We start from the raw sequence: 213,621 nt of genomic DNA, 5'->3' as shown, positions 1-213,621 counted from the left end.
GATCTGGGCCATCAAGGGGAGGGCGGGGATATCAGGGTTTTATCAAGGTGATGAGTGATAAATGAGTCAACTTGCTGTTTTTAAATCGGTTTTATGAATGCTTTAGCTGAGCTTAAAAAAGTTCACTCATGATTTTATCCCTTAGCGGGTCTTTATGTTTTCCGGTGGCGAGAGGCCTAGGCTGTGCCCATTCGTTGGTGGGCCTTGTACCAAGCCTGTGTGTGGCGGCCCGACCTTTCATAGCACCGGAGATTTTATGTCCCTAGATACGAGCAAGAAGATTGGCCTCATCGCCTGTACAGGTGTAGTGGCCGGCAACATGATGGGGAGTGGCATCGCGCTGCTGCCTTCCGCCCTGGCCACGATCGGTTCCATTTCAATCTTCAGTTGGGCTATCTGCCTGGTCGGCGCCATGGGCCTGGCCTTCGTGTTCGCCCGCCTCGCCACCAAGAATCCGCAAGAGGGCGGCCCCATCGCCTATGCCGGCGAGATCTCCCCGGTATTCGGTTTCCAGACCGGCGTGCTCTACTACCATGCCAACTGGATTGGCAACCTGGCCATCGCCATCACCGGCGTCTCCTACCTCTCCGTCTTCTTCCCCATCCTCAACAATCCGATTCCGGCGGCCGTGGCCACCATAGCGGCGGTGTGGATCTTCACCTTCGTCAACCTGCTTGGCGGTAGCTGGGTGAGCCGTCTCTGTACCCTGGGACTGGCGTTGATCCTGCTGCCGGTGGTGGGCACCGCCCTGGTGGGCTGGGGACATTTTGATACCACCATTTACAGCCAGAACTGGAATACCACCAGCGGCAGCGATCTGCACGCCGTCATCAGCGCCGTGCTGATCTGCCTCTGGTCCTTCGTCGGGGTGGAGTCTGCCGCCGTCTCCTCCGGCATGGTGAAAGACCCCAAGCGCACCGTGCCGCTCGCCACCATGCTGGGCACCGGCATCGCCGGCGTCATCTACATCCTCTCCACCCAGGTGATCAGCGGCATGTTCCCGGCCGGTGAAGTGGCGGCCTCGGGCGCGCCCTTTGCCATGGCCTCTTCCGCCATCTTCGGTGACTGGTCAGCGCCTTTCGTTTCCGCCTTCACCGCCCTGGCCTGCTTCACCTCGCTCGGTTCCTGGATGATGCTGGTGAGCGAGGCGGGCAAGCGTGCCGCCCACGATGGCAACTTCCCGAAGATCTACGGTGAACTGGACAAGAACGGGGTGGCCAAGAAGGGTCTGATCCTCGGCTCCCTCAAGATGACCGCGCTGATGATTGGCCTGACCGCCTTCACCTCCCGCTCCGCTCACGCCGCCGATCTGTTCAACGTGCTGACCACCGATGCGGTGCTGCTGACCATGCTGCCCTACTTCTACTCCAGTATTAACCTCATCCGCTTCGAGGGCATGACCTCCCGCAGCATCGGCACCATGCTCTTCTCCGGCGTCGCCTGCGTGTTCTGCCTGGTGGCCCTGATGGGCGCCAAGGGCTCCAACCTCACGGCCACCTTCGTGGTGTCGCTCATCATCCTGATGTTCTACGCCAAAAAACAGGGCCTGCGTCAGCACGACGCCCTGCTCAAAGAACAAGCCAGCCACTAATACCGTTTCCCTTTTCCGAGCGCTCTTCACTCACCATCCCTGATGGAGAGCGCCCCTCTACGTGTGGAGTATCACGATGAATATCATTGCCATCCTCAATCACCTTGGCGTGTTCTTCAAAGAAGAACCCATTCGCCAGCTGCAGGCCTCCCTCGAGCGCAAGGGCTTTCAGGTGGTCTACCCGGTCGACGTCGCCGACTTGCTGAAGCTTATCGAGAAGAACCCCCGTGTCTGCGGCGCCATCTTCGACTGGGACAAATATTCCCTCGGCCTGTGCAAGGAGATCCACGATCGCAACGAGAAGTTGCCGATCTTCGCCTTCGCCAACGACCAGTCCACCCTGGACATTCACCTGACCGACCTGCGCCTGAACGTGCACTTCTTCGAGTACCGTCTCGGCATGGCCGATGACATCGCCCTCAAGATGGGGCAGGCCACCCAGGAATATCAGGATGCCATACTGCCGCCCTTCACCAAGGCGCTGTTCAAGTACGTGGAAGAGGGTAAATACACCTTCTGCACCCCGGGTCACATGGGGGGTACCGCCTTCCAGATGAGCCCGGCCGGCAGCATCTTCTATGACTTCTACGGCCCCAATGCGTTCAAGGCGGATGTCTCCATCTCCATGCCGGAGCTCGGCTCCCTGCTGGATCACTCAGGCCCGCACAAGGAGGCCGAGGAGTACATCGCCCGTACCTTCAACGCCGATCGCTCCTACATCGTCACCAACGGCACCTCCACCGCCAACAAGATCGTCGGCATGTTCTCGGCGCCGGCGGGCAGCACTGTGCTGGTGGATCGCAACTGCCACAAGTCACTGACGCACCTGATGATGATGAGCGACCTGACCCCGCTCTATTTCCGCCCGACCCGCAACGCCTACGGCATCCTGGGTGGCATCCCCCAGAGCGAGTTCAGCCGTGAAACCATCGCAGCCAAGGTGGCCGCGACCCCGGGTGCCCAGGCGCCGCGTTACGCCGTGATCACCAACTCCACCTATGACGGCCTGCTCTACAACACCGGCTTCATCAAGCAGAGTCTGGATACCCCCTACATCCACTTCGACAGTGCCTGGGTGCCCTACACCAACTTCAACCCGATTTATGAAGGCAAGTGCGGCATGAGCGGCGAGGCCATGCCGGGCAAGGTGTTCTACGAGACCCAGTCCACCCACAAGCTGCTGGCGGCCTTCTCCCAGGCCTCGATGATCCACATCAAGGGTGACGTGGAGGAGGAGACCTTCAACGAAGCCTTCATGATGCACACCTCCACCTCGCCCCAGTACGGCATAGTGGCGTCCACCGAGATCTCCGCCGCCATGATGCGGGGCAACACCGGCAAGCGACTGATCAAGGACTCCATCGATCGCGCCATCTCCTTCCGCAAAGAGATCAAGCGACTGCGGGATCAGAGCGAAGGCTGGTTCTTCGACGTCTGGCAGCCGGACGACATCGACACCGTCGAGTGCTGGAAGCTGGATCCGAAAGATGACTGGCATGGCTTCAAGGACATCGACGATGACCACATGTATCTGGATCCCATCAAGGTCACCCTGCTGACTCCGGGGATGAATCGCCAGGGTGAGCTGATGGAGCGTGGCCTGCCGGCGTCGCTGGTCTCCAAGTTCCTCGACGAGCGCGGCATAGTGGTGGAGAAGACCGGCCCCTACAACTTGCTGTTCCTGTTCTCCATCGGCATCGATCAGTCCAAGGCGATGCAGCTGCTGCGCGCCCTGACCGAGTTCAAGCGCGGTTATGACCTGAACCTGACCATCAAGAGCATCTTGCCGAGCCTCTATCGCGAAGACCCGAGCTTCTACGAAGGGATGCGCATCCAGACCCTGGCCCAGAACATCCACGCGCTGACCAGCAAGTACCGCCTGCCGGAGCTGATGTTCAAGGCGTTCGACGTGCTGCCGGAGATGAAGATGACCCCGCACGCCGCCTGGCAGCAAGAGCTGGCCGGCAACGTGGTGGAGGTGCCGCTGCGTGACATGGTGGATCGCATCAGCGCCAACATGATACTGCCCTACCCGCCGGGAGTACCGCTGGTGCTGCCAGGGGAGATGGTGACCAGCGATTCTCTGCCGGTGCTGGAGTTCCTGGAGATGCTGTGCGAGATCGGGGCTCACTACCCGGGTTTTGAAACCGACATCCACGGCCTCTATCGTCAGGCCGATGGCAGCTACACCGTCAAGGTGCTGCGTTAATCAGACAACAACGGGCCGCAAGGCCCGTTTTTCCCTGCGGGGTTTCTCATTTGGGTGAGTCGCCATCATGAAGCGAGTGCTTTCCATTCAATCCCACGTGGTGTTCGGCTGCGCCGGCAACGGGGCCGCCGTGTTTCCCATGCGCCGTATGGGGCTTGAGGTGTGGCCCGTCAATACGGTGCAGTTCTCCAATCACACCCAGTATCAGGCGGGTTGGCAGGGGATGGTGATGCCCGCCGGTCATATCAGCCAGCTGATGGCGGGTCTCGCCGACATCGGCGTGCTGGGGCAGTGCGATGCATTGCTGAGCGGTTACCTCGGCTCGGCCGAGCAGGGGGAGGAGATCCTGGCGGCAGTGGCCAGACTCAAGGCGCTCAATCCACAGGCGCTCTATTTTTGTGACCCCGTCATGGGTCACCCGGACAAGGGGTGCATCGTCGCCCCCGGTGTCAGCGAATTCTTCAAAAACCGTGCCTTGCCCCAGGCCGACATGCTGGCGCCCAATCTGCTGGAGCTGGAGCAGCTCACCGAGCGGACGATAACCAATGTGCCCGAGGCGCTGGCCGCCTGCCAGCAACTGCGCGAGCAGGGAGTCAAGCTGGTGATGGTCAAACACCTGGGACGGGCCGCGTTTGACCTGGACAGGTTCGAGATGTTGCTGGTGTGCGAGGCAGGGGCCTTTCATATCTCCCGCCCCCTCTATGCCTTTTCGCGCCAGCCCATCGGGGTGGGGGACTTGCTCAGTGCCACCATGCTGGCCAATCTGCTGACGGGACATGATCCCGTGCTGGCGTTCGAGCTGACCAACGCCAGCGTGGATGCGGTGCTGGCCCAGACCTGGCTGGCCAGCGCCTATGAGCTGCAACTGGTGGCGGCGCAACAGGCGCTGGCCGCGCCCCGGGTGCGCACCCGGGCCACCCCTCTTATGTCAGGCAGTTAGCCGGCGCGGCGCGCCAGCTGCACCCCTTGACGGACGGTGAGTGGCTTGGCGTGCGGCTTGGGCGTGCAGGCCAGTTTGAGGCGACGCCACTCCCTCCACAGCAACCAGCACAGCGGCAAGGTGAGCAGCAGCACGGTGGCGGGCTGAGCCATCAGTACCCCATCGCGGCCCCATTGCAGCGGCAGCAGGACGATGAGCGGCAGCAGCAGCAGGGTCTTGGCGGCGGAGATGATCAGCGCCTGCTTGGTGCGGGCCATGGATTGCAGCAGCACTATGCCGAACATGATGATCCCCTCCAGCGGAATGGCGCCGAGATTGAGGGTCAGGCTGCTGACGGCGGCAGCGATCAGCTCCTCATCCTGGGTGCCGGTGTAGAGCATGGCCACCTGGCGCGGCAGCAGCTGGATCAGCAGCCAGACCACCATGCCGTAGATCAAGGTTACCTTGAGCCCCATCTCCATCAGGAACTTCAGGTCCCGATGGCGCTTGGCCCCCGCCGCCTGGCTGACCAGCGGCTGGATGCCGAAGGCCAGCCCCTGCAGGATGACGATGAACACCGCCTCGGTGTAACCGGCCACGGTGAAGCCGGCCAGATCCTTGATGGAGCCATAGACCATCAGCTGGCTGTTGTGCAGCAGCAGCAAGAGTCCCAGGTTGAACTGGGCGATCAGGCTCGGCAGACCGCTGAACAGCAAGCCGGGCATGGCGGGAAACTCGGGCACCAGATCGCGCAAGGAGATACGCAGTTTGGCGTGGGAGGTGAAGAAGTAGCCCAGCCCCAGCAGGCTGACGATGCCCTCGGCGATCAGGGTCGCCTGGGCCGTGCCTACCAGCCCCAATCCCAACCGGCCCACCATCACATAGTTGAGGGCAATGTTGAGGAGGGCGCCACTGCTGACCAGGATCATGGCCAGCTTGGGGCGGCCATCGTTGCGCAGCAGATAAGGCACCGCCAGGTTACTGGCCAGCAGCAGGGTGCCGCCACCAATCCAGCTGAGGTAGTCGCTGGCCTGCAGCCAGGTCTCGGTACCTTGTTCAATCCCCAGCGCCAGCAGGATGTCGATGTGCCAATGGTGCAGCAGCAAGGGCGCCACAACGCCCAGCCCCACCAGCAGCCAGAGCGCATTGACCAGTGCCTGGCGAGCCTGTTTGAGGTTTCTTGCCCCTTGCTGGAAGGAGATGGCGGTCGCGGCCCCCATGGCCACCATGGCGGCGAGGCCGATCAGCACCATGATGACCGGGTAGACCAGGTTGATACCGGCGAGACCGGCGGCGCCCACGTAGTGGCCGACGAAGATGCCATCGACCAGGTAATAGGCGCCGGAGACCAGCATGGCGAGGATGGAGGGGAAGGCATAGCCCCAGAAACGGCGGGTCATGGCCCGTTGGCGCAGGGTGAAGTAGGCAGACATATCTGTTCTCTTGAGGAGTTCGATTATCGAGCAGACAGTCTAGATTAATATTATTTTGTTGATAATCGGCTTTCTACTTAATGAATTGCTGAGCAATTTTCAGTAATTAGCGCAGTTGATGATAGGCCTTGAGCATGTCGATCAGGGCTCGCAAGCCGCTGCCCAGCTGGTGCCGGCTGGGATAGAACAGATTGAAACCGGCAAAGCTGGGGCTCCAGGCGTCCAGCACGCTCACCAACCGTCCCTGTGCCAGCGCCTCGCTCACCTCGTCCTCCTGACAGTAAGCCAGCCCCAACCCCGCCTCGGCCGCTCCCAGATAGAGCGCTGGGGTACTGGTGGTCAGCGGCCCGCTCACTTCTATTTCCAGCAGCTTGCCATCCGCGGCGAAGGCCCAGCGATAGTGGTGGTGCGGGGTGAGGCGATAGCCGATGCAGTCGTGCTGGCTCAACTCACTCGGGTGTGAGGGTGCGCCACGGGCCGTCAGATAGGTCGGCGACCCCACCACCAGATAGCGCTGGGGCGGCCCGAGTGGCACGGCGATCATCTCTTTGGGCAGCAGATCCCCATAGAAGATGGCGGCATCGTAGCCGTCCTCGATGAGACGCGGCATCAGCTCCAGCTCCACCACTTCCACCTGCATGCGCGGATAACGCACCAGATAGTCGATGAGCACCGGCACCAGCAGCTCCACAATGGCGGCCCTGGGCGCACAGATCTTCAGGCGACCGACAGGTTCATCGCTGTGATGGGTCAGCTCGTCGAGCGCCTCCTCCAGCTGATTCAAGGTTGGTAACAGTTGCGTCAACAAGCGCTGCCCCGCATCGGTCGGCACCACGGCCCGGGTGCTGCGATTGAGTAATCTGACCCCCAAACGTTGCTCCAATCCCTTCAGGCTGTGGCTGAGCGCTGAGGCCGAGACCCCTAGTTCGAGGGCGGCCTTGCTGAAACTCCGGTGGCGGGCGACGGCGGCAAATACCGCCAGCTCGGCGAGATCGGTGCGGGTGATGGTCATCTTGGCTCGGCGGATGGAGGAGGAAAAGTAAGGGTACGCCAAGGCGGCGGCGCGCACAATCGGCCACCAAGGAGGCGTATGTTGCACATTTGTTGATGTCGATAAGTATTGGAATCTATTGAAACAATTTTTAAATGTTAAAAAATACTAACAATTAGGCACTCAAAATGTGAGCTGGCACGACCGAAAGGCGACCACAGTCAAACTTTGGTTGATTAATTCAAAAAAACGCTGTGATTAATAGGGCCATTTAATTAGAGTCAGCCCATCGAACGAGATGCGTGTTTCTGAATTGTTAAATGAGAGCCGCATTCCAACCGAGTTCAGGATCTCACGCCCCGACTTGTTGCCAATACGTTACCGCAGGGAGCGGTGCGCTGATTGGCACGGTGTGAGAGGGAAGAGCAAGGACGAACAGCAGGCGTTCCAGGGAAACGGAACCAGGCCGGGTGGCCAATAAACAACGAGATTCCACTTTCCTTGATGATAGGAACAACATATGTCCGACATGAATATTGCAGTTGATGGTCGTTTAGCCAGTCAGGCTTCCCGTGGCATCAATAAGGCCGATCTGGTCTGGATGCTGGGTCTGTACGGTACCGCTATCGGTGCCGGTGTGCTCTTCTTGCCGATCAATGCTGGCGTGGGTGGCCTCTGGCCGCTGCTGGCCATGGCCATCCTGGCCCTGCCGCTGACCTTCTTCGCACACCGCGGTCTGACCCGCTTCGTGCTGTCTGGCTCCACCCGTGATGGCGACATCACCGAAGTCGTGGAAGAGCATTTCGGCAAGACCGCAGGCAAGTTCATCACCCTGCTCTACTTCTTCGCCATCTACCCGATCCTGCTGATGTACTCAGTAGCCATCACCAACACGGTAGAGAGCCTGATGGTGCACCAGCTGGGCATGACTGCACCGCCCCGTGCCATCCTCTCTCTGGTACTGATCCTGGGCCTGATGGCGATCGTTCGCCTCGGTGGTCAGGTTATCGTCAAGGCGATGAGCGTGCTGGTATTCCCGTTCGTGATCACCCTGATGGGCCTGGCGCTCTACCTGATCCCCCATTGGAATGGTGCCATCATCACCGAAGCGCCTGCTCTGTCTGACGCCTTCAACGGTGACTTCATCAAGACCCTGTGGCTGGCCATCCCTGTCATGGTGTTCTCCTTCAACCACTCACCGATCATCTCCTCCTTCGCGGTGGACAACAAAGGTCGTTACGGTGAAGGCGCCGAGAAGAAGTGCAGCAACATCCTGTTGGGCGCTCACGTCATGATGGTCATGACCGTCATGTTCTTCGTGTTCAGCTGCGTACTGAGCCTCTCCCCGGCTGACCTGGCTGCCGCCAAAGAACAGAACATCACCATTCTGTCCTACCTGGCCAACCACTTCGACAACCCGGTTATCGCTACCGTAGCCCCGCTCATCGCCATGGTTGCCATCAGCAAATCCTTCCTGGGTCACTATCTGGGTGCGCAAGAAGGCATGAACGGCCTGATGGCCAAGGCCCTGCGCGAGAAAGGCAAGAAGGTTGACACCAAGCAGCTCAATAAAGTCACTGCGGTGTTCATGATCCTGACCACCTGGGCCATCGCTACCATCAACCCGAGCATCCTCGGCATGATCGAAGACCTGGGCGGCCCCATCATCGCCATGCTGCTGTTCCTGATGCCGATGTACGCCATCACCAAGGTGCCTGCCATGCGCAAATACGCTGGCAACATCAGCAACGGCTTCGTGACCATCATCGGCCTGATCGCCATGTCCGGTATCATCTACAAGCTGATTTCCTGATAACTCCGGTTAATCTGTTGAAAGAAGAAGCCGCCTCGAAAGAGGCGGCTTTTTTTGTTTTAGACACAGGTGCTTAACAAAGAGGTGGGAGCGGCCTACCATGGTGGGCGGTTTTTCACTTCGGGCAAGGGACATGTCAACGTTAAAACAAGAGTTGGGGCTCTGGCAGGGGATGGGGTTGCTTGCCACCTCCCTGCTTGGCACCGGGATCTTCGTGGTACCGGCCACCGCGGCCTCGCTGGCGGGAGGGGCCTCCCTCTGGGCCTGGCTGCTGCTCATCGTGCTGGTGCTGCCCATCGCTTTCACCTTCGCCCGGCTCGGCCGTCGTTACCCCCACGCTGGCGGGGCGCCGCACCTGATTGGCCTCGCCTTTGGCAATGGCGCCGAGCGTTTCTCCGCCTTCCTGTTTCTGGCGGTGCTGCCGGTGGGTCTGCCCGCAGCCCTCACCATCGCCGCCGGTTTCTGGCAATCCTTGTTCACTCTGGGGGAGTGGACCCTCTGGGCCATCCAGCTGCTGACCCTGCTCGGGGTTTTCCTGCTCGGCCTGCGCGGCGCGCGATCTTCCGGCAACCTGCAACTGCTGATCGCGCTGGCGATCCTGGGGCTGACTCTGCTCATCTGGGTCAAGGGGGATCTCAGCTGGCGCGATGCGGCCCAGCCGTTGCCGACGGCAGCTGAGTGGCCCGCCATGGGCACGGCGCTGGCGGTGATGTTCTGGTGTTTCGTGGGGCTGGAAGCCTTCGCCCACATGGGGGAGGAGTTCAAGCGGCCCGAGCGGGACTACCCCATCGCCTTGCTCGGCGGCGTGTTGCTGGCGGGGCTTATCTACTGGGTTCACTCGCTGGTGGTGCTCAAATACGGCCTCTATGGCGATGAGGCGAAGAACGCCACCGCCATCCCGGCACTGCTCTCGCTGTTGTTCGGGCCCACCGCCAAGTGGCTGGTGGCCATCCTCGGTTATTTCTCCTGCTTTGCCAGCATCAACATCTACCTGCAGGGCTTTGCGCGGCTGATCTGGAGCATGGCGCGGGAGGGCAAACTGCCGGTCTCTCTCTCCCGGCTCTCCGCCCGTGGCGCCCCGCTGGCAGCCCTGTGCTGGGTGCTCGCCATCTGCCTCGTCTCCATCACCCTGATCCTCTGGCTCAAGCTGCCGCTCGATGCCCTCATCCGCTACGCCAATGGTAACTTCGTGCTGGTCTATCTGCTCTGCATGGCGGCCGGCTGGCGCCTGCTCGGCGGGGTGGGCAAGGGGCTGGCGGGCCTGAGCGTGCTGCTCTGCCTGGTCGTGTTGGTGGCGCTCGCCTCCGAGGTGCTCTATGCGGTGCTGCTGAGCCTGGGCTACGGTTTGTTCTCCCTGTGGCGCCGTGGGCGTCGCCGTCGGCGCGGGCACGATGAGGGCAACTTCTTCGCTATCAAATAATGCCAGTCGGTAACCCGATAACAAAAAGCCCCGCAGTGCGGGGCTTTTTGTTGGCCACAGATTGTTGGCTACAGATTGCCTGGCAGATCACTGCGCAAGATGGCGTAGTGGTGCAGGGAGATGAAGCCACCGTCCTTGATCTCGCACTCCCGCGCCGTGCCTTCATAGCGAAAGCCAGCCCGCTCGAGCAGGCGCGCCGAGCGGGTATTGGGCTCCTCGACTACGGCCAGCAGTCGATGCAGGTCGGTGGTGCGGTAGATCAAGGCCAGCGCCTGTGGCAGGGTCTCGCCCATGATCCCTTTGCCCCAATATTCGGGATAGAGCCAATAGCCGAGCTCGGCGCACTTGTGACGTGGGTCGGCGCCGTTGTAGCCGATGGCCCCCACGGGCTCGCCGGTATCCGGGTCGCGGATCAGGAACCAGGCGCCGTTGCCGGTCCGGGTTATCTCGGCGTACCAGGCTATCTGGTCCTGACAGGCCGTCAGGCTGTCGTAGCTGATGCCGTAGTAGGCGACGACCTGGGGATCCGACAGGCCGCGGTAGATGTGGGGCAGATCGCTGGCCTGGATGGGGCTTAGCCTCTGGGTGGTTGTGGATGAGGGTGACATAGGTGTCTCCTGGCGGCCACTGCTGGCCGCCTTGGGTCAATGGGATCGAATGGGGTGGCGGATCAACGCTCGTTGAGGCCAAGGCCGGCGGTGAGCTGGTGCAACTCATCGCGCCATGCCTGTTGCAGCCTTGGGGTCTGATGCCTGGGCTTGCGGGCAAGATCGGCTGCCAGCAAGGTCTCCAGTTCATACCAGCGCGCCAGCTGCCGCTCTTCGTCAGACTCAATGCTGGCCGGTGCTTCGGTGGCCCTGTCGAGCGAATTATTGGCCGAGCCCAGTTGCTGGGGGCCGATCAGCTCGGCATAGGCCCGCTCTGCACTGTGAGCTTCGTGGATCCGTCCTTCCTTTATCACCCAGAAGCGGTTGCAACTGCGCTCGATCAGATCCCGATCGTGGGAGACAAGCAGCACGCCACCGGCAAAGCCGGTCAGCGCATCGGCCAGCTCCTCCTTGCCCTCCAGATCCAGATGGTTGGTGGGTTCATCGAGCCAGAGCAGATGGTGACTCGCCAGCGACAGGGCGAGAAACAGCAGTCTGGCCCGCTCGCCACCGCTCAGGCTGGAAACCCGCTGGCCGTGACGGGAGTAGGGGAAGCCCGTGCGGATCAAGGCCTGGCGCAGCGCTACCGCCGGCAGAGGTGCCAGGGCGTAGAGGGCATCGGTCAGGGGCGCCTCGTCCTCGAGCTGCTGCAGGGATTGATCGTAGTAGGCGATGCTGGCTGCGGGGTGGTGGTACCAACCTTCTGCCGGCAGCTGATCGCGCAGTTCGCGCCAGCATTGGCGCAGCAGGGAGGACTTGCCGGTGCCATTGGCGCCGATCAGGGCGACCCTGTCACCGGAGCGCAGCCTGAGCTCCTCGGCGCGCAGCAGGGGTGGCAAACCGGGGGCCGGGCATATGTCGAGCGCCTCCAGCCGTAGCAGGGCGTCGGCTTGCAGCCCCAGTCCGTGCAGCTCGAGCCGCCAGGGGACACCCGCTCCGACTATGCTCTGCTGCTCCTGCAGTTTGACGATCCGCTTCTCCATGGATTTGGCCTGGCGCACCAGCTTCTCATTGTCATACTCCCGCCCCCAGATGGCGAGCCGCTTGCTGCTGGCGCTCAGGCGGTCGATCTCTTTTTGCTCATCGGCCCTACGCTGACGGGCGTTGTCATCCTCCTCTACCAGCGCCGCCCTGGCCTGAGTGCAAGGCAGGGCGAAACGGTAGATGCGCCTGTCCCGCAAGATCAGGGTGTCCTGGGTCACCCGGTCGAGCAGACGAGCATCGTGGGACACCAGCACGAAAGCGCCACGCCAGTTTTGCAGGAAGTGCTCGAGCCAGAGCAGGGCGGGGAGATCCAGGTGGTTGCTGGGCTCATCGAGCAGCAGCAGATTGGGCTGGCGCAGCAGGGCGCGGCCTATCTGCAGGCGGCTGTGCTGGCCACCGCTCAGCGCACTGACCGGGAAGCTGGCCTGCTCGGTCAGTTGCAGCTCATCGAGCATCTTGTCGACCTGCCAGCCGAGCGCAGGATCGTCGGCCACGGCTTGCTCCAGCACGGCGCGGGTGCTGAGCCCCTGCAACTGCACCGGCAGCTGCTGTGCCACGAATTCGCAACGGCAGGGGGCGGCATGCTGCACGCGCCCGTCATGGGGTTGGCGCTGACCGGCCAGCAGGGCGAGCAGAGTGCTCTTGCCACTGCCATTGGCGCCGATGAGGCCAATCCGATCGCCGCTCTGGATGCTGAGGTCGATACCGTCAAACAGGGGAAGGTGTCCTGCGCTCATCTGCAGGGAATGGGTACTCATCAATGTTGTCATGCTCTTGCTCTCTAAAATGCGGGATCAGAAATCCCTGTCATCAGGAGCGCTGGCGACAACGGTCGAGAAAAGTCTCGGTCAAGAAGGGAGTCGGCTTTGCTCGAACCCGCTATCGCAGCGCGATGGTATGCAGGCAAGAGCGCTCGAATGTGCCGAACAGGCGAGCCGAGAACATCGGACACGCTTGGATAACCATTTTTACCTCCTTATTTTCGTGATGACTGGGTGGGGCGATTATAGGCGCATAAAAAATAGCCGTCTATCGGGGGGGCTGGCGTGCGCTCATCTGGGGGGCGCCTGGGCCACCGGTAAAGCAACAGCCCCGCATGGCGGGGCTGTTGGCTGAATTAGTGGATGGCTGCGTCGGTTAATCGCGGGGCGTCTTGAGTGCCTGGATCACATCGTCGGCGGGGGCCAGTCCCTCCACATGGTTGAAGCTGTCGAGCCCCTGCTGCGGATTGATGGTGAAGGCATCGGCGCTGATATAGCCGCCGGTCCCCGCGCTCTCCACGATGACGATGAGCTCGGGCTGCTTGTCACCGTTGAGATCCTGCAGCTTGATCTCCTTGATGCTGCCGTCTCGCGCCATCACCTTGCCATCGATGAACTGATCGAGGGGGAACTGGGGATTGGCGCCGGAGTAGAGGCGCACGTCGTAGCTGCCGGTGGAGGCAGGCTCACCGCGCCCCTCGGCGATGGTGATCACCTGGCCGGCAGGGAGCGTCAGTTGTTTGAAGAAACCCTCCGCCGCCTGGGTAGTCAGGGGCAGAGTGAGCAGACCGAGAGTAAGGAATAAGGCTTTCATGGATGTGACCCTTGTTGCTGCTGTGATAGGCAGGGGTCAATTCCCCTGCCGTTACGGCTGTGTCCGGCTCCGCGGTGGGAGCTGAGCCATCCGCCGACGGGACGGCTCATGTTTACCATATCTTGACCCGTTTGGCTGGGTCCAGATAGAGCTTGTCACCCGGCTGGATGTTGAACGCCTCGTAGAAGGCGGGGATGTTCGGCAGCACGCCGTTGACCCTGTACTCGGGCGGGGAGTGAGGATCCGATGAGAGCAGCATCTGCATCAGCTCGGGTCTGTACATCCCCTTCCAAACCTGAGCCCAGCCGAGGAAGAAGCGCTGCTCGCCGGTGAAACCGTCAAGCACCGGTGCCTCCTTGCCATCGAGTGACAGCAGGTAGGCCTTGTGGGCTATGGTGAGGCCGCCGAGATCGCCGATGTTCTCCCCCAGGGTGAACTGGCCATTGACGTACTGACCCTTGATGGGTTCGAAGCGGTTGTACTGAGCCACCAGCCGGCTGGTTCTGAAACGGAACTCCTTGAGATCGGTGGGGGTCCACCAGTCACGCATCACACCATCGCCGTCGGACTTGGCGCCCTGATCGTCGAAGCCGTGACCCATCTCGTGACCGATCACCCCGCCGATGGCGCCGTAATTGACAGCGTCATCCGCCGTCAGATCGAAGAAGGGGGGTTGCAAAATGGCGGCCGGGAACACGATCTCGTTGTTGCTCGGGTTGTAGTAGGCATTCACCGTCTGCGGCGACATGTGCCACTCGTCCCGATCTACCGGCTTGCCGAGGCGAGCCAGGTTGTCGGCGTATTCGAAGGCGCGGGCCCGCTGCAGGTTGCCCACCAGATCATCGGGACGGATCTCGATGGCGCTGTAATCCTTCCACTTGTCCGGGTAGCCGATCTTGGGTCTGAACTTGGCCAGTTTCTCCAGTGCCTGGGCCTTGGTGGCGGGCGACATCCAGTCAAGCTCTTGGATACTCTGGCCGTAGGCGGTGCGCAGGTTCTCGACCAGCTGCTCCATGCGGGCCTTGGCCTCTGGCGGGAAGTAGCGCTCCACATAGAGTTGGCCGACCGCCTCGCCGAGTTGATCGTCCAGCACGCCGAGTGCACGTTCCCAGGGGGCGCGCTGCTTAGGTGTGCCGCTCAGGGTGGTGCCGAAGAAGGCGAAGTTCTGGCGGTCGGTCTGGCCGTCGAGGTAGGGAGCGTAATCGGTAATGAGGTGCCACTTGAGATAGGCTTGCCAGTCGCCGATAGGCGTCTGCTGCATTACGCCATTGAGCGCCGCCAGATAGCTGGGCTGGCCGATGACCAGGCTGCTCTGGCCATTCAAACCGGCCTGCGCCAGGTAGGCGTTCCAGTCGATATTCGGGGCGAGGCGCTGCAATTCGCCAAGGGGCGCCTTGTTGTAGTTCTTCTCCCGATCGCGCAGGGCGACGTTGTCCCACTGGATCTGGGCGAGCCGGGTCTCGAGGGCCAGGATACGTTTTGCCTTGGGCCCCGCATCCGGCTCGCCGAAGCGGGTCAGCATGCCGGCGATGTGCTGCTCGTATTTTTGGCGCAGCGCCTGGCTGGCGGCATCGTTCTTGAGGTAGTAGTCCCTGTCCGGCAGGCCGAGCCCTGACTGATACAGATAGACCGCATAGCTGTCCGGCGCCTTGGCGTCGGCGCCTATCCAGAAGCCGAAGGGAGCGTTGCCACCGAGGCGGCCTGCCTGGGCGAAGGCCTGGGCCAGGCTGGTCTTGTCGCGGATCCGGTCGATGTCGCTGAGCAGAGGCAGCAGCGGGGTGGTGCCCTTGGCATCGCGCGCGCCCTGATCCAGATAGCTGCGGTAGAGATCGTGGATCTGCTGGGCCGGGGTGCCGGCCGCGGCACCCTTGCCGTCCAGCCCTTCCACCAGCACGCGCACATCGGCGAGGGACTTGTCCCGCAGCAGGTAGAAGGCGCCATCGGCCGGTCTGTCGTCGGGGATCTTGGCGGTCGAGAGCCAGTGGCCGTTCACGTAGCGGAAGAAGTCATCGCCGGGTTTGACCTTGGTATCCATGTTGGCCAGTGCGAGGCCGGAGTGCTTGTTGGTGTTATCTGGCACCTGACTACAACCGGCCAACAGGACCAGCCCGATGAGGCCGGCCAGTATGCTTTTCTTATTGTTCATTCAATTTGATTCCAATTCGGGTTATCCAGCTTCCCGGCCCATCTCGGGAGGAATTGCACTCTAGCAGCCCGCTTACAGCTTGATAAGCCTGAGTCTGCTAAGATCGCTCCAGCCGTTTTGGGGAAGCCTATGATTTCTCGTATTTATTCTCGCTTTTGTCAGACTCTGCCTGCGCCGGAAGGTTCCCGGGGCCTGTTGGTTGCCTTCAGTGGCGGGCTCGACTCCACCGTCTTGCTGGTGCTGGCGGCGCAATTTGCCCGGGAGCATCGGCTGCCACTGCGCGCCCTGCACGTGCACCACGGCCTGAGCCCCCATGCCGATGACTGGGTGCACCACTGCGAAGGGGTGTGCCAGCAACTGGCGGTGCTGCTCGTGGTCGAGCGGGTGCGGCTCGTGCGCGGCAATGGCGAGAGCCTGGAGGCGCAGGCGAGGCAGGCCCGCTATCGTGCGCTGGCTGCCGAACTCATGCCGGGTGAATGGCTGCTCACTGCCCATCATCAGGACGATCAGCTGGAGACCCTGTTGCTGGCCCTCAAGCGCGGCGCCGGCTTGCGGGGGCTGGCGGGCATAGTACCGAGCCAGCCCTTTGCCGCCGGGCACTTGCTGCGCCCGCTGCTCGAGGTGGGCCGACGCGAGCTGGCGGAGCTGGCCGCCAGCCTGCCTTATGGCTGGGTGGAAGATGAGAGCAATCAGGATACCGAGTACGATCGCAACTTCCTGCGCCAGCAACTGATCCCGCAGCTCAAGACGCGCTGGCCGGCCATGGCCCAGACCGCGGCGCGCAGCATGGCCATCTGCGCCGAGCAGGAGGCGCTGATCAGCGAGTTGGCAGAAGAGGATGGGCAGTTGGCCGCGGAGGGGGATGGGCTGCGCATCGCCGCGCTGCAAGCCCTGTCAGCGACGCGGCGCAACAACCTGCTGCGCCACTGGATCCGCCAGCAGGGCGGGGAGATGCCATCGCGGGATCTGCTTGGCCTGCTCTGGCAGGAGGTGGCGCTGGCGCGGGAGGATGCCAACCCGCAACTTGCCCTCAAAGGCCTGGCGTGCCGCCGTTTTCAAGGGGTGCTCTATCTGGTGCGGCCCAATCTGGCGCCTCGTCATGAGGTGCTGCCCATTTGGGTGGGGGAGTCGGTTGCACTACCGGACGGGTTGGGATCGGTCAGGGTGCATTCACAACCGGCAGCAGAAGGGCTGCGTCTACCACGGGCGGACGAGCTGCTGTCGGTACGCTTTCAGGTAGCGGCAGGCAGCATGCTCAAACCGGTGGGCCGGGCTGGCAGCCGGCGCTTCAAGAAGCTGCTGCAAGAATATGGGGTGCCCTCCTGGCAACGGGGCCGTATCCCCATCCTCTATTACGGCGAGCAGGTGGCGGCGGTGGCCGGGCTCTTCGTCTGCGACGGTTTTCTGGCGCCTGCAGGCGGTATCGGCTGGCACTGGCAGCGCGCCAAGCTGGCGCCATGCTGAGTCATCACTCCAACAGACCTGTCGCTCCCGCTTCCTTGCGGGCGTTTTTAGATAAGGGGATCGCGTTACTCTGATGCCCCATTGATACCGGCTTTTTTGCGAGCATAGAGATGGGCATCTGCCGTCTCATACAGGCTCTGCACATCCACCCCGGATTGCCAGCTGGCGGCGCCCAGGCTGCAGCTGACCGCGAAGGCGCTGAGCTCCTTGTGGCTGTGCATCACGTGTTGCAAGCGTAGCCAGACCGGGCGCCAGGCCTCGGGCTCGGCCGGTTGCAGCAGCAGGGCGAACTCGTCGCCCCCCAGCCGAAACGCCTGATCCGTGCTGCGAATGCAGCCATTGAGCAGCTGGGCGAAGCGGCTAAGCACCAGATCCCCCACCGGATGCCCCCAGGTGTCGTTGACCTGTTTGAACCTGTCCAAATCCAGCAATACCAGCACCAGACCGTGGGACTCCCGGCAGTGCTGCTCCACCGCCCGGCCGATGGCCTCATCGAAATAGGAGCGATTGCCGAGTCCGGTCAGGTGATCGAGCCGCACCTGCCGCTCCAACCCATCCAGTCGCAGATAGAGCGGCAGCGGCAGGCAAAGCAGCTGATGACATTGCTGCAACAGCCGCTGCTGGCTGCCGGTCATGGGCTGCTCCAGCTCGTATTGCAGCAGGCCGAGTCGCTGCTCATGCTGGCCGCGCAGCTCGAAGCTATAGCTGTGCAGTACCTGCCTGGCCTGAGGCGGCAGGGAGATGAGGTGATGGGGCAGGCCGCAATCGAGATGAAGGCTATGGATCCGGACAATCTTTGCCACCCGCTCGGCAAAGATTGCCAGCAGGGCGTCAAGATCCCGTTGTGCCAGCAACTGCTCGAGCAAGGGGTTGCGATCCGGACTGGTCAGCGGCGTGAGCCGCTCCATCTGCTGCACCCACTGCTCGACGCCATGTCCGAAGCCATTCAATGATGATGTGTTTTCCATGTTGCAGCCCTTAAGCCTCGCCACTCATTGCCCCCTGTCTTGCAATCCTTGTGCCCAAAATATGCTCGATGAGAAACAGGGGGCTGGCTAGGCTTAACGTCATAAAAAGCGCGTAAAAATGGCGCCGTGATGACAGGGTTGTCCTGCTCACCGAACCCGCAGCGTGAGGCCTGTTCTCCCCTGAGTGAGCCGCCGGGGTTGACGAGAGGCATGCGGCGGGGCTCGGTTTCGGAGCCGGAGATCAGTGGATATCACCACCTCGTGATGGTTATCGATACGTTATCTGGTTTTGTGCTGACAATTCAGATGAAAGTGGAGGTGAAAGTGTATGCAGATGTATTGATCCTGCTGCTCGCCGCCGTCTTGCTGGTGGCAATTTTCCGGCGCCTCGGCCAGCCGGTGATCCTCGCTTACCTGTTTGCCGGCATGTTGCTCGGCCCCCATGGCGCTGCCATCGTCACCGGCCAGGCCATGATGCAGACCATAGGAGAGCTGGGCATCGTCTTTCTGATGTTCTCCCTCGGTCTCGAATTCTCGCTGCCACGGCTGCTCTCCATGCGCAAGCTGGTGTTGGGGGTCGGCGGCTTGCAGGTGCTGCTCACCACCTCGCTGTTCTTCTGGATGAGCTGGTGGTGGGGCCTGACCCTGCCCCAGGCGCTGGTGGTAGCGGGCACCTTGGCACTCTCTTCCACCGCCGTGGTGATCAAGCAGCTCGGTGAGCTGAAACAGCTGCACACCCGACGCGCCCAGCTCGGGGTGAGCGTCCTGCTGTTTCAGGACCTGGCGGTGGTGCCGCTGCTGGTGATGATCCCCATCCTGGCCAAACCCGAGGTGCAGGGTAGCGCCCTGCTGGTCGAAATTGCCTGGGCCTCTCTCAAGGGGCTGTTCGCCCTGTTTGCCCTGCTTGCGGTGGGTAAATGGCTGCTGCCTTCCCTGTTTCACGAGGTGGCGCGGGCTCGCTCCGACGAGCTGTTCGTGCTCAGTGCCTTGCTGGTGGCGCTGTTGGCGGCCTCGCTCACCCAGTGGATGGGGCTCTCCATGGCACTCGGTGCCTTCCTGGCCGGCATGATGCTGGGGGAATCCCACTATCGCCATCAGCTCGAGGTCGACATCAAGCCGTTTCGGGACGTGTTGATGGGGCTTTTCTTCATCACCATCGGCATGGCCATGGACTGGCAGCTGGTGCTCCATGCCTGGTGGCAGGTGCTCGCCAGCGTGCTTGGGCTCATCTTGTTCAAGTCGTTGCTGGTGCTGCTGGCCGGCCGCTTGATGGGGGAGCGCAAGCGCGACGCCATGGCCGCCGGCATCATGCTGAGCCAGGTGGGGGAGTTCGGTTTCGTGCTGCTGGCGCTGGCGAGTCACCATGGATTGCTCAGCCAGCAACTGGTCTCCCTGCTCATCGGCATCGGCGTTACCTCCATCGCGCTGACCCCCTGGCTGGTGCAAAAGGCGCAGGGGCTCGCCCATTCGCTCACCGATACCGTGCTGCTCTCCCGCTCCGAGGTCGCCCAGTCGGGTCTGAGCAAACACCAGCACGTCATCATCGCTGGGTTCGGTCGCACCGGGCAGACCTGCGCCCGCTTTCTCAAACTCGAGGAGCTGCCCTTCCTCGCACTGGATCTCGACCCCGAGCGGGTGAGCGAGGCCAAGCTCGCGGGAGAGCAGGTGGCGTTCGGCGACGCCAGCCGGCGTGACATCCTGCTGGCTGCCGGCCTGATGCGGGCGCGCTTGGTGATCATCACCTTCGATGATCGCAAGCGGGTCGATGCCATGCTGACGCTGATCAAGGAGCTGGCGAGCGGGGTCAAGGTGCTGGTGCGCACCCGCGATGACAGCTTTCTCGAGCACTACAAACAAGCTGGCGCCTTCGAGGTGATCCCGGAATCCCAGGAAGGGGCGCTGATGCTGGTTTCCCACCTGCTGCTCAACTGCGACATTCCCATCGGCCGGGTGATCCGGCGCATGGAGCACGAGCGCAGCAGTCAGTATCGCTTCCTGCACGGCTTCTACTGGGGGGATCAGAGTGCCAGCAATCTGGAGACGGATCAGCTGCTGGAGCGGCTGCATCCCGTGCTGCTGCACGATCAGGCCTGGGCGGTGGGGCGCCGGGTGCGGGAGCTGGCCCTCGCCGAGGTGCGGATCAAGGCGATTCATCGCGGCGATCAGAGTCTGGAGCCCAGAGCCGAGCTGCGGTTGGCGGCGGGGGACAGGTTGGTGCTGTTTGGCAATGCGGTGGCCATGGAGCAGGCCGAGCAGCGTCTGCTGGAGGGGCACTAGGGTTCCCTTGCCCGCGTTAGGCCTCTTCGCGCACCGGCTCTGCGATGTCTAGAAACACCTCTATGCGCTGACGTTCGTTCAGTGCGTCCTGATAACCGAGCTTGATCAGCTGTTGGCAATAGCCCGGATGGAACATCAGGAAGCTGGCCAGGCTGCTGCTCTCGTTGCCGGTCACCCCCATCACCCGCAGCAGACGGCGCAACTGGGTTGGCAGCTTGTGCAGATAGTCGAGGGCGATGAGGTCCAGATCCTGGCTGGGCCGGATTACGCAGGTCTCCACCTGGCGCAGCTTCAGCCGATTGCGTTCCCGCTCCGGAATAAGCCCAAGTGTCTGGTTGATGCGGCCGAGCCGCTCCAGATCCGAGTTGAGGGTGTCGGAGAAGACGGTATTGAGCAGGTGACCGGCGATGTTGGAGCTGGTCAGGTTGCCCTGGTGCGGCGCCATCACCGTTTGGCGCGGCGAGTCCAGTGTCACCAGCAGGATCCGCTCCGCCCCCAGATGGATGGCGGGGCTCAAGGGGCTCAGCTGGTGGATGGAGCCATCCCCGTAGAAGTTGTCGCCGATGCGGGTGGCGGGAAAGACGAAGGGCAGCGCCGCCGAGGCCAGCAGATGATCCGAGGTGAGCAGGGTGCGCAGGCCGCGCCGTCTGGCTCGCTCCCAGGGCTGATGCTCGGCGCGGCCCTGGAAGAAGGTGGTGGAGAGGCCGTCATCATAATCGGAGGCGGTGATGGCGATGGCCTCCAGGCTGCCGTAGAGGATGTTGTCATCGATACGATGGTAGTCGATGAGCTGATCCAGCAGGCGGCGCAGGGGGGCGTTCTCAAACAGGTGAAAAGCACGGTTGCTGCCCGGGCTGATGAGGCCGGCCGAGCCCTGATACAGGGTGCGCCACGCCAGCTGGCAGGGGTGGAAGTCGAAGATGTGATGGGTCTCGAAGCGGCGCCAGACCCACTCCAGCTTGCGCACCCCCAGATGGAAACAGGAGGCGTAACAGGCCAGCGCCGTGACGTTGAGCGCCCCCGCCGAGGTACCGCACAGGATGGGAAAGGGGATGCCGAGGTTGCGAGGATAGAGTTCGGCCACTGCCTTGAGGACGCCGACCTGATAGGCGGCGCGGGCACCGCCCCCGGTCAACAGAAGCGCTGTGTTGGGTCTGGCCATGACGCTACCCCTTATGCTGTTGCTGGCAAGCAGTCACCATGTGCGGTTCTGGTCATGATGGTGCGCCTTATTGTTGCCACTTGAGAGTATTACCACCGAACAATTTAACTATAAGCCGCTGTATCAAATATAAAAATGGGCCACACCATCATTTTTTGGTGCGGCCCGTTTACGCCAAGCTCAGAGGACGGGATCAGGCCGTAATGGGCGACTGGACCAGCTGATCGAAGGCGGCAAACACCGGGGGGCTGGCGAGGATGCGGCCGTGGCCGAGGCCGCGGGTGCTTACCAGCTGGGTGCGCCCATCCTGGGCCGCCCGCAGGGAGTCCTGATGGGGGGCGAAGCGGTCTTCCTCGTCATGCACGATCAGGGCCTTGCCGGTGCGGGTAGCGAGCTGGCCGAGTGGATCCACCGTGCTGAGGGGATGTTGATATTCGCGCTCAATGTCTTTGACCACCGCATCGAACAGCCGGATGGAGTAGCCCGAGCGCGCCACCATGCCATAGAGCTGGGGTACGTAGTCGAGCACGGGGGAGATGAGCAGCAGCGGCAACTTGTCGAGAGCGGGGTGATGGCTCGCCAGGGTGACGGCGCCGCCCATGCTGTGGGTGATGACACCCTCGATGGGACCGAGTCGCTCGATCAGTTCATCGAAGGCGCGCACGAAGCGGGGCAAGTGACCTGTGTGGCCGTCGCTCTGGCCGTGGGCGGGGTGATCGTAGGCAAGGGCAGTGAAACCCTGAGCTGCGATGTGGCTCATCAGCGGGTAGAACTGGCTGGCGCTGCCGGACCAGCCGTGCATCAGCAGCCAGACCGGCCCCTTGCCGAGCCGATAGCTCATCAGGGTGCCTTCGCGGGTATGCACCGCCTGCTGCACCAGACCGGCCGGTGCGGCTGTCTCGTGGCTGGGTCGCTGCGGGGTCAGCAACAGCTTGCTGGCGGTGCGCCTGGCGTGGGCGGGGGCCAGCACGTGATGCAATCGGGTGCCGAGCCCTAGCAGCAATTTGCTCGGGCTGAAGCGGCGGGTGCTGAAATAGATTTTGCTGCTCATGGTCATCCTGTCGTTTTCGTGTGCGAACGGTCGTGCTTTTTTGTTATTTTTTAAAAATTAGCGCCAGCTCATCAGCAGATTTTCCACCTCGGGCCAGAAGTGGCGAGCCGGATCCTGACACAGATCCAACGCATTGAACACCTGATCCCCCAGATAGAGGCCATAGAGCCGGTAGACGGCGCGCCAGGGGTCGATGTCACTGCGCCACTCACCCTGGGCCTGGCCCTGTACCACCTGGCGAGCCAGGTAGTCGAGCCAGAAGCGCACCAGCTGGCGCGCTGCCTGTTGGACCTCGCCCTCCTGGGCCGAGGTCCAGGCGTCGAGAAACATGCAACGGCCGGCGAAGCTCTGGTTCCAGGCCAGCCAGGCATGGAGCAAGGCGGTGAGCTTCTCCTGCTGGGTCTGATATTGCTGGCGGCGTACCGGCTGGATCACCCGCTCGCGGAACACCTCGGCGGAGTAGGTCAGCACGGCGATCTGCAAGTTGTCACGGGACTGGAAATGGGCAAACAGGCCGCTCTTGGACATCTCGCACGCACTGGCGAGGGAGCCTATGGTCAGGCTCTCCAGCCCCTGCTGGCTGGCCTGCTCGAAGGCGGTCTGCAGAATGTTCTCGCGGGTCAACCGGCCCTTGCTCATATCAGCTCCTCAATATTGCCTGCAGCATAAAGCACGATCGTGCTAGCTGTCGAGATAACCCGCGTTGGAATAAGGTCTGGTCGTCAACGCCAGTCGCCCTTGATGTCCATTAGCTGCAGCGCGATCGCCGTCTGGGTGTGATGCTTGACCCTGAGTTTGCGGAAGGGCAGCTGTGATATGAGCCTTGGACGGGTTGCACCTATATCAGCTCAGTCGTCTTTGATATCCATCTGCTGCAGCGCGATCACCGCCTGGGTGCGATTCTTGACGCCCAGTTTGCGGAAGATTGCGGTGATATGGGCCTTGATGGTGGCCTCGGAGACATTGAGCTCCCAGGCGATCTGCTTGTTGAGACTGCCATCGCGCAGCATGATCAGCACCTTGTACTGCTGGGGAGTGAGGCTGGCCAGCTTGCTGGCGAAATCGGGCCCATCCTCGGACTCGGGATGCAGGGAGATCCCCTCCGGCACCCAGTTATCTCCGCCGATCACCGTATTGAGGGCGCTGACCAACTCCTTCATTGGCACGGACTTGGGGATGAAGCCCAGCGCGCCGAGCCGCAATACCTGCTGGATGATGGCGGCGTCCTCCGAAGCGGAGACCACGACGATGGGCAGATCAGGATATTGACCACGCAGATAGGCGAGCCCTTCGAAACCGTTGGCCCCGGGCATCTTGAGATCGAGCAGCAGCAGATCCACTTCGGGATGCTCTCTCAGCAGCTGGCTCAGGCTGTCGATGGAGTCGGCTTCCAACAGCCGGGCCTCGTCGATGGCCATGTGCACCGCCTGATAGAGGGCGCCCCGAAACAGGGGGTGGTCATCTGCGATGACGATGGTAAATTGGCTGTCCATTGCTCACATTATTGCTAACTGATTGTTTTGAAAAATCAAACTAGCACCGCGCCTCGAGGGGGTCAAACCCGCAGGCGTGCAAATGTGAGACGACCATAAGATGTCGTGCCAACCGGGCCGACGATGGTCCTCAATAACCCCAAGCAGGAGGCAATAGATGGGATCCTTGGTATTGACGGTGGGCACTGGCTCCACCTGGGCGATGCGAGCGGCGCTGGTACTCGGTCTGAGTGGACTGGAGTGGCAGGAGCAGGTGTTCGATCTGGAAGATACCAAGGCACTGGCACGGCTCAAGCGGCTGGCGCCGGCCGGGCTGGTGCCCTGGCTGGATGATGGCGAGCTGCGCATCCACGACTCCCTGGCCATCGCCGAATATCTGCACGAGCTCTGCCCAGAGCGACGGCTTTATCCAGTGGCGCGGGCCGAGCGAGCCTTGGCCCGCAGCCTGTGCGCCGAGCTGCATTCAGGCTTTGGCCAGATCCGCAGCCGCTTGCCTTTCTTTCTGGGGGCGCCGACGCGCAGCGAACCGCCGGTGGAGACCATCGCCGAGCTGGCCCGCTTGCAGACGCTCTGGGCCCAGGCGAGAGGGCCTTTCTATTTCGACGAGGCGGGGATCATCGATGCCTTCTACGCCGTGATGGCCTATCGACTGGCAAGCTATGGTATTGCGCTGCCCGGTCAGGCGGGCGCCTATCAGCAAGCCTTGCTGGCCTGGCCGCTGTGGCAGGAGACGCTGGTCAGGGCGAGGCTGCAGTGGCCGGAGCTGGCCCGCTCATCAGTCTGAGGCGTGTCAGTGGGAAATAGAAAGGGGAGCCGATGGCTCCCCTTTTTCTGGTGAGACGCGCAACCGGGTTACTGCTGCCGTCCGGCAAAGACCACCACCACCTTGTCGGCCCCTTTTTCGCGCACAAAGCTGTAGGGGACATCCGAGAGCTTCTGATGGCTGCCCGCCGCCACGGCCGGGTGAGCGGCCCTGAACTGGCCGAGACGCTGCCAGTGTTTGACCAGCTCGGCCTTGTCACCGCTCGCCAGCTCCTGCCAGTTCATGTCGCTGCGCACGCTCTGATCGAACACGCCCCCATCCTTGGCCAGCCCGCGGCCGGATTCGTCCCCGTAGTAGAGCTGGATGCCGCCTGGCAGCAACATGAAGCTGTTGGCCACCCGCCGTTGCAGCGGCACATCCTGATAGTCGCCAAAGAACAGCTTGGTGTCGTGGGAGCTGATGTAGCTCAGCACGTTGAACTCGGGATCCTGATTGATGCGGCTGGCGTAGCTGGCATAAGTGGGTTCGGCACCGGCCATGCACTGGGCCTGGGGCAGGGCGAATTCGCGCTGATAGTCGAAGTTGATCAGCGAATCGAAGCCGTTCTGATACCAGAAGTCCTTGGCTACCCCGTGATCCCACACCTCGCCCACCATGTAGAACGGCAACGCATCGAGGGCCTTGCTCGGGTTGGCGGCTTTCCACTCCTTGAGTGCCACCGTGCCTTCCTGCTTGAGCCTGGCCCAGACCGCCGGCTCCAGGTGCTTGACGGTGTCGGCACGAAAGCCATCGATGCCAAAGCGGCGCACCCAGTCGGTGTGCCAGGCGATGAGGTAATCGCTCACGCTGGTATTGGGCAGTGGTTTGGCCCGGGTATCTTTTTTTGCCGCAAGCAGGGGAGGCAGTCCCACCGCGTTGCTGGATTCGGTCAAGAAGTCCGGCAGGCCCGCCACCGAACCGGTCACATCGTCGGTACCGGGTTGGGGGTAGCCGGGCAGACCGGCCCGCACCCAGTCCGGGCCCCACCATTTGGTCCAATCGTTCGACTGGTAATTGATGAACTGGTTGTAGCCATGCCAGTTGAGGCCGCCACTCGGGCGCCAGTCGTTCCAGCGGGCGGGGAGTTTATCTGTGTTCTGGGTCAGGCTCTCCAAGCCGAGATCCTGCAAGTCCGCCAGGGTGGCGTAGCCAGCGTGGTTCATCACCACGTCGAGGATGATGCGCATGCCGCGCTTGTGGGCCTCGTCCACCAGAGTCTTGAGGCTCTCCTCGTCGCCGTAGTTGGGATCTATCTTGGTGAAGTCCAGCGCCCAGTAGCCGTGATAGGCGTAGAAGGGGAAGTTGCCCTGCTCACCGCCGCCGATGAAGCCGTGCACCTGCTCCACCATGGGGGTGATCCAGATGGCGTTCATGCCGAGTGCCTTGATGTAGTCGAGCTTCTCGGTCAGTCCCTTGAAGTCGCCGCCGTGCCAGGTGGCGACCTCATCCTGGCCATCTTTCTGGCGGCCGAAGCTGTGATCGTTGGCGGGATCGCCGTTGTGGAAGCGGTCGGTCAAGAGGAAGTAGACGCTGGCCTGATCCCAGCTGAAGGGCTCAGCCTTCACCGTTGCCACGGGCTCGAGCAGCAGCAGGCCGCCGCTCTCTTTCGATGGCGTTAGCGTCAGCTTGCCGCCCTTGATCACAGCCTCCTGCTTTGAGTAGGCATCCCGCAGCTTGGTGCCATCGGGCCAGACCCCTTTCAGGGATACTGTCACCGGGCCGCCATCCCATGCAATGCAGGGTTCCTCCGGGGGCTGGCGCTTGAATTCACTCTTCTTGGTAGCCCGCAAGACCTTGAGGCTCGGGGTATCCGGGTTGAAGGTGAACTCATAATCTCCCGCCAGCATCACTCTTAACGTGAAGCTCTGATCCTTGGCGCATTTGTCCATGGGCTGGGCCGTGCCGAAGGGCAGCGGCTTGGCTTCGCTCGGGCCGAAGCTGGTGCCGCAGCTGTTGGCGGCATCGCCGATGCGGATCTGATGGCTGCCCTTGCTTAAAGAATGGGTCAGGCTGACGGTGCCCTTGTCCAGCGTCAGCGCCTCGGCCACCGGTTTGCCATCCACATAGAGGTGCACTTGCGGGGCCGCAAGGGCCGGGCCGGCAAGCATGGCTAGCCACAGTGGCGACAGGCGGAGATCGAGGCGAAAAGGGGGACGCATAAGCCATTCCTTGAGCTGGGTGAGCGGGTCGGATCCCGTTGAGGAGCTTATTCTAGGGGGCTAAAGGCAGCGGCTGGATCGGTAAAATCCCGATTTGTGAGGTCAGTTCAAATGGTTACGTTTTCAAGCGGAACAAAGTGTGATGCCTGCCGTGCGACCGCTCTGAGCTGCGCCCATAAAAAATGCCGGTCGAGTGACCGGCATTGTTCGAGCGTTTTTTCGTCAGACGGCGTCAGACGGTAAAGAACTTGAAGTTGACGAAGGCCACTGCGATGAAGGAGGCAACCATGCCGCTGATGCACAGGATGGCCGGGCGAATGGCAGGCCAGCGATGGGTCAGCAGTATGATGGCCAACAGTGTCGGATAGAGTCCGAACATGTAGCGCGGCATGGCGTTGAGCCCGGTCATCAGCGGTATGGTGCAACAGATGAACATCAGGGTCGCCTCGGCCCAGCGTTTCTGGCTGAACAGATAGCCGTTCAGACACCAGCCGAAGATCACCATGATGGAGAGGTAGGCCTTGCGGCCACCGAGCTCAAAACCACTGAGCCACCAGTCAAGGGGGCTGTCCATGTAACGGCCCCAGGCGACCTGAATGTGCTTGAACGCCAGCGCATCACCGGTGAGGTGGTAGAGATAGACCATGTAGGCGAACAGACCGAATGGAATGACCCAGAGGGTAAACACCACCTTGAAGGCCCGCTCGGTGAAGCGGAAGAACTCGCGCCAGCCATAGGCCTGCAGCGCCAGGATCAGCACCGGGAACACCATCATCACCCCCAGATTGCGGGTGCCGGAGATGAAGATGCCAAGGAAGGCCACCATCAGCCACTGCTCGCGATAGGCGAACAGGAACATGCCCAGCATCAGCGCCATGAACATGGGCTCGGTGTAGCCGGAGACGAAGTAGGCAGAGAAGGGCGAGAAGGCCAGCAGCCAGACCCCGAACCGGGCCGTGTCATCCCCTAGCTTGAGCTGACGCAGCACCAGCAGCATCAGCGGCAGGCTGATGAAGAAGGCGATGTTGGCCACCAGCATCAGGCCGATCAGGCTCTCGATGTTGAGCAGGGTGGAGAGGCCGCCGGCCAGCATGGGGTAGAGAGGCATGAAGGCCCAGTTGGCCGCATTGCCCTTGCTGAGCCAGCGTGGGTAGAGGTCATAGCCGTTTTCGATGATGCGCTGGAACCAGACACAGTCGAACTGGCAGTACGCTTGCAGCGGGCCTATGCCGGGGGCTCCGTAGAGCTGGACACCGAAGTAGCCCATGCCATAAAGAGCGGCTCGACTCAGCACGAAGGCGGCGATGATCATCAGCCAGTCACGGCTGCTAATCCGCAGGGACGGGCGATAAGGCCCCGCGGTGGCGGGGGTAGGCATTGTCATGTCATTCATCAGGCAAATACCCAGATGCGAGAGAGGATGTAGGTGAGTACGGTCACCGCCAAGGCGGCAATCACCACGGGGAGCAGGCCGGAGAGGCCCGCAAACAGCAGGCCGCTCAAGAGCAGATTACGCACCACTAGTGAGAAGAGCGCGACCAGCAGGAACTTGCTGGCTGCCCCCTGCTTTTGGAAGGTGATGTAACGGTGGCCAAAGAAGGAGAACCAGAACGCCACCGCAAACGCCAGGGTGGTGACCAGGTGCTCCGAGATGGTGGGCCAGGTACGAAACAGCGCAATCGAGGTGCCAAGATCGACGAGGGTTGCCCCCCCGCCGACGAAACCAAAGCGAACCAGACGCCAGAATTCCTCGCGGGAGATCATTGAGGCGCGGACTCCTGCTCACCCTTGGCGGGGGCGGCGGCCTGCGGTTTGTTGTCCGCTTGCTGCTCTTTTGTTGCTTCTTGCTGGGCGTATTGGCCGTAGACCCCTTCGATGAGGTAGACGGGGCGCTGTTTCACCTCGACGAACATGCGGCCAATGTATTCGCCGATGATGCCAAGGGAGAGTAGCTGGATGCCGCCGAGGAACAGCATCACCGACATCAGCGAGGCGTAACCTGGCACGTCGATGCCAAAGAACAGCACCTGGGTGATGATCTTGAGGATGTAGAGGAAGGCGATCAGCGAGACACCGACCCCGACGTAGCTCCACACCCGCAGCGGCCAGCTGGAGAAGCTGAGCAGACCATCGAGGGCGAAGTTCCACAGCTTCCAGTAGTTGAACTTGGTTTCACCCGCGTGGCGGGCGGGGCGCTCGTAGGGAACGCCGACGGCGCGGAAACCCGCCCAGGCAAACAGACCCTTCATGAAGCGGTTGCGCTCTGGCAGCTGTTTGAGCGCCTCGACTACCCTGCGGTCGATCAGGCGGAAGTCACCGGCGTTCTCCGGCAGCTTGGTGCTGGTGGAGAGCGCATTGAAGAAGCGGTAGAAGCCGCCGGCGGTAAGGCGCTTCATCGGGGTGTCGGCGCTGCGATCGACCCGGATGCCGTAAACGGTGTCATAGCCGCCGGTCTGCCACAGTTTGACGAATTCCAGAATGAGGGCAGGAGGATCTTGCAGATCCACGTCCATGGGGACGATGGCATCGCCCTTGGCCTGATGCAGGCCGGCGGTCATGGCGGCTTCTTTGCCGAAGTTACGGGCCAGATTGACCAAGGTGACGCGGGGATCGCGGGCGATGGCCTGCTCGACCACCTCACGAGTACGGTCGCGGCTGCCATCGTTGACGAACACGATCTCGAGCTGGTCTTTGAGCGGTGCGAGCTCGTTGTCTATCGCGCTGATGAAGGCGTCTATGCTCTCTTCTTCGTTGTAAACGGGCACGACCAGAGAGAGTCGAAAATCGGCATGCGACATGGGAACTTCCTTATTAGAAAATCACGTTTAAGAACTGATTTTTAGTGTTTTATCTTCACTGGGCCACGGTCAGGCGCACAGACTGTACGTTGAGCGGTGTCGGGGCAGAGAGAGCCAGGAAATTGGGATGCTTGGGATCGGCGGTCAAGGATTCACCGGGCAGGTTGAGCCGGATCTCGTTGATGCCTGCCTTGGCCAGTTTGACCGTGGTGGTGAAGTCGTGACCCAGGGCGACCTTGAGCAGGGTACCAGCCTCCGGGCTGTTGATCCTGGCCTGGATGGTGACCTGCTCAGGCTGTGCCTGATGCTTGGGCAAGACGAAGTAGAGACCGCCCTGACCGCTCAGCTCGGTACCGTCGGCGCTTGGCTTCTTGGCCCAGCCTTCACTGGAGAGGAAGCGGCTCGGCTTGGTGAGATTGAGTTCGTTACCCGGCTGGTAGGTCATGCTGGAGTTGTGCTCCCAGAAGCGGGTCTTGCCTTCCAGGTAATAGAGTTTATAAGCCAGGCTCACGTTGGGGTGAGCAGCCAGATAGAGGGTGTAGAGGTAAAAACCACTCAAGGCCATGATGGCAGCCATAAAACCGAACTTTTTGTAGGTCATATTACTCACTCGACGCCTGACGGATGGGTAGGCAGATTTCGCGCATATGCTAATCCAATTGCAAAAAAAGCATAGTAGATCACAAAAATAAATTTGCTCACATATTAACCCCAATACCCCTGCTCTCCAAATGCCTTTGGGCGGCAGGCGTGCCACCTCAGGACTGGCTTCAGAGCCCCGTGGTTATTGTCAAACGCATCCCGCGCTACAGCAGGCGGCCTTCTCAGGCAAATGGCTGATATTGCACATTGCTGTGGCAGGATCTGTCGCCATTTTCCCTGTGCAGATTTAAGATGGCGCGTCACATCGTCAAGGATGATTCATGAGGCTGCTATTTCTCTGCCTGATCTTCTCGTTGCCCGCCTCATTGGCGTGGGCCAAGCCGCTCTGTACAACCCCCTTGCGGGTCGGTTTCGACAACTGGCCGCCCTATCACTATTACCAGCAAGATGGCGTGAGTCGACAGCTGCGCGGTTTCGCGGTGGATTATCTCAATGCGATATCGACTCGACTGGGCTGCCGTCTGGTCTATATCGAGCGGCCCTGGAAACGGGTGCTGCAAGACTTGGCACAGGGCAGACTGGATATCGCCATGGAGGCTTATTTCTTTGATGACAGGGTGCGTTACGCCTGGTTTTCCAGCGCCTATAACCCGGGGCGCAGCGCACTCTGGGTGCGCAAGATCGATAACTATGCCGAGCCGGACCTGGCCAGCTGGCTCGCCAAAGGACACACATTGGGGGTGACCAAGGATTATTACTATGGCGCCGAGATTGCCGCGCTGTTGCTGCGCTACCAGGCCCAGGTGAGCCAGGTCAACGACGCGCAAAACTACCGCAAACTCCAGCTGGGGCGGATCGATGGCTTTCTTGGGGATATTTTGGCGACGCCCTGGGGTCTGAAGAAAGAGGGGCTGGCTGAGGGCATAGTTCCCCATGCCATGCGGGTCTATGAGACCCCGACCTATTTCATGTTGAGCAAGAGAACCCTGTCGAGCGATTTCGTAGCGCGTTTCAACCAGGCACTCGGCGCCGTTGGCAAGAGTGACGAGCATGCGCTCATCTGGCGTCGTTACACGCCCGCCCGCTAGCAAAGTCGCTGGCATTCCAGCATCATGGGCATCTGACCGTTGCGCCTGACAGGCCGAAGTGAACCGATATGAGGTAAGCGTGGTAAGAAGCATGGGTAAGAAGTATTGGTTGGCGTTGGCAAACCTCATCTGGCTGGGCTGCTGGCCTGCTGGCATGGCGCATGCCAGCACAGAACAGATAGTGGTGGCCAGCCCCAGCGTTCAACACGACTGGTACCAGAGCAGCACCGCCGAACAGGAGCGTCGTGAGCTGGAGAGCCAGTTGCAAGAGGCGGTACTCGCCCAGTTGCACCCGGATTTCTACCGGCTCTGGCAGCAACTGCAAAAGACGCCGAGCGAGCGGCGTGGCGCCCTCTACGATGAAGCCTTTGGCAAGCTTGCTCGCTTCCAGCAGGCCTGGCGTGCCATGGATCTGGTCGCCCGCGAACAGATGCAGACCCTCAAGCTCGACTTGACCAAGCCCCTTGCCCATGAGCCGATGGGTGACAATCTGCTGGATCAGGTCAAACAGCTCAGACCCCAGGTCGCCGAGTACGAGGCGGTGCGCGAGGAAGTGCGCAAGCTGCTGGCTATGCCCATGGCCAAGCATTGGCCCAATCTGGACATGCCGACTCTGCGCGCCGGTGAGAGCTCAACCGAACTCGGCCAGATCCGCTCCATCCTCAACGAGCTGGGCGACGGCGCGCCCAACCATCAGGACGCCACCTATGATGCAGACACTGAAGCGGCCATCAAGCAGTTCCAGCGCCGCCACGGCCTGACCGCCGATGGCATCATCGGCCGGCAGACCCGCAGCTGGCTCAATACCGGGCCGCAAGTGCGCGCCAGCCTGTTGCTGCGCAATCTGTGGCGCCGGGATCTGGTGGATCATCTGGCCGGTCGCTATGTGCTGGTCAATATTCCGGATTATCGCCTGAGCGTGGTGGAGTCCGGCAACGAGGTCTTCACCAGCAGAGTCATCGTCGGCAAGGAGCAGCGGGCCACCCCCATCCTCGCCAGCGAGATCCGCTCCATCGTACTCAACCCCGCCTGGCACGTGCCGCGCTCCATCCTGAGCAAGGACATCCTGCCCAAGTTGGGCCGGGATCCTGCCTATCTCGATCGGGAGCAGTTCGAGGTGATCGATGGCGAGGGCAATCCGGTGCAGTTCAGTGAAGATGGCTGGCATCAGGCGCTGGCATCAGGCTTCCCCTACCGGCTGCGACAAAAGCCGGGCGATCACAATGCTCTGGGGCGCTACAAGTTCTATCTGCCCAACAACGAGGCCATCTATCTACACTCGACCCCGCGCAAGGCCCTGTTCGAGCAAGGGGCTCGCGCCTTTAGCTCCGGCTGCATCCGGGTCGAGCACGCGGACGATCTGGCCGAGCTGCTGCTGGCGGATTCCCGTTATCAGCCGGACAAGGTCGCCAGCATCTTGAAGGAGACCCAGACCAAGTGGCTGCCGCTGACCACCCCTATTCCGGTGTTCACCGTCTACTGGAGCAGCTGGATCGATGACGAGGGTCGTCAGCAGCTGCGCAACGATATTTACGGATTCGATCGAGTGAGCTTCCAGAGCCGCTTGTTGTGATCCCCGCCACAGAGTGAAAAGCCCGGCTCATGCCGGGCTTTTCTATGGGCGTTTGCGGTTTGACAGGGCTTTTATCGGCGGGTAGTTTCAGGCGTCTGTATCAAATTTATTCACCAGTTTTACTTAACGATGCGATGGACGAACCGATGCTGGAACAAGAGATAAGCCGACGTCGTCTGCTGCTGGGAGCCGGTTGCCTGATGGGGGCCAGCCTGGTGTCGTTTCCGGCGATGGCGAGCCGCAGCACGACGGGGCGTGAACTGAGTTTCTTCAATCTCAATACTGGCGAGCGGGTGCAGGCCAGCTATTGGGAGAACGGCCACTATCTGCGGGATGGCTTGGCCGAGCTTAATCATATCTTCCGCGATTACCGCAGAAATGAAGTGTTTAATATCGATAAAAAGCTGTTTGATCAGCTGTTCCTGCTGCAGCACAAGTTGGGCCGTCAGGGGGAAATCCAGCTCATCTCGGGTTATCGATCCCCGGCGACCAATCGCCAGAAACGGCAGCACAGCCGGGGTGTCGCCAAACACAGTTACCATACCCTGGGGCAGGCGGTGGACGTACGGATCCCCGGCGTGCAACTGGCACACCTGCGCAAGGCGGCCCTGAACCTCAAGGTCGGCGGCGTGGGTTATTACCAGTCTGATAACTTCGTGCACCTGGACACAGGCCCCGTTCGCAGCTGGTAGCCACTGGTCACGAGGGGATGCCAGCTGCTAGGCTCTGGTCACTAGTCAGAGGAGAGACAGATGAAGCAGATTCTGATCGGGGGAATGATCGCCCTGTTGTTGACCGGTTGCAGCAAACTGAACCGTGAGAACTACGACAAGCTGAAGATGGGCATCAGCTACGCCGAGGCGAGCACCATACTCGGCAAGGCGGAGCGCTGCGACGATGCGCTCGGTACCACCAGTTGCATCTGGGGTAAGGATGGCAAGAACATCAAGATCCGTTTCATCGCCGACAAGGCCACCTTCTTCAGTTCGGAAGGGATCAACTAAGCCTGATCCGTGCCTCAGTTCTCAATAAAAAAGCGCCGATGGGCGCTTTTTTATTGGCTGTTATTTGCTCGGCCAGGCCAGAAGCTGGCGCGCTCAATGGGTGGCGTACTGGTAATTGAAGGTGGGCAGCCCCCACTTGAAGCGTACTGCCAGCAACCGCAACACGAAGCCGATACCGATCGCCCCGAAGGCGGCCCAGTCATTGGGCAGGCCCTGATCCAGTGCGAGGCAGTAAAGGCCGGCCGTGACCAGGGAGACGGCAGCATAGAGCTCGCGCCGAAACACCAGCGGGATACGCTGGCACAGCAAGTCGCGCAGCACGCCACCGAAGACGCCGGTCACCACCGCCATGATGCAGGCGATGCCGGCACCGTGGCCCATCTCCAGCGCCCGGGCGGCGCCAAAGATGGAAAACACCACCAGCCCCAGCGCATCGAGGGCCATGAACAGCTTGCCGAGGTAGCGCATCAGGGGCGCGCAGATGACGCTGACCAGCGCGGCGCCCGCGACCAGTACCACATAGTGAGGATGTTCGACCCAGAGCAGGGGATAATGCCCCAGCAGCACATCCCGAATGGTGCCGCCGCCGATGGCCGTCGCCGAGGCGATGATGACCACGCCAAACAGATCCATCCGCCGCCGACCCGCCGCCAGCGCGCCAGTCATCCCTTCGGCTACCAGGCCGAGCAAGAAGAGTGCATGTAACATGAGTTATCCCAGGGTGCGAGAAAGGCCCGCATCCTAACAAGCCTGTGCTGGCGCGACAAGCTATCTCATATTGGCATTAGATTAAGTAATGAAAAGGGGGCTTTCGCCCCCTCTTTTAGTTATGGCTGCCGGCCTCAGCGGCGGAGCTGCTCGTGTCGATAGTGATCCACCCACATGGCGGTGGCGCCGCAGATGGCGACCGGCATCACAAACAGGTTCACCACCGGAATGGCGGAGAAGAGGGTGACCAGGGCGCCGAAACTCAGGCACTTGCCACGGCGCTGCTTGAGGGCATCGCGCATGGTGGTGAAGTCAATCTTGTGGTTGTCGAACGGGTAATCCACGTACTGGATCGCCATCATCCAGGCGCTGAACAGGAACCAGAGCACCGGGGCTATCGTCTGTCCCACCACCGGGATGAGGAACAGGATGAGACAACCGATGGCCTTGGGCAGGTAGTACTTCAGTTTTGTCCACTCGCGACCAAAGGTGCGTGGCACATCCTTGACCACGTCCAGCATGCCGGCATCGCTCACCACCTCACCGGTGAGGATCTGTTCCACCTTCTCCGCCAGCAGGCCGTTGAAGGGGGCGGCGATCCAGTTGGTCACCGAGCTGAAGATGAAGGAGAACACCACCAGTATGGTGACCAGGGCGATGGGCCACAGCAGGTAGTCGAGCCAGCCGAGCCAGGCCGGGATCTGCTGATGCAACCAGGCGAACAGGCTGTCTACCTGCAGCAACAGGGCGTAGAAGGCGCCGGCAAACAGCACCACGTTGACCAGCAGGGGGATCATCACGAAGGTGCGGATCCCTGGTTGGCGGATGAGTGAAAAGCCGCGCAGGAAATAGTCTGCACCGCTGACTGAATCTTTGACCATCTTGGGGGATTGGCTCATCTGAGCTCCATCTGTTAACGGGAAACTGCCTGCATATTACAAACAAGCCCTTGATTTGGTAAAGTCGTGGGCCATTCCTTTTCCGACCCGGTTCAGCTGCAAGCCAGACGTGAATGGGAAATGGCCAACCTGTTACCACCAGGGCTGCGTTGGATTTGGTAAAGTCGATTGCCCACCTCTTCGTTATTCCGTGACCCAGATAGGCTCCCATGCGTCTGAAATTGATCAAACTCGCCGGTTTCAAGTCGTTTGTCGAGCCGACCCGCATCGAACTCAATGCCGACATGACTGCCGTGGTCGGGCCCAACGGCTGCGGTAAATCCAATGTGATCGACGCGGTGCGCTGGGTGCTGGGGGAGAGCTCGGCCCGCCATCTTCGTGGCGAGAACATGACGGACGTGATCTTCAACGGCTCCCTCAACCGCAGCGCCCATGGCCGCGCCTCGGTGGAGCTGGTGTTCGACAATCCCCACAACCGGGTGCCCGGTGAATTCGGCCGTTTCAGCGAGATCTCGGTGCGCCGGGAGGTGCTGCGCGATGGCTCCAACCACTACCAGATCAACGGCCAGAAGTGTCGGCGCAAGGATGTCACCGACCTCTTCCTCGGCACCGGGCTCGGCCCCCGCAGCTACGCCATCATCGAGCAGGGCACCGTCAGCCGGCTGGTGGAGTCGCGCCCGGCGGATCTCAAGCTGTTCATGGAAGAAGCCGCCGGGGTCTCTCGCTACAAGGAGCGGCGCCGGGAGACGGAGCAGCGCATCCGCCATACCCAGGAAAACCTGGAGCGGCTCGGCGACATTCGCGGCGAGCTGGGCTCCCGTCTCGAACACTTACGGGCCCAGGCCGAGACGGCCGAGCGCTACAAACAGCTCAAGGGCCGTTCGCGCGCAGCAAGAGCCGAGCTTATCGGCTCAGAGCTGTGGGCGCTGGAAGCTCGCCTCGGTGAAGCCAAGGCCGAACTGGCTCAGGCCGAGCAGGCGCTCGCGGCGCTGGATGCCAAGCGCACTCAGGACGAGGGGCGCCACGTCACACTCTCGGTGGCCCGTCAGGAGGCCCAGGCTGAACAGGCGAGCCGCCAGCAGCAGATCTTCCTCGGTGGCCAGGCCATCGCCCGCCTCGAACAGCAACAACTTCACCAGACCGAATTGGGTCGTGACTGGCAGGTGCGGCGCCAGGCGCTCGGCGAGCGCATCGACAACATCAAGGTACAACTGGCCGGTCAGCATGAGCAACTGGCGGACGGCTCCCTCAAGGGGGAACTGGAGTCGGCGCGGCTGGAGCAGTGTGAGCAGTTGCTCACCGACCAGCAGGCGCAGCGCCTCGCCGCCAGTGAACAGCTGGAGCAGGCCCGCCAGCGCTTGCAACAGTGGCAGCAGCAGATGGGGCAGTTGCAGGGGCAACTCAACCAGACCAGAGCCCAGATCAATGGCCTGCAGGAGCTGCAAGCCAAGACCCGGTTGGCGCGGCTCAAGCTGGAGGATGAGCAAGCCGGTCCGCTTGGCGGGGAAGGGGAGGATCTGCAACCCAGGCTGGATGCCCTGTCGGCGACCTTGGCCCTCTCCCGTGCCCGGCGTACCGAACTGGATGAGCGGTGGCAAGCCGCAGTGGCGCACCACGAGGCGCTCAAGTCGCAGCAAGGCCAGCAGAGTGGCCTGCTGCGTGAGCTGGAGGCTCGCCTCACCACCCTTGACCAAATTTTGGGGGAGCAGATGGTGGGGGCCACCCTGGCCGATCGGCTGCAGGTGGCGCCTGAGTGGGCCCAGGCACTGGACAAGGTACTCGGCCGCTGGCTCACCGCCCAGCCGAGTGACGAGTGCAGCCTCGAACAGAATGGGCTCTGGATTGGCCCGGCGCAGCCTGCGGTGCCCGGCACCCTGGCGGCGCAGTTGGGGGGCGATCATATCCCCGCCTTCCTAAATGCCATCTGGCTGGTTGATAGTCGGGAAGCGGCGCTGGACCGCCAGTCCGGGCTTGCGGCCGGTGAGTCGCTGCTGACCCCGACGGGGGACTGGTTTGGTCCAAACTGGGCTGATATCGGTCAGGCTGGGGCGCTGGGTACCCTGGCGCTGCTCGGTGAACGTGAACGGTTACATACCGAGCAGGCGGTGGGCCAGCAGGCGCTGATCCAGTTGAATGAGCAACTGAGGGCGGCCGATGCCGAGCGTGCCCAGTTGCACGGCGCCCATGAGCAGAGTCAGCGGGAGGTGTGCGAGCTGGAGCAGCAATGGCAGCAACTGCGGGAAGCCTGGAGCCTGCGAGAGGGTCAGCGTCAGGAACGGCTGCAGCGGCTTGGCCTGCTCGGTGAGGAACTGCTGCGGCTGGACAAGGAGCAGGCCGATGAGGCGCTGCGATTGAATACAGCCTTGCAACAGCTCGAGCTGGATGAGGCGCGTTTGGCCGAGTTGCAAGAGCAGGGCGAGGCCTTGACCGAGGCTCGGCAACTTGCGCAAGAGCAGCTCGCCAGTGCCGAGCGAGGGCTGGAAGAGGCGCGGCTGCGCCGGGAGCAGCAACAGACAAGTTGCCAGCGCTGGCAGCTGGAGCAGCAAAACCTGAGCCAGCTCATCACCCTGCGTGAACAGGAGCTGGCAAGGCTTGGGCTGGAGCTGGCCGAACTGAAGGCACCGGGGGCCGATCCGGGTCAGGATCTGTCGCCCTTGCTTGCCGAGCAGCGCAGCCTGGAGGCGCAACAGCTGGCCTGTCATCAACGTCTGACCGAGTTGGAGCGACAACTGACCGAGCTGGAGCAGGCTCGCGGTGCCGATCACAAGCAACTCGTGCAGCTACAGGAGAAGCTGGCGACGCTGCGACTGGAGCGGGAGCGCAACCTGACCCGGCGCCAGGGGCTGCATGAGCAGTTCGAGGAGCTGGGGGTGCGGCTGGTGGATCTCGATCAGGCGGTACTCATCGGCGCCGATCGTGGCAAGTTGCGCCAGGAGATCCAGACATTGGAGACGCAAGTGGAGGCACTTGGGGCTATCAACCTGGCGGCGCTGGAGGAGTATGAGGCGGCCAAAACCCGCTCAACTTACCTCGAGAACCAGTGCCAGGATCTGGAGCAAGCGCTGGAAACCCTGAGCCAAGCCATTAAAAGAATTGATAAAGAGACACAAATTCGCTTCCGTGACACTTTCGATAAGGTCAACGAAGATTTAAAATCCCTCTTTCCAAAAGTGTTTGGGGGGGGCAGTGCCTGGCTTGAGCTGACCTCGGACGATCTTTTGGAGGCCGGAGTGAGCATCATGGCAAGACCTCCGGGCAAGAAGAATGCTACCATTGCCTTGCTTTCCGGGGGGGAGAAGGCACTAACCGCCCTTGCGTTGGTTTTTGCTATCTTCAGACTCAACCCAGCACCCTTTTGTTTGCTGGATGAGGTGGATGCGCCGCTCGATGAAGTGAACGTGGGTCGCTTCTGTTCTCTTGTCAAAGAGATGTCGAGCACAGTACAGTTCGTTTACATCAGTCATAATAAGGTCTCCATGGAGATGGCTGAGCAGCTGATAGGCGTCACGATGCAAGAGCCCGGGGTTTCTCGCATTGTGTCGGTCGACATCGGTGAAGCCGTCGCTTTGGCTGAGCAAAACTAGAAAGAGAAGCAGCTAATGCAGGAATTGCGTTACATCTTGGTTGCCCTGGGCGGTATTGCCATCGCGGCATTGCTCATTCACGGGTTGTGGAGCAACAGGAAAAACCGTCAGGTTCCGATCAAAGAGAAACCTCTGGGTCGGATGGAATCCAAGTCACGAGAGCGTGACAGCGAAGCATTCGACAGCGATGGCATCGGCCAGGTTCGCGTGGTCAGCGGCGGGCGTCGTGCCGAGCCCAAGCTGCACCACGACGAGGCTCGCCAGCCGGAAGCCACTCGCCGTGCTGTCGTCCCCGCCTTCGATGACGAAGACGAGGAAGACGAGCTGCCCCCCCCCGTGGTGCGCAAGCCTGCCGCCCGTCCGGTGGCGCCAGCTCCCGTCTATGAAGACGACGAGGAAGAGTACGAAGAGCCGATCGCCGAAACCATAGAGGAAGCCCCTGCCGCCCCGGTGCGCAAGCCTGCTCAGGTGATCCGTCGTACCCCGGTGCACCGTTCCCGTCCTCAGCGCGAGCCCATGTTGCAGCCGCTGGACGAAGAGCCGTTGGTGGAGCCTGCCTACGCGACAGCGCCAACCTTCGGTGCCCGTGAGCCTGCCCCCGAACACAAACCCCGTTATGTGGCGCCCGAGCCTGTCTATCAGGAGCCGGATTATGATGACGAGCCGGTTATGGCCGCTCCCGTGCAGGAACTGCCGCCGGTCGAGAAGATCTGGCAGGATGTCTATGTCATCAATCTGATGGCGCGCCCCGGTCACGATCTGCAGGGGGCTACCCTGCTCTCTTCCCTGCTGACGCTGGGCTTCAAGTTTGGCGAGATGGATATCTTCCACCGTCACGAGGACTTGGGTGGCAAGGGTGAAGTGCTGTTCTCCATGATCAACATGGTCAAGCCGGGCACCTTCAATCCGTACCGCATGGAACAGTTCAGCACCCCGGGTGTTTCTCTGTTCATGCAGTTGCCCCTGCGCAGCAACGCCGCCTTTGCCTTCGAGCACATGTTGCAGGCGGCGGATCAGCTGGCAAGTGACCTCGACGCCATGCTGACCGATGCGGATCGCAGCCCCCTGAGCGACGAGTCCATTGCCCGTTACCGCAATGAGTTGGCCGCCTACGAGGCCAGCCGCGACTAAGGCATCCTCGGGTCGATGACATCAAAAATGCGGTACCTGGGTACCGCATTTTTATTTGTGCGGTTAACTTATTATTCCAACCACAGTTCGAGACTTCTCCATGAGCGACATCCTCTCCCGTCACCGTCAGCTGTGTGAACTGCTTACCGAATACGGACATCAGTACTATGTGCTGGACAATCCCACAGTGCCTGACGCCGAATATGATCGGCTGATGCGTGAACTGATCGCACTGGAAGCCGAGCATCCCGAACTGAAAACCCCGGCGTCCCCCAGCGTCCGAGTCGGCGGTCAACCGCTCTCTGCCTTTAAGCAGGTGCGCCACGAGATCCCCATGCTGAGTCTGGACAACGTGTTCAGCGCCGAGGAGTTGCAGGCCTTCGAGCAGCGCATGCGCGATCGCCTCAAGCGGCAGGTCGAATTCAAGCTCTGCTGCGAACCCAAGCTCGATGGCTTGGCGGTCAGCCTGCTCTATGTAGAAGGCCAGCTGGTGCAGGCGGCAACCCGGGGCGATGGCACCACCGGGGAGGAGATCACCGACAATGTGCGCACCATCAAGGCCATCCCGCTCGTATTGCGTGGCAGCGGTTGGCCCGCACGGCTGGAAGTGCGGGGCGAGGTGTTCATGCCCAAGGCCGGCTTCGAGGCGATGAATGCAAAAGCGCTGGCCGCCGGTGAGAAGGTGTTCGTCAATCCGCGCAACGCCGCGGCAGGCAGCCTGCGTCAGCTCGACTCCCGCATCACCGCCAGCCGTCCCCTGAGTTTTTACGCCTATGGCGTCGGGGTCGGTGGCGACGAGTTGGGGGATTCCCACTTCGGGCGGTTGTGCCAGCTCAAGGAGTGGGGGCTGCCCATGAGCGCCGAAGTGAAATTGAAAGAGGGCGCTGCCGGTTGCCAGGCCTTCCATGACGACATCCTGGCCCGTCGTGGAGATCTGCCCTACGAGATTGACGGCGTGGTCTACAAGGTTGACGACATCGCGCTGCAGCAGGAGCTGGGCTTCGTGGCGCGGGCGCCACGCTGGGCCACGGCTCACAAGTTCCCGGCAGAGGAGGAGATGACCCTGCTGGAGAACGTCGAATTCCAGGTCGGTCGCACCGGCGCCGTGACCCCGGTGGCCAAGTTGAAACCCGTATTCGTCGGCGGTGTCACCGTCTCCAACGCCACCCTGCACAATGCCGATGAAATCGCGCGCCTCGGCGTCATGATCGGCGATACCGTGATCGTGCGCCGGGCGGGGGACGTGATCCCGCAGATAGCGGCGGTGGTGGAGGCCCAGCGCCCAAGCGACGCCCGCGCCATCCTGTTCCCCACCCAGTGTCCGGTCTGTGGTTCGGCGCTGGAGCGGCTGGAAGGGGAGGCAGTGACTCGTTGCTCCGGTGGTCTGTTCTGCGAGGCGCAGCGCAAGGAGGCGATCAAGCACTTCGCCGCTCGCCGTGCCATGGACGTGGATGGCCTTGGCGACAAGATAGTGGAGCAGTTGGTGGACAAGGGACTGGTGAAGACGCCGGCGGATCTGTTCAGCCTGACTGCCATTCAGCTGGCGGGGTTGGAGCGAATGGGGCCGAAATCTGCGCTCAACCTGGTGGCGGCCATCGATGCTGCGCGCAGCACCACCTTGCCGCGCTTCCTGTTTGCGCTCGGCATTCGTGAAGTGGGTGAGGCGACGGCGCTCAATCTTGCCAACCACTTCCTGACCCTGGATGCGCTGCGTGCCGCGACCGTGGAGCAGTTGCTGACGGTGGCAGATGTGGGAGAGGTGGTGGCCAAGCACGTCTACTACTTCCTGCGCCAGCCTCACAACATCGAGGTGCTTGACGCCTTGCTGGCGGCCGGTATTCACTGGCCGGCCATCGAGAAGAAGGAAGCCGCCGAACAGCCATTCGCCGGCAAGACCTTCGTGCTGACCGGTACCCTCACCCAGCTCTCACGCAATGATGCCAAGGCGGCGTTGCAGGCGTTAGGAGCCAAGGTGGCGGGATCTGTCTCCGCCAAGACGGATGTGCTGGTCGCGGGAGAGGCGGCCGGCTCCAAGTTGGCCAAGGCGCAGGAGCTCGGTATCACCATCTGGACCGAAGAGGAACTGCAGGCGGCGCTTTCGTCCTGAGTCACAAAACGTTAGAAACAACAAACCCGGCTGATGGCCGGGTTTGTTGTTTCTGGGCTCAGTCGTGCCACTGCGCCTTGGCTTGCCATTTGGGAGGGAGCTGGAGTTGCCAGCGTGCCAGCTCGCCCCGGCTGAACACATACTCCCCGCGCATGGCCGCGCGTGGGGAGAGGGCGCCCGGAGAGGTGCCCGCCAGGATGGCATTGACCAGCTCGGCGGCTTTTTCTCCTTGGGCATGGCCATTGAGCACCAGACCGCCGATGGCGCGGCCTTTACCGACCGAGAACTCCCAGAACGAGAACAGCGGTACCGGGCTGTGCTGGCTGGTCCATTCGATCACCTGCTGCTCGCTCACATGGGCGCCTTGCTCATCCACCAGAGTGTGATAGAGACCGATGAAGAGCGCCCCGTAGCCGTTCTGCCGGCTGGCCAGCACGACCTCTTGCCAGCGTCGATAGTCCCCGATCTGCTGGCTGTTGACCCGGGTCTGGCCGACCCGTTGCTCATCAGGAGTGTTGAACTCATCTTCGATGGCGATACGCGACACGTCGCTCTCATCAAACAGCACCAGCGCCTTGTCGAGCCCCCCCATCAGCTGGCTCATCTCGCTGATGTTGCGCTTGAGCAGCGGCCGCTCCAGCACGCCGGTGATCCTGGGCTGGCCAACCAGCCCGCTGCGCCGCGGGTTCTCGTTCATGCCGAGAAACACCACCGGAGTGCCCAGCGCGGCTATCGGTTTGGCGAGGGTGTTGATGGCGTTGTCGTCGCCGAGCACCACCAGATCCGGTTTGGTCTGCCGATAGACCCCCATCGCCCGCTCGGCAATCCGGTTGAGTTCAGTACGGGGCTGGCGCTTGGTATCCAGGTAGAAATGACTGAGGTGGTTATTCCCCTTGAGATGCTCCTGCAGGCTGGCGTTGTAGCTCTGATCCCACAGGTTGGCCGGGTGATAGCTGCTGATCACCAGGATCTCGACGGCCCAGAGCCGAACAGGGAGCAGTGCCAGCAGTAACAACACCTTGGTCATGTTCATTTTCCTTGGTCGAACACTGCACCCATTATGTGCGTTTTATCCAAAGCATGCCTTCGTCAATTGTTGTCGGAGGATTGCGGCGCATCTTCGGATGTCCTGATTTGGCGTCAGCCCGCCCCCCGTCTGGGATAGCGTTGAGTGGTCTCTTTTGGTGCTGGTTGTGAACTGCGCCACTCCTCCCAAAACCTGTCCTGGATCAAGAAATATGACTTCGCTTTGGTGCCTAATAGGCACCACATATAGGGTCTAAGTTAATAAAAACACCCATATATTGTGTTGTTAAGCTGTGTGCAAGCTGTTTCCTTCTCATCGTCAGCCTTGGCTTGTCAAGCCTCGGCTGAGTTTATTTGCGCCGGGGACTGGGCGTGGAGAAGGTGACCAAACAAGGGTAAGCCGAGGCCGATAGCCTGGCCTTTTAAACGGGGAAAACGCATGAAACCGGTTGTGATCAAACGTGATGGATGCCGCGCACCATTCAATGCCCAGCTAATTGCCGAGGCGGTGAGCCGGGCGGCGGCTGCGGTCGGCCAGGCCAATCCGGTGCTGGGTGCGCGGGTTGCCACCGCCGTCAGTCTGGAGCTGGAAGGGCGAGGCGAGGTGGACATCCACGAGATCCAGAACCGGGTCGAGAACCATCTGATGGCCTCCGACGACAAGGTCATTGCCCGTGCCTACATCGAGTATCGTCACGACCGGGATCAGGCCCGCGAGGCCCGTGGCCGCCTGGCCCAGGAGATCCGAGGCCTGGTGGAGCAGACCAATGCGGCGCTGCTCAATGAGAATGCCAACAAGGATTCCAAGGTGATCCCGACCCAGCGTGACCTGCTGGCTGGCATCGTCGCCAAGCACTACGCCACCAGTCACATGTTGCCGCGCGAAGTGGTGCAGGCGCATGAGAGTGGCGATCTGCACTTCCACGATCTCGACTATTCCCCCTTCTTCCCCATGTTCAACTGCATGCTGATCGACTTGCAAGGCATGCTGACCCACGGCTTCAAGATGGGTAATGCGGAGATAGATACCCCCAAATCCATCAGCACCGCCACCGCAGTGACCGCCCAGATCATCGCCCAAGTGGCGAGCCACATCTACGGTGGCACCACCATCAACCGCATCGACGAGGTGCTGGCCCCCTATGTGACCATCAGCTGGCAGAAGCACCGGGAAGTGGCCGAGGAGTGGGGCATCGCAGACGTGGATGCCTACGCCATGGCCCGTACCGAGAAGGAGTGCCACGATGCCTTCCAGTCGCTGGAATACGAGGTCAACACCCTGCACACCGCCAACGGCCAGACGCCCTTTGTCACCTTTGGTTTCGGTCTGGGGGACAGCTGGGAATCCCGTCTGATCCAGCGCGCCATCCTCGGCAACCGCATCGCCGGCCTTGGTAAAAACAAGAAGACGGCCGTGTTCCCGAAACTGGTGTTTGCGATCAAGGATGGCCTCAACCACAAGGTCGGGGATCCCAACTACGACATCAAGCAGCTGGCGCTGGAGTGTGCCACCAAGCGGATGTACCCGGACATCCTCAACTACGACCAGGTGGTCAAGGTGACCGGCTCCTTCAAGACCCCCATGGGCTGTCGCTCCTTCCTCGGTGCCTACGAGGAAAACGGTGAGCTGGTCCACGAGGGACGCAACAACATCGGGGTGGTGAGCCTCAACCTGCCGCGTATCGCCTTAAAATCCCGCGATGAGGCGGACTTCTGGGACAAGCTGGATGCGGCGCTGCGCGTTGCCAAGCAGGCGCTGATGTATCGCATCGAGCGACTCGATGGGGTCAAGGCACGGGTAGCCCCTATTCTTTACATGGAAGGGGCTTGCGGGGTGCGGCTGAAGGCCGACGACAACGTCAGCGAGATCTTCAAGAACGGCCGCGCCTCCATTTCCCTTGGCTACATAGGGGTGCACGAGACCATCAACGCCCTGTTTGGCACCGACGTCCATCTGTTCGACAGCGAAGTGTTGCGCCAGAAGGCCATCGCCATCATCGCCCGGCTCAAGGCCGCGACCGACGAGTGGAAGACCGAAACCGGTTATGGCTTCAGTCTCTACTCCACCCCGAGCGAGAACCTCTGCACCCGCTTCTGCCGCATCGACGCCAAGGAGTTTGGGGTGGTGGCCGGGGTGACCGACAAGGGTTACTACACCAACAGCTTCCACCTGGACGTGGAGAAGCAAGTAAACCCCTACGACAAATTGGACTTCGAGGCGCCTTATCCGCCCATCGCCAGCGGCGGCTTCATCTGCTACGGCGAATATCCGAACCTTCAGCATAACCTGGAGGCGCTGGAGAACGTCTGGGACTACAGCTACGACAAGGTGCCCTACTACGGTACCAACACCCCCATCGACGAGTGCTACGACTGCGGTTTCACCGGCGAGTTCGAATGCACCTCCAAGGGCTTCACCTGTCCGCGCTGTGGCAACCATGACCCGGCCAAGGTGTCGGTGACCCGTCGGGTGTGCGGCTACCTCGGCAGCCCGGATGCACGCCCCTTCAACGCGGGCAAGCAGGAAGAGGTCAAACGCCGGGTCAAGCATATGTAAGCCAACATCCCTCACCCTGACCCTCTCCCAAGGGAAGAGGGAACCGATCGAGGTGCTGTTGACGCCGAAGAGTGACGGTAGCTGCTTGTACAGGTAACTAAGCCAGCAAGATCGGCAAGTGAGCTCGGCTTTATCCGTAGAACGCCGATCTGCCCCCTTCTCCCCTTGCGGGAGAAGGGCTGGGGATGAGGTGCAGCAACAGAGAGATAAGATGCATTACCACCAGTACTACCCGGTCGATGTGATCAACGGCCCTGGCACCCGTGCCACCCTGTTTGTGGCGGGCTGCGAACACCAGTGTCCCGGTTGCTACAACCAGGCCACCTGGCGGCTCGACGGTGGCAAACCGTTCGATGCCGCCATGAGCGATCGCATCATCAGGGATCTCAATGACAGCCGCATCAAGCGGCGGGGCCTGTCGCTCTCCGGTGGCGATCCGCTGCATCCTGCCAACGTGCCCTTTGTGCTGGCGCTGGTGCAACGGGTGCGGGCCGAGTGCCCCGGTAAAGACATCTGGTGCTGGACCGGTTATCTGCTAGGAGAGCTCAGTGTCGCCCAGCGCGAACTGGTGGCCTTATTGGACGTGCTGGTGGACGGCAAGTTCGAGAAGGGGCTGGCGGATCCCGGTTTGCTGTGGCGCGGCAGCAGCAATCAGCAGATCCATGACCTCAATGGCTGGCGAAATAATGGGGAGCGGATCCCCTGTCTGGTTTGCAGTTGAGGCCAAGGCTGTTTATGGTTAGCCCATCCCCTGTTCTGCAACATCTTTAACGAGGAACCGAGATGAACAACCTGCTCAAGATCCTGCTGGCGATCTTCCTGCCCCCGGTGTGCGCCTTTATCCAGGTCGGCTTCAGCCTGCATTTTCTGATCAACATAGTGCTGACCCTGCTCGGCGGTCTGCCCGGCATGGTACATGCACTCTGGCTGGTGGTCACCGACAAGCGCGCCTGAACCCTAGATGCAAAAAAAGGCCAACCCCTGGGTTGGCCTTTTTCATGACAAATACCCCGGCCTGGCCGGGGTGTTTGTTTATGGGGAATAACCATTTACTGCTGCTTGCAGCCGTTGTAGAGGCTCTGCCACTCGCCGTTCTGATCGCGCATCTCCACGAAACCCTCATTGCCCTTGTTCCACCAGACGACCTCATGGTCATCGGTATAGCGGGCACCGGAGGCGGAGACGGCCTGTGGCAGGGTGTAATCCTTGCCGTTTGGCAGGGCCAGCTTGATGAAGTTGAGGCTCTGATCCGAGAGCGAGAAGTAGCTCACCTGGACCTTCTTGTTCTGTTCGCACAGATAGGTGACCGGATCACCGCCGGTCACGGCCAGGCTGCCAGCGCTGCGTTCGCAGCCGCTGAGCAGGGTCAGGGCGCCCAGGCTGAGCAGGAGTAGATTGGCGTGTTTCATGTTGGATGCTCCATCGGTGTCATATGGACTTGAGCCTAACAGCTTGAGCGAGGGGTGCAATGCTCTGCTGGCAACGGTGCGTCGGGATAGGTCCCAGCCGAGCGGACTGTGCATGGACAAAAAAACGCCCCGGTAGGCATATCGGGGCGAAAGACAGCACATCCATGAGCCATTGGAAAAAGTGTTCAGTAGCCGAAGCGGGTCGCCTCGAAGCGGTTGAGCAGACGGTGAATGAGGTAGCAGGCCAGCAGGGTGACGACGATGGCAAACAGGATGCTGCTGACCCGGTAGAGGGCACTGAACACCAGATCGTTGCCCGGCGTCAGATACTGGCCAAACAGGATGCCGAGGGTGGTGAGGGCGCCGAAACCGACCCCGGAGCCACTGGCCTCCTTCACGTGGGCGTAGCTGAACAGCATGGCCCCGAGCCAGAGCAGGGGAGTGACCAGCACGAGCTGACCGGACCAGTCATAGAGCACCAGCTGGCCGAGGATGCCAAAACTCACCCCCAGCAGGGTGCCCATGGCCCGCTTGCGGGCATAGCTCAGCGCCCCATCCCAATGCATGGGGAACAACACCAGCAATGTAGTCGCCTGGGCCGACATGGAGTCACGCAGATCGAACAGCTGGAACACCATGAACGACAGGGTGGCGATGCTGGCGCCGAGCAGCGCCTCGTGGCGCATCCGGTGCGGCGCCTTGGGGGAGGCGGCCGGTTTGGGACGCGGCTCGACGTCCGGCAGCAGGGCCGTCATCAGATAGGCGATGAGCACGGACAGCACGCTGGCCCACAGGTTGCTGAAGATAAGATCGTTCAAGTCGGTCTCGGGGTAGCTGGCAAAGTGCAGCATGATGCTGAGACTCAGCACCCCGTTGGCGCCGAACAGGAACAGGCTGCCACGGGACATGGCGGCGAAGCGATAGAGGAACAGCAGGAAGACGAGGGGGATCATCAGACCGGGATGGCCGCCAAACAGACCCCCCAGCAGACCGACCTCCAGCCCGCACATCACTGCGGCGGCGATGAGCTGGCGAGCGGCGTGGCCGTTCATCACCGGCACCATGCCGAGCAGCAGCATGGGGGTGACGGTGAAGAAGACCCCGTAGTTCCAGCCAAACATCTTGCAGAGCAAGAACCCCAGGGTGCAGCCAAAGGCGATGCGCAGGCATTGGCGCAGTTCGTTGGCGGTGAGGGCCCTATGCCACAGGTTCATGGCAGCCATCTCAGTAGATGTAGTGCAGCAGGCTGAGCAGGCGGATCTGTCCGCGTGCAAACAGAGCGCTTAGCGCATTGTCCGGCAGCAGCTGGACGGTGGCGCGGGCCCCGGCCGGCAGGTGGGCGGGCAACTGCTCCAGCGCCAGATGCAGGCGCAGACGCTGGGCATCGCGCACCCAGCGATCCGACTCGATGGGATTGGCCAGCAGGCCATTGGCATCGAACTGGCCGGCGCTGACCCCGGCATCCAGGCTGGAGACGCGAGCGGGGTAGAGCCGACCGGGCTCGCCGTCGAAGGCGATCAGGGCCTGGCTGCCGGTGCTGACATGGCGCAGGCTCTTCTCGCGAAAATCGGCGATCACGTCCACTTGCTCGGAGACCAGCGCCAGCAGGGGGGCGCCCGCCGTGGCCACGCTGCCCGGTTTGAGCTGCAGGTTGGTGATGATGCCATCCTGGCTCGCATGCACCTGGCTGTAGGTCAGGTTGAGCTCGGCCTGGGCGAGGCGATTGCGAGCCTGGCGCAGCAGCAGGTTGTCGTCACCGGACAATCCCCGGTTGACCCTGGCCTGCTCCATGCGAGCCTGGCTCGCCAGCAGATTGGCCTGGGCGGTGCGGGCGGCGCTGTCCGCATCGTCTTTCTGCTGCTCTGACACCATGTGGCGGCCATAGAGGGCATCGATCCGTGCCGCTTCCCGCCGTTTCTGGGCGGTTTGGGTCTGTAGCGAGCTGTACTCGGCCGAGACGGCGCTCAAGGTCGCATCCAGCTGGCGATTCTGCTGCTCGGCCTGATCCAGAGCGAGCCGGGCTTGCTCAACCGCGAGTTCGAAGGGAGCGGGATCCAGCACGAATAGCAGATCGCCCTGTTTGACGTGCTGATTGTTGGTCACCGCCACCGAGGTCACCTTGCCGCTGACCTGAGGCGCCATCTTGGTGACCACCCGGGTGGCCATGGCTTGCGGCGTCAGCGGCATCTTGATGTCGGCCAGCAGGAAGTAGCCGAATACCAGGGTGAAGCATGCGATGGCCCACTTGATCCAGCGTTTGAATTGTTGATCCGGGGTCATCTTATCCTCTCTCTTCATTCTGGTCGGCGATCTTGCCAAGGGCGTTGGCGCTGATGCGGTGGACGATATCTTCAAATTGCGCCAGCTCTTGCGGGCTGATGCCGGTGAGCAGCTCCCGGCGGATCACCATGATGCGATCCTCGATCTGATCGAGCAGCGCCTGGCCGGCGGGCGTCAGGGTGACGATGCGGGCCCGCTTGTCCTGGCTGCAGCAGTGGCGCTCGATAAGCCCCTGTTCTTCCAGCTGACCCAGGGTGCGCATCAGCGAAGGCAACTCGATCTCGAGGGCCTCGGCCAGCGCCTTCTGGCCGAGACGGCCGCCGCGCTGGCAGAGCTTCCACAGCGCGGTCCAGCGCGGGTGAGTCAGGCCAAGGGGCGCCAGTTCGAGATCGGCCACGGTGCGCCACAATCGATGCAGTCGCCCCAGCCGCTCGGCGAGGGATAACTCCCGCAATATATCCAGATCTCTTTCCATGACTGACACCTCACTTACTTAGCCTGCTAAGCATTATATTTATTTCGCAGGCTAAGTAAATAGTGTGATACATCTCACGTTCAAGTAATGGTGGAAAGAGTGTGTTAACCGGGCGGGAATTAGGCGGAGCAGGAGCTACTTGATGGGGCCTGCTTTGCAGCATCAAGTGGAGATGGTGCTTAAGGTTTCAATGTTTTTATATGGCTTTGTAAGCCCGCTAACCGACAGCGCCGAGGGGGATCACTAGAGTAGCGCCACACCACACGCTGGAGCATAACAATGAAAAACCTCTCTACCCCCCAAGTACAAGCGAAGGCCGCCTGGAGCGACCAACAGATTGCCGGCATGCCCATGATGATCTTCCTCGGGCTCGCCACCTGCGTGCTGTTCTCCGGCTGGAACGGCTCCCTGCCGCTCGGCATGGTCGGGGCGCTGGCGCTGATGTTCGTGCTCGGCACCCTGCTGACCGAGCTCGGCGAGCGCATCACCCCCATCCGTGAATACCTGGGGGGCGGCACCATACTCGCCATCTTCGGTGGCGCGGCCATGTTCGAATACGGACTCATGCCGACGGCGGCAGGCCAGGTCATCACCGGCTTCATGAAGGAGGGGGGCTTCCTCAACTTCTTCATCGCCAGTCTGGTGACAGGATCTGTGTTCGGCATGAGCGGCTCCCTGCTCAAGAATGCCGCCATGCGCTACCTACCGGTGATCCTGGGGGGCGTGGCCCTGGCGCTGCTCAGCGTCGGTCTGGTGGGATCCCTGCTGGGATACGGCTTCAAGAATGCGGTGCTGCTCATCGGCCTGCCCATCATGGGCGGTGGCATGGGCGCCGGCGCCGTGCCGCTGGTGGAGATCCTCTCCGGCCCCTTGCAGATGTCCAGCGCCGACTTGCTGTCACGCATGGTACCGGCGGTGGTTATCGCCAACACCCTGGCCATTCTGGTGGGCACCATGCTGGCCCGCCTCGGCCGTCGTTACCCCTCCCTGACCGGCAACGGCAAGCTGATGATCAAAGAGGGCGCCGAGAGCGTGGCCGAGGAGAAGGTGCAGGCACCGACGCTGGAGAGCCTGGGGCTCGGCCTCTTCATCAGCTCCAGCATGTTTGTCATCGGCTCCCTGCTCGGTAACTTCATCCCCATGCACCCCTTCGCCCTGATGATCCTGGCGGTTGCCATCATCAAGGTGAGCGGCGTGTTGCCCCGTCGCTACGAGCAGGCCGCCGCCGACTGGTACCAGTTCGTGGTGAGCAACCTCACCCCCTCCCTGCTGGTGGGCATAGGGGTCGCCTACACCAGCATCCCCGAGCTCATCGGCGCCTTCTCCATCAACTATTTCATCATGGTGCTGACCACCGTCATTGGCGGCGCCCTGGGGGCAGCCATCGTCGGACGCATGATTGGTTTCTATCCCATCGAGGCAGCCATCACCGGCGGCCTGTGTATGGCCAACATGGGGGGCACCGGCGATGTGGCTGTGTTGTCGGCGGCCCAGCGCATGAAGCTGATGCCGTTCGCCCAGATCTCCTCTCGTCTCGGGGGGGCCGTCATGTTGATCCTGGCCACCCTGCTCATCTCGCTGCTGGCATAAGGAATCGACTATGAACGACATCATGATGGGCACCAGTTTGCCCTATGCCGAACGCAAGCGTCAGGGGCTGATGGGGCGCATGCCCCACAAGGAGGAATCTCTCTCCCAGCAGCGCCGCCGCATCTATCGACTGGTGTCTGCTATGCAGAGCCCGTTCGATCAACACCTGCTGCTGCGCCAGCTGCAGGAGGACAACCCTGTGCTGTTTTACGATCTGGTGCGCCACCACCTGCCGGAGCTGTTGCCCATTATCTACACCCCGGTGGTGGGGGAGGCCTGCCAACGCCACAGCGATCTCTACCTGCGAAGCCACGGCCTCTACCTCTCCTGGCACGACAGGGACGATCTCGACGACATCTTCGCGACCGTGGAGCAGGAGGTGGATGTCATCGTCATCTCCGATGGTGAGCGGGTGCTGGGGCTCGGCGATCTCGGCATCGGCGGCATGGGGATCTGCATCGGCAAGCTGGCGCTTTACTCGGCTGCCGGTGGCATCAACCCGGCGCGCACTCTGCCGCTGTGCGTGGACGTGGGCACCAACAACCCGGAACTCTTGGAAGATGACTCCTACCTCGGCTGGCAGGCGCCGCGGGTGGACGGCGAACCCTATTACCGCTTCATGGACAAGGTGGTGGTGGCCATTCACAAACGCTGGCCTCAGGTGGTGCTGCAATTCGAGGACTTCGCCGGCAAGCACGCCGCTAACCTCTTGGCCCGCTATCGGGACCAGCTCTGCATGTTCAACGACGACATTCAGGGCACGGCGGCGGTGGCGTCGGCTTGCGTGCTGGCGGGCTTGCAGCAGGCGGGCAGCACGCTTGCCGAGACCCCTGTGTTGATCGTCGGCGCGGGCTCCGCGGGCTGCGGCATCGCCGCCATGCTGGCCCAGCTGGCGGGCAGCCCTGAGCTGGTTCAGCTGTTTGATCAAGACGGCCTGGTGTGCCGGGATCGCCTCAATCTGACCCCCTCTCAGCAGCCCTTCGCCAGGGCGCCGGAGGAAGCGTGCCTGTCCCTGCCAGAGCTTATTCAGCGGCTGCGGCCAGGGGTGTTGATAGGGGTGAGCGGCCAGGGTGGCCTCTTCACCGATGCGGTGCTCAGCGCCATGGGGGAGGTGTGCGAGCGACCGGTGATCCTGCCGCTCTCCAACCCGACCCGCAGCGCCGAGGCGACCCCGGCCGAGGTGTGGCAGGCCACGGTTGGGCGTGCCTTGCTCGCCACCGGTAGCCCCTTTGCCCCGGTGGTTGTCGCGGGGGAGGCGCGGGTGGTCTCCCAGTGCAACAACGTCTACGTCTTCCCCGGTATCGGCCTCGGCGCCTGCGCCGTCAAGGCGCGCCGCATCAGCGATGGCATGTTGCAGGCGGCGGTGCGGGCGGTGGGCGCTTACCCTCTGGCCGAGGGCCGACTGCTGCCTCCCATCGAGCAGGTGGGGGAGGTGGCCCGCGCCGTGGCCAGGGCGGTGGCGCTCTGCGCTCGCGAGGAAGGATTGGCCGATTTTATGGGGGATCCTGCGCCGCTGATTGACCAGACCTGGTGGCGCCCTCACTATTGGTCCGTCCCCTGAGTCTGCAAGGTTAATCGATGAAACTGCGCCACCAACTGGTCACCCTCTCTCTCGGCATGTCGCTGCTGTTGGTCCTGATCCTGGGCGGGCTGCTCGCCCTCTTCATTCGCCACCTGCTGGAGAACAGCCTGGAGGAGAAGGGCAGCGATCTGGCGCGGGTGCTGGCGGCAGATACCCGGGTGGTGCAGGCCCTGCAGCTGGGTAAGGATCCGGGCCTGCGGGACTATGTGCAGGGGATCTGCAAGCGCACCGATGCCGCTTACATGGTGGTGACCGACGAGCATGCCCGCCGCCTCAGCCACCCCTCACCGGAGCTGGTGGGCCAGACCTTCCGTGGGGAGGATATCTGGCCGGCCATTCAGGAGCGGCGCAGCTACTGCTCCAAGGATGTGGGCACGCTGGGGCCGTCCATTCGCTGTTTCTCCCCCGTGGTCGGGGCGGATGGGCGCACCATCGGCGCCGTGGTGGTCGGCTACCTGATGCAGACGGTGGAGGGTATCTATCTGGAGCGCATCGCCCTGCTCATCAGCGCCATCGGCGCCGTGCTGGGCTGTGGCCTGCTGCTGGCATTCTGGCTGCAGCACCGGCTGAAGCGCACCCTGCTGGATCTGGAGCCGGAGACCATAGTCAACCGCTTCGCCCAGCAGGATCTGGTGCTGGAGGGGATCTCGGAGGGGATAGTGGCCCTCGATGGCCAGCACAGGATCAAGATGCTCAACAGCGCGGCCTTCTATCAGCTGCGGCTGCCAGGCACCGGCCGCCATGCCCTGCTGGGGCAATCCCTCGCCGAGCTGGCCCCCAGCCTGTTGCCAGCCCTGAGTCAGCAGGGCGGGGTGCACTTCACCGTGCAGGGGGAGGACTTCGTCGGCCACTGGCAGGAGCTCAGCGGCCGCGAGCCCGGGCGTATGCTCATCTTCAGCCGACCGGATGGCACCGGCAGCCTCGGCATGCAGGTGACTCACCTGCGCCAGTACGCCGAGATGCTGCGCATCCAGACCCACGAGTTTGCCAACAAGCTGGGCAGCCTCTCCGGTCTGCTGCAACTCGGCCACGTGGACGAGGCGGTGGAGCTCATCCAGCAGGAGAACGAGGCCTGCCAGAACATGCTGCAGGACTTGCTGCGGGCCATCGAGAACAAGCCGGTGGCCGGGCTCATCCTCGGCAAGTTCAGTCGGGCGCGGGAGCTTGGGGTCGAGCTGGTGCTGGATCCCGGCTCTGCGCTCGGGGAGTACCCGGCCGAGGTGTCGGCGGACCTCATTACCTGCATCGGCAACCTGCTGGACAACGGCCTGCGCGCAGCCTGGGCGAATCGCGAGCATTGTCCTCCCAGGGTGCTGCTCTCCATCGACGATTTCGGCCGGCGGCTGGTGATCGAGGTGGAGGACAGTGGCGTGGGGGTGGACGAGGCGCTGGCGGACCATCTGTTTGACTACGGCATCAGTCGCCAGACCGGAGATCATGGCGTAGGTCTCTTTCTGGTCAAGAAGACCGTGGCCCGCCGTGGGGGTGTGATAGAATGGCGACGCACCGCCGAACAGACCACATTGTTCGGTATCTATTTGAATAAAAACCAATTGGTGTGAGTCATGAAGCCAATTTTCACGCTTATTATCGAGGACGACGAGCGGATCGGGGCCATCCTTGGCGAGCTGGTCTCCTCGAACGCGGGTTACTCCCTGCTGGGGCGGGCCGAGAGCCTGGCCCAGGCCGATCTCATGCTGCGCGCCACCGAACCTCAACTGCTGATCGTCGACATCTCCCTGCCCGATGGCTCCGGGCTGGAGTGGGTGAACCGGCTGCGCAACCACAACCGCGAGGTGTTCGTGGTGATGGTCACCGCGTCTTGTGACGTGGAGACCATACAGCAGGCTCTGAATCTCGGGGTGCAGGACTACATCATCAAGCCGCTGCGGCTGTTTCGCATCCAGCAGAGCCTGGATGAGATCCTGACCCTGCATCGCCGCCTGTGCGAGCGTGGCCTGCTGGAGCAGAGCGATCTGGATCGGCTGATGGGCAAGGGCCGCATTCAGTCGAGGGAGGTGCGCGATACCCCCAAGGGCATCGACGCCATCACCCTGCGCCAGGTGCTGGAGTTGCTGGCCGGGGAGCCGGACACGGCGTTTTCCACCGACACGGTGGCGCTGCGCCTCTCCTTGAGTCGTACCACGGCGCGCCGCTATCTGGAGTTTCTGGAGTCCGAGGACAAGCTGGATGTGGATCTCAACTACGGCCAGCGCGGCCGACCGGAGCGGCGTTATCACTGGCGCCGCAGCGGCTGAGTCGCAAAAGCGAGTCGCGGTCACAGGAGTAAAAACAACGAGGGAGCCCAGGCTCCCTCGTTGTTTTTAGCGCTATCTGGCAGCGTACCCTATCGATTTTTATGGAAATTCATTCCACTTCTGCTGCTTAAGCTTCCTCCAATAGAGGAGTTCGCCGCCTCATCTTGATCTGGGAGCACATGACACCGCCGAGAATGAGGCCGCCGCCGAGCAAATGATAGCCGTGGATGGGTTCCCCCAGGCTGGTGACGGCGATCATGGCGGTGAACAGCGGGATCAGGTTCATAAACACCGAGGTGCGCTCCGCCCCGAGGCTGGCGAGGCCACGCATCCAGCAGTAGGCCGCCAGCAGGGAGGAGGCGAGCCCGGCGAACAGCACCATGCTCCAGCCCTCCCGCGGCACTACCAGCGAATCTGCGCTGAAGGCGACCGGGACGAGCAGCAGCACCGCCAGCAGGATCTGCACATAGAGGTTGAGCCAGGGGCCGAACGGCAGCTGCCAGCGGCGGATCAACAGGCCATAGAGCGCATAACTGGCCGCCCCCAGCAGCATCATGCCATCCCCGGGGTTGATGCCGTTGTGGAGCAGCGCCAGTGGCTGGCCCTGGCTCAGCAGCCAGAACACCCCGAACAGGGAGACGCTCATGCCCACCAGCGCCTGCTTGCCGGGCTTCTGGCCGAAGAAGCCGGCGCCGATCAGCAGGGTCAGCAGCGGCAGCAGGGAGCCTATCACCCCCATGTTGGTGGCCGAGGTGCTGTGGGCGGCGTAGTAGGCCAGGCACTGATAGAGCACCATGCCGAGCAGGGAGAGCACCAGCAGCTTGCCGAGCCAGGGACGAAACTCGGCGCGGCGGCGCCAAAGCTGCGGCAGGCAGAACGGCGACAGGGCCAGGGCGGCGAGCACCCAGCGATAAAACGAGATGGCGGCGGGGTCGACCACGCCGGCCGCGGCCTTGGAGACCACGGTGTTGGTGGCCCAGATCAGCACCGCCATCAGGGGAAACAGGAGGGGGGAGAAGAGACGCATGGATGACTCCTTTAATGTCAGGTTGGTAGTCTACCCCTGTCTTTCTATTGTGAAGTAACGTAAAACTGACAATCTATCCCGCAGAAAGGACAACCCATGTCCAAGCTCCTCTGTGTCAGAGGCAGAGGCCAGCTGCGAAACGGGGCTCGTCCCGTCTGCTCTGCCAGTGCCATCCAACAGGGATGGCATCCGCATCGGCGGGAGCGCGGGTCATTTTCCCAACCAGAGGCAAGATTGATGGCGCACCACTATCACCCGCGGGATCTGGAGCTGCCGGAGCCCAATCCGCTCTACCTGCGCTATCAGCAGATCCAGGCCGACAGCGCCTGTGCCCCCCACAGCCACCCCTGGGGCCAGCTCAGCATGATAAGCCTCGGGGTGATGGAGATCGTGCTGGACGAGCAGCGGCTGGTGGCGCCGGCGGATTACCTCATCTGGGTGCCCGCCAACCTGGAGCACGCCTCCTACAACCAGCAGGCGCTGGCCTACACCTCCATCTACGTCAATCATGCCCTGGCCGCCAGGCTGCCCAGCGAGCCCAGGCTGCTGGAGATGACGCCGCTCATTCGCGCCATGCTGACGGATTTTTGCGAACGGCGACTCGGCCACATGCAGGATGAGTGGGACCAGCGGCAGGCCGAGCTGCTGGTGGAAAAACTCGCCCACACCCGCTGCCAGGAGAGCTATCTGCCCATGAGTCAGGACAAGCTGCTGGCTCCCATGCTGGCGGCCCTGCGCAGTGACCCCGCCGATCCGCGCACCCTGGCCCAGTGGGCCGAGCAGCTGCACAGCACCGAGCGCACCCTGGCCCGGCGCTGCGTGCGGGAATTGGGGATGAATTTCGGTCAGTGGCGGGGGCGGCTGCGGCTATTGAAGGCGCTGGCCTGGCTCAAGGGGGAGTTGCCCATTCAAGAAATTGGCTGGCGCCTCGGCTACGGCTCCACCTCCGCCTTTATCGCCATGTTCAACCGGGAGCTCGGCTGCTCTCCCCAGCGCTACCGCCAGCAGCTGGCCCACCCGGGCAGCTAAACGCAGGCAGGCCGCACGGCAAAAGCGGCCAGCGGGATTAAACGAATAAAAAGAGGGAGCCTGCTAGGCGCCCTCTGGCTATGTGCCTCTCCGTTTGTAATCAGAAGAAGCCGAGCGGGTTGATGTCGTGGCTTACCAGCAGGTTTTTGGTGTTCTGGTAGTGATCCAGCATCATCTTGTGGGTCTCGCGGCCTATCCCCGACTTCTTGTAGCCGCCGAAGGCCGCGTGGGCCGGATAGGCGTGATAGCAGTTGATCCAGACCCGGCCGGCCTGGATGCCACGGCCCATGCGCCAGGCCAAGTTGCTGTCCCGGGTCCAGAGCCCCGCACCGAGGCCATACTGGGTGTCGTTGGCAATCGCCAGTGCCTCCGCCTCGTTCTTGAAGGTGGTGACCCCGAGCGCCGGGCCGAAGATCTCCTCCTGGAACACCCGCATCTTGTTCTGGCCGTGGAAGATGGTGGGCTGGATGTAGAAGCCCCCCTCCAGCCCGCTCACTTTGGCGGCGTTGCCGCCGATCAGCATCTTTGCCCCCTCGCCACGACCAATCTCCATGTAGCTCAGGATCTTGTCGTACTGCTCGCGGGAGACCTGGGCCCCCACCTGAGTCGCAGTGTCGAGGGGGTTGCCCTGCACTATGGTGTGGGCACGGGCCAGCACCCGCTCCATAAAGTCATCATAAATACTTTCTTGCACCAGGGCGCGGGAGGGGCAGGTGCACACCTCCCCCTGATTGAAGAAGGTCATCAGCATACCCTCCACCGCCTTGTCGATGTACTGGCTCTCGTGCTGCATCACGTCGGCGAAGTAGATGTTGGGGGACTTGCCGCCCAGCTCCACGGTGGAGGGGATCATCTTGTCGGCGGCGCAGCGCAGTATATGGGCGCCAATTTCAGTCGAACCGGTGAAGGCGAGCTTCTGGATCCGATCGCTGGTGGCGAGGGCCTGACCGGCCTCGTTGCCAAAACCATTGACCACATTGACCACGCCAGGGGGCAGCAGATCCTTGATGAGATCCATCAACAACATGATGGTGACCGGGGTCTGCTCGGCGGGCTTGAGCACGCTACAGCAACCGGCTGCGAGCACGGGGGCTAGCTTCCAGGTCGCCATCAGCAGCGGGAAGTTCCAGGGGATGATCTGGCCGACCACGCCGATGGGCTCCTTGAAGTGGTAGCTCACGGTGTTTTGATCCAGCTCGGCGGCTGAGCCCTCCTGGGCGCGGATGCAGCCAGCGAAGTAGCGGAAGTGATCCACCACCAGCGGCAGGTCGGCGGCCAGGGTCTCGCGCACCGCCTTGCCGTTCTCCCAGGTCTCGGCGACGGCGAGCCGTTCTATGTTTTGCTCGATGCGATCGGCGATGCGCAGCAGCAGGTTGCTGCGCTCGGTGACGCTGGTCTTGCTCCAGCTGGCGAAGGCCTTGTGGGCGGCATCCAGCGCTAGCTCGATGTCGGCGGCATCGGAGCGGGCCACCTCGCAGAACACCCGGCCATCCACGGGGGAGATGTTTTCGAAGTAACGCCCGGCGCGGGGTGCCACCCAGTCGCCACCGATGAAGTTGTCGTAACGGGACTTGAAGCTGACCAGAGCGCCTGCCTGGCCGGGAGCGGTATAAATCATCTCATTATCCTTATGTGTGGTCTTGGGGTCTGCGAGAGCGGATCGTCACTGTGCCACCGGCTATCGCAAGGGGCGTGCCAGCGGGTCTGATGAGTCATAAAAAGTTACAAAAACGTTATCAAATGGGGTGTAGCATCGTATCTTGATTAACCAATGAGCCCGATTGCGCAGTGCTGACTGTACCGTTTCTGGACAAGTGCCCGAACAGCTGTGCCCTTTTTGAACAGGAGGCCCGATGAGCGAACACCCCGTATCCAGCCCCATACAACGCTCGTGGCAGCGCTGTCTGCATCAGGGGCTCAGCCGTCAGCAGAGCGCCGAGCTGGACTTGCTGCCCCAGGGAGAGTTGTCGGCCCGGCTGGAGGCGAGCCGCGAGCTCATCGCCTGTTTCCAGCGTTTCGTGCTGCCGCTGTTTGCCCAGCTGCTGGCCGGGCGGCCCTGCCGGCTGCTGCTCTGCGACGCCGAGGGGGCCATCCTGGCGGCCAGTGGCGATGATGGCTTCGCCCGTCACGCCGAGCGTATCTTCCTGCGCAGCGGCGCCCGCTGGGGGGAGGCGAGCAAGGGTACCAACGCCATCGGCACCGCGCTGGCCGAACTGAGCGAGGTGCAGGTGCTCGGCGCCCAGCACTTCTTCGCCCAACACAGTTTTCTCAGCTGCAGCGCCAGCCCGCTGCTCGGCCCAGATGGCAGCCTGCTTGGGGTGCTCGACATCTCCACCGATGCGGCCCATCACGGCGGCGACATGCTGGGCACGGTACGGCTGCTGGCCATGACCCTCGAGAATGCCTTTTTGGCTCGCCAACCGGGCTGGCTGGTGGATCTGGAGCCCCAGAGCCTCTGGTCGGCTCGGTTGCTGCTGGGGGAGGCGGGGAAATTGCTCGGCGCCAACCGGACCGGGCGTCTCTGGCTCGGCCAGTATCCCTTCAATGGGCGGCAACTGCTGCGTGAGCGCCGTGGTCTGCACTTGGTGCCAGAGCCTTTGGCATCGGCTCGCCAAGTGGCGATACCTGTGTCTCTCAAGATGCTGGAGCGGGGCATTTCTTTACTCGTCGAGGGGGAGACCGGCAGTGGCAAGGAGCATCTGGTGCGGGCGCTGCATCGCCAGTCGAGCCGGCAGGCGCAACCGCTGGTGTGCGTCAACTGCGGCGCCCTGCCGGCGGATCTGGTGGAAGCCGAGCTGTTTGGCTATGTGGGTGGCGCCTTTAGCGGTGCCCGCAGCCAGGGCAGTCAGGGCTACTTGCGGGCGGCCCACGGCGGCATCCTGATGCTCGATGAGATTGGTGAATTACCGCTGCTGGCCCAGACCCGGTTACTGCGGGTGTTGCAGGAGCGGGCCGTCACCCCGGTCGGCAGCCACAAGGCTGAAGCTGTGGATTTCTGGCTGGTCAGCGCCAGCCACCGGGATCTGGCTGCCATGGTGCAGGCCGGCACCTTTCGCGAGGATCTCTATTACCGCATCTGCGGTTGGCGCCAATCGTTGGCACCGCTGCGAGAGCGGCCGCTGGCCGAGCGGCAGGTGTTGATGCAGCGTCTGCTTGCGGAGATGGACCCGGCGCTGCGCCTGACTGCTGAGGCAGAGCAGCAACTGCTTGCGCATCCGCTGCCCGGCAACGTGCGCCAGCTCAAGCAGGTGCTGGAGGTGGCCTGCGTGCTGGCGGAGGGACAGGGCTGGATAGGGCCCGCCCACCTGCATCTGCCCGAGGGGCAACCCGCCTTTCACTTCCCGGCCCTGGGGGAGGGCGTCACCACTCTGAGAGCGCAAAACCGGCTGCGGGTGCAACAGACGCTGGTGGCATGCGCTGGTAATGTGAGCGAGGCGGCGCGGCGCCTTGGCATTAGTCGGACTACCCTCTATCGGGTGTTGAAAGAAGGGGATTGAGGCCTCTGTCACTTTGTATTTTGCTTGTGTAGTATGAGTCGTTCGAACACCTTTTTTTCGTTATTTTTCCATGGCATGGAGTGCTCTATCGTGAACGGATGGATGATGTTGAGCGCTGGCTGAGCCAGCAGTTAAAGGCGTATTTGAGGCGCGTGTAATAACACCTTTGGATCTGGATCAGGTTGGCTCCGGATAACAGGGTGTAGAGTCAAAGCTCTTGTTTAGGTGTGATGTCGATGATCCCTTCCTATTCTCGTGTGACCAATTGGCTGTTCTGGTTTTTGTTGGCCATCAGTTTGCTGGCGATCCTGCTATTTGAGTTCGGGCCCGAGCGCCGGTTGAACATACTGGCCACGGCCGAGATGTCCGCCAGGGCGCAGGATGATCGCGTTCAGGGCGGGCGTTCGGTCACGACCCTGGTCGCCGATGATCGCAAGCCTGCCATCGACTGCAAACTGCGAACAGGCTACGAGTTCCCCTTTTGCGAGATGATCTTGACCCTGACCGAGCCCGAACGGGGAATAGACCTGTCCCACTTCGATGGCATGCGGATCAAGCTCAGGGCCGAGGAGGGAAAGCCCCAGATCTGGCGGCTGTTCTTGCGCAACTACGATCCCAGCTATTCAAAGCCGGGGGATGATATCTCCCATAAATTCAACGAAGTGATGTTTCGTCCCAATGACTACAACACGGTGCAGGACGTGGCGCTGGATGTGTTCGCTCCCAGCTCCTGGTGGGTGCAGCAGTACAATATCCCGCTGGCGCAGCAGGGGCCGGATCTGCGACATGTCTATGCCATCGAGTTTGCCTCCGGCGACAGGATGCGGCCGGGGGACTATCAGCTTGAACTGGAACAACTGGAATTCTATGGCCGCTGGAGCAAGCCGGGGGATTTCTATCGTTACCTGCTGATGGGCTGGCTGACTTACGGGGTGCTGCTGTTTTTGATGCAGTACCTGCTGATCGGCGACAAGTTGCGCAAGGCCAAGGCGGCGCGGCGGGCGGCCGAGGCGCTGAGCCAGAGTCTGTGTGAACAGAACCGCCGCACCGAGGAGGAGGCCCGCTACGATCCCCTGACCGGGGCCCTCAACCGACTCGGCGGCGAGAAGTTGCTCAGCGAGCTTGGCGAGATGCCGCTCTCCTTCGTCTACATCGACATCGACCACTTCAAGCGCGTCAACGATGCCCACGGTCATCCCATGGGGGACGAGGTGCTCAAGCACATGGTGAGCGAGGTGCTGCGTCATTGTGATGCGCTCTGCCGGCTGGTGCGCTGGGGCGGGGAGGAGTTCGTGCTGGTCTGTCTGCATTACGAGCAGGCGAGGGCCGAGGCGCTGGCCGAGCGCATCCGGCAGGCGCTGGAACAGTATCCAGACTGGCCGCTAGGGCTCAAGATCACCGCCTCGTTCGGGGTGGCGGAGCGACGGGGCGATCCACTGGAGAGGGTGCTTAAACGGGCCGATGAGGCGCTCTATCAGGCCAAGAAGCAGGGGCGTAACCGGGTCGAAGTGGAGTAGCGGCGAAGGCGCGGCGACAGCAAGAGCTCCATTTCAATAGCGGCGTGCAGGGTTCAATGCTGGCATCGGCGGGTCAAAGCCCGTTATGCTGCGCCGCAATTCGGGCGCTCGTCGCCTGCTCCTCATCCCATAAGGAAGCATCATTATGCCGCAACACCTTGGCGCCCTGACCCTGCTGGTGGCCGATTATGACGAAGCCATCGCCTTCTTCACCCAGGGGCTCGGCTTTGCCTTGCTGGAAAACAGCCAGCTCGACGAACCGGGCAAACCGGGCAAACGCTGGGTGCTGGTTGCCCCGCAAGGCGCCCCGGGATCGGCCCTGCTGCTGGCTCGCGCCGCCAATCCCGAGCAGCAGGCCGCCATCGGTCAGCAGGGCGGCGGCCGGGTCTTCCTGTTCCTCGAAACCGACGATTTCTGGGGCGATTACCACCGCATGCAGGCCTATGGTGTGCACTTTTGTGAACAGCCCCGCGTCGAGTCTTACGGCACAGTCGTGGTGTTTGAGGACATCAGTGGCAATCGCTGGGACCTGCTGCAACGCACCGCTGCCAACTGAAACTGAAAACGTTTATTATCCCGCCTGTCATAAAGTCATAAAAGTGTCACAGAAAGTTCTAATAATTGGCGCACCCATCTTCACAGAGGAGAGAGAAGGGATATGGCTAAGCGAATTCTGGTGGTCGAGGACGAGGCACCAATCCGCGAGATGCTCTGCTTCGTGCTCGAGCAAAAAGGATATGAGACGGTTGAAGCGGAAGACTATGCCGATGGCTTGGCGAAGGTGCGTGAGCCCTACCCTGAACTCATCGTACTGGACTGGATGATGCCAGGTGGCAGTGGCATCCAGTTCATCAAACAACTCAAGCAGGATGAGGTGACCCGCCAGATCCCGGTGGTAATGCTGACCGCCCGTGGTGAGGAAGAGGACAAGGTGCGTGGCCTGGAAGCCGGCGCCGACGACTACATCACCAAGCCGTTTTCTCCCAAGGAGCTGACCGCTCGCCTGCACGCCGTGATGCGCCGCGTCTCCCCCACCTCGGTGGACGAGGTGATCGAGGTGCAGGGGCTCAAGCTGGATCCGGTGTCCCACCGTGTCAGCGCCGAAGACAAGGCGCTGGAGATGGGGCCGACCGAGTTCAAGCTGCTGCACTTCTTCATGACTCACCCCGAGCGGGTCTACAGCCGTGAGCAGTTGCTCAACAACGTCTGGGGCACCAATGTGTATGTCGAGGACAGGACAGTGGACGTGCACATCCGTCGCCTGCGCAAGGCGATCGAGGAGACCGGACACGATAGATTGATCCAGACGGTACGCGGCGCAGGTTATCGCTTCTCAACCCGCCTTTAGAGGACGTTATGTTGCAACCTTACGCCTGGCGGCGACAGTTGTGGCGAATGGCGTTCTTTTACGCCCCCTTCGTCTTGGTCGGTTGGTTGATAGATCACCTCACCCTCTGCCTGCTGCTAGCAACCCTGCTGCATCTTGGCTGGCACTATCGCTTCCAGAAACGACTGTCGGACTGGCTGTGGCACGATCGCAGCCTGGTTCCCCCCAACGGCAGTGGCAGCTGGGAATACATTTTCAACGGTATCTACAAGCTGCAGCAGCGCCACCGGGCCCGTCGCCGCGAGCTGGCGGGCCTCATCCGCCGCTTTCGGGAGGGGGCTGAGGCCCTGCCCGATGCGGCCGTGGTGTTTCGCACCGACGGCAGCATCCTCTGGTGCAACCGGCTGGCCGAGCAACTGCTCGGTTTTCGCTGGCCGGAGGATGCCGGTCAGCACATCGGTAACCTCATCCGCCATCCCGCCTTCGTTGCCTATCTGAACAAGGGGCAGTATGACGAGCCGTTCGAGATGAGTTCTCCCATCAATGAGGAGAAGTCGCTCGAATTTCGCATCATGCCTTATGCCGCGGATCAGGCCATGTTGGTGGTGCGGGACGTGACCCGGCTGCGCAGTCTGGAGAAGACCCGCAAGCACTTTGTCTCCAACGTCTCTCACGAGTTGCGTACCCCGCTCACCGTGCTCAAGGGCTATCTGGAGATGACCGAGGAGCCGCCGCCGCCCGCCATGTGGGCCAAGGCGCACAGGGTGATGATGGAGCAGACCATCCGCATGGATAACCTGGTCAATCAGCTACTCACCCTGTCGCGCATCGAGGCGGCGCCGAGCGTGGATCTCTCCCACCTGGTGGACATGCCCGCCATGCTGGGGCTGCTGGAGCAGGAGGCGCGGGCGCTGTCGGGGGAGAGTGCCCATCAGATTGAGTTCAAGGTGCAGTCCGACCTGCTGGTGCGTGGCGATCGGGATCAACTGCGCAGCGCCGTCTCCAACCTGGTCTACAACGCCATTCATTACACCCCGGCGGGTCGCAAGATCACCGTGGAGTGGCGCAAACAGGGGGCCATGGCGCTGTTTTTGGTGCAAGACGAGGGGGAGGGGATTGCACCCGAGCATCTGGCGCGCCTCACCGAGCGCTTCTATCGGGTCGACAAGGCGCGATCGCGTCATACCGGCGGCTCGGGGCTTGGTCTGGCCATCGTCAAGCATGCCCTGAGTCATCACGATGCCCAGCTCGAGATCGAGAGCCGTGTCGGTGTCGGCAGTCGCTTCAGCTTCCTCATCCCGGCGCGGATGGTGGTGAAATAGCAGCCAAAGCAATGAGTTATCCTCATCAAGGGGGCCTGTCAAAGGCCCTCTTTTCATTTGTCATAATCTGCCGCCATGTCATTAAAGTGTCACATTAAATCCATAAATTTGTCACTGCCAGGTCAGATACTGGCGCCGTCTTAAGAACGAACCCTCCGCTACTTTGGAGAAGAGGGGACGGAACGAAACTCAGCAATCTGACAGACGCCGTCGGGTTGATCACCGCAAGACAGTGTTAATCGGCGCCATGTATTGGCAATAGCCTTCTGTCACCTTGGAGAGAGGAGACAGAATGAAACTCAAGGTAATAGCCTTCTGTAACTTTGGAGAGATTGGATGAAACTCAACAAACTGGCCGGTGTGATTGGATTCACCGCAGCAACCCTGTTTTCTGTCAGCGCTTTGGCTGCCGGTGTGGATAAAGACCTGCCGGATTACACCCCGACCAGCGGCATCTCGGGCAACCTGTCCTCTGTCGGCTCAGACACCCTGGCCAACATGATGACCCTGTGGGCCGAAGAATTTAAGCGCATGTACCCCAACGTCAACGTGCAGATCCAGGCCGCCGGCTCTTCTACCGCGCCGACCGCACTGACCGAAGGTGTCGCCCAGTTTGGCCCCATGAGCCGCGCCATGAAGGCCGGTGAAGAAGAGGCGTTCGAGAAGCGTTACGGTTACAAGCCGACTGCCATCCGCGTCGCGGTCGATGCCCTGGCGGTGTTCGTCAACAAGGACAACCCCATCAAGGGGCTGACCATGCCGCAGATCGATGCCATCTTCTCCAGCACCCTCAAGTGCGGCGAAGCCAAGGCTGCCACCAAGTGGTCTGATCTGGGCCTGGACGGCAGCTGGTCCGCCAAGGACTTGCAACTGTTCGGTCGCAACTCGGTTTCCGGCACCTACGGCTACTTCAAGGAGCACGCCCTGTGTAACGGCGACTTCAAGAGTGGCGTGAACGAGCAGCCGGGTTCGGCTTCCGTGGTGCAGTCCGTCTCCGCTTCCCTGAACGGCATCGGCTACTCCGGTATCGGTTATGTCACCTCGGGTGTGCGCGCCGTGCCGCTCTCCAAGGATGGCAAGACCTTCATCGAGGCGACCTCTGACAATGCCATCACCGGCAAATACCCGCTGTCGCGCTTCCTGTACGTTTACGTGAACAAGCATCCGAACAAGCCGCTCTCCCCGATGGAGCAAGAGTTTGTGAAGATGATCCTCTCCAAGGCCGGTCAGAACATCGTCGCCAAGGACGGTTATGTGCCGGTGCCGACCAAGGTCGTGCAGGCTGACCTGAAAAAACTGGGCATGATGTAAGACATCCATCTCGTCCGCGCAGACAAACGAGCCCCATGTGGGCTCGTTTTTATTGGTGTGACGGGATCTTTTTGGTCGCATGTCATGGCTGCCAGCTTGCACCCGAGGTCAGCATTTCCGAAAATAGGGCAACTTCATGGTAAAGGATCCCTTCATGCGTGCCTCTTCCCTGTCCAAATTCGGCCTCGCGGCGCTGTGCAGCGCCCTGCTGGCCAGCTGTGCCCAGTCTCCGACCGGCCGTAGCCAGATGCTGCTCTTCTCCCCCCAGCAGATGAATCAGCTGGGTGCTGACTCGTTTGAAGAGATGAAGAAGCAGGAGAAGGTGAGCACAGATGCCAAAATGAATGCCTATGTCTCCTGCGTGGCCAAGGCGGTGACCGCCCAGGTGCCGGCCAGCTACGGCATCACCAGCTGGGAGGTGGTGGTGTTCGACTCCAAGGAGGTGAATGCCTTTGCCCTGCCCGGCGGCAAGATTGGGGTCTACAGCGGCTTGCTCAAGGTCGCCAAGAACCAGGATCAGCTTGCCACCGTCATCGGCCACGAGCTGACCCACGTGCTGGCCCAGCACTCCAACGAGCGCCTCTCTCGCGATCAGCTGACCGGCATCGGTCTGGCGGTGGCGGATGCGGCCATCGGCAGCAGCCAGGGCGGCGGTGCCACCATGGCGGCGCTCGGCCTCGGGGTTCAGGTGGGGATCACCTTACCCTATGGTCGTGAGCAGGAGAGTGAAGCCGATCGTCTTGGGCTGGATCTGATGGCTCGCGCCGGTTTCGATCCGGCCCAGGCCATTCCGCTGTGGCAGAACATGAGTGCCGCCGCCGGTGGCAAGGCGCCGCCCCAGCTGCTCTCCACTCACCCGAGCGATTCAAGCCGTATCGCCGAGCTGCAGGCCCAACAGGCCGAGGCGCAGCCGCTGTATCAGCAGGCTCGTGCGGCCGGTCTGACGCCCCAGTGCAAGGCATAACGCTACGCATGGCCCGCCCCGCTGACGCCGCCGCCATGACGGTGATGCAGCGGGCCAGCTGGTTGGCGGCCTATGGCGAGGTGCTGGGGGAGGATCTGCTGACCCAGCTGGCCGTCACCGCGCACCTGCAGATTTGGCGTGGCCGGCTCGCAGAGTCCGGCCCAAGGCCCATGCTGCTCTGCCAAGACGAGGTCGTCATCGGCCTGCTCTATTGGCAGCCGGTGCACGAGGTTGGCCAGATGACCGCCAGCATCCGGGCGTTCTACCTGCACCCCGATCATTGGCGCCAGGGCCATGGCAAACGGCTGTGGCAGGCGGTGGCGATGCAGATGCGTCGGGCGGGCTGTGAGTGCGTCAGGTTGTGGTTGCTCGATGGCAATCAGATTGGCGAGGGGTTCTATCAGCGCCGTGGCTTCGTGTTCGATGGGCAGGAGCGCACCCTGACCAGCCTTGGGCAACCCTGCCTGCAGCGACAAATGTGTCGTTTGCTTTGAGCTGGCTCTCGTTTTTGGCCTCCGGTTACTTTATTTTTTTTGCGAATTAATACAATGTTCCCCATCTGGACAGGCTGAGGTGAACCGGTTCACCGGCAAGGGAGTGTGGGCATGTATTACGGCTTTGATATTGGCGGCACCAAGATTGCTTTTGCGGTGTATGACGGCGGCTTGAATCTCTGTCACGAGGAGCGGATGGGCACCCCGGGTGATGACTACCAGGGGTTGCAGCAACTTATTCGCAGCCGGGTCCTGGAGGCTGACGCCCGTTTTGGCAGCCGAGGGGCGGTCGGCATCGGCTTTCCCGGCATTCTCAATCGCCACGACCGCAGCATAGTGGCGGCGAATCTGCCCGCCATCCATGGCCGTCATCTGGGCGCGGATCTGGCCGAGTTGCTAGGCCGCACCGTCAGCGTCGACAACGATGCCAACTGCTTCCTCTGGTCCGAAGTGCAGCAGGGCGCCGCCGCCGGGGCCGAGAGCGTGCTGGGGGTGACCATTGGCACCGGCATCGGTGGCGCCGTCTACCTGGCGGGCAAACTCATCCAGGGGCGTAACTGGTTGGCGGGGGAGATAGGCCACTACCCGTTGCCCGCCACCATCTTGATGAAGTATCCCGAGCTGCCCCGTCCTCGTTGTGGCTGCGGCCGTCTGGTCTGTTTCGAAACCTATGCTTCCGGCACCGGCCTGGAGCGGCTTTATCATCATTTCCATGGCGAGCGTGCCAGTGGCCACCAGATCGTCGCCCGTTATGAGGCCCGTGAACCCAGCGCCCTGGCCGCCATCGACTGCTGGCTGGAGATCATGGCCGCCGGGCTCGCCACCGCCATCTCGGTGATCGATCCCGAGGTCGTGGTACTGGGCGGGGGCCTGAGTGGCCTGCCAGCCCTGTATGAACAGTTACCGCAGCGTTTGCCCGGCCATCTGTTGCCCGGCGTTGCCCTGCCGGCTATTCGCCAGGCCCGTTTCGGCGGCGCTGGCGGGGTGCGCGGCGCGGCCCTGCTCAATTTATGAGATCAGACACAGGGTCTGATCTCCCCTGAATAAGGAGTCATCATGACCCGTCTTGAAATCTGTATCGACAACCTGGAATCCCTGTTTACCGCCCAGCAAGCTGGCGCGGATCGCATCGAGCTTTGCTCTGCGCTGGGACTGGGCGGTCTCACTCCCTCCTATGGTTTCATGCAGCAGGTGGCGCGCCACGCGACCATCCCGGTGTACGCCATGATCCGCCCCCGCGCGGGGGATTTCTGTTTCAGCGAGGCCGAGTGCGAACTCATGTTGCTGGACATCGCCGCCGCCCGCGCCGCGGGTCTGCAAGGGGTGGTAGTCGGTCTGCTGGATGAGACCGGCCGGGTGCCTGCCGCCTGGCTGCAGCAACTGGTCGAGGCGGCTGGTCCCCTTGGGGTCACCTTCCATCGCGCCATCGATCTCAGTTCCAACTGGCGCGCCGATCTGGAGACCATAGTGGCGGCTGGCTGTGAGCGGATCCTGAGCTCCGGTCATGCCCCGACCGCCCTGGCGGGTCTGGAGACCCTGCAAGCCATGCAGCAGACCCTGGCGGGCCGCGCCAGCCTGATGCCAGGCGCCGGTGTCAATGCCGACAACGTGCGCACCATCCTCGAGTTTACTGGCGTGAGCGAGGTGCACATGTCCGGCATGGGCTGGCGCGGTGGCATGGTGCCGCATGGCGTCAACATGGGTACCTCGGATGATGGCCGGGTCAATATCACCGACGGTACCAAGGTGGCGGCGGTGTGGGCCCTGCTGGACCAAGCCTGAGCAAAGGTGTGACGCGGTGGCATGGTGTCTCCCCGCGCGGCGTCAACATGGGTACCTCGGATGATGGCCGGGTCAATATTACCGACGGTGCCAAGGTGGCGGCGGTGCGGGCCCTGCTGGATCAAGCCTGAGAAGAAACCGACGAAACGGCGCTCTTCCTTTAGGGCGCCGGGGCTGCGCTGGTGACACGCTGAGGGGCGGATGTGAGCGCTCTCCCAGAGGCGGGGAAATCAGCGCCGCCGCCCGCAGCGCCCGGTGCAAAAGTCTGATATCATCCCGTCTCTTTTACATGCCTCTATTACTTGGATCTGGAGCTACATCTCAATGTCCCAATACGACTCTATCGAACAGAAGGCCAGCTATGGCATCGGCCGCAACATGGGTGATCAGCTGGCGCAGCAAGCCTTCGCTGGCCTGGATATCCCGGCCCTGCAGCAAGGTCTGGCAGATGCCCTGAATGGTCTGGAGTTCGCGGTCAGCCGTGACGATATCAATGATGCCTTCCAGGTTATCACCGCCCGCATGCAGGAAGAGCAGGAATCTGTCGCTAAAGCGGCTGCTGCCGATGGCGAAGCCTTCCTGGCTGACAATGCCAAGCGCGCCGACGTGAAAGTGACCGACACCGGTCTGCAATACGAAGTTATGGTCGAAGGCGATGGCGCCGTGCCGGTTGCCGGTCAGTCCGTGCGTGTGCACTACCACGGTACCTTCACCCACGGTGGCGTGTTCGACAGCTCAGTCGCTCGTGGCGAGCCGGCAGAATTCCCGGTGACTGGCGTGATCGCCGGTTGGGTTGAAGCGCTGCAGATGATGCCGGTTGGTTCCAAGTGGAAGCTCTACATTCCCCACGACCTGGCCTACGGTGCCCGTGGTGCTGGTTCCATCCCGCCGTACTCTGCGCTGGTATTCGAAGTGGAGCTGCTGGACATCCTGTGATCCAGTTGGCTTGACCACACAAAAAAACGGCGACCTCAGGGTCGCCGTTTGTTTTTAGGTCTCTGGCCTTCGGTCAATGTGCAGACACCCTGGTTTTGGATATAGTCAGGTCAGCTCAGGGAGAGAGACCATGGCAGCCATCATCGAAGTCGTCGACCTCATCAAACACTTTCCCGGCGTCAAGGCGGTGGACGGGCTCAGCTTCGCCATCCCCGCCGGCAGCTGTTTCGGTCTGCTCGGGCCAAACGGGGCGGGCAAGACCACCACCATAGAGCTGCTGGAGGGGATCCTCACCCCGGACAGTGGCCAGATCCTGTTTCATGGGGCCCCCAGAGGCCCGGATTATCGCTCGCGTATCGGCATTCAGTTCCAGCACACGGCGCTGCAGGATTTTTTGACGGTGCGTGACACCCTGCGCCTGTTCGCCAGCCTCTATCCCAACCCCTTGCCGCGCGAGCTGCTCATCGAGCTGTGCGCCCTTGGCGAGTTTATCGACCGGGACAGCCGCAAGCTCTCAGGCGGTCAGCGTCAACGGCTGCTGCTGGCGCTGGCACTGCTTGGCGATCCCGAGCTGCTGTTTCTCGATGAACCCACCACCGGGCTGGATCCCCAGGCGCGGCACCATTTCTGGCAGCGCATCGAGGCCATCAAGGCCCAGGGCAAGACGGTGGTGCTCACCACCCACTACATGGACGAGGCGCAGCAGCTATGCGATCGCATCGCCATCGTCGATCATGGTCACCTGCTCAGTCTGGATACTCCGGCAGCCCTGCTGGCCCGCCACTTCGACGGTGTGCTGGTGCGGTTGGTGGATCACCCTGCGCTGGCCACGCTAGGCCACCCGCTGCAGCGCCATGGCGATCAGGTGGAGCTGACTTGTCCCGATGTGGCGGCCTTGCTGCCACAGTTGCTCAGCCTGGGGGTGCCGTTGACCGGCATGCAGGTGCGATCCCCCAATCTGGAGGATCTCTTCTTGCACCTGACGGGTCACAGCCTGAGGAGTGGATCATGAGCAGGCGCGTTGGTGGTTCCCTCAAGCGTATCGGCGCGCTCTTCTATGCCCGCAACCTCGAGTTTGTACGAGACAGGGCTGCGCTGATCTGGAACCTGGTCTTTCCCTTGTTGCTGGTGCTCGGCTTCTCCCTCATCTTCTCCGGTCCCCCCAAGCCCCTGGTGCAGATTGGGGTGCTGGGTGAGCTGCCCGTCGCCTATCAACCCCTCCACAAGATCCCGCTGCTGAAGCTTATCCCCTATGACGACGAGGGGCGGGGGCAGCTTAAGGTGCGTCATCATCAGCTGGATCTGTTGCTCTCACCGGCGCGCGGTCGGTATTGGGTCAACCCGGATGCGCCGCAGGGGGCCATGGCGGAGTATCTGCTGCGCCAGGCGGTGTTCCTGCCGCTGGTGAAAGAGAGCCTGAGCGGGCAGGCCATTCGTTACGGTGACTGGCTGTTGCCCGGAGTGATCGGTATGAACCTGATGTTCTCCGGCCTGTTCGGGGTCGGTTTTGTCATCGTTCGCTATCGCAAGAACGGCGTGCTCAAGCGGCTGCGGGCCACGCCACTGTCGGCGGCCGAGTTTCTCTGTGCCCAATTGTTGTCGCGGGTGTTGATCACCCTGGTAGTGAGTGTGCTGGTGTTCCTGGTGGCGTACTGGCTGCTGAGCGTCCCGCTGCTCGGTTCGGGCTGGTTGCTGCTGCTGATCGCCCTGATAGGAGGCGCTGCCATGGCATCTCTGGGCTTGCTCATCGCCGCGCGCCTTCAGAACGAAGAGCTGGCGAGCGGTTTGCTCAATCTCATCAGCCTGCCCATGATGTTCTTATCCGGAGTCTGGTTTTCGCTGGAAGGTTCTCCTCCCTGGTTGCAGGCCGTGGCCGCCCGCTTGCCACTGAGCCAGATCATCGAGGCAGCCCGCGCCGTGATGCTGGAAGGGGCGGGCTGGCAGGAGGTCGCGGGATCATTGGTGCAGGTCGTTCTGTTCGCCCTGGTGTGTGTCACCCTGGGGGCCATGCTGTTCAAATGGAGCACAAAATGAAGCCAATATGGTGGTTGTTGCTGGTGGCCTCGCTGCCGATCCATGCCGGTACCCTGCGTTGCAAAAGCGCGCTTCTAACCGAGGGAGACACCACGGCCGAGCTGCTGATCCGCTGCGGCCAGCCCATGCTCAAGGAAGATTTGACCCGCTACGAGGAGAACGGTTTCGGCGCCCGCATGACGGTCAAGTATGCCGAGCGCTGGACTTACAACTTCGGCACGAACCAGTTTATGCAATTTGTCACCGTCGAGAACGGTGTCATCACCGAAATCGAAGACGGCCCGCGCGGGGGTTGAATCCCCTTTCTACCACGCTTCTTCCTGCCGGTCAGAGCCTCTCGAGTAAGGGCCCATAGCCATGACGCCAGCTCCTGGAGCATCTTGCCCGGGGAGGGGCTATAGAATTAAAACTCGATATTAATTAATAAGTTAACAATTTATGCCTCGCACCAGAATTGTGCAGCCCCATTTTGCTGAAAAAATAATCACCCTGGTCAGAGGGGACATTTCAGTATGCTATTTTGTCGATAAGGGTCTATTTTTTATTCATAAGGCGTATATCGGCCCCCTCAAACATTTTGTGCTGCTGCACCAGAGTTGGGCTTGGTTGCACCGATTGACAGGTTTTCGACCAGCTGGATAAGCTGCAAAAAAGCAGGGAAACGCTGGCATCTTGCAAGGTTTTGGGTGCCAACTTGAATCAAACCACAGGGAAGCGTGACATGAAGCAGATACACAAGGCGGGTATGGTTGTAGTGCTGTCGCTGGCGGCAGCCAATGTCTGGGCCGACGGCACTCTGGATGCGGTTAAGAAGAAAGGATTCGTGCAGTGCGGGGTGGGTGATGGCTTGCCCGGCTTCTCCAATCCGGATGCCAAAGGCACCTGGACCGGCTTGGACGTGGATGTTTGCCGCGCCGTGGCCGCCGCCGTGCTGGGGGATGCCACCAAGGTCAAATATGTCTCTCTTACCGCCAAGGAGCGCTTCACCGCCCTGCAATCCGGTGAGGTGGATCTGCTGTCGCGCAACACCACTTGGACGTTGACCCGTGATGGCTCCCTTGGCTTGACCTTCGCCGGGGTGAACTACTACGACGGCCAGGGCTTTCTGGTCAACAAGTCCCTCGGGGTCAAGAGTGCCAAGGAGCTGGATGGCGCCGCTGTCTGCATCCAGTCCGGCACCACCACCGAGCTCAACCTGGCGGATTACTTCCGTGCCAACGGCGGCATGAAATATACCCCTGTGGTGTTCGATACCTCGGATCAGACCGTCAAAGGGTTTGAGGCGGGGCGCTGCGACGTGCTGACCTCGGATCAATCCCAGCTCTACTCCCTCAAGATCAAGCTGGCCAAACCGGGAGATGCCGTGGTGCTGCCAGAAGTTATCTCCAAGGAGCCGCTGGGCCCGGCGGTACGTCAGGGGGATGAGCAGTGGTTCAAGGTGGTGCGCTGGAGTCTCTACGCCATGCTCAACGCCGAGGAAGCTGGCGTGACCAGCGCCAATGTGGACGAGATGCTCAAGTCCACCAACCCGGACATTCGTCGTCTGCTGGGGCTGGAAGAGCCCAAGGGCTCAGTGCTGGGGCTGGATGACAAATGGGCCTACAACATCGTCAAGCAGGTTGGCAATTACGGCGAGTCGTTCGATCGCAACGTGGGCGCTGGCTCTCCTCTCAAGATCGATCGCGGCATCAACGCACTCTGGAACAAGGGTGGCCTGATGTACGCACCGCCGATCCGCTGAGTCGATAGCTGTCGGGGGGCTCGGCCCCCCATTTCCCCCTTGCCTTGGCTTTGTCGGAGTCATCCTTATGGCGTTACATGCAGCAAACCAGAGGAAAGCACAGGGCCGCTGGTGGTATGACGCGAAAGTACGGGCGGTGATCTTCCAGTGCCTGGCCATTGCCGCCGTTATCGCGTTTCTGTTCTACATCATCAACAATGCCCTGACCAATCTGGCAACCCGTGGCATCACCACCGGCTTCGATTTTTTGGGCAACACCGCCGGGTTCGGCATACTGCAGAGCCTGATCCCCTACGATGAAACCTATACCTTTGGCCGCACCTTTGTCGTTGGCCTGCTCAATACCCTGTTGGTGTCGGTGCTCGGCATTTTGTTTGCCACCCTGCTTGGCTTCATGCTCGGTATCGCTCGTCTGTCGAGCAACTGGCTGGTCGCCAAAATAGCCACGGTCTACATCGAAACCTTCCGCAACATTCCGCTGCTGCTGCAGATCTTCTTCTGGTATTTCTCGGTGCTGCGCACCCTGCCATCACCGCGCCAGAGCGTAGAGCTGGGGGAGCTTGCCTTTCTCAATGTGCGAGGACTCTATCTGCCCAAACCCTTGTTTGAGGACGGGTTTGGCTATGTGTGGTGCGCCCTGTTATTGGCCTTGCTGCTGAGCTGGGGCCTGCGCCGTTGGGCCCTGCGCCGACAGGAGCAGACAGGCAGGATCTTTCCAATCTGGCTCAGTTCGCTAGGCTTGGTCATCCTGCTGCCCTTGCTCACCTTCCTGCTGGCGGGAAGCCCGCTCTCCTGGAGCATCCCGACCCTGCAGGGCTTCAACTTCCGGGGTGGCTTGACGGTGTTGCCGGAACTGGCGGCACTGCTGCTGGCGCTAACCATCTATACGGCGGCCTTCATCGCCGAGATAGTGCGCTCCGGCATTCTGGCCATCAGCAAGGGGCAGACCGAAGCCGCCTCCGCGCTGGGCTTGTCGCCCACCAAGACCCTGCGGTTGGTGGTCATCCCACAGGCGATGCGGGTCATCATTCCACCGCTGACCAGTCAGTACCTGAACCTCACCAAGAACTCATCTTTGGCCACCGCCATCGGTTACCCGGATCTGGTCTCGGTGTTCATGGGCACCACCCTCAACCAGACCGGGCAGGCGATCGAGGTGATCGCCATGACCATGGGGGTCTATCTCCTCATCAGCATCACCACCTCGGTACTGATGAACATCTACAACCGCAAGATGGCGTTGGTCGAGCGCTAGGGAGGCAATATGCATGTGAACGAGTTGCAAGAAGCGCTGCCGCCGCCCAGCAACCGCCGTGGCGTCTTCGCCTGGTTGAAGTCAAACCTGTTCCCCAACTGGTGGAGCAGCCTACTGACCCTGGCGCTGGCCTATGTGCTGCTGCCCGCTATCTGGTCGGCGCTGGATTGGGCGCTGTTTTCGGCCAGCTGGCAGGGCAGTAGCCGCGCCGACTGTGTGCAGGGCGGGGCTTGCTGGATCTTTATCGAGAGCCGCCTTGGGCAATATCTCTACGGCTTCTACCCGGTGGATCAGTACTGGCGCATCAATCTGGTGTTCGCGGGACTGGCAGTGTTGCTGGCGTTGCTTATCTGGCCGCGTACGCCGCGCAAGGGCTGGTTGGCGCTGTTTACCCTGCTGGTGTTCCCGGTCATCGCCTTTGTGCTGATCCACGGTGGCGCCGGCCTGGAAGTAGTGGAGACCAACCGCTGGGGTGGCTTGATGCTGACCCTGGTATTGGCGGTGGTGGGGATAGCCGTCGCCCTGCCATTCGGCATCTTGCTGGCGCTGGGGCGCCGCTCCCACATGCCGGTCATTTCCAGCCTCTCCACCGTCTACATCGAGTTCTGGCGGGCGGTGCCGCTCATCACAGTGCTGTTCATGGCGTCCGTCATGTTGCCACTGTTCATGACCAGCGAGGTGGAGCTCGACAAGCTGCTGCGGGCCCTCATCGGCATCATCTTGTTCCAGTCTGCCTATGTGGCGGAGGTGGTGCGCGGTGGCCTGCAGGCGATCCCCAAGGGGCAGTACGAGGCGGGGGAGGCGCTCGGGCTCTCTTATTGGAAGGTGATGGGGCTCATCATCATGCCCCAGGCCCTCAAGATCACCATTCCTTCCCTGGTGAATACCTTTATCTCGCTGTTCAAGGACACCAGTCTGGTGCTGATCATCGGCCTGTTCGACCTGCTCGCCATCTCCAAGGTGGCGCTGGCGGATCCGGCCTGGCTTGGTTTCTCGACCGAGGCTTATGTGTTTATCGCCATGATCTTCTGGATGTTTTGTTTCGGCATGTCCCGTTACTCCATCTATCTGGAGCGCAAACTCAACACGGGTCACAAGCATTAGGAGCAGGTTAACGATGACGACAATGGCGATGGCAGAGCAGGGTGATTTTCATGGACAGCAAGTGGAACGACCACGAGTATCAGGAGTAGCTTCAAAATGACGATGGACACAGTGGTTGCACTCAAGGATGTCAATAAATGGTATGGCGAGTTTCATGTGCTGCGTAACATCAACCTGCAGGTGAGCAAGGGCGAGAAGATCGTCATCTGCGGTCCGTCGGGCTCCGGCAAGTCCACCATGATCCGCTGCATCAACCGGCTGGAAGAGCACCAGAGTGGCGACATCCTGGTCAAGGGCACGGCGCTCACCTCGGATCTCAAGAACATCGAAACGGTGCGCCGGGAGGTGGGCATGGTATTCCAGCACTTTAACCTCTTCCCTCACCTGACGGTGCTGGAGAACTGCTGCCTGGCCCCCATCTGGGTCAAGCAGTTGCCACGCAAGGAGGCCGAGGAGATCGCTATGACGTTCCTGCGTAGGGTGCGGATCCCGGAGCAGGCCCTCAAGTACCCGGGCCAGCTCTCCGGCGGTCAGCAGCAGCGGGTGGCCATCGCCCGTAGCCTATGCATGAACCCGCAGGTGATGTTGTTTGACGAGCCCACCTCGGCGCTGGATCCCGAGATGGTGCGGGAGGTGCTGGATGTCATGGTGGAGCTGGCCCACGAGGGGATGACCATGCTCTGCGTCACCCACGAGATGGGCTTTGCCAAGCAGGTGGCGGATCGGGTGATCTTCATGGACCGTGGCCAGATCATCGAGGAGAACGTGCCGGATCAGTTCTTCGACCATCCCCAGTCGGAACGGACCAAGCTGTTCCTCTCCCAGATCCTGCAGCATTGAATCCCACCTTGCCCCATCATGAAAAAGGCCCGCACGCTCGGTGAGCGGCGGGCCAAAAATGTACATGGAAGCAGACTACAGACGGAGTATGTCAGCCAGGCAACAGGGCGGTGGTGCGCAGATCCCGCACCGCCAGGTTGATCTGCCGGGCCAGCCGCAAGGCCTGATGACAGCTCAACGTCTTCAAATCGATGACCCCACCCGTGAATTCGAATCGCCCCAATGCCTCTACCATGAAACTTCCCTGATGGAAGCTCTTGATATGGCGGGCAATCTGGCGAGGAGACAACTGCTTGAACACCTTCATGGCAAAACACCCCGTTGCTTGGACAGGGCACACTATGCCGCCTCCCCGTGACACTAATGTGACATTTGATGAAGGTTTGTATGAATCCTGTTCTCCGCCTTGTTTCCCCTCAATATCAAGCGGCGTCGGCTGGCGAAAAAGTAGTGCCGTAGCGGCGCTGTGCCCCGATATACTGCGACTCATCAGAAGATCTTAACAAGGTGCCTCGCGTGGAGTGGGTGGACGTAGTAGATGAGCAAGACAGCGTGATTGGCGTCGCCGAGCGGGCCCGGGTGCGGCGGGAGAACCTGCGCCATCGCGCCAGCTATATCCTGGTGCTCGATGAGGCCGGGCATGTGCTGGTGCAGCGCCGTACTCTCGGCAAGGACTTCTGCCCCGGCATGCTGGATGCCTGCGCCGGCGGCGTGGTGACCCAGGGTGAGGTGATGGAACCTTCCGCCCGGCGCGAGCTGGCCGAGGAGCTGGGTATTCGTGACGTGCCCCTGCAGAGTTTCGGTACTTTCTACGCCGAAGGGGAGATGGACGGAAAGGGCTACAGAGTCTGGGGGGGCCTGTTCAGCTGTCACTACCAGGGGCCGCTGCAACTGCAGGCGGAAGAGGTGAGCGAGGTGTATTGGATGAGCCTGGCCGAGATAGCGGTGCGGGCTGCCGAATTCACACCGGATTCTCTGCTGGCGATTTCAACCTGGCAGGCTCGCCGACAAGGCTGAGCGGATGTCGTACTCTCACAGGTTGGAGTAGACTGAGACTCCTTCCCCCCCGTTAAGGACGAAACAACATGACTGCAGTCGGCCACACCCTGCCCGCGGGCGAATTTACCTTCATCACCCCGGATGGCAAGCAGGTACGAGATACCAATGCCCTGTTTGCGGGCAAGAAGGTGGTGCTGTTCGCGGTGCCCGGCGCCTTTACCCCCACCTGCTCCAACGCCCACCTGCCCGGTTACGTGGTGCTGGCGGACGAGTTCCAGGCCAAGGGCGTCGATGCCATCTATTGCCTGTCGGTGAACGATGCCTTCGTGATGAAGGCGTGGCAAGAGGCCCAGAACGCCTCGGCCATCACCATGCTGGCGGATGGGGATGGTAGCTGGACCCAGGCGCTCGGCCTTGCCAAGGAGACCGGCGCCTTCGGCGGTCTGCGCGCCCAGCGCTTCGCCCTGATAGCCCAAGATGGGGTGGTGCAACAGCTGTTCGTGGAGGCGCCTGGCAAGTTCGAGGTGTCCGATGCCCAGAGTCTGCTGGCCGCCCTGTAAAATGTTAATCGTTGTTTGATTAGCGCTTGAAATAGCAAACCGGCTCGCTACACTGGGCCCGATTTTGGGTGGAGCCAGGCACAGCGCCTGGCTCTCGTGTTTGCAGTGGACGGAATAGAACGATATGACTCTGGCTTTTGTTGCCCTGATTGCCGGACTGGCGCTGCTGGTCTGGAGTGCGGATAAATTTGTGGACGGCGCCGCCGCGACCGCCCGTTACGCCGGCATGCCGCCCCTGCTCATCGGCATGGTGATCATCGGTTTTGGCACCTCGGCTCCCGAGATGGTGGTCTCGGCGCTGGCGTCCATGCAGGGTAACCCCGGTCTGGCGCTCGGCAACGCCTATGGCTCCAACATCACCAATATCGCGCTGATCCTGGGTCTGACTGCCCTTATCAGTCCGATCGCCGTCTCCTCGCAGGTGGTGCGCAAAGAGATCCCCATCCTGCTCGGTATCACCCTGCTGTCCGGCGCCTTGCTGATGGATGGTCATCTGGGCAGCACGGATGCCCTGATCCTGGGGACCGTGTTCCTAGTGCTGATGGGCTGGTCCATCTGGGCCGGCATGCGCGGCAAGGGCGATGCCCTGGACGCGGACACCAGCGATGACATCAGTAGCGAGGGCATGTCGCTCAAAAGTGCCATCCTCTGGCTCATCGTCGGTCTGGTGCTGCTGATCCTGGCCTCCCGCCTGCTGGTGTGGGGCGCGGTCACCATAGCCCAGGCGTTTGGCATCAGCGATCTGGTGATTGGCCTGACCATAGTCGCGGTGGGCACCTCCCTGCCGGAGCTCGCCTCCTCCCTCATCGCCATTCGCAAGAAGGAGCACGATCTGGCCCTCGGCAACGTGCTCGGCTCCAACCTGTTCAACACCCTGGCGGTGGTCGGTATCGCCGCCGGTATTCACCCGCTGGAGGTGGACGCCATGGTGCTGTCGCGGGACTGGTCGGTGATGATGGGGCTGACCCTGTTGCTGCTGCTGATGTGTCTCGGTCGCAAGGGACAAGGGCGGATCAACCGTTGGGAGGGCGGCTTGCTGCTCGCCATCTTCGTGGCCTACACGTCCTGGCTGCTGGGTAGTCAATTCATCTAGTAATTGTTACTGTAGTGGTCGTTTGCTCTGTGAAATGAGGCCTATTTAGCCACTCTTTACAGAGGGTCGCCGCGCCAATTTGCCGGCAGGATGAAATAGAAAAGGGGGAAGCATAAGCTTCCCCCTTTTTTTGGTCTACGCGATGGCGGTTTAGGCCACGGCCACCAGTTTTTGCTTCTGGGCGCTGTCCAGAATGAGGATGCTGGCCTTGGGGAAGAAGTTGAAGGTGGAAGCGGAGGCCCAGGTGTAGGCCCCCATCACCCGGCCGATGACCAGCTCACCGATGGCTAGATCCGGCAGCATGATGCCGTCGCGGATCACGTCCACGCTGTCGCAGGTGGGGCCGGAGAGCACGGCGTTGTGCAGCGCACCACTGGCGTAGGGGGTGCTCACCGGGTAGGTGACGTGGTCATAGAGCTGGCCGTTGTAGCTGCCGTAGAGGCCGTCATCCAGGTAGTACCAGATCTTGTCGCCGCGGTGGGCCTTGCCCATCACGCTGGCAACCGAGGTCATGGCCGGCGCGCTGATGAAGCGGCCCGGCTCGGCAATCTTCTGCACCGTTGCGGGCAAGCGGGCGAGCGCTTCGCGAATGGGGGCACAGAAGCCGTCGATGTCGAATTCGCCGCCCTCATAATCCACCGGGAAGCCGCCGCCGATGTCCAGCACCCAGGGCTTGAGACCGAGATCCCATGCCTGCTCCATGATCTCGCGGCAGGCGTCGATGGCCTGCACGTGACGACGGGAGTGGGGCACCTGGGAGCCGACGTGGAACGACAGCCCCATCACCTTGATGCCCTTGGCCTGGGCCAGTTGCAGCAGCGGCAGCGCCTGCTCCGGGGTACAGCCGAACTTCTTGGAGAGATCGACCTTGGTCTCTGGGTTCGGGAAGCTGACCCGCAGCAGCAGCTTCACTTCGTCCTTGTAGGGAATGAACTTTTCCAGCTCCAGCGGGTTGTCATAGACAAACACGGTGCAGCCGAACTCCAGCGCATAGCGAATGTCGCTGTCGCGCTTGATGGGATGGGTATGAATGCAACGGCCCGGGCGAACCCCTTGGCTGCGCACCAGATCCACTTCGCCATTGGTGGCCAGATCGAAACAGGCGCCCTCTTCCTTCAAGACAGACACCACCGCCTCGTGGGGCAGGGGCTTGAGTGCATAATGCAAGCGCACATCGGGCAGCGCGACGGCCAGGGCCCGATACTGTTTGCGGATGGCTGCCTTGTCGAGCAGCAGCAGGGGGGAGCCGAATTGTTCAACCAATTGACGGTAATCTTGTGCGACCAGGGTCTCGTTCATTCTCTTTTGAAAGTCCTTAGGGGGCAGATTTGCCCTTGCCTTGGTTTGTTGAGACGGCAGCGGCCGGCTCAGGCGAGTGGTCCGGAGGGACCCACCAGACACAATGCATAACTTCCTTGCAAAGTGCTTAGTTATGCGCCGGATTATCGGCTTATTGCGTTTGTGTGCAAGCTTTTTGATTGGATATGTTGGCAAGTTTTTCTGGTCGAGACGAAAGGGGCTATCGATATAAAACCCGCAGTCGGCTGTCTGTTGAGGGCTGTGTGAGAATCGTGGGTTAACTCATTGATAGATAACGATCATTTAACATCTTGCCAGCGCAATCGCTTCGCGGGAAAAAAGCGTTGTAGCGGGCGGCCGAGTGCGAGACAGCTCACAGTTTTTGGATTACCATGCCCGCTTCCTAATCCAAACTAGTTCGGATGAAGGTAGCAGGAGAGCGATGGGGGACCATCCACCGAAGAAGTGAATCTTTCAGGTACCGGGCAACCGGTGTGGACTGCTACTGGACGATACTCTGGAGAGACCCGTTAGATCGGGCGCCGAAGGAGCAAGGCACCATGACGACCCGCGAGGGCAGGCTGGTGTCGGAAACTCTCAGGCAAAAGGACAGAGGGGATGGGATGGTTGTACCTGAGCTTAGAACTGTTCACGATCTGTAACGAGAGGTCGTCAGCAAGGTAAAGAGCAGCGCAGGAACCGGAGCGTATAGATATACGTGAGGATTCCTAGCAGCACATGAGCCTTGATCACGGCCTCGCTGTAAGAGCGTGAACAAGTTATTGGCCCGCATCCGATCGCCTCTGGCTGGTCGCGACACCTATGGGAAGATCATCCTTCTCCTCCTTAATCGTTGTTTTTTAAGGAGGATGCATGTCATCAATTCAATCGGCGCTCAGCGCCATCGATAGCTTTATCTGGGGTCCGCCCCTGCTGATCCTGCTGGTCGGGACCGGTATCTATCTCACCTTGCGGTTGGGTCTGCTTCAGGTCGTGCGCTTGCCGCTCGCCCTGCGACTGGTCTTTGGTCGCGATCAGGGCCATGGCAAGCAGGGGGACGTCTCCAGTTTCGGCGCGCTCTGCACCGCGCTCTCCGCCACCATCGGCACCGGAAACATCGTCGGCGTCGCCACCGCCATCAAGCTCGGCGGCCCGGGCGCCCTGTTCTGGATGTGGATGGCGGCCCTGTTCGGCATGGCGACCAAATACGCCGAGTGTCTGTTGGCAGTCAAATATCGCCAGCAGGATGCCAACGGCCAGATGGCCGGCGGCCCCATGTATTACCTGGAGAAGGGACTCGGCTCCAAGCCGCTCGCCAAGCTGTTCGCCCTGTTTGGCATCGGCGTCGCCTTCTTCGGCATCGGTACCTTCCCCCAGGTCAACGCCATCTCGGACGCCATGAGCCTCTCCTTCTCGGTGCCCCGTGAAGTGACCGCCGTGGTGCTGACCCTGATCGTCGCGCTGGTGACCCTGGGGGGTATCAAGTCCATCTCCAGCGTGTCGAGCACGGTGGTGCCCTTCATGGCCATCTTCTACATCCTGGCCTGCGCCGGGGTGCTGGTGAACAATTTCAGCGCCCTGCCGGATGCGGTGCTGCTGGTGATCAACAGCGCCTTCACCGGCCACGCCGCCACCGGCGGCTTCGTGGGCGCCGGCATCATGCTGGCGATCCAGTCCGGGGTGGCGCGGGGGGTCTTCTCCAACGAGTCGGGCTTAGGCTCAGCCCCCATCGCGGCGGCGGCGGCCAAGACGGATTCCTGCGTGGAGCAGGGGTTGGTCTCCATGACCGGCACCTTCATCGATACCCTCATCATCTGCACCATGACCGGCCTGACCCTGGTGGTGACCGGCGTCTGGAGCGGGGATCTCAGCGGCGCTGCCATGACCAGCGCGGCCTTCGCCCAAGGGCTGGATGCTCACGTCGGCCAGTATCTGGTGAGCATAGGTCTGCTGTTCTTTGCCTTCACCACCATCCTCGGCTGGAACTACTACGGCGAGCGCTGCACCGAGTACCTGTTCGGGGTCAAGGCCATCAAGCCTTACCGCCTCATCTATCTGGTGCTGGTGGCGAGCGGCGCCTTCCTCCATCTGGACATGATTTGGCTCTTGGCGGACATCGTCAACGGCCTGATGGCGGTGCCCAACCTCATCGGTCTCATCGGCTTGCGCCACGTGGTGATCGCCGAGACCCGCGCCTACTTCAGCCGGGATCTGGATAATGAGGCAGAGCCGGAGCCACAGACCGCCTGAGCCCCTGTTGGTGCACCATGCTGGAAATGAAAAAGCCACGACCCGGGTCGTGGCTTTTTTATGGGCGGTGCCATCTGCATAAACGGCAGAAGGAAGGGCGTCTTCCCTCTCTCTCTGGGAGAGGGCTAGGGTGAGGGGGGCAGCCCTTCGGTCAGCAGTCCTTCCAGCCGTGCTCGCACCTTGTTTACCAACTCTTCGTCACTACCCTGCCAGTTGATGGTGCGTGCCAGCGTGGTGGAGGTACCGGGAGAGAAGCGCAGCTCCCCGCCCGCCAGCTCGTAAAACCGGCTCGCCATTCGGGTGCCTTCGTCCACGTCTCCTGCCACCAGCAACATGGCCTGAGCCAGCACGGCGCCCTGATGATCCTGGCCCGGCGCCAGCCAGCGTTGGGCGGTGCCGGTTATCTTGCGACCCTCGATCACCAGATTGTACTGACCGTCGCAAAAGGAGCCGGGCACGAAGTCGTAACCACCCTCCAGGTCATATTCACCAAGCAGGGCCAGCAGCGGCGCCCCCAGCAGCCGGTAATAATGAGCGAGATCCGTGGTGGTGCGCGGCAGCATGAGCGACAGGTTAAGGATGCCGGCGCCGTGGGGCACGGCGGTGCCGCCGCTGTCGCGCACATGTACCGGCCAACCCTCGGCGGCGAGTTGCTCGCAGGTGGCTTGATAGCGGGGCAGGCGCATGTCCTTGCGGGTGACGATAAGGCACTGGGGCGCCTGCCAGAGGTGGGCGAAGGCCTCACCGCTGCGGGCACAATGGCGCAGCCACTGCTGCTCTTGGGTCAATATCTGGTCGGGGCTGTCTGATGGGAAAGAGAGCAGGGTATAGGGCATGGGGGCATCCTGAGGCAGAGGCTGCCAAGCACAGTACCCGCAGCAGGCGATGAGGTAAAGCCCCGCACGGCGGGGCGCTACTATGTGGCTGTGGGCCTTGTCAGGACTGAGTCTTGGCGCGGATGGGCAGCAGCAGGTTCATGACGATGGCGGTGAGGCCGCCGGTGGCGACGCCGTAGGAGAGCACGCTCCTGGCCAGCTCCGGCAGGTGTTGCAGTACCTCGGGCACCTGGGCGACGCCGAGCCCCATGGCGATCGACACCGCCAGGATCATCAGGGCGCGGCGGTCCAGCTCCTCACGGGAGATGATGCGCACCCCGGCGGCGGCGATGGTGCCGAACATGACGATAGTGGCGCCGCCAAGCACGGGTTCAGGTATTTGCTGTACCAGGCTCGCCACCGCCGGGAACAGGCCGAGCAGGGCCAGCATAGCGGCGATGAAGAGGCCGACGTGGCGACTGGCCACCCCGGTCAGCTGAATGACGCCGTTGTTCTGGGCGAAGGTGGACATGGGGAAGGTGGAGAAGACTGCCGCCAGCATGGAGTTGGCCCCATCGGCCAGCACGCCGCCCTTGATCCGCGCCATGTAGACGGGGCCGTCCAGCGGTTCGCCGGAGATATCCGAGGTGGCGGTCATGTCGCCGATGGCTTCCAGCGCCGTCACCACGAAGATGATGGCGAGCGGCACGAACAGCTGCCAGTCAAAGCCAAGGCCGTAGTGCAGCGGGATGGGCACCATCACCAACGGACCTTCGAAGGTTGGTGCGTTCACCTTGCCCATCAGCAGCGCTACCCCATAGCCCACCAGCATGGCGATCATGATGGCGGAGAGGCGCAACCAGGGGTTGCGGCTGCGCTGCAGCAACACGATGAGGCCGAGCACCAGCAGAGAGAGGAAGAGGTTGGTATGGCTCGCGAAGCTGCCATCGGCGAGCGCCCCGTAGCCACCCCCCATGCTGATGAGGCCGACTTTTATGAGGGTCAGGCCGATCAAGAGCACAACTATGCCGGTCACCAGCGGGGTGATGATCCGTTTGACCAGATGCAGGAAGCGGCTCATCACGACTATGGTGAGGGCCGCCGCCAGCATGGTGCCGAACAGGGTGCCCAGCAGATCCTCGGTGGGCATGGCCGCCTGCTTGAGGGCGAGGCCGGAGGCGATGATGGGGCCGAGGAAGTTGAAACTGGTGCCCTGCACCGACAGCAGGCCTGAGCCGAGCGGGCCGAAGCGGCGGGTCTGGATGAAGGAGGCGATGCCGGACATGACAAGGGACATGGAGACGATATAGCGGGTGTCGGCGGCGGGGAGGCCGAGGGCGTTGGCGATGATGAGGGGCGGGGTGATGATGGCGACAAACATGGCGAGCATATGCTGCAGGGCGGCGAACAGGGTCTGGGGCAGGGGGGGAATATCATCGATGCCGTAGACCAGTTCGCTGTGGGGGCGCCTCGGGGGATGTGCCTCTGCGATGGGGGCGCGCGAAGCGGCAGCCTGTTCCATAAGTACCTCAAATTTTGTGGGGGAGGGGGAGAAAATTGGGCGCTATTGTAGTGGCTGAAATGAGGCTTTCCAGCGTTAATTGAGCGGGAAAAGGTTTATTTTTTGATGGGTTGAAACGTTTGCGTGTGGCGATTATGATCTGCCGGTTTGTGTGATGGCCCTCTCATTATCCCGTCGATGCCACTCTGGCTGTTTTTCATCCGTCAGTGGCGTGAACAGGTAACAGGCCCCGTCGCCATCGGCCTGCCGGTTTGGGTCGGCAGCGCCGCTCCTCCTGTGCCGACTCTCTCGTTCAGCCTCCCACCTCTGCTCATACCCTCATCCATCTGAATCGCCATCCAGGGCCTTGGCCTGCTCCGCGTTGACTTACGTGGCCGCCAGGCTCAGGCCCGCTGCGAGCGGCAGATCCCGAGATCCTCCAACCCCTCAATATTACTGATTGTTTTATCATCGTTCGGACAGGTGGGGATCTATCCTGTTTACAGGATGAAATGGGGAAGGCTTCAGGGAGAGTAGGAATGACGACAACCGCCGGTTTTAGCAGCCATTATCGCAAGGGTGATCGCATCATGCTGGGTTTACTATGGTTTACGCTTCTTTGTTCTGCTGGATTGGCACTTTGGCACAATACCTGGCTGCAGACCGCCCTGCTCGGCGCCCCTCTGTGTCTGCTCCTGACGGCGCTTTATCGGCCGCTGGCGGGGACCCGCACCCTGCGTTGCCTCATCGGGGTCGGGCTGATGCTGATGGCGGCGCTGCACATCAATCAGGCGCGCGGGATGATAGAGATCCACTTCGGCATCTTCGTGTTGTTGGCGGTGCTGACCTTTTACCGTGACTGGTTGCCCATCGTGATTGCGGCGGCGGTGATTGCGGTGCATCACGTCTTGTTTCATCTGCTGCAACACGCCGGTTTTCCGGTCTATGTGATGGCGACCCACGGCGGCTGGGGCATGATTTTTCTGCATGCCTTCTATGTGGTGGTGGAGAGCCTGATCCTCATCTACCTGGCGCGGCTGAGCCTGATGGATGCCACCGAGAACCAGGAGGTGTTGAACAAGGTGCTGGTGGCGGCGAATCAGCTCAACAGAGGCTCAACTGTGCGCAGTGAGGAGCAGGGCGTTCCGCTCTCATCGGGGCAGCGCTTCGATCACTTCCTCGGACAAGTCTCCCATCTGGTGGACGGCGTGGTGCGTGACAGCCGCAGCCTGGGAGAGCTGAGCCGGGATCTCTCCCGGGTGGGAAACACCCTGGAAGACGGTGCCCAGCATCAGCTCGATGAGGTCTCGCGGATGAGTGATGCCATGGGGCAGATGCTCACGGCCATGGATGAAATTGCCGGCCACGTGGAGCACACGCTGCAGTGTGCGGGGGAGGCCAGCGATCAGGTAGGCAAGGGGCGGGCGACGGTGGATCAGACCCGTGAGGACATCTTGGCGTTGGCCGCCAGCATCGATGCCACCGATCAGACGGTGCAATCGGTGGCGGCGCAGACCGAGCAGATCGGCAAGGTGCTGGAGGTTATCCATGACATCGCCCAGCAGACCAATCTGCTGGCGCTCAATGCGGCCATCGAGGCGGCGCGGGCGGGCGAGCAGGGGCGCGGCTTTGCGGTGGTGGCCGAGGAGGTGCGCAATCTGTCCCAGAAGACCTCGGTCTCCACCAGCGAGATCCAGCAGATCATCGAGCGGCTACAACAGGGTAGTCGGCAGGCCGCCAGCGCCATGCACAGCAGTCGCGAAGGGGCGCAGCGCTGCGTGTCAGCCAGCCAGTCTGCCGCCGAGATGCTGCATGTGGTGGCGGATGACATCGCCAATATCAACCGCTTCAACGGCCTGATCGCGGCCACTACCCAGCAGCAGTCCAGAGTCTCGGTGGACATCGGCCATCGGCTGCAGAGGGTACAGATGATTGCCGAGTGCAACGCAGACAACATCGGCGCCCTGACCCAGAGCAGCCAGTGCCTGCCGCCGCTGGCGACGCGGCTGGAAAACCTCGGCAAGGCCTTTCACGAATAGCGTGGGCAAGGGGCTTGGGCCGCTTATTGTTTACGGGCCAGAAACGCAAGATGCCACCTCAGGGGTGGCATCTTCGCAAGGCCGACAGGGGCTTAACGCAGGCGGTACTTGCCTGACAGCTGCTGGGCCAGCAGCTTGAACATGTTGAACACCGCCATAGTCTTGCCGGTCGGGGTGCCGTCTTCCCCGAGGAAGAACTCCCCCTTGAACACCAGGATCTCCCCCTTCTGCTCCACCGAGTCGGCGCGCATGCCGTGGATGAAGTCTTCGTGGCTCTTGATGATGCCGTTGGCCATCTCCAGCAGGGCAGTCTCGGTGATCAGCTCTTTTTCTGGTTGCATGCTCGTCTCCTTAAACGACTACTGACAGGGCATGGTGCGCCCTGCCGCTGATTGAAGAGGGGCCAAGCATACTGCAAAGGGGGATTTTCTGTCATTGATATTACATCGGTTTTTTCCATCCCGTCAGTTGATCACCAGGTTTTTGAGCCAGCGGCGCTGGCGGATCCGGCGCCGTACCAGCAGCACCTTGCTGAGATCTTCCAGCAGCACTACCGCCGCCACCCAGGAGAGGGGCCAGCCAAGCAGGGTGACCGCTCCCCAGGCGAGTGGCAGACCGATGCACCACATGCCGATGATGTCGATGAAGATGCTGTAGTTCACATCGCCGCCGGAGCGCAGCACCCCGATGATGCCCACCATGTTGAACACCTTGAGCAACATGCCAAGGCACATGATGCCGAGCACCTGACCAGCCTCTCCCATCAGATCGGGCGGTAGGTTGCCGACCCACAGTAGCAGGTTACTCTGCATCAACCAGACAGACAGCCCAACCAGCAGTGCGCCAACCGGTGCAAGCAGCAGGAACAGCTGGGAATGTTGCCAGGCGGCCTCATATTCCTCGGCCCCGAGCCGGTGGCCGAGCAGGATGGAGCAGGCCACCGCCAGCCCGAAGAACAGGGAGATCAGGATGCTCTCGAGCGTCCCGAGCGTGGTCATGATGGCCAGGGAGTCGGTACCGAGATGGGCATAGAGGAAGCCATAGAGCAACATGCCAAAGGCCCAGAGTCCGTCGTGCAGCAGCAGCGGCAGGGCGATCAGGGTGAAGCGCACCACCTCCTTGCGCTTGAAGGCCGCCAGCCAGTCCGGCTTGCGCGGCACCAGCCTGGACTCCTGGCGCAGCACATAGGCCAGCAGCAACACTGTCTGCAGCAGACGGGAGATGGTGGTGCCCCAGGCCGAGCCCGCAACCCCCATGGCCTCGAAACCCAGGTTGCCGAAGATGAGGGCGTAGTTGAGGATGACGTTGGCGATGATGGCAATGATGCCGATGCGGGTCGCCGCCGCCGCATTGCCCACCGAGCGCAGGGCCGCCTCCAGCGGCACCACCACGGCGGTGCAGAGGATGGTGGCGCCGGTGATCATCAGGAACTCGTCCGCCAGGATCCGCAGGGCGGGATCCTGACTGGCAAAGCCCAGCACGCTGCCCGGCGAGAGCACATAGATGAGCGCGAATGGCAGACTCACCAGCAGCGCTCCCACCAGCGCCAGCGCCAGGGAGCGACGCACCCCGGCCAGCTCACCGCGCCCGTAATACTGCGCCGCCAATACCGAGACCCCGCCAGAGAGCCCCGCTATCACCAGCAGATTGAAGAAGAAAACCCGGTTACCCAAGCCGACCGCCGCCACAGCCGTGGTGCCAAGCTGGCTCACCATCATGATATCGATGAGACCCAGCAGGGAGAACATCATGGATTGCAGCGAGACTGGCAGGGCCAGTCGCCACAATCGGGTCATGAACTCGCGATCGGTGGTTTGTTTTAAAATCGCTTGCCAATAATTCATATAAATTAACCGGGTATGTAAAAGATGACAGTTGTCAGGGATATGATAGGGGAGGATGGGGCCGGGCTCACTGTGAGTGACTCTCGGTTTTCTTGTGCAAAACTATCTTGTTGAGGTGATATGGGCTTTGCGAGCGAATGTCTGGAAATAGCCCCCGGCTGCGATGAGCGGATGCTGGGGCGCGAGGGATTGCCCCTGCTCGGCGAGGCGGGCATCTTTCTGACCGGGTTGTCGCACATCCGGGATCACTATCTCATCCGTCGCAACAGCCCCGAGTTTCACATCCTGATGGTCAGCCACGGCGAGGGGGGCGTCTTGCTCACCGACGGTGGTGAGCAGCTCATACCGGCGGACTCCCTGGTGTTCCTGCCCGCCGCGGTGCCCGGCGGCCTGCGCCTGGTCGGGGAGCGTTGGCAGACCAGCTGGATCCTGCTGGACGACGTGCCGCGCTGGCGCCATCTGCACCGGCTGGGTCATCGCATCTGGCAGGGGGAGGAGGGGGGGCTGCTCTATCATCTGCTCAGCCTGATGCAGGGGGAAGGGGTGCGCTCTCCCTTGCAACCCCAGCTGCTCAGCCTGCTGTTGGCGCTGCTGGACAGAGCCCTGCAAGGGGAGGCGCGCGGCACCCCTGAGCTGCGGCTGCAGGCGCTGTTTCGGCGGGTGGAGGCGCGCCTGGATGAGCCATGGAGCGTGGCGCTGCTGGCGGACCAGATGGCTTGCTCTGTGCCGCACCTGCATCGGCTCTGCCGGCAGGTGTTCGGCATGGGCCCCATGGCCTGGCTCACCCAGCTTCGGATGAACAAGGCGCGCCAGCTGCTGCTCTACACCAACTGGCCCTTGAGCGAGCTCGCCGGCCGGGTCGGTTACAGCGATGGCGCGAACTTTGCGAACCGCTTTCGCCGTCTCACTGGTCAGACCCCAGGGGCCTTTCGTCGACTGGGTCGCAAACCTTTTGCAACGGACGTGCAAACTCTTTGAAATTATTGGCCCAAGCCCATAGGATCGTCGGGCCACACAGTCAAGGTACAGATCCATGTTTGAAGAAGATAATAATCAGAAACGTCCTCTCTACATCCCCTACGCCGGCCCGGCCCTGCTGGAGACCCCTCTGCTCAACAAGGGCAGCGCCTTCACCAGCGAGGAGCGCAGCAGCTTCAACCTCGAAGGGCTGTTGCCCCAGAATATCGAAACCATCGAAGAGCAGGCCGTGCGTGCCTATCGCCAGTTCATGGCGTTTGGCAACGACATGGACAGACACATCTATCTGCGCAACATCCAGGATACCAACGAGACCCTATTTTACCGTCTGTTGACCAATCACCTGACCGAGATGCTGCCGGTCATCTACACCCCGACCGTGGGCAAGGCGTGCGAGGAGTTCTCCAACATCTATCGCCGCGCCCGTGGCCTCTTCATCTCCTATCCGGACAAGGACAGGATCGATGACATGCTGCAAAACGCCACCAAGCAGAACGTCAAGGTGATCGTGGTCACCGACGGCGAGCGGATTTTGGGGCTCGGCGATCAGGGCATCGGCGGCATGGGCATTCCCATCGGCAAGCTGTCGCTCTACACCGCCTGTGGCGGTATCTCCCCCGCTTACTGCCTGCCGGTGGTGCTGGATGTGGGCACCAACAACCAGCAACTGCTGAACGATCCCTTCTACATGGGTTGGCGCCACCCGCGCATCTCGGGGGAGGAGTACGACGAGTTCGTCGATGCCTTCATCCAGGCGGTCAAACGTCGCTGGCCCGAGATCCTGCTGCAGTTCGAAGATTTCGCCCAAGGCAACGCCACCCCGCTGCTCAACCGCTACAAGGATGAGCTGTGCTGCTTCAACGATGACATTCAGGGCACGGCCGCGGTGACGCTGGGCAGCCTTATCGCCGCCTGCAAGGCATCGGGCGCCAAGCTCTCCGAGAAACGGGTCGCCTTCCTCGGCGCCGGCAGCGCCGGTTGCGGCATCGCCGAGCAGATAGTGGCGCAGATGAAGGCCGAAGGGCTGACGGACGCCGAGGCCCGTGGTCGGGTGTTCATGGTGGACAGATTTGGCCTCATAACCGACAAGATCCCGAACCAGCTGCCGTTCCAGCGCAAGCTCTCCCAGCCGGTAGAGCGCATCGCCGACTGGCCGGTGGGGGACAACATCTCCCTGCTGGAGGTGATGGAGCACGGTCGCCCGGACATCCTGATAGGCGTCTCCGGCCAGCCGGGTCTGTTCACCGAAGAGGTGGTCAAGACCATGCACAAGCACTGCAGCCGCCCCATCATCTTCCCGCTCTCCAACCCCACTTCCCGGGTGGAAGCGACCCCGGCGGATCTCATTCGCTGGACCGACGGCCAGGTGCTGGTGGCGACCGGCAGCCCGTTCGCACCGGTGGAGCACAAGGGCAAGCGCTACGTCATCGCCCAGTGCAACAACTCCTTCATCTTCCCAGGGATAGGCCTTGGGGTCATCGCCTCCGGCGCGACCCGGGTGACCGACGCCATGCTGATGTCGGCCAGCCGTGCACTCGCCGAGTGCTCGCCGCTAGTGAAGGGGGAAGAAGGTTCCCTGCTGCCGGATCTGGCGGACATTCATCAGGTCTCCCGCTACATCGCCAAGATGGTGGCCAAGACCGCCATGCTGCAGGGCAAGGCGGTGCAGACGCCGGATGATGTGATCGATCAAGCCATCGAGGCGAACTTCTGGCGACCGGAATACCGCCGCTATCGCCGCACCTCATTCTGATCGAGTGAAAGGGTATTGGATGTAAAAAGGGATGCGAAGCATCCCTTTTTTTGTGTGCACCCAGTGCCATGGGCGCCTGATTTATTGCGCCGGTTGCTCGGCAGCCGGTTCTGCTGCGGGTTCGGTGGCCGGTGCTGGGGTCGCCGTATCCTGTACCCCGGTCACCCGGATTTCGACCCGGCGATCCGGGGCCAGACAGTCGATGAGGGCGGCTCTTCCCTTGACGGCATCACACTGATTGCCAGTCACCGGGTTGCTCTCGCCATTGCCTTGAATGCTGACCTTGTCGGCCGGCAGCCCCTTGCCGATCAGGAAGTCGGCGACCGTGCTAGCGCGGGCTTCCGACAGCGCCTGGTTGTTGGTATCCGAGCCGATGCGGTCGGTATAGCCCATCACCACGGCGCTGCCATCCTTGGGTTTGACGTCGGCGATCTGCTGATACAGCGACTCCAGCGCCTGCATCCCCTCAGGTTTGAGATCCGACTTGCCAAAGGCAAACAGCACGTCAGAACTCAGGTTGAAGGTTTGGTCCACGGGCGCAGGTGCCGGGGGTGGGGCGACGACGATGGGGGCCGCCACCGGTACCACGGCGACGCTGCGGTTGGGATGCAGCACCAGCTCTATGGTGGCGGTGCTGATGTCACTGACCCAGCGCTGGGTGCCGCTGTTGATCTTGCCGTTGTCGGGATCATCCCCCACTCGCACCATGTAACGGTAACGTGCCTGGATGTCGACCCAGTCGTGCAGCTTGGCGGTCAGCCCCAGACCCGCCAGCGGGGCCAGGTTGTCGTCGCCGCCATTGATGGACTTGACGTGATAGAGATAACCGCCGCCCTCGGCAAACACCGAGAAGATATCCCCCAGCGGCAGACGACCTATCACCGACAAGGTGGCGCCCTGACTGCTGAAGTCGGTGCCTTTCACATCCCAGTCACCGGTCGACAGGTAGCCAATCTCGGCGCCCAGGTTCTCGGTGAAGTTGTAGCCACCAAAGGCGGTGATGGCGGTCGCGTCCTTGCTTGCGTCCTGGCTGAAATCGCCAAGATCATGGGCGATGGCCCAGCCACCCCCCGCCCCTATGTACCAGTCGTTGACGGGCGCCGCCTGGGCGGCGGTCGTCGCCAGAGCCAATGCAATCCACACGGGTTTTAGTCTTATGTTCATCGCGTATCCTCGTCGATGTTGGGTGTTATAGGGCTCCCAGCCCTTGTTATGCATAACCACCATTATGTATAGGCGATATAAGAGGTTTAACCACTTAAGTGACGCGGGCATATAGGGAATTTGTGATAGAGCAGGCAAACACGGCATCCTGGCCTACCTAGATGGCGGGAAAAATGGACGATAAAAAAGGGGCCGTGTGGCCCCTTTCGTTGCATGTCTGCGAGTCGATTATTGCTGGACTTCTTGCACGCCGGTGACGCGCACTTCGACGCGGCGATCCGGGGCCAGGCAGGAGATCAGCTGGGCCTTGGCTTTGACGCCGTCACACTGGGTGCCGGTGACCGGGTTGGCTTCGCCGCGACCTTCGATGGCAACCTTGCCAGCCGGCAGACCCTTACCGACCAGGAAGTCGGCCACGGTGCGGGCGCGCGCTTCGGACAGCTTCAGGTTGTAGGCGTCTGAGCCGATGCGGTCGGTGTAACCGACGACCACGGCGCTGCCATCTTTGGGCTGAACGTCAACAATCTGCTGATACAGGGTGTTGAGGGCGGCAGTCCCTTCCGGCTTCAGGGTGGATTTGCCAAAGGCAAACAGCACATCGGAGCTCAGGGAGAAGTTTTTGTCGACCACTGTGGGGGCAGGCGCTGCGACCACAGGGGCGACGACCGGTGCGACATAGGAGGTGCGGTTCGGGTGCATCACCAGCTCCAGGGTCGCGACGCTCATGTCGGTTTCCCAGGTCTTCTGCTCATCACCCAGGTTCCACATGTAGCGGTAACGGGCCTGCACATCGATGAGGTCGGTGAGTTTGGCTGTCAGACCCAGACCGGCCAGCGGGGCGGTGCCGTTGTCGCTGTCGCCATTGCCTTTGACGTGGTTGAAGTAGGCGCCACCTTCGGCAAACACCGAGAAGATGTCACCCAGCGGCAGGCGAGCGATACCGGACAGGGTCGCACCTTGAGTCGAGAAGTCGACGCCATCGACGCCACCCTTGCCGGCATAGAGATAGCCCAGCTCGGCTGCGAAGTTTTCGGTGAAGTTGTAGCCACCGAACAGGGACAGCGCGGTTGCGTCCTTGTCAGCATCCTGACCAAAGTTGTCCAGCTGGTGACCATATGCCCAACCAGCACCCATACCTGTGTACCAGTCGTCGGCCGCCTGAGCGGTGGAAGTTCCCATGGCTGCAATAGCCAGAGCAATCAGGGTTGGTGCCATTTTCATTTTCATCATTTTATCCTCGTTGAGTTGCCGTGCTATGGGCGTACTGCGCACTTTTCTGTTATATCGGCCGCAGATGACACTTGATGTTGCGACCTCGTGAGTCGTTCACGGGCGGCTTGAATAAAAATGGATGGTAACCTGGATTCTCATGAAGCTAATTCTCCATGGACAACGCACCGGGCAATAGTACTTTTAATAGTTCATCCAATGCCTTACAAGCGAGCTAACTGTATTCTTTTGACTCGCTCTGATCAAGTTTCTGAACAGATAAGCAGCATTCGGCCGGCTGAGACAGGCTGACGATAAGGAGAGATGAGAATAAAGAGGCGGCAGGGTGAGACAGAAGGTGACGTCAGTGGGTTAAATAACAGCCAAGCAAAAGGGGATGCCGTGGCATCCCCTTTTCGCATTATCTGAACAGAGTCAGATTATTGCTGAACTTCTTGAACGCCGGAGATGCGAACTTCTACGCGACGATCCGGAGCCAAGCAGGAGATCAGCTGAGCCTTGGCCTTGACGCCGTTGCACTGGGTGCCGGTGACAGGGTTGGCTTCGCCACGACCTTCGATGGCAACCTTGCTGGCAGCCATACCTTTGCTGACCAGGAAGTTGGCAACGGTGCGAGCACGGGCTTCAGACAGCTTCTGGTTGTAAGCGTCGGAACCGATACGGTCGGTGTAACCAACTACAACGGCGTTGCCGTCTTTCGGCTGGAACTCAACGATTTGCTGGTACAGACCGTTCAGCGCTTCAACGCCTTCCGGCTTCAGGGTGTCTTTGCCAAAGGCAAACAGCACGTCGGAGTTCAGAGCGAAGTTCTTCTCAACTACTTGCGGAGCAGGAGCAGCTTCTTCAACAACAGGAGCCGGAGCCGGTGCTACGTAGGAAGTACGGAACGGGTGGTAAACGGCTTCCAGGGTAGCGATGCTTTGGTTAGCTTTGTAGCTCACGCCACCCGCTTCCAGAGCAGCCACGTCCCACATGTAACGGTAACGAGCTTGCAGATCCAGCGCGTCGTTAACCTTGTAGGTCACACCGGCGCCAGCCAGCGGGGATACTTTAGTATCGCTGGTGCCCATACCGTCGGTGTGGCCCCAGTAGGCGCCAGCTTCACCGAACAGGGAGAAATCGTTGCCCAGCGGCAGACGAGCGATACCGGACAGGGTGGCACCCTGGCTCTCGTAACGGTTACCGTCGGTGTTACCACGGCCGGTGTACTGGTAGCCCAGCTCGGAACCGAAGTATTCGTTGAAGTTGTAACCAGCGAAGACGTTGACGGCAGTCGCGTCTTCTTCACCGTTGGTCACGCCTTCGATCTTGTTCAGACCGTTGAAGTGAGTAGCACCAACACCGGCACCGAAGTAGATGTCGTCAGCGGCTTGTACAGCAGTAGCGCCCATGGTTGCCATAGCGATGGCGATCAGGGAAGGAGCCATTTTCATCATAAAATAATCCTCGTTGAGATGGCACGTAGTCACGTGCTTCACACTTTGTAATTTATGTAAGCTGCTGGCTCTGCCGAGCGACAAGAGTCGCATCGAGCAGGGATCCTAGATCCTTCCAGGAGGCACATTCTGGGTGCACAGGTGAACGGGTTGCATTGTCGACAATGCGAAAGCCCCTTCACGAACAGCCGGTGTCATTCCGATGACGTGGCGCACTTTATGCTCATTTCAAAACATGATCAAGCTCACAGATAAGCGATATGGCAAATTGTGTCGTGTGAGTAACTGGCTGTTTATCCGAATTTATTAGTGATCCAAATAGGTTCGGTGCAGCTTTTTTTCAAGCTTCATATAGGCCTCAACCCAGGCAGGCTGCGGCGCGCCTCCAGACTCTCTTGCTGCAAACACTGCGAGGTAATCGGCCTCAATTGCTTCGCACAATAAGGGGGTAAAACTGAGGAGAAAATGGCGGGCAAGATAGGGGTCGAGCGGCCAGATATTGAGGATGGCCCGTGCCACAGGCTGTACTGCGGCTGAACAGATGAAATTCTGATGGCCCGCCTCGAGCCAGCGGGCCATCTCGCACAGACCCGTTTCGGGTACCAGGCCGCCATCTCCCAGCTCGGTGGCGAGCTTCATACGATTACCATTTACCAGCAGCAGAGTGCCATCCTCTTGCAAGACTCCATCGTGACTACGCAGCGGCAGTGTGGTGGGTTGCTCTATATAAAGGCTGCTCTTGTCTGACAGGGCCGCCAACACAGCTGCCGCTTCGCTTTGCAGGATGGCGGGCAACCAGAATGCCTCGGCCCGGGTCAGTTGACCCTGACGGAGCTGACGGATAAGCGTATTGCTGTCTGAATCCGAATGGAGACGGGAGATGATGCCGGGGAATGCCATGCTAATTACTCTTTAAGGGATAACCGGCGAATTATACGAGTTATGGCAGCAGCAACAATAAGGTTTCTCTTCGAGACTGTTTACCTGAGACGACTCTGCGATTACCATCCCCGATGTTTGTTAGGGTTGTCGTCGAAAGACGCTTATTAAAGATAGAGGCTCGACCATAACGAGTCCGTTCAAAACTGATACACTTGACTACGAGTCGTCGCGAAAAATACAGGTGGAGTGAATCCGCCGAACGGAGTATGGAACACCATGAATTCAAATATCGTAACTGTTGGCAAAAAGATCCGTCAGATCCGCGAAGCGGTTGGCCTGAGCCGTCCTAAATTTGCCGATCTGCTGGGTGTCCCCCCGACTACCCTGAAGAACTACGAACTGGGTTATCGTGAAGTTGGAGGCGCCTTCCTGGTCGCCCTGGCTCATCACCCGGAATTGCACAAGTTCACCCTTTGGCTGCTGGCCGACAAGAAAGTCGCCGAAATCGGTCAGATCGGTCCGGACGATATTGCCAAGGCTTAAGTTTTTTGAGCCTTGATAAAAGTGCCGCCCACGAGGCGGCATTTTTTTATCCATCGTATTGTTATAATGCTTAATTAAACGCTATTAATTGTGCTCTACGCAGTGATTTCCACTAAAACGCCTTGGCAAACTGGCGTAATCCTCAGAGAATTCCGACCCTTTCATTAGCCCCCGTAATGCGCACAGCGAGACAAGCATGAGTCACCCCACTCCCAAAGCCAGAGATGGCTTCACCAGCACGTTTGGCGTATTGGCCGCCACCCTGGGCTCGGCCGTCGGTCTTGGCAATATCTGGAAGTTCCCCTATCTGACCGGGGAGAATGGGGGGGCCGGTTTCCTGCTGGTCTATGTCATCGCCACCCTGCTGGTGGGGTTGCCGGTGATGATCTCCGAGATCATGCTGGGCCGCCAGGCCAAGGCCGATGCGGTGAGCGGCCTCATCAAGCTGGCGCCGAAGCGGCAGCCCTGGTGGCTGATTGCGGTCATGGGGGTCACCGCGGCCTTCCTCATCATGTCCTTCTACTCCGAGGTGGCAGCCTGGGTGTTCGCCTACATCTTCAAGGCCGTCAGCGGCGAGATCCTGTCGACCGACCCCGCCGTCACCGGCGCGGCCTTCAATGCCTTGATCACCAATCCGCTGCAGAGCCTGCTCTGGCAGTGGTTGGTGCTGGCGCTGATGGGGGGGATCCTGCTGATGGGGGTCGCCAAGGGGATCGAAGCGGTCACCAAGAAACTGATGCCGGTGCTGTTCATTTTGTTGCTGGTGATAGGCCTGCGCAGCCTGACCCTGCCGGGGGCCAGCGAGGGGCTGCACTTCCTGTTCTCGCCTGATTTCTCCAAGATCACCGCCGGCGTGGTGCTGACGGCCATGGGGCTGGCCTTCTTCAAGCTCTCCATCGGCATGGGCTGCATGATGACCTATGGCAGCTATTTCCGGGACGATCAGAACATTCCGCTCACCACCTTCCGGGTGATGTGCGCCGACCTGTTCGTCTCCATGTTGGCGGGGATCGCCATCTTCCCGGCGGTGTTCGCCTTCGGTTTCGAGCCATCGGCCGGACCTTCCCTGCTGTTTATTACCATTCCGGCGGTGTTTGCCAGCATCCCGTTCGGTCACCTGTTCATGGTGCTATTCTTCGTGCTCTCCGCCATCGCGGCGACCGGGGCCATGCTCTCCATCCTGGAGGTGCCGGTCTCGGTGCTGTCCGAGCGCTTCCACATGAGCCGCGCCAAGGCGACGCTGATCAACCTGCTGGTGCTGGGCGCGGTGGGCTCGACCTGCGCGCTCTCCAACAGCACCCTGGCGGATGTGCAGATCGCCGGCAAGACCTTCTTCGACTTGTTCGATTTCATCTCGTCCAACGTCTTGATGCCCCTTGGCGGGATCTTCCTCTGCCTGTTTGTCGGCTGGGTGTGGGGCTTCGATCGCATGGAATCGGCCCTGACCAACGGCGGCAAGCTGGAACTTCGGATCCTCAAGCCGCTGTTCTTCATCATCCGCTACGTCTCGCCGCTGCTGATCCTGGTGGTCATGCTCAAGGGGCTCGGGCTGTTCTGAGGCTGTCTTGAATAAAAAAGAGCGCCTGATGGCGCTCTTTTTTTATCGGGTGATGGCCATCAGATCAGCCTGAGGCGGGACAGCTCTTCCTTGAGTTGCTCCAGGTTGCGCTCGACACAGGCTTCGCCCTCGTTGATGGCATCGGTCGCCCGGTGGAAGTCCATGATGGAGTAGCTGCCAAGGCGCGGGCAGAGCTGGATCTCGGGCGGATCACCGGCCATGCGGGCGCGGGTGATGCGCTCTTGCATGATGTTGATGGAGCCGGTCATCACGCTCCACATGCCGGGGGTGCTGGGCTCGCGTTCGCCCCGGTTCAGCCACTGGCTGAGCAGACCGCCCTGAGCGGGTTCGTCCGAATCGTCGGCCCAGGGTTGATGCATGTCGGCGTTGAGGTTGACGGCGATCACCACCTCGGCCCCCATGGCGCGGGCCAGGGAGATGGGCACCGGGTTGACCACGGCGCCATCCACCAGCCATTGATCATCGATACGGGTCGGTGTCAGCACGCCGGGCATGCCGCAGGAGGCGCGCACACATTGGCGCAGCGGCCCCTCTTGCAGCCAGATCTCGCGGCCGGTATTGAGCTCGGTGGCGACGCAGGCGAAGGGCAGCGGCAGGCTCTCGATGGGGGGATTGCCAAGGTAATTGGCGGCGATGCCGAACACCTTCTCGCCGCGAAACAGGCCACCGGAGAGGGCGGGATCGAGCAATCCCATCACCTGCAAGCGGCTGAAACCGCGCACCCAGGACTCCAGTTTGTCCAGTTCACCGGCGGCGTAGGCCGCGCCCACGAAGCTGCCGATGGAGCAACCGGCCACCAGATCCGGTTTGACACCCAGACGTTCCAGTGCCCGTATGATACCTATGTGCGCCCAACCCCGGGCAGCACCACTGCCAAGAGCCAATCCCAGGCGGGGTTTTCGTGACACGGCGAGTCTCCTTGCATGAGTGATGGGTGCCAGCTTACTCCTGCTTTTCCTGGCCGTCATCCCGCCAGCCCTCACTGCGATTGCGGCCGTTGGCCTTGGCGCGATAGAGCGCGACATCGGCCCGGCGGATGGCCTCTTGCAACTTGACCCCGACGCTCTGACGACAGTGGCCCAGGCTGATGGTCACCTTGAGCCCCGGGGCTATGTTCGCCCAGGGGTGATCGGCGATGGCCCGCCGCAGTTGCTCGGCGAGATCGCTAAGAGGCACTGCCTCGTCGACCACCAGTAGCAGGAACTCTTCGCCACCCCAGCGAATAAGGGAGTTTTCTTTGGTCAGGAGTGGCTTGCATAGCTGTACCAGCTGGATCAGCACCTCGTCGCCGACCCCGTGACCGAAGGTATCGTTGACGCGCTTGAAGTGATCGCAGTCGAACATGATGGCGCCGATCCGCTGGCTACCCGCCAGGGCGTGCTGGTGCTCGAAGGCATCGAAGTGGTGGCGATTGAAGGCGCCGGTCAGGGCATCGTGGCGAGAGAGGTAATTGAGGCGCTGATTGAGGCGGCGGGCCTGCAGGCCGGAGAGGGTGGCCACCACCAGGCACAGCAGGGTGATGAGGGCGGTCATCGACTGCCAGAACAGCGCCTCCAGCAGGGCGATTAGCGGGATGCGGTGAATAAGGGTGAGCGGGGTGTCGGGAATGGCATGAACCAGCTGGAAGGCCCCTTGCTGCCAGTGGTATCGATCCCGTTCCTCGCCATAACGCAGGGGAGGCGCCGTGCCTGGCTGGCTGCGGGCCAGCACCTGCCGATGCTGGTTGATCAGAAACAGGGTACCGACCTGGGGCGCGGGTTGTTGCAGGGCACGCTCGAGGTTGGCGAGTAAAATATCGATGCTGAGCATGCCAACGACTTTTTTGGCTTTGGCGATGGGCTGGGACAGGGTGATCATCTGCCCCCGTCCGGCGAAGTCCTGATAGGGGCGCGACAGCGTCGCGTGCCGAGTGGCCGGCTGCTGGGTCAGCATGTCCTGCCAGTAAGACTTGCGATAGATGCTGGGGTCGAAGCGAAACTGGCTGGAGGGCACCCAGGGATAGAGGTAGATGAAGTTGTCCGTGCCGGTGAAATAGATCCAGGCCACGTCCTCATCCAGCAGCTTGCTGGCGGTGGAGAGCAGGGGAGAGAGGCTCAGCGCCAGGTGCATGGTGGCTTCCCGCTCGCTGCCGGGGGCCGGCAGTGGCCCCAGCCCGGTCAAATTGCCGATGAGGCTGGGGGGGAGATCTGCCGGGATGCTATCCAGATTGAGCCGCTGCCCCTCGTCGACCCGCAGTGCCTGATAGAGGTGGCGAGAGAGGATGGATTGGGGGTTGCTGCGCAGGCGCTCCTCGGCCTGGCCGCGCATGGCCTCGAGGAAGGCTTCCATCTCCTGAAACTGGGATCTCAGCTCGGCGGCCATGTTGTTGGTGTCCCGCCGGTTCAGTTCGGTGATCTGGTTGAAGGCATGTTGCAAGGAGAGCGCCAGCAATACGGTACTCAGCCCCAGCAGCAGCCACTGTAGACGGTATTTGGCGAAGGCATGGCTCAGTCTGGACATAGGCGCACCGGGATGATTACTGATTTGCGGCTCACCAGTGTAAGGCAGAACGCAATCATCGTCTGTGTTGGATACGATTTTGATGATCTTTCGCCCCGGCTGTTACGATTTGTCACATTTCTACATAGTCGCGGCATAGTCAGGGGGTAACATGGTGCCATCATTGATGAAGTCTCCTCTTTTCTCTTAATTAGCATGGATCGTTTGATGAAAATGCGAATGTGGCTGTGGTTCCTCCCTCTTATCTTGCTGCTGGCGGCAGGCGTCTGGTATTTCCGACAGACCGCTCCGGTCAGTGCTCCCCAGCCAAAGGAAATCAATATCAGGGCGCAGACGGTCAGGCAGAGCCTGGCCGAGCCCTCCATCAAGCTGGTCAGCAAGCTGGCGGCCAATCGCTCCGTGGCGGTCAGCCCGGAAGTCACCGGTCGCATCATCGACATCGCGGTGCGCTCCGGCCAGCAGGTCAAGCAGGGACAGACCCTGATTGCCCTGGATGATGGCAAGCAGCAGGCGGAGCTGGCCGAGCAGAGCGCCAGCGTGCGTGACGAGAGCCGCAAACTGCGCGACATGCGCAAGCTGGTGGCGCGCGGCGCCATCACCAACTCCGAGCTGGAAGGGCAGGAGGCCATCGTCGCGCAGGCCCAGGCCCGGGTCGATGCGGCCCGCTACGAGCTCTCCCTGCGTACCCTGCAGGCTCCGTTCGATGGCACCGTCAGCCTGATTGACTTGAGTGAAGGCGCTCTGGTCAACAGCGGCGACGTCTTGTTGCACCTGGATGAGCTCGCCCGACTGCGCCTCGACCTGGCGGTGCCCGAGCGTTATCTCGCCCTGCTGCGCCCCGGCATGGCGGTGACGGCCACCAGCTCCGCCTGGCCGGATCAATCCTTCGCCGGTGTGCTGGAGACCCTGGACAGTCGCGTCTCCAACGAGACCCAAAATATCAAGGCCCGGGTCATACTCCCCAATCCCGATGGCCAGTTGCGGCCCGGCATGCTGATGAACGTGGATCTCTCCCTGCCCGCCCAGAAGATGACCCTGATCCCGGCCCAGTCGGTGGAGTACGCCGGCGAGCTGCGCTACGTCTATCGCCTGGAGGCGGATGGGCGGGTCAAGCGTATCTCGGTGGAGCTCGGCGATACCCATGGTGAAGAGGTATGGGTACTCAAGGGGCTCAACGTCGGCGATCGCATCGCGGTCGAAGGCTTGGTCAACCTGCGTGACGGTGCTCATGTGCACGATTTGACCGAGGTGAAAGGCTGATGTGGCTCTCCGATATGTCAGTGCGCCGCCCGCTGGTGGCGGTCGTTATCAGCGCCTTGCTCACCGTGTTTGGCCTGGTCGCCTTCGCGAAATTGACGGTGCGGGAGATGCCGGACGTGCAGACCCCGTCCGTTTCCATCACCACCACCTATGACGGGGCCGCGCCGGAAGTCATGGAGAGCCAGGTCACCAAGCCCATCGAGGATCAGCTCTCCGGCATCAGCGGCATCAAGAACATCAACTCGGTGACCCGCAAGGGGCGCGCCGTGATCACCGTGGAGTTCAAGCTCGGCTGGAACATGGTGGAGGGCACCTCGGATGTGCGTGACGCCATCTCCCGCGCCCGGCCCAAGTTGCCGGACGACGTGGACGAGCCCATGGTCACCAAGGACAACGGCAACGGCGATGTGGCGATCTGGCTGAACTTCAGCAGCACCCAGATGGACCGCACCGCCCTGACCGATTATGCCAACCGCATGCTGGTCGATCCCTTGAGTCTGGTGGACGGGGTGAGCGAGGTCTCCCTGTCTGGCGATCTGACTCAGGTCATGTATGTCCGGCTGCGCCCGGCGGACATGGCGGCCCGCGGCATCACGGTGGAAGATGTGCAAGATGCCCTCAAGCGGGAGAACATCGAGCTGCCGGGCGGGGAAATTCGCAACAACAGCATGACCATGGCGGTGCAAATAGCCCGTCTCTATCACAGCGCCGAGGATTTTCGCTCCCTGCCGGTCCACACCGCCGCCAATGGCCAGAGCATCTATCTGGCCGACATCGCCGACGTGGAGGTGGGGGCCAAGAATGAAGACAGCGCCTATCAGCGCAATGGCCGCGAGAGCTTAGGCATTGGCATCGTCGCCCAATCCACCGCCAACCCGCTGGCGGTGGCCCAGGGGATAGAGCAGAAGATGGCCGAAATGCAGCGTTTCCTGCCAGAGGGAGCCAAGTTGGAGGTCGATTATGACTCCACCATCTTCATCAAGCAGGCGATCCACGAGGTATACGAGACCCTCGCCATCTGCGCCCTGCTGGTGGTCGCCGTGCTCTATCTGTTCCTGGGGCAGGCTCGTACCACCTTGATCCCGGCCATCACCGTGCCGGTGTCGCTCATATCCGCCTTTATTGGCGCCTGGTATCTCGGTTTTTCCATCAACCTCATCACATTGCTCGCCCTTATTCTCGCCATCGGCCTGGTGGTGGATGACGCCATCGTGGTGGTGGAGAACATTCACCACCATCTGCAACGGGGCGAATCTCCGCTGATGGCGGCCTGGCACGGCACCCGCGAGGTGGGCTTTGCGGTCATCGCCACCACCGCCGTGCTGGTGATGGTGTTCGTTCCCATCGCCTTCATGGATGGCATGGTGGGGCGGCTCTTCACCGAGTTTGCGATCCTGCTCTCCCTGGCGGTGTTGTTCTCCTCCCTGGTGGCGCTGACCCTGACCCCGGCCATGGGCTCCTGGCTGATGCGCAGCGTCGACAAGCCCAATGCCCTGACCGCCGGTCTGGACAAGGGGCTTGGCTGGGTTGAAAAGCACTATCGACGCCTGCTTGGCTGGATGCTGCGCCGCTCCGCCTGGACCCCGCTGGTGCTGGTGCTCTGCCTCGGCGGCATCGGCGCCCTGTTTAGCCAGTTGCCCGCGAGCCTGACGCCGACCGAAGACAGGGGCGTGCTCTATGTGTTCGTCAAGGGGGCAGAGGGCACCAGCATCGAGCGGATGAAGCGCAACATGCAGCAGGTGGAAGCCGCCGTCATGCCGCTGCTCGGCCAGGGCGTGGTGCAGGCCATGAGTTTTAGCACCCCGGCCTTCGGGCGCGGCGGCGATCAGACCGGGATGGCGATCATCCAGCTGACCGATTGGGCGGTGCGAGACGAGACCGCCACCGACTTTGGCCGCTCCTTAAGCGGTCGTCTCGCCGGCATTCCCGATGTGATGATCCGCACCTTCCAGCCAGGCTTTAAAGGGGGCTCCACCGCCGCCGTGCAGTTTGTGTTGCAGGGCTCCGATTACGCCGAGATCTATCAACAGGGGCTGATATTGCAGCAAGCCGCGGCCCAAAGCGGCCTGATGCTGACCCCGGATCTCGACTACGCCGAGAAGACCCCGGAACTGCAGGTGACCATAGAGCGGGACAGGGCCAGCCAGCTCGGTATCCCAGTCTCCACCGTGGCGAGCTCCTTGCAGGCGCTGCTCGGTGGCGTCAGCCAGACCACCTACGTGGACAGAGGGGAGGAGTATGATGTCTATCTGCGTGCCAATCAGAACGACTTCAACGGCATCTCCGATGTCAGCCGCATCTATCTGAAGGCGGCCAGCGGCGAGATGGTGAGCCTGTCGACCCTCGCCACCGTCAAGCAGGTGGCGAGCCCGCAGCGGCTCAATCACTACCAGCGCCAGAAGGCGATCAGCCTCACCGCGGACGTGGCCCCCGGCCACACCCTGGGGGAGGCGCTCGACTTCCTCGATGGCTGGGCAAGTGCCCATCTGCCGAGCACCATGACGGTGGACTATGCCGGTGACTCCAAGGATTACCGCGACAATCAGGGGGAGATGGTGCTGGTGTTCGGCCTGGCCCTGCTGGTGGTCTATCTGGTGTTGGTGGCGCAGTTCGAGAGTCTGCTGACCCCGACCGTGGTGATGGTGACGGTGCCGCTCGGGATCTTCGGTGGCCTGTTGGGCCTCTGGCTGACGGGGCAGGAGCTCAGCATCTACAGCCAGATCGGCATGATCATGCTCATTGGTATGGTGACCAAGAACGGCATTTTGATCGTGGAGTTCATCAACCAGTTGCGACAGCGTGGCGAAGGCTTTGAGGAGGCGATCATCGCCGCCTCGGTGCGCCGTCTGCGTCCCATACTGATGACCTCCTTGACTGCCATCATCGGCGCCGTGCCGCTGATGGTCTCCATGGGCGCCGGTTATGAAAGCCGGATGGCAGTGGGGACTGTGGTGTTCTTCGGGTTGTCCCTCGCGACCCTGGTGACCCTGGTGATGGTGCCGGCCATCTATCATCTGCTGGCCAAACGGGCGGGTATGACGGGAGCGCGGGATCTGCAGGTGGACGACGCGCTGGCCAAGGATGCCGCAAGGGTCACCGCGGCGCCGGAGGCCAGCTCGAATACGAGGGACAAACCGGCCGCCTGATGCTTATCCCCCATCTGGGGAAAGGACGACAAAAGAGCATGGCGGGCGGGGTTGCACTGGTTACTATGTGGCCAGTGCAACCCTGAGGCCACCCACCATGCTGCCATCCGCCATTTATGAACCGCTGCCTTTTGTCTATCTGGGCGGCGGTTTATTGCTGCTGGGACTCGCGGAGCGGCCAACCCTGCTGCTGGCCGGGCTGGCGCTCTATCTGGCCGGATCCCTCATCTGGTTTCGGCGCGGCCATCACAGGCGCAAGGACAAGCAGCGTCAGCCTCATCAGCGGGATTGGCCTCACTGGCTCTACGAGAGCCGCCCCTTCGCCCTGATCCTGCTCGGTGTGCTGATGTTGCGCCTCTCGACCCATCCGGTATTTCTGATCCCCGCGCTCATCTGGTGCCTGTTGGGGGCTCGTCAGTTGCTGCAGCGCCATCTTCACCGTTTCCTGTTGGCGCCCCACTGAGCTAAGGCCTTACCATCTGTGATAAATCAGGGCACCTGAGCGTGGTGCCCCTTGTCCCCCGTGCTTACCCTGCGAATAGTGGGGGCAAAAAGCCATCGCTCCCGCACGGCTCTGCCGGTATAATGCGCGACCCGAATTGTTCCAGGTGTTCAAAATGCAGCCGGTTACCCACCTTTTCTCCTATCCCCGCTACTGGGCCGAGTGCTACGGCACGGCGCCTTTCCTGCCCATGTCCCGCGCGGAGATGGACAAGCTCGGCTGGGACAGCTGCGACATCGTCCTGGTGACCGGTGACGCCTACGTGGATCACCCGAGTTTCGGCATGGCGGTCATCGGCCGCATGCTGGAATCCCAGGGCTTTCGGGTCGGCATCATCGCCCAGCCGGACTGGTCATCAAAAGATGACTTCATGCGCCTGGGCAAGCCGAACCTCTTCTATGGGGTGACCGCGGGCAACATGGACTCCATGATCAACCGCTACACCTCCGACAAGAAGCTGCGCCACGACGACGCCTACACCCCCGGGGATGTGGGCGGCAAGCGGCCCGATCGCGCCACCCTGGTCTACACCCAGCGCTGCAAGGAGGCCTTCAAGGAGGTGCCTGTGGTGATAGGTGGCATCGAGGCGTCCCTGCGCCGCATAGCTCACTACGACTACTGGTCCGAGACCATACGTCGCTCCATCCTGCTGGACGCCAAGGCCGACATCCTGATCTACGGCAACGCCGAGCGGCCGCTGATCGAGGTGGCGCACCGCATCGCCAACGGCGAGACCATGGAGACCATGCAGGATATCCGCGGCACCGCGGTGATCCGCAAGGAGCCGCTGCCCGAGTGGCGCGGGGTGGATTCCAGCAAGCTGGATCAGATCGGCCGCATCGACCCCATCATGAACCCCTACATGGAAGGGGCGCCCTGCTCCGATGACGCCACCGAGGTGGCGCCGGCGGCGCAAGAGGCCAAGCCGGTGCTGGTGCAGCCGCCCAAGCAGAAGCCATGGGAGAAAACCTATGTGAAGCTGCCGGCGTTCGAGCGGGTGAAGGAAGACAAGGTGCTCTACGCCCATGCGTCGCGCATCCTGCACCACGAGACCAACCCGGGCTGTGCCCGCGCGCTCTCCCAGGCTCACGGCGATCGCATCGTCTGGGTCAACCCGCCCGCCTTCCCGCTGGAAACCGACGAGATGGACGGGGTGTTCGGCCTGCCGTACCAGCGGGTGCCGCACCCGGCCTATGGCAAGGAGAAGATCCCGGCCTACGAGATGATCAAGACCTCGGTCAACATCATGCGCGGCTGCTTCGGCGGCTGCTCCTTCTGCTCCATCACCGAGCACGAGGGGCGCATCATCCAGAGCCGCTCGGAAGAGTCGATCATCAAAGAGATCGAAGAGATCCGCGACAAGGTACCGGGCTTCACCGGCGTCATCTCGGATCTCGGCGGCCCCACTGCCAACATGTACAAGCTGCGCTGCAAGAGCCCGAGGGCCGAGCAGACCTGCCGCCGAGCCTCCTGTGTCTGGCCGACCATCTGCCCGCACATGGACACCGACCATACCCCGACCATCGATCTCTATCGCAAGGCGCGGGATGTGAAGGGCATCAAGAAGATACTGATCGCCTCCGGGGTGCGCTACGACATAGCAGTGGAAGATCCGCGCTACATCAAGGAGCTGGCCAAGTACCACGTCGGCGGCTACCTGAAGATTGCCCCCGAGCACACCGAGGAGGGTCCGCTCTCCAAGATGATGAAGCCGGGCATGGGCAGCTACTACCAGTTCAAGGAGCTGTTCGACAAGTATTCGAAAGAGGCGGGCAAGCAGCAGTACCTGATCCCCTACTTCATCTCGGCCCACCCGGGCACCACGGATGAGGACATGGTGAACATGGCGCTCTGGGTCAAGACCAACCGCTTCAAGCTGGATCAGGTGCAGAACTTCTACCCGTCGCCGCTCGCCAACGCCACCACCATGTATTACACCGAGAAAAACCCGCTCAACAAGGTGAGCCGCCAGGGCGGGGACGTGTTCGTGGTCAAGGGTGAGCGCCGTCGCCGCCTGCACAAGGCGCTGCTGCGCTACCACGATCCGGCCGGCTGGCCCATGATCCGCGAAGCGCTGCTCGAGATGGGCAAGGGTCACCTGATAGGCAACGGCCCCGACTGCCTGGTGCCGCCGGAAGGTCGCGGTGAGGTCAAGGCCGAGCGCAGTATCAACAAGGGCCTCAAGCCTGCATTGACTCGCCACAGCAATATCGTGCACCAGCGGGGCAATGGCGCAGGCAAGGCTGCTACCGGTAAAGGATCTGCTACTGGTAAAGGTGTTGGTGCTCAGGGTGCTTCATCTGTCACATCGCAAGGCAAGCAAGGCGCTCGCAACCAAGTCCCTGTGGGCAATGTACCTGCGGCTGCCAAAAATGGCGGCAAGGCGGGCAATGGCAAGCCGGTCGGCGCTCAGTTTGGTAAAGGGACTGGTGCCGGAGGCAAACCTTCAGCCCAAGGCGCGGGTCAGGGCAAGCCCACAGGGCAGGGTAAGCCCGCTCAGAATGGCAAGGCGCCCAGCCGCGCCGGTACCGCCAAGCCGGCAGCTCAGGGTGGCAAGCCTGCCGCCAAAGGCAATGCAGCCAAGCGACCGGCTCGATAAGTTTTCATGATTGGAAAGCGATAGAAATAAAAGGGCGACCAGATGGTCGCCCTTTTATTTGATGTGCTGTATACAGAACCTTATTATGGCAATGATGCTTTTTGGTATAAAGGCATGACCTCTTTATAGGCCTCATCGTATAGCTCTTCTTTTAATAAGCTATATTTTTTAGTCATTATCAGTGTTTTAAATTCATCAGTTTCTCTCTCAAAAGAAACTGAACCTATAATTAACTGATTGTTAGTAGATAGACCACCAATACATAAATTAAATAATTTTTCAGTTGTATGTGGATCTGGATCTTGTTGTTTTGGGGAGTCAATTACAACTGGAAGCATTGGGTTTGTTGACTTATCTTCAATCGTTTTAAGAAGAGCATAATGATAGGCTAGTATCGCTCTTGGGGCTCGGCTGCCTGTTTCGCTTTTCGATATTGGGCCAAATTGAAGGATTGTTCCAACGGTAGGATCTTTGATTCCTAACTCTGTTTGAGCAAAAATTAATGCATCCTTGAATTTTTCATTTATTTCACGTGTTCGTTTTACATTATTAAATTCAGCTAATTTCTCTGACAGAGTAGTTCTAGATAGGTCTAACTTTCCAATTTTTCGAAGCAACTCATCGATCTGTTCATCGAAAGTTGATTCAACCTGTTTACTTGCTTGCGACTTTATAACATCTTGAAGCGTCAATTTTTCTTTGACTTCTTGAAGCATATCTTTAAGATCAGAGCTTAATCGTTGAGAGTGTTTCAAATCTTCTTTTATTTTATTAATCTGTTCATCATACAATGATTTCTGGTCATACAGTTTAGGTATGATTTGAAATAGATTCTCTCTGTTATTAAGTACAGCATACTTAGCTTCTAAACTTGCAGATGGAGATAAATTATCTATATCGCACTCATCAAGCTGTCTTTTGGATGAATCTATCTCTGATACTAATTCATCTCGTTGAGATAATAATTTTATAAGTTTAATTCTATATTCTGTTTCTTCTTGGTGTAAATGCTGGCACTTACTAAGAAATCGCTCCAATAATTCTTCATAATAATCAATATCTATATCAAATAGTACTCTTCCGAATGATTCTTCAAAACGTTTTTTAGCAGTTTCAAGAGCTTTCAATGTTGCTCGTATTTCTTTAAGGTTGATATCGACTAAGCTAATTTCACCTTGAAGTTGATAATATTCTTTTGGCTTAACACCAGCATGAAAATTCAGAATGTTTTTCTGCCAATCTTTGTACATCTTCAAGCTGCTAAATGAATTTAATACCGTACCCCATCCGTCATCTTGGTCAATATAAAATGGAAGGAAAAGGCTTGCAGGATATGCCTGTCCTTGAACCAATGTCTTCTTTAAAACCAGCTCTAAATTAAAGTCAAAAATATCTCGTACGGTCAATGCGATCTCTGTACGAGAGTTAGATGTAACCAAGAGATGTTCTTTTCCCTCAGTAATATCGAAGATAGAAATTCGCTTTTCGTGACGAACAAATGCGTAGTCTCGCTTATTGACGCAAATGACAACTTTTGAAACAAAGCTATCCTTCTTCCATTTTTTATCTAAGCGAATATCAGCTCCCAATGTATAATATAAGCTCTTTATAAAACTGGATTTTCCCGTGTCATTTTTTCCAGTGATAATGTTTATATCTGGCGAAAACTCAAAAGTGAATCCTTTTTTATCCTTGAGAGACAATATATGAGCACTTTTAAAGTATATATGTCTCATTTCTCATCCCCTGTCAGTAATGTTTGAACTATTGAATAAATAATGATGCATTCTTTTTTGCCTGTCGTTAATGCCAGCTTGTAGTCAGGGCAACATGCATCAATCTTATCCATTGTTGCAATAACATACTCGTTTAGGTTTAAATGAATTTTTTGTTCATCGTAAAGCTCAATTGCAATCTTTTGATAAATACGCGAAGGATTTTTAATGCCTTGATTTATCTCTATACAAACTTGCAGGAAGGTTGCTTGTAATGTAATGAGTTGAAGAGAAGTCTTACCTAGGTCATGAAATACTGGCTTTGCCATTTCCCAAGTAGGTATAGCTTTATTACTAGCATTCAATGAATCTAAAACAGAATTTAAGTCTTGGGATGAGAAGCCTTTTCTCGCTATTAAATCTGAGAAGTTGATTATATCTGCTGATTTGACTTTAGATTTATTCCTACATGCTTGATCCAGTAATGATGCTAGTGCATTAACATTTAATGTAGAACCCTCACCATACTTTTTGCTTATGAAATTACATAATTTCCCTTTAAGGTGAGTAATGTGATCATCTAGGCTTAATGATGATTGGATAAATCTCATTACTGAAAGATCGATGCATGAATCATCTAGGTTAGCTTGGTCTATTATTGCTTTTTTGAATTTTGATTGGTGTTCCTTTTTGACTTCGTGAGCCCCGAAACAAGATTTTCCTCCGTTACTGTCACATAATTTTAAGGAGGCATTGGTGACAAACAGAAGTTGAGGTGAATACTCAATGAAGTCTTTATAATGAATAAATAACTTTCCAATTATTGATATTGGTTTTTTACTTGTGCTATTGCTCAGCGATGATGCTGTCCAATGACTCTCATTTGTTTTTACTTGTGCGAAAGTTAGGTCTTTGGGGGAAATTGTATCATCAAGAATAAGAACATCATCATGATACTCGAAAATAAAAACATAACTTTTTCCGTTTAGTTCATACTCCAGCATTTCAGACAAAGCCCAGCAGGCTTGATAATCAAAACCACGCTGAGCAATTTCTCCACCTCTTTCAGATTGTGGGATATGAACTAAGGCTTCAGCTAAGCCCATAGATTTCCTTATTCATTGTTAATTTGACATACTCATCTTGAATTAAAGGTATAACAGATGGGAGCAACTCAACAGGTTATGTGCATTGATGCTGAATGTAGTGAAGCCCAAAAATAAATTTGAAAAATATAATCTTAATTAGATAGGCTATTTTACAACATCTAGTTTCTAATCAGCAGCGGACTACTGCAGTTGTGGTTTTCTTAAATTCCAATTTATAAAAAATACGCTACCGCCCGTGGATTACAGCTTCCAATATGCTCCATTGACCAGCGAGGGCAGCAACCCATCGCAGCTCAACAGGTTCTGGACGGCTATGGTAAGCCAAACGAGACTACTGAGGCGAGTATCCAAAGTGATATAACCATCAGAAAATCATTGTTTTTTGAACTAGGTCATCAAAGCACATGGTCAACCGCAACTAAAAGCGGTCAGATGCTATCTTGGCGGCTGACAGGGTAGGGGAGGCATAATGACCTCTCCTCTGAACATATTGCAGCGAGTTGCCCTGCATTTAGGAGCTATCAGATGGCGGTCAAAGTCCGTTCCAGAAGAGAGAAGATTGGCAGCGGGCTCGGGCTGGTGCTCGGGATCATAGCTTTCAACCTCATGGTGCCCCTGTTGTTTGAGAAGCAGGCGAACTTTGATTTCGACCAGCTGCTCTGGGCTGCATTCAGCGCCATGCTCTGCTCCGAGCTGGGTGCCAGAGTCGGCAAATGGCTGGATGCCAGAGAGCAGGCCAAGGGGCTCTCGAAAGAGCTCGAATAGAAAGCGCCGGATGTTACCCTGTGCCATCGCATCCATGACAAGGAGTTCCCATGCGCATTGCCCTGATTGGCCTCGGCGATATCGCCCAGAAGGCCTATCTGCCGCTGCTCGCCAACGATGAGCGGGTCACCCCGTTGCTCTGTACCCGGAGCCCATCTGTGCTGGACAAGCTTGGCCGCCAGTACCGGACGCCTGAGCTGTTCACCGAGGTGGATGTGCTGCTAGGGAGCCGCCCGGATGCCGTGATGATCCATGCCGCCACCGCCGTGCATGGCAAGCTGGCGGAGCAGTGCCTGCGCGCCGGCATCCCCACCTTTGTCGACAAGCCGCTCTGTGACAGCGCCGCCGAGGTGGAGGCGCTGGGCAACCTGGCCATGGCGAAGGATTGTCCGCTGTTTGTGGGCTTCAACCGCCGTTATCTGCCCGCGCTCGCGGCAGCTCGTCAGCAGCCGCTGACCGAACTGCACTGGCAGAAGCACCGCCACGCCCTGCCCGGGCTGCCGCGCCAGTTCCTGTTCGATGACTTTATCCATGTGCTCGACAGCCTCTGCCACTATGGCGGTGCGCCCACCGGCCCCCTGCATGCCGTGCTCAGGCGCAGCAGTCAGCAACCCGAGCTGCTGGCCGGGGTGAGCGTGGCCTGGCAGAGCGGGCAGGCGGCGGTGAGCGGTAGCATGAACCGCAGCGCCGGCATCACCGAGGAGCGCATCAGCCTCTATGGCGAGGATCTGTCGCTGCAGGTGGAGAACTGCACCCAGGGCACCCTCGCCCGTGGCAAGCAGCTGAGCAGCATCGCGGTGGATGACTGGCAGCCGGTGCTGGCGCGGCGCGGTTTCAATGCCATGCTGGCGCACTGGTATGCACAGATTGAGGCGGGCAAGGCCGATGGCGTCCTCATCGACAGTTATCTGCGCAGCCATCAACTGGCCGAGCAGCTGGTGACCCTGGCCGGGGAGTAACGCTCGGGTGGGGAGGGGGGATTTACGCCGGCATGGGCCACGGCTTGAGGGGGCGCACTGGTCAGTGCGTCGCCATACCACTGTATAAGATGGTGCTTCCGCGCGCAGTCAGCGGGCCAGCCTGCGGCTATGCGAGCCAAGCGGGGGCTTGTTTGCTATCTTGGCGCCCATGATCTGCCTTTAGAGCAACGATGGTTTCATGAGCATTATTTTGGGGATAGATCCGGGTTCGCGGATCACCGGCTACGGCGTGATCCGTATAGTCGCAGGCAAGGCGGAGTATCTGGGATCTGGCTGCATCCGCACCGACTTGGGCGAGCTGCCGTCACGCCTCAAGCAGGTGTATGACGGGGTGAGCGAGATCATCACCCAGTTCAAGCCAGACGAGTTTGCCATCGAGCGGGTGTTTATGGCCCGCAACGCTGATTCGGCCTTGAAGCTCGGTCAGGCCAGGGGCAGCGCCATAGTCGCGGCGGTCAACGCCCTGCTGCCGGTCAGCGAATACTCGGCGACCCAGATCAAGCTGGCGGTGGTGGGCACGGGTGGGGCGGCCAAGGAGCAGGTGCAACACATGGTGACTCATCTGCTCAAGCTGTCGGCCACGCCCCAGGCGGATGCGGCGGATGCCCTCGGGGTGGCGCTCTGCCACTTCCATACCCGCCAGAGCCTGATCAAGATGGCGGGGCGGGTGACCGGCTCGGTGCGCGGCCGCTATCGCTGAGCGCCGGCACGGTCCATCCGGTCCGGCAAAACGTTTCGCCGCTGTTGATTAAATCAGCACTGTTGCCGTAGCCTGTCGCAGGCTCCGGTCGGACCAGTGCGATATATCGCGCGTGATAATGACAATCCTCTTAATTAATCAATAACTTGTGATGTTAGTCACATTTCATAGACAAAATGGGCTCACTTCATCTTCTTGATTCACACTCCCATAATGTGGCGCCTGTTTAATGACAGTGTCCGCATGAGCCCCGGCTCATATTTCATCATCATGGGAGATTATTAGCGTGAAACCATATGCAGCTGAGTTTATGGGCACCTTCTGGCTGGTGCTGGGGGGTTGTGGCAGTGCGGTGCTGGCGGCGGCATTCCCCAATGTAGGAATAGGTCTGCTCGGGGTTTCCCTGGCGTTTGGTCTGACCGTGTTGACCATGGCCTTCGCCATCGGCCACATCTCAGGTTGCCACCTGAACCCGGCCGTGACCGTTGGCCTGTGGGCCGGTGGTCGTTTCCCTGCCTCTGGCGTGCTGCCTTACATAGTGGCTCAGGTGCTGGGCGGGATAGCGGCGGGTGCCGTGCTCTATGTGATCGCCAGCGGTCAGGCCGGCTTCGATGTGACTGCCGGCTTTGCCTCCAACGGCTATGGCGAGCATTCACCGGGTGGTTACAGCCTGCTGGCGGCCCTGGTGTGTGAAGTGGTGATGACGGGCTTCTTCCTGTTCGTGATCATGGGCGCCACCGACAGCCGCGCGCCGGCCGGTTTCGCACCGATCGCCATCGGTCTGTGTCTGACCCTGATCCACCTCATCAGCATTCCGGTGACCAACACCTCGGTCAACCCGGCGCGCAGCACAGGTGTGGCGCTGTTTGTGGGTGACTGGGCCGTCAGCCAGCTGTGGCTGTTCTGGGTTGCCCCCATCGTCGGCGGCATCCTGGGTGCCCTGGCCTATCGCCTGGTGGCGACCGAGCAGAAATAAGCTCGCGCAACATGCTGCTCTAGAACACGCCTTCGGGCGTGTTTTTTGTTTTATGGGGCCGTGAGTTTTACAAGCTCCGTGTGCTCGGCCGCTTCTTGTGGTGCCGGTGTGGCAGTGGAATCCGAACCATATGGGGGCGGGTCTCGGCATAGGGCGGGATAATGTGGGCTTTACAGGCCCCGGGCGCTTAGCAGCGCCTTGTGGCGCCGGTGTAGCAGCTGTACCCGCTCCACCATATGGGGGGCGGGTCTCGGTATCGGGGATAGCGGGGAATGTTGATGCTTTACAGGCCCCGGGCGCTCAGCATATCCCGGTAGCGCTGGTGCAGCAGTTTGACTCGTTCCACATAGGCGCGAGTCTCCGCATAGGGCGGGATGCCGCCGTGTTTCTGCACCGCACCGGCCCCGGCGTTGTAGGCGGCGGTGGCCAAAGAGATGTTGCCGTCATACTGCTTGAGCAAGCCCGCCAGGTACTTCACCCCGCCGAAGATGTTCTGCTCCGCCAGCAGGGCGTTGCCCACTCCCAGTTCACGGGCGGTGGCTGGCATCAGCTGGGTCAGCCCCATGGCGCCCTTGCGGGAGACGGCCAGCGGGTTGAAGGCGGATTCGGCGTGGATAAGCGCGCGGATGAGGGCGGGATCGACGCTGTAGGTCTTGGCCGCCGCCTTGATGGTGCTGGCGTAGTCGTAGAGGAAGAGGCCAGTGGTGCGCCAGTTGACCTTGGAATCGGGATTGCAGGCGTAGCAGTCGTTGAACAGCAAGAGCTCATAGTGGCCCTGATCCGGCATGATGTCGGAGTAGCGGACGACCCCGTTCTTCTGTACCGATTTGTAGACCTGGATCTGGCGCGGCGCCGATGCCTTGGCCAGCTCAGGCTCGGGATCCGTGGCCGATACGGTGGCGGGTTCTGGTTTCGTTATCGCCACGGGTTTGACCGTGATGGTGGGGGGCGTCTCTGTCGTCAGGATCACCACCTCGGCCGGTGATGGCATCTGGCCCCAGACAGAGAGGGAAATCAGGGGAATGGCTCCCAGCAAGATCCATGCTTTCAACGGCTTGCTCCTTAAGCCTTGGACGCCCGTTGAGTAAAGCATCAGGGGCGAGGCAGAACAAGCGCGCCGTGTGGCGCGCCAGCAGAAAAGCCAAAAAAGGAGGCCGCGCAGTGGCGGCCTTGAGCAAGGCGCTTGCCTGTTTATTCCAGCAGCCAGAGACGGGCGCTGCGCGCCGGCAGGGCGACCCGTACCCACTGACTCTGCACATTGATGACGGCGCTTTGATCCAGCACATCCTTGTAGTTGCGATACCAGTTCAGCTCGAACTTGGCGGTGTCGAGCCAGTACTCCTGCTCGTAATCACACTTGTTGACGCCGACCAGCCCCTGCTTGCCGCGCTTGAACAGCACGAAGCAGTCGCCGCTGCCGACGAGCTGCATGGGCTGACCCTGCACGGTATTATGGAAGAGGATCATCCCCTTGAGATCGCTTCGCAGGTAGTAGTCCTGCCAGCGCAGGCCATCCTTGTCCTGGGTCTCGCCGTGATCCGAATAGACCAAGGGCGAGCCGCCATCGCGGCCGAGCAGATAGGCATAGGCCAGCTTCTCGTCGGTCTGGCTCAGGATCTGGTAGCGGAAACCGTCGTTGGTGGGGATGTCGTGGGTGATGGCGAAGGTGACCGCCCGGTTGCCCGGCAGGGCCTGCCCGTAGGCGCCGGGATCCGCCAGCTGGTTCATGCTGCCGCCATAGCCGAGCGCCCCGCGCAGGGAGGCGAACAGCGGGAAGTCATAGGCGCCCTGGCCGCTGTTGTCGAGATAGGGCTTGAGGAAGCGCTCGTAATCCGTGCTGCCGGCGCCCCCGGAGGTGATCACCTCGCCAAACACGTGCATGCCCTGTTTGATCTCGGGGGTGAACACCGCGTTGATCTGGTAATCGCTCATGTGCTTGACCGCATCGACCCGAAAGCCCTTGATCCCCATCCCCTTGAGCGCCTTGAGATAGGCCTGCTGCTGGCTCACTACCCAGTTGTTGGGGTCGAGATCCGGCAGCCCCTTGTCGCCGGCTCCGCCACACAGGCGCCAGTACTGGACATGGCCGGGATCGCTCCAATCGGTGATACAACCCTCTGGGTGAAAGTCGGAGGGCGACAGTAAATTCTGCCCCAGGTCGCCAAACAATCGTTGTCTGCCGTAGTAATCAGGGTTGGTAGCGTATTGCCCTAGCAGTTCAGTGCCGGGATAGTTGAGGTCGTTGCGCTTCCAGCTCTCGTTGGCCATGTGGTTGAGCACCACATCCGCATAGACGGCGATGCCGCGGGCCTGCATGGCGGCGATCAGCTGCTCGAGATCCTGCTTGTTGCCAAGAGGACTGTCGACGAGTCGCAGATCCTGGGGCTGATAACGGGCCCACCACTCGTTGCCCGAAGACTTGAGGGGCGGCGAGATGAGCACCTGCTTGTAGCCCGCCCCCTTGATGAGATCGGCCTTGGCGGTGACCTCGCTGTATTTCCAGTTGAAGGCGTGCAGTATGACGTCGGCGTGCGCCAGTGGGGCGATCAGCATGCCTGCGAACGCCAGTATTCCCGCTGTGTTTTTCATTATTGTCTGTCCTTGTTTGGGTGCCCGAATGGGCACCCAGAGCCTCACATCGGCCTCCGCTGGCGGCAATCACGGCGCGGCGCTTTTGTGAGCATCCTCAAGCTGGGTTATGCACAGTTGTGACGGCTTGCATAAAACCACCCAGCCCTTGTCGTTACTGTCTTTTCTGTTATTGGATGGCTAGTCGAGGCCATGGTTGTAGACCGGCTGCCAGGCGCAGACCCGCTGGTTGTTGCGGCTGTTTTGCAGCCAGAAACGGTTGCAGTTGTCGTCGTAGTTGCTGGTGCCCACGTTGATCCCGTAACTGCTCAGGCGCTGCCCTTGCAGGGATTGATAGACGCCGTTGCGTAGCAGGGAGAAGTGCAGGTGCGGGCCGGTGGAGGATCCCCCCTCGCACAGGGCGTCGTTGCGGTTGCTGGCATAGCTGCCGATGGGGCTGTCCGCCGTCACGTAGTCGCCGCTGCGCACCGAGATGCCGCTCATGTGGTAGTAGTTGGTGGCCCAGCCGTTGGGGGCGGTGATCCTGAGCTGGCAGCGGGAGAAGACGGTGACGGTGCCGCTGTTGGCGGCGGTGACCGTGTAGGTGGCGCCGCCCCAGCCCGGCCAGTCGTAGGAGACATCGATGGAGGAGTAGGGGTAGCCGGAGCCGCTGTGGGAGTGGGCACCGTTGACCTTCCAGCTGTAGCCCTGCCGCCAGGGCAGCTGGAACTGGCCGGTGGCCAGCCGGGGGGAGGGGGCTGCGGCAGCAGTTCTGGCGCGGGTGAGGGCCTCGGTCCCAAACAGGGTTCGCCACTGCTCGGTCAGCCGTTGCTGATCCTGCTCACCGAGCTGGCTGGCGAGGGCGAGACGATGAGCGTCGGCCGGCAGGCGCGGCGGGGTGACATGTTTGCCTTGTTGCAGTTGGGCCTTGGCCTGATAGAAGCGATCCGACAGTTGGCGAGCCATCAGCTCCAACTGCTGATCGAACCCTCGCGCCTTGACCCGCCGGGCGAAGGGCGCCGCCATGGCCTGTTTTGACGGTGCCGAGATGAGCTGGCTATCGGCCTCCATCAGCGCCAGCAGCAGCTGGGGATTGAGGCTGGTGATGCCGCTCCAATGGAGGATGACTTCCTCCTTGGGCAGCAGATGAGGCGCCTGTTGCAACAGAAAGTCGTGCAGATCGAACGCCATGGCGGCCTCGCCAAACACGAAGTGAGCCTCGTCCAGTGGCAAGTCCTGAAGAGAGCCCGCTGTGAGCTGCTGCTTGCTGAAGTGATAGGGGAGACTCGGGGTGTGGAGGTCGCCAGTCCAGCCGATGGCGGGCAGCAAGGTCAGTATCAGCAGGGAGTCTGTCGTTTTAAACATGGATATGCTCCTTGGCACGAGGTGAAGTAGCGGATGGGGGTGTCCCACTCAGGCAACGACAGCACTGGGCTATGCCAAGGTTTCACCATAGGAGGCGTGGTTTAAATTGCTACTCGAATGGGGCTTTTTGTTGATTCTAGTATCGCCAAAATATTGTTAATGAATCTTTACATTGTCAGGTTCTTATTTTAAATCAGCATCTTGTGGGCATGCCTATGGCATGGAGCCGTAAAGCGAGTAGGATGGTTCAGCAAGCATCACGCTGACACCCGCGATCGGCAATGCACCGGAAATCCAACCCCGTGCACCATGGGATCGAAAGAGGATGAGGCCAATGTCGGCATTTTTTGTGGTGTGCAGGCGTGCTATCTTGCCTGTGTCCAAGCTGGTCTGATCTGTTAGCCCGGCACGGACAAAAAATGGAAGGAGAGGCCGCTGCGGCCAAGGGTCAAATGGGTGTGATAAACAGGCGGACAATGGAGTTCACGTTCGAAGAGTACTGCGATGCGGATCTCTCCCTGATCAGGGATTATTACGAGACGACATTCTCCCACTATGTGCCGGATTTGGCCGAGCGTATCTTCGTGGTGCGCGACGCACACTGGCTGGTGGGCGCTGTGCGTCTGCGCGACGAGCAGGATTATTACCACCTGTGCGGTTTTAGGTTGTTGCCCCACTACCAGTCTCTGGGGCTGGGTTCGCGCCTGTTGCAGCGGGCCTGTCACGATCTGCTGGACAAGCCGGTGATCTGCCACGCCTTGCCATTCGAGAGACCCTTCTACCTCAAGGCGGGTTTTGCCCATCTTCCTCTGCATGAGCTGGATGGGCCACTGCATACCCTCTATGACCAGCAGCGCGAACAGGGTTACCAGATCGAGCTGCTGGTGCGCCAGGTCGACGCCTCGGCTTACAGCTAAGCGTTCACTGGGGCTTGGTCAGCAGGTGGATCTTGCCAGGTGACAGCTCCAGTCCCAGCAGGTTCTCCTTGAGCCAAGCCTGGTTGGGATCCTTGTCATCCAGCTTGTAGACGGGTTGGGTCTCCAGCCGCTTCTCCATGCTCTGCAGCAACATCTTGAGCATGAAACCAAACTTCTGCTCGGCCGCGGCCGGCTCCAGCTTGTAGTCAATCAGCTTCATGTTATCGAGAAACAGGGCGCTCTGAGCCTTGTCGTAGCGGGGCCTGGCCTCGTAGGTCATGTTCAGCAGCGCGTCGTACTGGGTGTTGTCCGGCAGCGCTATCTTCAGCTTGCCCTTGCCAAATACCCGAGCCGTGTCCGGCGCCTGGCGACCTATCTGCACATCGCTCTGCTCGAGCTGGATATGAGCCTTGATGATGCCGGGCAATTCCAGCTGTTTATCGACTTGTACCTGGGATTGCAGATATTGGTTTATCTGCTGCTCATTGATGTCATATGAGCCTTGGCCTAACATGGCCAGACTCAGCAGCACAGATTGCAGGATCATGCTAACGACCTGATAGAATGGGTTTGTGCTACAGCATACCATCCCGATCCATCGGGATCTGCCCGCGTCATTCGTTCATTGCACCGAGGAATCGCCTTGCTCGACGGTTTGGAATACGATCTCCAGTTGTTGTTTACCCGCTTCCTCGGTTGGTTGTTGCTCTTCTTCCACACCGTGATAGTGGCGGGGGTGTCGCTGCGGGTGGTGATGAAGCGGCGTCCCATCGGGGTGTCGCTGGCCTGGCTGGCACTCATCTATGCCATTCCCTTTGCCGGGGTCGGCTTCTACGTGTTGTTTGGCGAGATCAGGCTAGGCCGCAAGCGGGCCGAGCGGGCTCAGGCCATGTATCGCCCTTACGCCATCTGGATCCGCCAGTTGACCCGTCTCTTCCCCCAGCACTGCTGCGAGGTGGGCAGCAAGGCGCGGCCGCTGCATGATCTCATTCAGGGGCGACTGGCCATGCCCATGCTCTCCGGCAACCGGATGACGCTGCTGCACAAGCCGGAAACCATCTTGCAGGAGATAGTGCGCGATATCCGCCAATCCTCCCAATCCTGCTATCTGGAGTTCTACATCTGGCACCCCGGCGGGGATGCGGATGCGGTGGGCGAGGCCCTGATCGAGGTGGCGCAGCGCGGCGTGGATTGTCGTGTGCTGCTCGACTCCATCGGCAGCAAGGCCTTTTTCCGCTCGGCCTGGCCCAAGCGGCTGCGCAAGGCCGGGGTCAAGCTGGTGGAAGTGCTGCCGGTCGGCGCCTGGCGTATCCCGTTCCAGCGCCAGGACTTGCGCATGCACCGCAAGCTGGTGGTGATCGATGACAGGGTGGGTTACACCGGCTCCATGAACATGGTGGATCCCCGCTTCTTCAAACAGGATGCGGGGGTCGGCCAGTGGGTCGACATCATGATCCGGGTGCAGGGGCCCGTGGTGCCGCTGATGTGGTCCACCTTCGTCTCGGACTGGGAGATGGAGACCGGCGAGCGGCTGCTCGACAGCCTGCAGCACGAGCCCGAAGCCTGGCCGCAGACCAACTACCGTGCCCAGCTCATTCCCTCAGGTCCCTTCGTCGGCGGCGACTGCATCCAGCAGAGCCTGCTGCTGGCCATCTATCAGGCGCGCCACCACCTGGTGCTGACCACCCCTTATTTCGTGCCGGACGATCCGCTGGCGGCGGCGCTCTCCTCGGCGGCGGCCCGCGGCGTGTTGGTACAGCTGGTGTTGCCGGCACGTAACGACTCCCTGATGGCCAATCATGCCTGCAACGCCTTTATGGAGGAGTTGCTCGAGGCCGGCGTCGAGATCTATCGCTATGACGCCGGGCTCTTGCACACCAAGAGCGTGCTGGTGGACGACGACTTTGCCCTGGTGGGCACGGTCAACCTCGACAGGCGCAGCCTCTGGCTCAACTTCGAGGTGACCCTGCTCATCGACAACCCGGTGTTTGTCGCCGAGATGAATCAGCTGGTGCAAGGTTACATGCTGGAGGCGACCCCCATGTCGCTGGTCCAGTGGCGAGCTCGCCCCTGGTACAAGAAGCTGCTGGAGAACATCTTCTACCTGTTCAGCCCCTTGCTATGACAAGGGATGGGGAGCGCTCGCTACCCGTTCAAACACCCGCCACGGCACAAGAAAATGACTTCTGAACCGGATGGGGCTTGCCTCATCCGGTTCCCGCCCCGTAGAGTGCGGCAATGAGCCTTTGGAGAATGACATCAAGATGAAAAAGAGAGTGGCCCTGGCCGTCGGTGCGGCATTGGTGGTGGGCGGGTTGGGTGCCTGCTGGTATACCGGACAAACCTTCGATCGGATCCTCGCCGAGGAGATCGCCAAGGTGAAGCAGGGCAGCGGCGTCGAGCTGAGCTGGATCCCCTCGAGTGAAAACCTGTTCACCCGTGACGGTGTGCTCAAGGTGGTGGTGACGCCGCAGGCGCTGGCGAGCTTCGATCCCCAGTTGGCGGGGAGCGAGCCCATCGAGATGGAACTCAACAGCAGCAACCGCATACTGCCGCTCTACATCAAGAGTCAGCTGTTGCTCGAGACCGGCAAGGGGACCTTGGCTCCCGTTTTCGCCGCCCTTGGCATGCAGCAGTGGCAGCTTGGTCTCGAATCGGCCAGCAGTCTGTTGACCCAGAGCCAGAGCGCCCGCTTCTGGCTGAGCGACTTCAAGGTCAAGGAGGGGATGAACGAAATCAGCTTCCTGCCCCTGAGCGGCAGCTACAGCGGCGATCTGGAAGGCAATGGCCACATGACCTTCCAGTGGCAGGGGCTCACCTTGCATGATGCCCAGAGCAAGATGGACATAGTGCTGGCGGACTTCAAGGGTAGCGCCGACTTGGCCGAGATCAGCGGGATCTGGCTCTCGCCCCGCAGCAACGCGACCCTGTCCGCCTTCTCCATGAACCTGCCGCAGAGCATCAGGGTCTCGCTGCAGGGGCTGAGCAGCACCACTCAGTTGGCAGGGGATGATGCCCAGACCCTCTCCAGCCACTATCAGATGAAGGTGGCCACCCTCAATCTGGAAAATGAGAGCGACAACCTGGCACTGACTCAGGGCAATCTGGATCTGGAGCTGAAAGGGCTGGATCTGGAAGGCTATCAGGCGTTGCAGGAGGCCAGCGGCCAGCGGGTAGACGAAGCGGCACTGCAACAGGCGCTGGACAAGATGTTGCAACGGGGCGCCACGCTGCAGTTGACGGATCTCAGTGCCCAGCTCAATGGTGAGCCCGTCAGTCTGCAGGGCGAGGTCAAGCTGGCACCGACGTCGCTGGCGCAGTTGATGGGGGGTGAAGAGGGGAGCGAGAGCATGCACGCGCTGTCTGGTCTGCTCCATACCAAGCTCGGCGATCAGCTGGGCAAGGCCGTGCCGCAGCTGGCCCCCATGCTGGCGCAGTTTACCGCCCAGGGTTACCTGAAGGCGGAGCCGGGACAGCTCAGCGCTGACCTGAAGCTCGACAAGGGTGCGATCACCATCAACGGCTTGCCGCTGCAATAGCGCGGAGGCAATGTAGGCATGAAAAAGGCTCCCTCGGGAGCCTTTTTTGGTGGTGCGGTTATGACTTGAAGACCACTGTCTTGTTGCCGTAGACGAACACCCGCTCGTTCAGCACCAGCTCCAGTGCCCGGCTCAGCACGGATTTCTCCACATCCCGGCCTGCCTTGGCCATGTCGTCGGCGCTGAAGGTGTGGCCGACGTGGATCACGTCCTGCTCGATGATGGGACCTTCATCCAGATCGTCGGTGACGAAGTGGGCGGTAGCGCCGATCAGCTTGACCCCGCGATCGAATGCCTGACGATAGGGGCGGGCTCCGATGAAGGCGGGCAGGAAGGAGTGATGGATGTTGATGAGCTTGCGCGGATAAGCGGCCACAAAGCTCGGGGTCAGCACCCGCATGTACTTGGCCAGGATCACGTAATCGGGCTGGTAGCTGTCGATGATGGCGCGGACCTGATCTTCATGCTCGGTGCGGCTGAGATCCTCATGGCTGACGGCATGGAAGGGAATGTCGAACTTGCCGGTCAATTCGGCGAGGGTATCGTAGTTGCCGATCACCGCCACTATGTCCATGTCCAGCGCACCGGCGTAATTCTTCATCAGAATGTCGCCGAGGCAGTGGGTCTCCTTGGTCACCAAGATGACGATCCGCTTCTTGCCGGCCTTGACCAGGCGGCGCTGGGCGCCCACTGGCAGGGCGTCATCGAGATCCGCTAGCAGGGTCTCGTCGTTGAAACGCCCCTCCAGCTCGGTGCGCATGAAGAAGCGGCCATTCTCGTGATCCACGAACTCATCGTTCTTGTTGATGTTGAGCTGGTGCTTGTAGCAAATGTTGGTGATCTTGGCGATGAGGCCCTTGGCGTCGGGGCAATCCGTCAGCAGTATTTTCTTTTCCATCTCTGTCATGATTCCGTTGGTGGTAATGGCGCCTGAGTCTGCGCAGGCTGCACGTTTTTTCAGGCACTATGCCATAAACAAAATCAGAAAAGACAGCGCGCAATGAGCTGCTGAGCCGAGTTGGCATCCACCAGACTCTCTGGGGCCCGTATTGGTCCTTGATGGGTTTTAGGCTGGTATAGCGCGCTTTTTTTCTTTACGCTGTCTGCGCTTATTCTCAGGGCGGGGTGAAATTCCCCACCGGCGGTATCCCGATCTGACTCGGGGAGCCCGCGAGCGCCTGACCTTGGTTCATAACCAGGGTCGGGGTCAGCAGATCCGGTGAGATGCCGGAGCCGACGGTCATAGTCCGGATGAAAGAGGATAAGACAGATATTGCCAGTCAGGCCCGCTCTGGGCTGGCTGCCGCATGCCTATCTCTGTCTGCCTTTCCATGCCCTGATTCTGGTCCTTGTCTTATTTAGGAGTCTTACCATGAATCAGTCTCTACTCAGTGAATTTGGTGATCCCATTGCTCGCGTCGAAACGGCGCTGGCCGCATTGCGGGCCGGTCGTGGCGTCTTGGTAGCCGATGATGAAGATCGGGAGAACGAAGGGGATCTCATCTTCGCCGCACAAAGCATGACCAACGAACAGATGGCCATGATGATCCGCGAGTGCTCCGGCATCGTCTGCCTCTGCCTGACCGACGAGCGGGTTCGTCAGCTGGAACTGCCGATGATGGTGGAGGCGAACTCCAGCCACTACCAGACTGCGTTTACCGTGACCATAGAAGCGGCGCAAGGCGTCACTACCGGGGTCTCTGCCGCCGATCGCATCACTACCATCAGGGCCGCCATCGCCGACGGTGCCCGCCCGTCCGATCTGCATCGTCCTGGCCATGTCTTCCCGCTGCGCGCGCGTACCGGTGGGGTGCTGACCCGACGCGGTCACACCGAAGCCACCGTCGATCTAATGCAGCTCGCCGGGCTCAAACCGTTCGGAGTATTGTGCGAGCTGACCAAAGCCGATGGCTCCATGGCCAGGCTGCCCGATTTGGTCGAGTTTGGTCGCAAGCACCAGATGCCGGTATTGACCATCGAAGATCTGGTGCAATACCGTCAATTGTTGGCAGAACGTTCAGCCTGAGCTTCATACGAAATTGTAATAAGTAGATTTTTTGGTTACGCTTTGTCCGAACCTCATCCAGGGCACTCGTTTTTGACTTAAGTTTGCACAAAAAGTGTACGTTTAAAAAAAAATGAGGGTTTTAATGCATTTATCTGTGATGGGGCCTATCCAAACTCGTATTTATTTGTGCCATAATCACGCCGCTTGCTAAACGTCTGGCGAGTTAAAGGGAGCTTTAAAAATGAAAAAATTGTTGTTGGTAGGTGTTGTTGGTCTGTCTGCCCTGCTGGGCGGTTGTGCAAACACCAGCGAACTGGAAACCTCCGTTCAGAATCTGTCTAACAAAGTTGACCAACTGGCTCAAGATGTTAGCGCTGTTCGTGCTGATCAATCCAAAATCGCTGCTGATGTTGCTACTGCAAATCAAGAAGCTATGCGTGCTAACCAGCGCATCGACAACATGGCTACTTCCTACAAGAAGTAATCCATGCGAAAAAATGGCGCATTTTCAATGCGCCATTTTTTTTTGCCTGAAATTTGTCATTTCCCATCAAGCTTCACTTTCTGCCTGAACAAGGCAATGCCGACCGCTCGGCATCACCCTGACTTTCCTTTCTCTCTAGATCAATAAAGCAGGCTATAGAGCTTGCGACGATAATTCTGCGCCACCGGGTTGGCTCCCATGGTCGTCAGGATATCGAGATAGATCTTCTTGGCATCGCCAAACGCCAGATCGCGCCTGAGAATGCTAAATAGCAGCGCCAAGGCTTCTTCCTGCCGACCAACCTGACTGTACAGCACCGCCAGCTCTTGGGTGAGGGCGTCATCAGCCGGATCCGCTGCGTGACGCGTCTCCAGTGCGCGCAGTTCGGGACTGTCTGCGGCTTGCAGCGCCAGCGCCAAACGGGAGCTCAGGGTCTGATAATGGTCATCCTGCGCCGCCATGGGAATGGTCGCGAGCAGTGCCTGGGCTTCTTCCAGCAGATTCAGATCCAGCGCAGCTTGCACCAGCCACAGGCTGATGTCGTGTCGGGCCGGTGCCAGCTGATGGGCCTTGGTGAGTTGGGCATGGGCCAGCTCGGCTTGCTCCTCGGCCAGGGCCTGCTTGGCTTGCTCGAGCAGTTGCTCTTCTTCCTTGGGGGCAAAGGCGGCGAAGTACTGGCGCAGGGTCGCTTCGTCCTGTGGACCTTCCAGGATGGCCTGCTCGTCCGGGCGGCCCTGATGGAACAGCACCAGTGCGGGCAGGGCCCGTAAGCCCAGCTGGTTACCCAGTGGCTGCAGCTGGGGGTCATTCATGTCGACCTTGGCCAGGGTCACCTGGCTATTGGCCGGGCCGACCAGGCTCTCCACCAGCGGGGTCATGCCCTGACATTCGGGCAGCTGGGGGGCGTGGAAATAGATGACGACCGGCTTCTTCATGGACGCATCGATCAGTTCGGCGTGAAAATTCTGGGGATTGATGTCGACGATCATGAGGCTGACTCTCGAAAAATGGTGTGAGCTAACATGGGGTCTATGGGGGTTGATTTCAAGGATTCATCCAGCAGGTAGCCGTTGACGCTGAGGGTCGGGGCCGCGAGGCTCAGCCAGCCGCGGCCGAACTGCCAATCTTGAACCTGATAGGACTGCGTATCGAGCCGATTATCCAGCCGCCAGCCTTCCTCTGGCACAAAACACACCTTGTCGAGTCCGGCAGCGATGCCGTCCCCCTGGGCTTTCAGCACCGCCTCCTTGCGTGACCAGAGCCGATAAAAGGCAGACTCCTGCTCTTGCACGGGCAGAGAGAGGAGCCACTTATATTCACTGGCTGCATAAAAGCGCTTGGCCAAGGGCAGAATGTGGCGGCGGCGCAGCCCCATCTCCACGTCCACTCCGAGTGGACCCTGCTGGCAGAGGGCGAGTGCCAGCCAGTCACCGCTGTGGCTGAAATTGAACTGCCAGGCGTGGCTGCACAGCACGGGTTTGCCGTGGGGACTGTTGCGAAACACCAGCTCATCGCTCGGGCAGTGCAGTCGCTCGGCCAGCATTCGGCGCAGCAACACCCGGCCGAGCAGGTACTCTCGCCGCCGACCTGGCTGCTGAATGCCATGCCAATGCTGATGTTCTTCCGCAGAGAGCTCACTCGATAGCGCGATCAGCTGGTCAGCGCCTATCTGGGCCGGTTTTAACAAATAGAGATCCGCTGAGATCATAATTTTTCACTTAAAAAAGAGGGTGAAGCAGCGATAAATGGCAGTTTTCACCAGCACTAATGACCGCTTTCGAGATTGTATATTGTTTGGGCATGATCACATTAATTATGAAAAATACTGCATTTCCTTGCAGAAATGTGATGTCGATAGGGATTTTCGCTTGCCTCGATAGAATTCTTGGATATAGTCGAGTGCTGTTGCCTTATAAATTGCCCTTTGCGGTCGTATTTTAACAATGTTTACTATTTTGCGGGGATAAAGGATTGCGCCACCTGATGCTACTGCTGGTCGCGCTCGGAATGGTGGGTTGTGCCTCGGCACCCCAGACCGAGGTCGCGAGTAAGATTGAAGTTTCCATGATGGAACCCGTGATTGAACCGGAAGCTTCGCAGACACCCGATGTAAACGAAATCCTGACCGTATATAAAGAGTGGCGTGGTGTGCCCTACCGCATGGGTGGGAGCAGCCAGCGAGGCATAGATTGTTCTGCCTTTGCGCGTGAAGTGTTCCGTAACGCCGTTGGCATCGAGTTGCCACGAGACACCCGCTCCCAGGTGCACGAGGGAACCCGGGTTGCAAAGCGGGATCTGATGGAAGGGGATCTGGTCTTCTTCAAGATAAGCAAGCGCCTGAATCATGTAGGCATTTATGTTGGCAACGGTGAGTTCATCCATGCCTCCACCCGAGCCGGTGTGACCCGCTCCAAACTGGATAATGCCTACTGGCGCGGCAAGTTCTGGCAAGCACGCCGGATAGAAATCTGAGTCAGGCTGGACAAACGGCTCGCAGTACGGACTGTTTCTCCAACCTCACTTGAACCGGGCTCAGGCAGCCCGGTTTTTTATGGCCGTCATTTAGACTTTCCGGGGCCAACTCTCTATAGTGTGGCCCCCCGTTCCTCGGCAGATCCAGCATGAAGACCCACTCCGATCGCAAATCCGGCTTGCACCCGCGCAATCGCCATCAGGCGCCCTACGATTTCGACGCGCTCTGTCAGCGTACTCCCGAGCTGTTGCCATTTGTCTTTACCAATGAGCACGGCACCCGCACGCTCGATTTTGCCGACCCTGCCGCCGTCAAGGCGCTCAACCGTGCCCTGCTGGCGCTGCACTATGGCATCAACCATTGGGATCTGCCGCCGGGTTACCTCTGTCCTCCCATTCCGGGGCGAGTGGACTACCTGCACAGGGTCGCGGATCTGCTGACGGAGAGTGCCGGTCAGCTGCCCACGGGCAAGAGTGTGCGGGTGCTGGATATCGGGGTAGGGGCGAATTGTATCTATCCGTTGCTGGGGGCCCGTGAATATGGCTGGCGCTTCGTGGGATCGGACATCGACCCCGTGTCGGTCAAGGCGGCAACCCTGCTGGCGAACAGTAATGGGTTGGGGGCTCAGATAGAGTGCCGCCATCAGAGCAATTCCAAGCACATTTTCCTCGGTATTATTGGTCCAAAAGAGCGTTTTGCACTGACACTCTGTAATCCCCCCTTCCATGCCTCTCTCGCCGAGGCGAGCAAGGGCAGCGAGCGCAAGCTGCGCAACCTCGGGAAAGCGGTGACAGGATCCCCTGTGCTCAACTTCGGTGGCCAGAAGGCGGAACTCTGGTGTGAAGGGGGAGAGGCGGCGTTTCTGGCCAGCATGATAAGCCAGAGCAAGGCGTTCGCCAGCCAATGTCTCTGGTTCAGCTCATTGGTATCGAAGAAAGAGAACCTGCCCGCCGCCAAGAAGGCGCTGGCTCAGCAGGGGGCATGTCAGGTACGGGTGATCGACATGGCGCAGGGCAACAAGGTGAGCCGCATTCTGGCATGGAGCTTCCTGGATGCCGAGGCGCATGCGCATTGGTGGTCCGCCGGGCAAAAATGATCGAAAAACGGGGCGCTGACGGTAAAAATATGCCGTATGGCGTCCTTTTATGGTTTGGCCTTTTCTCGTGACGTTGCCGTCAAGATAATCGTTTTTCCCATCTGAACGGCCTCTATTGCCCCCTCTGGTTAGTAGTTACTTTCACCTGCGGTACAGTTGTACGCCGAGATTTTTTTGCACTTACCATTGAAACTTTCATAAAATAGGACTGGTTAGACCTCTTTATAGGCTTTGAATCGAATAGGGATCGGTGAATGAAAGTTGTCGATTTTCTGAAACACAAGCGCGAAATACTGGCGCAGCACCCCTTTGAGCTCAAGGATTGGCTCTCTCCGGCGATCCGCGACTATTGGCGTGAGTTTCAGCAAAAGGCACATCTTCACCCTCTGCTGGGACGAGTGCTTGACCTGCAAATCGATCACCAATTTGTGCGGCGCCAAGGTGCCTCTCAGGCCCAGACGGTTAATCGCCAGCCGGCGCTGGCCGAAGGCGAGCTGATCGAGCTTGACGGCGAGGCGGCCAGCCTCTATGCCGAACTGCAGACCCAGATCGGGGAAGAGACCCATGTCGGTGAGTGGCTGCAGGTCAGCCAGTCGCTGATCGATCAGTTCGCCGCGGTGACGGGGGATCATCAATGGATCCACACCGATCCCGAGCGGGCAGCAGCCGAATCGCCGTTCAAGACCACCATTGCCCATGGTTTTCTGACCCTGGCCTTGCTGCCTCAATTGACCGGTTCGGTGGATGAGTCGACCCCGGAGTTTCCGAGCGCCCGCATGGTGGTGAATTTCGGTCTGGAGCAGGTTCGTTTCCCGTACCCGATCAAGGTGGACAGCAACATCCGGGCGCGCACCCGGCTCTCCAGAGTGACCCCCATCAAGGGTGGCCTCGAGCTGCTCAAAGAGATCAAGATAGAGATCGAGGGCATTCGCCGCCCCGGTTGCGTCATCGAATCGGTTACCCGAATCTATTTCTGACCTCGTCCTCTGAGGCAGATAAAAACAGGCCCACCTTGGTGGGCCTGTTTCGTTCCGGGTATTTACCGAGCGCGTGACTAGAAGCTGGCCCCCAGGGTGATGGTATGGCGCCACTCCTTGTCTCCCAAGCGCTCTCGTACCCCACCATAGTCGAGCCAGCTGTCGTCCCAACTCAGCTCGCTCGACCAGGAGAGGCGCAGGTGATCGTTGAAGTAGTACCTGAGCCCCAGATTGCCGTTGATGGTCTGGTTGCGAGTCAGGTAGGGGGAGGGTTGATCGAGAAACTTCTCGTAGTTGCCCTTGCTGAACAGCTCGAATCGCTGCTGCCACAGAGAGATTGGCTGGCGATAGTCCCAGCCCAGGCTGGCGACGGGATAGTTGATGATGCGATCTTCGAACAAGTCTGAATAGACCCACTGTTCTTGGGTGAAGTAGGCACGTTGCAAGCCGAGCTGACTGACCAGCTCCAACCGCCGCCGCTTGTCGTTCCAGAAGCGATAGCCCGGTCCCGAGGCATAACTCAGGTTCAGATAGTTGGTCTCTATCATGTCGTAGTCGGCATCAATGGAGGAGCGCAGGAACCAGTTGGCGTTGAAGAAGTAATCCAGCTTGGGGCTGAGCTTGTATTCATGGCTGTCGGTGACACTGTTCGACGTCTCGTAGATGTACTCCCCATCCAGGCTGTAACGCCAATCCAGGTTGGCCACCTCGGTGGAGGCCTTGAGATTGACGTTGTTGGTCTTCTTGTCGCTCTCCTTCAGTTTGACGTTAAGATCGGCGGTGCCGGTCAGCAGCCAGGCATTGAGCTCGTCCGGAGAGTCCAGCAAGGGGATGCCCGTCTTGGTCAAGGGCTTGGGCTGTTCCTGCTTGTCGAGCCGCCAGCGCTTGATGGCATCGCGCTGGACCCTCAGGGTCTGGCTATAGGGCAGGGCGATGGTCACCTGCTCGTCGCTTATCTCCTCAATGGTGCCGGTTAGACGATCGCCGTTATGCATCCACAGGATGTCAGCCATGGCCGCCGTGCTGGCACACCACAGGATCAAGCAGCAAGCCCCGTTTCTCATCCCCTTCATGGGGGAACGAGCGTTCAATCGCTGATGGGCTGGGGTAGCCCATTCTTGCTATCGAGCAGGCTGGTCACCCGAGCGCTGTCCACCTCGGGGGCGGCAATGAACTGTTCGACCTCGGCTGACAACACCAGGGGAGCACCCTCGGCCAGCTCTTCCTCGGTGCGAGACAGGGGGGAGTGCACCTCCAGCCAACGCTTGCCATCGGGCTCCAGCGCCGTCTTGACCGGCTGGTTGATCACCCGCACCTGAGTGCCGACCGGCACTATCTTGAACAGGGTCTCGATGTCATCGGGACGCAGGCGAATACAGCCCGCGCTGACCCGCAATCCGACGCCGAAATCCTTGTTGGTACCGTGGATCAGATAGTCCTTGTTGCCATAGCCGAGGCGCATGGCGAACTTGCCGAGGGGATTGTCTGGGCCGGGCGGCACCACGGCGGGCAGGTCGATGCCTTTTTGCTCCAGCCAGGACTTGCGCACCATGGGGCCGGGCACCCAGGTCGGATTGGGGTTCTTGGCGATGACGGTGGTGGTCATCTCCGGCGTCTCGCGGCCGATGTCACCGATGCCGATGGGCAGCACCATCACCTCCTGCTTGCCCTTGGGGAAGTAATAGAGCCGCAGTTCGGGCAGGTTGATGACGATCCCCTCGCGCGGTACATCGGGCAGCAACATCTGGGTAGGGAGGGTCAAGCGGGTGCCCGGAGTGGGTAAATAGGGATCTACCCCCGGATTTGCCTCGAGCAGCGCCAAAAAACCAATCTGGGTATGTTTGCCCACCAATTCCAGGTGGTCACCCTCTTGTACTATGTAATCTTCCAGCTCGCCGATGAGACGGCTGTTGGCCGGCGGGAGGGGATAGGTGATGGACCAGACCGGCGCGGCCCAGAGGCTGGCAGCGACCAGCAACAGTGAGACGATACGTGTATACAACATGGTTTTTCCTATCTGTATGCCGTGAGGGAGCGCTTCCCTCCCAAAAACGAACAGGGATTGTTAACCAATCCCCCGGTGATTACCAGCGCCGGGCCATGGCATCCCTGAGCCTGACTAATGCGCCATTGACCCTCTTTTTAGTGTGAAGACCGCCTGTACCCCGGGGCTCTGGCGCCGAGGCCGCGTTAGAACGACGGACTGGATATAGATGGGGATAGCGCGGGCAGTCGTCAAGTCTCGACATCTGGGGCGTGGCAGCGGCAGCCGCAACAGGGCGTGGGCTGGAAAAGGGGACTCTCGTCAGTACGTCTGGGTAGCCTGTGCTGATTTAATAGGCAGTCGTATGATCTACAACGATATTTACATTGATTTCCCGACTGGGGTTGGGTCAATATGAGTTCCCGTGGAGAGATGCCGGAGTGGCCGAACGGGATTGACTCGAAATCAATTGTGGTAGCAATACCACCCAGGGTTCGAATCCCTGTCTCTCCGCCATCTATACAGCCCAATCGATCATATCGGTTGGGCTTTTTCTTTATGTGCCGTTTGTGATCTTCCGGCAGAGACTGGGCGTCTCTGCCGGACCAGCCGTCAGCTCTTGCTGCGACTGGCGAGCTGGCGCAGCAGTTGGGTGCTCTGGTGCAGGCTCTGCTGTTGCAGCTCGTTTAGCGGGCACTGCTTGAGCACATACTCGGCGCTGGCCACCACCGTCTTCCAGCGCGGGGCCTTGGGCAGGGTGTCCAGGTTCAGGTATTTGTCGAGGGTGCGGGTCTGGGGGCTGGATCTGTCCATGTAGACGCGCCACAGCTTGCTCCTCTCCGCCAGCACTATCTTGCCCTTGCCGGTGCTCTGCTGCCAGGCATCCAGGGTGAGGCGCATGGTATCCACCAGGGCCCGGCGCAGCGGCTCGTCATCCTGTTGGCGGATAAGGTTGTCGGCAAGGGAGCGGAATTCCCCCCCCAATCGGCTCAGTTCCCCCAGCAGTTGGCCATCCTCAATGATCGCCTGACGGGACAGGCTTTTGAGGGCATTTTCTAGCGCCATCACCCGGTTGTCATCCTGACGGGATTCCGTGCTGAGGGTGAGGGCGAAGGCGCGTTGACCACCTAGGCTGATGGGCAGAGCGCGAGCATTGAGTTCGTCTTTCTGGCCGGCCACCAGGAAGGTCAGATCCTGCTCCTGGCATACCGTCATGTCGGGCCACTGGCTCGCCAAGGGGGAGGCCAGCCACTCATCCAGCGGCAAGCCCTCCATGGCTTCCGGCTCCTGGCCCAGCAGTCTTGCCAGCACCCGTGAGGCAAACAGCACAGTGCCTTGCTCGTCGATGAACACCATGGGATCGGCTCCTTCCCCGAGCAGGGTGAGCAGCCGCTCCTGATCCTGATGCAACTGATCCTGCAGGCTCAGGCGATGTTCAATCTCTTGCTTGAGCAGCCGGTTCTCCACCAGCGAGGCGCGGCCGGCGCGGGCCTCCAGCAGTGCCCTGACCCGAGCGAACAGCTCCTCCTTGCAGAACGGTTTGACCAGGTAGTCGTTGGCCCCGGCGTTGAAGCCTTCCTCGATGTCCTTTGGCTGATTGAGAGCGGTGAGCAGTAGCACCGGCAGTTGATCCTTGGGGTGCTGCTCGCGCAGGCGGCGACACACATCGAAGCCAGACAGGGTTGGCATCATCACGTCCAGCAAGATGAGGTCGACCGGCTCTTGCGCTAGCTTGGCGAGGGCATCGTGGCCATCGCTGCTCGGCAAGATGCGGTAGCCGCAGGGTTGCAGCAGGTGACGCAGGATGTGCAGGTTGATGGGCTCGTCATCCACCACCAGGATGAGGGGCGCATCGGCCGGCGGCAAGGGCAGGTCGTCACTCTCCCAGTCCGGCAGGATCAGCGGCTGCTGACGTACCAGCTGATGCTCCATCTGACGGCTGTCCAGCGTCAGACTGCCAGCCTTGCCGCTGGCCAGTGGCAAGGTGAAGGCAAAGGTAGAGCCGACACTGGGTTCACTCTCCACGCTGAGCTCACCTCCCATCAGATGCACCAGTTGGCGGGTGATGGAGAGGCCGAGCCCGGCCCCCTGCTTGCTTAGCTCCGGGCTCATCTGCACCAGCGGTTCGAAGATGTGCTCCAGGTGTTCCCGGGGTATACCGATGCCGGTGTCGGTCACCTTGATGCGCAGGAACTGGCCTTCAACCAGAGCGCTCAACACCACCTTGCCCTGAGGGGTGTACTTGATGGCGTTGCCCACCAGGTTGTAAAGCACCTGTTCGAGGCGCTGCTCATCGGCCAGCACAGGTGGCAGTTCGACCGGACTGATGTCCACCAGGGTGAGGGGCTTGGCCTGCACCAGATGCTGGCAGAGATCTAGCACCAGCCGGATCACCCCCTTGGAGGAGACGGGTTGGGGGTGGATTTCCAACTGGCCGTAGCGCATCTGGTGATAATCGAGCAGATCGTCCACCAGTCGGGCCAGGCCGTCGGCACTCTTGATGATGAGGCCGAGCTGCTTCTGCTGGCCCTCGGTCAGGTCCTGCTGGCTGGCGAGCATGGATTCCGCCATGCCCTTGATGCCATGGATGGGGGTGCGCAGCTCGTGGGAGGTGTTGGCGAGCAGCTCATCCTTGAGTTTGTCCGCCTGCTGCAGGCTCAGGTTCTGCTTGTGGGTCAGCTTGACCTGCTGTTGCAACTCTTGGGTCTGGCGCTCGATCAGCTCGATTTTGTCTTTCACCGAGCGCTGCATGTGGCGAAATGCCTGGGCGAGCCGGTCGATGTCATCGTCGGTGCGAGGGATGGTAATGGGGTGATCGAGCGCCCCGTCGGCCACCTGCTCGGCGGCGGCAGTGAGGGATCGCAGCGGCGCCGTGATGGAGTGGGAGAGCCAGCGCGAGAACAAGATCAGCAGCAGCAGCGAGCCGGCCCCCAGCAGGATCACTAGCGTCTCCAGCTGGCGGATGGGGGCATAGGCCTCGCTGGTGGAGATCTCAGCGACAAAAGCCCACTCGGTATCGAATACCTTGACCTGGGTATAGGCGGCCAGCACCTCATCATCGTGATAGGAAAGGAAGGGGCCAACTCCTTGCTCGCCAGAGAGCGCCTTGAGGATGAGCGGTGTCTGCAGCGGCCGGAAATTGGGGCTGAAGCTGTTCTCCACGCTGAACTCGGGGGCGAGCCAGGCGTTGGCCCGCATCCGCTTGTCCGGACCGATAAGAATGGTCTCACCGGTCTCTCCTAGCCCCTCCCGCTCCGCCATGATCTGGTTGAGCTTGTCTGGCAGCAGCTCGAAGATCACCACGCCGCGCACATAGTCGTACTGCATGACGGGGGCCGCGAGATAGGCGACCACCTGGCCGGTCAGCTCGTTGCGGCCAAAGTCGGTGAATTCGAAGATTTGCTGGGGCTTCTGGCCACCATCGAGGCGCCGCTTGATCTTGGCGAAGGTGTTGCCAAGGCCGCTCGCCTGATAGGGGCCCGAGAGCAGGTTGGTGGCAAAGTTGGCATGCTTGGTGACCGAATAGACCACGTCGCCATTGAGATCCACCAGGAAGATGTCGCTGTAGTTGGATTTGCGCACCATGTCGGCATAACCGCGATGAAAACGCTGATGCACCCGGCCGTACATCTCGTCGGCCAGGATCAGGGCGCTGATGGAGGGCTCGATGTCCACCTTGTCGTCGGGTTTTTGCAGCTGATCCCAGGAGCCCGGCACATAGCGGGCCTGGGCGCGGGCGCGGGCTTCTTGCGGGGTGGTGCCGAGCTTTTCGAAGGCACCGGTGAAACCATAGAAACGACCGATACTGTTGCCGGCAAAATCCTGCTGAGAGAAGTTGATGATCTGCTCTTTGAGGTTGCCGAAGTAATCTTCCAGCTGGCTCTTCTTGATGTTACGCACCGACACCAGATGATTAGAGGTCTGGGTGGTGAGATCCTTGCCGTGGCTGTAGAGGAAAAACAGGGTGACGACCAGGAAGGGCACCATGGCCAACATGAAAAAAGCCAGCATCAGCTGCGGTCTGAGCCCACGAGGCTTGAAGGTCCATTTCATCGTGTGATTTTCAATTGAGAATCCAGTTACTAAGCACCTCAAGTCTCTGATTAAAGACTAATCATTTCAATGACTTTATCTTAAATTCGCATGCTGGGTCACAACGGCTGGGGGAATTTTGGTCAAGCCGTTTAAAGCCTGAGCAAACAGTCGAGAAAAGTGCTGAAAGTCAGAAAAAAGGGTTGTGCCCGTGCTCGTGGTACGTATAATGCGCCTCGTTGTCAGGTAACTGGCACGCGGCAATAAAGCGGGAATAGCTCAGTTGGTAGAGCACGACCTTGCCAAGGTCGGGGTCGCGAGTTCGAGTCTCGTTTCCCGCTCCAATTTTTCATGGCACCAACCATAAACATCACTCTCAAGGTTCCATACCTTGTCAGCATGGCGCGTTAGCAAAGCGGTTATGCAGCGGATTGCAAATCCGTTTAGTCCGGTTCGACTCCGGAACGTGCCTCCATATCTCTCCTCGTTTTTCGTCATTCATGCCCTGTTTCAGCGTTGAAACCTCCTGTGCGGCATACCTATTTCACCTTGTTCAATATCCTTGCTGAGCGAGTAATTGCTCGCAGCCCTGCTGGCGCCACTCTCTTTGCAGATAACGCTCCACCTCGGCCGGTGATTGTCCCCTAAATTGGAAAGGTAGCTCGGCCGACACATCGGTCAGGTTAGCCATTTTTTGCTTCAGCTGGCCACATTGCCACAGACTGACCACGGGTGCTCCCTGATAAGCCAGTTCGATGGCATCTCCCTGATTGAGCTTCCACTCCTGCCATTGCGACCAGAGCAGCAAACCCAGCACGCTCAGGATCGCGACTTCTGCCAGTTTCATCTGTTGTTCTCCCACCACAGGTTGCCTGTCATCTAACTCTCGCCCAAAGAGTGGCTTTTGCCAGGCTTGTTACTCTTTGGTTAAATAATGTAACCCATTTTCACTTTTTGGTTTTTTGGCGGTTTTTTTACAAAAAAATGGGCTTATTGGTGTAGTAATCCTACAAAATGTGGAGTAATCTTTGTTCAGTGGTCTTACCAGTGAGGCGTTAAATCATGTTCCATCCATTCTCTCTGACTCAGATAATCCTTCGCCGTATCTTTGTGCTGCTGGTGGGCATTCTGGCCTTCCCGGTGATGCTGTTTCGCAGCGATCGCGCCCGCTTCTACAGCTACCTGCACCGCATCTGGAACAAGACCAGTACCAAGCCGGTGTGGCTCAAGATGAGCGAACGGGGTGAGCGGATCTTCTACTGATCCCCCTCTGTAAATAAAAAAGACAGCCTAGGCTGTCTTTTTTATTTTCGTCAACATCATGAAATCACTGCGCTTTTCTTTAATCTGTTGGCTGTGCGCCGACGCAATCCATGCTAAGCCACTGCGCTGCTTCTTCTCTGCCTTTCCCCACCCGGGCATGTCCGCCATCTCATCCCTATTTCCGGCATGTCACGTCGCCTGTCGCCCCGTGGACTCCGCTGTTTAGCACCCTGCTGACTGCTGAGGCAATCAAGACCCGGATTTTTCTGCAGGGTGGAGTTCGGCCAGCGCCGCCTGCAGGCGGCTGAGGCCAATGGGCTTGAACAGGCACTCATCCATGCCGGCGGCAAGGCAGAGCTCCCGCTCACGGGGCAGAGCATGGGCGGTGAAGCCCCAGATGGGCACTGTGTGGCCACGGGCCCGCAGGTGGCGGGTCAATTCGAAGCCATCCATCACCGGCATCTGGCAGTCGGTGATGACGAGATCGAAGTCGTGGCTGCCGACGGCTCGCAGCGCCTCCAGCCCGTTGCCGCGCACGCGAACCTCGTGGCCAAGATGCTTGAGTTGCTGGCGCAGCAGTGTCTGGTTGGCATGGTTGTCATCCACCACCAGGATCCGTAACGACCTCTGCTCGATGGCCTCATGGCGGATGAGGAGAGGAGCGGGACGCAGGCTGGTCGAGGCCGCCAGCGTCAACGGTAGCCGGACATCGAGCCGGGTGCCCACACCGACCACACTGCTGACCCCGATGTGGCCGCCCATCATCTGGCACAGCACCTGGGCGATGTTGAGGCCAAGGCCGGTCCCCGCGAACTGATAGGGGGAGTGGGCGCGATAGAAGGGATCAAACAGCAGCGGCAGCTTGTCGGCCGGGATGCCGACCCCGCTGTCGGTGATGATCAGCCGCAGCACGGGCGTATGCGGGTCATCTTGCACCAGGCTGGCGCTGAGGCTGACCTCGCCCCGTTCGGTGAACTTGATGGCATTGCTCAGCAGATTGAAGATGATCTGGCGCAGGCGCAGCGGGTCGACCAGCACCTGCGGCAACGGCTGGATCGCGAGATCGATGCGATAGTTCAGCCCTTTCTGCTCGGCCATGCTGGTGAACACCTGGGCGACCGATTGCAGCAGCGGCGTGAGCTCGCAGGGCTGTGGAACCAATGTCATCTGACCCGCCTCGATGCTGGATATATCCAGCACGTCCCCAATCAGATCCAGCAGGCCGTTTGCCGATTCAGAGGCGATGCGCAGCTGCTCGCCGGTATGGAGCGACAGTGCGGGATCCTGGATGGCGAGCTCCAGCATGCCGAGAATGGCATTCATGGGGGTGCGGATCTCGTGGCTCATGGTGGCGAGGAAGTCGCTCTTGGCCCGGCTCGCCAGGTCGGCCTGCTCCTTGGCCAGACGCAGTGCCTCCTCCATCGTCTTGCGCTCAGAGATGTCAATCCAGCCGTTGATCACCCCGCGGATGGCCCCCTGATTGTCGCAATAGGGCACCATCCAGTGGTAAGTGCAGACGCTGCTCCCCCCCCGGTTGAAGATGCGATCGGTGAAGATGGGCTGGCCCTCTCGCAGCACCCGTGCAAAGTCTTGCTCCAGGGTGGCGATGGACTCGGCATCGATCCGGCCACGCAGCCCCTCGACCAGTGACTTGCCCAGCACCTCCTCCGTTTTCGCCTCGAGCAGTGCCAGATACTTGCTGTTGCACAGCAGCACGGTGCCGCTCTTGTCTCGCACCACCATGGGGTGGGGCAGGCTCTCCCCCAGCGCCTCGATGAAGTTGATATGGGCTTCCAGTTGCTGGCGGGAGGCTTGCTCCGAGTGGGCCAGCCGGTTGAGCATGCGGTTGCGATAGAGCAGCAACAGGGCGAGACCGAGCAGGATCGCCACCAGCAGGTAGATGTAGTCGGCATGGCGCTCCATGAAGCTGGGGGTGGGCAGCTTACGGTTACGCCACTCATAGCTCATCATCGCCAGCTCGTTGGGGGAGATGGAGAGGATGGTCTTGTCGAGGATCTGCAGCAGCATGGCGTTGTCCTGCCCGCTGGCAAAGCCCATCCGGATAGGTTCATCATCGGCGGGACCGGCGATGCGCAGCCTGCTCAGATGACCATTGTCGATCACATGCTGGGCGAAGTAGAGCGGCACTATGGCGGCGTCGAGCTTGCCTTGGTTGACGGCTTGCATCGCCTGCTCGGCACTCTCCATGACGCTGAGCTGGCTGCTCGCAAGCTGACTGGCGAGGGGATTGTAGCGGGTGACGCCCACCTTCTTTCCGGCCAGACTCGGCAGGCCGTCGATGCTCTGGTCGCTCTGCTGGGCGAGGATCACATAGATGTCGTCGCTGGCGTAGGGGAGTGACGGCTGCAGCCGATAGCGCTCGGCCACGGGCTGGGAGATGGCACCGATGAGATCGACCCGCCCTGCCTGTATGGCCTCGCTGAGCCGCTGCTCCGAGTTGAAGGAGACAAACTCGAAGTGGAGACCGGAGCGCTTGCTCACCTTGGCCAGCATGTCGACCGTCATGCCGGTCAGCTGATCGTCGTAATCCCTGACGCCATAGGGATACAGGTTGTCCATCAGCCAGACCCTGATGGGGGGCGCCTGTTGCAACCAGGCCAGCTCGGCGGCGTCATAGAGCTCGGTCGGGTGATCGATGATGTCGCGAATGGGCCCGTTCCATTGACTGAAGATCAGGTTGCGGGTTACGTCACCTATGTCTTGCAGGGCGTGGTTGATGAGGCTGAGCAGTTGGGGTGTGCGGGCGGAGACCGCGAAGCGAAAGTCGGTGGAGGCCAGGCTCGGCTGCGCCTCGCCGCGGGGCTTGAGGCTATCGAAGCGCTCGCTGTTGAGGTAATACATCGAGTGGATGTCGCTGAGCAACAGCTCCTGCCGGCCAAAGAAGACGGCGTCGAAGGCGGCCATGTTGGAGGGGTAGGTCACCAGGCGGAGCATGGGGTAGTAGCGTTTGAACTCCCGCGGATCGACGTAGCCCTGCACGGTGGCGACGCTCTGGCCTGGCGTAAACAAGGGGCCCTGGCGCTGCCGCTGGGCCGAGAAGACCGGAGTGTTGTTGAAATAGCGCTGGCTGAGCCGGATCTCCTGCCTGTCGGTGTCGGCCAGGGTCAGATTGCCTAGGTTGACGATGTCGACCTCGCCACTGCGCAGGGCCGCGAGCGCACTCTGCTTGTCGGCGAAGATGTGCAGTTTGAGCGGTTTTTGCAGGGTATTGGCCAGGATATTGAGGTAATCGGCGGAGATCCCCTCGAAGCGCGTGTCCGAGACGATCATGCTGAACGGGCGGTAGTCGTGTTGCAATATACCAACGCGCAGCAGCTTGGTCTGCTTCAGCCAGCGCTGCTCGGCCGGGCTCTGGGGGAAATGGCTGTTCTGGGCACCGTGGCGGCTGTGCAGCGTCAACGCCTGTGAGGGCAGGGCGAGCAGCAGGCAGAGCAGGCTCAGTGATCGAAGAAGGTTCATCATGCCACCCGGGTTGCGACAGTCGTCCTTGTCGGTCAAATGGGCCAGAAAGCGGCATTCTATCGGAAAAATCTTACTATGAGTCCCTCGTTTCGGCATTTTTGCGTGATAGCGACACGAAAAAATGGCGGGACTTGCCCGCCATTGATACTGATTATCAGTCGACCGTCGGCCGCATTCACTTAGCCGAACTGATAGGAGCCCATGTAGAGGCTGCCGTAGTCCCAGCTGTCGTGCAGCTTGCGGGGCTTGTCCTGGCCGGCGGCGCCCAGTGCCACGAACAGCGGGCGCAGGTGATCGTCGTGGGGATGGGACTCCACGGCGCCCGGCGCGCGGGCCCGGTAATCTTCCAGTGCGGGGCGATCCCCCTCGGCCATGGTTTGCTCCAGCCAGTGGGCAAAGTCGCTCGCCCAGGCGGGAACGGGGGAGCCGTCCGGCCCGAGCGCCCGCAGGTTGTGGGTGATGGCGCCGGAGGCGAGGATGCCAATCCCTTGCTCGCGCAGGGCCTGCAGGGCTGCCCCCAACTGCCACAGCTGGGCCGGCGTGAAGTTGGCCGGGATGGAGAGCTGTACCAGCGGGATCTCGCTGGCCGGATCCATCAGGGAGAGCGGCGACCAGACGCCGTGGTCCAGCTCGCGTTTGACCGGGGTGGCGGCCAGACCGGCAAGCAGCAGCTGATCGCTCACCGCTTCTTGCAGCCAGGCCGGGCTGGTGGCGGGCCAGCGGATGCTGTAGAGCGGGTCCGGGAAGCCGTAGAAGTCATACATCAGCGCCGGCTTGGGCTCGACGTTGAGTTGCAGATCGGTGCGGCTGAACCAGTGAGCCGAGATCACCACCAGGCCCTTGATACTACCGAGTCGCAGGTTTTTCAGAAACTGGGTGGCAGGTTGATCACGCAGAACCAGATCCGGGGCGCCGTGGGAGATGAACCAAACGGGAGCGACAGTCATGATAAGACTCCTTGTTGGCAGTGTGGGCACAACCGGCCGTCACCGCATGAAACGGGATCAGGGCACAGGGCCACTGACATTGAAGTCATTATCTGCTCAAGTTTTATGGTTAACAATCCAATGCTATGTGTAATCACTGTTCACTTTTGGTTGATAGTGGCGGCGTTGGCAGCCATGTCAGGGGAGCTGAAAACCATCAGGCCAGCGGGTTGCGCTGGCCTGATGGTGACTTCTTGGCGATGGCTGACTCGCTGGATAGCAGCAGTTCCACATCGAAGCTAAGCACTGTGCTTCGCGGGATCTTGTTACTGAATACCCAGCAGCTCCACGTCGAAGATAAGGATGGTGCTTCGCGGGGATCTTGTTACTGAATGCCCAGCAATTCCACGTCGAAGATAAGCACGGATCCCGGCGGGATCTTGCCGGCGGCGCGATCGCCATAGGCCAGGTTGGCGGGGATGTAGAATCGGGTCTTCTCCCCTTCCACCATCAGCTGTACCCCTTCAGTCCAGCCGGCGATCACTTGGTTCAGACCAAACTCGATGGGCTCGCCGCGGGCGACCGAGCTGTCGAAGACGGTGCCGTCCAGCAGCTTGCCCTCGTAGTGCACCTTGACCTTGCTGGTGGCGGTGGGGTGCACAGTACCGGTGCCCGGAGTCAGCACTTCGTATTGCAGACCGGAGGCCGTAGTGGTCACCAGCGGTTTCTCCTTGTTGCTGGCGAGGAACTCGGCGCCCTGGCGCACGTTCTCTGCCGCCAGCTTTTTGTTGTTGGCACTGGAGTAGAAGTAGTAAGCCGCCCCGGCAATCAGCAGCGCGATCAGAATGAATTTCATCAGTTTTTCCTATTCCCTGTACAAAGAATGCAATGAGAGCGGCATCTTATCCCAGCCACGCAGAGAGGGCGAGTCGGGAGGCCGGAGGATGTGATAGTGAAGACAGATAGTGCAGACAGATAGCGCAGACAAAGGAGGAGAGTGACCTTTGCCCTCTCTCCGTTGGCTGGTTCTGTTGGAGGCCATGCCCAATGGCGAGGGGAGGGCGTTGCCATTCCCCCCTCGCGCCTGAGCTCGGCTTACTTGACCGCCACCATCATCAGGGCGGGCAGGGCGAAGAAGAGCCCACCCACATAGCCAAGGGCCAGCAGCTTGTTCTCGCTGCCCACCCGGGCCAGTGTCTCGGCCGCCTTGATGGGCAATTCCCGCAGGAAGGGCACGCCATAGATGAGCGCCACGGCGAACAGGTTGAACAGCACGTGCACCAGGGCGATGGTCAGCGCCAGCTGGGCACCGGCGCCGCTGATGGCGGTGGCCGCCAGCAGGGCCGTGATGGTGGTGCCGATGTTGGCGCCCAGGGTGAAGGGGTAGAGCTGGCGAGTGCTGAACACGCCGCCGCCGGCCAGCGGGATCATCAGGCTGGTGGTGGTGGAGGAGGACTGCACCATGACGGTGACCAGGGTGCCGGAGGCGATGCCGGTCAGCGGACCACGGCCCAGCGCTTTGTGCAGCAGCTCCTTGGCGCGGCCGACCATGACCCGTTGCAGTATCTTGCCGAGGCTGGTGACGCAGCCGAGGATCAGCAGGATACCGATGGCAATGGTGGCGATGGCGGGGCCCTTGCCCGGCAGGAAGGCGGCGGCCTGGTCGATAAGGTCCAGCGCCGGCGAGATGATGGGTTTCATGAAATCCATGCCCTTCATCGACATGTCGGCCGACCCCATCAGCAGGTTGGCGAGCCACTCTGCACTCTGTTGCAGCAGACCGAACATCAGCTCGAGCGGCAGGAAGATGAACACCGCCAGCAGGTTGAAGAAGTCGTGCACGGTGGCGGCGGCGAAGGCGCGGCGGAACTCTGCCCTGTCCCGAATATGGCCAAGGGAGACGATGGTATTGGTGATGGTGGTGCCGAGGTTGGCGCCCATCACCATGGGGATCGCCATCTCCATGGGCAGGCCGCCCGCCACCAGGCCGACGATCACCGAGGTGACGGTGCTGGAGGATTGCACCAGGGCGGTGGCCAGGATGCCGAGCAGCAGGGCGACGAAGGGGTTGTTGGCGAAGGCGAAGATCTGGGCCGCGCCCTCGGCGCCACCGGAGAAGCCTTTGAAACCGTGGGAGACGGCCCCGACGGCGACCAGGATCAGGTAGATCAGGGTGATGACAGCCAGCCAGTTGAACAGTGGGCCAGTGCGAAGGGTCTGCTGTTGTGGGGAAGATGGGGTGCTGTGCATGATGCCTCTGGGCAGTCTGTGAAAATGGACGGGCGCATTACAGCAAGGCTCCATGACAGAAATATGACAACGTGACATTTTTATGATGGTTTGATGACAGCCCTCTCATTACTGCTCATCGGTTGTGGTGTAGCGACATATCATGCTGATTAATATTTGATTGGTAGTGAGTTGAACTGATGTAGCGGATGGATGCGTTAGAAACTGACGGAGGGCGCGCGAAACGGCGGCCGGTCCGGTAACATCCCGCTGCCTCAGGAGGTAAACTGCGCGGTCATTTATTCGCAATTGTGAGTCTGTCATGAAGCCTTGGTCCCTCCTGCTCTTTCCCCTGACCCTGATCGCCCTCCCGTCCCATGCCGATATCCTCTCCTCCGGTTGCAGCGCCGAACAGGTGGCCATCGGCTCCGCCGTCAACAGCACCACCGGCGTTAACAGCCGTTGCTCGGCGGCGAGCGCCAAGCAGCGGGTAGACAATGCGGTCAACGATCCCGCCGGTTACGCCAAGCGCAAGGCGGCCCAGGCCACCGGCGTGGACGAGGCCTACAACAAGGCGAAGAACACCCAGCAGCGAGTCGAGAACGCGGTGGACGATCCCGCCGACTACGCCAAGCGTAAGGCGGCTCAGGCCACCGGGGTGGACGAGGCCTACAACAAGGCGCGCAACAGCAAGCAGCGGGTCGAGAATGCGGTGAACGATCCCGCTCAGGCGGCGGGCCGGGCCGTACTGCGCAGGAGCGGTGCATACTGATTTGCACCGTCAGCGGTGTGTGCGGCGCCATCAGCGACGCAAATGAAAAAGGGGAGCCACGGGCTCCCCTCTTTGCATCATGACGGATGTTTACTGGCCGTCGGCCGCTTCCTCGTACTGACGGAAGGGGATGCGGAATACCGCGAGGCGCAGGAACAGATAGGTCACCCCGATCCCCGCCCAGATGAGGCCAAGTTCGAGGGAGCTCTGCTCCAGGTTGATCCAGAGCGCGCCGATAGTGGCGGCGCCTAGCAGCGGCAACACCAGGAACAACAGGTGATCCTTGAGGCTCTTGTTGCGCTTCTCGCGCACCCAGAACTGACCGATGACCGACAGATTGACGAAGGTGAAGGCGACCAGGGCGCCGAAGTTCACCAGCGCCAGCGCCATGTCCAAGTCGAACGACACGGCGGAGAGGGCCAAGGCGCCCACCATCAGTACGTTGATGGCGGGAGTGCGGTATTTCGGGTGGATGTAGCCAAACACCCGCTCCGGGATCATGCGATCCCGTCCCATCACGTAGAGGATGCGCGACACCCCGGCGTGGGCCGCCATGCCGGAGGCCAGCACCGCCACCGTGGTGCACACCAGCACCACGCTCTGGAAGAAGGCGCCGCCGACGTAGAGGGCGATCTCGGGCAGCACCGCATCGGGCTCCTTGAAGCGGGCCAAGTCCGGGAAGTAGAGCTGCAGGCAGTAGGAGACCACCACGAAGATGACGCCGCCGATGAGGGCGGTCAGCACGATGGCGCGCGGGATCACCTTGCCGGCGTTGGGAGTCTCTTCGGAGAGCGAGCTCAGACCGTCGAAGCCGAGGAAGGAGAAGCAGAGAATGGTGGCGCCGGTAAACAGCGGCAGCATGCTGGCAGATTCCACATGGAACGGGCGGCTGCTCATCAGGGTGCCGGCACCCTCACCGTGATAGATGCCCCAGCCCATCAGGCCGATGAAGAGGGTGATGATGGCAATCTGGATCACCACGATGAAGCCGTTGAAGTTGGCGACCAGGTTGATGCCGCGCAGGTTCAGGAAGGTCATCACCGTCACCAGGCCGAAGATGAAGATCCAGGGATCGACCCCGGGGAACATGGCGGTCAGGTAGATCTTGGCCAACAGGATGTTGATCATCGGCATGAACATGTAGTCGAGCAGGGATGACCAGCCGACCATGAAACCGACGTAGGGGTTGAACACCTTCTGGGCATAGGTGTAGGCGGAGCCCGCGGAGGGGAAGCGGCGCACCAGATGGCCATAGCTGAACGCGGTCAGCAGGATGCCGCCCAGCGCCAGCAGGTAGGCGGTGGCGACGCGGCCGTCGGTGATGTCACCGACGATGGCGAAGGTGTCGAACACGGCCATGGGGGTCAGATAGGCCAGGCCCATGACCACCACTTGCCACATGCTGAGGGTTTTTTTCAGACGAACGGGTTGCTGGCTCACTCAGGCTTCCTCCTTACGTGCGCTGCAGGAAGTTGAATGGCTTGAGGCCATGGGACTGGTTTCACGCATACGCATCGCATCGGTATGCAGACCACAGACGTTGGTCGAGTGACGACCAAAGCAGGTTCCGGTGACAACCGGAGACAAAGCCAATAAGAGCCCCATGTTTTTCCTCATTGCGGCATTAGGTCCATCTGAACCTAGATATCATTTCCGGAAGTGTTCCGGCCTCGAAGTAGACATTTGTTTTCAAAATGAAAAATAACCGATGTGAGGATCACATCGGCTATTCAAATCGGCGCGCATTTTGCCCCAGATGGGGGGGGATGACAAGCCAGGATCGGCATTCCCGGCAAGAGAATGATCAATGACCGGGTTTACATCAATAAATGGCCGCTATTCCGGTGTCGACGCAATGGAGGTCAGCCCGCTGCTGGCAAGGCCTGCCGCCGGGGTGGCCGGCAGCGAAACCCGCCAGACGGTGGTGCGCAAAAACAGGTAAAGCGCGCCGATGGCAGCCCAGACCATGCCCAGGATGAGGGAGGTCTGCTCCAGGTTGAGCCACAAGACGGCGACAGTCCCGGCGCCGCACAAAGGCAGCACCAGGTATTGCAGCCGATCCTGCCAGGTTTTGTTGCGGCCCTGGCGCACGTAGTAGCAGGAGATCACCGACAGATTGACCACGGTGAAGGCGACCAGGGCGCCGAAGTTGATCAGCGCGAGGGCGATTTCCAGATCGAAACTGACGGCCGACAAGGCCAGCAAACCGACCAGCAGGATGTTGAACACCGGGGTCCGCCATTTGGGATGGATATAGCCGAAGGTGCGCTGCGGCAGTACCTTGTCGCGCCCCATCACGTAGAGGATGCGGGAGACGCCGGCGTGGGAGGAGAGCCCGGAGGCCAGCACGGCCACGCAGGCGCACACCAGCACCACGCTTTGGAACAGTTTGCCGCCGACATAGAGGGCGATCTCCGGCAGCACCGCATCCGGCGCCTGGAAGCGCGAGGCATCCGGGAAGTAGAGCTGCAGGGCGTAGGCCACCACCACGAAGATGAGGCCCCCCAGCAAGGCGGTCAGGAAGATGGCCTTGGGGATCACCTTGCCCGCCTCCGGTGTCTCCTCGGACAGCGCACTCAGGCTGTCGAAACCGAGGAAGGAGAAGCAGAGGATGGTGGCGCCGGTCAGCAGTGGCAGCAGTTCGGTGCCGCTGCTGTAGATGGGCTGCAGGCTGACGGTGCCGAGCCCTTCCCCCTGATAGATGCCATGGGCGAGCAGGCCGAGGAAGACCAGCATGATGGCTATCTGGATGAAGATGATGATGCCATTGAGGTTGGCCACCAGATCGATGCCGCGCAGGTTGATGGCCGTCATCAGCACCGTCATGCCGAGGATGAAGATCCAGGGCTCGACGCCGGGGAAGAGGGCGCTCAGATAGATCTTGGCGAGCAGCATGTTGATCATCGGCAGGAAGATGTAGTCGAGCAGCGACGACCAGCCCACCAAAAAGCCCACCACCGGGGAAAACTCCCGTTGGGCATAGGTGTAGGCCGAGCCCGCGATCGGGTAGTGACGCACCATCTTGCTGTAGCTGGAGGCGGTAAACAGTACCCCGACCAACGCCAGCAGGTAGGCGGTGGTGACGTGACCCTGAGTGATGTCGGTGACGATGCCGAAGGTATCGAACACCACCATGGGGGTCATGTAGGCCAAGCCCATCACGACCACTTGCCAGAGGGTCAGGGTTTGTTTCAGTCGCGCAGGGCGTGGGGCCATAGGGCCAGTCTCCTAGAATGCAGTGGTAAAGAGCCCTGAAGGGCTCCATGACAGGGTGACCGCTCACAAAGGGAGCCAAGTGCTCCTGTCATCATTTTTTGGGGGCGAAATGATACCGTATCTGCAGGCCATCCGCGATGGACGGCCTGCAGTTATCTGACGATATCCTTCGTACGGGCAGGAAAACCCGGACACTAGCCCTGACTGGCGGCGCTCAATGCTTGCTCCAGTAAGTCGAGTCCCTCGTCGATCAACGCCGGGGCGGCGGTGAGGGGGGCGAGGAAGCGGATCACGTTGGCACGCACGCCGCAGGCCAGCAGCACCAGGCCGCGCTTGCCGGCCTCGGCCACCAGCCGCTTGGTGAGATCCGGGGCGGGTTGGCTGGCATCGCGCCCCTTGACCAACTCCATGGCTACCATGGCGCCGGGGCCGCGGATGTCGCCGATGCAGTCGAAGCGCTCCGCCAGCTGATGCAGCCGCGCCTTGATCTGCTCACCCTGGCGCAAGGCCTGCTGGTTGAGCTTCTCCTCCTCGATCACCTCCAGCACCGCCAGGGCGGCGGCGCAGGCGATGGGGGAGCCGGCATAGGTGCCGCCGAGGCCACCGGGTTTGGCGGCGTTCATGATCTCGCTCTTGCCCACCACGGCAGACAATGGGAAGCCGCCCGCCAGGCTTTTCGCCAGGGTCATGATGTCCGGCTCGACGCCGCTGTACTCGGTGGCGAAGGTCTTGCCGGTGCGACAGAATCCGGTCTGGATCTCGTCGCAGATGAGCACGATGCCGTGCTGGTCACAGATCTTGCGCAGGGCCTGCATGAAGCTTGGGCTGGCGACATAGAAGCCACCCTCACCCTGCACAGGCTCCAAGATGATGGCGGCGACCCGGGCCGGCTCGATGTCCGAGCTGAAGCAGAGATCCAGCGCCGCCAGGGCCTCGGCCTCGCTCACGCCCAGGTAGTCGGCTGGGAAGGGCAGGTGATAGACCTCCCCCGGGAAGGGACCGAAGCCGGTCTTGTAGGGGACGACCTTGCCGGTGAGCGCCATGCCCATCATGGTGCGACCGTGGAAGCCGCCCTTGAAGGCGATGGTGCCGCTGCGACCGGTGTGGGCGCGGGCTATCTTGATGGCGTTTTCCACCGCCTCGGCGCCGGTGGAGAGGAACAGGGTGCGCTTGGGGGTCGGTCCCGGCACCAGGGCGTTGAGCTTCTCCGCCAGCTCGATGTAGCCGGAGTAAGGGGTGACCTGGAAGCAGGTGTGGCTGAACTTTTCGAGCTGCTCGCGCACCGCGGCGAGCACCTTGGGATGGTTGTGGCCGGTGTTGAGCACCGCGATGCCGGAGGCGAAATCGATGTAGCGATTGCCTTCCACGTCCCACAGTTCGGCGTTTTTTGCCCGCTCGATAAAGACCGGCAGCAGGGTACCGACGCCCTGTACCACGGCCGCTTCACGGCGGGCTTGCCACGCCTGGTTTGAATGCTGTTCTGACTGACTCATCTTTCCTCCCTGAGGGGCCGTTGCCCCGGATAATCCTGTGCCATCTGGCTATCAATTGACGTCGCTTGCCATCAGTTAGCGGAGCGACATATCGGTTTTGGGGCGCTGGCGGCGCGTTAGGGGGCTGTTCTGGCCCTGTGCGGCGGTCGGTGCGCCCCAATATCTATCTGTAAAAGCGATGGATTGGCATGAGAGGCATCTTTTATTCAGATGCCTCTGCCTGCCATCAGCCTCAGCGAATGCCGCCAAAGCAGAGATATTTGGTCTCGAGATACTCCTCCAGTCCCTCGGCCGCCCCTTCCCGGCCAAGGCCGGACTCCTTGATGCCGCCAAAGGGCGCCAATTCGGTGGAGATGATCCCCTCGTTGATGCCCACCATGCCGTATTCCAGCTGCTCGGCCACCCGCCATACCCTGGCGATGTCGCGGCCATAGAAGTAGGCGGCCAGCCCATAGGGGGTGTCGTTGGCCAGCGCGATGGCCTCGGCCTCGGTCTCAAAACGTACCAGAGGCGCGACCGGCCCGAAGATCTCTTCGTCCAGGATGGGGTTGCCCTTGGTGACCCCGGTCAGGATGGTCGGGCTGTAGAACAGCGGACCGGCGGGATGGGGCTCGCCACCCACCAGCACCTTGGCGCCGGCGGCCTCGGCCTGCTTGACCAGGCTCGCCACCTTGTCGGCGGCGGCCGGGTTGATGAGGGGGCCAATCTGCACGCCTTCGCCGAGGCCATCGCCGACCTTGAAGGCGCGCACGGCGGCGGCCAGTTTATCGGCGAAGGCGTCGTAGACGCTGGATTGCACCAGGATGCGGTTGGCGCAGACGCAGGTCTGGCCCGCGTTGCGGTACTTGGAGGCCAAGGCGCCTACCACGGCGGCATCGAGATCCGCGTCGTCAAACACGATGAAGGGGGCGTTGCCACCGAGCTCCAGCGACAGCCGCTTCATGGTGTCGGCACACTGGCGCATCAACTGCTTGCCGATGCGGGTGGAGCCGGTAAAGGAGAGCTTGCGCACCTTGGGGTTGCTGCACAGCTCGTTGCCCACCGTCGCCGCCTGATGGGAGGTGACGATGTTGATGACCCCGGCAGGGATGCCGGCGGCTTCGGCCAGCACCGCCAGTGCCAATGCGCAGAGCGGCGTCTCGGCGGCGGGCTTGATGACGATGGTGCAACCGGCCGCTAGCGCCGGGCCCGCCTTGCGGGTGATCATGGCGATGGGGAAGTTCCAGGGGGTGATGGCCGCGACCACACCCACCGGCTGCTTGATGGTGGCCAGACGCCTGTCGCCTGAGAAACCCGGGATGGTGCGGCCATAGGCACGCTTGCCTTCCTCGGCGAACCACTGGATGAAGCTGGCGCCGTAGGCCACTTCGCCCTTGGCTTCGGCGAGTGGCTTGCCCTGCTCCTGGGTCATGATGCGGGCGAGCTCGTCCTGATTGGCCATGATGAGCTCGAACCAGGCAGAGAGCTTGTGGCTGCGCTCCTTGGCGGTGAGGGCGGCCCAGGCCGGTTGAGCGGCATGGGCCGCGTCGATGGCGCGCCTCGTGTCGACCTCGTTCATGTCGGGCACCTGGACGATGACCTGACCGGTGGCGGGATTCTGTACCGCGAACTGGCGCCCGTCATGCGCCTCGCACCAGCGACCATCTATATAGGCAAGGGACTTGAGCAAGGCGTGAGCCTGAACGGGTTGTGATGCTGACATAGCAGGAGCCTCGATTGTGGGTCTGGGTGGCCAACTCATTTCGCGGTGCCACCGTATAGAATAATAAGCACATGACGACCATAAATTGAGCCGAAATGTTTTTCAAGTGTTAAATATATTTGAGTAAATGGGGTGCTGCATGCTAGAAATGGTGCTGTCAGGGCAATTCTATCGGTTTTTACCGTCCTGGGTGTGCAAAATAATGAACAGTTGTGGCTGTGCAGGATAACGAACACCAGGGTGGAATTGGTCCGCTATTTTAACCAGATGGCTCGCAGGACTTGAACGAGCACTCACGCAGGCACACAAGGAGGTGAGTGATGCTGCAACCACAAGGAGAGGCCCAGTGGCAGGCCATGACGGATAACCCGTTGGCTGACAAAGGGATAGATAAAAGCATGGGAGAGCGCCTCGCCATTACCCGGCGCCGGCTTGGGCTCTCCCAGCGGCGAGTGGCCGAGCTGAGCGGGCTGACCCATGGCGCCATCTGCATGATAGAGCAGAACAAGGTGAGCCCGTCGGTGGCCTCCTTGCAAAAGCTGCTGAGCGTTTATGAGCTGCCGCTGTCACGCTTCTTCGCCGAAGAGGAGGCGCGGGCGCCGACCGTGGTGATCAAGTCCGACCAACTCATCGAGCTGGGCAGCCAGGGGGTCTCCATGAAGCTGGTGCACAACGGCAACAACCGGCGCCAGCTCGGCTTCATGCTGGAGACCTATTCCCCCGGCACGGACACCGGGGGTCAGGTCAAGCATCTGGGGGAGGAGGTCGGCACCGTGTTGGAAGGATCGGTGTTGCTGACCCTGGCTGGACAAACCTACCAGCTCAGCGCCGGGGACAGCTATGTGATAGACACTGGCGAGCCCCACAGTTTCAGTAATCCGTCGGGGGAGACCTGTCGCATCGTCAGCGCCCATACCCCGGCCAACTTCTAGTGTTGGAAAAGAACCGGTAAGGAAACAAGGATCATGACCGAACATGTAAACAGTTACTACGCAGCCAGCGCCAATAAACATGCGCCCTATCCGACCCTGACTGAGCAGCTGGAGTGTGATGTGTGCATCATAGGGGCGGGTTATACCGGCCTCTCCAGCGCCCTGCATCTGGTGGAGAAAGGCTACTCTGTGGTGGTACTGGAGGCGGCCAGGGTCGGCTTTGGCGCCAGCGGCCGCAACGGTGGTCAGATAGTCAACTCCTACAGCCGCGACATCGACACCATCGAAGCGAACTGCCCGCCGGATCAGGCCAGGCTGCTCGGCTCCATGCTGTTTGAGGGGGGCGACATCATCCGCGAGCGCATCAAGCGCTACAACATCCAGTGCGATCTGCAGCAGGGCGGGGTCTTTGCCGCCGAGACCGAGCGTCAGTTGCATGAGCTCAAGGCGCAGCAGGCACGTTGGCAGAAGTGGGGCAACGAGGATCTGACGTTGCTCGATGCTGACGGGATCCGCGAAGTAGTAGCGAGCGATCGCTACGTCGGTGGCCTGCTCGACAAGCGGGGTGGTCATATTCATCCCCTCAACCTGGCGCTGGGGGAGGCCGAAGCCGTGCGCATGCAGGGCGGCCAGATCTTCGAGCAATCCGCCGTCACCAGCATCACGCCGGGCCAGCCCGCATTGGTCAAGACCGCCAAGGGGGCGGTGAAGGCGCGCTTCGTGGTGGTGGCCGGTAACGCCTACCTCGGTAACCTGGTGCCCGAACTCGCGTCCAAGAGCATGCCCTGCGGCACTCAGGTGATCGCGACCGAGGTATTGGGGGAGGAGCGGGCTCGCTCACTGCTGCCACAGAATTACTGTCTGGAAGATAGCAACTACCTGCTCGATTACTACCGTACCACCGGCGATCACCGCCTGATCTATGGCGGCGGCGTGGTCTATGGAGCGCGGGATCCGGCAGATATCGAGCGGCTGATCATCCCCAAGATGCTGCAGACCTTCCCCCAGTTGAAGGACGTCAAGGTGGAGTACACCTGGACCGGTAACTTCTTGCTGACCTTGTCGCGTTTGCCGCAGTTTGGCCGCATTGGCCACAACATCTACTACATGCAGGGCTACAGCGGTCACGGGGTGACCTGTACCCACCTGGCGGGCAAGTTGCTGGCCGAGGTGTTGAGTGGCCAGGCCGAGCGATTCGACGCCTTTGCCAAGCTGCCTCACTACCCCTTCCCGGGTGGCCGCTTGTTCCGCATCCCCTTCACCATGGCCGGCGCGACCTGGTACACCCTGCGGGATAGATTGGGGGTGTAAGGCTTAAAGGTGATATGTGGGCGATGATATGCAGCTATTTGTAATGGATTTAACTATAAATACAGTTAAATATGTCGCATAAAGAGGGCGGAAAAGGCCTGCGGTATGGAGTCGACAATCTGCTTTTGCAGTGAAGGGTTGAAACAATAGAGAGGGAGGCATGATGCCTCCCTCTCTATGTTATGTACTCTTGAATGCCCAGTCTACGTCATGGTGGGGAGACTACGATTCCCCCTGAAGGCATGGCAGCCATGCTGTTCATCCATTAGAAGCGATAGGGGAAACGTATCCCTATGTTGTAGTCCGGCGCATCCGTGGTGAGACCCGCCGACCAGTTGACGGCCATGGAAAGGTTGTCGGTGACAGCCCAGGTCGATCCCATGCCGAAGCTGGCTGCGTTGGCATCCGAGCCGGTGACCTTCTCCATGTCAAAGCCTTCTGACCCCTGCTCGGATTCGAGCGTGATGCGCTGGTTGATGTTGAAGGAGAGGCTGAAGCGCTCGTTTAGTGCAAATGCGACCCCCAGGCCGTACTCATACCAGTCACCGAGCTGGATGCTGCCGGGCTGATCCCCCGGTTGATAGGAGATATCGTCAAAGTCCTGCTTGAGGCTATGGCCATAGTTGAGGTTGGCGAACAGGATGGCGGGATCCATGGTCTTGACCAGTGAGAAGCCGGTCGACAATTGCCAGAGCCCGTTGCCGGTGGCGAGTTCTTTGGGCGTCATGAGATTGCCGGAGTCGGATGTATCTATCTCTATGCCGTAGGGATCTTTTCCGGTAGGTGCCTTGGCTCGCACATTCCACACCAGATCCGGCCAGTCTTCGGTTTCGGCCATGACCCTGTAGTAGACGGCAAGGCTCATATCGCCGATCCCGCCATCGCTGACACTCTGCTCTTCAAATTCGCGGCTGGAGTTCTCTTTGCCGGTGCTCTGGTAGTTGGTACTGCGATACATGTAGGGAAGGGCGAGTTCCAGTTGCCAGCGGTCATTGAGGGTATAGCGAGTGACCAAGTCTGCGGTCCACTGGTCGGATCGGATCCGGTCGAGATTGATTTCACCAAGGAAGATGGCATCCAGCGCCAAGAAGCCACGCAGGGCAAGATCCTTGCGATTGTAGTGTTGATAGGAGAGGCCGAAATCGAGGGTTAGGGCGCGGTCGAACACGTTGTGCTGCTCGAGCATCAAGTCTTCCGTACTGCGGCCCACTTCGGGGGCGCGGCGAGCCGGATCTGACTTGGTGGTTGCGGCAGCAGCGGCTCCCGCTGTCGCCGCTGTGGCAGTCGTCGCACCAGCGGCTTTGACGGCCTCCAATTTAGCCTGCAGCTGATGGAGGGCCTGATTTTGCTGGATCAATTGCTGACGTAATTGATCCAGCTGTTGTTGTAGCGCTTCTTCCTCGGCGGTTGCACCCCAGCAGCTGAGGGGGGCTAACGCAATCAACAGCATGGTAGACTGTTTCATCGAATCACGTCCTTGTTGTTTATTATCCTTCTATTGTGCGTCACCCCACTGGGTGGCTCTGGCTCAATGAGAGAACCAGATCCTGGTCTGATTCAGGGTCTGAAAACCATCTCCCCTGACTCGATTGAGTTGTAGCAGACCTCGGCTGAAGTCGGCTCCTCTCAGACTCTGTTCCAATTGGACGCGTCCATCGGACGAGTTTAGCTGCAGCCCAGCATAATTGCCTGAAACCCGATAGCTGGCGGTGCCTAGGCTTCCTTGGCTCTCATAATTGCCGGGTACTACGCTTTGTCCTGCCATGGCCGGTGGTGTCAAGACGACGCCTGCCTGGTTAACCGAGCTATTGCCACTTCCCTCCAATTGCACGACCTGCACCAGGCCTGAGCCTTGAATGGCGGCGCTCTGGAGGGACGCTACTGTGCTTTTCACCTCATCCTGGATGCGAATGTCCAGTTTGGGCTGGTTTTGTACCACGCTCAGCGCCAGATTCATGGCCGCAGTTTGCTGGGCCTGGGCTGTGGCCAGGGTTGAAATGAACTCGATACCGAAATAGCTGATCCCCTGGGGACTGACGTAGCGGCCACGCAGATTGGCCAGCTCTCCATCAGCCATTTCCGGGGCAAACTGGTCTGACAGGAGTGCCAGTGGATCCTGGGCTGCCAGCAATGGGCAAGCAATTCCACCCAGGCTGCAGATGAGGCAGATGGCGGGTCGGGTATTCATGATGACCTCACATTAGCTCTCTGTGCTGGAAACCAAATTCCAGCAGGGATGTTTCGTTGATAGGGGCAAAAAGCCCATCTTTCCCTCTGACCGACAATGGTGGAGAGGGGTTGGCAAGGGGAGCATCCGGGCGGTAGCCTGAACCGATCACGGCCAGCAGGATCCCGTTCCAGCTCTTCTTGAACTCTTTGAATGTGATGATGCGATTGCCCAAGGCGGGGTCCGCCAAATAGACACGATCGTGTTTATCGATGGCTCGCAGCACGGCAAAGTGCTGATACCCACGAATGTTGAGCAGTACTATGGTGGGGACTCTCACTTGGCGAAGTTTCTCATCACCCAAGCGGTAGCCTCTGGCTCGCATGCCGAGCATCTGCACATATTGCTTCATGTCGAGCATGGAAAAACCGTAACGTTTGACCTGTGCCGGATCGGCCATGGCCATCATCCCGTCCATGACCCAACGCTCGTTGGTTGTCTGGCCATAGGCGTAGCGCAGTATGGTCGCCACCGCGGCGGCCCCACAGCTGAAATCAGTATGCTGACGCTCGATATTGGCGTATTTTCGCTCCAGAAGGCTCTGTACCGGCTTGTTGAGATCCCCTAATCCCGAGAGATGTTCTCCCATGGGCAGAGTGGCACTCCAAGCCATTGGGCAAAATAGCAACAGCAGTAGCCAGCGCATCTGTCTGTCTCCTCATCCTTGGAAAAAAAAGGGGGCCATAAAGGCCCCCTGTGTGGATTACTTGGCGAATCCAGCTGCCAGCGAGAGGTTGTTCGCTTGCAGGTTGTTGCTACCAGAAGCCACGTTCACCCCGATATTGCCGACGGCACCATTGAAGGAGCCGCCATCGATGGTGGCGTGATTGAAGGTCTCACGACTGGTGTAGGTGTTGACCACAGGAATATAGCCGGTGGCATAACCACTGAGCTTGATATCCCCCTCTTCCTTGAACTCGAACTTGCCGTCATTTTTACCTTGATTGTCATAGTCGATATGACCCCACATGTCGCCGCCATCCGGGTGGTCGCCATTTTTCCAGATTTCCGGATAGACGTTGTTGGACTGCTTGCTGGTCCCCTCATACTCACCACTAGCCTTGAGCTTGAGGAAGATGGGGTTGTAGTCGACCGTCTTGGTGGCGCTCAGGCTCTTGTTCTCGGTGTAATTATGGGAGACGCTTTGGCTGTTGGCCACGGTAGCGACCGCCATGTTGCCGGTGGAGACGGAGGCCGCCATGTTGTTGGCCTGCACGTTACCCGAGCCGGACACCACGTTGACGCCGATGTTACCCGCAGCCCCATCGAAGGCCCCGTCACCAATACTAGCCTTGTTCTGATGGCCTTGGTTGCTGGTCATGTTGTGGCTGGCGCTTTGGTCGGAGAAGATCTCGGCATCCGAAGATCCACCAGGGGTTCCGTGTTGCTGACCCCGGCCCATGACAAATTCAGCGTCGGAATCGACCTGGTCGTAAGCGGCAAGGGCCGCGCTGTTGCCTTGGACGTTGGAATCACCGGCCGCTACGTTGGCGCCGACGTTACCGGATGCATCTTTGAAAGAACCGTCAATTTTGCTTGTGTTGTCGGTTCGGGTGTTGGAAGTGCCGATCATGGTGCTGGATTGCTGGTTGTCCACTACCGCCATGCCAAGCTTGTTGACATTGATGTAGCCACCGACATTGACCCTGCCTTCATACTCCACATCGACTTCTGCCTTGACCTTCTTGGTCAAGGTTGCCCCTGTCTCATCTCTGTCACGATTATTGGCTGATGCGGTGCCCGACATTGCCATGATGACCGCGACTGCTAATGAGCTATAAATAAGTCCACGCATAATGAGTCTCTCCATTGAATTTTCTGTGGAAGATTTGCCCATTGGCTAACCCAACACCTCCGGACTCTGCTTCCGATCCCTGCGGCATCATGGTGATGCCGTTACTGCGCCTGCCAGAGGCAGGGAAACCATGTTGACTGCTTGGTTTCCCTGTCCCGTGACTTGGTTCACCTGGATGACCCCTTTGCTGCCGGTCAAGGCGTTGTCATCCAGATAGATGCTGGTAGTCGTGGCCGTGGGGGCCTTGCCCGAAGGGGTCTTTGCGACGCTGGTGCTGAGATTGATATCTGTCACGACTCCCATGCCGCTGTTGTCATCCAGTGACAAGGCAAAGGCATTGAGTTGTTGGTTGGCTTCACCAGCCCCCTGATTGATACCGATGAGCCCCTGGTTATTACTGAGGGCCGATCCGAGAATGGCAACGCTCTGGCTACCACTAAGATGAGTAGTGGATTGATTTTGCTGACTAAATTGAATAACGGCCGGGCCAGATATGGCGATGGCAGAGAGGTTGCCTTGTTGGTTGTTATTACCCGAAACCATATTGACACCCATACTTCCCCGGATATTGCTCAACGCCTGTGATGCGAGATCAACCCGGTTCTCTGCACGTGCTTGATGCATAAATACCGAAAGGGAACAAACTGCCATTGCAATATAAATTTTCATGCTCTTTCTCCATAAGCTGCGAGAGCTATTTAGAGAGAGCAACGAACGTGCCAAACGGTAATGCATTGATTTAATTGTGTTTTTATATTGATTTGTTTGTCTTTAAGTCTCTTTCTTGAGACGAACTTTTTGTCAAATCATTAACCTACTGTTTATCAATGCTTTTATTCGTTCTCACCGTTAAATTTACGTTCTCACTATTGTGGTGCCATTAGTCTATATGCGAGATGGTTTATAGTTATCATCGTCTGGTGGGCTTGAAAGGGCGTCATTTGATAACAGATATCTTCTCTCTAAATGGAAGCATGAACCTCAACGAGTCGTGGCCGGGTTCCATCGTCTCGAAGGCATAACAAGGAGGTTTCCATATGGCAGAAACGGCATTGTTACTCATCAACTCATGTGTCGTGCTGGAAAGTCTGCTGGTTGAAGGCGAGTGGCGAATTGAGCAGGCAAATTCCTTGGCTGCGGCCGAGAAAAAATTGCAGGAGCAGGATTATCCCCTGGTGCTGGTGGCCATCGGATCTGAACAGCATGAAGCATTGCATGCCTTGATTGCGCAGCATGCCAATAGTCTGTGGATTGGCTTGATCCAGCGTGATTGCCTCGCCAGTGAAGCATTGCGTAATCTGCTCGCCGCCTGCTTCCACGATTTCCATACTTTTCCACTCGATCCGGATCGACTGTCCCATAGCCTTGGACATGCCTTGGGTATGGCCCAGCTTATCCGGCGGCATCGCCCCAAAATGGCGGCGCAGCTGCGCTTTATCCAGGGTGAGAGCACTCCAATCCGCCAGCTGCGTGAGCAGATCATGCGTCTGCAGCATTGCCGGCTACCCGTGCTGGTGACAGGGCCTAGCGGAACGGGCAAGGAGCTGGTGGCCAGAGAGTTGCACTACAGCACCTTTGGGGAAGAGAGCCCCTTTGTGGCCGTCAATTGTGGTGCCATGTCCCATCAGTTGATCCAGTCTGAATTGTTCGGGCATGTGAAAGGCGCCTTTACCGGGGCCCAGAGCCGCAAGATAGGCAAGATCGAGGCGGCGGACGGGGGCACCTTGTTCCTCGACGAGATTGGTGAGCTGCCATTGGAGGATCAGGCGACCCTGCTGCGGTTCCTGCAAGAGCAGAGCATCGAGGCCGTGGGGAGTCATCTGTCTCGCAATGTCGATGTAAGAGTCATTGCTGCCACCAATATCGATGTCGAACAGGCAGTGGCAAATGGTGGTTTTCGCATGGACCTCTACTATCGACTCAACGTGGTGCGACTGCGTACCCCGGCCTTGCGCGAGCGAGTCGAAGACATCCAGCTGCTGGCGGACGATATCCTGGCCGAGGTGCGGGGGGGCCGTGTGCTCAGCTTCACCCACAAGGCCCGTCAGGCCATGCAGTCCTACGGCTGGCCAGGCAATGTAAGGGAGTTGCGCAACCGGGTACAAAGAGCGGCTGTGATGTGTTCTGGCTCCTTTATCGAGGCTCAGGACATGGAGCTGACCAATATGGACTCACTGCTGTTGGATGGATCGCTCAAGGCAGTGCGGGAGGCGGCTGAGCGTCAGGCTTTATTGCAGACCCTTGCCCGTTTTCCGGATCAACTGGAGGAGGTGGCCCGCCAGCTTGCCATCTCCCGGGCGACCCTCTACCGCTTGCTGGATAAACACGATCTCTTGTGAGTGAGGCTTATGTCTTGGCATGGCCAGCATGATATTGCCAGTACCGTCAGCAATGAGGGCCCTCATCTCGGAGCGAATAGTGTCGAAACAAACGAGCCCGGGTAGTGACCCGGGCTCGTATTCCATTGTTGAATCCTGCTTTGGACTGTCCATCCTGATGGACTGACCCGCAGAGGAAGTACGAAAGTTGCAGCCTTATGCCGGGTCTGGCTCCACAGGAGTGGTATGTGTCACCAGCTGGCACAGGCGACGCGCCGCCTCTTCTTGGCTTTGAACCACGTGCTGAACGCCACGCCCCAACAGATGATGCACCTCTTCGGGTTGTTGGCCACAGGCCGCAATCTGCAGCAATGCCCCCCGTTCACGAGCCGTCGCTGCGATTTCGCCAGCGAGCAGGCTGTCATCCAGCGTGATCAGCAACCAACTGGCATCGGGCAAGGCCACATCGAGCAGATCGCCCTGTATCGGGTGGCCCGCCAGGCAGGTGATCCCCTGCGCACGCCAGGGTTCAAGTCGGCTCTCATCCGTATCAATGACCACGATATCTTGCCCCTGCTCGTGCAGGCGTCTGATCACATGACAGCCGACAGAGCCTGCCCCGACCACCACGACATGTCCCAGCAGGGGGCAGAGGATGGGAGCCCCTTCCGCTTCCGGGTAGCGCCGCAACCAGCGCTCCGCCTGATTGAACACCAGCGGGTTGAGCATGATGGAGAAACAGGCGCCGACCAGCACCAGATCGCGCGCCACGTTCGGCACCAGGCCGAGCATGACCCCAAGCCCCATCAGGATGAAAGAGAACTCGCCTACCTGAGCCAGGCTGGCGGAGATGGTGAGTGCAGTGCGCTGACTGTGGCCGAACAGCCGGACGATGACGAAGGCGGCGACCGACTTGCCGATGACGATGACGAAGATGGTTGCCAGCACCGCCAAGGGTTCGCGCAGCAAGATGGTGGGGTCGAACAACATGCCCACCGACACGAAGAAGAGCACGGCGAAGGCGTCTTGCAGGGGCAGGGTGTCGTTGGCTGCCTTGTGGCTCAGGTGCGAGCCGTTCATCACCACTCCAGCAAAGAAGGCGCCGAGGGCGAAGGAAACCCCGAATAGCTTGACCGCGCCAAAGGCGATACCCAATGAACAGGAGAGCACCGCCAGGGTAAATAGCTCGCGGGAACCGGTAGCCGCAGTGCGGGCCAGCAGCCAGGGAATGAGGCGGCGACCACCGATGGCCATCAAGGCGATGAAGGCGGCCACCTTGGCCAGGGTGAAGCCGAGATCCCACAGCACGTGTGCCAGGGTCAGGGTCTCATCTCCCTGTTGTAGATTGGCCAGAATGGGCAGCAATACCAGCGCCAGCACCATCACCAGATCCTCGACGATCAGCCAGCCGATGGCGATGCGCCCCTCCTTGGTATCAACCTGGCCCCGGCTCTCCAGTGCCCGTAGCAGCACCACTGTGCTGGCGGTCGAGAGGGCCAGTCCGAACACCACCCCGGCGGTGATACTCCAGTCGAGCAGTTGGGAGAGTCCGAGCCCGAGCAGGGTCGCCAGGGCTATCTGCACGATGGCGCCCGGGATGGCGATGTGTTTGACGGACAACAGATCTTTGAGGGAGAAGTGCAGGCCAACGCCGAACATCAGCAGGATGACGCCGATCTCCGCGAGCTCGGGTGCCAGCTGCAGGTCGGCGACATAGCCAGGAGTGAAGGGACCACACACTACACCAGCGGCCAGATAACCCACCATGGGGGAGATCCGCAAGCGCTGGGCCAGCATGCCAAACAGGTAAGCCAGCACGAAGCCGCCTACCAGAGTCGTGATCAGGGGGAGTGAATGGTCCATATCGTCACCTCGCTAATGGCAGTCAAGGGGCTACCAGATCACCGGAGGCGAAGAGGGCAGCTGTCAATGAGCAGGGGGCGAAAGAGACAGTGTTGGCCGTAGCAAGCACAATATCTTGGGGACAACAGTTGCCGTTTCTATTGAAAAATAATGCATTTTTATAACCAGAGCAACATTTATCCATGTTTGATGCTTTATTTGAGATTAAGTGCGCATAAACCATAGTATTAAGGAGAGGAGTGTATGCTTGTGTGCATTTTTTGGCAGATCTAATCAATCCGCGATGAGTTTTCAGCATACTGCAGTCTCCTCACCCCGGCATGACAAAGGCGGCACCAGGGCCGCCTTTGTTGAGAGAGTGACGCAGGCAGTTTATTCGCCTCTGGCAATCCCCTCACGTCTTGGATCGGCGGCACCAAACCAGCCGTTGGCATTGCGCTCTACCCCTTGCAGGCCAGAGGTCTGTTCATTTAGCAGTACCTCGTGCCCTCTGGCCTTGAGCCCCTCGACCACGCTCTGGGGTGTGCGCCCCTGCTCCAGTTCGGTGGGGCCATTGCGGCTGCCGAAGTTTGGCAGGTTGATCGCCTGCTGCAGGTTCAAGCCCCAATCCTGAGTACCGAGCAGTGCCTTGCCCACGTAGTTGATGATGGCCGAGCCGCCGGGGGAGCCGAGGCTCATCTCGAGAGTGCCGCTTCGCTTGTCAAACACCAGCAGGGGTGACATGGAGGAGCGCGGTCGCTTGCCGGGCTCGACCCGGTTCGCCACCGGCAGGCCGGCGGCGTCCAGCGAGGTAAAGGAGAAATCGGTGAGCTGGTTGTTGAGCAGATAGCCGTTGACCATCAGCCTTGAACCGAAGCCATCCTCGATGGAGCTGGTCATGGAGACCGCCATGCCAGCCTTGTCGACGATGGAGACATGGCTGGTGGAGGGCAGCTCAGGGGTGGTGTCTCGGCCCATGGCCAACGCCTTGGGCGGCGTGCCCGCTTTGGCGATACCCATGGAGCGGTTACCGATCAGCTGGTTGCGCTCGGCAAGGTAGCCTTTGTCGAGCAGGCCAGTCACCGGCACGTTGACGAAGTCGCCATCGGCCACGTATTGGTTGCGATCGGCGAAGGCCAGTCGCGCCGCCTCGCTGTAGAGATGGATGGCATCGCTCGAGGCAGCAAGCGTACCGTCTGGGGCCTGCACCGGTTTGAGGGCCGCCATGTCGTGGCGCTCCAGCATGCCGAAGATCTGGCCGAGCGCTATGGTGCCGGAAGAGGGGGTCGGGAAGCCGCAGATCTCGCTCTGGCGATAGTCAAAGCAGAGACCGTCTCGCAGCTTGGCGCGATAGCTGGCGAGATCGGCGGCCGCCAGCACGCCGGGATTGGTGGGATGCTGGCGCACCTTGGCTACCATGGCCTCGGCCAGCGGTCCCTGATAGAAGGCATCGGCGCCTTCCCGAGCCAGGGTTTTCAGCACCCCGGCCAGCGCCGGGTTGGTGAGCTTGCTGCCGGCGACTCTGGGGCTGCCATCCGGCAGATAGAAGTAGGCGCGGGCCTCGGGGTCTTTGGCAAGATAGGGATCCTTGGCCAGCAGGGTGGCGAGACGTGGGCTGATGATGAAGCCCTGCTCGGCCAGGGTGATGGCAGGTTCAAACAGACTGGCCCAGGGCAGCTTGCCATAGCGCTGATGGGCCAGCGCCAAGGCGCGCACCGTGCCTGGAGCGCCGACCGAGCGGCCGCCCACCACCCCATCGTAGAAGGCCATGGGCTTTCCATCCTTCATAAACAGCTGATCCGTGGCCGCTGCCGGTGCCGTCTCCCGGCCATCCACCGCGCTCACCTTGCTGCCATCCCAGACCAGCAGCAGGGAGCCGCCGCCGATCCCGGAGGATTGTGGCTCCACCAGGGTCAGCACCAGCTGGACCGCGATGGCGGCATCCACCGCGCTGCCACCGGCCTTGATGATTTGATAACCCGCATCCACCGCCAGCGGATTGGCCGCCGCCACCATGAAGTCGCGGCCTTGCCAGCCTTGCTTGTCCGCCCAGCCGCTGGCTGCCTCTGGGGCGATCAGGGTCTGGGGCGGGGGCACATAATGAAAGCCGCTCTGGGACGTGCAGCCAGCCAGCAGGCCAACGGCGACCAACAGGCTCAGGGGTTTGAGGGACATGACAGACTCCTTGTCGATTTATTGTGCAATCACAGAAATCTGTCACAATTGAGGCTCAATTGAAAGATTGTCTTTCTACTCATATGGTTACAAATCTATCAATGATGGAGATCGACCGGGTTCGGGGAGGATGGATGAGACATGTGGTGATGGGACTGTGCTGCCTGCTGCCTGCTGCCTGCTGCTGGCCGCCTGCGGTGAGCCGAGCCTCAAGCCCCTGGGGGCGGGGGCGACCATCTTGGCCTTTGGCGACAGCCTGACCGAGGGGCGCGGGGTCAGTCTGGCCCAGAGCTATCCCAGCGTATTGGCCAGCCTGAGCGGTCATCCCGTCATCAACGCCGGGATCTCGGGAGAGCAGAGCGAGGCGGGCAAGGCTCGTTTGCCGGCGCTGCTGGCCGAGCACAGACCCGCGCTGGTCATCCTGCTGGAAGGGGGCAATGACATCTTGCGCGGCAGCGGGGAGGGCGCACTCAAGGCCAATCTGGCTGCCATGATAGAGGAGGTTCAGGGCAGCGGCGCCCAGCTGTTGCTGGTGGCGGTGCCTCGTAAGTCCCTGTTTGCGGATGGGGCCCCTCTCTACGGGGAGTTGGCGGATCAGTACCAGCTGGTGCTGGATAACGACAGCATCGGCGAGCTGCTGCGAAGCCCGGCGCTCAAGTCCGATGGGGTACATTTCAACGAGCAAGGCTATCGCGCCCTGGCCGAGCGACTTCATCGGCTGCTGCAAGAGCGTGGCGCACTCTGAACCGGGCTGAACATAGTCAGCAAAACAAAAAACCGCCATCAGGCGGTTTTTTAACGTTAACGACTGCTTTTTAATGACGGCTTAGATGGACTGCTCTTCGCCACCCAGCACGGCAAACAGCGCCGGGATGAACTGGGCCAGCTCGGCGGTCACCAGGGCGAAGTCGGCGTCCAGACGGGCGGCCGGATCTTCGCTGGTCACATCGTCGTTCTGCTCGCGCAGCTCTTCGCTGAACTTGAGGCGCTTGATGGAGAGATCATCCCCCAGCACGAAGCTCAGGGTCTCGCCCCAGTTCAGCGCCAGCTTGGTCACCAGCTTGTCATTGGCCAGGTGGTTCTTGATCTCGTCGCTCATCAGATCCTGCTGCTTGCAGCGGATGATGCCGCCGTGCTCCATGGCACTGCGCAGCTCGGCCTCGTCTTCCAGGGTGAAGCTGGCCGGCAGGTTGCCCTCGTTGAGCCACTCGGTCATGGTGATCTCGGGCGGGTTCTTGAGCGCCACCGGCACCACCGGCAGGGAGCCGATGGACTTGCGCAGCAGCGCCAGCAGATCGTCCGCCTTCTTGGCGGAGCCTGCATCCACCACCATCAGGTTGTCGGCTGGATTGATCCAGGCGAAGGTCTGGCTGGTACGACTGAAGGCGCGGGGCAGCAGGGTGTGCATGATCTCCTCCTTCAGCGCCTCCTTCTCCTTCTTCTTGAGGGCGCGGCCCTGCTCGAATTCGATCGCTTCTACCTTCTCCGCCAGCATATCTTTGACCACAGTGCCTGGCAGCATCTTCTCTTCCTTGCGGGCGCAGAGCAGGATGTGGCCGGAGGCGCTGTGAGTCAGGGTGGAGCCGAATTTGCCGAGGGGCTTGACCCAACCAAACCGGGAGATGTCCTGGCTACCGCAAGGGGTGAAGGCGCAGGCCTCGAGCTGGGTTTCCAGCTGCTCAACGGTCAATTCGAAGGGGCGGGTAAAGCGATAAATCTGCAGGTTTTTAAACCACATGGCGTCCTCGGTCTCATAGATTGTCCGGCGGGCATTGTACTAGAGAGGCGCTTTGTGATCAGCCAATCATTCTTGCTAAATAAAGGGCGATCGACTTCACAAGGAGTCCCGCTTCCTCCCCATTCTGTCATCTGATTCCCCTAGACTGGCTGTATTGAGTTTGTTAACAAGGATAGGGAAATGTTGAGAGCGAGTCGGCCAGAAGATATGGAAGAGATAGTCGAGATCTGGCTGCTGGCCTCTTTGCAGGCTCATGATTTTGTTGATGCTTCTTGCTGGTGGCAGGCCCAGGAGGAGCTGCGTACCCGTTACCTCGATCATGCCCGTATCTGGGTGTTCGAGGAGCGCGGCGAGCTGCTCGGCTTCATGGCGCTGGTGGACGATTTCCTGGCGGCGCTGTTCGTGCGCCCGGACCGGCAAGGGCGTGGGGTCGGCCATGCCTTGCTGCAGGAGGCGAAGCTGCAGGGGGGTGGATTGCACACCCGGGTATTTGTGGAAAATGAGCCTGCGGTACGTTTCTATCGTCGCCATGGCTTTGCCATAGAGGGGGAACAATCCGATCCGCTGACCGGCCACCCTCAGTATCGGATGTCTTTCCCAGCCGTCTGAATCTGACGCCAGCGGCCTGTTTTACTTGAAAAAAAGCGGCGCTATCCGCATCTTGTCTGCATTGGGTGCCGCTGGCACCACTCCTCTATTTGAGCCGTTTCCCCATGAAAATCCTGCACACCGCCGACTGGCACCTGGGTCATCAACTCCATGGCCATGAGCGCCGCTTCGAGCACGACGCCTTCCTCGACTGGCTGACCGATACCATCAAGAGCCGGCAGATAGATGCCTTGCTGGTGGCGGGCGACCTGTTTGATACCGCTAACCCGCCAGCCAGCGCCTGGCAACAGCTCTATCGCTTCCTGGCCAGGCTGCGCGCCGAGATGCCCCGCCTCAACATGGTGCTGATCGGTGGCAACCACGACTCCCCCTCCAAGCTGGATGCCCCCCACGAGCTGCTGCGGGCCTTCGATCTGCACCTGGTGGGCAGCATCAGTCGGGGTGACGACGGTGTGCTGGAGACCGATCGCCTGTTGGTACCGTTGCAAGACAAGGAAGGCCGGGTGGCCGCCTGGTGCGCCGCCGTGCCCTTCCTGCGCAGCAGCGATCTGCGAGTCGAGCAGCTGGCGGAAGGGCAGGACAGGTTGATTGAAGGGGTACGCCAGGTCTATGAACTGGTATTGGGTGAGGGGCGGGCGCGCTGTGAACCCGGCCAGGCGCTGATCGCCATGGGCCACGCCTACCTGGCCGCGGGCCAGCTCTCCGAGCTGTCCGAGCGGCGGGTGCTTGGCGGCAACCAGCATGCCCTGCCGGCCGACATCTTCGCGGGGGCAGATTACACCGCGCTCGGTCACCTGCACCTGGCCCAGAGCCCGGCCCCCGGCGTGCACTACAGCGGCTCGCCGTTGCCGCTATCTCTGGCCGAGGCGAACTACAACCATCAGGTGCTGGAGGTGACCTTAGAGGGCGGCAAGCTGACGGCGCTGGAGCGGATCCCGGTCCCCCGCGCGGTACAGATGGTCCGGCTGCCGGAGAGCTCGCTCGATGAGGCCCTGGCTGCCATCTCCGTGCTCGAGGTGTCCGAATTACCCACAGAGGCACAGCCCTTCCTCGAGGTGCGGCTGCTGCTGCCCAAGCCCGAGGCGCGCATCCGTGAGCGCATTCTGGCGGCGCTGGCCGGCAAACCGCTGCGCCTTGCGCGTATCAGCACCCGCTATCAAGGCTCGGGTCAGGGCCTGGCCGATGGCAGCAGTCGCCGCAGGCTGGATGAGCTCTCACCGACCGAGGTGTTCAGGCTCTGCTACCAGCGCCAGTTCGAGGGGGAACCCGCGGCCGAACTGGTGGCCTCGTTCGAAGAAATATTGGTGCAGGTGAAGGAGTCAGAGGCATGAAAATTCTATCCCTGCACGGCGAGAACCTCGCCAGTCTGACCGGCAATTTCACCATCGATTTCACTCGCGGGGCGCTGGGCGCCGCCGGTCTGTTCGCCATCACAGGTAATACCGGGGCAGGCAAAAGCACTCTGCTCGATGCCATTTGCCTTGCGCTCTATGAAGAGATGCCGCGCTTTATCGCCAATCGCAAGAACGTGGCCGAGGTGGGTCGCCAGGATGACGAGGAGAAGCTCAAGGCCAACGACGTGCGCGGCATCCTCAGCCGCGGTCACGCTAACGGCTTTGCCGAGGTGGCGTTTCGTGGCTGCGATGGTCGCACCTGGTTGGCGCGTTGGGCGGTGCGGCGAGCCCGCAATCGTTCGGAGGGTAAATTTCAGCCGGTAGAACGCAGTTTGACAGATGTCGCCACTGGTCAGGTGTTCTCCGGCAGCAAGCGGGAGTTGCAGGAGCGCATCGATGAACTGGTGGGCCTCTCCTGGGAGCAGTTTCGCCGGGCGGTGATCCTGCCACAGGGGGAGTTTGCCGCCTTCCTAAAATCGAGTGCCGATGAGCGCTCGGCGCTGTTGGAGCGGATGACCGGCACCGAGCTCTACTCCGCCATTTCAGTCCAGGCCCATGAGCGGGCCCGGGCCGAGCAGCAGGCCTTGACGACCATCAGCCAGCGGCTCGGCGATGTGGCCTTGATGGATGAGGCGACGCGCGAGCAGTGGGCCGCGCAGAAACTTAACCTCTCCACCAGCCTCAAGCACGAGCAGCAGCAACGCCAGCTGTTGCAGGACTTGCGCGATCTCAACGATCGCATCGCCGCTCTGCGCCACGCCTGCCAGGAGGGACAGGCCGCGCTGGCGGATGCCGAAGCGGCCCATGCCCGGGCGGCGCCACAGCGGGAGGAGTTTGGCCGCGCCGAGCAGGCTCAGGTGGCCCGCGCCGATCACGACGAGCTGGCCCGCCTGACCGCCGATCTGCAGCAGCAAGAGCTGCTCATCGCACAGCTGAGCCCCGAGCTTGAGCTGGCGTCGCAGGCACAGCAGCAGGCTGTTTTGTTGGAGCAGCAATTAATAGCACAACGCACTGCGGCCGAGCGGGAGTGGGCCGCGCTGCAGCCCGAGCTCAAGCGGGCGCAGGATCTCGATACCCGGATCCGGGAGAAGGCCAGCCAGCTGCAAGAGGCTCAGCAGCAGGGCAAGCAGGCGCGTGCGTTGCAACTCCAGTTGCAGCAGGAGTGGCAGCAGCAGCACGAGCGGGTTCAGTCCCTCGAGACCCGTCGCCAGCAATGGGCAAGCTGGCTCGAGGAGCGCAAGGCGCTGGCCCCCTTGGCGCGTCAGTGGCAACCCCTGCTGGCCGCCATGCAGGATTGGAGCGAGAACAAGGCGCAGCTGCAGCGGTTGCTGCAAAGCCGTGCGCAGCGCAGCGAGGTGCTGCTCGAGCTGAATGCGCGCCTGGAGCAGGGACAGCAGGAGCGTGATTACTGGCAGCAGGAGAGGATTCGTCTGCAGCAGCAGCATGATCAGCTGCTGGCGCAGGAGTGGGACGGGCAGGTCGCCAGGGCGCAAGAGCTGCGTCAGTCCCAGACCGAGCAGCTGGCGCGAGTGCATCAGCTACTGGAGCTGGCCCAGACGGGCCGCAACCACAGCGAGCAGCAACAGCGGCTGCAACAAGAGATGGAGATGCTCGCGCAGCAGCTGAGCCGGCTCGCCGCCTTGCATGACGAGCGTGAGCCCGCCTTGGCGCGGCTCGCCATCCAGCGTGATGAGGCGCGCCATGCCCTGGAGCAGGCTCGCGCCGTGGCCAGCTTCGAGCAGCATCGCCATGTGCTCAAGGAGGGGATTGCGTGCCCGCTGTGCGGTGCAGAGGAGCACCCTTACCGCCAGAGCCAGCCTCAGGTGGCCGGCATTTTGGCGCAACAGAGCGAACGGGTGCGCCAGCTGGAGCTCGAGTGGGGGCAACTCAATCATCAGCATATTCAGGGCGAGGTCGAGCGAGTCGAGCTGGCTCGCCAGCTGGCCGCTCACCAACAGCATCAGCCTGAGCTGGCGGCAAGATCCGAACAGCTGAGCCAACGCTGGTTGCAACTGGGGGGCAATCAGCTGCTGGGGCACGGCCTGCCGGTGAGTTTGAACCCGGCCGAGTGGGCCGAACTGCAGGCCCAGCTGTTGGCGCAAGCCGAGGCCCTGAAACTGAGCCTCGCGGCCGGTCAGCAGCAGTTGCAACAGGCCCAGCGGGAGCAACAGGTACTGGCGAGGCTGCGTGATCAGCTGACCAAACTCCATGTCGACCAGCAACAGTTCGAGCAACGCTGGCACGACGCCGAGCGCCAGAAGGTCGCGCTGGAGGCGGAGTTGAAGGCGCTGACCGAGCAGGAGAGCACCCTGCGCCAGCGTGTGGTGCAGGGGGAGGCTCGACTCGATCAACAGATGGGCGCCGAGCCCTGGCGTCAGTGGCCGGAGGGGGAGCGCTGGCAGGAGTGGCAGCAGCTCTGTGAGGCCTATTTGCAGGGACAGAACGAGTGGGAACAGCTTGCCAGCGAGCTGGCCAGTCTGACGCCCATCCTCAGTGCGCAGGCGGTGCGCGTGCAGAGCCAGAACGAGCTGCTGCACAAGCTGGAGCGTGACTATAAGGAAGGCGAACAGCAACGCCAGGGATTGCTGGCCAGCCGCGAGGCTTGCCTCGATGGCCGCGCCATCGCCCTGGTCGAGAACGAGTGGCAGCAGCGCTTGCAGCAGGCGGCCAGCCAGCTCGACGAAGCCGTGGTGGCCCTGCACGCCGCAAGGGAGCGACAAACTGAGCTCAAGACCCGCTTGACCCATCTCGAGCAGGACAAACAGGTGAGCAGTCGACGCCTGCGTGAGGTGCAGGGGCGCTGGTCGGCCCAGGCCAGCGCGCTTGGCATTGCGGAGTATGAGCTGCGCCGCTTGTTGGCCATCACCCCGGATGAGCTCAAGGCCCGTCGCATTGCCTTGCAGCAGTTGGACGATGCGCTGGCCGAGGCACGCACTCGACTCGGCGAGCGCCAGCGGGCGCAGGCACAGGAAGAGGCCAAGTTGGAGCGCTACCGCGAACACCATAGAGAGCTGACGGCGCTCTCTGTCGAGGCTCTGAGCGAGCGCCTTAGTGCCTCTGAGGCCCATTGCCGCGAGCTGGAAGAGCAGTTGTTCCAGTGCCGGAATGCCCTAGCTCAGGCCGACGCCGCGGCACAGAAAGCGGGAAGTCTGCAGGAAGAGTTGATCCGGCAGCAGGCGGTGGCGGATCACTGGCAGCAACTGAGTGAACTCATCGGCTCCGCCAGTGGCGCCAAGTTCAGAACCTTTGCCCAGAGTCTCACCTTGGAGCGCTTGTTGCTGGAAGCCAATGCCCAGCTTGCCGAGCTGTCGCCGCGCTACCGGCTGGAGCGAGTGCCCGGCACGGATCTCGCGCTGCAGGTGGTGGATCTCGACATGGGGGATGAGGTGCGCTCGGTGGACTCGCTTTCCGGCGGCGAGAGCTTCCTGGTGTCGCTCGCGCTGGCACTGGCGCTCTCCAGCCTCTCCTCCCATCAGACCCAGGTTGAATCGCTGTTTATCGATGAGGGCTTCGGCACCCTGGATCCGGACAGCCTGGATCTGGCGCTCTCCAGCCTCGACTCCCTGCAGGCGGCCGGTCGCCAGATTGGGGTCATCTCCCACGTGCAGACCCTGGTTGAGCGCATCGGCGTGCAGATAAGGGTGGAGGCCCTCGGCGGTGGCGAGAGCCGGGTGGTATTGCCCTGAGGGTGACGCTTAAGCCATAACAAAAAGGCTCAGGTATCGAAGCCTTTTTGTTGGCGTGTTCAAGACATGTGCTTATTCCCGCTCGGGCAACATATTGGTCAGGGTGCTGTCCTTGAGCACATAATGGTGATAGATGGCCGACGCAGCATGCAGGGCTATCAGGGCATAGCCTACGTTGGCCAGCGTTTCGTGCAGATCCTTGATAGTGCCTTTCAGGCCATCATCCGGCGCGATAAGGGCGGGCAGTTCGAACCCGAAGAAGGGGATGGGCTTGCCACCCGCGCTCAGCAGCAACCAACCCAGCAGTGGCGTCAGGATCAAGAAGCCGTACAGGGCCAGATGAGCGAGGTGGCCGAGCCTGCGCATCAGGGGTGGAGGGACGGGCAGGATGCGGGGTGACGGGCTGCCAAAGCGCACCAGCAGCCGCGCCACCACCAGCGCCAGGATCAGCAAGCCCACCATGAAGTGAAACTCCTTCATCAGGTCGCGTCCGGCCGAACCCTTGGGGAAAAGATCCCTGAACTCCATCAGCCCATAGATGGCCACAATCAGCAGTAGGGTCAGCCAGTGCAGGCCGATGCTCAGGCTGCCATAACGTTGTTCCGTATTCTTCAACATATTCATCTCCTTCCGGAGGGCGCAGTGCATCGCCCTTGTCTATCCCGACACAGGTGTGGCGTCAGGATCCCGTGGTTTCCATCCCCATGCTACAAGGCTTGCCGGACAATGCCTTGATCTCGACCTCACTTTTGCATCGGAGTGTCCTTGCCCGGTCAGGTGATGACATCGCCCCTGATGGCTGGGGCAAGGTGGGTCATAGGTGTTGCCCATAAAAAAACCGAAGCCCAGGGCTTCGGTTTTTTGTTGCAGCAACTGGCACAGGCCAGCGGCGCATTATTTCTTGATGCGGATCACCGGGGTCTCGCCCACAGTCACGGCGCCAGTCATCTTGATCAGCTCTTTGATCTCGTCCATGTTGGAGATGACCACAGGCGTCAGAGTAGACTTGGCTTTCGCTTCCAGCACGGCCAGATCGAACTCGATGATGGTGTCACCGCGTTTGACCTTCTGACCTTCCTGAGCGATACGGGTGAAGCCTTCGCCTTTCAGCTCAACGGTGTCGATACCGAAGTGAACGAACAGCTCGATACCTGAGTCGGATTCCAGAGAGAACGCATGGTTGGTCTCGAAGATCTTGCCGATGGTACCGTCGCACGGGGCAACCATCTTGTTGCCAGCCGGCTTGATGGCGATACCGTCACCCACGATCTTCTCGGCGAAGACGACGTCGGGTACATCTTCGATTGGTACGATTTCACCTGACAGGGGGGCAAAGATTTCGATGCCACCGGTGTCAGAGCTATCATCGGAAACCAGTTTCTTCAGTTTATCAAACAGACCCATAGTAAAGCTCCTAGAGATGATTGTCGCTGTTTGCAGCCGATCTTAGCAGACTGCCTTCTGCTTAATAAAGTTATCTACACAGGCTTCGATTTCGGCGGCGGTCGCATAGCTCAGAGCCTGGTCTGCCATTGCCTTCACATCTTCGAAGTTGGTGTTGCGGATAAGCTTCTTGATACGCGGTACAGAGATGGCGCTCATGGAGAACTCATCCAGACCCATACCCAGCAGCAGCAGGGTGGCACGTTCGTCACCAGCCAGTTCACCGCACATACCGGTCCACTTGCCATTGTCATGGGAAGCGTCGATTACCATCTTGATCAGGGTCAGGACGGAAGGTGACAGCGGGTTGTACATGGCGGAAATCATCTCGTTACCACGGTCGACGGCCAGGGTGTACTGGGTCAGGTCGTTGGTACCGATACTGAAGAAATCCACTTCCTTGGCAAGATGATGAGCCATCACGGCAGCGGCCGGGGTCTCAATCATGATACCTACTTCGATGGATTCATCAAAGGCTTTGCCGTCGGCACGCAGTTCGGCCTTCAGCTGTTCCACGGTGGCCTTGAGGCTGCGGAACTCTTCGACGGAGATGATCATCGGGAACATGATGCGCAGTTTGCCAAAGGCAGAGGCACGCAGGATGGCCTTCAGTTGGGCGTGCATGATGTCTTCGCGATCGAAGAAAATACGCACGGCACGCCAGCCCAGGAAGGGGTTCATCTCTTTCGGGAAATTCATGTAGGGCAGTTCTTTGTCGCCGCCAATGTCCATGGTGCGGACGATGATCGGCTGATCCGGCATGGCCTCTGCCACTTCTTTGTAGGCCTTGAACTGCTCGTCTTCGGTCGGCAGCGCATCACGGTCCATAAACAGGAACTCGGTGCGGTACAGACCCACGCCTTCGGCGCCATTACGGATGGCACCCTCGGTATCCTTGACGGTACCGATGTTGGCGCACACTTCGACCCGATGACCATCGAGGGTGATGGCTGGCAAGTCTTTGAGTTTGGCCAATTCATCTTTCTCAGCCTGGAACTGGGCCTGGAATTTCTTGGCTTCAGTCAGCTGCTCGGCGGTCGGGTTGACGATGATCTGGTTGTTGATCCCATCCAGGATCAGCATGTCACCATTGTTGACGCGCGCGGTGATGTCGTTGGTGCCCACGATGGCCGGCAGCTCAAGGGAGCGGGCCATGATGGAGGTGTGAGAGGTACGGCCACCGATGTCGGTGACAAAACCCAGCACGTATTTCAGGTTGATCTGAGCGGTTTCGGACGGGGTCAGGTCTTTGGCGACCAAGATCACCTCTTCGTCGATGGTGCTCAGATTGACAACGGCGATGCCCAGCACGTTCTTCACCAGACGGGTGCCGATGTCACGGAAATCGGTTGCGCGCTCACGCAGATAAGGGTCATCCAGATCGGCCATCATCTTGGCGTACTGTTCGATCACCTCATAGATGGCTTTATCGGCGGATGCCTTGTTGTCTTTGATGAAGGATCTGATATCCCCTTCCAGCTCCTCATCTTCGAGCAGCATGATATGGCCTTCGAAGATGGCCTCTTTTTCCTCACCGAAGGTGCGACCGGCCATCTCTTTGATGGCTTCCAGCTGTGCGGCTGACTTGGTGCGGGCTTCGAGGAAGCGGTTGATTTCGGCGTCAATCTGGTCAACAGAAATCTTGCCCTGATTGATAACGATTTCATCTTCTTTCAGAAGAAGCGCCTTACCGAATGCGATACCGGGGGACGCAAGAATGCCAGATATCATAATCCTTCCTATTAAAACGACTGTGGGGGAGGAATAAAGCCGGATTACTCCAGCTCGTCCATCAGGGCAACCAGCTTCTCAACGGCTTTCTGAGCGTCCGGGCCGTCGGCCTGGATGGTCACGTTGGTGCCTTTGGTCAGGCCCAGAGTCTGCAGCTTGAACAGGCTCTTGGCGCTGGCGGATTTGCCACCGGAGACCACAGTGATCTCGCTTTGGAATTCTTTGGCTTCTTTCACGAACTGAGCTGCGGGACGGGTGTGCAGGCCGTTTTCAGCAGTAATAACAACAGACTTCTCGTACATGGTTTCACCCCATATTATTGATATTGTGTGGAGAAACGGTTGCTTATGAGGCTACCTGTCTCACCGTGTCAGTATGGATATGTTGTAAAGTAACGAAATCAGACCCGCAATGGTTTAATCCAGGTCAATTTTCTGTGCAGTATTCGGCGTCCGGGCCAAGTCTTTTTCGTTATCGAGCTACAAGCCGCGTCAGGACTGGCATGAGATTAATTTATAACGAAAAATAACACTTTGTTACCTTGTGATACCTAGCCAGCAAACACCTCGTGACGCCGCACAGGATATGAGATTTATCACAGAATGTCTGCTTTTTTTGTCACGCTGAAATTTGTTATTTTACCCCAAAAAATAAGGGGTCGACTGAAACTAATGACGACTGAGTTTAGCCCATAAAGAAAAACGGCGCCCCGAAGAGCGCCGTTGTTTTGATGTAAGCAGATCAATTACTGCTGCAGTTCCTGCTCGCTGAACACCCCGGCGAACAGGGCGCTGGAGAGGTAGCGCTCGGCGGCGCTCGGCAGCACCACCACTATGGTCTTGCCTTCGAACTCCGGCAGTTCGGCCAGACGGGCGGCGGCCACCACGGCGGCGCCAGAGCTGATCCCGGCCAGAATGCCCTCTTCTTCCATCAGGCGGCGGGTCATCTCGATGGCCTCATCGCTGCTCACCTGCTCGACGCGATCCAGCAGCGTCAAGTCCAGGTTGCCCGGGATGAAACCGGCGCCTATGCCCTGGATCTTGTGCGGACCGGGTTTGATCTCGAGGCCGGCCAGCCTCTGGCTGATGACCGGAGATTCTGACGGCTCGACCGCCACGGAAACGATGGCCTTGCCCTTGGTCTGCTTGATGAAGCGGGAGACACCGGTGATGGTGCCGCCGGTGCCGACGCCCGCCACGAACACATCGATGTCACCGTCGGTGGCTTCCCAGATCTCCGGGCCCGTGGTCTTCTCGTGGATCTCGGGGTTGGCGGGGTTCTCGAATTGCTGCAGCAGCACATACTTGCCCGGCTCGGATTCCAGGATCTCGTTGGCCTTGGCGATGGCGCCCTTCATGCCCAGCGGGCCTTCGGTCAGCACCAGGTTGGCGCCCAGCGCCTTGAGCAGCTTGCGGCGCTCCAGGCTCATGGTGGCCGGCATGGTCAGGGTGATGGGATAGCCACGGGCGGCTGCCACGAAAGCCAGAGCAATACCGGTGTTACCGCTGGTGGGCTCGATGATCTCCTTGCCCTTGGTCAGCACGCCGCGTTTCTCGGCATCCCAGATGAGGTTGGAACCGATCCGGCATTTGACGCTGAAGCTCGGGTTGCGGCTCTCGATCTTGGCCAGCACGCGGCCTTTGGTAACACGGTTGAGACGAACCAGTGGGGTGTTGCCTATGGTCTGGCTGTTGTCCTCAAAAATTTTGCTCATGGTGCTATCCCTGTGTTTGTTAAGGCGATGAAACCAGATTACCCTGTGATTTCTGAATGAGAAGTGACGAATCGTTATAACAATATGTTATTACAACATATAGAACTTATTCTTTATTACCTGGGCCCAGGGCGGGCCTTGTGCTACCAAGGGAACGGACGCCATGGGATTTGCAGGAAGCGATCGCTATCTCGCCTCAAAGGATCTGAGTATGGCCGTCAACGCGGCCGTGGTGCTGGAGAAGCCGCTGCTCATTAAAGGAGAGCCCGGCACCGGCAAGACGGTGCTGGCGGAGGCGGTGGCCGAGTCCCTCGGCGCCGAGCTCATCTCCTGGCACATCAAGTCCACCACCAAGGCCCAGCAGGGGCTCTATGAATACGACGCAGTGGCGCGGCTGCGGGACTCCCAGCTCGGCGATCCGCGGGTAGGGGACATCAACCACTACATCCGCCGGGGCAAGCTGTGGCAGGCCTTCAGCGCCGAGCAGCGGCCCGTGTTGCTTATCGACGAGATAGACAAGGCGGACATAGAGTTCCCCAACGATCTGCTGCTGGAGCTGGATCGAATGGAGTTCGACGTCTACGAGACCGGCGAGCGAGTCAAAGCCCGCCAGCGCCCCGTGGTCATCATCACCTCCAACAACGAGAAAGAGCTGCCGGATGCCTTCCTGCGCCGCTGCTTCTTCCACTACATCCGCTTCCCCGACAAGGCCGAGATGCAGGCCATCGTCCATCTGCATTACCCCAAGCTGAAAGAGGCGCTGCTGGACGAGGCCATGAGCCTGTTCTTCGAGCTGCGGGCGGTGGAAGGGCTGCGCAAGAAACCCTCCACCTCGGAGCTGCTTGACTGGATCCGGCTGCTGCTGGCCGATGGCATCTCTCCCGAGGCGATGCGCACCCGCGAGCCGGGCAAGCTGGTGCCGGCCCTCTATGGCGCCCTGCTCAAGACCGAGCAAGATCTGCACCTGTTCGAGAAGCTGGCCTTCCTGGCCCGGCGCGGCGGCTGAATGCTGATTGACTTCTTCACCCATCTGCGTCGCCACAAGCTGCCCTGCAGCCTGCGGGAATTGCTGGACCTGCACGGGGCGCTTACCGCCCGGCTCGTCCGCCTCGACATGGATGAGTTTTATCTACTCGCTCGTTGCCTGCTGGTAAAAGACGAGGCCCATTACGATCGCTTCGATCGCGCCTTCGCCGAGTATTACGATGGCCTGCAGGCCAGCCCCTTATTGCCGGAAACCTTGCCGGATGACTGGCTGCGCCAGGAGTTTGCACGGCTACTGAGCCCGGAAGATAAAGCCTTGCTGCAATCCCTGGGGGGCCTGGACAAGTTGCTGGAAACCCTCCATCAGCGGCTGGCGGAGCAAAAAGAGCGCCATGCCGGTGGCAACAAGTGGGTGGGCACCGGGGGCAGCAGTCCCTTCGGCCACGGCGGTTTTCACCCGGAAGGGGTGCGAATGGGGGGCGAGGGGCAGCATGGCCGTGCCGCCAAGGTGTGGGAGGCGCGCCACTTTCGCAACTTCAGCGACGATGACGCCCCCCTGGGCCAGCGCGCCATCCAGCTGGCCCTGCGCAAACTCAGGCGCTGGGTGCGCAAGGGGAGCCTCGACGAGCTGGATCTCGACGACACCATTCGCAGCACGGCCCGCCAGGGCTGGCTCGATGTGAAGCTGCGACCCGAGCGCCACAACGGGGTCAAGCTGCTGGTGTTCTTCGACGTGGGGGGCTCCATGGACAGCCACGTGGCCGAGGTGCAGCGACTGTTCTCGGCCCTGCGACACGAGTTCAAGCACCTGGAGTTTTTCTATTTTCACAACTGCCTCTACGACTTCGTCTGGCAGGACAACAACCGTCGCTTCGAGGAGAAATTCGACACCTGTCGTCTGCTGCGTACCTATGGCAGCGACTATCGGGTGATTTTGGTGGGGGATGCCAAGATGGGCCCCTATGAGATCAGCTGGCCCGGCGGTAGCGTCGAGTACTGGAACGAGGAGCCGGGTCAGCTGTGGCTCACCCGGCTGCAGCACCAATACCCCAAACTGGTGTGGATCAATCCCCTCCCCAGACGGGAGTGGCTCTGGCATCCTTCCATCAAGCTGATGAATGACCTGATCGGTGGGCGCATGCACCCGCTGACCCTGGCCGGTCTCGCCGAGGCGATCGATCGGCTATAACCCTCTTACCCTACAAAACAGACAAGCCGGGATTGCACCCGGCCAGGAGCAAAGATGACTTCCATAGTAATCAGTGGCTCAGGCCTCTATACCCCTCCCTTTGCCGTCAACAACGAAGAGCTGGTGGCCGCCTTCAATCAATATGTGGATCTCTACAACGAGGAGAACGCCTCCGCCATCGACGCCGGCCAGCTGGATGCCAAGCAGCACTCGAGCTGCGAGTTTATCGAGAAGGCCTCCGGCATCAAGAGCCGCTACCTGGTGAGCAAGGAGGGGGTGCTGGATCCGGACATCATGCAGCCGCTGCTCCCCGAGCGCCCGGACGACAAGCCCTCCATCATGGTGGAGATGGCAGTGGCCGCCGCCGAGCAGGCGCTGATCGCCGCCGGTCGCGAACCGGGTGAGATCGATCTCGTCATCGTCGCCGCATCCAATATGCCGCGCCCCTATCCGGCGCTCTCCATCGAGCTGCAGCACTATCTCGGTGCCAGTGGCATGGCGTTTGACATGAACGTGGCCTGCTCGTCGGCCACCTTCGGCATCAAGACGGCGGCGGATCTGCTGGCGGCGGGCACCGCCAAGCTGGCGCTGGTGGTGAACCCGGAGATCTGCTCGGGCCATCTCAACTTTAGAGATAGAGACAGCCACTTTATCTTCGGCGATGCCTGTACCGCCGTGCTGCTGGAGCGCGAAGCCGATTGCAAGGTGGCCAACCCCTGGCAGCTAGTGGCCAGCAAGCTGGTGACCCAGTACTCCAACAACATCCGCAACAACTTCGGCTTCTTGAACCGCTTCAGCCCGCGCACCCGCTACGGCGATGACAAGCTGTTCCGTCAGCAGGGGCGCAAGGTGTTCAAGGAGGTGCTGCCATTGGTGTGCGATCAGATTTCTGGCCAGCTGGCCGTGCAGGGCTGGGAGGCAGGGGAGCTGAATCGGCTCTGGCTGCATCAGGCCAACCTCACCATGAACCAGTTCATCGGCCGCAAGCTGCTGGGGCACGATACCAGCCAGCAAGAGGCGCCGGTGATCCTGGACAGCTACGGCAACACCAGCTCGGCGGGCTCCATCATCGCCTTCCACCTGTTCAATCAGGACTTGCCGAGCGGCGCACGCGGCGTGCTCTGCTCCTTCGGCGCCGGCTACTCTATCGGCAGCCTGCTGTTGCAGCGTCGCTAATAGCTCCGACCCTGCTCTTACCATGAAAAAACCACCCGCTGGGTGGTTTTTTACACTGCCTGATTGATGTTTTTCACGCCACTTCTATAGATAAAATCACGCACTCTGGTTCATCTATCTTAAATTTCACGTTCAGGTCGAACAATCTCACCCCGTACTCCTTGTCGTCCGGCTTGCCTTTCTTGTAGGCCGGGCGTGGATCCTGGGCCAGCACCTCGCTCACCAGCTGGCGAAGCTCTGGGTGACGGGAGGTGAGCTGACCGAGCTGCTGCTCCGCTGCAGGGCTGAAACTCACCGCCAGCGGCGGGGTGGGGGCATCCGGGGCGAAGCCGCCACGGGCGTCCGGCAGGCTGTCGGCGTAGGGGATATAAGGCTTGATATCGACGATGGGGGTGCCGTCCAGCAGGTCCACGGCGCCGAGTTCGAGCCACAGCTTGCCGCGCTCGCGGCCCACCCCGTGCAGCTCCACCACCGACAGCCCAAGCGGGTTGGGGCGGAAGGTGGAGCGGGTGGCGAAGACCCCGACTCGCTCGTTGCCGCCGAGCCGTGGCGGGCGCACCGTCGGGTGCCAGCCCTGGGCCATGGTCTGGTGGAACACGAAGCTGAGCCAGAGGTGGGAAAACTGCTCTATGCCGCGCAGCACATCCGGCTGATCGTAGGGAGGCAGCAGCTCGAGACGGGCACGGGCCGATTTGACCAGACCGGGCTGGCGGGGGATGGCGAACTTCTCCTTGTAGGGAGAGTGGATGATCCCGAGGGTGTCGATTTCGAACTTCATGGCGGACTCGTGGCTAAAAACCCCGGCAATTTAGCACAGGCGGCCCCAAAACGCAGGCTCGCCGCCTCGCCCATCCCATCAATACCGCCGTGATCCCCGTCCCATCCCGGCCCGCTGGGGGCTGCCGAGGGGCGCCGACTTGCGTAGGGTAGGGGCAGGAAAAACGATTGCCATCCGGTCCGCGTCCCAGCCAGGCGCCAACCATGCCGACAAGGAGTCACAGGTATGAAACTGCTTATCATAGGGGGGACGGGGTTTCTGGGCCGCCACCTCAGCGCGCTGGCGCTGGATTGGGGCCACGAGGTGACCCTGTTCAACCGCGGCCGCCGCCAGCACCCGGACTGGCGGGATCTGCAGCAGCTGCATGGTGACAGGGATCATGATCTCGGCGCCCTGCGTGGGGCAGGGCTGTACTGGGATCTGGTCATCGACACCTGCTGCTATCGACCCGAGCAGGCGGCCAGCCTCTCGGCGGCGCTGCAGGGGCGCTGCGAGCACCTCATCTTCATCTCCACCATCAGCGTCTATCGCGACTTCGCCCTCAAGGGGATGGATGAGTCGGCGCCCCTGCACGAGATCCCCGCAGGGGAGATGCCCGACGACTACGGTCCCCTCAAGGTGCTGTGCGAGGCAGAGTACCGCGCCCACTGGGGGGAACGGCTCTGTATCCTGCGCCCCGGAGTCTTGTGTGGCCCTTATGATCACACGGGTCGTCTCGCCTGGTGGGTGAGGCGGGTACAGCAGGGCGGCCCCTGGCTGCTGCCAGGTACCGGGCAGGACAGGTTGCAATACCTGGACGTGTGCGACTGCGCCGAGTTCGTGCTGCGAGCCGCCGAGCAGCGCCTTGGCGGCGTGTTCAACCTGCTCAAGCCCGGTATCGCGCTGGGAGACTGGGTGGAGCGCATTGCCGCCCGGCTGACTCCGGTGGTGCCCATCCAGCCTGAGTGGGTGCCCTGGCCTGAGCTGTTGGCCGCCGGGGTAGAGCCCTGGCAGAGTTATCCGACCCTGCTGCCCAATGAGTTGGTGGAGTATGGGGGTTATGGCCGGATCAGCGCCGAGGCGGCCATAGTGCAGGGGCTGAACTTCCGGCCGCTGGAGGAGACGGTAGCGGATCTGGCGAACTGGTTGGCGGAAGGGGGGCAGGGCGCGGCGACCGGGATGACGGCCGAAGAGGAGGCGGCGCTGCGTCAACGGGTGTTGGCCGCGCACGCCATACCGTAGGCGTGCTGTGCCTGCACCCTGAATACGGAACGGTGTAGGCAGTGGAAAATATCGTGAAAGTGGAAAGTATCGTAAAAAAAGAGGGCGCCTCGCGGGGCGTCCTCTTTTTTAGCTCTTCATCCGGCACTAGCGCAGGGTGGCACCGCAGCCGACCAGCAGCTCCTTGAGAATGCTGCGATGACAGCGGGATTCCTGTTCGCAGTAGCAGCCCACCGACAGATTGGTGTGGTGGGAGAGGGCGGCCAGCAGCGCGAGATCGTGCTTCGCGGCTGGGCTGGTCATCTCGACCTTGTATTGTTTGCAGAAGGCGGCCCACTGAGTCTGGGTCTCGGCGCCCTGACCGAGTTTCATGGTCTCGGGGCTGGGGGCCAGGTTGGGGAACCAGACGTCGTACCAATTTTGGCTCGCGAACTCAGCTTTGGGCACGCCACGGGGTGGCCGACGGACGGTGCCAATGCGGAGCCCCTCGTCAGGTAGACGGGGGCTGCCGAGCCGGACGATGGCGAGCGCCACAGGCTTACTTCTCTTCGGCGACTTTCAGCGCCTGGCCGTAGCAGATCACCTGCTTGAGGCAGCCCGGCACATCGCTGAACTCGGCGCACTTGTCGAAGGTGATGCCGTTGCCACCCATGTCGGCTGCACGGCGGCGAGCCAGGGTGCGGGCCTCACCTGCGTTCGGCACCGCCTGGTTGGCATCGCTCTGGCAGGATTCCCCCTCGACGGTGCCGAGGTAGAGGTAGTTGAGGTCGGCCAGCTGACCCTGTTCATAGACCTGGACGCTGCCCGGCTTGAAGTACTCGTCGAAGTTCTCCTTGTCCAGGTTGCTGTTGAAGGAGAAATAGGCGCAACCGGAGGTGAAGAGGGGCAGCAGCAATAGGGTCAGGCGTTTCATGGCGGCATCTTGTTGAACGGTGAGGGGACCATTATAGGGGTCAGTCGCTGCCCGGGACCAGCCCCATTTTTAGCCATGGAGGTGGGGTGTGATGGGGATCAGACCGGTGCCGCCCCTTGGTAGGGCGCAGCATCATCGGACGGGTGTTGTGTCAAAAGAGTGAGGGGGCATGGAAGCCCCCTCTTGCGTATATCGGGATCAGGCTGGGGTGAGCCGCTGGTGCAGGCTGCGATAGTAGTCATCGGCCAGCAGCTCTGCGTGAGGGGCGCACAGGCGGATCTGCCCCTCTTCCATCAGGGCGATCCTGTCCATCTGCTCCAGCCCCAGCAGGCGATGGGAGATGAGCAGCAGGGAGCGATCGGCCCCTAGCTTGAACAGCAGGGCCATGATCTCCCGCTCGGTCTGGCTGTCGAGCCCCTCGGTCGGTTCATCCAAGAGCCAGAGCGGGGCGTCGTGCAGCAGGGCGCGGGCGAGGCCGATGCGGCGACGCTCGCCGCCGGAAAGCGGCCGACCACCATCCCCCAGCCAGGCATCCAGACCCGCATCGTCTTCGAGCAGGCTATCGAGACCGACCTGATCCAGCACTTCGATAAGCTGCTCATCGCTGGCGTCCGGCGCGGCGAGCTTGAGGTTACCTCGCAGGGTATCGGCAAACAGGTGCACTCGCTGGCTCACCACCGAGAAGGAGGCGCGTAGCGCCGCTTCGCTGTAGTCGGTGAGCGGCTTGCCATCGAGCAATATCTCGCCTTGCTGCAGGTTCCACTCCCGGGTCAGCAGCCCCATCAGGGTGGATTTTCCACAGCCGGTCTGGCCCAGCAGGGCCAGCTTCTCGCCGGCCTTCAGCTGCAGGGAGCAACCACGCAGCACGGGCTCGACGTCCGTGCCAGAAGAGACTGCCGGATAGCTGAAGGTGAGGTCCTTTATCTGCAGGCTGCCCGCGCGGGCGTGCTGCTGCTCGTTGCCCCAGTCGGGGGCCTTGGCCTCTTGCAGGATCTCGTTGAGACGGCGGGCCGAGGTGAGGCTGGTGGAGAGGTGCTGGAAGGCGCCCGCCAGCGGCAGCAGCGCCTCGAAGCTCGCCAGGGTGGCGAACACCATCAGCGCCGTGATGGGATCCGGCGTAGCCCCGCCCACACCGTGGCCGGCCAGCCACAGCATCAGGGTCAGGGTCCAGCCACTCAGTAGTTGCACGCTGGCATTGGCCAGCCCGCTGACCCTGGCCATGCGGGCCTGGGCACGGATCAGGGCCTGCTCGGCCTGTTGCAACTCATCGAGCGCCTTGGGGGCGGCGGCAAACATCTGCAGCTCGGCCTGGCCGTCCAGATAATCCACCAGGCGGGTACGCAGGCTGGATTTCTCGGCGATCAAGGCCTGGCCCGGCTTGCTGCCGGCGAAGAAGAACACCAGCGGCAGGGCAATCATGCCAAACAGCAGGATGGCGCCCAGAGTCAGGGCCAGCTCGCTGTCGAAGAAGGAGAGGAAGAACACCAGGCCGGCACAGCTGAGCAGGGCCGCCCCTATGGGGGTGATGAGGCGCAGGTAGACGTGGTCCATGGCATCGATGTCTGCCACCAGCCGGTTGAGCAGGTCCGCCTGGCGGAACCCGGCAAGGGTACCGGTCGAGAGCGGCGAGAGCTTTTGCCAGAACCAGACCCGCAGCCGGGTAAGCACCCGGAAGGTGGCGTCGTGGCTCACCACCCGCTCACCCCAGCGGCTGGCGGTGCGCACGATGGAGAAGAAGCGCACGCCACCGGCCGGGGTCATGTAGTTGAAGGTGTCACGGCTGGAGACGGCCAGCCCGGCCACCGCGGCGGCGGAGAGGAACCAGCCGGAGAGGGACAACAGCCCCATGCCGGCCACCAGGGTGACGAAGGCCAGCAGCAGGCCGAGGGAGAGGCTCAGCCAATGCTGGCGGTAGAGACGCAGAAATGGCAGTAGATCACGCATCGAGGGAGTCCTCCTGACCTTGGGACTGGTGTTGCGACAAGAGTCGGGCAAAGGGCCCCTTGGCCTCGCTGAGTTGCTGGAAGTTGCCTTGCTCGACTAGTTGGCCACGCTCCAGCACCAGGATCTTGTCCATCTTGGTGAGCTGATCGAGGCGATGGGTGATCATCAACAGCGTCTGGCCGGCCGCAGCCTGTTCGAGCGTGCTCATGATGGCGCGCTCGGAGTGGCGATCCAGGCTGGCGGTGGGTTCATCCAATACCATCAACTGGGTGCTCTTGAGCAGGGTGCGGGCCAGGGCGAGGCGCTGGGCCTGACCGACCGAGAGGCCGCCTGCCTGATCGCCGACGCTATAGTCAAAGCCCTTCTCTTTGGCAAATTCCCACGCCTCTGCCCGTTTCAGGGCGGCTTCCAGCTCGGCGTCGCTGGCCGAAGGCTTGGCCAACAGCAGGTTGTCACGCAAGGAGGCGTGGAATAGCTGCGGGTTCTGGGACAGCCAGCCGAGCTGCAGGCGCCACTGACTCATGTCGAGGGTGGCGAGCTCCTGGCCGTTGACCTTCAGTTCACCGCGATAGGGGGCAAAGCCGAGCAGGGCGTTGACCAGCGAGCTCTTGCCCGCGCCGCTGATGCCGACCAGCGCCGTGCGAGAGCCGGGCGTTAGCTGGAAGTCGATAGGACCAACCAGCACCTTGCCCTCGGCGCTCAACACCTCGAGTGACTTGGCCTCAATCTTGATGGGGCCCTCGGCATGGAAGAGCGCCGAGCCTGACGCGGGTTCGCTGACCTCGGCTTCCAAAAATTCCAGCAGCTGTTCGGCGGCGCCGATGGCTTGGGCTTTGGCGTGATAATGGGCACCCAGTTCACGCAGTGGGGCGTAGAACTCGGGGGCGAGAAACAGCACGAACAGGCCGGTAAAGAGCGTGACCTTGACGCCATAGTTGCCAAAGTTCAGGTGATCTATGTAGGAGAAACCGAAATAGACCGCCACCAGCGCCACCGCAATGGCGGCGAAGAACTCCAGCACGGCGGTGCTAAGGAAGGCCAGACGCAGCACCTCCATGGTGCGCTCCCGGAAATCTTCCGAGGCATCGCGGATCGCCTCGCCCTCGGCCTGGGTGCGCAGGAAGAGCTGCAGGGTGCGCAGACCCTTGAGCCGGTCGAGGAAGTGGCCGGAGAGCCGTGCAAGTGACTGGAAGTTGCGGCGGTTGGCATCGGCTGCGCCGACTCCCACCAGGATCATGAACAGCGGGATCAGCGGGGCTGTGCCCAGCAAGATGATGCCGGCGGCCCAGTTGACCGGGAACACCGAGACCAGGGTCACCACCGGAATGAACACGGCAACCGCCATCTGCGGCAGGTAGCGGGAGAAGAAATCCTGCATGTCTTCGATTTGTTCGAGCAGTAGGCTGGCCCAGCTGCCCGCCGGGCGGCGCTGGATATAGGCAGGCCCCAGCCGGGCGAGGCGGGTGAGCACCAGCTCACGAATGGCCTGGCGCACCGTGCTGCCCGCCTTGAAACTGGCAATCTCGCGGCCATAGGCCAGTCCGGCCTTGAGCGCTGTGACCAGCACCAGTGTGATGAAGAGGGGAATGGATTGCTCCGGCGTCGTACCTTCGATGATGAAGCCATGGAGCAGGGTGGCCAACAACCAGGCCTGCGCCACCATCAGCATGCCCTGGCCCATGCCAAAGCCGATGGAGAGGCCGATCCAGCGTCGGCCATGACTCGATTGCTTGCGCAACCAGCCATAAAGATGTTTCTGCGTGTTCTTGTCCATTACCGCCCTCCTCGGTCGAGTGGCGCAAGACTATCGTCGCCCCCTGAGCTTGGCAACCTTGCCATGACTGGAGCGTGAGACTGTTTGCTTGAAAAATACGCTGCATGCTCATTAGTTGGTCGAACAGCTTGATTTATGGCAAAAAACACCCTGGCGGTGATTGCGCTCGCCGGCAAAATGCATATAGTAGAGGCCACTGACGCGGGTGTAGTTCAATGGTAGAACGGTAGCTTCCCAAGCTGCATACGTGGGTTCGATTCCCATCACCCGCTCCACATTCTGATATCCGGCATTCAACCCGTCTCGTTATCACCTCTGCCCAGCGCACTGTTGCTCGACGTTGATTTGATGCCTCGTATATACTGCGATTTTGATGCCTTGCGGGCATCGTATAATGGCTATTACCTCAGCCTTCCAAGCTGATGATGCGGGTTCGATTCCCGCTGCCCGCTCCAGCTTTCAAACAAAAAGCCCACTCAACCGAGTGGGCTTTTTGTTTTCTATCTTCTTATCTGACTGGTGTTGTTCGGTGCTTTGTTCAAGAGGGGTATCGGCTGAGCGCCAAAAGCAAAAGAGGCGCCATCGGCGCCTCTTCTTACCACACAGGGATCTGGCGAGCAGGGATTATTCCTGCTCCAGCTCGCCGCAGAAGCGGTAGCCTTCGCCGTGAATGGTGGCGATGATTTCCGGGGTGTCACCCACGCTTTCGAAGTGTTTGCGAATGCGGCGGATGGTGACATCCACGGTACGGTCGTGGGGCTTGAGCTCACGGCCGGTCATCTTCTTGAGCAGCTCGGCACGGGTCTGGATCTGGCCCGGGTTCTCGCAGAAGTGCAGCATGGCGCGGAACTCGGAGCGCGGCAGCTTGAACATGTCGCCAGCCGGGCTGACCAGTGCGCGGCTGTTGATGTCCAGCGCCCAACCGTTGAACAGGTAACGCTCGACCTGCTTCTTCTCTTCGCCACCGGCGGCGACGTTCATGGTGCGGCTCAGCAGATTGCGGGCACGGATAGTCAGCTCGCGCGGGTTGAATGGCTTGGTGATGTAATCATCGGCGCCAATCTCCAGACCCAGGATCTTGTCTACTTCGTTGTCACGCCCGGTCAGGAACATCAGGGCGATGTTGTCATCTTCGCGCAGCTCACGGGCCAGCAGCAGACCGTTCTTGCCTGGCAGATTGATGTCCATGATCACCAGATTGATGGTGTGGGCAGTCAGGGCTTGATGCATCTCGTCGCCATTGTTGGCTTCGAGCACGATGTAGCCTTCGGCCTCGAAAATGCTTTTGAGAGTGTTGCGGGTGACCAGTTCGTCTTCGACGATCAGAATGTGTGGTGTTTGCATGAGTATTCCCAGATTCTTATCAGTTAATTTTCGAAATTTTAACACTCTTTGGCGTTATTCGACCGGTCCTGAAAATTTATTACGTCATCCTGGGTATGAATATCAGGTCGAATCATCGCGAATTTGGTATTGATGTTGGCAAACATCCTTGTGCCACGCATGGGATCTCAACAAGTCTGATCGAGAGGTGCCCTGAAAGGTAGTCCGTTACAAAAGTTGCTGCATTTTATCAGTTAACAGGCGCATAACAACACTCTTTGCCGTCAGATAGCAACTTTTTAACTCTGGCTTGATGTAGGTCAAACCCTGAGTTCGCTGCATGATACTTGGGCTGGCCCGCTTTTTCGCCCTTATAAAATGTAATGGGATGTAACATGTGGTTGACATGATTTTGTGGGAAAACTACAGAAAAGTCTGTTTCTTTGCCCCCTTCGCGCCACCTGCTTGGCCTGCCTATGCCATCGTCACGGCCTGGGATCCGGCCAGCAAGTGGGTTGGCATGCGTCGTAACCGCCGGCGTCAGCGTGCCCTGTTGCGGCTGGTCAATGATTCCTTCGATTGGCTCGTTATGGGACCGGTGTGGGGCAGTTCTTTGGATGAAAGCTGGCAGGAGGCATCGCTGTTGTTGCAGATGCCTCGCGCCGACGCCGTCTTGCTGGCCAGTCGTTTCGGCCAGAATGCCTTCTACTGGGTCGAACAACAGGAGATCTGGCTGGTACCCGCTCGGATGAAGGGAGGAGAGCCACTCCATCTGGGCAGGCTGGCGTCTCGCTGGATTGTCAGAGGCGAGGCTTGATGGAAGAATGAGCAAAACCATTCCATGGAAGGATGCTGACATGCTGGATCTACTGCCCGACCTTTGCGATCAACACGGTGATGCCCTGCAGGTGGCTGAGCCACTGTTCAACAATTATGGCGGCAAGCCGTTGTTCTACGGTGAGGCGGTCACCCTCTCCTGTTTCGAGGACAACAGCCTGGTGCGGGAGCTGGTGACTCGCCCCGGCCACGGCAAGGTGATGGTGATCGATGGGGGTGGCTCGTTGCGCCGGGCCCTGCTTGGAGATCAACTGGCCATCAAGGCGGCGGAGCAGGGCTGGGAGGGGATCCTCATCCATGGCGCGGTGCGGGATGTGGGTACCCTGGCGACGCTGGCGCTCGGGGTCAAGGCGCTGGCAGCCTGCCCGGCCAAAACTGAAAAACGCGGGCAGGGTGAGCTGGATCTGGTGCTGTCGTTTGCCGGGGTGACCATAGCACCGGGTGACTATGTCTACGCCGATCTCAATGGTGTATTGGTCAGTGGTGCCAGGCTAATCTGACCCTTAGAAGTTGAAGCCAACTCCCAGGGTCAGGAACTGCTCGGTGCTGAAGGCACTGACGCCGTAGTTGGCGGTCAGGGCGAGCTGGGACGTCAACAGCAGGCTGCTGTTGAGCTCCACCAGGGTGCTGGGTTTGCTCACCTCCAACTGCTTGACCTGACTGCCGATGTTGAGGGAGGGGGTGAGCTGATAGCGCACCCCTGAGCTGATATTGAAGCCAGCCTGTTCGCTGTGCGTGCCAATAGCGGGGCCTGCCTCCATGTAGAGGCTGACATTGTCTTCGACCGGATATTGGTAGCCGGTATTGATGAGCCAGAGATCGAAATTGTCACTGTGATGGGTCTGAGTGCCGAGCAGTATGCCGGAATAACTTTTCACATAGAGCTGGCTGTCTGATTCGTCCTGGAGAAAGCTCCAGTCGGCTGCCTGGGCCGAAAGCGCAAGGCTGGATGTGAGCATAATAATCAGAGACTTGACCATTCGTTTCCCCTCCCTGGGTCCGAACAGGACTACAAGCATGGCACATGCCTGCGGGGAGTAAAGGCAACCCGGATCACAATAAAAGAGTTTTCATCTGCGGCCACCCCATGATAAACAGACCCCCGTCACTCTGTGTCTTCATTATTCTTCTCCATCAAGAGGTGATCTCATGAACAAGAAACTGACCCTGCTGACCGTACTGGCTCTGGGAGGCTGCGCCATGGCAACGGGTTCTACTGTGGCCGAACTGCAAGCATCGACCTGGCAGCTGCAAGGGGCGAGTGGTGACACCTTCACCCTGCAAGTAGCGGGCGACAAGGTAGCGGGCAAGGGCGGCTGCAACCGCTACTTTGGCGGCGTTACCCAGCAAGGTGATGGCGTTCTGACCCTGGGCGCCATGGGCGCGACCCGCATGATGTGCATGGGGGATCTGGCCGGCAAGGAGAACAACTATCTGCAGACCCTGGGGAAGGTAGCGACCTACCAGATCGAGGGCAAGCAGCTGGTGCTGAGCGATGCCAACAAGGCGCCGCTGCTGACCTTCGATGCGGTGAAATAAGCCTAACTACCGTCATCGGCTGTCGCAGTCAGACCGCCATGTCGTGCACAGTAAAAGGGACGCCGCGGCGTCCCTTTTTGCTGAGGCTCGGGATGAGATAACTCATCCTCCCCGTTGAAAGCGAAAGCGCTTCTTGCGCCGGTAGGGATAGACGTCCTCGAACACCCCTTCCTTGATGTTGCTCTGCAGCATCTTCCAGTAGTTGGCATCGAACAGCTCCCTGTGCACCTGCATCATGATCTCCCGCACCTGGGGCTTTTGCAGCAGGAAGGTGGCGAACTCCTCGGGGAAGATGTCGTTCGGGGCGACCGAATACCAGGGTTCGGCACTCCACTCGTCCTCCGGGTAGCGCGGCGGCGGGATCTGGCGGAAATTGCACTCCGTCATGTAGCAGATCTCGTCGTAGTCGTAGAACACCACCCGACCGTGGCGGGTGACGCCGAAGTTCTTGAACAGCATGTCGCCGGGGAAGATGTTGGCCGCCGCCAGCTGCTTGATGGCATTGCCGTACTCCTCCAGCGCGAGTCGGGTCTGCTGCTCGTCCGCCCTGTCCAGGTAGAGGTTGAGCGGGATCATCTTGCGCTCGGTATAGAGGTGCTTGATCACCAGTTTGTCACTGGTGATGGTGAGCGCCGAGGGGGCCACCGCTTTGAGCTCGGTCAGCAGCTCGGGCGAGATGCGGTCCAGCGGAAACTCGAAGTTGGTGAACTCCTGGGTATCGGCCATGCGACCGACCCTATCGTGCTGTTTTACCAGCCGGTACTTGGCCTTCACCTGCTCGTGGCTCACGTCCTTTGGCGGCGTGAACTCGTCCTTGATCACCTTGAACACCACATCGTAGGAGGGCAGGGTGAATACGCTCATCACCATGCCCTTGATGCCGGGGGCGATGACAAACTGCTCCCGGCTCGATGCCAGATGCTGCTGATAGTGGCGATAGAGCTCGGTCTTGCCGTGCTTCTGGCAACCGATGGCGTTGTAGATCTCGTAATCGGGCTTGCGGGGCATGATCTGGCGCAGGAACAGCACGAACAGCGCTGGCACCGGGGCATAGACCATGAAGTAGGCACGGGCGAAACCGAACACGATGGAGGCGAGCTCGGGCTCGAAGATGACGGTGTCCACATAGATGTGTTGGCCGGTGCTGAGCAACGGCAAGATGAAGGGATGCACTTCGTCCTTCACCCGGATCAGCCCCACCAGGTAGGCGCCCTTGTTGCGGTAGAACACCTCTTTCAAGAGTTCGATGGCGAAGGGCTCATCGTGCAAGATGCTCGGCCCGTTCTCGGCAAGATGGCGGTGGATGTCGACAATGTCCCGCTGTTTGTCTTCATAAGGCAGAGTGAAACTGTAATCCCCCAACAGTTGGCTCAGGGTCTGAGGCAGACGGGTCAAATCGGTGCGATAGACCCGCAGCAGGGCCGTGAGATCGGGTTTTTCCCCTCGACTGCGAAACGGGTGTATGTAGAGGTTCTCGTCGCGGATGTTGCGATGGCGGAAGATGCGGCGATAGACGGAGTTGAAGAAGGATTCTGCCACCTCGAAGTTGTCACAGCGGGGCAGCAGATCGCTGAAGGCCCCCTTCACCTGCTTGAGCAGGGCCTGGCTTGGCAGCTGTTCTCCCATCATCTGTTTGATCAGGGCGGTGGTGGCGCCGACGTGATGGTCGTAGAGGCGGATACGCTCGCGCCCCGCCAGTTGCACCCCCAGCCAGTCACTGTTCTCGAAACGGCTCTTGCTGCCCTGGGTTATCTCGAGAAACCGGCTGTAAAATGACTCGAAGCGCTGCAAGATGGTCTCGGCGACCGCCTGCTCTAATGGCTGCTGCATCTCTCTCTTCCTTGTGATGGCCCGGCCCGATAGTGCGGCAACTGTGGCTCGTTTGTCGTCTGATCCCAGGTGCGAATCGCGCCTGTCCATCGCAGCATATTCGCGGATCATGGGCGGCAATTTGCCCGCCTATCGGGTCACTATGGCAACATTCAAACGTCCGTTCAAGTGGCAATTTTCGGGCAGAAACGGTAGATTGCGCCCCTATTTTGCCGATGCGTTATACCCACTGAGGGGCATAGGCCCTGCCCAAGAGGAAACCCGATGAAACTCTATTTTGTGCTGGTGGCACCGGCCCGTGCGGCCAATGTCGGGGCAGCCGCCCGCGCCATGAAAACCATGGGCTTCGATGCCATGCGCCTGGTGGCGAGTCGGGTACACGAGGAAGAAGAGGCGAGCTGGGTGGCTCACGGGGCGCAGGAGATTTTGGCCGAGGCCGAGGCCTTTGACACCCTACCAGAGGCCCTCGCCGACATGGATCTGGTGGTCGCCACCACGGCGCGCCAGCGCGGCCGTTATCAGCACTACCTCACCCCGGCGGAGATCCGCGATCAGATCCGCGCCAAGCCGTCTCTGGGCAAGGTCGCCATCGTCTTTGGCTGCGAGGAGTCCGGCCTCTCCAACGAGCAGCTCGCCCAGGTGGATCTCATTAGCTACCTGCCCCTCAAGGTGAGCTATCCCTCCCTGAACCTGGGTCAGGCGATCATGCTGTATGCCTACGAGATGAGCCCCTTGCTGGACGAGGCCGAGGTCGTAGCAGAAAATTTTGATAACACCGGACAGGTTCGGGTGCTGAAATCAAAAACAGCAGAAATTCTCGGTGAACTCGGAGTTTCGCAGGATGAAAAACTGCATCAGTGGGTGATGGACCGAGTGCCCATGCTGCCGCAGCGGGATCTGAATATGCTGCATCTGCTCTGCAAAGACCTCGTTCGCCGATTTGAGCGCAAGGAGTAACGCGGTTTAAGTTGACAGCCCATCACCCGGCGCGGTATTGCTAAAAGCCAGCTTCGTTCAAGAGTGTTCGTCATGCAGTCATTCATCAACGTTACCACTACCACCATTATTACCGGTACCACCACAGGTGGCACTGGGGCCGGTTGATGCGCTGACGAACAAGCACAGAAATCAAAAAAGGCCCGTACCCACCCAGTACGGGCCTTTTTGTTGGATGATTTTCAGAACCATAGTCGGGCAGGTTTTTAGCCAATTTGATTGCAAAAAGTCAGGGAGAGAAAGCGATGAGAGTGTTGAAGTTTGGCGGGTCGTCACTGGCCGATGCAGAGCGTTTCTTACGGGTAGCCGATATCGCGGTCAACACCCACGGTCAGTCTCAAGTAGCCCTGGTGCTTTCGGCCCCGGCCAAGGTGACCAACCACCTGGTAGCCCTGGTGGAGCAAACCAGTCGCGGCATGGATGCCAGCGCCACTCTGTTTGAAGTGAACGGCATCTTCTCCCGCCTGCTGGCGGGGCTCAAGGCCGCTTATCCGGCGCTGGATGACAAGGCGCTGCTGGCGCGCTTGACCAGCGAACTGGATCAGGTGGAGCGGCTGATGCAGGGTATCCGTCTGCTGGGGCTCTGCCCGGACAACGTGCAGGCCCGCATCCTGAGCCGCGGTGAAAACCTCTCCATCGCCTTCATGCACGAGCTGCTGCGGGTGCGTGGCCTCGAACTGGATCTCATCGTGCCGGAGCAGCTACTGGCCACCGATGGCGGTTATCTGGAGGCCCACGTCGACATCGAGGCCTCCCGCCTGCGCTTCGCCGCCAAGGGACTGCGCAGCGATTGCCTCTACCTGATGCCGGGCTTCACCGGTGGCAGCGACAAGGGTGAAACCGTGCTGCTGGGCCGTAACGGTTCCGATTACAGCGCCGCCGTCTTGGCCGCCTGCGTCGATGCGGAGTGCTGCGAGATCTGGACCGACGTGGAGGGGTGCTACAACTGCGATCCGCGCCTGGTGCCGGATGCCTACCTGCTCAAAACCCTCTCCTACAAGGAGGCGATGGAGCTCTCCTACTTCGGCGCCAAGGTGCTGCATCCGAAAACCATCGCCCCCGTGGCCCAGTTCCACATTCCCTGCCTCATCAAGAACAGCTTCAACCCGCAGGGGCCGGGCACCCTCATCGGCGTCGAGCAGGGGGATGACGATCTCAAGGTCAAGGCCATCTCGGATCTCTCCGGCATGTGCATGTTCAACGTCTCCGGCCCCGGCATGAAGGGCATGGTGGGCATGGCGGGCCGCATCTTCTCCGCCGTCTCCCGCGCCGGGGTCAGTATCGTCCTCATCACCCAGTCATCCTCCGAGTACAGCGTCAGCTTCTGTATCCACAGCTATGACAGCGACAAGACCCGCAAGGTGCTGGAGCGCGAGTTCGAGCTTGAGTTCAAGAACCAGCTGTTGGATCCGCTCGAAATCATGACCGATCTCGCCATCATCTCCCTCATCGGTGACGGCATGCGCACCAGCAAGGGGATGGCGGCCCGCTTCTTCACTTCTCTGGCCCAGGCCTCCATCAATATCGTTGCCATCGCGCAGGGCTCGAGCGAGCGCTCCATCTCCGCCGTGGTGCGGGATCGCAAGGTCGCCGAAGCCATCAAGGCCTGCCACCAGAACTTCTTTGGCAGCCAGCAGTTCATCGATTTGTTCGTGGTCGGTGTCGGCGGCGTCGGCGCGGCCCTGGTGGATCAGATTGCCCGCCAGCAACCGGTCTTGGCCGAGCAGGGCACAGGCCTGCGGGTGGTCGGCATCGCCAACAGCCGCCAGATGGCGGTCAACAAGGATGGCCTGAACCTCGCCAATTGGCGTGAGCAGCTGGTGGAGGCGCGCGACAGCTTCAGCCTGGAGGCGGTGAAGAAGGCCGTGGAAGAGAGCCACCTCATCAACCCGGTGATCGTCGATTGCACATCAAGCGAGGCCGTCGCCGTGCAGTATGCGGACTTCCTGGCCGCCGGTTTCCACGTGGTCACCCCGAACAAGAAGGCGAACACAGGATCGCTCGATTACTACAAGGCGCTGCGTCGCACCGCCCGTCAGACCCGCCGCAAGTTCCTGTACGAGACCAACGTCGGTGCCGGCCTGCCGGTCATCGAGAACCTGCAAAACCTCATCAAGGCCGGTGACAAGCTGCGTGCCTTCGACGGCGTGCTGTCAGGATCCCTCTCCTTCATCTTCGGCAAGCTGGACGAGGGCATGGCCTTCTCCGAGGCCACCGGGATCGCCCGTGGCAACGGCTTCACCGAGCCGGATCCCCGTGACGATCTGAACGGCATGGACGTGGCCCGCAAGCTGCTGATCCTGGCGCGCGAGGCCGGCATGGCGCTGGAGCTGTCCGACGTGGAGGTGGAGCAGGCGCTGCCGCCGGGCTTTGATGTCAGCGGTGACGTGGAGGCCTTTATGGCCCGTCTGCCCGAGGCTGACGGCTGGTTCCGCGACCAGTTCGCGCTGGCCCAGAGCGAGGGCAAGGTGCTGCGTTACGTGGGCTCCATCGAGGGAGGCAAGTGCAAGGTCGCCATCAAGGCGGTCGGCGCCGATGAGCCGCTGTTCAAGGTCAAAGATGGGGAGAACGCGCTCGCCTTCTTCTCCACCTATTACCAGCCTATCCCTCTGGTGCTGCGCGGCTATGGCGCCGGTACCGAGGTGACCGCCGCCGGCGTCTTCGCCGACGTGCTGCGCACCCAGAACTGGAAGCAGGAGCTATAAGCATGAGTTCAGACATGTACGGCAGCGTAGTGGCATATGCCCCGGCCTCCAGCGCCAACCTGAGCGTGGGATTCGATGTGTTGGGGGCGGCCCTCGCCCCCGTGGATGGCTCCCTCTTGGGGGATCGCGTCCAGGTCAAAGCGGCAGACGTTTCCTTTGCCCTCTCCTCCGTGGGCCGCTATGCCCACAAGCTGCCGGATGATCCCAAGAAGAACATCCTCTACGACTGCTGGGTAGGCTATGGAGAGGCGCTCGCCAAGATTGGCAAGACACTGCGCCCGCTTGAGATGGTGCTGGAGAAGAACCTGCCGGTGGGATCGGGCCTCGGGTCCAGCGCCTGCAGCGTGGTGGCGGCGCTGGAGGGCCTCAACGCCTTCCACGGCGAGCCCTTGAACGAACACGATATGCTACTGCTGATGGGGGAGATGGAAGGACGGATCTCTGGCTCCGTGCACTACGACAACGTGGCCCCCTGCTATCTCGGCGGTATGCAGCTGATCGTGGAAGAGGCGGGCGTCATCAGCCAGGGCATCCCGGTGTTTGAGCAGTGGTACTGGGTGGTCTGCTACCCGGGCACTGTGGTCTCCACCGCCGCCGCCCGCGCCATCCTGCCGGCCCAGTATCGCCGTCAGGACTGCCTCACCTACGGTCGCCGGCTGGCGGCCTTCGTGCACGCCAGCTACAGCCAGCAGGAAGGACTGGCGGCGAGTGTCTTGAAAGACGTGATCGCCGAGCCCTATCGCGCGGCGCTGATCGAAGGGTTCAACGAGGTGCGGTCCCAGGCGGCCCAGAACGGGGCGCTCGCCACCGGCATCTCCGGCTCTGGCCCCAGCGTCTTCGTGGTGATGAAGGATCTGGCCCAGGCCGAGCGCATGAAGGATTGGATGGACGCACATTTCGTGCAGAACGAAGATGGATTTGCCCGGGTCTGTAAATTGGACATGGCCGGGGCACGGGTAACAGGAAGCGAGCTATGAATCTTTACAATATCAAGGACAAGAGTGAACAGGTCAGCTTCGCCCAGGCGGTGCGCCAGGGCTTGGGCCGCGAACAGGGGCTCTTCTTCCCTGAGACGCTTGAGCCGCTTGCCGATGTGGACGCTCTGCTGGCGCTGCCGCTGGCCGAGCGCTCCGCTCGCATCATCAGCCACCTGCTGGGGGATGAAGTACCTGCCGCTAAAGTGAGTGAGTTGATCGACGCCGCCTTCACCTTCCCGGCGCCTCTGGTGAAACTCAAAGACGGGACTTATGCCCTGGAGCTGTTCCACGGCCCGACCCTGGCGTTCAAGGACTTCGGCGGCCGCTTTATGGCCCAGTGCCTGGCTGCCTTCCGCACCAACGACAAGATCACCATCTTGACCGCCACCTCCGGCGATACCGGCGCCGCCGTGGCCCACGCCTTCTACGGGCTGGAGGGGATAGAAGTGGTCATCCTCTATCCCAAGGGCAAGATCAGCCCCTTGCAGGAGGCGCTGTTCTGCACCCTCGGCGGCAACATCCGCACCATCGCCATCGACGGTGACTTCGATGCCTGTCAGGCACTGGTGAAAGATGCGTTCGATGACGAGGTGCTGAAAAAGGCCATCGGTCTGAATTCCGCCAACTCCATCAACATCAGCCGCTTGCTCGCGCAAGTTTGCTACTACTTCGAAGCCGCCGCCCAGTTACCCAAAGCGGATCGTGCCAAGGCGGTCATCAGCGTGCCGTCCGGCAACTTCGGGAACCTGACAGCGGGCCTCATTGCCAAGGCGCTGGGGCTGCCGGTGAAGCGCTTTATCGCCGCCACCAATGCCAACGATACGGTGCCGCGCTACCTGAAAACCGGCCAGTGGGAGCCGCACCAGACGGTCGCGACCCTCTCCAACGCCATGGACGTGAGCCGCCCCAACAACTGGCCGCGGGTCGAAGAGCTGTGCCGCCGCAATGGCTGGGCGCTGGAGACTCTGGGCTCAGGCATGCGTGACGACGCCCAGACCCGCGATGCGCTCCAACGCCTGCACCAGCTGGATTACCTGTGCGAGCCCCACGGCGCCATCGCCTGGGATCTGCTGGGTGAGCAGTTGGCTGAGGACGAAGTAGGGGTGTTCCTCTGCACCGCCCATCCCGCCAAGTTCAAGGAGTCGGTGGACGAGATCCTGGGGCTGGACGTACCGCTGCCGGGCCCGCTTGCCAAGCACGCCGCCTTGCCGCTCTTGTCCCACAACCTGCCGGCAGAGTTCGCCCCGTTAAGGGCATTTCTGGTTGAGTAAGACTGGTTAAGCAGGATATCTGGGTGCTGAATGGTAGCCATAAAAAATCCCCCGATATCGGGGGATTTTTGTTTTCTGCGTTCAGGTTGAGAGCAACCAGAAATCGGGAGCAAGTTATTCCACTGCTGTTTTTTTACAGCTGGGGTTGCCCTGGTCGTCGTGAACACTGCAATCCCAGTTGTGCACGCCATCGCTGAGCCGATCGTATTCCACCTTGGCCGCCGCCAGATTGACCCCTGCCAGTTCGGTCGGCTTGATGTTCACGTACCAGACCCGGGTGCCGTCGGTGACGAAGTTCTCCTGCAGCGGCTTGATAAGGGCGCTATCGACCCCTGTTGGCAGGGGCGCTATCCGCTGGTTGCCGCTATAGAAACCGTCCTTGGTGACGGCCGAAGAGAAGTTCAGACAATGGAAGCTGGCGGCATCCACCTCTTTTTGAGCTTCGCCCTCGAAATAGAGAGCGCCGTCGATCTTGGCCCATCCCTGGCAGACGTCGTACAGGGTCACTTTGCCCTTGTGGGGGATGACTCTGGTCTGCTCGGCCACATAGTAGTAGTGACGCTGGTCGGCAGCCTGGCCATGGGCCGTCTTCAGGTGCTTGGGGTCAGCGCCGTCGAGCACTTCGCCTGTGACGAGAAAGACATGGCGATCGTCGCTGGCGAAAGGGTGATCGAGCAATTTGAAAGAGGCGATATTGACCGGCGTCTTGACCTGCTCGCAATAGGCATAGGCCTGCTGCCCGCTCAGCAGGAAGCTGCCGAGCGCCTTGGCGGTGTTGATATCGAAGCTGTCGGGCAAGGGGTGTTCGTTACAGAAATAGCGCCCTTGCGAGAGGGCAATGCTGAAATCATCGTTGCGATATGTGACCTCGAAGTCTTCCGTCTGCGCACCCACAAGTGGTGTCCCCGGTTGATTGCCATAGGGTTTGAAGACCACTTTCCCGGCTTCCAGTTGATAGGGGGGAGTGATCTCTGCATGGGTCACAAGTGGCAGGCAACATGCCAGCAGGGCGCAGTAACGAAGGTTCATAGGGGCTCACTGTCCGTTGAGAGGTGGGTGATGATTCAAAATGGCAGCCTGGGTTTCGAGAAATAGAACGCCCATAAGTGGTGCCGTTTGGAATCATACGTAGGATGGTTTCCATATGGAAAGCATAAAACGCCGGTAGGGCAGCTCATCAAGCTTGCACTGTGATGGGTGTCAGCATGTTCAGTTGACCGCTTTGCGTCGTCGGGTTAGCCTTTGGGCTTCCTTGATACCCGAGTATTTCCTCCGATGCGCATTTAACCTGTCCGCACCCCTTATCGTCTTTGCCCTCGTTTAGCGAGGCCGGGTGCGTCTTTACCGTGACAGGTTGATGTTGATTCCTCCTTGCTTCGTATCCGTGGACGCACGTCCCTGTCATTTGGCTTGGCTCTTGGCTTGATGCTCCGGCATTGACCCACAGGAGTGCAGATGACCCCTATGTCATGTCATATCAAACAGTTGCAACTGCCTTATCTGCCCGGCATTGCGCCCCTCACATTTTCCCTGCCCCAGGCGCCCTGCACCCTGATCGGCCGCAATGGCATCGGCAAGAGCCTGCTGCTGGAGGTGCTGGCCGGTCTGCGCGCTCCGGTATCGGGCAAGGTGGAATGGGCTCGGCCCGTCGCCTGGCTTTCCCAATTTGCGTCAGGCAGTGAAGGCTCAGTGAGTGATCTTATTGGCTGGGGGGAGGCCCTGGGCGCTCTTGAGCGCATTGAGTTGGGCAGTATCGACAGCCGGGATTTCGAGCTGCTAGGGGAGCGCTGGACCCTGAGAGAGGACCTAGCGGCGCTTCTGGCAGAGGCCAACTTGGATGTCGATATCAACCAACCATTGGCCTGTCTAAGCGGTGGTCAGCTCAGACGGTTAAGGCTGTTGGCGCTCTTTGCCAACCCGGATCACTTCCTGCTGCTGGACGAGCCTGACAATCACCTCGACGCCGAGGGTATCGACTGGCTGGGGCGGCAACTGGCGCGCCACCCAGGCGGTTATCTGCTTGTGAGCCACGACAGGCGGCTGCTCAATCAGGCCCAGCAACTGTTTGAGTTAAACGAGCAAGGGCTGCAAAGCTCGCAGCTTTCATTCCAGGCCTATTTACAGCAGCAGGCACAGGAGCAGGCCGCGAGAGGTGCGCGCCTGGATCAGGCAGTGCGCAGTGAGAAGGCGGCAGCTCAGGCACTGCAAAGAGTGCGCGAGCAAGCGGCAAAGCGCGCCAGTCAGGGTCGCCGGGAGCGTGGCTCCCAGGCCAAGGTGCTGCTCGATTTCAAAGCGGATCAGGCGGGCAAGTCCCTTGGCAAGGTATTGGATCGTCATGAGCGTGGTCATCAACAGCAGCTGGGGCTAAAGGTGGATGCGGCCGCCGCCCTGGCTGCGGTGCAGCCTCTGCGTATGCAGTGGCAGGATGGGGTCGATGCCAGCAAACAGGGCAGTGCCCAGCCGCTGGTGATTACGGCAGCCAGCCATCCGCGCTGGCACAGCCAGAGCGTCAGTCTGGTGTTGCAACGGGGAGATCGCTGCCTGCTCAGTGGCAAGAACGGTAGCGGAAAATCGAGCCTGTTCAAGATGCTACGCGGGGAGCTGGTACCAGAATCGGGTTCTTACCGGATCAGCGCCAGGCTTGCCTGTCTGGATCAGGGATTGAGTCTCATCGACAAGGCGCTCAGTCCACTGGCTAACCTGTTGGCAGCGGCGCCGGATCTGGCTGAGAGTGACGCGAGAACCCGGCTGGCGGGTATAGGATTGCGGCGCGACAGAGCCTTGCAGCCGAGCCACGCACTCAGCGGTGGCGAGCGGCTGAAACTGGGTCTGCTGATGGTATTGGCCCAGCAGCCAGAGCTGCTGCTCCTCGATGAACCGGATAACCACCTGGATCACGCCTCTCGGCAGTTGCTCACTCAGGTGCTGGCCGACTATCCAAGCACTTTGCTGCTGGTTTCCCACGATCCTTACTTTGTCGCCGGGGCCGGGGTTGGGCGGGAATATTGGTTGGGTGAGGAGATTGAGGAATAGGGGATAAATAGACGTAGGAAGATAAAAACGGGTGGTGCTTTTCAGTACCACCCGTGTTGCTGAGCAAGATACTTACCATGCTAAAGCTACCGGCGTGCCTGCTTTTACACTGACATCTAGACCCTTCATTGGTCACAACGGTGTTAATTGGTCAGACTGGGACTTTCTCAGAAAAGGTGGGTGTCCTAAATCACCCCCCAGACTTTATCTCAAAGGAGTGTTTCTATTTCCCTCTCCAACTGATCTTCCTTTTTTAACTCATCTAAAAAAATCTCTATTTTTTTCTTTGAAACTATATGTGCAAAAGAATTGTTTGATTCATCAACGCTCATAAAAACAGCATCTATGATTCCATTTATTATGATATCCCTTCCCCATGAAATAAAAGGTGTTCTCTCATGAAAATCAAACCATTTGTTCGATTCTATAGTGTTTAAAATCTCATCACTGTACTCTTTGAGAGCATGGCCATGATCTTGGTTTAAAACACTAACGCCAAGAATATCAAACAAATCTTTATAGGAGTATTTTTCACATATTTCATTATAGGCATAGTGATGAAATGGAAGGCTATCTTTTTTGTCTTTTCTAGCAATGCCAAAGTAAAAAACATTACTGTTCATTCTTATTCTTGCTGCGTAGGACATATATCCCATGATGTTATTATCAGCAAGTGAAAAATGTAGGGCGATTTGTTCCCTTTCTGTTTTGAAATTACTTTCATAAAAAACAGTCTTGTGGTTATCCATTACCTTATTTAAAAATGGAAGATCGAAAATTCCTATTTTAATATCATATAGTAACATGCATGAAGTTATTAGATTGTTTAATAAATTATCAAAATTTATTTTTTCGTAAGCTACGGTAGCTAAGTTTCTTGTTATTACTTTATTGTATAAAGATGCGTTTATATCATAAACAAAATCCATAATTTTTGAAAATGATGAGAAAGACTCACTTCTTAGCATTAAAGAAAGCTTTTCTTTACTTGCAGAGTGGTAGACAATGTACTCTGCTGAAAAATACTCTAAAATTGTTTTATGTATAAATTTGTATTCATTTCCTTCTTTTGTCATTAAAGGTACAGAGACCAGCAAATCGGTAAGAAAATGGCTGTTGGAGCTAGGTTTTATACCAGTCAGCCTTATAGCTTTATCTAAATTAGAATAGAGATCATTTTTATCTGTAAATGAAACTACTCTGCATACAGTCATTAAATAACAGAACCCTCGTACTAGTTTTCTAAAGTCTTCGTAATCAAGATTAGACATTTTCTTTCTACAAAAACCACCTTTATTAATTAAGTCGTGACCTTTATATAAGGCTTGATAAACATCATCGTAGAAAGTACAGAGACGATCAGCAATTGAGTTATTAAAACCAAAAGTTTTATATAGTAGTGAAACGATTAATGGAGTTTTTAAGAAGTTCTGTGGCACTTTGTCAAGTTGCTCAATTAAGTTTTTTCCTACACTTGATGAGGCGCACTTGTCATATCTTAATAGCAAGGATTTGACTTGTTCTACATTTAGTTCTTCAAATTTAAATACATTGCTATTTATAATATCTGGTAAGCCTTCTTGTGGTCTTGATGTAAGAAGGATTGAGTTGTCACAACACTTACTGGATAGCGTGTGAATTTGATTTGCAACATACTCTTGGTTGGACGGTGCTACTTCATCAAACCCATCCAATATAATTATGAATTTATTTATAGCTAAGAGGCGGTAAAATAAATCCCGAGAAAATGTTTTCCAAGGAAAATCTAGTTCTTTTGCTAATAATTCAATTAAATCAGCCCCTTCATTAATTTTCCTTAAGTCAAATAAGATAGGGATTTTTTCACTCTTATACAAAATCTCATGAACTAAATATCTAGAAAATGTAGTTTTTCCCATCCCAGCGCTATCAATTATAATATATGCGCCACTTTCATTTTTGAGTTGATTAACAATATCGAAAGGTTGGGCTTTACCATTTCCGAGAGCAACGCCTTCAATATGCTCACTTTTATTTATTTCAATTAAATTTAATGGCTCATAAATAGTTACAAAATCAAGTTTATGTTGTGGGAATGCTACGGTCGTGATTTCACTAACTCGTTTAGATAGCTTTTCGAAGTATAAAGACAGAGAGTTTGATATATTTTCAGGCTCTATATCTTTTGCTAGTTCTTTTTCTAGAAAATAATCTTTAATTTTATTTATCTTGTGTTCAAAAACATTTGAAATAAATCCGCCAGCGCCATTGGCTGCTGATACTATCAACTCATCAGTCATAAGCTCGTCTCTAACATAGGACATGGTTACATACTTGGATTTTGTTACACAAAACATTGAACTGTAACCCTACGCCCTGGATTACAGCTTCCAATCTGCTCCATCGAGCAGCGGGCGGGGCCCGGATGGTTCAATAGGCACCGGGGCCATCATAGGCTTGCCCTTTACCGACAAACCAGTCAAAAAGTGATGCAATCATAGGTAAAATTTGTGTTTTTTGCGCTAGCTCACCAATTAGTTCTCAACTCGGATGGGGGCGGCAAATGCGGCTCTTGATACTCCGATAACTGAGTAAGCAGATACAGAGCCAGGCTGTGCTGATCTGGGGACCGGTCACAGTGGCCATTATCTAAATCGTGGGCCGTGCGATTGGGTAATGGTGTAAGGATGGATCTGACAGCAGGGCTGGCTATGGGTTATCCGATGGGGGTATCGTCAAATAGCCTCGGTATTGCCAACATAAACTCCTTGGTGGGGGATTTTTATTGGTCATGATTGGCGTCAGTGCAATCAGTGCAATCAGTGCAATCAGTGCAATCAGTGCAATCAGTTCAACCTATTCAACAAGCCTTCAAGACATGATTGGTTGCCACACTTGCCAACCAATCATGCCAGCCGATCTCTTCACTTAGTCTGAGTCATTAGCCCCCGGACTCCGGCGGGCTGTGCTCCGGCGCCGCACTCAGCAGATCTTGCCCCTCGTCCTGGCTTAGCACCAGATAGCGTTCGTACTGGCGCAAGACGTCGGCGCTCAGTTCGTCCCGGGTCAGGTACTGGATGTCGTAACCGGCGCGGCCATCGGCGAAGAAGGTCATGGGCTCGAAGATGCGGGCGTCCGGGTCGTGGTTGTGGGTGGCCTCCAGCGGGTTGAAGGCGGGGGCGGGTCTGGATTCGATGCGCACCCCATAGCCGAAGTCGCGCCGTCCCTCCTGGGGCACCAGCAGCAGGCACTGATCCGGATCGCTCTGCTCGACCCGGCTGGTGAGGCCGCGGGCCTCAAACTCGCGGCACAGGGCGGTCAGGGCGGGCAGGGCGGTTTCGCCAAGGAATCTGCGGGCATCCTCCTCGCTGGAGGGGCTCAGCAGGTGATCCATGCGGGTGCGCCACTGCTTGCCATTCCAGAAATCGGTGGCGGGGGAGAGGCGCCGCGCCGAGTGCTCCTTGTCCGCAATCAGGCCGCGCACCAGGCCGAGGCAGAGCAGCACCATGATGAAGGCGAACGGCAGGGCGGCGATCAGGGTCATGGACTGCAGCGCCGCCAGCCCACCCGTGCTCATCAATGTGCCGGCGGTGATCCCGAGCAGCAGGGCCCAGAACAGGCGCTGCCAGATGGGGGAGCGATCCTTGCCCTGGGTGGCGATGTTGTCGATGACAAAGGCCCCCGAGTCGGCGGAGGTGACGAAGAAGACGCTGATGAGGATCACCGCCAGCGCCGAGGTGATGTCGGCCCCCGGTAGCAGATCGAAGAAGTTGAACAGCAGGGTGTCGATGTTGCCGACCGAGTCAATTAGCGTCTGGCCCCCTTCGTGCTGGCTGGCCCAGATGGCCGCGTTGCCAAACACCGTCATCCACAGCAGGTTGAAGGCGGTGGGGACAAACAGCACCCCGAGGATGAACTCGCGCAGGGTGCGGCCACGGGAGATGCGGGCGATGAAGAGGCCGACGAAGGGGGACCAGGAGATCCACCAGGCCCAGTAGAGCAGGGTCCAGTTGCCAAACCAGCCCGCCTGGCGGGTCTCGCTGTAGGTGAAGGTGCGAAAGGTGAGCTGGGTGAGAGACGAGATATAGTTGCCTATGTTCTCGGAGAGGGCCCCCAGCAGGTATTGGGTGGGGCCAGCCAGCAGCACGAACAGCAATAACACGATGGCGAGGAAGAGGTTGAGCTCGGAGAGTCGCTTGACTCCTTTATCGAGGCCGGTGACCGCCGACAGACCCGCCAGGCCGACCACGACCCCGATCAGGGCGAAGCGAAACAGATCCCCCGTGGTGTCGAGCCCGGTGAGCCGGGTGATCCCCGCCGACAGTTGCAGCACCCCGTAGCCTAGGGTGGTGGCGATACCGAAGATGGTACCCACCAGGGCGAACACGTCCACCGCGTGGCCAATGGGGCCGTGGATCCGCTCCTTGAAGATGGGATAGAGGCCGGAGCGGATGGTCAGCGGCAGGTTGTAGCGAAAGCCGAAGTAGGCCAGCACCAGGCCGACGATGGCGTAGATGGCCCAGGCGTGAAAGCCCCAGTGGAAGAAGGTGGTGACCATGGCCTCGCGGGCGGCGACTTGCGTGAGGGGCATCGCCTGGGGTGGGGAGACAAAATGGGTCATGGGCTCGCCCACCCCGAAATACATGAGCCCTATCCCCATGCCGGCGGCAAACAGCATGGCGAGCCAGGAGGTGAAACTGAACTCGGGTCGGGCGTCGTCCGGGCCTAGCCGGATGCTGCCATAGCTGCTGAACGCCAGCACCAGCAGCAGGATCAGGAACATGCCGACCACCAGCACGTAGAACCAGCTGAAGTGTTCGGTGATCCAGCTCTGGCCTGCGCCAAAGAAGCGGGCGGCGGCCTCGGGTGCCAGGGAGCAGATGGCCAGCAGCACGGCGATAAACAGCAGGCTCGGGATGACGATGGGCAGCGAGAGGGTACAGCGAGGTGGGCGGGGCGAGTTCATGGGACACCTTCGAATGGGGATTCCAGCTACTAGTTAAGTGGGTTTGGGCCTAAAAGACAGGGGAGGAGGGCATTTTGTTCAGACCCTTAGCGGCATCTTCCCCAGTGCCTGACAACCTGTGACGGATGAGTTGGGCTCAATGGCAAGGAGATAGGCTGATGGTGGTGGTCACTTTGGTGCCCATCCGGCGGGAGGACTATAGTGCAATCGGAAGAGGGAGACGGCTGAGCCTTGCTCCCTCGTTGCCAGAACCGCAATCGAATCAACCATGAGGGCTTGTCACATGAAAGGTATTGCCATCCTGATGACGGTGTTTTTGATGGGAATGGGGGTCGCCCATAGCGCCACGCCGACGGTGCAGGGCGCGGGCTCTGCGGCAGAGCAGGCGTGCGAGGCGCAAGCGGTGGCCAAGAAGTTGGCGGGCGCCGCCAAGACCAGTTTTATCGGCAAGTGCGTCAAGACGGCCCCTGCCGCCGATGGTGCCAGCGCCAAGGCGAGCCAGTGCGAGAAGGCGGCCGCCGACAAGAAGCTGGCGGGGGCGGCCAAGAACAGCTTTATCCAAAAATGTGTGAAGACGGACGCGGCCGCAGACAAGGCGAGCCAGTGTGAGAAGGCGGCTGCCGACAAGAAGCTGGCGGGAGCCGCCAAGAACAGCTTTATCCAAAAATGCGTGAAGACCGCCTGAGGTCATGTGCAGCGCCGCGAAGCGGGTGAGTAAGCGCTTCTTGGTGGGGTGAAAATGGGGGAGGGGATCTCTCTTCCCCGACATCAGAGCGAGGGGCCAGAGGCCCCTTTTTTCTTGGGTCGACATCGAAATAGATATCTTCTTAATGCCTTGTTTTCGGCTTATATAACTAACTGGATGGTGTGCGTGGCATATATGGTGAGTTTTTTGCCTTAAATGCAGCGTTAAATATCGTAAATACATTCGCTAATGTTCCTCTCCGAGCCTCCTCCGAGGCTTGCTGCGCCCTGTCCGTTTTTATTGTCTTGAATATTCATCTTATAAAACAGCTGGTTAACGGTATTTCTCCTGACAAATGCCATCAAGGCTATCTTTTGATGAAATCTTTTCCCCTCTGGTCCGGTTTTATTGCAGGTAGCCGGCATGTGATGCCCGGCAACACCTTCACACCGCAGATATCAGCCATCAGGCTCAACAATAAGGAATTTGCATATGAACGTGAAAAAGAGCACCGCCATCACTTGCGCCATGACGGGCCTGCTGGCCCTGGGCGCCCAGATGATCGCCGCGCCAGCCATGGCTGCCGAGGAGAAGGAGAAGTGCTACGGCGTGGTCAAGGCCGGTAATAATGACTGCGCCACCAAGAGCAACTCCTGCGCCGGTACCGCCAAGATGGATGCTCAGGGCGATGCCTTCGTGGTGGTGCCCAAGGGCCTGTGCGAGAAGCTGGCGGGCGGTTCCCTGCAACCCAAGTAAGCGTCATGCCATGATGTGGCGTCCTGGCCACATCATGGTTTCCCCTCGATGACTGCGAGCCTTGTCATGAACCCATTGATTGGTATCGGTTTACGCCCCCCCCATTACGACGAGATCCGGCAAACCCTGCCGGCCATCGGCTGGCTCGAGGTGCACAGCGAGAACTACTTCGCACGCCACACACTGGGATTCGAGGTGCTGGCGGAGCTTGCCGGGCACTATCCCATCAGCCTGCACGGGGTGGGTATGTCGCTCGGCTCCGCCGATCCCCTGGATCTCGCCCATCTGCGCCAGCTGACGGCGCTGGTGGAGGATATCCGGCCGGTGCGGGTCTCCGAGCACCTGAGCTGGGGCAGCATCGGCGGGCGCTATTTCAACGATCTGCTGCCGGTCCCCTACACCCGGGCGGCGCTGGCCCAGATGAGCGACAAGATAGAACAGGTGCAGCAGGCCCTGGGGCGTCAGCTGTTGATTGAAAACCCCTCATCTTATCTGCAACTGCCCGGCGAGATGAGCGAATGGGAGTTTCTGGCCGAGCTCGCCCGGCGCAGCAGCTGCGGCATCTTGCTCGATCTCAACAACCTGTATGTCAGTGCCTTCAACCACGGCTTTGACTGCGCCGATTATCTTTCGGCCATCGATCTCGACCGGGTGGGGGAGATCCACCTCGCCGGTTACACCGACAAGGCCCTGCCCGAGGGGCACCTCTATATCGACACCCACAGCGCGCCGGTAGCAGAACCGGTGTGGGAACTCTATCGCCAGATCTGTGAGCAGCGCGCCATCCCCACCCTGATCGAGTGGGATCTGGAGATACCGCCGCTGCCGGTGCTCTTGGGGGAGGCGCAGCTTGCCAGCGAGATCCTGAGCGCCGCCCAGGCGTCCCAGTGCCTCGCCGGGCGGGAGGCCAGTCATGTCTGAATTGATACCGGGAGCTGAGTTGACCCCTGTGCCCGATCTGAGCCAGTTGCAGCAGGTGCAGCAGGTGCAGCAGGCATTTGCCGAGGGGCTGCTCGGTGGTGACGCCATCTTGCCGCTTGTTGCCCCGGCCACCTTGCCCGCCAGCGCCTTGCTGCAGGTCTATCGCAACAACTTCGTGCTGGGTCTGAGTGAGGTGCTGGCCAGCAGCTATCCCGCGGTCAAGGCCATGGTGGGGGAGGATTTTTTTGCCGCCGCGGCCCGCGGCTTCGTGCTGGCCGAGCCGCTGCGCGAAGGCGCCGTGATGCACTATGGCGAGGGCTTTGGCGACTGGCTCGCCAGCTTGCCGACTACCGCCGAGCTGCCCTGGCTGAAGAGTCTGGCCCATTTCGAGTGGGCGCTGGACAGAGCCGCCTTGCTGCCTCTGGAGCTGCGCCGCTGGCCAGCAGAGCGTCTGGCCGCCGTAGCCCCCGAGCGCTGGGAGCAGCTGGTGCTGCAACCGGCCAGCGACATCCTGCTGTTTGAAAGCGCCTATCCGGTGCTGGCGTTGTGGCAGATGGCCCTGCACGGCGGCGCCACCGTTACCGAACTGGATGCCCCCTGCTGGCTGGTGCTCAAGAAGTTGCCGGGTCACAGGGCCTCGCCCATTGCGCTCCCGGCGCCAGCCTGGCAACTGCTGCAAGGCTGCCAGCAAGGCCAGCCCCTGGCCCAACTGCTGGGAGGCGCCTCCACCATGGCCGCGCAGCTACCCTCGCTTATCACCCTCGATCTGCTGGTCGATCTGGAGTTTGTCCATGACTGAACACACCTCATCAAGCGCCCTCTGCCAGTGGGCCGAGCGCGCCCAGCCCTGGCTGGTCGGCGCCGTCTTGCTGCTCGCCAGGCTCTGGGTTGCCTCTGTCTTCCTGCGCTCGGGTTGGCTCAAGCTGAGCGCCTGGGATTCCACTCTCTATCTGTTCGAATCTGAATATCAGGTGCCCCTGCTGCCCTGGCAGTGGGCGGCCTATGTGGGCACGACCACCGAGCTGCTGTTGCCGCTGTTCCTGCTGGCGGGGCTCTTTACCCGCCCGGTCGCCGCGCTGCTGTTTGGCTTCAACATCATGGCGGTCATCTCCTACCCGACCCTGTGGGCGGGGGGCTTTTACGATCACCAGCTGTGGGGCTGGATGCTGCTGACCCTGGCGGTGTGGGGCGCCGGCCCCCTGTCGCTGGATCACTGGCGCCTTGCCAGGGGGCGGCGAGCCCCTTGAGGTGGGCATCAACTGGAGGGGCCTGCGGGCCCCTTATTTGATGGTTAGCCAAGCTATCGGGTGCGGGTATGGCACAATGTCCCGACCATGACCTGAAGGTAGAAAAACATGCTAATTCGTGAGGCTGTGGCAGCCGATATTCCTGCTCTGGTAGATCTTCGCATGCAATTGTTCTGCGAAGTGGGGGAGCTTGTCACCCCCTTGGCCGATCCCGCGCTCTGGCAGTCGACCCAGGCCTATTTCACCCAGTCGATGCAAGAGGGCAGTGCCCGCTCCTGGGTGGTGGAAGCAGAGGGCAGGTTGGTGGCCTGCGGCACCCTGGCGCTGTTCGTGCGCCCGCCCTATCCCGGCAATCTGGCGGGGCGAGAGGCGTACTTGCTCAACATGTATACCCAGCCCGCCTGGCGCAAGCAGGGCATAGCGGGCGCCCTGCTCGAGGTGATGGCGACCCATGCGCGCGAGCAGCAACTGGGCAAGCTGTGGCTGCATGCCAGCGACGAGGGGCGCCCCTTGTATGAGCGCATGGGGTTTGTGACCAATCCCGCTTATCTGGAGTGGCAGCCCGCGGGTTAATCCGCTTGCCAGATGATCCAACATCGGCCGCGTTACGTACTGGCACCGTCAGCGCTTTGCCCGCCAAGGTGCGTCCCTGGCAGCGCCGCGATGGCCAGCCGGTGTCCGCCCATCTAGCCGCAACAACGGCACTCTTATCGGGCCCGATGCTGCCGATAACAGGGTGCCGCGGGCGGAGTCGAGTGACCAAACATGCATGAGCGGATTGAGGGAGCCATATTGGCTCCATTTTTGTCAGTACAGAGGCAGCATATTGATGTTCAACCACAAACTTAAGGCGCAGTTGCAGTCTTGCCAGACTCGGCTCGATGAGCAGCAGGGGATCGTCGAGGCGGTCAAGCAGGGCGCCGCGACCATCATCTTCAGCCCGGATGGCGAGATCCTGGAGGCCAACGAGTCGTTCTTGAACCTGATGGGCTACCGGGCCGCCGAGCTGCAGGGACACCACCATGGCCTGTTTTGCCTTAAGAGCTGGGCGCAATCGCCCGACGACCAGCAGTTCTGGGCCAGGCTCAAACAGGGGCAAGCCCAGTCCGGTCTCTTCGAGCGCCTCAACCAGCGGGGTGAGACACTCTGGCTGCAGGCGAGCTACTTCCCGGTGAAGCAGCAGGGCCGGGTGACTCAGGTGATCAAGATAGCCACCGACATGACGGCCCGGCAGCAACGGCTGCAACGCCAGGAGGCGCTGGCCCAGGCGCTGGACAGATCCCAGGCGATGATCGAATTCACCCCAAGCGGCGACATTCTCAGCGCCAATGCCAACTTTCTCGATTGCATGGGATACAGCCAGAGCCAGTTGAAGGGGCAGCATCACAAGATGTTCTGTGACGAAGCGTTTTTGCGCGAGCAGCCCCACTTCTGGGCGGAGCTGGCCCGCGGCCAGTTCAAGTCCGGGCTCTTCATGCGCTACAACAGCCGGGGCGAGGCCGTCTGGCTGGAGGCGACCTACAACCCGATCCGGGACGAGCAGGGCAAGGTGGTGAGGGTGGTCAAGTTCGCCAGTGACATCACGGCGCGCATTCATCAGAGCAACGCCACCCGGGACGCGGCCAAGATTGCCCACAGCACGGCGCAGGAAACCCTCAGCAGCGCCGAGCAGGGGGCCGAACTGTTGCGCGCCGTGGTCGATACCTCGTCTCTGATCGCGGCCCAGGTGGATCAGGCCATCGCCCTCATCGGTCAGCTCAACGAGCAATCCAGGCACATCGAGGCCATCGTCTCGACCATCAGCGCCATCGCCGATCAGACCAACCTGCTGGCGCTCAACGCGGCCATCGAGGCGGCGCGCGCCGGGGATCAGGGCCGTGGCTTTGCGGTGGTGGCCGACGAGGTACGCCAGCTGGCGGCGCGCACCTCGCTGTCGACCGGCGAGATTGCCAAGGTGGTGCAGAAGAACCGTGAGCTGACCACCAGAGTCACCGACGACATGGCCGGGGTCGCCGGCAGCGCTGAACTCGGCAAGCAGCAGATTGCCCGGGTCGATCGGGTGATGGCCGAGATCCGCCAAGAGGCGAATCGGGTTTCGGAGACGGTCTCCAGTCTTTCCATCTGAGGCACGACTCAGCCAGCGCCAGACCCTTGCGACGGTATCTGGCGAGAGTGCCAAAAGTGTGAGCGGTTGAACGCCCAATCTGAATCCGGCCTGTATGACCCCTTGCTTGTGAATTGTTCTGCCCTGCCGCCTTGATTAGTCTGCCGGCTCATTTTTCATTGAGCGGGTAGAGAAGATGGCAGTTGGACAGAAAGGCAGGGCAGCGGCGCTGCTGCTGGGGATGGTAGCGAGTGTGGGTCTGAGCGGTTGCATGGGGTCGATGGGCCTCTCCGCCATGCTGACCAAGGGCAACCTGAGCGCGGTGGATAACCGCTATGGCCGCGCCGGCGTCTTCGTATTGCTCTCCCCGGTGTATGGTCTGGCGGCGACCGCGGATCTGTTCGTGTTCAACACCATCGAGTTCTGGTCCGGCAAGAACCCCATCACCGGCAAGTCACCGGCGCTGGTGGATCAGAAGGCCGATGCGGTGATCAAGGTCAACCAGCATCTGGATCCGGCGCTGAACAAGGTGCCGCTTGCCATGTTGCCGCAAGGCGTGCGGGAGGTGGAAGTGACTTATCCTGACGATCGCACTGCGTTGATGGAAATTCACTACCTGGATGGCCGTAGCAGCATGATGCGCGGTGAAAAGCGCGGCGAGCAGGTGGATCTCTATCTCGACGGCAAGCTGGTATCGACCCTGACCGAGGCGCAGTTGGCCGAGATGAGTCGCGCCGGTCGTAGCCTCGCCTGATCGGCTGTCAAGATAGTTGGGCGACCCCGTCCCCTGCAAAAAAAGCCCCGCAACTGCGGGGCTTTTTTCATGGTCTGGCCGAGGGTTTGCTGTAGGGCTGCAACACCAAACCCAGCAGGCGACACA

General features: G+C 60.3%; 178 protein-coding genes, 5 tRNA genes, 1 pseudogene, 2 riboswitches and 1 other annotated feature. Of the genes and pseudogenes, 102 read left to right on the top strand and 82 right to left on the bottom strand.

What is annotated here, in order from left to right; all coding sequences use genetic code 11:
• Nucleotides 1-256: 256 nt before the first annotated feature.
• The 3 genes from cadB to pdxY all read left to right on the top strand — a co-directional run bounded on the left by cadB (nucleotide 257) and on the right by pdxY (nucleotide 4,740).
• Nucleotides 257-1,591: a cadaverine/lysine antiporter gene (gene cadB, locus BN1137_RS20475; RefSeq protein WP_050720357.1), complete on the top strand. Its 1,335-nt coding sequence runs from the start codon at nucleotides 257-259 to the stop codon at nucleotides 1,589-1,591.
• A gap of 76 nt (nucleotides 1,592-1,667) precedes the next feature.
• A complete protein-coding gene (locus BN1137_RS20470; RefSeq protein WP_050720356.1) occupies nucleotides 1,668-3,800 on the top strand; it encodes a lysine decarboxylase CadA in 2,133 nt (710 codons plus the stop codon).
• A 67-nt stretch (nucleotides 3,801-3,867) separates the two neighbouring features.
• Nucleotides 3,868-4,740 (top strand): pyridoxal kinase PdxY, encoded by an 873-nt coding sequence (pdxY, locus tag BN1137_RS20465; protein WP_050720355.1) that lies wholly within the window; start codon nucleotides 3,868-3,870, stop codon nucleotides 4,738-4,740.
• Here the strand turns inward: pdxY and BN1137_RS20460 are convergent.
• On the bottom strand, nucleotides 4,737-6,152 hold the full coding sequence (locus BN1137_RS20460; RefSeq protein WP_050720354.1) for an MATE family efflux transporter: 1,416 nt from the start codon (nucleotides 6,150-6,152) through the stop codon (nucleotides 4,737-4,739). The genes pdxY and BN1137_RS20460 overlap by 4 nt on opposite strands.
• 106 nt (nucleotides 6,153-6,258) lie before the next feature.
• Nucleotides 6,259-7,164 carry a LysR family transcriptional regulator gene (locus tag BN1137_RS20455; RefSeq protein WP_050720366.1) on the bottom strand — a complete coding sequence of 302 codons (906 nt, stop codon included), beginning with the start codon at nucleotides 7,162-7,164 and terminating at the stop codon, nucleotides 6,259-6,261.
• 499 nt (nucleotides 7,165-7,663) lie between these two features.
• Here BN1137_RS20455 and BN1137_RS20450 point away from each other — a divergent pair, with 499 nt between their 5' ends.
• Both BN1137_RS20450 and yjeH read left to right on the top strand, forming a co-directional pair.
• Nucleotides 7,664-8,956 (top strand): HAAAP family serine/threonine permease, encoded by a 1,293-nt coding sequence (locus BN1137_RS20450; protein WP_050720353.1) that lies wholly within the window; start codon nucleotides 7,664-7,666, stop codon nucleotides 8,954-8,956.
• 133 nt (nucleotides 8,957-9,089) lie between these two features.
• Nucleotides 9,090-10,376 carry an L-methionine/branched-chain amino acid transporter gene (gene yjeH / locus BN1137_RS20445; protein ID WP_050720352.1) on the top strand — a complete coding sequence of 429 codons (1,287 nt, stop codon included), beginning with the start codon at nucleotides 9,090-9,092 and terminating at the stop codon, nucleotides 10,374-10,376.
• A gap of 68 nt (nucleotides 10,377-10,444) precedes the next feature.
• On the opposite strand, the gene BN1137_RS20440 is transcribed toward yjeH, so the two are convergent.
• The 4 genes from BN1137_RS20440 to BN1137_RS20425 form a co-directional block, all read right to left on the bottom strand.
• Nucleotides 10,445-10,984, bottom strand: coding sequence for a GNAT family N-acetyltransferase (locus BN1137_RS20440; protein ID WP_050720351.1), 540 nt, complete (start codon nucleotides 10,982-10,984; stop codon nucleotides 10,445-10,447).
• Nucleotides 10,985-11,046: 62 nt separating this feature from the next.
• A complete protein-coding gene (locus BN1137_RS20435) occupies nucleotides 11,047-12,777 on the bottom strand; it encodes an ABC-F family ATP-binding cassette domain-containing protein (protein WP_050720350.1) in 1,731 nt (576 codons plus the stop codon).
• Nucleotides 12,778-13,144: 367 nt separating this feature from the next.
• Nucleotides 13,145-13,582 (bottom strand): PliI family lysozyme inhibitor of I-type lysozyme, encoded by a 438-nt coding sequence (locus BN1137_RS20430; RefSeq protein ID WP_050720349.1) that lies wholly within the window; start codon nucleotides 13,580-13,582, stop codon nucleotides 13,145-13,147.
• Nucleotides 13,583-13,694: 112 nt separating this feature from the next.
• Nucleotides 13,695-15,728, bottom strand: a complete 2,034-nt coding sequence (locus BN1137_RS20425) for a M13 family metallopeptidase (RefSeq protein ID WP_050720348.1) — start codon at nucleotides 15,726-15,728, stop codon at nucleotides 13,695-13,697.
• A gap of 129 nt (nucleotides 15,729-15,857) precedes the next feature.
• On the opposite strand from BN1137_RS20425, the gene tilS reads away from it, so the two are divergent.
• Nucleotides 15,858-17,192: a tRNA lysidine(34) synthetase TilS gene (tilS, locus tag BN1137_RS20420; RefSeq protein WP_050720347.1), complete on the top strand. Its 1,335-nt coding sequence runs from the start codon at nucleotides 15,858-15,860 to the stop codon at nucleotides 17,190-17,192.
• Between the two features lie 65 nt (nucleotides 17,193-17,257).
• Here tilS and BN1137_RS20415 read toward each other — a convergent pair whose 3' ends face one another.
• Nucleotides 17,258-18,160 carry a GGDEF domain-containing protein gene (locus BN1137_RS20415; protein WP_050720346.1) on the bottom strand — a complete coding sequence of 301 codons (903 nt, stop codon included), beginning with the start codon at nucleotides 18,158-18,160 and terminating at the stop codon, nucleotides 17,258-17,260.
• A gap of 324 nt (nucleotides 18,161-18,484) precedes the next feature.
• Between BN1137_RS20415 and BN1137_RS20410 the strand changes: the two genes are divergently transcribed.
• Complete coding sequence (locus tag BN1137_RS20410; protein WP_050720365.1) at nucleotides 18,485-20,437, top strand: monovalent cation:proton antiporter family protein; 1,953 nt, start codon at nucleotides 18,485-18,487, stop codon at nucleotides 20,435-20,437.
• 16 nt (nucleotides 20,438-20,453) lie between these two features.
• On the opposite strand, the gene BN1137_RS20405 is transcribed toward BN1137_RS20410, so the two are convergent.
• The 4 genes from BN1137_RS20405 to BN1137_RS20390 form a co-directional block, all read right to left on the bottom strand.
• Nucleotides 20,454-21,599, bottom strand: a complete 1,146-nt coding sequence (locus BN1137_RS20405; protein ID WP_050720345.1) for a patatin-like phospholipase family protein — start codon at nucleotides 21,597-21,599, stop codon at nucleotides 20,454-20,456.
• 193 nt (nucleotides 21,600-21,792) lie between these two features.
• A complete protein-coding gene (locus tag BN1137_RS20400) occupies nucleotides 21,793-22,650 on the bottom strand; it encodes an alpha/beta hydrolase (RefSeq protein ID WP_050720344.1) in 858 nt (285 codons plus the stop codon).
• Nucleotides 22,651-22,707: 57 nt separating this feature from the next.
• A complete protein-coding gene (locus BN1137_RS20395) occupies nucleotides 22,708-23,289 on the bottom strand; it encodes a TetR/AcrR family transcriptional regulator (RefSeq protein WP_050720343.1) in 582 nt (193 codons plus the stop codon).
• A gap of 209 nt (nucleotides 23,290-23,498) precedes the next feature.
• Entirely contained in the window at nucleotides 23,499-24,143 is a 645-nt protein-coding gene (locus BN1137_RS20390; RefSeq protein ID WP_050720342.1) for a response regulator transcription factor, read from the bottom strand.
• A 157-nt stretch (nucleotides 24,144-24,300) separates the two neighbouring features.
• Here BN1137_RS20390 and BN1137_RS20385 point away from each other — a divergent pair, with 157 nt between their 5' ends.
• Nucleotides 24,301-24,927 (top strand): glutathione S-transferase, encoded by a 627-nt coding sequence (locus BN1137_RS20385; RefSeq protein WP_050720341.1) that lies wholly within the window; start codon nucleotides 24,301-24,303, stop codon nucleotides 24,925-24,927.
• 68 nt (nucleotides 24,928-24,995) lie between these two features.
• Here BN1137_RS20385 and BN1137_RS20380 read toward each other — a convergent pair whose 3' ends face one another.
• From BN1137_RS20380 to BN1137_RS20360, 5 genes are all read right to left on the bottom strand, one after another.
• Entirely contained in the window at nucleotides 24,996-27,104 is a 2,109-nt protein-coding gene (locus BN1137_RS20380) for an alpha-amylase (protein WP_050720340.1), read from the bottom strand.
• Between the two features lie 232 nt (nucleotides 27,105-27,336).
• Complete coding sequence (locus BN1137_RS20375) at nucleotides 27,337-28,497, bottom strand: hypothetical protein (protein WP_050720339.1); 1,161 nt, start codon at nucleotides 28,495-28,497, stop codon at nucleotides 27,337-27,339.
• Nucleotides 28,497-28,868 carry a GtrA family protein gene (locus tag BN1137_RS20370; RefSeq protein WP_050720338.1) on the bottom strand — a complete coding sequence of 124 codons (372 nt, stop codon included), beginning with the start codon at nucleotides 28,866-28,868 and terminating at the stop codon, nucleotides 28,497-28,499. Before BN1137_RS20370 ends, BN1137_RS20375 begins: the two co-directional genes overlap by 1 nt.
• Nucleotides 28,865-29,902, bottom strand: a complete 1,038-nt coding sequence (locus BN1137_RS20365; protein WP_050720337.1) for a glycosyltransferase family 2 protein — start codon at nucleotides 29,900-29,902, stop codon at nucleotides 28,865-28,867. Before BN1137_RS20365 ends, BN1137_RS20370 begins: the two co-directional genes overlap by 4 nt.
• A gap of 55 nt (nucleotides 29,903-29,957) precedes the next feature.
• Nucleotides 29,958-30,503, bottom strand: coding sequence for a hypothetical protein (locus tag BN1137_RS20360; RefSeq protein WP_050720336.1), 546 nt, complete (start codon nucleotides 30,501-30,503; stop codon nucleotides 29,958-29,960).
• Nucleotides 30,504-30,825: 322 nt separating this feature from the next.
• On the opposite strand from BN1137_RS20360, the gene BN1137_RS20355 reads away from it, so the two are divergent.
• The 4 genes from BN1137_RS20355 (at nucleotide 30,826) to BN1137_RS20340 (ending at nucleotide 34,170) form a co-directional block, all read left to right on the top strand.
• Nucleotides 30,826-31,593 (top strand): substrate-binding periplasmic protein, encoded by a 768-nt coding sequence (locus BN1137_RS20355; protein ID WP_050720335.1) that lies wholly within the window; start codon nucleotides 30,826-30,828, stop codon nucleotides 31,591-31,593.
• A gap of 91 nt (nucleotides 31,594-31,684) precedes the next feature.
• Nucleotides 31,685-33,166 (top strand): L,D-transpeptidase family protein, encoded by a 1,482-nt coding sequence (locus BN1137_RS20350; protein ID WP_050720334.1) that lies wholly within the window; start codon nucleotides 31,685-31,687, stop codon nucleotides 33,164-33,166.
• A gap of 146 nt (nucleotides 33,167-33,312) precedes the next feature.
• Nucleotides 33,313-33,858 carry a peptidoglycan L,D-endopeptidase MepK gene (locus BN1137_RS20345; RefSeq protein ID WP_050720333.1) on the top strand — a complete coding sequence of 182 codons (546 nt, stop codon included), beginning with the start codon at nucleotides 33,313-33,315 and terminating at the stop codon, nucleotides 33,856-33,858.
• Between the two features lie 60 nt (nucleotides 33,859-33,918).
• Nucleotides 33,919-34,170: a hypothetical protein gene (locus BN1137_RS20340; protein WP_050720332.1), complete on the top strand. Its 252-nt coding sequence runs from the start codon at nucleotides 33,919-33,921 to the stop codon at nucleotides 34,168-34,170.
• A gap of 93 nt (nucleotides 34,171-34,263) precedes the next feature.
• On the opposite strand, the gene BN1137_RS20335 is transcribed toward BN1137_RS20340, so the two are convergent.
• The gene (locus BN1137_RS20335; RefSeq protein WP_050720331.1) at nucleotides 34,264-34,878 is read right to left on the bottom strand and encodes a trimeric intracellular cation channel family protein; all 615 of its coding nucleotides are present in this window, start codon (nucleotides 34,876-34,878) and stop codon (nucleotides 34,264-34,266) included.
• 134 nt (nucleotides 34,879-35,012) lie between these two features.
• Nucleotides 35,013-35,777 (bottom strand): sulfate transporter CysZ, encoded by a 765-nt coding sequence (gene cysZ, locus BN1137_RS20330; RefSeq protein ID WP_050720330.1) that lies wholly within the window; start codon nucleotides 35,775-35,777, stop codon nucleotides 35,013-35,015.
• A gap of 209 nt (nucleotides 35,778-35,986) precedes the next feature.
• Here cysZ and BN1137_RS20325 point away from each other — a divergent pair, with 209 nt between their 5' ends.
• From BN1137_RS20325 to ligA, 3 genes are all read left to right on the top strand, one after another.
• Nucleotides 35,987-39,361: an AAA family ATPase gene (locus BN1137_RS20325; RefSeq protein ID WP_050720329.1), complete on the top strand. Its 3,375-nt coding sequence runs from the start codon at nucleotides 35,987-35,989 to the stop codon at nucleotides 39,359-39,361.
• 15 nt (nucleotides 39,362-39,376) lie between these two features.
• A complete protein-coding gene (gene zipA / locus BN1137_RS20320; protein WP_050720328.1) occupies nucleotides 39,377-40,492 on the top strand; it encodes a cell division protein ZipA in 1,116 nt (371 codons plus the stop codon).
• Nucleotides 40,493-40,592: 100 nt separating this feature from the next.
• Entirely contained in the window at nucleotides 40,593-42,599 is a 2,007-nt protein-coding gene (ligA, locus tag BN1137_RS20315; RefSeq protein ID WP_050720327.1) for an NAD-dependent DNA ligase LigA, read from the top strand.
• Nucleotides 42,600-42,657: 58 nt separating this feature from the next.
• Here the strand turns inward: ligA and BN1137_RS20310 are convergent, their stop codons facing one another.
• Nucleotides 42,658-43,632 carry an ABC transporter substrate-binding protein gene (locus tag BN1137_RS20310; protein WP_050720326.1) on the bottom strand — a complete coding sequence of 325 codons (975 nt, stop codon included), beginning with the start codon at nucleotides 43,630-43,632 and terminating at the stop codon, nucleotides 42,658-42,660.
• Between the two features lie 432 nt (nucleotides 43,633-44,064).
• Between BN1137_RS20310 and nrdD the strand changes: the two genes are divergently transcribed.
• From nrdD to BN1137_RS22135, 3 genes are all read left to right on the top strand, one after another.
• The gene (gene nrdD, locus BN1137_RS20305) at nucleotides 44,065-46,182 is read left to right on the top strand and encodes an anaerobic ribonucleoside-triphosphate reductase (RefSeq protein WP_050720325.1); all 2,118 of its coding nucleotides are present in this window, start codon (nucleotides 44,065-44,067) and stop codon (nucleotides 46,180-46,182) included.
• 211 nt (nucleotides 46,183-46,393) lie between these two features.
• Nucleotides 46,394-46,903, top strand: a complete 510-nt coding sequence (nrdG, locus tag BN1137_RS20300; protein ID WP_050720324.1) for an anaerobic ribonucleoside-triphosphate reductase-activating protein — start codon at nucleotides 46,394-46,396, stop codon at nucleotides 46,901-46,903.
• 62 nt (nucleotides 46,904-46,965) lie between these two features.
• Complete coding sequence (locus BN1137_RS22135; RefSeq protein ID WP_041993510.1) at nucleotides 46,966-47,136, top strand: YqaE/Pmp3 family membrane protein; 171 nt, start codon at nucleotides 46,966-46,968, stop codon at nucleotides 47,134-47,136.
• 95 nt (nucleotides 47,137-47,231) lie between these two features.
• Here the strand turns inward: BN1137_RS22135 and BN1137_RS20295 are convergent, their stop codons facing one another.
• The 4 genes from BN1137_RS20295 to slyA all read right to left on the bottom strand — a co-directional run bounded on the left by BN1137_RS20295 (nucleotide 47,232) and on the right by slyA (nucleotide 50,346).
• A complete protein-coding gene (locus BN1137_RS20295; protein WP_050720323.1) occupies nucleotides 47,232-47,591 on the bottom strand; it encodes an MliC family protein in 360 nt (119 codons plus the stop codon).
• Nucleotides 47,592-47,776: 185 nt separating this feature from the next.
• Nucleotides 47,777-48,805, bottom strand: a complete 1,029-nt coding sequence (locus tag BN1137_RS20290) for a DUF2955 domain-containing protein (protein WP_050720322.1) — start codon at nucleotides 48,803-48,805, stop codon at nucleotides 47,777-47,779.
• Nucleotides 48,806-48,815: 10 nt separating this feature from the next.
• Nucleotides 48,816-49,871 (bottom strand): HlyD family secretion protein, encoded by a 1,056-nt coding sequence (locus BN1137_RS20285; protein ID WP_050720321.1) that lies wholly within the window; start codon nucleotides 49,869-49,871, stop codon nucleotides 48,816-48,818.
• 1 nt (nucleotide 49,872) lies between these two features.
• Complete coding sequence (slyA, locus tag BN1137_RS20280) at nucleotides 49,873-50,346, bottom strand: transcriptional regulator SlyA (protein WP_050720320.1); 474 nt, start codon at nucleotides 50,344-50,346, stop codon at nucleotides 49,873-49,875.
• Nucleotides 50,347-50,625: 279 nt separating this feature from the next.
• On the opposite strand from slyA, the gene BN1137_RS20275 reads away from it, so the two are divergent.
• The 4 genes from BN1137_RS20275 to BN1137_RS20260 are packed head-to-tail and all read left to right on the top strand — an operon-like array spanning nucleotide 50,626 to nucleotide 55,776.
• Nucleotides 50,626-51,936, top strand: coding sequence for a 2-hydroxycarboxylate transporter family protein (locus BN1137_RS20275; protein ID WP_050720319.1), 1,311 nt, complete (start codon nucleotides 50,626-50,628; stop codon nucleotides 51,934-51,936).
• Nucleotides 51,937-51,946: 10 nt separating this feature from the next.
• Nucleotides 51,947-53,497 carry an oxaloacetate-decarboxylating malate dehydrogenase gene (maeA, locus tag BN1137_RS20270; protein ID WP_050720318.1) on the top strand — a complete coding sequence of 517 codons (1,551 nt, stop codon included), beginning with the start codon at nucleotides 51,947-51,949 and terminating at the stop codon, nucleotides 53,495-53,497.
• A gap of 17 nt (nucleotides 53,498-53,514) precedes the next feature.
• Nucleotides 53,515-55,080, top strand: a complete 1,566-nt coding sequence (locus BN1137_RS20265; RefSeq protein ID WP_050720317.1) for an ATP-binding protein — start codon at nucleotides 53,515-53,517, stop codon at nucleotides 55,078-55,080.
• Nucleotides 55,081-55,083: 3 nt separating this feature from the next.
• Nucleotides 55,084-55,776, top strand: a complete 693-nt coding sequence (locus BN1137_RS20260; protein WP_050720316.1) for a response regulator — start codon at nucleotides 55,084-55,086, stop codon at nucleotides 55,774-55,776.
• A 127-nt stretch (nucleotides 55,777-55,903) separates the two neighbouring features.
• Here the strand turns inward: BN1137_RS20260 and BN1137_RS20255 are convergent, their stop codons facing one another.
• Complete coding sequence (locus BN1137_RS20255) at nucleotides 55,904-56,803, bottom strand: DMT family transporter (RefSeq protein ID WP_050720315.1); 900 nt, start codon at nucleotides 56,801-56,803, stop codon at nucleotides 55,904-55,906.
• A 237-nt stretch (nucleotides 56,804-57,040) separates the two neighbouring features.
• Between BN1137_RS20255 and BN1137_RS20250 the strand changes: the two genes are divergently transcribed.
• A complete protein-coding gene (locus BN1137_RS20250) occupies nucleotides 57,041-57,832 on the top strand; it encodes an AraC family transcriptional regulator (protein WP_050720314.1) in 792 nt (263 codons plus the stop codon).
• Nucleotides 57,833-57,932: 100 nt separating this feature from the next.
• Here BN1137_RS20250 and exaC read toward each other — a convergent pair whose 3' ends face one another.
• Nucleotides 57,933-59,450 carry an acetaldehyde dehydrogenase ExaC gene (exaC, locus tag BN1137_RS20245; protein WP_050720313.1) on the bottom strand — a complete coding sequence of 506 codons (1,518 nt, stop codon included), beginning with the start codon at nucleotides 59,448-59,450 and terminating at the stop codon, nucleotides 57,933-57,935.
• 235 nt (nucleotides 59,451-59,685) lie between these two features.
• Here exaC and BN1137_RS20240 point away from each other — a divergent pair, with 235 nt between their 5' ends.
• The 19 genes from BN1137_RS20240 (at nucleotide 59,686) to BN1137_RS20150 (ending at nucleotide 77,956) form a co-directional block, all read left to right on the top strand.
• Complete coding sequence (locus BN1137_RS20240; protein ID WP_050720312.1) at nucleotides 59,686-61,329, top strand: sigma-54-dependent Fis family transcriptional regulator; 1,644 nt, start codon at nucleotides 59,686-59,688, stop codon at nucleotides 61,327-61,329.
• Between the two features lie 236 nt (nucleotides 61,330-61,565).
• Entirely contained in the window at nucleotides 61,566-62,846 is a 1,281-nt protein-coding gene (locus BN1137_RS20235; RefSeq protein ID WP_050720311.1) for a diguanylate cyclase domain-containing protein, read from the top strand.
• 145 nt (nucleotides 62,847-62,991) lie between these two features.
• Nucleotides 62,992-63,402 (top strand): VOC family protein, encoded by a 411-nt coding sequence (locus BN1137_RS20230; RefSeq protein ID WP_050720310.1) that lies wholly within the window; start codon nucleotides 62,992-62,994, stop codon nucleotides 63,400-63,402.
• Nucleotides 63,403-63,504: 102 nt separating this feature from the next.
• Nucleotides 63,505-64,194, top strand: a complete 690-nt coding sequence (gene phoB, locus BN1137_RS20225; protein ID WP_050720309.1) for a phosphate regulon transcriptional regulator PhoB — start codon at nucleotides 63,505-63,507, stop codon at nucleotides 64,192-64,194.
• Between the two features lie 8 nt (nucleotides 64,195-64,202).
• On the top strand, nucleotides 64,203-65,495 hold the full coding sequence (gene phoR, locus BN1137_RS20220; RefSeq protein WP_050720308.1) for a phosphate regulon sensor histidine kinase PhoR: 1,293 nt from the start codon (nucleotides 64,203-64,205) through the stop codon (nucleotides 65,493-65,495).
• Between the two features lie 336 nt (nucleotides 65,496-65,831).
• The gene (locus tag BN1137_RS20215; RefSeq protein ID WP_050720307.1) at nucleotides 65,832-66,806 is read left to right on the top strand and encodes a PstS family phosphate ABC transporter substrate-binding protein; all 975 of its coding nucleotides are present in this window, start codon (nucleotides 65,832-65,834) and stop codon (nucleotides 66,804-66,806) included.
• Between the two features lie 154 nt (nucleotides 66,807-66,960).
• Complete coding sequence (locus BN1137_RS20210; RefSeq protein ID WP_157433864.1) at nucleotides 66,961-67,770, top strand: M48 family metallopeptidase; 810 nt, start codon at nucleotides 66,961-66,963, stop codon at nucleotides 67,768-67,770.
• Complete coding sequence (locus tag BN1137_RS20205) at nucleotides 67,758-68,264, top strand: GNAT family N-acetyltransferase (RefSeq protein ID WP_050720305.1); 507 nt, start codon at nucleotides 67,758-67,760, stop codon at nucleotides 68,262-68,264. Before BN1137_RS20210 ends, BN1137_RS20205 begins: the two co-directional genes overlap by 13 nt.
• Nucleotides 68,265-68,375: 111 nt before the next feature.
• Nucleotides 68,376-69,278, top strand: coding sequence for an ROK family protein (locus BN1137_RS20200; RefSeq protein WP_050720304.1), 903 nt, complete (start codon nucleotides 68,376-68,378; stop codon nucleotides 69,276-69,278).
• Between the two features lie 42 nt (nucleotides 69,279-69,320).
• On the top strand, nucleotides 69,321-70,046 hold the full coding sequence (locus tag BN1137_RS20195; RefSeq protein WP_050720303.1) for a copper homeostasis protein CutC: 726 nt from the start codon (nucleotides 69,321-69,323) through the stop codon (nucleotides 70,044-70,046).
• Nucleotides 70,047-70,054: 8 nt separating this feature from the next.
• Nucleotides 70,055-70,177 (top strand): copper homeostasis protein CutC, encoded by a 123-nt coding sequence (locus BN1137_RS20190; protein ID WP_408605558.1) that lies wholly within the window; start codon nucleotides 70,055-70,057, stop codon nucleotides 70,175-70,177.
• A gap of 193 nt (nucleotides 70,178-70,370) precedes the next feature.
• Nucleotides 70,371-70,982: a BamJ family beta-barrel-assembly machinery protein gene (locus BN1137_RS20185; protein ID WP_050720301.1), complete on the top strand. Its 612-nt coding sequence runs from the start codon at nucleotides 70,371-70,373 to the stop codon at nucleotides 70,980-70,982.
• Nucleotides 70,983-71,112: 130 nt separating this feature from the next.
• Nucleotides 71,113-71,994 carry an ABC transporter ATP-binding protein gene (locus tag BN1137_RS20180; RefSeq protein WP_050720300.1) on the top strand — a complete coding sequence of 294 codons (882 nt, stop codon included), beginning with the start codon at nucleotides 71,113-71,115 and terminating at the stop codon, nucleotides 71,992-71,994.
• Nucleotides 71,991-73,016 carry an ABC transporter permease gene (locus BN1137_RS20175; RefSeq protein ID WP_050720299.1) on the top strand — a complete coding sequence of 342 codons (1,026 nt, stop codon included), beginning with the start codon at nucleotides 71,991-71,993 and terminating at the stop codon, nucleotides 73,014-73,016. The genes BN1137_RS20180 and BN1137_RS20175 overlap by 4 nt, the downstream gene beginning before the upstream one ends.
• Entirely contained in the window at nucleotides 73,013-73,312 is a 300-nt protein-coding gene (locus BN1137_RS20170; protein WP_157433863.1) for a DUF2845 domain-containing protein, read from the top strand. Before BN1137_RS20175 ends, BN1137_RS20170 begins: the two co-directional genes overlap by 4 nt.
• Before the next feature lie 425 nt (nucleotides 73,313-73,737).
• The gene (locus BN1137_RS20165; protein ID WP_050720297.1) at nucleotides 73,738-74,757 is read left to right on the top strand and encodes an amino acid ABC transporter substrate-binding protein; all 1,020 of its coding nucleotides are present in this window, start codon (nucleotides 73,738-73,740) and stop codon (nucleotides 74,755-74,757) included.
• 67 nt (nucleotides 74,758-74,824) lie between these two features.
• Nucleotides 74,825-76,012 carry an amino acid ABC transporter permease gene (locus tag BN1137_RS20160; protein ID WP_050720296.1) on the top strand — a complete coding sequence of 396 codons (1,188 nt, stop codon included), beginning with the start codon at nucleotides 74,825-74,827 and terminating at the stop codon, nucleotides 76,010-76,012.
• A gap of 9 nt (nucleotides 76,013-76,021) precedes the next feature.
• On the top strand, nucleotides 76,022-77,116 hold the full coding sequence (locus BN1137_RS20155) for an amino acid ABC transporter permease (RefSeq protein WP_050720295.1): 1,095 nt from the start codon (nucleotides 76,022-76,024) through the stop codon (nucleotides 77,114-77,116).
• Between the two features lie 96 nt (nucleotides 77,117-77,212).
• A complete protein-coding gene (locus BN1137_RS20150) occupies nucleotides 77,213-77,956 on the top strand; it encodes an amino acid ABC transporter ATP-binding protein (RefSeq protein WP_050720294.1) in 744 nt (247 codons plus the stop codon).
• 91 nt (nucleotides 77,957-78,047) lie between these two features.
• Here BN1137_RS20150 and BN1137_RS20145 read toward each other — a convergent pair whose 3' ends face one another.
• Nucleotides 78,048-78,263 carry a DUF1107 family protein gene (locus BN1137_RS20145; RefSeq protein WP_050720293.1) on the bottom strand — a complete coding sequence of 72 codons (216 nt, stop codon included), beginning with the start codon at nucleotides 78,261-78,263 and terminating at the stop codon, nucleotides 78,048-78,050.
• Nucleotides 78,264-78,472: 209 nt separating this feature from the next.
• Between BN1137_RS20145 and yfcD the strand changes: the two genes are divergently transcribed.
• From yfcD to BN1137_RS20130, 3 genes are all read left to right on the top strand, one after another.
• Nucleotides 78,473-78,973, top strand: coding sequence for an NUDIX hydrolase YfcD (gene yfcD, locus BN1137_RS20140; RefSeq protein WP_050720292.1), 501 nt, complete (start codon nucleotides 78,473-78,475; stop codon nucleotides 78,971-78,973).
• Nucleotides 78,974-79,041: 68 nt separating this feature from the next.
• Nucleotides 79,042-79,515 (top strand): peroxiredoxin, encoded by a 474-nt coding sequence (locus BN1137_RS20135; RefSeq protein WP_050720291.1) that lies wholly within the window; start codon nucleotides 79,042-79,044, stop codon nucleotides 79,513-79,515.
• 124 nt (nucleotides 79,516-79,639) lie between these two features.
• Nucleotides 79,640-80,608 (top strand): calcium/sodium antiporter, encoded by a 969-nt coding sequence (locus BN1137_RS20130; RefSeq protein ID WP_050720290.1) that lies wholly within the window; start codon nucleotides 79,640-79,642, stop codon nucleotides 80,606-80,608.
• A gap of 150 nt (nucleotides 80,609-80,758) precedes the next feature.
• Here the strand turns inward: BN1137_RS20130 and BN1137_RS20125 are convergent, their stop codons facing one another.
• A complete protein-coding gene (locus BN1137_RS20125; RefSeq protein WP_050720289.1) occupies nucleotides 80,759-81,907 on the bottom strand; it encodes a type III PLP-dependent enzyme in 1,149 nt (382 codons plus the stop codon).
• A 507-nt stretch (nucleotides 81,908-82,414) separates the two neighbouring features.
• Nucleotides 82,415-82,530: riboswitch (glycine riboswitch) on the top strand.
• A 250-nt stretch (nucleotides 82,531-82,780) separates the two neighbouring features.
• Between BN1137_RS20125 and BN1137_RS20120 the strand changes: the two genes are divergently transcribed.
• The gene (locus BN1137_RS20120; RefSeq protein WP_050720288.1) at nucleotides 82,781-84,157 is read left to right on the top strand and encodes an alanine/glycine:cation symporter family protein; all 1,377 of its coding nucleotides are present in this window, start codon (nucleotides 82,781-82,783) and stop codon (nucleotides 84,155-84,157) included.
• A gap of 125 nt (nucleotides 84,158-84,282) precedes the next feature.
• Here the strand turns inward: BN1137_RS20120 and BN1137_RS20115 are convergent, their stop codons facing one another.
• Together BN1137_RS20115 and BN1137_RS20110 are read right to left on the bottom strand one after the other, a co-directional pair.
• Nucleotides 84,283-84,993 (bottom strand): lipoyl protein ligase domain-containing protein, encoded by a 711-nt coding sequence (locus tag BN1137_RS20115; protein WP_050720287.1) that lies wholly within the window; start codon nucleotides 84,991-84,993, stop codon nucleotides 84,283-84,285.
• A gap of 100 nt (nucleotides 84,994-85,093) precedes the next feature.
• Nucleotides 85,094-86,494 carry a nucleobase:cation symporter-2 family protein gene (locus BN1137_RS20110; protein WP_050720286.1) on the bottom strand — a complete coding sequence of 467 codons (1,401 nt, stop codon included), beginning with the start codon at nucleotides 86,492-86,494 and terminating at the stop codon, nucleotides 85,094-85,096.
• 518 nt (nucleotides 86,495-87,012) lie between these two features.
• Here BN1137_RS20110 and BN1137_RS20105 point away from each other — a divergent pair.
• A complete protein-coding gene (locus tag BN1137_RS20105) occupies nucleotides 87,013-88,512 on the top strand; it encodes a methyl-accepting chemotaxis protein (protein WP_050720285.1) in 1,500 nt (499 codons plus the stop codon).
• A gap of 92 nt (nucleotides 88,513-88,604) precedes the next feature.
• On the opposite strand, the gene BN1137_RS20100 is transcribed toward BN1137_RS20105, so the two are convergent.
• Nucleotides 88,605-88,853: a DUF2498 family protein gene (locus tag BN1137_RS20100; RefSeq protein WP_050720284.1), complete on the bottom strand. Its 249-nt coding sequence runs from the start codon at nucleotides 88,851-88,853 to the stop codon at nucleotides 88,605-88,607.
• A gap of 123 nt (nucleotides 88,854-88,976) precedes the next feature.
• On the bottom strand, nucleotides 88,977-90,356 hold the full coding sequence (locus BN1137_RS20095; RefSeq protein WP_050720283.1) for an MATE family efflux transporter: 1,380 nt from the start codon (nucleotides 90,354-90,356) through the stop codon (nucleotides 88,977-88,979).
• A gap of 120 nt (nucleotides 90,357-90,476) precedes the next feature.
• On the opposite strand from BN1137_RS20095, the gene BN1137_RS20090 reads away from it, so the two are divergent.
• Both BN1137_RS20090 and BN1137_RS20085 read left to right on the top strand, forming a co-directional pair.
• On the top strand, nucleotides 90,477-91,334 hold the full coding sequence (locus BN1137_RS20090; RefSeq protein WP_050720282.1) for a helix-turn-helix transcriptional regulator: 858 nt from the start codon (nucleotides 90,477-90,479) through the stop codon (nucleotides 91,332-91,334).
• Nucleotides 91,335-91,389: 55 nt separating this feature from the next.
• Nucleotides 91,390-93,087, top strand: a complete 1,698-nt coding sequence (locus BN1137_RS20085; protein ID WP_050720281.1) for an NAD-dependent malic enzyme — start codon at nucleotides 91,390-91,392, stop codon at nucleotides 93,085-93,087.
• A gap of 81 nt (nucleotides 93,088-93,168) precedes the next feature.
• On the opposite strand, the gene BN1137_RS20080 is transcribed toward BN1137_RS20085, so the two are convergent.
• The 4 genes from BN1137_RS20080 to BN1137_RS20065 form a co-directional block, all read right to left on the bottom strand.
• Complete coding sequence (locus BN1137_RS20080) at nucleotides 93,169-94,251, bottom strand: OmpA family protein (RefSeq protein ID WP_050720280.1); 1,083 nt, start codon at nucleotides 94,249-94,251, stop codon at nucleotides 93,169-93,171.
• Nucleotides 94,252-94,479: 228 nt separating this feature from the next.
• Complete coding sequence (locus BN1137_RS20075; RefSeq protein WP_050720279.1) at nucleotides 94,480-95,478, bottom strand: porin OmpA; 999 nt, start codon at nucleotides 95,476-95,478, stop codon at nucleotides 94,480-94,482.
• A 422-nt stretch (nucleotides 95,479-95,900) separates the two neighbouring features.
• Nucleotides 95,901-96,917 carry a porin OmpA gene (gene ompA / locus BN1137_RS20070; RefSeq protein WP_050720278.1) on the bottom strand — a complete coding sequence of 339 codons (1,017 nt, stop codon included), beginning with the start codon at nucleotides 96,915-96,917 and terminating at the stop codon, nucleotides 95,901-95,903.
• A 306-nt stretch (nucleotides 96,918-97,223) separates the two neighbouring features.
• Nucleotides 97,224-97,817, bottom strand: a complete 594-nt coding sequence (locus tag BN1137_RS20065) for a hypothetical protein (protein WP_050720277.1) — start codon at nucleotides 97,815-97,817, stop codon at nucleotides 97,224-97,226.
• A gap of 258 nt (nucleotides 97,818-98,075) precedes the next feature.
• Between BN1137_RS20065 and BN1137_RS20060 the strand changes: the two genes are divergently transcribed.
• Nucleotides 98,076-98,342, top strand: a complete 267-nt coding sequence (locus BN1137_RS20060) for a helix-turn-helix domain-containing protein (RefSeq protein ID WP_005298604.1) — start codon at nucleotides 98,076-98,078, stop codon at nucleotides 98,340-98,342.
• 196 nt (nucleotides 98,343-98,538) lie between these two features.
• Nucleotides 98,539-99,900, top strand: a complete 1,362-nt coding sequence (locus BN1137_RS20055; RefSeq protein ID WP_050720276.1) for a sodium-dependent transporter — start codon at nucleotides 98,539-98,541, stop codon at nucleotides 99,898-99,900.
• Between the two features lie 59 nt (nucleotides 99,901-99,959).
• On the opposite strand, the gene rssA is transcribed toward BN1137_RS20055, so the two are convergent.
• Both rssA and BN1137_RS20045 read right to left on the bottom strand, forming a co-directional pair.
• Nucleotides 99,960-100,829, bottom strand: coding sequence for a patatin-like phospholipase RssA (gene rssA, locus BN1137_RS20050; RefSeq protein ID WP_050720275.1), 870 nt, complete (start codon nucleotides 100,827-100,829; stop codon nucleotides 99,960-99,962).
• A gap of 34 nt (nucleotides 100,830-100,863) precedes the next feature.
• On the bottom strand, nucleotides 100,864-102,420 hold the full coding sequence (locus tag BN1137_RS20045) for a sensor domain-containing diguanylate cyclase (protein ID WP_050720274.1): 1,557 nt from the start codon (nucleotides 102,418-102,420) through the stop codon (nucleotides 100,864-100,866).
• A gap of 207 nt (nucleotides 102,421-102,627) precedes the next feature.
• On the opposite strand from BN1137_RS20045, the gene BN1137_RS20040 reads away from it, so the two are divergent.
• From BN1137_RS20040 to BN1137_RS20025, 4 genes are all read left to right on the top strand, one after another.
• Nucleotides 102,628-103,680: an efflux RND transporter periplasmic adaptor subunit gene (locus tag BN1137_RS20040; RefSeq protein WP_050720273.1), complete on the top strand. Its 1,053-nt coding sequence runs from the start codon at nucleotides 102,628-102,630 to the stop codon at nucleotides 103,678-103,680.
• Nucleotides 103,680-106,826, top strand: coding sequence for an efflux RND transporter permease subunit (locus BN1137_RS20035; protein ID WP_050720272.1), 3,147 nt, complete (start codon nucleotides 103,680-103,682; stop codon nucleotides 106,824-106,826). The genes BN1137_RS20040 and BN1137_RS20035 overlap by 1 nt, the downstream gene beginning before the upstream one ends.
• A gap of 97 nt (nucleotides 106,827-106,923) precedes the next feature.
• Nucleotides 106,924-107,289, top strand: coding sequence for a hypothetical protein (locus BN1137_RS20030; protein WP_050720271.1), 366 nt, complete (start codon nucleotides 106,924-106,926; stop codon nucleotides 107,287-107,289).
• A 154-nt stretch (nucleotides 107,290-107,443) separates the two neighbouring features.
• On the top strand, nucleotides 107,444-109,927 hold the full coding sequence (locus BN1137_RS20025; protein WP_050720270.1) for a YgiQ family radical SAM protein: 2,484 nt from the start codon (nucleotides 107,444-107,446) through the stop codon (nucleotides 109,925-109,927).
• An 83-nt stretch (nucleotides 109,928-110,010) separates the two neighbouring features.
• Here BN1137_RS20025 and BN1137_RS22130 read toward each other — a convergent pair whose 3' ends face one another.
• Together BN1137_RS22130 and BN1137_RS20020 are read right to left on the bottom strand one after the other, a co-directional pair.
• A complete protein-coding gene (locus BN1137_RS22130) occupies nucleotides 110,011-111,630 on the bottom strand; it encodes an ATP-binding protein (protein WP_198150685.1) in 1,620 nt (539 codons plus the stop codon).
• A 29-nt stretch (nucleotides 111,631-111,659) separates the two neighbouring features.
• A complete protein-coding gene (locus BN1137_RS20020) occupies nucleotides 111,660-112,748 on the bottom strand; it encodes a DUF4297 domain-containing protein (RefSeq protein ID WP_050720269.1) in 1,089 nt (362 codons plus the stop codon).
• 528 nt (nucleotides 112,749-113,276) lie between these two features.
• Between BN1137_RS20020 and BN1137_RS20015 the strand changes: the two genes are divergently transcribed.
• The 4 genes from BN1137_RS20015 (at nucleotide 113,277) to aqpZ (ending at nucleotide 116,172) form a co-directional block, all read left to right on the top strand.
• Nucleotides 113,277-113,516 carry a hypothetical protein gene (locus tag BN1137_RS20015; protein ID WP_050720268.1) on the top strand — a complete coding sequence of 80 codons (240 nt, stop codon included), beginning with the start codon at nucleotides 113,277-113,279 and terminating at the stop codon, nucleotides 113,514-113,516.
• 50 nt (nucleotides 113,517-113,566) lie between these two features.
• The gene (locus BN1137_RS20010; RefSeq protein ID WP_050720267.1) at nucleotides 113,567-114,475 is read left to right on the top strand and encodes a Gfo/Idh/MocA family protein; all 909 of its coding nucleotides are present in this window, start codon (nucleotides 113,567-113,569) and stop codon (nucleotides 114,473-114,475) included.
• Nucleotides 114,476-114,674: 199 nt separating this feature from the next.
• Nucleotides 114,675-115,196 (top strand): crossover junction endodeoxyribonuclease RuvC, encoded by a 522-nt coding sequence (gene ruvC, locus BN1137_RS20005; protein ID WP_042653963.1) that lies wholly within the window; start codon nucleotides 114,675-114,677, stop codon nucleotides 115,194-115,196.
• A gap of 286 nt (nucleotides 115,197-115,482) precedes the next feature.
• A complete protein-coding gene (aqpZ, locus tag BN1137_RS20000; protein ID WP_083443493.1) occupies nucleotides 115,483-116,172 on the top strand; it encodes an aquaporin Z in 690 nt (229 codons plus the stop codon).
• Between the two features lie 283 nt (nucleotides 116,173-116,455).
• Here aqpZ and BN1137_RS19995 read toward each other — a convergent pair whose 3' ends face one another.
• From BN1137_RS19995 to BN1137_RS19985, 3 genes are all read right to left on the bottom strand, one after another.
• On the bottom strand, nucleotides 116,456-117,265 hold the full coding sequence (locus BN1137_RS19995; RefSeq protein WP_408605557.1) for a lytic transglycosylase domain-containing protein: 810 nt from the start codon (nucleotides 117,263-117,265) through the stop codon (nucleotides 116,456-116,458).
• Between the two features lie 98 nt (nucleotides 117,266-117,363).
• Nucleotides 117,364-118,761 carry an alpha-amylase family protein gene (locus tag BN1137_RS19990; RefSeq protein ID WP_050720265.1) on the bottom strand — a complete coding sequence of 466 codons (1,398 nt, stop codon included), beginning with the start codon at nucleotides 118,759-118,761 and terminating at the stop codon, nucleotides 117,364-117,366.
• A 180-nt stretch (nucleotides 118,762-118,941) separates the two neighbouring features.
• Nucleotides 118,942-120,105 carry a M23 family metallopeptidase gene (locus BN1137_RS19985; protein ID WP_050720264.1) on the bottom strand — a complete coding sequence of 388 codons (1,164 nt, stop codon included), beginning with the start codon at nucleotides 120,103-120,105 and terminating at the stop codon, nucleotides 118,942-118,944.
• A 476-nt stretch (nucleotides 120,106-120,581) separates the two neighbouring features.
• Here BN1137_RS19985 and BN1137_RS19980 point away from each other — a divergent pair, with 476 nt between their 5' ends.
• Complete coding sequence (locus tag BN1137_RS19980; RefSeq protein WP_050720263.1) at nucleotides 120,582-121,022, top strand: GNAT family N-acetyltransferase; 441 nt, start codon at nucleotides 120,582-120,584, stop codon at nucleotides 121,020-121,022.
• Between the two features lie 4 nt (nucleotides 121,023-121,026).
• On the opposite strand, the gene BN1137_RS19975 is transcribed toward BN1137_RS19980, so the two are convergent.
• Nucleotides 121,027-121,569, bottom strand: a complete 543-nt coding sequence (locus tag BN1137_RS19975; RefSeq protein ID WP_050720262.1) for a YceB family lipoprotein — start codon at nucleotides 121,567-121,569, stop codon at nucleotides 121,027-121,029.
• Nucleotides 121,570-121,665: 96 nt separating this feature from the next.
• On the opposite strand from BN1137_RS19975, the gene cls reads away from it, so the two are divergent.
• Entirely contained in the window at nucleotides 121,666-123,147 is a 1,482-nt protein-coding gene (gene cls, locus BN1137_RS19970) for a cardiolipin synthase (protein WP_050720261.1), read from the top strand.
• 139 nt (nucleotides 123,148-123,286) lie between these two features.
• Nucleotides 123,287-124,561, top strand: a complete 1,275-nt coding sequence (locus BN1137_RS19965; RefSeq protein WP_050720363.1) for a DUF945 family protein — start codon at nucleotides 123,287-123,289, stop codon at nucleotides 124,559-124,561.
• Nucleotides 124,562-124,619: 58 nt separating this feature from the next.
• Here BN1137_RS19965 and purU read toward each other — a convergent pair whose 3' ends face one another.
• The gene (purU, locus tag BN1137_RS19960; protein WP_050720260.1) at nucleotides 124,620-125,459 is read right to left on the bottom strand and encodes a formyltetrahydrofolate deformylase; all 840 of its coding nucleotides are present in this window, start codon (nucleotides 125,457-125,459) and stop codon (nucleotides 124,620-124,622) included.
• A gap of 209 nt (nucleotides 125,460-125,668) precedes the next feature.
• Nucleotides 125,669-125,828: riboswitch (FMN riboswitch) on the top strand.
• A 105-nt stretch (nucleotides 125,829-125,933) separates the two neighbouring features.
• On the opposite strand from purU, the gene ribB reads away from it, so the two are divergent.
• A complete protein-coding gene (gene ribB / locus BN1137_RS19955) occupies nucleotides 125,934-126,587 on the top strand; it encodes a 3,4-dihydroxy-2-butanone-4-phosphate synthase (RefSeq protein WP_050720259.1) in 654 nt (217 codons plus the stop codon).
• A 223-nt stretch (nucleotides 126,588-126,810) separates the two neighbouring features.
• Nucleotides 126,811-127,053 (top strand): Lpp/OprI family alanine-zipper lipoprotein, encoded by a 243-nt coding sequence (locus BN1137_RS19950; RefSeq protein ID WP_050720258.1) that lies wholly within the window; start codon nucleotides 126,811-126,813, stop codon nucleotides 127,051-127,053.
• Nucleotides 127,054-127,193: 140 nt separating this feature from the next.
• Here BN1137_RS19950 and BN1137_RS19945 read toward each other — a convergent pair whose 3' ends face one another.
• Both BN1137_RS19945 and BN1137_RS19940 read right to left on the bottom strand, forming a co-directional pair.
• The gene (locus tag BN1137_RS19945) at nucleotides 127,194-128,042 is read right to left on the bottom strand and encodes a tetratricopeptide repeat protein (protein ID WP_050720257.1); all 849 of its coding nucleotides are present in this window, start codon (nucleotides 128,040-128,042) and stop codon (nucleotides 127,194-127,196) included.
• Nucleotides 128,039-128,761, bottom strand: a complete 723-nt coding sequence (locus tag BN1137_RS19940) for a 4'-phosphopantetheinyl transferase family protein (protein ID WP_050720256.1) — start codon at nucleotides 128,759-128,761, stop codon at nucleotides 128,039-128,041. The genes BN1137_RS19945 and BN1137_RS19940 overlap by 4 nt, the downstream gene beginning before the upstream one ends.
• 275 nt (nucleotides 128,762-129,036) lie before the next feature.
• Between BN1137_RS19940 and BN1137_RS19935 the strand changes: the two genes are divergently transcribed.
• The 3 genes from BN1137_RS19935 to BN1137_RS19925 all read left to right on the top strand — a co-directional run bounded on the left by BN1137_RS19935 (nucleotide 129,037) and on the right by BN1137_RS19925 (nucleotide 131,599).
• Complete coding sequence (locus BN1137_RS19935) at nucleotides 129,037-129,525, top strand: C40 family peptidase (RefSeq protein WP_050720255.1); 489 nt, start codon at nucleotides 129,037-129,039, stop codon at nucleotides 129,523-129,525.
• Between the two features lie 149 nt (nucleotides 129,526-129,674).
• A complete protein-coding gene (rlmF, locus tag BN1137_RS19930; protein WP_050720254.1) occupies nucleotides 129,675-130,622 on the top strand; it encodes a 23S rRNA (adenine(1618)-N(6))-methyltransferase RlmF in 948 nt (315 codons plus the stop codon).
• Between the two features lie 254 nt (nucleotides 130,623-130,876).
• A complete protein-coding gene (locus BN1137_RS19925) occupies nucleotides 130,877-131,599 on the top strand; it encodes a MaoC family dehydratase (protein ID WP_050720253.1) in 723 nt (240 codons plus the stop codon).
• Between the two features lie 77 nt (nucleotides 131,600-131,676).
• Here the strand turns inward: BN1137_RS19925 and BN1137_RS19920 are convergent, their stop codons facing one another.
• Nucleotides 131,677-132,663, bottom strand: a complete 987-nt coding sequence (locus BN1137_RS19920) for a DUF481 domain-containing protein (protein ID WP_050720252.1) — start codon at nucleotides 132,661-132,663, stop codon at nucleotides 131,677-131,679.
• A gap of 23 nt (nucleotides 132,664-132,686) precedes the next feature.
• Nucleotides 132,687-133,604 (bottom strand): L,D-transpeptidase family protein, encoded by a 918-nt coding sequence (locus tag BN1137_RS19915; RefSeq protein ID WP_050720251.1) that lies wholly within the window; start codon nucleotides 133,602-133,604, stop codon nucleotides 132,687-132,689.
• A 405-nt stretch (nucleotides 133,605-134,009) separates the two neighbouring features.
• Here BN1137_RS19915 and BN1137_RS19910 point away from each other — a divergent pair.
• A tRNA-Ser gene (locus tag BN1137_RS19910) sits at nucleotides 134,010-134,099 on the top strand.
• Between the two features lie 96 nt (nucleotides 134,100-134,195).
• Here the strand turns inward: BN1137_RS19910 and BN1137_RS19905 are convergent.
• Nucleotides 134,196-137,636, bottom strand: coding sequence for an ATP-binding protein (locus BN1137_RS19905; protein WP_050720250.1), 3,441 nt, complete (start codon nucleotides 137,634-137,636; stop codon nucleotides 134,196-134,198).
• Between the two features lie 247 nt (nucleotides 137,637-137,883).
• Between BN1137_RS19905 and BN1137_RS19900 the strand changes: the two genes are divergently transcribed.
• Together BN1137_RS19900 and BN1137_RS19895 are read left to right on the top strand one after the other, a co-directional pair.
• Nucleotides 137,884-137,959 (top strand) — tRNA-Gly (locus BN1137_RS19900).
• 57 nt (nucleotides 137,960-138,016) lie between these two features.
• Nucleotides 138,017-138,090, top strand: a tRNA-Cys gene (locus BN1137_RS19895).
• A 78-nt stretch (nucleotides 138,091-138,168) separates the two neighbouring features.
• Here BN1137_RS19895 and BN1137_RS19890 read toward each other — a convergent pair.
• Nucleotides 138,169-138,462, bottom strand: coding sequence for a hypothetical protein (locus tag BN1137_RS19890; protein WP_050720249.1), 294 nt, complete (start codon nucleotides 138,460-138,462; stop codon nucleotides 138,169-138,171).
• A 215-nt stretch (nucleotides 138,463-138,677) separates the two neighbouring features.
• Between BN1137_RS19890 and BN1137_RS19885 the strand changes: the two genes are divergently transcribed.
• Nucleotides 138,678-138,878 carry a YbfA family protein gene (locus BN1137_RS19885; protein ID WP_050720248.1) on the top strand — a complete coding sequence of 67 codons (201 nt, stop codon included), beginning with the start codon at nucleotides 138,678-138,680 and terminating at the stop codon, nucleotides 138,876-138,878.
• 249 nt (nucleotides 138,879-139,127) lie between these two features.
• Here BN1137_RS19885 and BN1137_RS19880 read toward each other — a convergent pair whose 3' ends face one another.
• The 4 genes from BN1137_RS19880 to BN1137_RS19865 all read right to left on the bottom strand — a co-directional run bounded on the left by BN1137_RS19880 (nucleotide 139,128) and on the right by BN1137_RS19865 (nucleotide 145,537).
• Nucleotides 139,128-142,358 (bottom strand): response regulator, encoded by a 3,231-nt coding sequence (locus BN1137_RS19880; protein WP_050720362.1) that lies wholly within the window; start codon nucleotides 142,356-142,358, stop codon nucleotides 139,128-139,130.
• A 182-nt stretch (nucleotides 142,359-142,540) separates the two neighbouring features.
• Nucleotides 142,541-143,308: a DODA-type extradiol aromatic ring-opening family dioxygenase gene (locus BN1137_RS19875; RefSeq protein WP_050720247.1), complete on the bottom strand. Its 768-nt coding sequence runs from the start codon at nucleotides 143,306-143,308 to the stop codon at nucleotides 142,541-142,543.
• A 364-nt stretch (nucleotides 143,309-143,672) separates the two neighbouring features.
• Nucleotides 143,673-144,143, bottom strand: coding sequence for a BamJ family beta-barrel-assembly machinery protein (locus BN1137_RS19870; RefSeq protein ID WP_050720246.1), 471 nt, complete (start codon nucleotides 144,141-144,143; stop codon nucleotides 143,673-143,675).
• A 239-nt stretch (nucleotides 144,144-144,382) separates the two neighbouring features.
• Complete coding sequence (locus tag BN1137_RS19865; protein ID WP_050720245.1) at nucleotides 144,383-145,537, bottom strand: sodium:phosphate symporter; 1,155 nt, start codon at nucleotides 145,535-145,537, stop codon at nucleotides 144,383-144,385.
• 301 nt (nucleotides 145,538-145,838) lie between these two features.
• On the opposite strand from BN1137_RS19865, the gene BN1137_RS19860 reads away from it, so the two are divergent.
• Nucleotides 145,839-146,288, top strand: coding sequence for a hypothetical protein (locus tag BN1137_RS19860; RefSeq protein WP_050720244.1), 450 nt, complete (start codon nucleotides 145,839-145,841; stop codon nucleotides 146,286-146,288).
• Nucleotides 146,289-146,378: 90 nt separating this feature from the next.
• Here BN1137_RS19860 and BN1137_RS19855 read toward each other — a convergent pair whose 3' ends face one another.
• The 4 genes from BN1137_RS19855 to BN1137_RS19840 all read right to left on the bottom strand — a co-directional run bounded on the left by BN1137_RS19855 (nucleotide 146,379) and on the right by BN1137_RS19840 (nucleotide 152,699).
• The gene (locus BN1137_RS19855; protein ID WP_157433868.1) at nucleotides 146,379-147,689 is read right to left on the bottom strand and encodes an APC family permease; all 1,311 of its coding nucleotides are present in this window, start codon (nucleotides 147,687-147,689) and stop codon (nucleotides 146,379-146,381) included.
• Between the two features lie 435 nt (nucleotides 147,690-148,124).
• On the bottom strand, nucleotides 148,125-149,504 hold the full coding sequence (locus BN1137_RS19850) for an APC family permease (RefSeq protein WP_050720242.1): 1,380 nt from the start codon (nucleotides 149,502-149,504) through the stop codon (nucleotides 148,125-148,127).
• 194 nt (nucleotides 149,505-149,698) lie between these two features.
• On the bottom strand, nucleotides 149,699-150,997 hold the full coding sequence (gene gabT, locus BN1137_RS19845) for a 4-aminobutyrate--2-oxoglutarate transaminase (protein WP_050720241.1): 1,299 nt from the start codon (nucleotides 150,995-150,997) through the stop codon (nucleotides 149,699-149,701).
• 232 nt (nucleotides 150,998-151,229) lie between these two features.
• Entirely contained in the window at nucleotides 151,230-152,699 is a 1,470-nt protein-coding gene (locus tag BN1137_RS19840) for an NAD-dependent succinate-semialdehyde dehydrogenase (RefSeq protein ID WP_050720240.1), read from the bottom strand.
• Nucleotides 152,700-153,019: 320 nt separating this feature from the next.
• Between BN1137_RS19840 and puuR the strand changes: the two genes are divergently transcribed.
• Nucleotides 153,020-153,631, top strand: a complete 612-nt coding sequence (gene puuR, locus BN1137_RS19835) for an HTH-type transcriptional regulator PuuR (protein ID WP_050720239.1) — start codon at nucleotides 153,020-153,022, stop codon at nucleotides 153,629-153,631.
• Between the two features lie 33 nt (nucleotides 153,632-153,664).
• On the top strand, nucleotides 153,665-154,942 hold the full coding sequence (locus BN1137_RS19830) for an NAD(P)/FAD-dependent oxidoreductase (RefSeq protein ID WP_050720238.1): 1,278 nt from the start codon (nucleotides 153,665-153,667) through the stop codon (nucleotides 154,940-154,942).
• 265 nt (nucleotides 154,943-155,207) lie between these two features.
• On the opposite strand, the gene BN1137_RS19825 is transcribed toward BN1137_RS19830, so the two are convergent.
• The 5 genes from BN1137_RS19825 to BN1137_RS19805 all read right to left on the bottom strand — a co-directional run bounded on the left by BN1137_RS19825 (nucleotide 155,208) and on the right by BN1137_RS19805 (nucleotide 159,633).
• On the bottom strand, nucleotides 155,208-156,407 hold the full coding sequence (locus BN1137_RS19825) for a transporter (protein WP_050720237.1): 1,200 nt from the start codon (nucleotides 156,405-156,407) through the stop codon (nucleotides 155,208-155,210).
• A gap of 63 nt (nucleotides 156,408-156,470) precedes the next feature.
• The gene (locus BN1137_RS19820; protein WP_232306983.1) at nucleotides 156,471-157,073 is read right to left on the bottom strand and encodes a hypothetical protein; all 603 of its coding nucleotides are present in this window, start codon (nucleotides 157,071-157,073) and stop codon (nucleotides 156,471-156,473) included.
• A gap of 64 nt (nucleotides 157,074-157,137) precedes the next feature.
• Nucleotides 157,138-157,815, bottom strand: coding sequence for a C39 family peptidase (locus tag BN1137_RS19815; RefSeq protein WP_050720235.1), 678 nt, complete (start codon nucleotides 157,813-157,815; stop codon nucleotides 157,138-157,140).
• Nucleotides 157,816-157,872: 57 nt separating this feature from the next.
• Nucleotides 157,873-158,862 carry a hypothetical protein gene (locus BN1137_RS19810; RefSeq protein WP_050720234.1) on the bottom strand — a complete coding sequence of 330 codons (990 nt, stop codon included), beginning with the start codon at nucleotides 158,860-158,862 and terminating at the stop codon, nucleotides 157,873-157,875.
• 189 nt (nucleotides 158,863-159,051) lie between these two features.
• Complete coding sequence (locus BN1137_RS19805; RefSeq protein WP_232306982.1) at nucleotides 159,052-159,633, bottom strand: hypothetical protein; 582 nt, start codon at nucleotides 159,631-159,633, stop codon at nucleotides 159,052-159,054.
• Between the two features lie 368 nt (nucleotides 159,634-160,001).
• Between BN1137_RS19805 and BN1137_RS22945 the strand changes: the two are divergent.
• Together BN1137_RS22945 and BN1137_RS19800 are read left to right on the top strand one after the other, a co-directional pair.
• Nucleotides 160,002-160,274, top strand: a pseudogene (locus tag BN1137_RS22945) (VpsR-related response regulator); the annotation flags it as partial.
• Between the two features lie 171 nt (nucleotides 160,275-160,445).
• Entirely contained in the window at nucleotides 160,446-161,303 is an 858-nt protein-coding gene (locus BN1137_RS19800) for a sigma 54-interacting transcriptional regulator (RefSeq protein WP_232306984.1), read from the top strand.
• A gap of 195 nt (nucleotides 161,304-161,498) precedes the next feature.
• Here the strand turns inward: BN1137_RS19800 and ybaL are convergent, their stop codons facing one another.
• Nucleotides 161,499-163,145, bottom strand: a complete 1,647-nt coding sequence (gene ybaL / locus BN1137_RS19795; protein WP_050720232.1) for a YbaL family putative K(+) efflux transporter — start codon at nucleotides 163,143-163,145, stop codon at nucleotides 161,499-161,501.
• A gap of 372 nt (nucleotides 163,146-163,517) precedes the next feature.
• Nucleotides 163,518-165,299 (bottom strand): gamma-glutamyltransferase, encoded by a 1,782-nt coding sequence (ggt, locus tag BN1137_RS19790; protein WP_050720231.1) that lies wholly within the window; start codon nucleotides 165,297-165,299, stop codon nucleotides 163,518-163,520.
• Nucleotides 165,300-165,429: 130 nt separating this feature from the next.
• On the opposite strand from ggt, the gene BN1137_RS19785 reads away from it, so the two are divergent.
• Nucleotides 165,430-166,044, top strand: a complete 615-nt coding sequence (locus BN1137_RS19785) for a GDSL-type esterase/lipase family protein (protein ID WP_050720230.1) — start codon at nucleotides 165,430-165,432, stop codon at nucleotides 166,042-166,044.
• 81 nt (nucleotides 166,045-166,125) lie between these two features.
• Here the strand turns inward: BN1137_RS19785 and rdgC are convergent, their stop codons facing one another.
• On the bottom strand, nucleotides 166,126-167,037 hold the full coding sequence (rdgC, locus tag BN1137_RS19780; protein ID WP_050720229.1) for a recombination-associated protein RdgC: 912 nt from the start codon (nucleotides 167,035-167,037) through the stop codon (nucleotides 166,126-166,128).
• A 180-nt stretch (nucleotides 167,038-167,217) separates the two neighbouring features.
• Between rdgC and BN1137_RS19775 the strand changes: the two genes are divergently transcribed.
• From BN1137_RS19775 to BN1137_RS19765, 3 genes are all read left to right on the top strand, one after another.
• Nucleotides 167,218-167,646: a GNAT family N-acetyltransferase gene (locus BN1137_RS19775; protein WP_050720228.1), complete on the top strand. Its 429-nt coding sequence runs from the start codon at nucleotides 167,218-167,220 to the stop codon at nucleotides 167,644-167,646.
• 104 nt (nucleotides 167,647-167,750) lie between these two features.
• Nucleotides 167,751-168,977 (top strand): exonuclease SbcCD subunit D C-terminal domain-containing protein, encoded by a 1,227-nt coding sequence (locus tag BN1137_RS19770; protein ID WP_050720227.1) that lies wholly within the window; start codon nucleotides 167,751-167,753, stop codon nucleotides 168,975-168,977.
• On the top strand, nucleotides 168,974-172,726 hold the full coding sequence (locus BN1137_RS19765) for an AAA family ATPase (RefSeq protein ID WP_050720226.1): 3,753 nt from the start codon (nucleotides 168,974-168,976) through the stop codon (nucleotides 172,724-172,726). Before BN1137_RS19770 ends, BN1137_RS19765 begins: the two co-directional genes overlap by 4 nt.
• Before the next feature lie 72 nt (nucleotides 172,727-172,798).
• Here BN1137_RS19765 and BN1137_RS19760 read toward each other — a convergent pair whose 3' ends face one another.
• The 5 genes from BN1137_RS19760 to cysK form a co-directional block, all read right to left on the bottom strand.
• Nucleotides 172,799-173,344, bottom strand: a complete 546-nt coding sequence (locus tag BN1137_RS19760) for a cytochrome b (RefSeq protein ID WP_050720225.1) — start codon at nucleotides 173,342-173,344, stop codon at nucleotides 172,799-172,801.
• 276 nt (nucleotides 173,345-173,620) lie between these two features.
• Nucleotides 173,621-174,130, bottom strand: coding sequence for a PTS glucose transporter subunit IIA (gene crr, locus BN1137_RS19755; RefSeq protein WP_005325875.1), 510 nt, complete (start codon nucleotides 174,128-174,130; stop codon nucleotides 173,621-173,623).
• A 42-nt stretch (nucleotides 174,131-174,172) separates the two neighbouring features.
• A complete protein-coding gene (gene ptsI, locus BN1137_RS19750) occupies nucleotides 174,173-175,900 on the bottom strand; it encodes a phosphoenolpyruvate-protein phosphotransferase PtsI (protein ID WP_050720224.1) in 1,728 nt (575 codons plus the stop codon).
• A gap of 44 nt (nucleotides 175,901-175,944) precedes the next feature.
• Complete coding sequence (locus BN1137_RS19745; protein ID WP_005303128.1) at nucleotides 175,945-176,202, bottom strand: HPr family phosphocarrier protein; 258 nt, start codon at nucleotides 176,200-176,202, stop codon at nucleotides 175,945-175,947.
• 443 nt (nucleotides 176,203-176,645) lie between these two features.
• Nucleotides 176,646-177,614: a cysteine synthase A gene (cysK, locus tag BN1137_RS19740; protein WP_050720223.1), complete on the bottom strand. Its 969-nt coding sequence runs from the start codon at nucleotides 177,612-177,614 to the stop codon at nucleotides 176,646-176,648.
• 163 nt (nucleotides 177,615-177,777) lie between these two features.
• On the opposite strand from cysK, the gene BN1137_RS19735 reads away from it, so the two are divergent.
• The 3 genes from BN1137_RS19735 to BN1137_RS19725 are packed head-to-tail and all read left to right on the top strand — an operon-like array spanning nucleotide 177,778 to nucleotide 180,963.
• The gene (locus tag BN1137_RS19735) at nucleotides 177,778-178,620 is read left to right on the top strand and encodes an AAA family ATPase (RefSeq protein WP_050720222.1); all 843 of its coding nucleotides are present in this window, start codon (nucleotides 177,778-177,780) and stop codon (nucleotides 178,618-178,620) included.
• The gene (locus BN1137_RS19730; protein WP_050720221.1) at nucleotides 178,621-179,787 is read left to right on the top strand and encodes a vWA domain-containing protein; all 1,167 of its coding nucleotides are present in this window, start codon (nucleotides 178,621-178,623) and stop codon (nucleotides 179,785-179,787) included. It abuts the gene before it with no gap.
• 54 nt (nucleotides 179,788-179,841) lie between these two features.
• Complete coding sequence (locus tag BN1137_RS19725; protein ID WP_050720220.1) at nucleotides 179,842-180,963, top strand: beta-ketoacyl-ACP synthase III; 1,122 nt, start codon at nucleotides 179,842-179,844, stop codon at nucleotides 180,961-180,963.
• Nucleotides 180,964-181,036: 73 nt separating this feature from the next.
• On the opposite strand, the gene tsaA is transcribed toward BN1137_RS19725, so the two are convergent.
• Entirely contained in the window at nucleotides 181,037-181,741 is a 705-nt protein-coding gene (gene tsaA / locus BN1137_RS19720; RefSeq protein WP_050720219.1) for a tRNA (N6-threonylcarbamoyladenosine(37)-N6)-methyltransferase TrmO, read from the bottom strand.
• 225 nt (nucleotides 181,742-181,966) lie between these two features.
• Here tsaA and BN1137_RS19715 point away from each other — a divergent pair, with 225 nt between their 5' ends.
• Nucleotides 181,967-182,962 (top strand): NAD-dependent epimerase/dehydratase family protein, encoded by a 996-nt coding sequence (locus tag BN1137_RS19715; RefSeq protein WP_050720218.1) that lies wholly within the window; start codon nucleotides 181,967-181,969, stop codon nucleotides 182,960-182,962.
• A 126-nt stretch (nucleotides 182,963-183,088) separates the two neighbouring features.
• On the opposite strand, the gene BN1137_RS19710 is transcribed toward BN1137_RS19715, so the two are convergent.
• The 4 genes from BN1137_RS19710 to cydD all read right to left on the bottom strand — a co-directional run bounded on the left by BN1137_RS19710 (nucleotide 183,089) and on the right by cydD (nucleotide 187,572).
• Nucleotides 183,089-183,475 carry a DUF488 domain-containing protein gene (locus BN1137_RS19710; RefSeq protein WP_050720217.1) on the bottom strand — a complete coding sequence of 129 codons (387 nt, stop codon included), beginning with the start codon at nucleotides 183,473-183,475 and terminating at the stop codon, nucleotides 183,089-183,091.
• 4 nt (nucleotides 183,476-183,479) lie between these two features.
• A complete protein-coding gene (rcsF, locus tag BN1137_RS19705; protein ID WP_050720216.1) occupies nucleotides 183,480-183,854 on the bottom strand; it encodes an Rcs stress response system protein RcsF in 375 nt (124 codons plus the stop codon).
• Nucleotides 183,855-184,052: 198 nt separating this feature from the next.
• Entirely contained in the window at nucleotides 184,053-185,798 is a 1,746-nt protein-coding gene (gene cydC, locus BN1137_RS19700; RefSeq protein WP_050720215.1) for a heme ABC transporter ATP-binding protein/permease CydC, read from the bottom strand.
• Nucleotides 185,791-187,572, bottom strand: a complete 1,782-nt coding sequence (gene cydD / locus BN1137_RS19695; RefSeq protein ID WP_050720214.1) for a heme ABC transporter permease/ATP-binding protein CydD — start codon at nucleotides 187,570-187,572, stop codon at nucleotides 185,791-185,793. The genes cydC and cydD overlap by 8 nt, the downstream gene beginning before the upstream one ends.
• A gap of 201 nt (nucleotides 187,573-187,773) precedes the next feature.
• On the opposite strand from cydD, the gene BN1137_RS19690 reads away from it, so the two are divergent.
• Both BN1137_RS19690 and BN1137_RS19685 read left to right on the top strand, forming a co-directional pair.
• Nucleotides 187,774-187,847 (top strand) — tRNA-Gly (locus BN1137_RS19690).
• A 105-nt stretch (nucleotides 187,848-187,952) separates the two neighbouring features.
• Nucleotides 187,953-188,027 (top strand) — tRNA-Gly (locus BN1137_RS19685).
• A 169-nt stretch (nucleotides 188,028-188,196) separates the two neighbouring features.
• Here BN1137_RS19685 and arcA read toward each other — a convergent pair.
• Nucleotides 188,197-188,916 carry a two-component system response regulator ArcA gene (gene arcA, locus BN1137_RS19680; RefSeq protein WP_050720213.1) on the bottom strand — a complete coding sequence of 240 codons (720 nt, stop codon included), beginning with the start codon at nucleotides 188,914-188,916 and terminating at the stop codon, nucleotides 188,197-188,199.
• A gap of 376 nt (nucleotides 188,917-189,292) precedes the next feature.
• Between arcA and BN1137_RS19675 the strand changes: the two genes are divergently transcribed.
• Both BN1137_RS19675 and BN1137_RS19670 read left to right on the top strand, forming a co-directional pair.
• Nucleotides 189,293-189,712, top strand: a complete 420-nt coding sequence (locus BN1137_RS19675) for a DUF3293 domain-containing protein (RefSeq protein WP_050720212.1) — start codon at nucleotides 189,293-189,295, stop codon at nucleotides 189,710-189,712.
• Nucleotides 189,713-189,752: 40 nt separating this feature from the next.
• Entirely contained in the window at nucleotides 189,753-190,232 is a 480-nt protein-coding gene (locus tag BN1137_RS19670; RefSeq protein WP_050720211.1) for a putative 4-hydroxy-4-methyl-2-oxoglutarate aldolase, read from the top strand.
• A gap of 3 nt (nucleotides 190,233-190,235) precedes the next feature.
• Here the strand turns inward: BN1137_RS19670 and BN1137_RS19665 are convergent, their stop codons facing one another.
• Nucleotides 190,236-190,712, bottom strand: coding sequence for a hypothetical protein (locus BN1137_RS19665; RefSeq protein WP_050720210.1), 477 nt, complete (start codon nucleotides 190,710-190,712; stop codon nucleotides 190,236-190,238).
• Nucleotides 190,713-190,881: 169 nt separating this feature from the next.
• Between BN1137_RS19665 and BN1137_RS19660 the strand changes: the two genes are divergently transcribed.
• The gene (locus BN1137_RS19660; protein ID WP_050720209.1) at nucleotides 190,882-191,271 is read left to right on the top strand and encodes an META domain-containing protein; all 390 of its coding nucleotides are present in this window, start codon (nucleotides 190,882-190,884) and stop codon (nucleotides 191,269-191,271) included.
• Between the two features lie 102 nt (nucleotides 191,272-191,373).
• On the opposite strand, the gene aceK is transcribed toward BN1137_RS19660, so the two are convergent.
• The gene (gene aceK / locus BN1137_RS19655) at nucleotides 191,374-193,101 is read right to left on the bottom strand and encodes a bifunctional isocitrate dehydrogenase kinase/phosphatase (protein WP_050720208.1); all 1,728 of its coding nucleotides are present in this window, start codon (nucleotides 193,099-193,101) and stop codon (nucleotides 191,374-191,376) included.
• A gap of 264 nt (nucleotides 193,102-193,365) precedes the next feature.
• Here aceK and BN1137_RS19650 point away from each other — a divergent pair, with 264 nt between their 5' ends.
• The 4 genes from BN1137_RS19650 to thrC all read left to right on the top strand — a co-directional run bounded on the left by BN1137_RS19650 (nucleotide 193,366) and on the right by thrC (nucleotide 199,050).
• Nucleotides 193,366-194,058 (top strand): tRNA/rRNA methyltransferase, encoded by a 693-nt coding sequence (locus BN1137_RS19650; protein WP_050720207.1) that lies wholly within the window; start codon nucleotides 193,366-193,368, stop codon nucleotides 194,056-194,058.
• 78 nt (nucleotides 194,059-194,136) lie between these two features.
• Nucleotides 194,137-194,270 (top strand) — a sequence feature (Thr leader region).
• 72 nt (nucleotides 194,271-194,342) lie between these two features.
• A complete protein-coding gene (gene thrA, locus BN1137_RS19645; RefSeq protein ID WP_050720206.1) occupies nucleotides 194,343-196,802 on the top strand; it encodes a bifunctional aspartate kinase/homoserine dehydrogenase I in 2,460 nt (819 codons plus the stop codon).
• 2 nt (nucleotides 196,803-196,804) lie between these two features.
• A complete protein-coding gene (gene thrB, locus BN1137_RS19640; protein ID WP_050720205.1) occupies nucleotides 196,805-197,779 on the top strand; it encodes a homoserine kinase in 975 nt (324 codons plus the stop codon).
• Nucleotides 197,776-199,050, top strand: coding sequence for a threonine synthase (gene thrC, locus BN1137_RS19635; protein ID WP_050720204.1), 1,275 nt, complete (start codon nucleotides 197,776-197,778; stop codon nucleotides 199,048-199,050). Before thrB ends, thrC begins: the two co-directional genes overlap by 4 nt.
• 114 nt (nucleotides 199,051-199,164) lie before the next feature.
• Here thrC and BN1137_RS19630 read toward each other — a convergent pair whose 3' ends face one another.
• Entirely contained in the window at nucleotides 199,165-200,079 is a 915-nt protein-coding gene (locus BN1137_RS19630) for a DKNYY domain-containing protein (RefSeq protein ID WP_050720203.1), read from the bottom strand.
• 426 nt (nucleotides 200,080-200,505) lie between these two features.
• Here BN1137_RS19630 and BN1137_RS19625 point away from each other — a divergent pair, with 426 nt between their 5' ends.
• On the top strand, nucleotides 200,506-202,083 hold the full coding sequence (locus BN1137_RS19625) for an ATP-binding cassette domain-containing protein (RefSeq protein ID WP_050720202.1): 1,578 nt from the start codon (nucleotides 200,506-200,508) through the stop codon (nucleotides 202,081-202,083).
• Between the two features lie 209 nt (nucleotides 202,084-202,292).
• On the opposite strand, the gene BN1137_RS22125 is transcribed toward BN1137_RS19625, so the two are convergent.
• Both BN1137_RS22125 and BN1137_RS19615 read right to left on the bottom strand, forming a co-directional pair.
• On the bottom strand, nucleotides 202,293-204,362 hold the full coding sequence (locus tag BN1137_RS22125) for an NACHT domain-containing protein (protein ID WP_198150684.1): 2,070 nt from the start codon (nucleotides 204,360-204,362) through the stop codon (nucleotides 202,293-202,295).
• Nucleotides 204,363-205,003: 641 nt separating this feature from the next.
• Complete coding sequence (locus BN1137_RS19615) at nucleotides 205,004-207,028, bottom strand: BCCT family transporter (protein WP_050720200.1); 2,025 nt, start codon at nucleotides 207,026-207,028, stop codon at nucleotides 205,004-205,006.
• A gap of 325 nt (nucleotides 207,029-207,353) precedes the next feature.
• On the opposite strand from BN1137_RS19615, the gene BN1137_RS19610 reads away from it, so the two are divergent.
• The 8 genes from BN1137_RS19610 (at nucleotide 207,354) to BN1137_RS19575 (ending at nucleotide 213,495) form a co-directional block, all read left to right on the top strand.
• Nucleotides 207,354-207,713 carry a hypothetical protein gene (locus tag BN1137_RS19610; protein WP_408605559.1) on the top strand — a complete coding sequence of 120 codons (360 nt, stop codon included), beginning with the start codon at nucleotides 207,354-207,356 and terminating at the stop codon, nucleotides 207,711-207,713.
• 492 nt (nucleotides 207,714-208,205) lie between these two features.
• Nucleotides 208,206-208,469, top strand: coding sequence for a BufA1 family periplasmic bufferin-type metallophore (locus tag BN1137_RS19605; RefSeq protein WP_083443491.1), 264 nt, complete (start codon nucleotides 208,206-208,208; stop codon nucleotides 208,467-208,469).
• Nucleotides 208,470-208,535: 66 nt separating this feature from the next.
• Nucleotides 208,536-209,390, top strand: a complete 855-nt coding sequence (gene bufB, locus BN1137_RS19600; protein WP_050720199.1) for an MNIO family bufferin maturase — start codon at nucleotides 208,536-208,538, stop codon at nucleotides 209,388-209,390.
• A 46-nt stretch (nucleotides 209,391-209,436) separates the two neighbouring features.
• A complete protein-coding gene (locus BN1137_RS19595) occupies nucleotides 209,437-210,189 on the top strand; it encodes an HvfC/BufC family peptide modification chaperone (RefSeq protein ID WP_050720358.1) in 753 nt (250 codons plus the stop codon).
• On the top strand, nucleotides 210,182-210,637 hold the full coding sequence (locus BN1137_RS19590) for a DoxX family protein (RefSeq protein WP_050720198.1): 456 nt from the start codon (nucleotides 210,182-210,184) through the stop codon (nucleotides 210,635-210,637). The genes BN1137_RS19595 and BN1137_RS19590 overlap by 8 nt, the downstream gene beginning before the upstream one ends.
• A gap of 108 nt (nucleotides 210,638-210,745) precedes the next feature.
• Nucleotides 210,746-211,210, top strand: coding sequence for a GNAT family N-acetyltransferase (locus BN1137_RS19585; RefSeq protein ID WP_050720197.1), 465 nt, complete (start codon nucleotides 210,746-210,748; stop codon nucleotides 211,208-211,210).
• A gap of 256 nt (nucleotides 211,211-211,466) precedes the next feature.
• A complete protein-coding gene (locus tag BN1137_RS23080; protein WP_050720196.1) occupies nucleotides 211,467-212,762 on the top strand; it encodes a methyl-accepting chemotaxis protein in 1,296 nt (431 codons plus the stop codon).
• A gap of 175 nt (nucleotides 212,763-212,937) precedes the next feature.
• The gene (locus BN1137_RS19575) at nucleotides 212,938-213,495 is read left to right on the top strand and encodes a DUF3332 domain-containing protein (RefSeq protein ID WP_050720195.1); all 558 of its coding nucleotides are present in this window, start codon (nucleotides 212,938-212,940) and stop codon (nucleotides 213,493-213,495) included.
• The last annotated feature ends 126 nt before the right edge of the window (nucleotides 213,496-213,621 follow it).

This window comes from Aeromonas tecta (assembly GCF_000820185.1).
GTDB classification, from domain to species: Bacteria; Pseudomonadota; Gammaproteobacteria; order Enterobacterales; family Aeromonadaceae; genus Aeromonas; species Aeromonas tecta.
This window is presented reverse-complemented; position numbering and strand designations above follow the sequence as displayed.

Bases quoted from the DNA above. Each gene is read 5' to 3' on its own strand.
- BN1137_RS19745 (WP_005303128.1), bottom strand. From the start codon at position 176,202: ATGTACGAGAAGTCTGTTGTTATTACTGCTGAAAACGGCCTGCACACC.
- BN1137_RS19625 (WP_050720202.1), top strand. From the start codon at position 200,506: ATGACCCCTATGTCATGTCATATCAAACAGTTGCAACTGCCTTATCTG.
- BN1137_RS19605 (WP_083443491.1), top strand. From the start codon at position 208,206: ATGAACGTGAAAAAGAGCACCGCCATCACTTGCGCCATGACGGGCCTG.
- BN1137_RS20210 (WP_157433864.1), top strand. From the start codon at position 66,961: ATGCGTGCCTCTTCCCTGTCCAAATTCGGCCTCGCGGCGCTGTGCAGC.
- rcsF (WP_050720216.1), bottom strand. From the start codon at position 183,854: ATGAAACGCCTGACCCTATTGCTGCTGCCCCTCTTCACCTCCGGTTGC.
- BN1137_RS20450 (WP_050720353.1), top strand. From the start codon at position 7,664: ATGTCCGACATGAATATTGCAGTTGATGGTCGTTTAGCCAGTCAGGCT.
- BN1137_RS20145 (WP_050720293.1), bottom strand. From the start codon at position 78,263: ATGAAGGTGTTCAAGCAGTTGTCTCCTCGCCAGATTGCCCGCCATATC.
- BN1137_RS20470 (WP_050720356.1), top strand. From the start codon at position 1,668: ATGAATATCATTGCCATCCTCAATCACCTTGGCGTGTTCTTCAAAGAA.
- BN1137_RS19870 (WP_050720246.1), bottom strand. From the start codon at position 144,143: ATGAAATTCATTCTGATCGCGCTGCTGATTGCCGGGGCGGCTTACTAC.
- BN1137_RS19615 (WP_050720200.1), bottom strand. From the start codon at position 207,028: ATGAACTCGCCCCGCCCACCTCGCTGTACCCTCTCGCTGCCCATCGTC.
- BN1137_RS20455 (WP_050720366.1), bottom strand. From the start codon at position 7,164: ATGACCATCACCCGCACCGATCTCGCCGAGCTGGCGGTATTTGCCGCC.
- ggt (WP_050720231.1), bottom strand. From the start codon at position 165,299: ATGTCCCTCAAACCCCTGAGCCTGTTGGTCGCCGTTGGCCTGCTGGCT.
- cydC (WP_050720215.1), bottom strand. From the start codon at position 185,798: ATGCGTGATCTACTGCCATTTCTGCGTCTCTACCGCCAGCATTGGCTG.
- BN1137_RS19665 (WP_050720210.1), bottom strand. From the start codon at position 190,712: ATGGTCAAGTCTCTGATTATTATGCTCACATCCAGCCTTGCGCTTTCG.
- BN1137_RS22125 (WP_198150684.1), bottom strand. From the start codon at position 204,362: ATGACTGATGAGTTGATAGTATCAGCAGCCAATGGCGCTGGCGGATTT.
- BN1137_RS20310 (WP_050720326.1), bottom strand. From the start codon at position 43,632: ATGAACATGACCAAGGTGTTGTTACTGCTGGCACTGCTCCCTGTTCGG.
- gabT (WP_050720241.1), bottom strand. From the start codon at position 150,997: ATGAGTCAGTCAGAACAGCATTCAAACCAGGCGTGGCAAGCCCGCCGT.
- cydD (WP_050720214.1), bottom strand. From the start codon at position 187,572: ATGGACAAGAACACGCAGAAACATCTTTATGGCTGGTTGCGCAAGCAA.
- BN1137_RS20080 (WP_050720280.1), bottom strand. From the start codon at position 94,251: ATGAACATAAGACTAAAACCCGTGTGGATTGCATTGGCTCTGGCGACG.
- BN1137_RS20430 (WP_050720349.1), bottom strand. From the start codon at position 13,582: ATGAAAGCCTTATTCCTTACTCTCGGTCTGCTCACTCTGCCCCTGACT.
- BN1137_RS19975 (WP_050720262.1), bottom strand. From the start codon at position 121,569: ATGATCCTGCAATCTGTGCTGCTGAGTCTGGCCATGTTAGGCCAAGGC.
- BN1137_RS20460 (WP_050720354.1), bottom strand. From the start codon at position 6,152: ATGTCTGCCTACTTCACCCTGCGCCAACGGGCCATGACCCGCCGTTTC.
- BN1137_RS20030 (WP_050720271.1), top strand. From the start codon at position 106,924: ATGCTGCCATCCGCCATTTATGAACCGCTGCCTTTTGTCTATCTGGGC.
- BN1137_RS19865 (WP_050720245.1), bottom strand. From the start codon at position 145,537: ATGCACAGCACCCCATCTTCCCCACAACAGCAGACCCTTCGCACTGGC.
- ribB (WP_050720259.1), top strand. From the start codon at position 125,934: ATGAATCAGTCTCTACTCAGTGAATTTGGTGATCCCATTGCTCGCGTC.
- BN1137_RS20385 (WP_050720341.1), top strand. From the start codon at position 24,301: ATGGGATCCTTGGTATTGACGGTGGGCACTGGCTCCACCTGGGCGATG.
- BN1137_RS20345 (WP_050720333.1), top strand. From the start codon at position 33,313: ATGCTGGAACAAGAGATAAGCCGACGTCGTCTGCTGCTGGGAGCCGGT.
- BN1137_RS20015 (WP_050720268.1), top strand. From the start codon at position 113,277: ATGGCGGTCAAAGTCCGTTCCAGAAGAGAGAAGATTGGCAGCGGGCTC.
- BN1137_RS20155 (WP_050720295.1), top strand. From the start codon at position 76,022: ATGCATGTGAACGAGTTGCAAGAAGCGCTGCCGCCGCCCAGCAACCGC.
- BN1137_RS19890 (WP_050720249.1), bottom strand. From the start codon at position 138,462: ATGAAACTGGCAGAAGTCGCGATCCTGAGCGTGCTGGGTTTGCTGCTC.
- BN1137_RS20435 (WP_050720350.1), bottom strand. From the start codon at position 12,777: ATGACAACATTGATGAGTACCCATTCCCTGCAGATGAGCGCAGGACAC.
- rlmF (WP_050720254.1), top strand. From the start codon at position 129,675: ATGAAGACCCACTCCGATCGCAAATCCGGCTTGCACCCGCGCAATCGC.
- BN1137_RS20375 (WP_050720339.1), bottom strand. From the start codon at position 28,497: ATGAATGACATGACAATGCCTACCCCCGCCACCGCGGGGCCTTATCGC.
- aceK (WP_050720208.1), bottom strand. From the start codon at position 193,101: ATGCAGCAGCCATTAGAGCAGGCGGTCGCCGAGACCATCTTGCAGCGC.
- BN1137_RS19765 (WP_050720226.1), top strand. From the start codon at position 168,974: ATGAAAATTCTATCCCTGCACGGCGAGAACCTCGCCAGTCTGACCGGC.
- BN1137_RS20215 (WP_050720307.1), top strand. From the start codon at position 65,832: ATGAAACTCAACAAACTGGCCGGTGTGATTGGATTCACCGCAGCAACC.
- BN1137_RS20160 (WP_050720296.1), top strand. From the start codon at position 74,825: ATGGCGTTACATGCAGCAAACCAGAGGAAAGCACAGGGCCGCTGGTGG.
- crr (WP_005325875.1), bottom strand. From the start codon at position 174,130: ATGGGTCTGTTTGATAAACTGAAGAAACTGGTTTCCGATGATAGCTCT.
- BN1137_RS20235 (WP_050720311.1), top strand. From the start codon at position 61,566: ATGATCCCTTCCTATTCTCGTGTGACCAATTGGCTGTTCTGGTTTTTG.
- BN1137_RS19575 (WP_050720195.1), top strand. From the start codon at position 212,938: ATGGCAGTTGGACAGAAAGGCAGGGCAGCGGCGCTGCTGCTGGGGATG.
- BN1137_RS20090 (WP_050720282.1), top strand. From the start codon at position 90,477: ATGGGCTTTGCGAGCGAATGTCTGGAAATAGCCCCCGGCTGCGATGAG.
- BN1137_RS19825 (WP_050720237.1), bottom strand. From the start codon at position 156,407: ATGAAACAGTCTACCATGCTGTTGATTGCGTTAGCCCCCCTCAGCTGC.
- BN1137_RS20275 (WP_050720319.1), top strand. From the start codon at position 50,626: ATGAAAAACCTCTCTACCCCCCAAGTACAAGCGAAGGCCGCCTGGAGC.
- phoR (WP_050720308.1), top strand. From the start codon at position 64,203: ATGTTGCAACCTTACGCCTGGCGGCGACAGTTGTGGCGAATGGCGTTC.
- BN1137_RS20020 (WP_050720269.1), bottom strand. From the start codon at position 112,748: ATGGGCTTAGCTGAAGCCTTAGTTCATATCCCACAATCTGAAAGAGGT.
- BN1137_RS19775 (WP_050720228.1), top strand. From the start codon at position 167,218: ATGTTGAGAGCGAGTCGGCCAGAAGATATGGAAGAGATAGTCGAGATC.
- BN1137_RS19670 (WP_050720211.1), top strand. From the start codon at position 189,753: ATGCTGGATCTACTGCCCGACCTTTGCGATCAACACGGTGATGCCCTG.
- BN1137_RS20185 (WP_050720301.1), top strand. From the start codon at position 70,371: ATGTCCCAATACGACTCTATCGAACAGAAGGCCAGCTATGGCATCGGC.
- thrA (WP_050720206.1), top strand. From the start codon at position 194,343: ATGAGAGTGTTGAAGTTTGGCGGGTCGTCACTGGCCGATGCAGAGCGT.
- BN1137_RS19610 (WP_408605559.1), top strand. From the start codon at position 207,354: ATGGGGGTCGCCCATAGCGCCACGCCGACGGTGCAGGGCGCGGGCTCT.
- BN1137_RS19815 (WP_050720235.1), bottom strand. From the start codon at position 157,815: ATGCGCTGGCTACTGCTGTTGCTATTTTGCCCAATGGCTTGGAGTGCC.
- BN1137_RS20380 (WP_050720340.1), bottom strand. From the start codon at position 27,104: ATGCGTCCCCCTTTTCGCCTCGATCTCCGCCTGTCGCCACTGTGGCTA.
- BN1137_RS20240 (WP_050720312.1), top strand. From the start codon at position 59,686: ATGAGCGAACACCCCGTATCCAGCCCCATACAACGCTCGTGGCAGCGC.
- BN1137_RS19985 (WP_050720264.1), bottom strand. From the start codon at position 120,105: ATGTTTAAAACGACAGACTCCCTGCTGATACTGACCTTGCTGCCCGCC.
- bufB (WP_050720199.1), top strand. From the start codon at position 208,536: ATGAACCCATTGATTGGTATCGGTTTACGCCCCCCCCATTACGACGAG.
- BN1137_RS20285 (WP_050720321.1), bottom strand. From the start codon at position 49,871: ATGACCCCGGATCAACAATTCAAACGCTGGATCAAGTGGGCCATCGCA.
- nrdG (WP_050720324.1), top strand. From the start codon at position 46,394: ATGCATTACCACCAGTACTACCCGGTCGATGTGATCAACGGCCCTGGC.
- BN1137_RS19830 (WP_050720238.1), top strand. From the start codon at position 153,665: ATGACCGAACATGTAAACAGTTACTACGCAGCCAGCGCCAATAAACAT.
- thrB (WP_050720205.1), top strand. From the start codon at position 196,805: ATGAGTTCAGACATGTACGGCAGCGTAGTGGCATATGCCCCGGCCTCC.
- BN1137_RS19860 (WP_050720244.1), top strand. From the start codon at position 145,839: ATGAAGCCTTGGTCCCTCCTGCTCTTTCCCCTGACCCTGATCGCCCTC.
- BN1137_RS20175 (WP_050720299.1), top strand. From the start codon at position 71,991: ATGAGCAGGCGCGTTGGTGGTTCCCTCAAGCGTATCGGCGCGCTCTTC.
- BN1137_RS20230 (WP_050720310.1), top strand. From the start codon at position 62,992: ATGCCGCAACACCTTGGCGCCCTGACCCTGCTGGTGGCCGATTATGAC.
- BN1137_RS20370 (WP_050720338.1), bottom strand. From the start codon at position 28,868: ATGATCTCCCGCGAGGAATTCTGGCGTCTGGTTCGCTTTGGTTTCGTC.
- BN1137_RS20045 (WP_050720274.1), bottom strand. From the start codon at position 102,420: ATGTCCAGACTGAGCCATGCCTTCGCCAAATACCGTCTACAGTGGCTG.
- ompA (WP_050720278.1), bottom strand. From the start codon at position 96,917: ATGATGAAAATGGCTCCTTCCCTGATCGCCATCGCTATGGCAACCATG.
- BN1137_RS19965 (WP_050720363.1), top strand. From the start codon at position 123,287: ATGAAAAAGAGAGTGGCCCTGGCCGTCGGTGCGGCATTGGTGGTGGGC.
- BN1137_RS20340 (WP_050720332.1), top strand. From the start codon at position 33,919: ATGAAGCAGATTCTGATCGGGGGAATGATCGCCCTGTTGTTGACCGGT.
- BN1137_RS19980 (WP_050720263.1), top strand. From the start codon at position 120,582: ATGGAGTTCACGTTCGAAGAGTACTGCGATGCGGATCTCTCCCTGATC.
- cysK (WP_050720223.1), bottom strand. From the start codon at position 177,614: ATGAGCAAAATTTTTGAGGACAACAGCCAGACCATAGGCAACACCCCA.
- BN1137_RS19770 (WP_050720227.1), top strand. From the start codon at position 167,751: ATGAAAATCCTGCACACCGCCGACTGGCACCTGGGTCATCAACTCCAT.
- BN1137_RS19950 (WP_050720258.1), top strand. From the start codon at position 126,811: ATGAAAAAATTGTTGTTGGTAGGTGTTGTTGGTCTGTCTGCCCTGCTG.
- BN1137_RS20260 (WP_050720316.1), top strand. From the start codon at position 55,084: ATGAAGCCAATTTTCACGCTTATTATCGAGGACGACGAGCGGATCGGG.
- puuR (WP_050720239.1), top strand. From the start codon at position 153,020: ATGCTGCAACCACAAGGAGAGGCCCAGTGGCAGGCCATGACGGATAAC.
- BN1137_RS19885 (WP_050720248.1), top strand. From the start codon at position 138,678: ATGTTCCATCCATTCTCTCTGACTCAGATAATCCTTCGCCGTATCTTT.
- BN1137_RS20405 (WP_050720345.1), bottom strand. From the start codon at position 21,599: ATGGCCAGACCCAACACAGCGCTTCTGTTGACCGGGGGCGGTGCCCGC.
- BN1137_RS20100 (WP_050720284.1), bottom strand. From the start codon at position 88,853: ATGCAACCAGAAAAAGAGCTGATCACCGAGACTGCCCTGCTGGAGATG.
- BN1137_RS20360 (WP_050720336.1), bottom strand. From the start codon at position 30,503: ATGACCTACAAAAAGTTCGGTTTTATGGCTGCCATCATGGCCTTGAGT.
- purU (WP_050720260.1), bottom strand. From the start codon at position 125,459: ATGGAAAAGAAAATACTGCTGACGGATTGCCCCGACGCCAAGGGCCTC.
- BN1137_RS20265 (WP_050720317.1), top strand. From the start codon at position 53,515: ATGAAACTGCGCCACCAACTGGTCACCCTCTCTCTCGGCATGTCGCTG.
- zipA (WP_050720328.1), top strand. From the start codon at position 39,377: ATGCAGGAATTGCGTTACATCTTGGTTGCCCTGGGCGGTATTGCCATC.
- slyA (WP_050720320.1), bottom strand. From the start codon at position 50,346: ATGGAAAGAGATCTGGATATATTGCGGGAGTTATCCCTCGCCGAGCGG.
- ligA (WP_050720327.1), top strand. From the start codon at position 40,593: ATGAGCGACATCCTCTCCCGTCACCGTCAGCTGTGTGAACTGCTTACC.
- BN1137_RS20195 (WP_050720303.1), top strand. From the start codon at position 69,321: ATGACCCGTCTTGAAATCTGTATCGACAACCTGGAATCCCTGTTTACC.
- BN1137_RS20390 (WP_050720342.1), bottom strand. From the start codon at position 24,143: ATGGACAGCCAATTTACCATCGTCATCGCAGATGACCACCCCCTGTTT.
- BN1137_RS20055 (WP_050720276.1), top strand. From the start codon at position 98,539: ATGAGTCACCCCACTCCCAAAGCCAGAGATGGCTTCACCAGCACGTTT.
- BN1137_RS19850 (WP_050720242.1), bottom strand. From the start codon at position 149,504: ATGGCCCCACGCCCTGCGCGACTGAAACAAACCCTGACCCTCTGGCAA.
- BN1137_RS19905 (WP_050720250.1), bottom strand. From the start codon at position 137,636: ATGAAATGGACCTTCAAGCCTCGTGGGCTCAGACCGCAGCTGATGCTG.
- BN1137_RS20085 (WP_050720281.1), top strand. From the start codon at position 91,390: ATGTTTGAAGAAGATAATAATCAGAAACGTCCTCTCTACATCCCCTAC.
- BN1137_RS20415 (WP_050720346.1), bottom strand. From the start codon at position 18,160: ATGGAAAACACATCATCATTGAATGGCTTCGGACATGGCGTCGAGCAG.
- BN1137_RS19760 (WP_050720225.1), bottom strand. From the start codon at position 173,344: ATGTTGAAGAATACGGAACAACGTTATGGCAGCCTGAGCATCGGCCTG.
- BN1137_RS19590 (WP_050720198.1), top strand. From the start codon at position 210,182: ATGACTGAACACACCTCATCAAGCGCCCTCTGCCAGTGGGCCGAGCGC.
- pdxY (WP_050720355.1), top strand. From the start codon at position 3,868: ATGAAGCGAGTGCTTTCCATTCAATCCCACGTGGTGTTCGGCTGCGCC.
- BN1137_RS20395 (WP_050720343.1), bottom strand. From the start codon at position 23,289: ATGAGCAAGGGCCGGTTGACCCGCGAGAACATTCTGCAGACCGCCTTC.
- BN1137_RS19805 (WP_232306982.1), bottom strand. From the start codon at position 159,633: ATGAAAATTTATATTGCAATGGCAGTTTGTTCCCTTTCGGTATTTATG.
- cadB (WP_050720357.1), top strand. From the start codon at position 257: ATGTCCCTAGATACGAGCAAGAAGATTGGCCTCATCGCCTGTACAGGT.
- BN1137_RS19650 (WP_050720207.1), top strand. From the start codon at position 193,366: ATGAAACTCTATTTTGTGCTGGTGGCACCGGCCCGTGCGGCCAATGTC.
- BN1137_RS19800 (WP_232306984.1), top strand. From the start codon at position 160,446: ATGCGTCTGCAGCATTGCCGGCTACCCGTGCTGGTGACAGGGCCTAGC.
- ybaL (WP_050720232.1), bottom strand. From the start codon at position 163,145: ATGGACCATTCACTCCCCCTGATCACGACTCTGGTAGGCGGCTTCGTG.
- BN1137_RS19925 (WP_050720253.1), top strand. From the start codon at position 130,877: ATGAAAGTTGTCGATTTTCTGAAACACAAGCGCGAAATACTGGCGCAG.
- BN1137_RS20115 (WP_050720287.1), bottom strand. From the start codon at position 84,993: ATGCCCTATACCCTGCTCTCTTTCCCATCAGACAGCCCCGACCAGATA.
- BN1137_RS19630 (WP_050720203.1), bottom strand. From the start codon at position 200,079: ATGAACCTTCGTTACTGCGCCCTGCTGGCATGTTGCCTGCCACTTGTG.
- BN1137_RS20400 (WP_050720344.1), bottom strand. From the start codon at position 22,650: ATGAGCAGCAAAATCTATTTCAGCACCCGCCGCTTCAGCCCGAGCAAA.
- BN1137_RS19730 (WP_050720221.1), top strand. From the start codon at position 178,621: ATGCTGATTGACTTCTTCACCCATCTGCGTCGCCACAAGCTGCCCTGC.
- tilS (WP_050720347.1), top strand. From the start codon at position 15,858: ATGATTTCTCGTATTTATTCTCGCTTTTGTCAGACTCTGCCTGCGCCG.
- BN1137_RS20290 (WP_050720322.1), bottom strand. From the start codon at position 48,805: ATGAACCTGTGGCATAGGGCCCTCACCGCCAACGAACTGCGCCAATGC.
- BN1137_RS19945 (WP_050720257.1), bottom strand. From the start codon at position 128,042: ATGATCGTCGACATCAATCCCCAGAATTTTCACGCCGAACTGATCGAT.
- yjeH (WP_050720352.1), top strand. From the start codon at position 9,090: ATGTCAACGTTAAAACAAGAGTTGGGGCTCTGGCAGGGGATGGGGTTG.
- BN1137_RS19660 (WP_050720209.1), top strand. From the start codon at position 190,882: ATGAACAAGAAACTGACCCTGCTGACCGTACTGGCTCTGGGAGGCTGC.
- BN1137_RS19915 (WP_050720251.1), bottom strand. From the start codon at position 133,604: ATGTTGTATACACGTATCGTCTCACTGTTGCTGGTCGCTGCCAGCCTC.
- BN1137_RS20170 (WP_157433863.1), top strand. From the start codon at position 73,013: ATGAAGCCAATATGGTGGTTGTTGCTGGTGGCCTCGCTGCCGATCCAT.
- BN1137_RS19880 (WP_050720362.1), bottom strand. From the start codon at position 142,358: ATGAACCTTCTTCGATCACTGAGCCTGCTCTGCCTGCTGCTCGCCCTG.
- BN1137_RS19940 (WP_050720256.1), bottom strand. From the start codon at position 128,761: ATGATCTCAGCGGATCTCTATTTGTTAAAACCGGCCCAGATAGGCGCT.
- BN1137_RS20105 (WP_050720285.1), top strand. From the start codon at position 87,013: ATGACGACAACCGCCGGTTTTAGCAGCCATTATCGCAAGGGTGATCGC.
- BN1137_RS23080 (WP_050720196.1), top strand. From the start codon at position 211,467: ATGTTCAACCACAAACTTAAGGCGCAGTTGCAGTCTTGCCAGACTCGG.
- arcA (WP_050720213.1), bottom strand. From the start codon at position 188,916: ATGCAAACACCACACATTCTGATCGTCGAAGACGAACTGGTCACCCGC.
- BN1137_RS20255 (WP_050720315.1), bottom strand. From the start codon at position 56,803: ATGCGTCTCTTCTCCCCCCTCCTGTTTCCCCTGATGGCGGTGCTGATC.
- ptsI (WP_050720224.1), bottom strand. From the start codon at position 175,900: ATGATATCTGGCATTCTTGCGTCCCCCGGTATCGCATTCGGTAAGGCG.
- BN1137_RS20335 (WP_050720331.1), bottom strand. From the start codon at position 34,878: ATGTTACATGCACTCTTCTTGCTCGGCCTGGTAGCCGAAGGGATGACT.
- BN1137_RS20150 (WP_050720294.1), top strand. From the start codon at position 77,213: ATGACGATGGACACAGTGGTTGCACTCAAGGATGTCAATAAATGGTAT.
- BN1137_RS20425 (WP_050720348.1), bottom strand. From the start codon at position 15,728: ATGAACAATAAGAAAAGCATACTGGCCGGCCTCATCGGGCTGGTCCTG.
- tsaA (WP_050720219.1), bottom strand. From the start codon at position 181,741: ATGAAGTTCGAAATCGACACCCTCGGGATCATCCACTCTCCCTACAAG.
- BN1137_RS20010 (WP_050720267.1), top strand. From the start codon at position 113,567: ATGCGCATTGCCCTGATTGGCCTCGGCGATATCGCCCAGAAGGCCTAT.
- BN1137_RS20250 (WP_050720314.1), top strand. From the start codon at position 57,041: ATGGCGCACCACTATCACCCGCGGGATCTGGAGCTGCCGGAGCCCAAT.
- BN1137_RS19785 (WP_050720230.1), top strand. From the start codon at position 165,430: ATGGATGAGACATGTGGTGATGGGACTGTGCTGCCTGCTGCCTGCTGC.
- BN1137_RS20295 (WP_050720323.1), bottom strand. From the start codon at position 47,591: ATGAAACACGCCAATCTACTCCTGCTCAGCCTGGGCGCCCTGACCCTG.
- BN1137_RS19875 (WP_050720247.1), bottom strand. From the start codon at position 143,308: ATGACTGTCGCTCCCGTTTGGTTCATCTCCCACGGCGCCCCGGATCTG.
- BN1137_RS20365 (WP_050720337.1), bottom strand. From the start codon at position 29,902: ATGTCGCATGCCGATTTTCGACTCTCTCTGGTCGTGCCCGTTTACAAC.
- rdgC (WP_050720229.1), bottom strand. From the start codon at position 167,037: ATGTGGTTTAAAAACCTGCAGATTTATCGCTTTACCCGCCCCTTCGAA.
- BN1137_RS19920 (WP_050720252.1), bottom strand. From the start codon at position 132,663: ATGAGAAACGGGGCTTGCTGCTTGATCCTGTGGTGTGCCAGCACGGCG.
- maeA (WP_050720318.1), top strand. From the start codon at position 51,947: ATGAACGACATCATGATGGGCACCAGTTTGCCCTATGCCGAACGCAAG.
- ruvC (WP_042653963.1), top strand. From the start codon at position 114,675: ATGAGCATTATTTTGGGGATAGATCCGGGTTCGCGGATCACCGGCTAC.
- BN1137_RS19735 (WP_050720222.1), top strand. From the start codon at position 177,778: ATGGGATTTGCAGGAAGCGATCGCTATCTCGCCTCAAAGGATCTGAGT.
- BN1137_RS20075 (WP_050720279.1), bottom strand. From the start codon at position 95,478: ATGAAAATGAAAATGGCACCAACCCTGATTGCTCTGGCTATTGCAGCC.
- BN1137_RS20135 (WP_050720291.1), top strand. From the start codon at position 79,042: ATGACTGCAGTCGGCCACACCCTGCCCGCGGGCGAATTTACCTTCATC.
- cysZ (WP_050720330.1), bottom strand. From the start codon at position 35,777: ATGAGCCAATCCCCCAAGATGGTCAAAGATTCAGTCAGCGGTGCAGAC.
- BN1137_RS19585 (WP_050720197.1), top strand. From the start codon at position 210,746: ATGCTAATTCGTGAGGCTGTGGCAGCCGATATTCCTGCTCTGGTAGAT.
- BN1137_RS20065 (WP_050720277.1), bottom strand. From the start codon at position 97,817: ATGGCATTCCCCGGCATCATCTCCCGTCTCCATTCGGATTCAGACAGC.
- BN1137_RS19935 (WP_050720255.1), top strand. From the start codon at position 129,037: ATGCTACTGCTGGTCGCGCTCGGAATGGTGGGTTGTGCCTCGGCACCC.
- BN1137_RS20355 (WP_050720335.1), top strand. From the start codon at position 30,826: ATGAGGCTGCTATTTCTCTGCCTGATCTTCTCGTTGCCCGCCTCATTG.
- phoB (WP_050720309.1), top strand. From the start codon at position 63,505: ATGGCTAAGCGAATTCTGGTGGTCGAGGACGAGGCACCAATCCGCGAG.
- exaC (WP_050720313.1), bottom strand. From the start codon at position 59,450: ATGATTTATACCGCTCCCGGCCAGGCAGGCGCTCTGGTCAGCTTCAAG.
- thrC (WP_050720204.1), top strand. From the start codon at position 197,776: ATGAATCTTTACAATATCAAGGACAAGAGTGAACAGGTCAGCTTCGCC.
- BN1137_RS20040 (WP_050720273.1), top strand. From the start codon at position 102,628: ATGAAAATGCGAATGTGGCTGTGGTTCCTCCCTCTTATCTTGCTGCTG.
- BN1137_RS20025 (WP_050720270.1), top strand. From the start codon at position 107,444: ATGCAGCCGGTTACCCACCTTTTCTCCTATCCCCGCTACTGGGCCGAG.
- BN1137_RS20125 (WP_050720289.1), bottom strand. From the start codon at position 81,907: ATGAACGAGACCCTGGTCGCACAAGATTACCGTCAATTGGTTGAACAA.
- BN1137_RS20325 (WP_050720329.1), top strand. From the start codon at position 35,987: ATGCGTCTGAAATTGATCAAACTCGCCGGTTTCAAGTCGTTTGTCGAG.
- BN1137_RS19840 (WP_050720240.1), bottom strand. From the start codon at position 152,699: ATGTCAGCATCACAACCCGTTCAGGCTCACGCCTTGCTCAAGTCCCTT.
- BN1137_RS20095 (WP_050720283.1), bottom strand. From the start codon at position 90,356: ATGAATTATTGGCAAGCGATTTTAAAACAAACCACCGATCGCGAGTTC.
- BN1137_RS19855 (WP_157433868.1), bottom strand. From the start codon at position 147,689: ATGTGGCAAGTGGTGGTCATGGGCCTGGCCTATCTGACCCCCATGGCC.
- BN1137_RS20200 (WP_050720304.1), top strand. From the start codon at position 68,376: ATGTATTACGGCTTTGATATTGGCGGCACCAAGATTGCTTTTGCGGTG.
- nrdD (WP_050720325.1), top strand. From the start codon at position 44,065: ATGAAACCGGTTGTGATCAAACGTGATGGATGCCGCGCACCATTCAAT.
- BN1137_RS20060 (WP_005298604.1), top strand. From the start codon at position 98,076: ATGAATTCAAATATCGTAACTGTTGGCAAAAAGATCCGTCAGATCCGC.
- BN1137_RS20120 (WP_050720288.1), top strand. From the start codon at position 82,781: ATGTCATCAATTCAATCGGCGCTCAGCGCCATCGATAGCTTTATCTGG.
- BN1137_RS20035 (WP_050720272.1), top strand. From the start codon at position 103,680: ATGTGGCTCTCCGATATGTCAGTGCGCCGCCCGCTGGTGGCGGTCGTT.
- BN1137_RS20180 (WP_050720300.1), top strand. From the start codon at position 71,113: ATGGCAGCCATCATCGAAGTCGTCGACCTCATCAAACACTTTCCCGGC.
- BN1137_RS20440 (WP_050720351.1), bottom strand. From the start codon at position 10,984: ATGTCACCCTCATCCACAACCACCCAGAGGCTAAGCCCCATCCAGGCC.
- BN1137_RS19995 (WP_408605557.1), bottom strand. From the start codon at position 117,265: ATGCTTTACTCAACGGGCGTCCAAGGCTTAAGGAGCAAGCCGTTGAAA.
- BN1137_RS22135 (WP_041993510.1), top strand. From the start codon at position 46,966: ATGAACAACCTGCTCAAGATCCTGCTGGCGATCTTCCTGCCCCCGGTG.
- BN1137_RS20350 (WP_050720334.1), top strand. From the start codon at position 31,685: ATGGGTAAGAAGTATTGGTTGGCGTTGGCAAACCTCATCTGGCTGGGC.
- BN1137_RS20165 (WP_050720297.1), top strand. From the start codon at position 73,738: ATGAAGCAGATACACAAGGCGGGTATGGTTGTAGTGCTGTCGCTGGCG.
- BN1137_RS19990 (WP_050720265.1), bottom strand. From the start codon at position 118,761: ATGAAAAACACAGCGGGAATACTGGCGTTCGCAGGCATGCTGATCGCC.
- BN1137_RS20110 (WP_050720286.1), bottom strand. From the start codon at position 86,494: ATGGAACAGGCTGCCGCTTCGCGCGCCCCCATCGCAGAGGCACATCCC.
- BN1137_RS20130 (WP_050720290.1), top strand. From the start codon at position 79,640: ATGACTCTGGCTTTTGTTGCCCTGATTGCCGGACTGGCGCTGCTGGTC.
- BN1137_RS19725 (WP_050720220.1), top strand. From the start codon at position 179,842: ATGACTTCCATAGTAATCAGTGGCTCAGGCCTCTATACCCCTCCCTTT.
- BN1137_RS19715 (WP_050720218.1), top strand. From the start codon at position 181,967: ATGAAACTGCTTATCATAGGGGGGACGGGGTTTCTGGGCCGCCACCTC.